Annotated in this window: 165 protein-coding genes, 2 tRNA genes, 1 pseudogene and 1 riboswitch; of the genes and pseudogenes, 72 read left to right on the forward strand and 96 right to left on the reverse strand. The window is 41.5% G+C overall.

Translation table 11 applies throughout. The features are described from left to right. Positions 1–538, forward strand: a 538-nt coding sequence (locus tag ACQ93I_RS09690) for a transposase (protein WP_431698332.1), incomplete at its 5' end; no start/stop codon positions are given. Between the two features lie 143 nt (positions 539–681). On the opposite strand, the gene trxB is transcribed toward ACQ93I_RS09690, so the two are convergent. Further along, positions 682–1,653, reverse strand: a complete 972-nt coding sequence (gene trxB, locus ACQ93I_RS09695) for a thioredoxin-disulfide reductase (protein WP_431698333.1) — start codon at positions 1,651–1,653, stop codon at positions 682–684. A gap of 140 nt (positions 1,654–1,793) precedes the next feature. Between trxB and ACQ93I_RS09700 the strand changes: the two genes are divergently transcribed. Both ACQ93I_RS09700 and ACQ93I_RS09705 read left to right on the forward strand, forming a co-directional pair. Then, positions 1,794–2,432: a trimeric intracellular cation channel family protein gene (locus tag ACQ93I_RS09700; protein ID WP_345598350.1), complete on the forward strand. Its 639-nt coding sequence runs from the start codon at positions 1,794–1,796 to the stop codon at positions 2,430–2,432. Between the two features lie 144 nt (positions 2,433–2,576). Beyond that, positions 2,577–2,930 carry a hypothetical protein gene (locus tag ACQ93I_RS09705; RefSeq protein ID WP_431698334.1) on the forward strand — a complete coding sequence of 118 codons (354 nt, stop codon included), beginning with the start codon at positions 2,577–2,579 and terminating at the stop codon, positions 2,928–2,930. Here ACQ93I_RS09705 and ACQ93I_RS09710 read toward each other — a convergent pair. The 10 genes from ACQ93I_RS09710 to ACQ93I_RS09755 all read right to left on the reverse strand — a co-directional run bounded on the left by ACQ93I_RS09710 (position 2,927) and on the right by ACQ93I_RS09755 (position 11,278). After that, positions 2,927–3,343, reverse strand: a complete 417-nt coding sequence (locus ACQ93I_RS09710; protein WP_431698335.1) for a DUF6691 family protein — start codon at positions 3,341–3,343, stop codon at positions 2,927–2,929. The genes ACQ93I_RS09705 and ACQ93I_RS09710 overlap by 4 nt on opposite strands. Before the next feature lies 1 nt (position 3,344). Further along, positions 3,345–3,902, reverse strand: a complete 558-nt coding sequence (locus tag ACQ93I_RS09715) for a YeeE/YedE family protein (protein ID WP_431698336.1) — start codon at positions 3,900–3,902, stop codon at positions 3,345–3,347. 76 nt (positions 3,903–3,978) lie between these two features. Beyond that, complete coding sequence (locus ACQ93I_RS09720; RefSeq protein ID WP_431698337.1) at positions 3,979–4,878, reverse strand: NAD(P)-dependent oxidoreductase; 900 nt, start codon at positions 4,876–4,878, stop codon at positions 3,979–3,981. 92 nt (positions 4,879–4,970) lie between these two features. Further along, positions 4,971–6,512 (reverse strand): acyl-CoA carboxylase subunit beta, encoded by a 1,542-nt coding sequence (locus ACQ93I_RS09725; RefSeq protein ID WP_431698338.1) that lies wholly within the window; start codon positions 6,510–6,512, stop codon positions 4,971–4,973. A gap of 18 nt (positions 6,513–6,530) precedes the next feature. Further along, positions 6,531–7,973, reverse strand: coding sequence for an acetyl-CoA carboxylase biotin carboxylase subunit (accC, locus tag ACQ93I_RS09730; RefSeq protein ID WP_431698339.1), 1,443 nt, complete (start codon positions 7,971–7,973; stop codon positions 6,531–6,533). A gap of 49 nt (positions 7,974–8,022) precedes the next feature. After that, positions 8,023–8,508 carry a biotin/lipoyl-containing protein gene (locus ACQ93I_RS09735; protein ID WP_431698340.1) on the reverse strand — a complete coding sequence of 162 codons (486 nt, stop codon included), beginning with the start codon at positions 8,506–8,508 and terminating at the stop codon, positions 8,023–8,025. A 128-nt stretch (positions 8,509–8,636) separates the two neighbouring features. Beyond that, positions 8,637–8,993, reverse strand: a complete 357-nt coding sequence (locus tag ACQ93I_RS09740) for a DUF3703 domain-containing protein (RefSeq protein ID WP_431698341.1) — start codon at positions 8,991–8,993, stop codon at positions 8,637–8,639. Positions 8,994–9,002: 9 nt separating this feature from the next. Beyond that, complete coding sequence (locus tag ACQ93I_RS09745; RefSeq protein ID WP_431698342.1) at positions 9,003–10,340, reverse strand: MBL fold metallo-hydrolase; 1,338 nt, start codon at positions 10,338–10,340, stop codon at positions 9,003–9,005. 132 nt (positions 10,341–10,472) lie between these two features. Then, positions 10,473–10,961 carry a DUF2231 domain-containing protein gene (locus ACQ93I_RS09750; protein ID WP_431698343.1) on the reverse strand — a complete coding sequence of 163 codons (489 nt, stop codon included), beginning with the start codon at positions 10,959–10,961 and terminating at the stop codon, positions 10,473–10,475. A 2-nt stretch (positions 10,962–10,963) separates the two neighbouring features. Continuing rightward, the gene (locus ACQ93I_RS09755) at positions 10,964–11,278 is read right to left on the reverse strand and encodes a hypothetical protein (protein ID WP_431698344.1); all 315 of its coding nucleotides are present in this window, start codon (positions 11,276–11,278) and stop codon (positions 10,964–10,966) included. 131 nt (positions 11,279–11,409) lie between these two features. Here ACQ93I_RS09755 and ACQ93I_RS09760 point away from each other — a divergent pair, with 131 nt between their 5' ends. The 5 genes from ACQ93I_RS09760 to ACQ93I_RS09780 all read left to right on the forward strand — a co-directional run bounded on the left by ACQ93I_RS09760 (position 11,410) and on the right by ACQ93I_RS09780 (position 15,398). Further along, entirely contained in the window at positions 11,410–11,757 is a 348-nt protein-coding gene (locus ACQ93I_RS09760; RefSeq protein ID WP_431698345.1) for a hypothetical protein, read from the forward strand. Between the two features lie 87 nt (positions 11,758–11,844). Further along, positions 11,845–12,267, forward strand: a complete 423-nt coding sequence (locus ACQ93I_RS09765) for a DoxX family protein (RefSeq protein WP_431698346.1) — start codon at positions 11,845–11,847, stop codon at positions 12,265–12,267. Continuing rightward, positions 12,248–12,667: a sulfur reduction protein DsrE gene (locus tag ACQ93I_RS09770; RefSeq protein ID WP_431698347.1), complete on the forward strand. Its 420-nt coding sequence runs from the start codon at positions 12,248–12,250 to the stop codon at positions 12,665–12,667. Before ACQ93I_RS09765 ends, ACQ93I_RS09770 begins: the two co-directional genes overlap by 20 nt. Before the next feature lie 23 nt (positions 12,668–12,690). After that, positions 12,691–13,284 (forward strand): TlpA family protein disulfide reductase, encoded by a 594-nt coding sequence (locus tag ACQ93I_RS09775; RefSeq protein WP_431698348.1) that lies wholly within the window; start codon positions 12,691–12,693, stop codon positions 13,282–13,284. 50 nt (positions 13,285–13,334) lie between these two features. Beyond that, positions 13,335–15,398, forward strand: coding sequence for a protein-disulfide reductase DsbD family protein (locus ACQ93I_RS09780; RefSeq protein ID WP_431698349.1), 2,064 nt, complete (start codon positions 13,335–13,337; stop codon positions 15,396–15,398). Between the two features lie 57 nt (positions 15,399–15,455). Here the strand turns inward: ACQ93I_RS09780 and ACQ93I_RS09785 are convergent, their stop codons facing one another. The 8 genes from ACQ93I_RS09785 to ACQ93I_RS09820 all read right to left on the reverse strand — a co-directional run bounded on the left by ACQ93I_RS09785 (position 15,456) and on the right by ACQ93I_RS09820 (position 22,186). Beyond that, on the reverse strand, positions 15,456–16,070 hold the full coding sequence (locus ACQ93I_RS09785; protein WP_431698350.1) for a class I SAM-dependent methyltransferase: 615 nt from the start codon (positions 16,068–16,070) through the stop codon (positions 15,456–15,458). A 9-nt stretch (positions 16,071–16,079) separates the two neighbouring features. Then, positions 16,080–16,697: a class I SAM-dependent methyltransferase gene (locus ACQ93I_RS09790; RefSeq protein WP_431698351.1), complete on the reverse strand. Its 618-nt coding sequence runs from the start codon at positions 16,695–16,697 to the stop codon at positions 16,080–16,082. Next, on the reverse strand, positions 16,669–17,742 hold the full coding sequence (locus ACQ93I_RS09795) for an MBL fold metallo-hydrolase (RefSeq protein ID WP_431698352.1): 1,074 nt from the start codon (positions 17,740–17,742) through the stop codon (positions 16,669–16,671). The genes ACQ93I_RS09790 and ACQ93I_RS09795 overlap by 29 nt, the downstream gene beginning before the upstream one ends. Positions 17,743–17,748: 6 nt before the next feature. Beyond that, positions 17,749–18,213, reverse strand: a complete 465-nt coding sequence (locus tag ACQ93I_RS09800; RefSeq protein WP_431698353.1) for a methyltransferase family protein — start codon at positions 18,211–18,213, stop codon at positions 17,749–17,751. Positions 18,214–18,287: 74 nt separating this feature from the next. Further along, on the reverse strand, positions 18,288–19,328 hold the full coding sequence (locus ACQ93I_RS09805) for a cytochrome d ubiquinol oxidase subunit II (protein ID WP_431698354.1): 1,041 nt from the start codon (positions 19,326–19,328) through the stop codon (positions 18,288–18,290). A gap of 2 nt (positions 19,329–19,330) precedes the next feature. Continuing rightward, a complete protein-coding gene (locus tag ACQ93I_RS09810) occupies positions 19,331–20,632 on the reverse strand; it encodes a cytochrome ubiquinol oxidase subunit I (RefSeq protein ID WP_431698355.1) in 1,302 nt (433 codons plus the stop codon). 57 nt (positions 20,633–20,689) lie between these two features. Next, positions 20,690–21,487, reverse strand: coding sequence for a sulfite exporter TauE/SafE family protein (locus ACQ93I_RS09815; protein WP_266070541.1), 798 nt, complete (start codon positions 21,485–21,487; stop codon positions 20,690–20,692). A gap of 63 nt (positions 21,488–21,550) precedes the next feature. Further along, a complete protein-coding gene (locus ACQ93I_RS09820) occupies positions 21,551–22,186 on the reverse strand; it encodes a Crp/Fnr family transcriptional regulator (RefSeq protein ID WP_431698356.1) in 636 nt (211 codons plus the stop codon). Positions 22,187–22,517: 331 nt separating this feature from the next. On the opposite strand from ACQ93I_RS09820, the gene ACQ93I_RS09825 reads away from it, so the two are divergent. After that, entirely contained in the window at positions 22,518–23,306 is a 789-nt protein-coding gene (locus ACQ93I_RS09825) for a TlpA family protein disulfide reductase (protein WP_431698357.1), read from the forward strand. Positions 23,307–23,380: 74 nt separating this feature from the next. Here ACQ93I_RS09825 and ACQ93I_RS09830 read toward each other — a convergent pair whose 3' ends face one another. Both ACQ93I_RS09830 and serA read right to left on the reverse strand, forming a co-directional pair. Beyond that, positions 23,381–25,180: a hypothetical protein gene (locus tag ACQ93I_RS09830; RefSeq protein WP_431698358.1), complete on the reverse strand. Its 1,800-nt coding sequence runs from the start codon at positions 25,178–25,180 to the stop codon at positions 23,381–23,383. A 174-nt stretch (positions 25,181–25,354) separates the two neighbouring features. Beyond that, complete coding sequence (gene serA / locus ACQ93I_RS09835; protein ID WP_431698359.1) at positions 25,355–27,247, reverse strand: phosphoglycerate dehydrogenase; 1,893 nt, start codon at positions 27,245–27,247, stop codon at positions 25,355–25,357. A 250-nt stretch (positions 27,248–27,497) separates the two neighbouring features. Between serA and ACQ93I_RS09840 the strand changes: the two genes are divergently transcribed. The 3 genes from ACQ93I_RS09840 (at position 27,498) to ACQ93I_RS09850 (ending at position 29,984) form a co-directional block, all read left to right on the forward strand. After that, positions 27,498–27,917 (forward strand): hypothetical protein, encoded by a 420-nt coding sequence (locus ACQ93I_RS09840; protein ID WP_431698360.1) that lies wholly within the window; start codon positions 27,498–27,500, stop codon positions 27,915–27,917. A 141-nt stretch (positions 27,918–28,058) separates the two neighbouring features. Continuing rightward, positions 28,059–29,348, forward strand: coding sequence for a rhodanese-like domain-containing protein (locus tag ACQ93I_RS09845; RefSeq protein ID WP_431698361.1), 1,290 nt, complete (start codon positions 28,059–28,061; stop codon positions 29,346–29,348). Between the two features lie 39 nt (positions 29,349–29,387). After that, positions 29,388–29,984 carry a sugar O-acetyltransferase gene (locus tag ACQ93I_RS09850; RefSeq protein WP_431698362.1) on the forward strand — a complete coding sequence of 199 codons (597 nt, stop codon included), beginning with the start codon at positions 29,388–29,390 and terminating at the stop codon, positions 29,982–29,984. Here the strand turns inward: ACQ93I_RS09850 and ACQ93I_RS09855 are convergent. Further along, positions 29,967–31,448, reverse strand: a complete 1,482-nt coding sequence (locus tag ACQ93I_RS09855) for an SLC13 family permease (RefSeq protein ID WP_431698363.1) — start codon at positions 31,446–31,448, stop codon at positions 29,967–29,969. The two genes, ACQ93I_RS09850 and ACQ93I_RS09855, sit on opposite strands and share 18 nt — an antisense overlap. A gap of 326 nt (positions 31,449–31,774) precedes the next feature. Between ACQ93I_RS09855 and ACQ93I_RS09860 the strand changes: the two genes are divergently transcribed. Genes ACQ93I_RS09860 through ACQ93I_RS09875 form a run of 4 tightly spaced genes read left to right on the forward strand, consistent with a single transcriptional unit; the run spans position 31,775 to position 35,495 of the window. Then, a complete protein-coding gene (locus ACQ93I_RS09860; RefSeq protein ID WP_431698364.1) occupies positions 31,775–32,209 on the forward strand; it encodes an RrF2 family transcriptional regulator in 435 nt (144 codons plus the stop codon). Between the two features lie 18 nt (positions 32,210–32,227). Beyond that, positions 32,228–33,175 carry a quinolinate synthase NadA gene (gene nadA / locus ACQ93I_RS09865; protein WP_431698365.1) on the forward strand — a complete coding sequence of 316 codons (948 nt, stop codon included), beginning with the start codon at positions 32,228–32,230 and terminating at the stop codon, positions 33,173–33,175. A gap of 1 nt (position 33,176) precedes the next feature. Then, the gene (gene nadB / locus ACQ93I_RS09870; RefSeq protein ID WP_431698366.1) at positions 33,177–34,709 is read left to right on the forward strand and encodes an L-aspartate oxidase; all 1,533 of its coding nucleotides are present in this window, start codon (positions 33,177–33,179) and stop codon (positions 34,707–34,709) included. A 57-nt stretch (positions 34,710–34,766) separates the two neighbouring features. Continuing rightward, a complete protein-coding gene (locus ACQ93I_RS09875) occupies positions 34,767–35,495 on the forward strand; it encodes a PepSY domain-containing protein (protein WP_431698367.1) in 729 nt (242 codons plus the stop codon). An 82-nt stretch (positions 35,496–35,577) separates the two neighbouring features. On the opposite strand, the gene ACQ93I_RS09880 is transcribed toward ACQ93I_RS09875, so the two are convergent. Both ACQ93I_RS09880 and trhA read right to left on the reverse strand, forming a co-directional pair. After that, a complete protein-coding gene (locus ACQ93I_RS09880) occupies positions 35,578–35,865 on the reverse strand; it encodes a DUF202 domain-containing protein (RefSeq protein ID WP_266070524.1) in 288 nt (95 codons plus the stop codon). A 260-nt stretch (positions 35,866–36,125) separates the two neighbouring features. After that, positions 36,126–36,776, reverse strand: a complete 651-nt coding sequence (gene trhA / locus ACQ93I_RS09885) for a PAQR family membrane homeostasis protein TrhA (RefSeq protein WP_431698368.1) — start codon at positions 36,774–36,776, stop codon at positions 36,126–36,128. A 221-nt stretch (positions 36,777–36,997) separates the two neighbouring features. Here trhA and ACQ93I_RS09890 point away from each other — a divergent pair, with 221 nt between their 5' ends. After that, the gene (locus tag ACQ93I_RS09890) at positions 36,998–37,342 is read left to right on the forward strand and encodes a hypothetical protein (protein WP_431698369.1); all 345 of its coding nucleotides are present in this window, start codon (positions 36,998–37,000) and stop codon (positions 37,340–37,342) included. A gap of 213 nt (positions 37,343–37,555) precedes the next feature. Here the strand turns inward: ACQ93I_RS09890 and ACQ93I_RS09895 are convergent, their stop codons facing one another. The 6 genes from ACQ93I_RS09895 to ACQ93I_RS09920 all read right to left on the reverse strand — a co-directional run bounded on the left by ACQ93I_RS09895 (position 37,556) and on the right by ACQ93I_RS09920 (position 41,325). After that, positions 37,556–37,927, reverse strand: a complete 372-nt coding sequence (locus ACQ93I_RS09895; protein ID WP_431698370.1) for an SPW repeat domain-containing protein — start codon at positions 37,925–37,927, stop codon at positions 37,556–37,558. A gap of 123 nt (positions 37,928–38,050) precedes the next feature. After that, positions 38,051–38,503, reverse strand: a complete 453-nt coding sequence (locus ACQ93I_RS09900; RefSeq protein ID WP_431698371.1) for a hemerythrin domain-containing protein — start codon at positions 38,501–38,503, stop codon at positions 38,051–38,053. 7 nt (positions 38,504–38,510) lie between these two features. After that, complete coding sequence (locus ACQ93I_RS09905; RefSeq protein ID WP_431698372.1) at positions 38,511–38,987, reverse strand: hemerythrin domain-containing protein; 477 nt, start codon at positions 38,985–38,987, stop codon at positions 38,511–38,513. Positions 38,988–39,235: 248 nt separating this feature from the next. Further along, positions 39,236–39,991 (reverse strand): LytR/AlgR family response regulator transcription factor, encoded by a 756-nt coding sequence (locus tag ACQ93I_RS09910; RefSeq protein ID WP_431698373.1) that lies wholly within the window; start codon positions 39,989–39,991, stop codon positions 39,236–39,238. 278 nt (positions 39,992–40,269) lie between these two features. Continuing rightward, complete coding sequence (locus ACQ93I_RS09915; RefSeq protein WP_431698374.1) at positions 40,270–40,821, reverse strand: hypothetical protein; 552 nt, start codon at positions 40,819–40,821, stop codon at positions 40,270–40,272. A 430-nt stretch (positions 40,822–41,251) separates the two neighbouring features. Then, positions 41,252–41,325: transfer RNA gene (locus tag ACQ93I_RS09920), tRNA-Pro, on the reverse strand. A gap of 206 nt (positions 41,326–41,531) precedes the next feature. On the opposite strand from ACQ93I_RS09920, the gene ggt reads away from it, so the two are divergent. The 4 genes from ggt (at position 41,532) to ACQ93I_RS09940 (ending at position 45,653) form a co-directional block, all read left to right on the forward strand. Beyond that, the gene (ggt, locus tag ACQ93I_RS09925) at positions 41,532–43,238 is read left to right on the forward strand and encodes a gamma-glutamyltransferase (protein ID WP_431698375.1); all 1,707 of its coding nucleotides are present in this window, start codon (positions 41,532–41,534) and stop codon (positions 43,236–43,238) included. Between the two features lie 271 nt (positions 43,239–43,509). After that, a complete protein-coding gene (locus ACQ93I_RS09930; protein WP_431698376.1) occupies positions 43,510–43,941 on the forward strand; it encodes an MBOAT family O-acyltransferase in 432 nt (143 codons plus the stop codon). Between the two features lie 90 nt (positions 43,942–44,031). Beyond that, entirely contained in the window at positions 44,032–44,895 is an 864-nt protein-coding gene (locus ACQ93I_RS09935; protein ID WP_431698377.1) for a hypothetical protein, read from the forward strand. 23 nt (positions 44,896–44,918) lie between these two features. Next, positions 44,919–45,653, forward strand: a complete 735-nt coding sequence (locus ACQ93I_RS09940) for an acetolactate decarboxylase (protein WP_431698378.1) — start codon at positions 44,919–44,921, stop codon at positions 45,651–45,653. Positions 45,654–45,719: 66 nt separating this feature from the next. On the opposite strand, the gene ACQ93I_RS09945 is transcribed toward ACQ93I_RS09940, so the two are convergent. Further along, positions 45,720–45,938 carry a hypothetical protein gene (locus tag ACQ93I_RS09945; RefSeq protein ID WP_431698379.1) on the reverse strand — a complete coding sequence of 73 codons (219 nt, stop codon included), beginning with the start codon at positions 45,936–45,938 and terminating at the stop codon, positions 45,720–45,722. Between the two features lie 403 nt (positions 45,939–46,341). On the opposite strand from ACQ93I_RS09945, the gene ACQ93I_RS09950 reads away from it, so the two are divergent. Beyond that, positions 46,342–47,232 carry an arsenite methyltransferase gene (locus ACQ93I_RS09950; RefSeq protein ID WP_431698380.1) on the forward strand — a complete coding sequence of 297 codons (891 nt, stop codon included), beginning with the start codon at positions 46,342–46,344 and terminating at the stop codon, positions 47,230–47,232. A 51-nt stretch (positions 47,233–47,283) separates the two neighbouring features. Here the strand turns inward: ACQ93I_RS09950 and ACQ93I_RS09955 are convergent, their stop codons facing one another. The 4 genes from ACQ93I_RS09955 to ACQ93I_RS09970 all read right to left on the reverse strand — a co-directional run bounded on the left by ACQ93I_RS09955 (position 47,284) and on the right by ACQ93I_RS09970 (position 52,798). Continuing rightward, complete coding sequence (locus ACQ93I_RS09955) at positions 47,284–47,628, reverse strand: cupin domain-containing protein (RefSeq protein WP_431698381.1); 345 nt, start codon at positions 47,626–47,628, stop codon at positions 47,284–47,286. 241 nt (positions 47,629–47,869) lie between these two features. Then, positions 47,870–50,029, reverse strand: a complete 2,160-nt coding sequence (locus ACQ93I_RS09960) for a glycoside hydrolase family 97 protein (protein ID WP_431698382.1) — start codon at positions 50,027–50,029, stop codon at positions 47,870–47,872. 193 nt (positions 50,030–50,222) lie between these two features. Then, positions 50,223–51,503 carry an alginate export family protein gene (locus ACQ93I_RS09965; protein WP_431698383.1) on the reverse strand — a complete coding sequence of 427 codons (1,281 nt, stop codon included), beginning with the start codon at positions 51,501–51,503 and terminating at the stop codon, positions 50,223–50,225. Between the two features lie 401 nt (positions 51,504–51,904). Beyond that, positions 51,905–52,798 (reverse strand): diacylglycerol/lipid kinase family protein, encoded by an 894-nt coding sequence (locus ACQ93I_RS09970; protein WP_431698384.1) that lies wholly within the window; start codon positions 52,796–52,798, stop codon positions 51,905–51,907. 134 nt (positions 52,799–52,932) lie between these two features. On the opposite strand from ACQ93I_RS09970, the gene surE reads away from it, so the two are divergent. Continuing rightward, positions 52,933–53,664: a 5'/3'-nucleotidase SurE gene (gene surE / locus ACQ93I_RS09975; RefSeq protein ID WP_431698385.1), complete on the forward strand. Its 732-nt coding sequence runs from the start codon at positions 52,933–52,935 to the stop codon at positions 53,662–53,664. A gap of 325 nt (positions 53,665–53,989) precedes the next feature. Here the strand turns inward: surE and ACQ93I_RS09980 are convergent, their stop codons facing one another. From ACQ93I_RS09980 to ACQ93I_RS10025, 10 genes are all read right to left on the reverse strand, one after another. Next, complete coding sequence (locus tag ACQ93I_RS09980) at positions 53,990–54,847, reverse strand: BadF/BadG/BcrA/BcrD ATPase family protein (protein ID WP_431698386.1); 858 nt, start codon at positions 54,845–54,847, stop codon at positions 53,990–53,992. 55 nt (positions 54,848–54,902) lie between these two features. After that, positions 54,903–55,904: a type I glyceraldehyde-3-phosphate dehydrogenase gene (gene gap, locus ACQ93I_RS09985; protein WP_431698387.1), complete on the reverse strand. Its 1,002-nt coding sequence runs from the start codon at positions 55,902–55,904 to the stop codon at positions 54,903–54,905. Between the two features lie 21 nt (positions 55,905–55,925). After that, positions 55,926–56,912: a 6-phosphofructokinase gene (gene pfkA, locus ACQ93I_RS09990; RefSeq protein WP_431698388.1), complete on the reverse strand. Its 987-nt coding sequence runs from the start codon at positions 56,910–56,912 to the stop codon at positions 55,926–55,928. Between the two features lie 124 nt (positions 56,913–57,036). Continuing rightward, on the reverse strand, positions 57,037–58,473 hold the full coding sequence (locus ACQ93I_RS09995; RefSeq protein ID WP_431698389.1) for an alpha-amylase family glycosyl hydrolase: 1,437 nt from the start codon (positions 58,471–58,473) through the stop codon (positions 57,037–57,039). 10 nt (positions 58,474–58,483) lie between these two features. Continuing rightward, the gene (locus tag ACQ93I_RS10000; RefSeq protein WP_431698390.1) at positions 58,484–60,892 is read right to left on the reverse strand and encodes a TIM-barrel domain-containing protein; all 2,409 of its coding nucleotides are present in this window, start codon (positions 60,890–60,892) and stop codon (positions 58,484–58,486) included. A gap of 2 nt (positions 60,893–60,894) precedes the next feature. Continuing rightward, on the reverse strand, positions 60,895–62,736 hold the full coding sequence (locus tag ACQ93I_RS10005) for a glycoside hydrolase family 13 protein (RefSeq protein WP_431698391.1): 1,842 nt from the start codon (positions 62,734–62,736) through the stop codon (positions 60,895–60,897). 12 nt (positions 62,737–62,748) lie between these two features. Then, a complete protein-coding gene (locus ACQ93I_RS10010; protein WP_431698392.1) occupies positions 62,749–65,055 on the reverse strand; it encodes a glycoside hydrolase family 65 protein in 2,307 nt (768 codons plus the stop codon). Between the two features lie 4 nt (positions 65,056–65,059). Then, entirely contained in the window at positions 65,060–65,719 is a 660-nt protein-coding gene (gene pgmB / locus ACQ93I_RS10015) for a beta-phosphoglucomutase (RefSeq protein ID WP_431698481.1), read from the reverse strand. 8 nt (positions 65,720–65,727) lie between these two features. Next, positions 65,728–67,086, reverse strand: coding sequence for an MFS transporter (locus tag ACQ93I_RS10020; RefSeq protein ID WP_431698393.1), 1,359 nt, complete (start codon positions 67,084–67,086; stop codon positions 65,728–65,730). 107 nt (positions 67,087–67,193) lie between these two features. Continuing rightward, positions 67,194–68,231: a LacI family DNA-binding transcriptional regulator gene (locus tag ACQ93I_RS10025; RefSeq protein ID WP_431698394.1), complete on the reverse strand. Its 1,038-nt coding sequence runs from the start codon at positions 68,229–68,231 to the stop codon at positions 67,194–67,196. Positions 68,232–68,445: 214 nt separating this feature from the next. Here ACQ93I_RS10025 and ACQ93I_RS10030 point away from each other — a divergent pair, with 214 nt between their 5' ends. From ACQ93I_RS10030 to ACQ93I_RS10045, 4 genes are read left to right on the forward strand one after another with little or no spacing between them, the layout of a single operon-like run. Continuing rightward, a complete protein-coding gene (locus ACQ93I_RS10030) occupies positions 68,446–71,370 on the forward strand; it encodes a SusC/RagA family TonB-linked outer membrane protein (protein ID WP_431698395.1) in 2,925 nt (974 codons plus the stop codon). Positions 71,371–71,390: 20 nt separating this feature from the next. Next, entirely contained in the window at positions 71,391–72,983 is a 1,593-nt protein-coding gene (locus ACQ93I_RS10035; RefSeq protein WP_431698396.1) for a RagB/SusD family nutrient uptake outer membrane protein, read from the forward strand. A 22-nt stretch (positions 72,984–73,005) separates the two neighbouring features. Further along, positions 73,006–74,124, forward strand: a complete 1,119-nt coding sequence (locus ACQ93I_RS10040; protein WP_431698397.1) for a SusF/SusE family outer membrane protein — start codon at positions 73,006–73,008, stop codon at positions 74,122–74,124. A gap of 59 nt (positions 74,125–74,183) precedes the next feature. Further along, positions 74,184–75,611: an alpha-amylase gene (locus ACQ93I_RS10045; RefSeq protein ID WP_431698398.1), complete on the forward strand. Its 1,428-nt coding sequence runs from the start codon at positions 74,184–74,186 to the stop codon at positions 75,609–75,611. A 1,566-nt stretch (positions 75,612–77,177) separates the two neighbouring features. Here the strand turns inward: ACQ93I_RS10045 and ACQ93I_RS10050 are convergent. From ACQ93I_RS10050 to ACQ93I_RS10085, 8 genes are all read right to left on the reverse strand, one after another. Then, the gene (locus tag ACQ93I_RS10050; RefSeq protein WP_431698399.1) at positions 77,178–79,766 is read right to left on the reverse strand and encodes a cellulase family glycosylhydrolase; all 2,589 of its coding nucleotides are present in this window, start codon (positions 79,764–79,766) and stop codon (positions 77,178–77,180) included. 347 nt (positions 79,767–80,113) lie between these two features. Next, entirely contained in the window at positions 80,114–80,875 is a 762-nt protein-coding gene (agaR, locus tag ACQ93I_RS10055) for a transcriptional repressor AgaR (RefSeq protein ID WP_431698400.1), read from the reverse strand. Positions 80,876–81,050: 175 nt separating this feature from the next. Further along, positions 81,051–81,239, reverse strand: a complete 189-nt coding sequence (locus tag ACQ93I_RS10060) for a hypothetical protein (RefSeq protein ID WP_431698401.1) — start codon at positions 81,237–81,239, stop codon at positions 81,051–81,053. 10 nt (positions 81,240–81,249) lie between these two features. Then, on the reverse strand, positions 81,250–82,044 hold the full coding sequence (locus ACQ93I_RS10065) for an amidohydrolase family protein (RefSeq protein ID WP_431698402.1): 795 nt from the start codon (positions 82,042–82,044) through the stop codon (positions 81,250–81,252). A gap of 114 nt (positions 82,045–82,158) precedes the next feature. After that, positions 82,159–82,980: a class II fructose-bisphosphate aldolase gene (locus ACQ93I_RS10070; protein ID WP_431698403.1), complete on the reverse strand. Its 822-nt coding sequence runs from the start codon at positions 82,978–82,980 to the stop codon at positions 82,159–82,161. Position 82,981: 1 nt separating this feature from the next. Further along, positions 82,982–83,926: a carbohydrate kinase family protein gene (locus tag ACQ93I_RS10075; RefSeq protein WP_431698404.1), complete on the reverse strand. Its 945-nt coding sequence runs from the start codon at positions 83,924–83,926 to the stop codon at positions 82,982–82,984. Beyond that, positions 83,916–84,842 carry a 1-phosphofructokinase family hexose kinase gene (locus tag ACQ93I_RS10080; RefSeq protein ID WP_431698405.1) on the reverse strand — a complete coding sequence of 309 codons (927 nt, stop codon included), beginning with the start codon at positions 84,840–84,842 and terminating at the stop codon, positions 83,916–83,918. The genes ACQ93I_RS10075 and ACQ93I_RS10080 overlap by 11 nt, the downstream gene beginning before the upstream one ends. Beyond that, positions 84,839–85,969, reverse strand: coding sequence for an SIS domain-containing protein (locus tag ACQ93I_RS10085; RefSeq protein ID WP_431698406.1), 1,131 nt, complete (start codon positions 85,967–85,969; stop codon positions 84,839–84,841). Before ACQ93I_RS10085 ends, ACQ93I_RS10080 begins: the two co-directional genes overlap by 4 nt. A gap of 419 nt (positions 85,970–86,388) precedes the next feature. On the opposite strand from ACQ93I_RS10085, the gene ACQ93I_RS10090 reads away from it, so the two are divergent. The 6 genes from ACQ93I_RS10090 to ACQ93I_RS10115 all read left to right on the forward strand — a co-directional run bounded on the left by ACQ93I_RS10090 (position 86,389) and on the right by ACQ93I_RS10115 (position 96,301). Next, entirely contained in the window at positions 86,389–89,394 is a 3,006-nt protein-coding gene (locus ACQ93I_RS10090) for a SusC/RagA family TonB-linked outer membrane protein (RefSeq protein ID WP_431698407.1), read from the forward strand. 11 nt (positions 89,395–89,405) lie between these two features. After that, positions 89,406–91,112 carry a RagB/SusD family nutrient uptake outer membrane protein gene (locus tag ACQ93I_RS10095; protein WP_431698408.1) on the forward strand — a complete coding sequence of 569 codons (1,707 nt, stop codon included), beginning with the start codon at positions 89,406–89,408 and terminating at the stop codon, positions 91,110–91,112. Positions 91,113–91,291: 179 nt separating this feature from the next. After that, a complete protein-coding gene (locus ACQ93I_RS10100; RefSeq protein WP_431698409.1) occupies positions 91,292–93,286 on the forward strand; it encodes a beta-N-acetylhexosaminidase in 1,995 nt (664 codons plus the stop codon). A gap of 77 nt (positions 93,287–93,363) precedes the next feature. Next, positions 93,364–94,602, forward strand: coding sequence for a DUF3472 domain-containing protein (locus tag ACQ93I_RS10105; RefSeq protein WP_431698410.1), 1,239 nt, complete (start codon positions 93,364–93,366; stop codon positions 94,600–94,602). Positions 94,603–94,765: 163 nt separating this feature from the next. Further along, positions 94,766–95,998 carry a glycoside hydrolase family 27 protein gene (locus tag ACQ93I_RS10110; protein ID WP_431698411.1) on the forward strand — a complete coding sequence of 411 codons (1,233 nt, stop codon included), beginning with the start codon at positions 94,766–94,768 and terminating at the stop codon, positions 95,996–95,998. 75 nt (positions 95,999–96,073) lie between these two features. Continuing rightward, the gene (locus tag ACQ93I_RS10115; protein WP_431698412.1) at positions 96,074–96,301 is read left to right on the forward strand and encodes a hypothetical protein; all 228 of its coding nucleotides are present in this window, start codon (positions 96,074–96,076) and stop codon (positions 96,299–96,301) included. A 269-nt stretch (positions 96,302–96,570) separates the two neighbouring features. On the opposite strand, the gene ACQ93I_RS10120 is transcribed toward ACQ93I_RS10115, so the two are convergent. The 4 genes and pseudogenes from ACQ93I_RS10120 to ACQ93I_RS10135 form a co-directional block, all read right to left on the reverse strand. Then, positions 96,571–97,410 carry a beta-galactosidase small subunit gene (locus tag ACQ93I_RS10120; protein WP_431698482.1) on the reverse strand — a complete coding sequence of 280 codons (840 nt, stop codon included), beginning with the start codon at positions 97,408–97,410 and terminating at the stop codon, positions 96,571–96,573. A gap of 78 nt (positions 97,411–97,488) precedes the next feature. Further along, positions 97,489–99,702: pseudogene (locus ACQ93I_RS10125) on the reverse strand (glycoside hydrolase family 2 TIM barrel-domain containing protein); the annotation flags it as partial. A gap of 39 nt (positions 99,703–99,741) precedes the next feature. Then, positions 99,742–99,942, reverse strand: a complete 201-nt coding sequence (locus tag ACQ93I_RS10130) for a hypothetical protein (protein WP_431698413.1) — start codon at positions 99,940–99,942, stop codon at positions 99,742–99,744. Positions 99,943–100,009: 67 nt separating this feature from the next. Beyond that, on the reverse strand, positions 100,010–101,488 hold the full coding sequence (locus tag ACQ93I_RS10135) for a Gfo/Idh/MocA family protein (protein WP_431698414.1): 1,479 nt from the start codon (positions 101,486–101,488) through the stop codon (positions 100,010–100,012). A gap of 439 nt (positions 101,489–101,927) precedes the next feature. On the opposite strand from ACQ93I_RS10135, the gene ACQ93I_RS10140 reads away from it, so the two are divergent. Continuing rightward, on the forward strand, positions 101,928–102,059 hold the full coding sequence (locus ACQ93I_RS10140) for a hypothetical protein (protein WP_431698415.1): 132 nt from the start codon (positions 101,928–101,930) through the stop codon (positions 102,057–102,059). A gap of 278 nt (positions 102,060–102,337) precedes the next feature. On the opposite strand, the gene ACQ93I_RS10145 is transcribed toward ACQ93I_RS10140, so the two are convergent. Both ACQ93I_RS10145 and ACQ93I_RS10150 read right to left on the reverse strand, forming a co-directional pair. Then, positions 102,338–104,710 (reverse strand): glycoside hydrolase family 2 TIM barrel-domain containing protein, encoded by a 2,373-nt coding sequence (locus ACQ93I_RS10145; RefSeq protein ID WP_431698416.1) that lies wholly within the window; start codon positions 104,708–104,710, stop codon positions 102,338–102,340. 81 nt (positions 104,711–104,791) lie between these two features. Further along, on the reverse strand, positions 104,792–105,517 hold the full coding sequence (locus ACQ93I_RS10150; protein ID WP_431698417.1) for an NUDIX hydrolase: 726 nt from the start codon (positions 105,515–105,517) through the stop codon (positions 104,792–104,794). Between the two features lie 104 nt (positions 105,518–105,621). Between ACQ93I_RS10150 and galK the strand changes: the two genes are divergently transcribed. Next, positions 105,622–106,782 (forward strand): galactokinase, encoded by a 1,161-nt coding sequence (galK, locus tag ACQ93I_RS10155; protein WP_431698418.1) that lies wholly within the window; start codon positions 105,622–105,624, stop codon positions 106,780–106,782. Positions 106,783–106,787: 5 nt separating this feature from the next. Beyond that, complete coding sequence (locus ACQ93I_RS10160; protein ID WP_431698419.1) at positions 106,788–107,828, forward strand: UDP-glucose--hexose-1-phosphate uridylyltransferase; 1,041 nt, start codon at positions 106,788–106,790, stop codon at positions 107,826–107,828. Positions 107,829–107,949: 121 nt separating this feature from the next. On the opposite strand, the gene ACQ93I_RS10165 is transcribed toward ACQ93I_RS10160, so the two are convergent. The 8 genes from ACQ93I_RS10165 to ACQ93I_RS10200 form a co-directional block, all read right to left on the reverse strand. Then, complete coding sequence (locus ACQ93I_RS10165) at positions 107,950–109,626, reverse strand: sodium/sugar symporter (RefSeq protein WP_431698420.1); 1,677 nt, start codon at positions 109,624–109,626, stop codon at positions 107,950–107,952. A gap of 119 nt (positions 109,627–109,745) precedes the next feature. Continuing rightward, on the reverse strand, positions 109,746–110,726 hold the full coding sequence (locus tag ACQ93I_RS10170; RefSeq protein WP_431698421.1) for an aldose epimerase family protein: 981 nt from the start codon (positions 110,724–110,726) through the stop codon (positions 109,746–109,748). Then, the gene (locus tag ACQ93I_RS10175) at positions 110,723–112,555 is read right to left on the reverse strand and encodes a DUF885 domain-containing protein (protein WP_431698422.1); all 1,833 of its coding nucleotides are present in this window, start codon (positions 112,553–112,555) and stop codon (positions 110,723–110,725) included. Before ACQ93I_RS10175 ends, ACQ93I_RS10170 begins: the two co-directional genes overlap by 4 nt. 118 nt (positions 112,556–112,673) lie before the next feature. After that, a complete protein-coding gene (locus tag ACQ93I_RS10180) occupies positions 112,674–114,542 on the reverse strand; it encodes a CocE/NonD family hydrolase (RefSeq protein WP_431698423.1) in 1,869 nt (622 codons plus the stop codon). A gap of 65 nt (positions 114,543–114,607) precedes the next feature. Then, the gene (locus ACQ93I_RS10185) at positions 114,608–116,617 is read right to left on the reverse strand and encodes a cytochrome c biogenesis protein CcdA (RefSeq protein ID WP_431698424.1); all 2,010 of its coding nucleotides are present in this window, start codon (positions 116,615–116,617) and stop codon (positions 114,608–114,610) included. Further along, a complete protein-coding gene (tilS, locus tag ACQ93I_RS10190) occupies positions 116,614–117,957 on the reverse strand; it encodes a tRNA lysidine(34) synthetase TilS (protein WP_431698425.1) in 1,344 nt (447 codons plus the stop codon). Before tilS ends, ACQ93I_RS10185 begins: the two co-directional genes overlap by 4 nt. Before the next feature lie 25 nt (positions 117,958–117,982). Beyond that, complete coding sequence (locus tag ACQ93I_RS10195; RefSeq protein ID WP_431698426.1) at positions 117,983–119,293, reverse strand: anthranilate synthase component I family protein; 1,311 nt, start codon at positions 119,291–119,293, stop codon at positions 117,983–117,985. Next, a complete protein-coding gene (locus tag ACQ93I_RS10200) occupies positions 119,290–119,838 on the reverse strand; it encodes an NADPH-dependent FMN reductase (RefSeq protein WP_431698427.1) in 549 nt (182 codons plus the stop codon). Before ACQ93I_RS10200 ends, ACQ93I_RS10195 begins: the two co-directional genes overlap by 4 nt. Before the next feature lie 124 nt (positions 119,839–119,962). On the opposite strand from ACQ93I_RS10200, the gene ACQ93I_RS10205 reads away from it, so the two are divergent. From ACQ93I_RS10205 to ACQ93I_RS10215, 3 genes are all read left to right on the forward strand, one after another. Continuing rightward, complete coding sequence (locus ACQ93I_RS10205; RefSeq protein ID WP_431698428.1) at positions 119,963–121,312, forward strand: DEAD/DEAH box helicase; 1,350 nt, start codon at positions 119,963–119,965, stop codon at positions 121,310–121,312. Positions 121,313–121,747: 435 nt separating this feature from the next. After that, complete coding sequence (locus ACQ93I_RS10210) at positions 121,748–124,102, forward strand: ATP-binding protein (protein ID WP_431698429.1); 2,355 nt, start codon at positions 121,748–121,750, stop codon at positions 124,100–124,102. A gap of 111 nt (positions 124,103–124,213) precedes the next feature. Further along, complete coding sequence (locus ACQ93I_RS10215) at positions 124,214–125,746, forward strand: GH3 auxin-responsive promoter family protein (protein WP_431698430.1); 1,533 nt, start codon at positions 124,214–124,216, stop codon at positions 125,744–125,746. Here ACQ93I_RS10215 and ACQ93I_RS10220 read toward each other — a convergent pair. Then, positions 125,743–126,306: a TlpA family protein disulfide reductase gene (locus ACQ93I_RS10220; protein ID WP_431698431.1), complete on the reverse strand. Its 564-nt coding sequence runs from the start codon at positions 126,304–126,306 to the stop codon at positions 125,743–125,745. The two genes, ACQ93I_RS10215 and ACQ93I_RS10220, sit on opposite strands and share 4 nt — an antisense overlap. Before the next feature lie 126 nt (positions 126,307–126,432). Between ACQ93I_RS10220 and ACQ93I_RS10225 the strand changes: the two genes are divergently transcribed. Continuing rightward, a complete protein-coding gene (locus ACQ93I_RS10225; protein ID WP_431698432.1) occupies positions 126,433–128,619 on the forward strand; it encodes a M3 family metallopeptidase in 2,187 nt (728 codons plus the stop codon). 56 nt (positions 128,620–128,675) lie between these two features. Here the strand turns inward: ACQ93I_RS10225 and ACQ93I_RS10230 are convergent, their stop codons facing one another. From ACQ93I_RS10230 to ACQ93I_RS10245, 4 genes are all read right to left on the reverse strand, one after another. After that, positions 128,676–130,109 carry a phytoene desaturase family protein gene (locus tag ACQ93I_RS10230; RefSeq protein ID WP_431698433.1) on the reverse strand — a complete coding sequence of 478 codons (1,434 nt, stop codon included), beginning with the start codon at positions 130,107–130,109 and terminating at the stop codon, positions 128,676–128,678. After that, on the reverse strand, positions 130,109–130,978 hold the full coding sequence (locus ACQ93I_RS10235) for an SDR family oxidoreductase (RefSeq protein ID WP_431698434.1): 870 nt from the start codon (positions 130,976–130,978) through the stop codon (positions 130,109–130,111). The genes ACQ93I_RS10230 and ACQ93I_RS10235 overlap by 1 nt, the downstream gene beginning before the upstream one ends. 74 nt (positions 130,979–131,052) lie before the next feature. Continuing rightward, positions 131,053–131,271 carry a hypothetical protein gene (locus ACQ93I_RS10240; protein ID WP_431698435.1) on the reverse strand — a complete coding sequence of 73 codons (219 nt, stop codon included), beginning with the start codon at positions 131,269–131,271 and terminating at the stop codon, positions 131,053–131,055. A gap of 188 nt (positions 131,272–131,459) precedes the next feature. Next, complete coding sequence (locus tag ACQ93I_RS10245; RefSeq protein WP_266068989.1) at positions 131,460–131,603, reverse strand: hypothetical protein; 144 nt, start codon at positions 131,601–131,603, stop codon at positions 131,460–131,462. Between the two features lie 223 nt (positions 131,604–131,826). Here ACQ93I_RS10245 and ACQ93I_RS10250 point away from each other — a divergent pair, with 223 nt between their 5' ends. From ACQ93I_RS10250 to ACQ93I_RS10260, 3 genes are all read left to right on the forward strand, one after another. Continuing rightward, a complete protein-coding gene (locus ACQ93I_RS10250) occupies positions 131,827–133,191 on the forward strand; it encodes an MATE family efflux transporter (protein ID WP_431698436.1) in 1,365 nt (454 codons plus the stop codon). 115 nt (positions 133,192–133,306) lie between these two features. Continuing rightward, a complete protein-coding gene (locus ACQ93I_RS10255) occupies positions 133,307–133,591 on the forward strand; it encodes a hypothetical protein (protein ID WP_431698437.1) in 285 nt (94 codons plus the stop codon). Between the two features lie 170 nt (positions 133,592–133,761). Beyond that, complete coding sequence (locus tag ACQ93I_RS10260; RefSeq protein ID WP_431698438.1) at positions 133,762–134,634, forward strand: aldose 1-epimerase family protein; 873 nt, start codon at positions 133,762–133,764, stop codon at positions 134,632–134,634. Positions 134,635–134,903: 269 nt separating this feature from the next. On the opposite strand, the gene lpdA is transcribed toward ACQ93I_RS10260, so the two are convergent. After that, complete coding sequence (lpdA, locus tag ACQ93I_RS10265) at positions 134,904–136,310, reverse strand: dihydrolipoyl dehydrogenase (RefSeq protein ID WP_431698439.1); 1,407 nt, start codon at positions 136,308–136,310, stop codon at positions 134,904–134,906. Between the two features lie 228 nt (positions 136,311–136,538). Continuing rightward, the gene (locus ACQ93I_RS10270) at positions 136,539–136,997 is read right to left on the reverse strand and encodes an Lrp/AsnC family transcriptional regulator (protein WP_266068994.1); all 459 of its coding nucleotides are present in this window, start codon (positions 136,995–136,997) and stop codon (positions 136,539–136,541) included. Between the two features lie 157 nt (positions 136,998–137,154). On the opposite strand from ACQ93I_RS10270, the gene ACQ93I_RS10275 reads away from it, so the two are divergent. From ACQ93I_RS10275 to ribB, 13 genes are all read left to right on the forward strand, one after another. Next, positions 137,155–138,378 (forward strand): aminotransferase class I/II-fold pyridoxal phosphate-dependent enzyme, encoded by a 1,224-nt coding sequence (locus ACQ93I_RS10275; protein WP_431698440.1) that lies wholly within the window; start codon positions 137,155–137,157, stop codon positions 138,376–138,378. 235 nt (positions 138,379–138,613) lie between these two features. Beyond that, positions 138,614–139,264 (forward strand): deoxyribose-phosphate aldolase, encoded by a 651-nt coding sequence (deoC, locus tag ACQ93I_RS10280; RefSeq protein WP_345599859.1) that lies wholly within the window; start codon positions 138,614–138,616, stop codon positions 139,262–139,264. Next, on the forward strand, positions 139,261–139,959 hold the full coding sequence (gene deoD / locus ACQ93I_RS10285) for a purine-nucleoside phosphorylase (protein ID WP_431698441.1): 699 nt from the start codon (positions 139,261–139,263) through the stop codon (positions 139,957–139,959). Before deoC ends, deoD begins: the two co-directional genes overlap by 4 nt. Positions 139,960–140,163: 204 nt before the next feature. Continuing rightward, complete coding sequence (gene nhaC, locus ACQ93I_RS10290; protein WP_431698442.1) at positions 140,164–141,642, forward strand: Na+/H+ antiporter NhaC; 1,479 nt, start codon at positions 140,164–140,166, stop codon at positions 141,640–141,642. Positions 141,643–141,785: 143 nt separating this feature from the next. Beyond that, positions 141,786–142,424, forward strand: coding sequence for a peroxiredoxin (locus tag ACQ93I_RS10295; protein WP_266068998.1), 639 nt, complete (start codon positions 141,786–141,788; stop codon positions 142,422–142,424). A 13-nt stretch (positions 142,425–142,437) separates the two neighbouring features. Then, positions 142,438–142,749, forward strand: a complete 312-nt coding sequence (locus tag ACQ93I_RS10300; RefSeq protein ID WP_266068999.1) for a thioredoxin family protein — start codon at positions 142,438–142,440, stop codon at positions 142,747–142,749. Beyond that, positions 142,730–142,978, forward strand: coding sequence for a DUF6952 family protein (locus ACQ93I_RS10305; RefSeq protein ID WP_431698443.1), 249 nt, complete (start codon positions 142,730–142,732; stop codon positions 142,976–142,978). Before ACQ93I_RS10300 ends, ACQ93I_RS10305 begins: the two co-directional genes overlap by 20 nt. Positions 142,979–143,107: 129 nt before the next feature. Beyond that, positions 143,108–143,608 (forward strand): thiol peroxidase, encoded by a 501-nt coding sequence (gene tpx / locus ACQ93I_RS10310; RefSeq protein ID WP_431698444.1) that lies wholly within the window; start codon positions 143,108–143,110, stop codon positions 143,606–143,608. Next, positions 143,608–143,976 (forward strand): diacylglycerol kinase, encoded by a 369-nt coding sequence (locus tag ACQ93I_RS10315; protein ID WP_266069002.1) that lies wholly within the window; start codon positions 143,608–143,610, stop codon positions 143,974–143,976. The genes tpx and ACQ93I_RS10315 overlap by 1 nt, the downstream gene beginning before the upstream one ends. A 224-nt stretch (positions 143,977–144,200) precedes the next feature. Next, a complete protein-coding gene (locus ACQ93I_RS10320; RefSeq protein WP_431698445.1) occupies positions 144,201–146,582 on the forward strand; it encodes a DNA translocase FtsK 4TM domain-containing protein in 2,382 nt (793 codons plus the stop codon). A gap of 17 nt (positions 146,583–146,599) precedes the next feature. After that, positions 146,600–147,244, forward strand: coding sequence for a LolA family protein (locus tag ACQ93I_RS10325; protein ID WP_431698446.1), 645 nt, complete (start codon positions 146,600–146,602; stop codon positions 147,242–147,244). A 4-nt stretch (positions 147,245–147,248) separates the two neighbouring features. Continuing rightward, a complete protein-coding gene (locus tag ACQ93I_RS10330) occupies positions 147,249–148,700 on the forward strand; it encodes an LptF/LptG family permease (RefSeq protein ID WP_431698447.1) in 1,452 nt (483 codons plus the stop codon). 30 nt (positions 148,701–148,730) lie between these two features. Continuing rightward, a complete protein-coding gene (gene ribB, locus ACQ93I_RS10335) occupies positions 148,731–149,867 on the forward strand; it encodes a 3,4-dihydroxy-2-butanone-4-phosphate synthase (protein ID WP_431698448.1) in 1,137 nt (378 codons plus the stop codon). Here ribB and ACQ93I_RS10340 read toward each other — a convergent pair. Next, positions 149,864–150,493: an NAD(P)H-dependent oxidoreductase gene (locus ACQ93I_RS10340; RefSeq protein WP_431698449.1), complete on the reverse strand. Its 630-nt coding sequence runs from the start codon at positions 150,491–150,493 to the stop codon at positions 149,864–149,866. The genes ribB and ACQ93I_RS10340 overlap by 4 nt on opposite strands. A 449-nt stretch (positions 150,494–150,942) precedes the next feature. Here ACQ93I_RS10340 and ACQ93I_RS10345 point away from each other — a divergent pair, with 449 nt between their 5' ends. Next, positions 150,943–152,010 (forward strand): helix-turn-helix domain-containing protein, encoded by a 1,068-nt coding sequence (locus ACQ93I_RS10345; protein ID WP_431698450.1) that lies wholly within the window; start codon positions 150,943–150,945, stop codon positions 152,008–152,010. Here the strand turns inward: ACQ93I_RS10345 and ligD are convergent. Then, positions 152,007–154,430: a DNA ligase D gene (ligD, locus tag ACQ93I_RS10350; protein ID WP_431698451.1), complete on the reverse strand. Its 2,424-nt coding sequence runs from the start codon at positions 154,428–154,430 to the stop codon at positions 152,007–152,009. The genes ACQ93I_RS10345 and ligD overlap by 4 nt on opposite strands. Beyond that, entirely contained in the window at positions 154,430–155,209 is a 780-nt protein-coding gene (locus ACQ93I_RS10355) for a Ku protein (protein ID WP_431698452.1), read from the reverse strand. Before ACQ93I_RS10355 ends, ligD begins: the two co-directional genes overlap by 1 nt. Positions 155,210–155,440: 231 nt before the next feature. Between ACQ93I_RS10355 and ACQ93I_RS10360 the strand changes: the two genes are divergently transcribed. The 3 genes from ACQ93I_RS10360 to ACQ93I_RS10370 are packed head-to-tail and all read left to right on the forward strand — an operon-like array spanning position 155,441 to position 157,351. Further along, positions 155,441–156,298 (forward strand): SDR family NAD(P)-dependent oxidoreductase, encoded by an 858-nt coding sequence (locus ACQ93I_RS10360; protein ID WP_431698453.1) that lies wholly within the window; start codon positions 155,441–155,443, stop codon positions 156,296–156,298. Between the two features lie 3 nt (positions 156,299–156,301). Further along, positions 156,302–156,961, forward strand: coding sequence for a flavodoxin family protein (locus tag ACQ93I_RS10365; protein ID WP_431698454.1), 660 nt, complete (start codon positions 156,302–156,304; stop codon positions 156,959–156,961). A 33-nt stretch (positions 156,962–156,994) separates the two neighbouring features. Further along, positions 156,995–157,351 (forward strand): phage holin family protein, encoded by a 357-nt coding sequence (locus ACQ93I_RS10370; RefSeq protein ID WP_266069018.1) that lies wholly within the window; start codon positions 156,995–156,997, stop codon positions 157,349–157,351. A 228-nt stretch (positions 157,352–157,579) separates the two neighbouring features. Here the strand turns inward: ACQ93I_RS10370 and ACQ93I_RS10375 are convergent, their stop codons facing one another. Continuing rightward, positions 157,580–158,662 (reverse strand): NADH:flavin oxidoreductase/NADH oxidase, encoded by a 1,083-nt coding sequence (locus tag ACQ93I_RS10375; RefSeq protein WP_431698455.1) that lies wholly within the window; start codon positions 158,660–158,662, stop codon positions 157,580–157,582. 187 nt (positions 158,663–158,849) lie between these two features. Between ACQ93I_RS10375 and xseA the strand changes: the two genes are divergently transcribed. The 5 genes from xseA (at position 158,850) to xth (ending at position 163,736) form a co-directional block, all read left to right on the forward strand. Continuing rightward, entirely contained in the window at positions 158,850–160,100 is a 1,251-nt protein-coding gene (gene xseA, locus ACQ93I_RS10380) for an exodeoxyribonuclease VII large subunit (protein ID WP_431698456.1), read from the forward strand. Further along, positions 160,100–160,300, forward strand: coding sequence for an exodeoxyribonuclease VII small subunit (gene xseB / locus ACQ93I_RS10385; protein WP_345598903.1), 201 nt, complete (start codon positions 160,100–160,102; stop codon positions 160,298–160,300). The genes xseA and xseB overlap by 1 nt, the downstream gene beginning before the upstream one ends. Positions 160,301–160,437: 137 nt before the next feature. Further along, a complete protein-coding gene (locus ACQ93I_RS10390) occupies positions 160,438–161,574 on the forward strand; it encodes a GAF domain-containing sensor histidine kinase (protein WP_431698483.1) in 1,137 nt (378 codons plus the stop codon). Positions 161,575–161,802: 228 nt separating this feature from the next. After that, positions 161,803–162,963: a PQQ-dependent sugar dehydrogenase gene (locus tag ACQ93I_RS10395; protein ID WP_431698457.1), complete on the forward strand. Its 1,161-nt coding sequence runs from the start codon at positions 161,803–161,805 to the stop codon at positions 162,961–162,963. Next, positions 162,960–163,736 (forward strand): exodeoxyribonuclease III, encoded by a 777-nt coding sequence (gene xth / locus ACQ93I_RS10400; protein WP_431698458.1) that lies wholly within the window; start codon positions 162,960–162,962, stop codon positions 163,734–163,736. The genes ACQ93I_RS10395 and xth overlap by 4 nt, the downstream gene beginning before the upstream one ends. A gap of 252 nt (positions 163,737–163,988) precedes the next feature. On the opposite strand, the gene metF is transcribed toward xth, so the two are convergent. Genes metF through ACQ93I_RS10415 form a run of 3 tightly spaced genes read right to left on the reverse strand, consistent with a single transcriptional unit; the run spans position 163,989 to position 169,198 of the window. Next, entirely contained in the window at positions 163,989–164,945 is a 957-nt protein-coding gene (metF, locus tag ACQ93I_RS10405; RefSeq protein ID WP_431698459.1) for a methylenetetrahydrofolate reductase [NAD(P)H], read from the reverse strand. Positions 164,946–164,983: 38 nt separating this feature from the next. Next, positions 164,984–168,175: a vitamin B12 dependent-methionine synthase activation domain-containing protein gene (locus tag ACQ93I_RS10410; protein WP_431698460.1), complete on the reverse strand. Its 3,192-nt coding sequence runs from the start codon at positions 168,173–168,175 to the stop codon at positions 164,984–164,986. Positions 168,176–168,178: 3 nt separating this feature from the next. Further along, complete coding sequence (locus ACQ93I_RS10415; protein WP_431698461.1) at positions 168,179–169,198, reverse strand: homocysteine S-methyltransferase family protein; 1,020 nt, start codon at positions 169,196–169,198, stop codon at positions 168,179–168,181. A 49-nt stretch (positions 169,199–169,247) separates the two neighbouring features. Beyond that, positions 169,248–169,349: riboswitch (SAM riboswitch) on the reverse strand. A gap of 235 nt (positions 169,350–169,584) precedes the next feature. Between ACQ93I_RS10415 and ACQ93I_RS10420 the strand changes: the two genes are divergently transcribed. Further along, positions 169,585–169,669: transfer RNA gene (locus tag ACQ93I_RS10420), tRNA-Ser, on the forward strand. Positions 169,670–169,795: 126 nt separating this feature from the next. Here ACQ93I_RS10420 and ACQ93I_RS10425 read toward each other — a convergent pair. Together ACQ93I_RS10425 and ACQ93I_RS10430 are read right to left on the reverse strand one after the other, a co-directional pair. After that, positions 169,796–170,077, reverse strand: a complete 282-nt coding sequence (locus tag ACQ93I_RS10425) for a DUF4143 domain-containing protein (protein ID WP_431698462.1) — start codon at positions 170,075–170,077, stop codon at positions 169,796–169,798. A 223-nt stretch (positions 170,078–170,300) separates the two neighbouring features. Beyond that, on the reverse strand, positions 170,301–170,729 hold the full coding sequence (locus ACQ93I_RS10430) for a DUF1801 domain-containing protein (RefSeq protein ID WP_431698463.1): 429 nt from the start codon (positions 170,727–170,729) through the stop codon (positions 170,301–170,303). Between the two features lie 509 nt (positions 170,730–171,238). Between ACQ93I_RS10430 and ACQ93I_RS10435 the strand changes: the two genes are divergently transcribed. The 3 genes from ACQ93I_RS10435 to ACQ93I_RS10445 all read left to right on the forward strand — a co-directional run bounded on the left by ACQ93I_RS10435 (position 171,239) and on the right by ACQ93I_RS10445 (position 177,168). Next, positions 171,239–171,559 (forward strand): DUF6660 family protein, encoded by a 321-nt coding sequence (locus tag ACQ93I_RS10435; protein ID WP_431698464.1) that lies wholly within the window; start codon positions 171,239–171,241, stop codon positions 171,557–171,559. 81 nt (positions 171,560–171,640) lie between these two features. Then, the gene (locus tag ACQ93I_RS10440) at positions 171,641–175,996 is read left to right on the forward strand and encodes a CusA/CzcA family heavy metal efflux RND transporter (protein WP_431698465.1); all 4,356 of its coding nucleotides are present in this window, start codon (positions 171,641–171,643) and stop codon (positions 175,994–175,996) included. Further along, on the forward strand, positions 175,993–177,168 hold the full coding sequence (locus ACQ93I_RS10445) for an efflux RND transporter periplasmic adaptor subunit (RefSeq protein WP_431698466.1): 1,176 nt from the start codon (positions 175,993–175,995) through the stop codon (positions 177,166–177,168). Before ACQ93I_RS10440 ends, ACQ93I_RS10445 begins: the two co-directional genes overlap by 4 nt. Before the next feature lie 409 nt (positions 177,169–177,577). On the opposite strand, the gene ACQ93I_RS10450 is transcribed toward ACQ93I_RS10445, so the two are convergent. From ACQ93I_RS10450 to ACQ93I_RS10500, 11 genes are all read right to left on the reverse strand, one after another. Beyond that, positions 177,578–177,937 carry a hypothetical protein gene (locus tag ACQ93I_RS10450; RefSeq protein WP_431698467.1) on the reverse strand — a complete coding sequence of 120 codons (360 nt, stop codon included), beginning with the start codon at positions 177,935–177,937 and terminating at the stop codon, positions 177,578–177,580. 289 nt (positions 177,938–178,226) lie between these two features. After that, positions 178,227–181,046 (reverse strand): M16 family metallopeptidase, encoded by a 2,820-nt coding sequence (locus ACQ93I_RS10455; RefSeq protein ID WP_431698468.1) that lies wholly within the window; start codon positions 181,044–181,046, stop codon positions 178,227–178,229. A 70-nt stretch (positions 181,047–181,116) separates the two neighbouring features. Beyond that, complete coding sequence (locus ACQ93I_RS10460) at positions 181,117–183,378, reverse strand: Gldg family protein (RefSeq protein WP_431698469.1); 2,262 nt, start codon at positions 183,376–183,378, stop codon at positions 181,117–181,119. Next, on the reverse strand, positions 183,378–184,355 hold the full coding sequence (locus ACQ93I_RS10465) for an ABC transporter ATP-binding protein (protein ID WP_431698470.1): 978 nt from the start codon (positions 184,353–184,355) through the stop codon (positions 183,378–183,380). The genes ACQ93I_RS10460 and ACQ93I_RS10465 overlap by 1 nt, the downstream gene beginning before the upstream one ends. Positions 184,356–184,383: 28 nt before the next feature. Then, positions 184,384–186,651 (reverse strand): Gldg family protein, encoded by a 2,268-nt coding sequence (locus ACQ93I_RS10470; protein WP_431698471.1) that lies wholly within the window; start codon positions 186,649–186,651, stop codon positions 184,384–184,386. Positions 186,652–186,727: 76 nt separating this feature from the next. Then, complete coding sequence (locus ACQ93I_RS10475; protein WP_431698472.1) at positions 186,728–188,260, reverse strand: PKD-like family lipoprotein; 1,533 nt, start codon at positions 188,258–188,260, stop codon at positions 186,728–186,730. Positions 188,261–188,305: 45 nt separating this feature from the next. After that, complete coding sequence (locus tag ACQ93I_RS10480) at positions 188,306–189,013, reverse strand: DUF4843 domain-containing protein (protein WP_431698473.1); 708 nt, start codon at positions 189,011–189,013, stop codon at positions 188,306–188,308. 30 nt (positions 189,014–189,043) lie between these two features. Beyond that, positions 189,044–190,522, reverse strand: coding sequence for a RagB/SusD family nutrient uptake outer membrane protein (locus tag ACQ93I_RS10485; protein ID WP_431698474.1), 1,479 nt, complete (start codon positions 190,520–190,522; stop codon positions 189,044–189,046). A gap of 9 nt (positions 190,523–190,531) precedes the next feature. Continuing rightward, the gene (locus ACQ93I_RS10490) at positions 190,532–193,870 is read right to left on the reverse strand and encodes a SusC/RagA family TonB-linked outer membrane protein (protein WP_431698475.1); all 3,339 of its coding nucleotides are present in this window, start codon (positions 193,868–193,870) and stop codon (positions 190,532–190,534) included. Positions 193,871–194,071: 201 nt separating this feature from the next. Next, positions 194,072–195,238 carry a FecR family protein gene (locus ACQ93I_RS10495; protein WP_431698476.1) on the reverse strand — a complete coding sequence of 389 codons (1,167 nt, stop codon included), beginning with the start codon at positions 195,236–195,238 and terminating at the stop codon, positions 194,072–194,074. 182 nt (positions 195,239–195,420) lie between these two features. Continuing rightward, positions 195,421–196,014 carry an RNA polymerase sigma factor gene (locus tag ACQ93I_RS10500; protein WP_431698477.1) on the reverse strand — a complete coding sequence of 198 codons (594 nt, stop codon included), beginning with the start codon at positions 196,012–196,014 and terminating at the stop codon, positions 195,421–195,423. A gap of 865 nt (positions 196,015–196,879) precedes the next feature. Between ACQ93I_RS10500 and ACQ93I_RS10505 the strand changes: the two genes are divergently transcribed. The 3 genes from ACQ93I_RS10505 to ACQ93I_RS10515 are packed head-to-tail and all read left to right on the forward strand — an operon-like array spanning position 196,880 to position 198,977. After that, complete coding sequence (locus ACQ93I_RS10505) at positions 196,880–198,127, forward strand: Glu/Leu/Phe/Val family dehydrogenase (protein WP_431698478.1); 1,248 nt, start codon at positions 196,880–196,882, stop codon at positions 198,125–198,127. An 11-nt stretch (positions 198,128–198,138) separates the two neighbouring features. Beyond that, a complete protein-coding gene (locus ACQ93I_RS10510) occupies positions 198,139–198,555 on the forward strand; it encodes a GreA/GreB family elongation factor (RefSeq protein WP_423819356.1) in 417 nt (138 codons plus the stop codon). Further along, the gene (locus tag ACQ93I_RS10515) at positions 198,555–198,977 is read left to right on the forward strand and encodes a hypothetical protein (RefSeq protein WP_423819357.1); all 423 of its coding nucleotides are present in this window, start codon (positions 198,555–198,557) and stop codon (positions 198,975–198,977) included. Before ACQ93I_RS10510 ends, ACQ93I_RS10515 begins: the two co-directional genes overlap by 1 nt. Positions 198,978–199,412: 435 nt before the next feature. Here ACQ93I_RS10515 and ACQ93I_RS10520 read toward each other — a convergent pair whose 3' ends face one another. Together ACQ93I_RS10520 and ACQ93I_RS10525 are read right to left on the reverse strand one after the other, a co-directional pair. Beyond that, positions 199,413–200,738 carry a sigma-54-dependent transcriptional regulator gene (locus ACQ93I_RS10520; RefSeq protein ID WP_431698479.1) on the reverse strand — a complete coding sequence of 442 codons (1,326 nt, stop codon included), beginning with the start codon at positions 200,736–200,738 and terminating at the stop codon, positions 199,413–199,415. A 3-nt stretch (positions 200,739–200,741) separates the two neighbouring features. Beyond that, positions 200,742–201,839 carry a sensor histidine kinase gene (locus ACQ93I_RS10525; protein WP_431698480.1) on the reverse strand — a complete coding sequence of 366 codons (1,098 nt, stop codon included), beginning with the start codon at positions 201,837–201,839 and terminating at the stop codon, positions 200,742–200,744. Positions 201,840–201,973 lie beyond the last annotated feature (134 nt).

The following is a 201,973-nucleotide window of genomic DNA, read 5'->3' on the forward strand; positions in this document are numbered from 1 at the left end:
TAGTGAAGAAAATTACACAGACCTGAAAGAAAAGAACATAACTGCTTTTGTAAAATACAACTACTTCCATAAAGAACAGCGCGATAAAAAGCACAGGGAAAACCCGTTCCACCCAGATAACCTTTTTTACAATCCAGAAACGGACACCTACTACTGTCCCATGGGGCAGGCGATGAACAAAATCAACACCTATGAAAACCAAACCAAAAACGGCTTTACTCAGGAAATCCACCGCTATCAGGCTCAAAACTGCCAGGGCTGTCCACTGCGGGGCAGTTGCCATAAAGCAAAGGGAAACAGGATCATTGAACGCAACCACAACCTGATCCGCCTGAAAGACAAAGCAAAAAACCTGCTCCTAAGTGAAGAGGGGGTAGCACATCGCAAGCGAAGATGCTGGGATGTAGAGGCAGTCTTTGGGAATATTAAGCAAAATATGGGCTTTAAACGGTTTATGCTACGGGGAATGGAGAAAGTAACCACCGAAATAGGGCTAATAGCAATGGCACACAACCTAAAGAAGTTCAGTATAGCCTAGAGAAAGGTTATTCTGACTGTTTTCTAAACCTCCGATCCAAAGGACTCAGGTGAAAAAACCACTCCTTTAAATATCTACCAACAAAAAGGCCGCCTAAAAATTACTTTTTAGACGACCTCTTACTTTTACTCTTATTTCAGAAGTTATTTTGTACTTACTTCTTCATTACTCTCTACTGTAGCAAGATATCTTTCGGCATCAAGCGCAGCCATACATCCTGTACCTGCAGCAGTAATTGCCTGGCGATATTCTTTATCCTGCACGTCACCCGATGCGAATACACCCGGTATATTTGTTTTAGTACTTTTCCCGCTGGTGATCAGGTAACCAGTACTGTCCATATCCAGTTGTCCCTTAAATATTTCGGTATTTGGTTTATGTCCAATAGCGATAAAAAGTCCGGTGATCTTGATCTCCTCTTTTTCACCAGTTTCATTATTTACTATTCGAAGGCCTTCAACCACCTGCTCTCCCAGAACTTCATCAACTTCAGAATTGAATCTTACCTCCAGGTTTTTAGTATTAAAAACCCTGTGCTGCATAGCTTTTGAAGCACGAAGTTCGTCTTTTCTAACCAGCATGGTCACTTTGGTGCAAATATTGGCGAGATAAGTAGCTTCTTCGGCTGCCGTATCTCCTCCTCCAACAATTGCAACTTCCTGGTTTTTGTAAAAGAATCCGTCGCAAACAGCACAAGCCGATACGCCGCCGCCTCTTAAACGCTGCTCACTTGGAAGCCCTAAATACTTTGCCGTTGCCCCTGTTGAAATGATCACAGTCTCTGCTTCAACCCAGGTTGAATTGTCAACACACACCTGGTGCACTCCACCTTGTTCTTTGCTGAACTGCACTTCGGTCACCATCCCTATGCGCACCTGGGTTCCAAACCTTTCGGCTTGTTTCTGAAGGTCTATCATCATCGCAGGACCATCAATACCCTCAGGGTAGCCAGGAAAATTATCAACTTCGGTAGTGGTAGTTAACTGCCCGCCAGGTTCCATCCCTGTGTACATTACGGGGTGAAGATCTGCCCTCGCAGCATATATGGCCGCGGTATAACCCGCAGGACCCGAGCCTATTATAAGACATTTGATTCTCTCTCTGGTTTCACTCATGATATAAAAATTTCTTGATGTAAAAGTAGTAACTTTAAAAGAAACCTGGAATTTTAAACATACAGATTTGTTATACAACAATAACTTATGCCATTGATAAGCCATTTTAGAAGCTCCCGCTATTACCATACCTTTGTGGCATGATCGAACTGTCCTTCTTTAATATCCTGGACCTTTTAGGAACCGTTGCCTTCGCAATCTCGGGTGCACTTTCGGCAATGAACCGCCGGCTTGATCTCTTCGGAATTTTTATCATCGCTTTTGTAACGGCTATTGGTGGAGGTACCATAAGAGACATCCTTATAGGCAGCACGCCGGTTACCTGGATGGAAAATACGATCTATATCTACCTTATAGGTTTAGTAACCATACTGGCTATAATCTTCAGAAAAAAACTGGACCACCTCAAAAAATCTCTTTTCCTGTTTGATTCTATAGGACTGGGAATCTTTACAATAACAGGAGTTGAACTGGGTATACAAAATGACCTCAACCCAATTATCTCCATTACCCTGGGAACAATGACAGGAACTTTTGGTGGCGTTGTAAGAGACATTTTATGTAACGAGATCCCGGTGATCTTTAGAAAAGAGATCTACGCTACCGCCTGTATTGTAGGAGGCCTCGCTTTTATCTTTTTCTATGAATTAGGAATGGCGCAAGATGTGATTTACATCATTACTTCGGTCACCGTGATAGTAATAAGGCTGCTGGCGGTAAAGTTTCATATCTCCCTTCCTTCGTTTTACCTGTCGCAGGAAAATACCCTTCAAAAATAGCATTTTTGACACCTCATTTTTAACAGGAAAAGATTTACAGGAATTACCTGTATTTTATGTAACGATTTCATTTACAGGAAGTCTTTAAAGTAAGTATCAAAATCCCCCGAAGAAATTGATTACTAACTTTTAAAGATATGTGCTATGAAACGTTTCAAATTATTACTGCTGACTTTAATAATTAGTGTAAGCACTGTGATTTATGCTGAAGGATCTAAAAAGATCTACGACCTCAACAGCCTTTCTGCCGAAATTGAGCATATACTTCGGGATGCCAATCAAAATCTTGAAGAAGGAAATTCTATCACTGTCTTCTTTTCTGTTTCTGAAGACAAAAGCATTCAACATGTTAGCGTTGCAGCCGGAAAACCTGAAATTTGCAATTTACTTCGGAAAAAACTGCAATCTCAGAAGCTTGACGGCACAAAATGGCGCGAAGGCATGATCTACGAGCTTTCTATCATCGGGAGATCTCCAGTAGCCTGCATCTCCCATTAATGAGGCAACTTCTTCCGAAGTAATCCGTAAAGAAAAGCGCCCCCCACGGCACCAAGAAGCACAACAATGACTGAGACATACCCTGCACCTATCAACGTGTAAATGGGCCCGGGACAGGCACCGGCCAAAGCCCAGCCAAGTCCAAAAATAATACCTCCCAAAAAGTACTTTTTGAAGCCTTTTTCTTTAGAGGCTATTTTTATGGGATCTCCAAAAAAGGATCTTAGGTTCTTCCTTTTGATAATTTGCACACCAATAACCCCTAAAAGTAATGCGGAACCAATGATCCCGTACATATGAAATGAATCAAACCTGAACATTTCATAGATGCGAAACCAGGAGGCCGCTTCAGATTTGTACATCACAATCCCAAAAAAGATTCCTATCACTATATATCCTACTGTTCTTCTCATCCTAAAAAATTATTGGAAATAATAAATGAACCATTACAAGGCCACCAATAAAAAAACCAATTACAGCAATCAATGAAGGTAGCTGCAGGTTGCTTAAACCCGAAATCGCATGGCCCGAGGTACATCCGGCAGCATAACGGGCGCCAAACCCTATCAATACCCCACCCATTAACAGGATTATAACCGATTCGAAATTACCAAGTGCTTCAAGGCTAAAAAGCCTCTCAGGAAGATAAGCTTCGCCGGCACTTAAGAACCCGAGCTCTTGCAGGTTTAGAACAGTTTCTTCAGAAATATTTACAGCATTGCCATTAGAAAGCAAATGTGCCCCAATAAATCCGCCAATTGCGGCACCCAAAATCACCAGCAGGTTCCAGCGGCTGGCTTTCCAGTCTACATTGAAATAATCTGATTTCTTACCTGCCCCGCAAATGGTACACATGGTTTCAAGATTGGAAGACATTCCAAATTTCTTACCCATAAAAATGAGCAGGAACATTACCAACGCTATTAAAGGCCCTGCTACATACCACGGCCAGGGTTCAAGGATCATTTCCATAGATAAAATTTTTGCAAAGATAAGGCTTAAGGTTCTCACCACTTCGGGCAAATCATTATAAAACCTGATGCCGGGATTACTTCAGGAAATCTTTCACATTTTGCAGCACTATTTCTGAAAGCCTTCTCTGGGTTTCGGCAGCCCAGCCCGCACTTTTATCTGCCGTTATTACCCGCGGCAGATTTTCAGTTTCGGGAGAAAGTTCCTTCTTTCCATCCCCGTCAAAAATGGCAAAATTCCTTTCCCTTTTTATCCAATCCTTAAAAGCTGATTCTTCAAAAGGCAGGCCAAGGGAAGTGTTGATGAGGATCTTTCCGGTGCCAAAAATGTCAAATTCGGGGCTGCTTAAAAGTACCGTATTTCGCGGAAGGTGAAAGGAAATGACATCTACCGTTTGTAACAACCCCTGCAAGGGCAGGTAACTTATCCCGTTTTCGAGATCTTTTTTGCGGGTACGGCTGTAATAAAAAAGTTTTGGCCCAAAGGGTTTGAGACATTTGGCCAGCAGTTGCCCCGTCACCCCAAATCCAATAATCCCGATTTTTTTATCGGTCAATTCCACAGGCATTTCCTGCCATTGATGTTTTCCAAGACCGTGGAATAACCTTATTATTTCTGAAACTATGAACTCGGCCACTCCCGGATCACCATAGTCTCTTATACCGGTTACAGTTATTCCTCTACTTCGGGCAAAATTCACTGCTACATTAGCCGAAGCGTCATCGTATAGACTACAGGCCATTCCAATATACCTGAGATTTGGAGACTGCTTAATTATTTTTTCTGAAATCTGGGTCTTCCAGGAGACCAGCACCGCGTCTGCATCTCCAATCCTCTCCATCGTTTCCTCTTCCGATTGAGGTTGGTCATCATAAACAACTATCTCATTTACACTCATTTTCTGCAATTCTTCGAGCGCCCAGGGCTCGAGCTTGGTGTAATCGACGCAGACGATCTTTTGGAATCTTTGAGACATGAGATGTTAGATATGAGATTTTAAATGTGCTACTTTAGACGATAGACGGTAGCTTTGGACTCCACAATTCTATAACTTTGAATAACCGCAGGTTAAAGCGGTATGTTTCCATGTTTACGGTCTATTCGCAGCACTTCCTTATTTTCGAGCATACTAAAAGCCTTCAGGAGTTTTCTACGCGTGTCTTTGGGTTTGATAACTTCATCAATAAATCCGCGTTGTGCTGCCTTAAAAGGATTTGCAAATTTCTCTGCATATTCCTTTTCTTTTTCCGAAAGTTTAAGTTCAGGGTCTTCCGCAGCTTTGATCTCTTTTCTAAAGATGATCTCACTGGCACCTTTTGCGCCCATTACGGCAATTTCGGCAGTAGGCCAGGCAAAATTCAAGTCGGCACCAATGTGTTTGGAGTTCATCACATCATAGGCCCCGCCATAAGCTTTTCGGGTAATTACTGTTACTCTGGGTACGGTTGCCTCGCTTAGTGCATAAAGTAATTTTGCACCGTGAAGAATGATCCCGTTCCACTCCTGATCTGTCCCCGGCAGGAAGCCCGGCACATCAACAAGAACGAGTAAGGGAATATTAAAGCAGTCGCAGAAGCGCGTAAAACGAGCCGCTTTTCTGGAAGATTCCACGTCCAAAACACCTGCAAGGCTCATGGGCTGATTGGCAACTATACCTATACTTCTGCCTCCCAGTCTTGCAAAACCCACAATGATATTATCGGCGTAATCTTTATGGATCTCAAAAAAGGTGTTTTCGTCTATTATTCCCTGAATCACCTCATGCATATCGTAAGGCTTATTCGAACTATCGGGCACTATAGATTCCAGCTCTTCCCGCACCTCATCACTAAATTCATAAGGCAGTTTTTCGGGGCAATCTTTATTATTTTGAGGCATATAGCTCAGCAGCTTCTTTATGTCCTCCAAACAGCTAATATCATTTGCCGCAGTACGGTGTGTTACCCCGCTTTTAGTAGAATGCGTACTCGCGCCTCCCAATTCTTCGGAAGTTACTTCTTCATTGGTTACCGTCTTCACCACATTGGGCCCGGTAACGAACATATAACTTGTATCCTGAACCATCAGCGTAAAATCGGTCATGGCAGGGGAATAAACTGCACCACCCGCACAGGGGCCCATAATCGCCGAAATTTGCGGAATAACTCCTGAAGCCTGTACGTTTCTATAAAAGATATCTGCATAACCTCCCAAAGATTTCACGCCTTCCTGAATCCTCGCACCACCGGAATCGTTAAGACCAATAACAGGGGCTCCCACTTTCATTGCGTGATCCATGATCTTGCAAATCTTTTCGGCATGTGTTTCAGAAAGAGACCCTCCAAAAACGGTAAAATCCTGTGCAAATACATAAACGAGTCGGCCTTTAATAGTACCGTAACCAGTTACTACCCCGTCGCCATAATACTGCTGCTCTTCCATCCCGAAATCGGTCGTGCGATGTGTCACCAGGATACCAATTTCCTCGAAAGAACCTTCATCGAGTAAATAATCTACCCGCTCGCGGGCAGTAAGTTTTTTTTGTTGATGTTGTTTTGCTATTCTTTTCTCGCCACCGCCCTTAAGAGCTTCGGCCATTTTCTCTTCCAGCTTTTTTGTATTGTCGCTCATAAAATTCTGCTTCCGGTTTTACTTGTTGGGTAATCTCAATTTCTCCCTGTCCTGTAAATACTGTTTTAATGCCACTAATGCAGCCAACTCAGCTTCGTTACGGGTCTGGGATTCCAGCTTTTCTGCGGAATAATATTTCTTTACAAAATGAGTATCAAAATTTCCACTTCGGAAGGCTTCATGCTCAAACACAAATTTTCCGAAGGGAAGCGTAGTACTCACTCCTCTTACTTCATAGTTATTGATCGCCTGAAGCATACGCTCAATGGCTTCCTCACGGGTTTTTCCGTAGGTAATAAGTTTCGCCAGCATAGGATCGTAATAAATAGGCACTTCCATTCCTTCTTCAAAACCATCGTCAAGCCTCACTCCTTCTCCAGACGGGGTCTTGTATGTCTCAAGCAATCCCACACTGGGCATGAAATCTTCGAGAGGATCTTCAGCATAGACCCGCAACTCTAAAGCATGACCCGAAATTGTTAGATCCTGTTGTGAAAAAGCCAAAGCTTCTCCCCGGGCAATTCTTATTTGCTGCTCTACCAGATCTATCCCGGTGATCAATTCGGTTACAGGATGTTCTACCTGCAGGCGGGTATTCATTTCCAGGAAATAAAAATTTCTGTTCTCATCCATGAGGAATTCTACTGTCCCGGCACCTACATAATCGCAGGCTTTAGCCACTTTGACTGCAGCTTCTCCCATCTTTTGACGTAAATCTTCATCAAGAATAACTGAAGGAGCTTCCTCCACCACTTTTTGATGGCGTCTCTGAATACTGCATTCGCGTTCAAACAGATGCAGGTAATTTCCATGACTATCGGTAAGGACCTGTATCTCGATGTGCCGCGGACTTCCCACATATTTCTCAATAAAAACAGAACCATCTCCAAAAGCCGATTCTGCCTCACTTATGGCCCGCTTCATCTGGTCTTCAAGGTCTTTCTCTTCTTCCACCACACGCATACCTTTTCCGCCACCTCCGGCCGAGGCTTTGATCAAAATTGGAAATCCAATTTCAGTGGCTATTTTTTTAGCTTTTTCGGGGTCTGTGATGGCCTCATCGATTCCGGGAACCATGGGAATCCCGTAATCCTTAACGGCATCTTTTGCAGCCAGTTTGCTGCCCATGACCCTGATTGCTTTAGAGCCCGGGCCAATCCATGTGAGGCCATTTTGCTCCACTTTTTCGGCGAAACCGGCATTCTCACTTAAGAAGCCGTACCCGGGGTGGATTCCGTCAACCCCAAGATCTTTTGCGACTTCAATAATTTTATCCCCACGCAGGTAAGATTCATTTGAAGAGGCTTCCCCTATACATACTGCCTCATCTGCAAATTTTACGTGAGGTGCGTTACGGTCAACCGTAGAGAATACTGCGACGGTCTTTATTCCCATATTTCGGGCCGTCTTCATAATTCTAAGGGCAATTTCGCCCCTGTTGGCTATAAGTATCTTTTTCATTCTGATTTTTTGATTTGGAAATTGGTACTTGAAAACGGGAACTTATGTTCTATTCCATTTCAATAAGCAACTGGTTTTTATCTACCGTTTGCCCTTTTTTGACCGTAACTGTTTTTACCACTCCGTCGCGTGGTGCAGTCAGGGTATTTTCCATTTTCATAGCTTCAAGAACTAAAAGGTAATCTCCTTCCTTTACCTCATCCCCTGCCTTTACCTGTACATCCAGGATCATTCCGGGCATAGGTGCTTTAATATCATTTATAACCTGTGCGGCGGCCAGGCTCAATCCCATATCTTCAATGAGCAGATCGAGTTCATTGAAGATTTTCACCTCGTAGGGTGCAGAATTGACTTTGACAGTGTAAGAACGATCTAAAAAATCAGATTTTTGAAGACCGGTTGCGAATGATCGATGGTTGTGGAGCACGTGACCAGGGCCACCAGTATTCTCCTGTAGATCAAGAGTTTCTATTTGTTCCCTGGTAAACTCGAATTCCATGCTCCCGTTTACCTTTACTTTATATTTTTCTTCCATTTATGCGTTTTTTATGCGCTTTTTGGTAAATATAAAAAATAATAATCCGCTATTTTTAGGAAATTTTGAATAAAGGGTAAAAAAAAAGCCCCAAAAAGGGGACTTTTTTACTCCATATTTTAACACTGTTACCTGAATAATTTTTGAATATCTTGTGGCAGCGGCATGGGCTGTAAAGGTGGAACATTTGCTCCTCCCGTGTTTCCCAAAGGAATTTTCCCCACAAAAGATTTAACACCTCCAACAAGCAGCCGGGGCAATTGTCCCAGTACTTCTTTAGCATCTTTTATACCTATACCAAACCTTAGCATAAGCCAATGTGCATAAGAATGTTCCCGGGGATAAGCCTGACCAATGATATGCGCCCGCTCAAGATGGTGCCATGCATGGATAAAATCCCCCTGCCGCAAAGCCTGTTTATACTGAACAAGTTCGCGCAGGTAGAAATATTTAAGCCGCTTCGGAATTTTAGTATAAAACTTCATCTTTGAAGATTAACTGAATTTCTTAATGTCTTCACTTAGGTCAAAAACTTTTGTCTTCGGAAAATGGTTCTCAATAATACTGCTTCCTGCCGAAGATCTATACCCACCGGCACAGTGCACTACTATAGGTTTATCTGCAGGAATTTCATTAGAACGCTCCCTTAGTTCATTAAGAGGAATGCTGATGGCAGTGTCAAAGATCTTTCCCTGGGCTACTTCACTATCATTCCGGATATCTACAATGTTGTATTTTTCCTGGTTGTTTTTGAAATCTTCCAAATCGAAACTATCTGAACTTTCCAATGAATTACGTGAAAGGCTTACCACGCCTCTCACCTGCTTTTCATAGCCTATTTTAGCAGTTCGCTCCAGGATTTCGCCTACCTGTTCAACACTATCTACCACCAGGTAAAAAGGTTCTTCTGGTTTAACGATAGCCCCAAGCCAGGTTTCAAACTTGTCATTTTCTGTACGTGCCATGATGTTTATGCTGTTCGGTAAATGCCCTTTTTTAAAGGTATCGGCATCACGTACATCGACAACAGTGATCCCTTCTTCCACTTTATCTACCAAAAGCTGAAGCTTAACAGCTGCTTTTGTCTGCTGTACATTTTCGGCTCCGGTTTTGTTTACATCTACATTAAATCCGAAGTAGTGCGGAATAAATGGCTGATCCTGCAAAATCGTTTCCACGAATTTTTCTTCTGTTTGCTCCTGAAATGCCCAGTTGTACTTACGTTCGTTTTCAAGCGTGCTGCTGGAATCTGTGCTCATATTCTTTCCGCAGAGCGATCCTGCGCCATGAGCAGGATAAACCAGTGCCTCACCCGGCAGATCATTGTATTTATTTTGAATAGTGTGGTACATGGCCTTTGCAAGCTCTACCCTTTTGGCAGTCATGTTTCCCACTTTTTCTCTAAGATCGGGCCTGCCCACATCACCTATAAACAAGGTATCACCAGTAAATAAAGCAGTTTTTGCATTGGCTTCAGCAACAATAGTGATACTATCGGGGGAATGTCCCGGAGTATTTATAGCTTTAAAAGTTACCTGCCCCATTTGAAGCGACTCTCCTTCATCAAAAGCTTTATGTTCATAATCGGCACCAAGAAGTTTACTTACATAAATAGTAGCACCTGTTTGTTCGTGGATCTGGCAATGACTACTAACAAAATCGGCATGAGGGTGGGTTTCAAAAACTGCCACAATTTGTGCATTTTCCTCTTCAGCATATCGATAGTACTGTAAAGGATTTCTACTGGGATCAACCAACGCCATCTTCCCATCACTTACTATGGCATAGGAGTAGTGTGCAAGAGGGCTATCTTTAAATTGTTTGATTTTCATGATGTCTAATTTTAAAATTCTTCAGCTACGGGTATACCCCATAAAAAGCCATGGCAAAAATACCCTTTTTTGGCAGGATGATAGGTAACAAGGGTTACAGAAGATATTTTTCAAAAATTTACTGCTGTTATTCTATTCAAATTCAGCACAGTTGCCTGAGGGAACATAAACCCCTGCAGCCTGTTGATAAACCAAAGTAGCACCAAGGTGCCCGGTATAGGTAAGGGTACCGGTGCCGGTAGCCAGCAAGAGAATCAGGATTATTCTGAATAATATATTATTAAAAATAGGATATTTAAGCTGCCTTAAAAGATCTACTCCCAAGCCAGCAGTAAAGAGCCAGGCAGTAGTCCAGGCCATATTTTCATGATCTTTTAAAACAGTAGGATCACAAATTTTTCTTGAAACTATACCATCTGCAAGGTCTCCGGTAAAAATAGCGATCCACACTGTGATAACCCCGCCAATAAGTAAAACAGTCCCTCCCCGCTCCCATAGGTCTCGGGAGTATCTTAACGCTATTACTTTAAACAAGAAAGCCACCACCAGCAAAGCGATGGGGAAATGGACAGACAGAGGATGAAAAACCTCTGTCCGCCAAAAATCGGGTATTTCTTCCATATTTATTCGAGGACCCTAACCGCCAATGGATTAAGTCTTTTCCCTTCTTTTTCTACCTCAACTTCTACTTTCATGCCCTCTTTCAAAGTAGAGAATTCAACGCTGTTCCCATCACGGGTAAGGCTTGTACTATCGCTAAAATAGAGTTCGAGGGTTTGGTTCTCATCAGTTTCAACATAGATCTCTGTCTTTGAAGGTTCTACTTCCTGGATGGTTCCCTGGTAAGTTCCTGACTCCACTACATCTGTACTTTCACCACAGGCAAAAAACAAGAAAATTGCAGAAAACAATAGGGAATTGACAAATTTGGTTTTCATAAGTTTTAGTTTGGTTTACAGTTTTTTGTAACCTCTAATTTACCTAAAATGCTGCTCTTCCCAAAACCTTATGAAACTTATGTAACAAATGTGACACATATTTTTCAGGTCAATTATTACTTTTGCTCCTCATGGGTTTTAAAAACTACATAGCGGCATTTTTGGTCCTTCTTTTCCTTGGAAAGATGGTCTCAATAGATGCAAAACTCTTAGGGATCATTTTAAATGCTTCTGAAGTTAGCCTGGTAAATAAAATGTGCCCTAAACAGCAACTGGACAAGGATTCTCCAGATGAATTTGCACAGGCAGATTTAGAATCTCATTTTGAATTTGACTACCTATGCCAGGTGGCTTTTGACTTTAAGCCGGACGAGGAGGTCAATACCGTTACCCACGACAACTTCAAAAAACACAGTTACCGGGCGCCGGGGATTTTTTCTATTTCCCGGGACAAATTCTATCCGCCCCCCAGGGTTTAATTTCAATTCCTGAAAATTACTCCGGCTGAAAATCTGGCTCCCTGCCGATTATCACAGCCATATTCATTCATTTTATTTATTACTATAATGACCACTACAACCATAGTGAGCCGTCGTTCGGTACAAATTTTCCGAATGATGTTAAGCGGGATATTCCTTGTGGCGAGTTCAAGTCATTTGCTCAAGGTGGAAAAAACGCTGCAACGAATAGAGCAGGCCAGTTTTAAAGATATAGCCTATTTTTTTGGAGAGCCGCGTTTCATGGTTATCGCCTCCGGAATTGTGATGCTCCTGGCCGGAATAAGTTTATTAATTGGGTTCAGGACCCGATGGGCAGCAGTAGTTTTACTTGCCGTTCTTATTCCGATTACTCTGACCATTCAGGTAGGACAGATCACGACCCTTGGCCCTTTATTTAAAAACATCGCCATTATGGGCGGGCTTGTTTTCTTCATATTAAACGATTTCGATAAACCTCAAAATACAAATCATGAAAAAGATATTTTATAGCAGCATATTAATCATGTTCGCATTATTTACAGTTAATACTCAGGCACAAACACAGCCTTCAGAAAACACGAATTACGTAGTTCTTACCAGAAAAGTCCCCCAGTTAAAACCTATTATTTTGGCGGCACAGGAACTTGCTAAACAAGACGGACATCATTTTGGAGATTTCCAGGTAGTAGTTTGTGGTAAGGCTGTTCAAAACCTCACCAATGAAGAAATGATGAAAGACTTCATATCTCAGGCCGGGCAGGCAAATGTTACCATAAATGCATGTGGTTTCTCCCTGAAAAAGTTTGGAGTGGATCGCGAAAAACTGCACCAGAGTTTAAATGTGGTGGAAAACGGCATTCTCTACAATTTTGAATTACAAAAGAAGGGCTATTTAAGTATTGAATTATAATATCAACAAAAAACGAATTTATCATGAATAAGAAACTGAAAAAGAATTTAATAGAATACGGAATTATAGGAGCAGTCCTGATTGGCCTTTTTGTCACCGGCCTCCACACAGAGGTATTTGGATTTCTGCAACGTGGAATTTTGGCCACCGGAATTATGGACCCAAAAATTGAAGAAAAAGCTGATATAGCTGCGGTAACTCCGGCCAAAGGTGCAGTCCTGGACCTTAGTCTGGTCAATTCTAAAGGTGAAAAAGTTAATATGGAACAGTTTCGCGGAAAAGTTATTTTTCTAAACTTCTGGGCCACCTGGTGTCCTCCCTGTATCGCTGAGATGCCAGGAATTAATAAGCTTTACCAGGATGTGAAAGACGACAATGTCGAGTTTATAATGCTCTCTGTAGATCAAAACTTTGAGAAAGCTAAAAAGTTTAAGGATAGAAAAGGTTATGGATTTGAGATCTATAGAGCTGCAGGACCAATACCTCAAATGTATTCTACCCGCAGTATTCCCACTACCTATGTGATAGATGCCGATGGTAATCTTGCACTTACCCATCTTGGAATGGGGGATTTTGACACAAAAGATTTCAAACAGTTTCTAACCGAGCTTCAATAGAGAAATGGCTGCCCTAACCCGGTAGCCTTTCCTTTAATCAACAAGAATTCATGAAAACAAAATTTTTGAGCCTCCTGCTGGCATTATTCTCATTTCTTCCTCACGTAGCACAGGTGCAGGAAGCACCGGAATTGCAGGTAAAGGCAGATAATAATGATGCTGTACCGGGAGATGAGGTTATCTTAACATTTACTGCCGATATACCTCAGGACTGGTACATGTACTCCAGTGATTTTGATCCCGACCTGGGGCCAATGCTTACAGAATTCAATTTTGATCCTTCCGAAAAATTTGAACTTTTGGGGGAGATCATACCGGTAGATCCCAAGGAAAAATATGAAGAAATTTGGAAAGGAAATGTTACTTATTTTACCGAAAAGGCGGTTTTTAAACATAAGATCAAACTTATTGATGAAAAACCTGTGATCTCCGGAAGTGTTACCTACCAGATCTGTTCAGATATGACCGGGCAATGTATTCCCTATGAAACTGAATTTTCCATCGACCTTTCGGGAGAAAAAGCGGGTGCAGCAGCAAATGCCGCAGACCTTTCTAACTCTTCAGGTCAACCTCCTCTTAAAGAATTGAAGCCCTTTACCAACACCTTCCAGCCTGTGGAAGAAGAAAAAGGATGGATGGGATTGATGACCTTCTTCCTTATCTCGTTTGGTGCAGGACTGGCAGCCTTGCTTACTCCCTGTGTTTTTCCCATGATTCCAATGACCGTTACATTCTTTACCAAATCCAGTGGTAGCCGCTCAAGGGGAATATTGAATGCGGTCATTTATGGTGTTTCTATCATAGCTATTTATACTCTTGTAGGAACGGTGTTCGCATTAATATTTGGAGCTGGTTTTGCTAATTTTTTAAGCACACACTGGCTACCCAATCTTTTGTTCTTCGCGAGTTTTGTATTATTCGCTCTCTCCTTCTTTGGATTATTTGAAATAAGATTGCCGAATAAACTGGTGAACAATATTGACAGCCAGGCCAACAAAGGCGGTTTAGCCGGAATATTTTTTATGGCCTTTACGCTTGTCCTTGTTGGCTTTAGCTGTACAGGTCCTATCGCAGGAACTATTTTACTGGAAGCCGCCAGTGGACAGGCCATTAAACCTTTAATAGGAATGTTAGGCTTTTCTACTGCCTTTGCAATTCCATTCACGCTCTTTGCGATCTTTCCGGGATGGCTTAGTTCCCTGCCTAAAAGCGGCGGCTGGCTTAATACGGTAAAAGTGGTTCTAGGGTTTCTGGAACTCGCGCTCGCACTTAAATTCCTTAGCATGGTAGACCAGGTTTATCACTGGAACCTCCTTGACCGGGAAATTTATTTGGCCCTGTGGATCGTAATTTTCACTTTGCTCGGATTTTACCTTTTAGGAAAGATCATTTTTCCACATGAACAAAAATCTGAAAGCACTTCTATATCACGATTGCTCAGTGCAATTCTGGTGTTTAGCTTTGTGGTCTACCTTATCCCCGGACTCTTTGGTGCACCTTTAAAAGCACTTGCAGGTTACCTGCCGCCAATGAGTACTCATGATTTCCAACTCCTGAATATAGACGTATCTTCAGAACAGGACGCGCTTGCCGCCGAATGTGAACAGCCGAAGTATGACTATTTTCTAGAACTGCCCCATGGCATCAAAGGATATTTTGATTACGAGCAGGCGCTTGCCTGCTCAAAAAAGCAAAATAAACCCATTTTTATAGACTTTACCGGCCACGGTTGTGTGAATTGCCGGGAAATGGAAGCCGCTGTATGGAGTGATCCTGCAGTCTTGAAAAGGTTAAAAGAAGACTACATTGTGGTCGCCATGTATGTAGATGAAAAAACCGAAATCCCCAGGGAAGAATGGTACACTTCTGTTTACGATAATAAAGTAAAAAAGACCATTGGTAAACAGAACATGGATTTCATGATCCAGAAGCTTAATGCAAATGCGCAGCCTTACTACACACTGATTGGAGACAATGAGGAGTTACTCTCTCCTCCAAGAGCATATGATCTTGACGTACAGGAATTCGTAGAGTTTCTGGATGCGGGGAAAGCCAAATATGAAGAAAACTTAAACAATCCGGAACCTGCGTTTTTGGGGCAGGCAGGAAATTAAGATCACTTTCTAAAAATTAAATACCCGCAGTTGAGTGGATTTCACTGCGGGTTATAATTACTTCTTCTGGGCTACAAATCGTGTCACAGCTCCCAAACCGTCATGCCCATTCCCTTCTTTTAAATCTACTTCGGTTTCATACAATTCCAGGAATTTGAGACTTCCAAAATCCTCTTTTATCTCCTCCATAGAAAATAATAAAGCTTCATCTTTTGGACCTCCAACTGCCGGATTTTTGTCCTGATAGATCTTATGTTTCTTGCTAAAGCCTTCAAAGAATATCAAGCCATCCCTTCGCAAATAAGAGATCAATAACTCGTGATATTTTTTTCGAACTTCTACAGGAAAATGAGCATAGACCAAAGTTACGGCATCAAAATCCCCTTTTTCAAACCCCAGGTCTGGCAGTTCTCCCACCCGGTAATCCAATTCGACCTCATGTTTCTTAGCAAGTTTTTCAGCTTTCTTTTTCGCCTCAGCACTTATATCAAAAGCAGTTACTTTCCAGTCACATTTAGCCGCGAAAACGGCATTTCTGCCTTCTCCTTCAGCAGCAAATAATATTTCTCCGGGATCGAATTGAATAAATCGCGAGTGAAAATACTCATTAGGCACCTCTCCATATACGTATTCTTCGCTATTGTATCTATCGTTCCAAAATTCTTTCATCATTTTTCTAATTTATTTTTTCTTCTGAAAACTGCAAAAAGTAAAATTTTGTGTTCCGCCTGAAGGTGTTTGGTGATCTACATTCTTTCCGTTCAACATGCTGAATTCCTTCTCAAAAAATTGACATATGTCGTTCACAGAATATCTCTGTACTGCAAGTCCGCTGCACTTTTCAGGGCCTTTATCCGAAAAAGTTCCCATAATAACGTAACCACCGGGTTTTACTGCCTTTTGTACCCTTTCCAAATAATCATTTTTTTGATCATCATCGTTAAGAAAATGAAACGCTGCCCTATCGTGCCACAAGTCGTAAATCTTTTCCGGTTCAAACTTGGAAGCATCGGCAATGATCCATTTTACTTCATCGGCTTTTTCACACATCCGCTCTTTTGCCCGCTCTATGGCTTTTGAAGAGATATCTACTACTGTCACATCTGTATATCCTAAAGAAACAAGAAATTCGGCAAGGAAGCTATCTCCTCCCCCAATATCTATTATTGCTGCGTCTTTAGAAATTCCGCAGCTCCTTATAAGCTCAAGAGATATTTGTGGCATAGGTTCATACCAACTCACCTCGGTTGGTGCTTTTTCTGAATATACCTTATCCCAATGTTGCTGACTCTCGTTCATATTTTTCATCTTTATTTTCAAATAGCCACCAGGCTTCCTGTTGGTAAACTGAAGTAAAATCTACAGGTTCTCCATTTCGTGGAGAAATGAAGTTGAGGTTTGTCTTTTTTGCCGCTGTTACAAACCTTTGTATCGGCTCATTCCATGGATGGTAAGAAAGCACGAATTTTCCCCAATGCACCGGAACCACTGTTTTTGCCTGCAGGTCTAGTGCTGCCTGTACCGTTTGCTCCGGAAACATATGTATCTGTGGCCAATATTCGCCGTACTGTCCACATTCCAGCAACGCCAGATCAAAGGGGCCATGTCTTTCTCCTATTTTCTTAAAACTCCTGTCATATCCCGAATCCCCGCCAATAAATATTTTAAAACCAAAGATCTCAAGCACAAAAGAAGACCATAAGGTTTGGGCCCGCTTAATACCGCGGCCTGAAAAATGCCTGGATGGTGTGGCACTAACCCGAACATCAGTCTGCATCTCCTTTGACTCCCACCAATCAAGCTCCTCAATTTTACCATTTTTGACACCCCAGTTTTCCAGGTGTTCTCCTACGCCCAAAGAGGTAACGACCGTCTCGATCTTTGGCTCCATTTTTTTTATACTCGGGTAATCTAAATGATCATAATGGTCATGAGTAATAATGAGCAGGTCTATTTTCGGCATATCTTCAGCATTAAAAGCATCTGCGCCCTCAAAAGCTTTTCCGAAGAAGCGAAAAGGGGAAGCATTACCGCTAAAAACCGGATCTACCAGCACAGTATAACCATTAATTTGTAGCAGGTAAGAAGAATGCCCAAACCACACGAGCTGTGGCTTTTCGGGATCGAGATTTTTAAGGTCGGTTTTTAAATGTGGTAACTCTCCTGCAGGTTTTACAGAAGAAGGTCGCAAAATCATCTTTTTGAGGATGGTGAACATTGAAGCATCACCGGGACTTACCGAAGTTACCTCAACATTCTTAAAACTGCCTTCCCGATAGTGCCGGGAGTTTTTTATCCGCTGCAGGCGATGCCCCGTCGGAGTTTTTCCAAATCTCTTCATCATAGCTAATCAAATTCTTCCTTTAAATTTAGGAAAAAATCTCCCGGTATTCCTCCTGTACATGGCATATTCAGGAAAGACCTTCAAAAGCAGCTTTTCTTCATACCTGCTTTTTAAATAGAAAAAAATATAAAACAGTAAACTTATTACCAACTTATAGCCTGAGCCAAACCACACCGAAAGCCCTAAAGCCATAAAAATCACACCTGAATAAATGGGATGGCGCGCAAATGCAAAGACGCCACTGGTAACTAGTTTTGCAGATTTACGGGGGCTGGGAAAAGGAGATAGACTGGTATTCATCTGAAAAAATGCGATCAACACCAGTACGAAACCCACCACGGCGCCACCTAAGCCCAGGCCTTGAAGGTTTTCTGATAACTCAAAATTCCATGCTTCTACAGGTATGATCCATACGAGCAACAGCAAAATTTGAACTGCGACTAGAATTTTATCTTTTTGTGGGACAGCCATACTTCTGAATAAAATTTTAATTCGGTTTGCTCATCTTCCTGAAGGTAACAAGAGAAAAATTAAATTCCTGTTATCTATTGTCCTACTTCATCTTCTCCTGTTCTAAAAATCTTGATCATCCCGAAAGACTTCATTAAATGGAAAAGTCCGGGGAGAATCACTCCTCCTCCAATCAACAACATCACTCCGAGATTTTGGATCACGCTGTGAGGGGGCAGTCCCTCCAGTAAACTTAATTCTTTTTCCTCAGTAATAATGATGTAAGGAAAATGCGCATAAAGGGCAGCGAATAACACCAAAACCACCTGCAGGCCTGCAAGATACCTGCTGGCAATTCTATTCTGCCTTTTAATGGCTCTCCATAATGGTATCAATAAGAGAGCCGATAAACCAACGGCACCCAAAGAAACAGGATTATGAATGAAATCCTGGATAAACAGCACCTCCTGCACATAGCCGTAAATGATCAAAATAAAGCCCAGTAAAACCAGGGCAATAGTAAAATAAGCCGATTTGCGGCTGAAGATTTTCCTCACCTCTCCTTCAGTTTCTCCAATCAACAAAGTGGAGGCAAGAAAAGCACAGAGGGCAGCATAAAAGAGCCCAACAAGCAAGGTGAAGACATTGAACCAGGGTAACATGTAAAGATCATAAAAGCTGTAACTGGAGAAATCTTTGACAAGAATGATCTTTCCGCCTATTAAAGCTCCAAAAGACATTCCCAGAAAAATTGGCGTAATAAGGCTGGAAATTCTAAACATCCAGTTGTACCACACCTGCGATTCGTCTACAATGGCATCGTAATGCCGGAATATAAACGCCACCCCTCTCATGGTAATACCCAGCAGCACCAGCACAAAAGGCACGTGCAAATAGATCACGATCACATTAAAATAAGCGGGAAATGCAACCCACAAGATCACTAATAATATAATGAGCCAGATGTGATTGGCTTCCCAAACGGGTCCCATGACCCTGTAAATGGTATCACGGGTAGTTCTTTTATTTCGTGGGGAAGAAAATAATTCTACTATCCCTGCGCCAAAATCTGCACCACCAAGCAACACGTAAAGCAACAGGGAAAACAACAGGAAGAAAAGGACAACGTACAGCATAATTAATCTTTTACAGAATTAAGTACTTTGATCTGTCTTCTCATTAACCAGGTAACGGTGAGGGCAAGAACAAGGTATACTACCACATACATGTAAAAACTGAATTCCATTCCCGGCATTGGGGTCACAGCTTCACTGGTTTTCATAAAGCCGTAGATAACCCAGGGTTGCCGGCCCACTTCGGTCACCACCCAGCCTGCTTCTACCGCTATAAAACCTAAAGGTGCCAGGAAAACAAAGAGGAGCCAGTACCATTTCCGCTTTAAAAGCGATTTGTACTTCAGGCTAATAAAATAGAGCAATCCGGCTATCATAAGCAGGGTTCCAATTCCCACCATGATCTGGAAAGCATAATGCACCACGGCCACCGGCGGGAGCTCGTCTGCCGGAAAATCCTTTAGCCCCACCACCTCGGCATCAAAATCGCCAAAAGCCAAAAACGAAAGCGCCCCCGGAATTGCTATTTTATGAGAGACTGTTTGCTGTTCTTCATCTACAATCCCTCCAATATAAAGTGGCACATTGGTATCAGTTTCGTAATGAGCTTCCATGGCAGCTAATTTCACCGGCTGCCGTTCTGCAATATCTTTTGCTGAAAGATCTCCGCTCAAAGGCTGAAGAAAAGCAGCTACTGCGCCAAATACAATTGCAATCTTAAAAGCTTTTTTGTGAAGTTGCGGCCTTTTGTTGCGGTAAACCTGAAAAGCGTGTACTCCTGCCACCGCAAAACTGGTTGCTACAAAAGCCGCTAAGGTCATATGCAGGGCCTGGGTGAACCACGCCGGATTCAGTAACGCCTGCACCGGATCAATATTGATATATTCGCCATTCACATAATCAAATCCTGTTGGCGCATTCATCCAGCCATTGGCCGAAACCACCAAAATTCCTGATGCAACCCCCGATATCCCGATAATGATGCCCGTAAACCAATGGAATTTTTCAGGTAGTTTGTTCCACCCGTAGAGATAGAAACCTAGGGCAATGGCTTCTACAAAAAAAGCTGCGCCTTCAAGCGAGAAAGGCATTCCAATAATAGGCCCGGCATGTTTCATAAATTCCGGCCACAGCATACCAAGTTCAAAAGAAAGCGCCGTTCCTGAAACTGCTCCCGTAACAAAGAAAATAGCCACGCCTTTCTGCCAGGCTTTGGTCAACTCTAAATATAACGGATTCCGGGTGTTGAGCCATTTCTTATGGGAGACGACCATAAAGAAAGGCATAACCATTCCAATACAGGCAAAGATGATGTGAAACCCAAGGGTGAAGGCCATCTGCAAACGTGCAAAATCAAGATTTTCCATTAACCGTGAATTTATATTGAACAAAAGTTCCCGGAAAATGTCATTTTCGGGGATCCTTTAAAAAATTTCTTTCCAAAAAATATACAGCCCCATCACCAGCACAAACCAGCCAAATCCTTTCTTCAGCTTTTTTCCATCAATAAACTTATTGAGCCAAATCCCTACATAGATCCCTGCAATAGAAATCACAGTAAAAACAAGAAGAAAGCCCCAGTTGATTTCGAGATTTTGAATATCTCCAATAAACCCTATCAAAGATTTTACGGCAATGATCACCAGCGACGTGGCAACAGCCCTCTTCATAGGCAGTTTGGCCATAAGCACCAATGCAGGAATGATCAAAAATCCGCCACCGGCACCCACAATTCCTGTAAGCACTCCCACAATCGCTCCTTCCAGGGTGATGAACAAATAGTTATACTTCACCTGTTTTGGTTTGGCATCTTTTTCTGAAGGCTCCAAAATCATAGAAACCGAAGCTATCATCATAATAAGCGCAAAGAACAACATGATCCCAATATTCTTGGTAACTGTAAGGTCTCCAATGGTAATGATCGTTTGGGGTATGGCAGGTATGAGAAATTTTCTTGTAAGGTAAACAGCTATAAAAGCGGGAATGGAAAAAACTACAGCAGTTTTAAGATCTACTCTTTTCTTTTGAAAGTTCCTGATAGATCCAAACAAAGAAGTTGCGCCCACAACAAACAGAGAGTATGCCGTTGCCGTCACAGGATTTATAGAAAGCAGGTACACCAGTACAGGTACAGTTAAAATTGAACCGCCACCGCCAATAAGGCCCAGCACCACTCCAATAATTAAAGCTCCAAAATACCCGAGAATTTCTGTTATACCCATTATGAAAATTTTCAGCCCAAAATTAGCTTTTCATAGCTGCAGAGTCTGTAACAAAGGTCACACTTAAAGATCATGAACCATAATGCTGTTGCGTTGCAGCCCAATTTTACCATCCAGTTCAAGTTTTTTAAGAAGTCGTGAAACTACCACCCTCGAGGTGTGAAGGTCATAAGCAATCTCCTGGTGCGTCACCTGTATCTGTTCGGTTTTATTGATCTTAGCCTTGTCCTGCAAGTATTTCATAAGGCGCTCATCCATATGGAGAAACGCAATGGTATCAATGGTATCAAGCATCTCGGTTAACCGGCTGTGGTAACTTTCAAAGACAAAGTTCCGCCAGCTCTTAAACCGGAAGGTCCATTCCTCCATTTTTTCTATGGGAATCATCACCAGGCTCGTGTCCTTTTCGGCAACGGCCCGTATTTCACTTTTTGTCTGCCCCAGGCAGCACGAGAGGGTCATGGCACAAGTATCGCCACGTTCCAGGAAGTACAGTAAAAGTTCATCGCCATCTTTGTCTTCCCGCAAAATCTTAATTGCGCCTTCAAGCAATAACGGCATCTGCTTTACGTAATCTCCAATATCAATAATGATCCCGCCCGATTTTACTTCTTTAAGGCTCCCAAACTTCAGCATTTCCTGCAGCAGTTCTTCCTCAAATATAAAATGGTAGGCGTCTCTAAGTTCTTCTTCGAGCATAGCTGTGCGTTTGCTTTGGTAAATTTAGGGTATTTCACACATTTTTGCCCTACAAATCCCTTAGTTTCCGGAGGATGTTTTGTTTACAAAATTCTATCTAAGTATCGCCCCAATTACTTCGGAAGGAATTCAGAAATAAGTAAAATAAATATTTCAGATTTTTGGGAGGTACAAACCACCTAATTGCACGGCAACTGATCGTTATTTCTGAACCGTAGCTCTCCTGTTTTTCGGCTTTTTCCGAAGTTAAGATCCCATAAAAACTGCAAACATCAGTTCTTTACCCTGTTTGAAGATTCCTTATCTTTAAGCCGAACTAAAAAGGTAAATTTTGAAAGGTTTTTCTTCTGTATCCCGACTTCTGTTTATCATGATCTCCTTCCTGCTGCTCTCCTGCCAGGAAAAGGAAAAAGTCACCGAAATGGATCTTCTGTTCTCTTCCCTGCATGCCGATCAGGCTAAATGGTGGCGATATCACAAAACCAATATAGATTTGTCTTCAGACTTTTTGCCGCTGGGAGAAGATGGCGACAGCATCTCAAAAAAGGCATTTTTTGAAGCCCTTTTGACAGGGGAGTTTATCGCCATAGAAAAGAAATCGAATGCAGCGCGAGATCAATATCAGCTGTTTAAGCTCACAAAAGAATCTGATGGAGATATAAGCTACACCATCTCGGCCGACAGTTACCGCGAGTACAAACATTTTATGATGGAAGGCCAGCAATTTCCCGATTTTAACCTCACCGATCTCGATGGGAAATCTTATTCAAAAGAAGCGCTTCAGGGCAAAACCCTGGCGATAAAAACCTGGTTTCTTAACTGCAAACCCTGTATAGAAGAAATGCCGCAACTCAACCAACTGGTCGAAGAATACCGAGAAAATGAAGATGTGATCTTTCTGAGCCTCTCCCTTGACACCAAAGCTGAACTACAAAAATTCCTTGCTGAAAGGGAATTCAAATACGCTGTTGTTCCTCAACAAAAAGCTTTTATTGAAGATACTTTGGGTTTTTCAATCTATCCCACTCACATTGTAGTGGAACCTTCAGGAAAGATTAGGAAAGTGGTGAACACTGCTCCCGAAATGATCGCGGCCCTCAAATCAATGAGTAAGGAATAAGGGCTAATCGTTTGTGATTAGAACCAGGGACAAAAAAAAAACCTCCAAAATGTCATTTTTGGAGGGTAATATATTTACCTGCTTTCCAGGCCGGCTTTGATTTCGAGCACTGCTGCTTCCCATCTGTTTAAGCCCTGTTCAAAAGCTTCTTTCTTTTTAATAAGCTCCTGCTCAGCAAGTGTTCTATAATGGGAAACCCCTTCTAGCAAATTATTGCAGAAACCCGTCCAGCCCTTAATATCTCTGGGCACCGGATTAAAAGTGTTCTTGATTTCCTCTTTTAGATACTCCACGTAAAGCTGAAGTTCTTTTACAAACATATGTGGCCGTTGCGGATCTACAGGCAGCTCCTGCCTACCATAAATGTGATCGCTCATCTCCTGCAAGCTTGCTAGTTTACTGTAATTTACAATATTTGGCCCGGGGCAAATAGTAACGGCATCCAGCTTTTCTACAATAGGAACCTTATAATTAATTCCGGCAGAACTACTAAGGCCAATGCAAAGACATTCTTTGCTCAGCAAATCGTCTACCTGCAACTGATATTCTTCTTCAGGCAAACCTGCATTTTCCAGCTGTTCCAGCTTTAGCTTCTGGTACTTTCTCGAAGCCGTACATATGGGTTCTTTGGTAAATTCGGTATTTGAAACCAGGTACTTTTCGGTACAGGGACTTCCGGGTTTCCCGCGGTCAATTCTTTGCTGCCTCTCTACATTGGCACTGGTATTCTTCAGGTAATTGAAGCGCACTCCCAGCGGTGAGGCTTTGCTAAGCACCACATCATTCTCCTTACTTTTCCGCAGCAGTTCGAGCGTACCTGCATCTACAGTTGTAGCTTCAGGGCACAGCAAAAAGGGAGTTCCCCAGCCAGTGCCGTTAACCCCGTAATATCCGTAAAGCAATTGTTGCTCGGCTGCAGTTCCAATCCCGCCCTGTACCGTAATATTTACAGGGTGTGGCTGGTCAAAACCTGCTTCTCCCCTGGCCTGTATTGCCGGATTGTAAAGGCTGAAAAGTGCCTGTTCCAGTTCTTCTTTTTTACTTCGGAATTCTTCCAGAATTGGTCCCAGTAAATATCCCTGGGTGGCAAAAGCATGTCCGCCACAATTCAATCCCGATTCAATCCTGAATTCACTTACCCAAATGCCTTTTTTGGCAAGGTACTTTCCCTGGATAAGTGCCGAACGGTAATCGCTCACCTTGATGATCACTTTCTTTTTGAACCTGCCCCAGGCCGAAGCATCAAATTCCCTGAAGTTTTCCAGGTAATTGAACAATCTCGGATTCATCCCTGCAGAAAATATCACTGCTGAATTTTCGAGTTCACTTTCGGCATAAGCTTTTAGTGCTCCCAAAGCGTCAGAACCATCGGGAAGGATCTCTCCGTTTTTTCCGGTGTTGTTCTTATCCACTTTGGTCATGATGTTCACTTCAATCCCACCGGGACTAATATGCTTCCGAAGAAAACTTTCCAGCTCTGCTTTGGCTTCGCCATGAGACTGTAAAAACTGCTCGTATTTTTCTTTGAGGCCACTTTCTTCGGGCAGCATCTCAAAATACTTCACAATTTCTGATCCCTTGTCAAAAGCTGAAGATTTGAGTTTTTCAAATTTAGATTGAACATTTCGGTTGACCAGGTTAAGATAGTCGGTGATGCGTCGCACGCGGTAGTTTTCCTCGTGCTTTTCAATGGGAACATAAATCTCATTGTTTTCCTGGTAGTAATGCTTTCTCATCATCTCGATGAGATTGTCTTCAATGATAGACAACGCAGAGGTAATACCATAGTGCGCCACCTTTATAGGCGTGTCTATGGTAAAGGCCAAGCCCATTACCGGAATATGGAACCGGTGAGGCGTTAAATTATATGTCATTAATTAAGGGTTTTAGAGGCAAAACCCCAAAGATGCAGAATCCATCACAGCCAAAACATGATTGTAATCATGTTTCACTTGTTAGTCCTTAATCAGCAGACAAGTTGAATATAGTGTATTGAATATGTACTATTGACTATTATTAATTATCAATAGTTTATCGATTATTGAGAATTAATAAAGCACTCTGAACCTGATGGTTCCATCAATTCCCCGCATCTCATCAACCACTTCCTTATTGTAGGCTTTATTGATATCGGTGATCACGTATCCTATAGATTCGTTGGTTTTAAGGTACTGCCCTACAATATTACAGTCGTGCTGCGACAAGACGTTGTTGATATGTGCAATAATGCCAGGCCTGTTGTGGTGAATATGAATTAAACGATGGGCATTTTCAAGTATAGGCAACTGCAAATTAGGGAAATTAACGCTGTTGGTGGTACTTCCCGTATTGATGTACTCAATGATCTTATTGGGAACAAAATTCCCGATATTCACCTGGGCTTCTTCGGTACTTCCACCAATATGAGGCGTTAAAATGACATTTTTGACACCCCGTAATTCCGATTCAAATTGCTCTGTATTGGTCTTGGGTTCCTTCGGAAAAACATCTACTCCGGCGCCACTTATTTTGCCGCTTTCCAGGTGTTTTTTCAAAGCTTCCAAATCAACTACATGCCCCCTGCTAAGATTGAGAAACACTGATCCTTCTTTCATAAGCTCAAGTTCTTTTTCTCCAATAAGGTTATGGTTTTCTTTGCGGCCATCAACGTGCAGGGTAACAACATCAGCTATTTGAAGTAATTCTTCAAGGCTGCTGCACTTGGTAGCATTTCCCAAAGCCAGTTTCTCCATTAAATCGTAATAATAGACATCAAAACCTATAGCTTCGGCAACTACCGATAGCTGTGCGCCTATATTTCCGTAGCCAACAATCCCCAGCTTTTTTCCGCGGACTTCCCTGCTGCCGTTAGCCGATTTGTTCCAGTTACCGGCATGCATCTCCGCCAGCCTGTCGGGCAGGCCTCTCATAAGAAAGATGATCTCACCTATGGCAAGCTCAACGACAGATCGCGTATTGCTAAATGGTGCATTGAAAACTGCAATCCCTTTTTTGAGGCAGGCTTCAAGATCTATCTGGTTGGTACCAATACAAAACGCACCTACAGAAATAAGCCTGTTGGCATTTTTCAGCACCTTTTCGGTCACATGGGTTTTTGATCGTATCCCTAACACCGACACATCTTTGATCTTTTCGGCGAGTTCCTCTTCATCTAGTGCACCTGCAATTGTAGTTACGTTGTAGCCTTCATTTTTCATGATCTTTACAGCGTCCTCGTGTACATTTTCGAGCAGCAGCACTTTAATTCGATTTTTAGGATAAGAGATAGCTTTATTCATTTTGTGCAGGTATAGAAATTCGTCAAGACTTGGTGTAATATGATCGGCTTTTTCCAAAACATTGCCGCGTTCAACATTTTCAGTAAAAGCATAAAATTTATTGGCAAGACCGGCGGCTTTGATCTCGTAATCTGTATAGCCATCCCCAATTACGTAAACATCGCCCTGCAGGTCTAACCGCTTGAGCATTTCTACCTTTCCGTTATTGGATGAGAGGACATTATCGGTATCAAAATTGGTAAGCTTTCCTTCAGAATCAGGGCGAAAAGTATTGGCGAAAACATTCTCTTCCCTTACGCCAAACTCTTTCACTATAGGCACAATAAACTCTTTAAAACCATTTGAAATGATATAAATATTCTCGTGGTTTTCTTCAAAGAACTCCCTGTTTCTAATAAAACTCGTAGAAACCTTGCTTTTTAAGCGGTCAACAAGCTTTGGCAAATGTTGTTCTTCGGCATTGAGCAGGGCCAGCCGCTGTTCCAGGGATTCCCTAAAGGAGAGATCACCGGCCATCCCGCTGTTGGTAAGATCTACAAGCCGTTGAAGCCGCTCCTCTTTTTCCTGGTGGTTCTCCAGCGAAATTTCGCCTAATATATCAAGAGCTTCCACCTGGGTGAACGTACTGTCAAAATCAATTACAAAATGCCTGTTATTCTTCATGCCGAAATTAATTCAAATCTCCCCAAAACTAAGCTTTTTCAGGCACACACGGAAGATTTAGCGCTAAAGTTGAAGACATTTATCACTTCCTAAATTGCAGCTCAAAAAATTAAATTTTTATAGATGAATTCGGGTTTTAACTGAATTTTTTCAAAAAACATTCCTGGTTTAGCTCCTAAGATTTGTAACAACCTGTTACAGGCTGCTACTAATTTCTATAGCTAAACCCATTCCTAACCCGAAAGATCAAATGAAAAGCTTCAAATTCCTGCCATTACTTACAGTTTTAATTTTATTCACCTCCTGTGTAGAAAAGATCACAAGAGTAGTCCACCAGGATACCATTCCTCCCGAATATACTGTGGAGCAGGAAACTTTGAAAAGCAGGATCTCTGCAGTTATTCCTGCTGAAAATATTTCTATTGGCTCCTCAAAAACCGAAAAGACAGGAGATACAGAATACCATGCTCTTACAGTTGAAATTCAGCCAGAAGCTTTACCGGTAAACGTTGTTTCTTTCTTCAAAATGACAGGCGAAATCAAAAATGCTGTAGAAAGCGGCATTGGCAATATGGAAGATTATCAAAAACTGGAGATCGTGGTTCGCAAAACCACTAATGAAAATGGCGTGGAAAAAACTCAATCTTATAAAAAAGAGATTGACCTGTAGCAGAATTCCCTTTCTTCAGTAAGTTTTAGGAATTTCTTAAGCTACAGCCTGCCTCAAAAAAATGGGAAATTAGTTATCTTCGGAAAAACCAAAAATCAGAGCTTCTTCGGAAGTTCTTTTTTTGCACATAAAATCCGAAAAATGACAAACTTCAGGGAAGTAACCACTCAGGAACTTATTGATAGACAAAATAAAGGAGCATTAGTTATTGACGTGCGCCCGGTTGACGCCTATAACGGCTGGAAATTAAAAAATGAACCTCGTGGCGGACATATAAAAGGTGCAAAATCGCTTCCGGCGAAATGGACAGGCTACATGGACTGGATTGAGATTGTGCGGCATAAGGAAATTCATCCTTCCCGGGAAATTATCATTTACGGATACAATCGCGATGAAGCCCAAAAGGTAGCCGAAAGCTTTGAAAAAGCAGGGTATTCAAAAATGGCACTTTTCAACCACTTTCTGGACGAATGGACTACCGACGATAATTTACCCATGAGCTATCTACCAAAATACAGGCAGCTGGTATCGGCACAATGGGTGAATAAACTTATATCTGGAGAAAAACCTGCAGAATATGACAACGATAAATATGTGGTGGTACATGCGCATTATCGCAATAGGGACGCCTATTTAACCGGCCACATCCCCGGAGCAATAGACATGGACACCAACGCCCTGGAATCTCCTGAAACCTGGAACCGCCGCAGCCCCGAAGAACTAAATAAAGCCCTGGAAGAACACGGCATCACAGCCGATACTACCGTAATTCTCTACGGGAAATTCATGTTCCCCGATAACGATGATGAGTTTCCCGGAAGTGCTGCCGGAGATATTGGCGCTATAAGAAATGCCTTCATCATGATGTACGCCGGTGTAAAAGACGTAAGAATACTCAATGGCGGCTTTCAATCCTGGGAAGACGCAGGTTTTGAAGTGAGTAAAGAAGATGTGAAAAAGGAACCTGTAGAAGATTTTGGAGTTAAAATTCCGGCTCACCCCGAATTGGCCGTAGACGTGCCCGAAGCCAAAGACATTATTGCTTCGACCGATGCCGAGCTGGTTTGCGTGCGCAGCTATCCCGAATATATTGGTGAGGTAAGTGGCTACAATTACATTGAAGCCAAAGGGCGTATCCCCGGAGCCATTTTTGCCGACTGTGGTAGTGACGCTTACCACATGGAAAACTACCGGAATGTTGACCACACTACCCGGGAATTCCACGAGATCATAGAAAACTGGGAACAAAATGGAATTACCCCCGATAAACATCTCGCATTCTACTGCGGTACAGGGTGGCGCGGCAGTGAAGCCTGGTTTAATGCCTGGCTTTTGGGATGGCCAAATGTTTCAGTTTATGATGGTGGTTGGTTTGAGTGGAGCAATGATCCATCCAACCCATACGAAACAGGTGTACCCGAAAAGGTGTAGTAAATTTCAGCATAAAAGAAACAAGTTCATATAAAGCTCATGAAAACAGAAAAGGAAAAAATGTTGACAGGTGAGCCTTATAAAGCATTTGACCATGAATTACTTACAGAAAGACAAAAAGCTAAAGAATTTATCTTCAGCTTTAATAACCTACCTCCTTCCGAAGTAGACAAACGGAAGGAGATCCTTCAGCAGCTATTGGGAAAAACCGGGAACAGCTATTACTTTGAGCCCCCTTTCCGCTGTGATTATGGTTACAATATTGAAATAGGTGAGAATTTTTATACAAATTATAACCTCACAATTCTGGACTGCGCCAAAGTAATTATTGGAAACCATGTGCTTATTGGCCCCAATGTAGGGATCTTTACTGCCGGACATCCTATGCACTATGAAAACAGGATACAGGAATGGGAACATGCCTACCCGGTGAAAGTAGGAAATCATGTGTGGATAGGAGGACACGTGGTGATCAATCCGCGGGTGACCATAGGTGATAATTCTGTTATTGGTTCAGGAAGTGTGGTGACCAGAGATATTCCCCCAAACGTCTTTGCTGCAGGTAATCCCTGTAAAGTTATAAGAACCATTACCCAAGAAGACAAAAATTCTTACCTGTTAACTCGATCCGGGTAGAAAAACTTCAGGAATTACGCTCACTTCTATTCCCCAAATAACAGGCAGAAGAAAATAGATGACGAGGGTGATGATGAGAATAGACAACAGGTTCAACCAAATGCCCGCTCTCGTCATATCTTTAATTTTCAAGTATCCCGCACCAAAGACCACAGCATTAGGTGGTGTAGCTACCGGTAACATAAATGCACAGGATGCCGCAAGGGTGGCCGCCACCAGTAAGAAGTAAGGATGAATTTGCATGGCGAGTGCCATAGGGGCTAAAATAGGCAGCAACATTGCTGTGGTAGCAAGGTTGGAGGTGACTTCAGTAAGAAAATTAACCGCAGTCACCAACACCAGTACCAGCAGAATAAGAGGTAAATTCTCAAGGCTGCTAAGCTGCTGCCCAATCCAAACAGCAAGGCCGGTTTCCTCAAAAGCCTTTGCCAGTGCCATACCTCCTCCAAAAAGGATAATGATTCCCCACGGAATCTTCACTGCATCTTCCCAAACAAGAATTCGGCCATGTTCCTTCCCCGATGGCAACAGGAAAAGTGTGATTCCTGCGAAAATTGCTATTACTGTATCATCTAAAAACGGAAGTACAGGTTGTAGCAAAAAAGATCGGGTGATCCATCCAAGTGCTGTAAGTATAAAAACGGTAAGAACGATCTTTTCCTGTTTAGTCATAGCGCCAAATTCGTGAAGCAGCCTGGCGATTTCGGCCTTACCTCCGGGGAGTCTCATGCCTTTAAGATCAAAGGCAAATGTGGTAAGATACTTCCAGCTAATTGCCAGTAAAACAAGAGAGATAGGCAGCCCCAGTTTAAGCCATTGGTAAAAGGTGATTTCAATGCCATAGAATTTTTGCACCACTCCTGCCAGCACAAGGTTAGGCGGTGTTCCAATTAAAGTGGCTATCCCTCCTATTGAAGCGCTGTAAGCTATAGACAGCATGAGCGCCTTTCCAAAAATGGCTTTTTCGTCCCGCTCTGTCTTTGGGTCATCCCATAATTGATTAATAATTGCCGCTCCTATTGGCAGCATCATTACCGAGGTTGCTGTATTGGAGATCCACATAGACAGGAAAGCCGTGGCTATCATAAACCCGAGGATGATCAACTTTAAATTGTTTCCAATAAGCCTTATGATGCTAAGCGCTATTCGCCGGTGTAGCTCCCATTTTTCTATTGCAATGGCTAAAAGAAAACCACCCAGGTAAAGAAAGACGAATTTATCGCCATAGGCTGCGGTGGTTGCTTCAATAGATAAAGCCCCGGAAAGGGGGAACAGCACAATAGGAAGCAAAGCTGTGACAGCAATGGGTACAACTTCACTCACCCACCAAATTGCCATCCAGATGGTAACACACAATACATCCCAGGCCAAAATTGGCATTGACTGGGGATGTTCTACTGCCTGCAGAGCAAAATAAACCATCGGCCCAAAGAAAATCATGATCTTTTTAGGAGAGATCTTCATTTCGCACAACTTTAAAAGTACAACCCGAAAGAAAAGGGCACATAAAATGATCAAAAACTAACCTCAACTCCCCAGCAATCGCTCTTTAAATTTAAGAATTTAAAGCAAAACAATTCTTTATAAGGCATTTATATTTAAGCAATTACCCTAATTTAATTTCTGAAGAATATTGCTTGATTTATTCTCCGGAAATCTAAAAAAAGGGCATTTCTCCTATTTTGAAAACTACAACTTCAAAAGCATGAAAAGTGGCAGTTCCTGACAGAGGTCATAAAAAAGAGACTTTACTGTCCTTATTTTTGTTTTACAAACTGAAATTACGAACCATGTTTTCAAAAGCCTGCGAGTATGCCATAAGAGCCACGATCTTTATTGCTTCAGAATCTGAAAAAGGGAGAAGGTCAAGCCTGAAAGATATTGCAAGGGAGATTGATTCTCCCGAAGCATTTACGGCTAAAACCCTTCAGAAGTTATCAAAAAACGGCATTATAGTTTCTACAAAAGGAGCTCATGGCGGATTTCAGGTTGAAAAAGAAAGGCTTCCAGACATTAAGATTTCCCAAATCGTGCTGGCCATTGATGGAGACAAAGTCTATACCCGTTGTAGCCTTGGCCTGCATAACTGTAGTGAAGATCATCCCTGCCCTTTCCATTCCCGCTTTAAGCCTGTGCGAAACAGCCTGAAAGAAATTGTGGAAAGAACAAGCTTGATGGATCTAACTTCAGGCCTTATTTCGGGAGACACATTTTTAAAAATTTGAATCACTACAGGATTATTTATGACAGTATCCGTACCGCAACCAACCACTTTACAAGAAGAACTGGCACAATTAAAAAAGGATAAAAATGCAGTGATCCTGGCCCACTATTACCAGGAACCCGAAATACAGGAAGTTGCCGATTTCATTGGCGACTCGCTCGAACTGGCGAAAAAGGCCGCTGAAACTTCGGCCGGGATCATTGTATTTGCCGGGGTACATTTTATGGCCGAAACCGCCAAGATCCTTAACCCCTCAAAAAGGGTATTTTTGCCCGACCTTAATGCGGGGTGTTCCCTGGCCGACAGTTGCCCGCCTCAAGCCTTTAGAAAACTAAAAGAACAATATCCAGATCATGTGGTGGTCACCTACATCAATTGCTCTGCCGAAATAAAAACCCTCAGCGATGTTGTTTGTACCTCTTCAAATGCCGAAAAGGTCATCAACTCTATTCCGCCGGAAAAGCAAATCATATTTGCCCCCGATAAAAACCTTGGAAAATATCTGATGCAAAAGACAGGGAGGGAAATGCTGCTGTGGGATGGTGCCTGCATAGTTCATGAAGCTTTTTCGCTTGATAAGATGCTGGAGTTGTATAAGCAGCATCCTTCAGCAAAGATCATAGCGCATCCCGAATCTGAAACCCATATTTTAAAAATAGCCAATTATATTGGCTCAACCTCGGGGATGCTCAATTATGTGAAGGGTAGTGAGCACGACACATTTATTGTTGCGACCGAGGCCGGCATCTTGCATCAAATGCAAAAGGATGTACCCCAAAAGACCCTTATCCCCGCCCCTGCCAAAGAAGACAATACCTGTGCCTGCAGTGAATGTGCGTTTATGAAAATGAATTCCCTAAAGAAACTTTATGACTGCCTCGCAAAAGAAACCCCCGAAATAAAACTTTCTGAAGATCTTATGAAAAAGGCCCTGGTGCCTATTAAACGCATGTTAGAACTTTCTTAGAATGAAAACAGATGTACTGGTAATAGGATCTGGCGTAGCTGGCCTCACCTTTGTCATTAAGATTGCAGAAGCCCGTCCCGATGTAAATGTTACTGTCATTACAAAGGAAAAAATGGAGATTTCCAACACAGCCCAGGCACAGGGTGGAATTGCCGTGGTGCTTGACCGGGTGCAGGACAGCTTTGAGTTGCACGTAAAAGACACTATTGAAGCCGGACGCGGAATAAATGATGCTGAAGTGGTTAAAATGGTAGTTTCACAAGCCCCCGAACGACTTTTAGAGCTAGTGGCGTGGGGAACTTCTTTTGACTCCGGAAAAAATGGAATTCTCGAATTAGGACTTGAAGGCGGACACTCACGACGGCGGATTGTCCACCACCGTGACCTTACCGGATTTGAAATTCAGCGAAAGCTGATCTTACATGCAAAGTCACTTCCCAACATACATTTTTACGATCACTATTTTGTAATCGATCTCATACTCAACGCCAAAAAAGACAGGTGTATTGGGATACATGCGCTTAACAAGACCAATTCTCAAAGAACAAGCATCACCTCCAAAATCACATTTTTGGCAAGTGGAGGTTGTGGGATGGTCTTTGGCAACACCACCAATCCTACGGTAGCCACCGGCGACGGGGTGGCCATGGCCTGGAGAGCCGGGGCGGCGGTAAAAAACATGAACTACATACAGTTTCACCCCACAGCATTGTATGAAGCGGGGAAACATCCGCTTTTTCTCATTTCTGAAGCTGTGCGTGGCTATGGTGCTTACGTGGTAAATCACCAGGGCAAACGTTTCCTCTATAAATCTGATTCCAGGGGGGAGCTGGCAACCCGTGATATCGTATCTGAAGCCATTGTCAAAGAACTAAAAAGCTCGGGAGAAAAACATGCCTATTTGGATTGCCGTCACCTGGATATTGAAAAATTCACTGCCAAATTCCCCACTATTGTCGCCTACTGTCGTGCAATAGGTATTAATGTGGCGACAGATCTTATACCTATTGTACCCGCAGCTCATTACCAGTGCGGGGGCATTGATGTAGACCAGCATGCGAGAACCACGGTGGAGCAGCTGTACGCATCGGGAGAATGTGTGCACACCGGCCTTCACGGCGCCAATCGGCTGGCATCCAATTCCCTTCTTGAAGCCATAGTTTATTCGCACGAAGCTTCAAAAGCCGTGTTGCAGGAGTTGGATCATCTTTCCTATCCCAGCAACCGGAATCAGCAAGAGGTTTTGAATAATTTCAATACCGAAGTTGATGAAAAGATCATCGCCAGTCTCAGGCAGCGCCTCAACGAGATCATGGATTATGACCTGTTACATTCGGCTCCAAAAATGGCAAAAACGGCAGCCCTTGAACAGCTGCGGAATATGCACGACTTAATGGAAAGTTATCCGCCGTTCAATAGTGGTTCGGTTGCATTCTACGAACTAAAAAATATGGTTGAGATCGCCTTATTAATCCTGAAAGATGCTATAGATCATTACCATCCAAAAATGGGGATTACTGAAGGAGTTTTTTAAGACAGGAACTTCAGCTGAAGCAGATTTTAGTATACTTGTAGAAATTCACAACTCTCGATGCCTTTTGTAAAACGAAAAGCTGCTTCCTACATTAGAAAAGCACACCGCTACCTGGGGATCTTCCTCGGAATTCAATTTTTGATGTGGACTATTAGCGGAATGTACTTCAGCTGGACCGATATTGACGAGATTCACGGTGACCACTTCAGAAAAAATCATGTGCACCCCACTACTTTTTCATATCTTCCAGGTATTTCTGAAGTAGCTCCCCAAATGCAGATCAATTCCCTTCAGCTAAAAGATATAGCAGGAGAACCTTACTACTGGGTGAACAATGAAAAATTGGTACACGCCCGAAATGGTGAACAAAAGCAGGAAATTACAGAAGACGAAGCGGTAAAAATTGCAAAAAAACACATGCTCGACAGCATGAAAATCACCGGAGTTGAAAAGATTACCGAAACCGGCGATCACCATGAATACCGCGGCGGCCCTTTACCGGCCTATGTTATTTCTTATGCCGGGCAGGAAAAACCCAAAGCATATATCTCGGCTGTTGACGGAACTTTTAAATCTGTACGACACAGAGACTGGAGGTGGTTTGATTTCCTGTGGATGACCCATACTATGGATTATGATACGCGAGATGATTTTAATACTTCAATTTTAAGAGCTTTTTCCCTGCTGGGCCTTATTACCGTGCTAAGCGGATTCGTGTTGTGGTTTATTTCTTCTCCTACAATGATGGGCGTATTCGGGAAAAAAGGAAAAAGAAAGAAAAGATAGAAGAGCAGCTTTTTAAGCTATAAAGTCCCCTTTGTTCAACCCTTTTCGAACATTTTTAAAAACAGGGAATAGCTCCTGAAGCTCACTTAACGGTAAAATATTTTCTAATATGTCTTCTCACATATAGAAATCTTGCAATCCCTATGAGCAGGATTACAGGTGCAACCACCAGGAGAAAAATTCCCAGATCGTACATTTCCTGGAGCACCTCTACTCTAATAATCGCCACTCCCGAACTTAATACCACAATAAAGGTTCTCAGGTAAGCGAGAAAAGTCCTTTCATTGGCCATGCGGGTGCGGTCTATCGCCAGCCAGTCACGCGTGATGAGATCTTCTTTGATTTGAACATTTTTTCGTGACAGTTTCATTTTTTTTAAACTTTGGGATCACAAATAAGAAAACCGGAAAATTCTATTTTCCAGATTTTTTATTCATAGGAGGGTAAATACCCCGAGGCTTGCCTCGTTAGTAAATGTTGTAAAGTTTGAAAACGTGTTCCACTAAAATGCTCCGTGGGCTTGCCCCGGAGAAATTTACTCTGAAAGCAGCTACAAATTAAGAGCGGAATTTAACTTCTATGTATAAAGGTAAAAATTACGGCTCTCTAAAATTATAAATTCAACTTAATTTAAGGGAGCACATGGAGATAAATAGCCATGAAGTGACAGAAACTTCCCAGTAAAACACACAAATGAAAAATTGCGTGATTGTATTTTATTTTGCTAATGCTGTAGAGAATCGCCCCGATGGTATAGGCGAGTCCGCCACCTAAAAGCCACCACAGGCCCTCGCTGGAAAGGTTCTCCATAAGAGGTTCTATGGCAAAGACGATCACCCAACCCATACTAACATAAAGTAAGGTGGAAAAGATCTTGAAACGGCCGGTAAAGAACAGCTTCAAAAAAGTGCCTAAAAGGGCAATGGTCCATACCACCCCAAGAATGATCCAGCCCGTACGTCCCTGCAGGGTTACAAGAGCAAAAGGAGTGTAGGTTCCGGCGATAAGAACGAAAATCGCAATATGATCAAAGACCTTAAAAGTGAACCTTTTTCGAAGGTTTTTGGTGCTGTGATAAAGTGTGGAGGCCGAGTAAAGCAGGATGAGCGAAGCGCCAAAAATGACAAAACTGAGGAACAATTTAGTATCATTAAATTCGATGGCTTTGAAAATTAACAGAAAAAGCCCCAACACACTAAAACCAAGACCTGCTCCATGGCTTAATACGTTTAAATATTCCTCACGGGGATCGTAAAATTTAATCTTTATAGGCTTTTTCATCACGACAAATTCTAAGGTAAAAATACGCCTATCTGCGAGCTTTTTCAAGAATCCCCATATAACATTAGACAGAAATTTCTTTCGGATATATTTATACTTAGTCGGAAATTTTCGATGAAAAACAAATTTAAGGGGGTAACCGACTTAAAATGAGGAAAAAACTTGCAGAATAAATTTTTTAGCTTAATTTAGCTTCCTCATTTTCAGAGTACTTAGCGTCTATGGATCTAATCACAACTCTTGTAGCTTTAGAAGTAATTGCCTCTAAATTCCTACTTTCTTACATCGCTTCTTTTTCATCGGCTACTTCTTTTGAAGAGAATAATCCGCTTCTTCGATTTGTGTTTAGAAAGCTGAGAGTTGATGATGACCAGTGGATTTCCTTCTTTTGCACGGTACTTCTTGTCGGGATTTGTTTGTACCTACTCAGCTCGGTTTATACTGCGCCGGCTTATGCTGCAATGTTCATTATGTCAGGTTTTTACACTACTGTACTCAACCTTGGCGCAGCCCACAGCAGCTATTTCCAGAGAAACAATTTTATTACCCGTAGATTACTAAGATAACTTCGGAAGGATTATTTTCTGCAGAATAAACTAATCCACAAATATTTCAGCTGAAGATCTATACTTCAGAAATACAGGGTGTCAAAAATGGGATTTTTGGAGGGGATTTTTTCCGAATAAAACCCAATTAAAAGCTGAAAGGTTTTATATTCCGTAGAAATAAAAAACAGGCTATTTCGATAAAATTTGAGCTTTAATATTTTCCAAAACCTATTATTTTGAAGTAGTTTTATGAGCAGGATTAGCTTCAAAAGGTGGTTTTCTTGTGGTAAAAAGCCCTGCCCCTACTTCAAAAATTCCCAGCACTAAAAAAGGCCATATTAATTGATCTGCGAATCCAAAAAGCCAGGGAGAAACGGCTAACAATATGCCGCCCATAATATTCAGGACCAGGTGAGTTTTCATGTCCAGAATTTTAAGCAATCCAAGTTCATAATCTGTGATAAGGCTGTAGAGAAGCACTCCCGCACCTAAAATCACGAGCAAAATGGAAGCGGCTTCGGGAATTGCCGGGTGTAATGGGAGCAAAATTAACAGGAGCCCCATGAGATAATCGAGATAACCGTGGACTTTTGTACTTAGCATAACAATTCTGTTTTTTTTGATCACTTAAATCTTAGAAGTTTAGCCGTAAAAAACTAATCACTTAACAGAACCTTGTAATACTTCAAAAAGCTTATTTTAAAGAGAATTTTTAACGAGTGCAGCTTAAGATATCCAGAATTTATCTTGCCAGTCTTCTTCAGAAAAAACAATGTTATCATGGTGCTTTTCCAGGATTTCAAGATCTTTTGGATTGAGATTTTGGGCAAGTTCTTTATACAACACCCGCTCTTCAAACCTAATGTAGGTTGCCAGTTCTTCTTCGAGTAGATTCAGTACTTTTTCATCGTCACAATCACAAGTCAGCAGTTTGTTGATTCTCCTGTGATTGGCCAAAGCCTTCTTAACACGCACATTGTTGCCTAAAAGGGGAAAAATGTGCTGCTCTTCCAGCGCAAAATGCGGATCGAGAAACTCCGATTTAAACCAGTTGGTATAATTTCTTATCCGCTCTTTTTGAATATTATTCCGCAGCCCAATCCTGATGTTTTCACAGAGATGTAGTACCTGCCGGTGTTCTATAGACAAAGGTTCTAAAACGGTTGATTTTGCTGTCATACCAGAGCTATTTCTTTTGGTTCCAAAAATGATCCTGCCAGTTGTCATCTGAAAAAGGCTGTGCATGATGTTTTTTCTCTATCTCTGCAAATTCATCTGGACTTGCTATTTTCTGAATTTCATTAAAGACTACGCGTTCTTCAAACCTAATATGTTTATCGAGTTCTTCTTCTATGAGGCTTAACGCCTTGAGAATATCCGATTGTTGATTGAACAGTCTTCTTAATCTCCGGTGTTCAGCCAAAGCTCTTTTTACCAGGAGATCTTCACTTCCTAAAACCGGAAAAACGAACTTTTCTTCAGCTTCAAAATGTGGGTACAGGTATTCCTTTTTAAACCAATCGGTATAATCTTTCATACGCCGGGGCTCAACATCGAGTTTTATACCCTGCCGTATTTTCCAGGACAACAACAGCCCGTGATGATGCTCACGACTTAAAGATTTAAGGGATTCATGGCGTTTGATAGGTTTCTTATTTTCCATAGATTTTTGTTGTTGTGAATTTTTTCCGGCACTTTTTTACAACCTTCTGCGGTGGTTGAAGCTTCAATAGATCTACTAATGCTTCGGAAGCAGTTCAATATTTTTCTGATTTATTTCAGTAATGAATAACCGGAATTAATTAGGACAAATATGTTCAATTCAATACAACTCACTTATGACGTGAGTCATATTAAACTAACTGCCTGTAAAGCTGAAGTATTCTTATTTGAGAAGTGAAGTTAGATGGCTTAGATCCCCAACTTTTCCAGGAATGGTTTCTTTTGTGCCTTGCTGGTATGAAGGAGTCGGCCATCGGCCATTTTTGCATCCATTTCACCATATTCTGAATGCACCAGTTCCTTCACATGATCCAGGTTCACGATAGCAGAACGATGGATCCTGAAAAACAGGTTGGGATCGAGTATTTCATCAAGGGCACACAGGGATTCCCTGAGTAAATACTTGTGGTTGTGAGTATAGATTTCGGCATAACAACCCGACGAGATGATGTACAAAATATCACGCGGATCTAGCAAAATCGTGGTGTTGCCCTGTTTTACCGGAATTTTAAAAATTGTTCCGGTTGAGCGGTTCGTGTAAAACCCCAGCAGATTCTGAATCTTTTCGTCAATATCGAGCTCTTCGGGCAGGCCTGTATTTAATATTTTTGAGACAGTTTTGTAGAAACGTTCTTCTTTAAATGGCTTTAAGAGCAGGTCACAGGCATTGGCGTCAAAAGCTTTACAGGCATCGGGAGTGTGAGCGGCCAAAAGAACAATGATTGGCCTGGGAACGACTTTTATTTTTTCGAGAACGCTGAAGCCGTCCATATCTTTCATCTCTAAATCCAGAAAGATTACCTGGGGTTTTAAAGAATTGATTTGTTCAACGGCAATTTTCCCACTAGCACATTCTCCCAAAATTTCAATTTCCGGAACCTTGTTAAGAAGGTTAATAACCCGCTTTCTGGCGAGGGCTTCATCGTCTATTATTAAAGCTTTCAAGGGCGAAGCTTTTTACCTGATTAGTTCTTCAAATTTACAGTTTTAAACCCTAAAAATGAAGGAATGAGAGACAAAAAAGGATAATAATATCACCTTTTTTAGTGGAATAAAATTTAGACTTTAATACCGGAAAATATAGATTTTTAAAAATAGAATAAGACTGTCAAAAAAGCCATTCATCACCCCTTCATCCCTGCTAGTGCAGAGATCCTGCACCTTTACAGGTGCAAAATGAATTGCTTCTTTGGCAGTCTTTCATCGAGCTTCAACTATCAACTTTACATGCTCGCAACTTCTATGGGTTCTATTTTGTTTACAGATATTTTGAGGTTTTGCACCTCACTTCCTTTTTCTAAACGAATCTTGTAATAGTCTTCACTAACAATTCCTTTTTTTCCTTTGGCAATATGAACGTTTTGGGTCATATTCCAGCCTTTGTATTGGCGGTACACTTCTTTTTGCAGATCTAAAGGAAGAAGTACATCTTTTAATTGGTAGGAAATTCTGAGCAGGTTTCCTTGCTGACAGTATTTGGCTTTTAATTTGCCTTTGGTGCTATTTATCTCTAACTGGTAGTGGCGGTTTTTTTCATTTTTCACGAGATCAAGAAAAGCTTCTATGTTGCAATGTTCATTAAGAAAGGCAACCGGGTCTTTTTCAAATTCTCCGGCGTATTTTTCTTCAACTTTAAATATGTAGTTGGCCCCGTCAACGGTAACTTCCGGTAACAAAGGGTCAAATCCAATACGGGCTTCATCGAGTTCAGTAAATTGCGCATTAACGATTCCTGCCCACATTAAAATGACAAGGGAAATAAAAAATCTTTTCATGACAACAGCTTTAAATGGTTACTTATATAACGTTTTCGCTCTTTAGCTTTTAACGTTAGAATTCCCTGCAAATTTACAGCAGAATACAGCCTTTTTGGGTGGTTATGATACCAATAGCCCCAAAGTGATAACCAGTAGCCACAAAGAGTACATAGACCAAAACGGGAGAAATTAATACTTACGAAAACGAATTCGTAAAAGATGAAAATATGGGGTTCTAGAGCTGAAAATATTAAAAATTCACTTCGGAAATTCAACAATATTTCAGCTTAAAGTTTTAGTGTTTTGGAGATATGAAGCTGTAAACTAAGTAAGTTTTATGTGGCACTTTAAACTTGGTTTGGATGAGAGGATTTATAAAATCCTAATTACAGCTCTTAGTACTGCTTTAAAAAAGTAAAGCGATGCTTGCGCATCGCTTTTAAACTTGTCGGGATGACAGGATTTGAACCTGCGACCCTACGCCCCCCAGACGTATACGCTACCGGACTGCGCCACATCCCGAATTGGAAGTGCAAATTAAGCAGCTTATTTCTAATTTTCAAAGGGAAATTCCGCTTTTTCCGGTGTTTCTTTTCTCTCTGTAGCTTATTTACCGCAAAAGAACAGAGAATGAGGAGAATACTTCAGGCAGGGTTTTGAACTGTTTTTATTTAGCTATTTATTATTTTGCCTTAGTTTAGCCTAATGGTCATGAAAAATCTCAATACATGAAGAAATACTTCGTCTTTTTCCTGCTGATTATACTTCAGCAGTCCTGCAAAATTCCGAAAGAACCTCAAGACTTTTCTGCTCCGGCAGAACGCGGGTTAACAGCAGAACACGCAATGGTGGTCTCGGCCCGTAAAGAAGCTTCAGAAATAGGCAAGGAGATCATAAAGCAGGGCGGTAATGCTTTTGATGCCATGGTAGCTACAGAAATGGCTTTGGCAGTGGTTTATCCATACGCCGGGAATTTGGGCGGGGGTGGCTTTATGGTGTACAGGCTCAAAAATGGCAAAACCGGTGCGCTCGATTTCCGGGAAAAAGCCCCCTTGGGTGCAGACCGCAATATGTATCTGGATAGTCTTGGTAATGCAGATCCTCAAAAAAGCCGTTTTGGCGGACTGGCCGTTGGAGTCCCCGGAACCGTAGCAGGAATATTTGCCGTACATGAAAAATTTGGTAGCTTACCTGTAGAAAAGATCCTGGCCCCGGTAATTGCACTGGCTCAGCAGGGTTTTGTGGTAACTGCCAAACAGGCTGCTGCCCTGGCACACCACCGGAATTCTATCATTAAAGCCAATCATGAGAACGTGCTCTTTGCCCAGTCTTATGAAGCAGGAGACACCCTTAAAAATCCTGCGCTGGCTAAAACTCTGCAAAGACTTGCTGCAAAAGGACGGGAAGAATTTTATTCGGGTGAAACTGCAAAAGAACTGGTGCAGTTTCTTCAGGAAAAAGGCGGAATTATCAATATGCAAGATCTTGCTGCCTACCAGGTGAAATGGCGGGATCCCGTAACTTTCACCTATGATGATCTTAGGGTGATCTCAATGTCTCCTCCATCAAGTGGCGGCATTGTGATGGGACAAATCATGAAGATGATTCGCCCTTACCCTCTTCACGAGTACGGCCATAACTCGTTAGAGGCTATACAGGTGATCACAGAGGCAGAAAGAAGAGCCTATGCCGATCGTGGTTTTTATCTTGGTGATTCAGATTTCGTTGATATTCCTTCGGAAATGCTGCTGAGCGAAGATTATCTCAAGGAGCGTATGAGTAGTTTCAGCTTTCAAAAAGCTACTCCTTCTAGCACGATTGGCCATGGGAATATCCCGGTTGCCGAAAGTCTCGAAACCACCCACTACTCTATCGTTGATGCTGAAGGGAATGCGGTTTCGGTAACTACTACCTTAAATGGTGCTTATGGATCAAAGCTCTACATAGAAGAACTGGGCTTTTTTCTGAACAATGAAATGGACGACTTTAGTGCTAAACCGGGAGTGCCCAATATGTTTGGGCTGGTAGGAGCCGAAGCCAATTCAATAGCGCCCGAAAAGCGAATGCTAAGCTCTATGACACCAACAATTGTAGAGAAAGAAGGGCAACTTTATATGGTGCTTGGTTCGCCGGGAGGCTCTACGATCATTACCTCTGTCATGCAAACTATTCTAAACGTTACTGAATTTGGGATGGGAATGCAGCAGGCGGTAAATGCACCACGTTTCCATCATCAATGGCTACCAGACGAAGTGCGTTTTGAACCGAATGGTTTTTCTGAAACCACATTCAATACGCTACAGCAAAAAGGCTACAACATTGAAGTGGGAGAATCTACTATTATTGGAAAGGTAGATGCCATTCTTGTATTGCCTACAGGAAAGCTGGAAGCTGGTGCCGATCCGCGGGGTGACGACGCTGCAGCAGGATTTTAATAGGTCGTAACCACAAAAGCAACTCTGAGGATTAATATTTAAAAAAATGGCTTTACAGGGGACCACAAACCCGTCGCAACAGCGGCTTGACATTCACGGCCCTACTTTAATTAATGGAAATTTATCTATGTAAAAGTTTAATTAGAATGCTAAGGAACTGCAAATGAGTTAGGATAAAACACAACTACCTGCAAGTTTTAGAAATATTCTTAAATTGATTTAAATTAAATGTTTCTGAATCCCGGCACCAGAATTATATAAAAACTTTTAATTGAATATCAATCTTTCAGATTACGTAAAGAAAAGAAATGGGGTTTCCATGGGAAGTCGGGGGTCATTGCGCAACAATCTTTCCCGCTCCTTTGGGGCTAAGAACTTCTCGACCTTCTGGACATACTGGAATCCTATTTTTGGCTACTACCTCGGAAAATTTATTTTTAAACCATCAAAGAGGATTTTCCCCGCATCTATTGCATTGGTCATTACTTTTTTAGTAAGTGGTTTAATTCACGATACCGTAACGGTACTATTGCGCGGAAAAACATCATTTTTCTTTACAATATGGTTTCTTTTAATGAGTTTTGCTGTATTACTAACAAAAATTCTGAAGCATAATTGGTCGAAGCAAAGCTGGCTGGTAAGGGCTTTAAATAATTTCATCATCATCGTGCTATGCTTACTCCTTACGATCTGGATCCTATGAAAAAAAAGTATTCCATGGGAAATTCTACTTCAGTAAAAGAAAAAGTACCGGCTGTACTTTTCAGAAAAAACAACAGCTTACATCAGCAAAATGAATAAAATTCAGGTCGGTTTTTTAATGTCTTATGATTACCGGTTACTCAAAACCTCCCTTCCATTGGTGTACAGCGAAGCCGATTCTATAATCATTGCGCTCGATAAAGATCTAAGAACGTGGACGGGCAGCAAATTTCAGGTTGAGGAGCAATTTTTTGACTGGCTTGAGACTTTCGATACAGAAAATAAAATCAGCATTTACAGAGATGACTTTTTTCATCCTAATCTCTCACCTATGGAAAATGAGGTAAGGGAAAGAAAAATGCTGGCTTCAAAAATGGGCATAGGGAACTGGCTGATACAAGTAGACAGTGATGAATATTTTATAGATTTCAAAGCTTTTGCTGAAGCTCTGAGATCGCGCAACAAGTATCTCGAAAACCCCGAAAAGAACCGAATCCAGATTGCAGGTTACTACATTAACCTGTATAAATATACCGGGAATGGTATTTTGTACGTATCAAAACCCCGCAATCAAAAATTTGCAACCAACTATCCCGATTATGTCACAGGGAGAAATACCAGGCAAAGGGTAATCTACGTTCCGCATATTATTATACACGAATGTTTATCGAGAAGTGAAGACGAAATAAAGACAAAATTCTCCAACTGGGGGCATTCGCACCAGGTGAACGGGGAGATCTTTCTCGACAAGTGGAGACAAATCGATGAAACAAATTACAAGCAATTCGAAGATCTCTTTTATCTAGAGCCCGAAAAGTGGAAAAGACTTGATTATGTGCAGGGCCAGTCAATGAATGAAATTATAGAAAATCTAAAATCCCGGGAGTTAAAGCCTTCAAAAACTCACCTTTTAAGCAAGAATTTTGGGCAGTGGTTCAAATTCTTATTCAAATAAATTTTACTTTTCAATTCAAAAATATGACATTTAAGAAACCGGTTATTGCATTACTTACATTGACGCTTTTAAGTTGCCTTTCACCAAAAGAAGGAACAACAGAAGAACATGCTGCTGGTGTGAGTATCATTGGAGCCATGAGAAATGTAATGCTTAAAGGAGACCTGCAAGACAGGCTCTCCCTGGACACCATTGCAAATAAAACAGGACTTTACGGCTTGGGTCCCTTAAGCCATCTTCAGGGCGAACTTCTTATCAACGACGGAAAAAATTATATTTCAAGAGTAACAACAAACGGAAGTTTAGAAGTAAAGAAAAGCTATGAGGCATCGGCACCTTTCTTTGTGTATTCAAATGTAGATAAATGGAAAGAAATTGTGTTACCAGATAGTATTGCAACAATTCAGGATGTGGAAAAATATATTGGAGAAAGAACTTCTAAAATCAGCAGCCCGTTTGCATTTAAACTGAAAGGAACTGTAGCCCACGCAAAAATCCACGTGTTAAACCTGCCGGAAGGAGCAAAAGTTTCTTCCCCGGCTGAAGCACATGAGAATCAGGTTGATTATGACATTAAAAATGAAAAAGCAGAAATTGTTGGGTTTTATTCTACAGAACACAAAGGAGTTTTTACGCATCACGATTCCAACGCACACATGCATCTTATCACTGCCGATGAACTCAAGATGGGACATTTAGATGAGCTGCAAATCGAAGATATGAGCTTGTACCTTCCGGAAGGTCACTCACAGGAATAATCTTAACCCAGGCAATAGTATTAAAGGATACCCTTCAAAAATGCCATTTTTGAAGGATGGTTTTTCTTATTTACCGTAAGTAGAAAAACAACTATCGGTAGCCCAGTAAGCAGTCGGTTTTGAATCGGGGTAAAATCCGTGGGCACCAATCTCATCAAGAGGATCGAGAATACCCGATTGGCTTCCGCCTCCCTTAGCAGTCACGGCAGGCTCATTCATATTAGTTTCAGCACCAAAAAGTGAACAAAATACAGTTGTGATCACAGCAACAATAACCTTTTCCATTAGTTTGGAATTTTGAGTTAACACATGTTTGCCGTAGGGAAGCAGGCCAAATGTAATAATTAACTTTTTATTAGGAAAAGAAATTTTTACATAAAGTGTCAAAAATGAGCTTTTTAGGAACTATTTTTCTGGCTTTAGCGCCCTGAATGTATAGGGAATTTATACTTTTAAGAAATTCAGCCGCTTTGAATCAGTAATAGATTTCGAAGCATTAAATAGCATTTTTATTTATCTTCTTCTGCTGAAAAGTGCTGCTGGCATTGAGCAAGACAATACAAAACCCAGATAGGTCTTAATATGTATTTTTAATTTCCGAAGAAAAAACCTGGAGTATTTTCCCATCTGAAGTATTTATCGTAATATTACAATGAATATAAAAACTGTTATTCCAAAACTTTAAAATATGAACAGGGATCAGGAACTTAAGAATTCGGTAAAGGAGCGATATGCAAAAATTGCCGAACAGGGAAAAGCAGAGAACGCTGCTTCCTGCTGTGGTGCAACAACACCTTCAAATAAAGTGTACAACATCATGATGGATGATTACACGGGAACCGGTGGTTACGTTGAAGAGGCCGATTTGGGCCTGGGCTGCGGACTACCTACTCAATATGCAGGTATTAAAAAGGGCGATACCGTAATAGATCTTGGATCGGGTGCCGGAAACGACTGCTTTGTGGCCCGACACGAAACAGGGCCGGAAGGTAAGGTGATTGGTATAGATTTTACTCCTGCCATGATCGCAAAAGCCCGTATTAATGCCGAAAAACTTAGTTTTAACAACGTAGAATTCCGCGAAGGAGATATTGACGAAATGCCGGTGAATGAAGACAGCGCCGATGTGATTGTGAGTAACTGCGTCCTTAACCTGGTGCCCGATAAGCCGAAAGTAATTAAAGAGATCTACAGGGTTTTAAAACCTGGCGGGCATTTTAGCATTTCGGATATTGTCTTAGTAGGGGAATTGCCTGAAGCTTTACGTGAAGACGCAGAAATGTATGCGGGATGTGTGGCAGGAGCCATACAAAAAGAGGATTACCTGCAGCACATTAAAGATGCAGGTTTCAAAAATGTAATTCTTCAAAAGGAAAAACCTATTACCATCCCCGATGATATTCTGGAGAAATATCTCTCTCGAGAAGATATGACCGCCTTTAAGCAAGGGGAAACCGGGATCTTTAGTATTACGGTTTATGCAGAAAAACCGGGCGCTGTAAAAGATAAACCGAAATTAAAAATGGTAGACCTCCAATCGCAGGGTGCATGCTGTACTCCCGATTCTGGTTGCTGCTAAACGCTAAACCTGCGCAAAGTGTAAAAATCCTTGCGCAGGTTTTATTTTCTCCTAAGAACTTTCAGCTACACCCTTTACTCTTTCAGCAGTATCAGATTTTGACAGGGTGAGCCGCACTATACTATCCTCTTCGGCCTTGAGGTCGTGAGGTATATCACCCTCCAAAGAAAGTAAATCTCCTTTGGTGATGGTGTGCACTTCGCCGTTTACCCCAAAATTTATGGCACCCTCAAAAAGTTCCACCACAATGGGATAAGGAGTTTTATGTTCTTTCATGACCTGGCCTTTTTTCATAGCTATTCTTATCTCCCTGCTGCTATCGGTATCCAACAGCACTTTAACTGCAGGTTTTTGATCATTATATTCGAGATCTTTAAGTAAAGAAGCAGTTTTCATAATTTATTTTTTGATTTAAATTATAAAGTACAAAAACTTCAGGAGAACACTGTAACTTATACAGAATGCTAACATTTATTTCTGATTTCAATACTTCAGAAGAAGGTATTTCCCTCTCAATTTATTCCGCTTCAGTATAACGGAAATTAAAAAATCCCAATCAGGTTTTTTCAGAAACAGCAATAAAAAAACCGCTTAAAAAATGACATTTTAAGCGGTTCTTCAGAAGAATTTATTTCTACTACAGTTTTCTAAGGCCTCTGGTTTCAGATTTATCTGCTTCCATGATGCTGATGGCGTATCCACCTCCCGCAGCCGAGCGCTGCGATAACTTAGATTTGTTGTTCACTACTACCTTTTTTATCTCGTATGCCTGCGGATTATCTTTGTAATGCGCATCTTTAGCATCTGAATATATGGTGGCGATATAGGTTTTGTCGCCGTCAAGAAAATCAAATTTAATCTTTGAAGTTCTTGGCTGCTCCCCATTCACGTTCCCCACAAACCAGTCATTTGTACCTTTTTCTTTTCGGGCAATGGTGATGTAATCTCCAGGCTCTGCCTCGAGATAAAGGCTTTTTTGCCAATCCATTCCCACATCTTTGATAAACTGGAATGCATCCATAAAACGCTCGTAATTTTCAGGAAGATCTGCAGCCATTTGCAGCGGAGAGTACATGGTAACGTACAATGCCAGCTGGTTGGCGATGGTGCTGTTCACCCACGATTCATTCTCCGGATTCACCTTACTAATGTCCATTTCAAAAATTCCCGGCGTATAATCCATAGGTCCGCCAATCAACCTGGTGAAAGGCAAAACGGTTACGTGATTTGGCTTTGAGCCTCCAAACGCCTGATACTCGGTACCGCGAGCCGATTCGTTTCCAATGAGATTTGGCCAGGTACGGGCAATTCCTGTAGGTCTTACCGCCTCGTGAGCGTTAACCATGATCTCATAATCGGCGGCTTTTTCAATGGCATATTGATAATGATCTACCAGCCACTGGCTGTAGTGGTTCTCCCCTCTTGGCAGGATATCACCCACATATCCACTTTTTACAGCATTGTAGCCGTGATCTTTCATGAACTGGTATGCAGAATCGAGGTGACGCTCATAATTTCTTACCGAAGAAGAGGTCTCGTGGTGCATAATCATTTCAACACCTTTGCTTTTTGCATAGTCTCTGACTTCCTCCAGATCAAAGTCTGGATACGGAGTCATAAAGTCGAAAACATAATCTTTAGAATTCCCAAACCAGTCTTCCCAGCCAATATTCCAGCCTTCTACAAGCACTCCGTCAAAGCCGTGTTTCGCAGCAAAGTCAATATACCGCTTTACATTTTTTGTGGTTGCCCCGTGGGTATCATTGGGAGTGGCATTCTCATAATCGGTCTCCCCCAGTTTTACAGCAGGAAAGTCGTTGGTGTAATGCCAGGAACTTTTCCCGGTGATCATTTCCCACCATACGCCTACGTATTTTACCGGCTTTATCCATGAAGTATCGTCAATAGCTACAGGATCGTTAAGGTTGTAGGTCATTCTTGAAGCCAGAATATCACGGGCATCATCGCTCACAATAATCGTTCTCCAGGGAGTTTTTGCCGGCGCGATCATGTAAGCTTTATTTCCGGTTACATCGGGGGTAAGCCATGATTCAAAGATCATGTTCTCATCATCCAGCTCCAGGTGCATTGCAGAATAATCAAGCAAAGCAGCTTCATGCAGATTGATGTAAAGTCCTTCATCTGTTTTCATCAAGAGTGAAGTTTGCACTCCGGTATCCGAAAATGAGGTTTGAGAAAGGTTATCTGTAATAGAACCTTCCATTTCTCCTCTAATTTCAGAAAGTTTTGATTCAATATAATCATATTCCTGGGTGTCGTAATCTCCCGGGATCCAAAACGCGGTATGATCTCCTGTCATGGCAAACTGGGTTTTTTCATCTTCTACGATAAAGTGCCCCAGGTTTTGCTGCTGCGGAAATTCATACCTAAAACCGAGTCCGTCATTGAACACCCGAAACCGGATGATCATCTCACGATTGGTAGATTTTTGGTTGAGTACTACCGCGAGTTCGTTGTATTTATTCAAAATCTCGCTCTCTTCTCCCCAAACAGGCTCCCAGGTCTCGTCAAACTGAGATTCTTCCCGTTCAATTACTTCAAAATCATTAAGTAGGGAATGTTCATCATCTTTTATTTTAAAGCCCAGGGTACTGGTTTTAACCACAGGTTTCCCTTTGTAAGAAAGGCTATATGCGGGAGTACCGTCTTCAAGCAACTCAAATTGCATTTGCACTTCCCCATTGGGAGACGCCACTTTTTGAGCTACTGCCGGTGCGGTAAAACCTAACCAAAGGCAGGTAATTATTAGTAACTGCTTCATCTTCAATTTTCTCATTTTGTAATATTAATCGTTGATTTGAAAAACAAATATAATGCTTCTTATATAGAAGAAATGCACACTTCTCTCAACTTAATAAATTAAAAAAAGCTGTCTAAAAAGCTGTTCAGTGGTGGTTCTGAAAATGAATCAGAAGGCCACAAACATTACTTTTCAGACAGCTTTTTGTGCTGAAATATTATTTCTGAAATTAAATACCGGCGTCGGGATTTTGGGTTTTAGTAAAACTGAAAAGCTTCGGACTAAAATTCAACATTACCCATGCCCAGTTTTGTGCCTTCCCACTGTCACCACCTTTTAGGATCTCCAACGAATCACTTCCAAACATTTGAGAATATCCGAAGTTTATACCAAAGTCCTTTTTGAATTTGTATCCGGCAGAAAGGTCAATCTCGGTGCCCAGGTAACTGTCCTGTTCATTTCCGGTGACATCTACTATTTTTGCTGCTGAAGAAAAAATATGTGGTACCACCGAAAATTCAAATTTAGGAGTGACATAGGATAACTTTCCGTAGAGGTCCAGCAAACCGACTGAATTCTGGTGGTTACCCACATAAAAATAGTCCATATGTCCGTTAAAAGCGTGGTTGGTCCCAAAAAGCGGAGTGAAAGACTTATTTTCTCCCGAAGCATCGTCCATATCGGTTCCTGAGAGGTACTCTCCTCCCAGGCCTGCCTTCCAGTTTTGGTTCAGTTTATAATTGAGGTTAAGCCCCGCATACAAGGCAGAAACTTCTTTGTCATTGCGGCTTCCGGCCTGGCCGTAAACCCCTAAATCTCCAAAAAATTTCCCTGAAACAAAATTGTGAAAAGCCCCAAAAGTCTGGATATAATCTATCTCCCTGTCCTGTTGTACGGTGTCAAATTCATAACCTGTATTCATCAGCAAAAAGCTAAAGCCAACATTATTCACATCCATGTGGTACCAGGCCATTTGCAGGTTTTGATAAGAATTCACGAGGTAAGGCGCGTCAATAATGGTCTCGGCTTGGGCGTTATAAGCCGCAGCCACATCGAGCCTGTGATTTAAAGCAGGTTTCCATGAAAGCAAGGCTGCATCATGACTTTGCCCCTGCTGGGCCCAGTTCACCTCTCCAAGAATCCGTTGATTGTCGTAAGAAAGTACCTGCCGGCCAACCCGAAACAGCAAATTTGGATTCGCCTGGTACTGCCCGTAGGCTTCAAAAATTGAAAAAGCATTATTATCTTCAAGACGCATGGTAGGAGTATCTCCCCAAACACCAACACTCTGTCCCGAAAATTTTACCAGAAGTTCTTCATCCTGGTAACCCAGGGTTAAACGGCTGCGTTGGGAAACCTGTGCAGCAGGATCTGTGTTTTCAGATAAAAGTGTTTTGTATCCGTTTCGATATTCATAACGTGGCCGAATTTGCAGATCGGCTTCAAAAGTTTGTGCAGTAGTAGAAAAAAAGGTCAAAAGTGATGTAAAAAGCAGGAGGCTGCGTTTCATGAGAATATAATTTTATTGCACAAAAGAAGACAAAAATATCCTTATTCAATATGATCTCGCTCATACTGCTGCTTTTGCACCTCCAGCCAATAAAAATGAACCCTCCACATCATTTACCTCTCAAAAAGGCTAAAAATCGGATCTCTTTTCTTCGGAAGTTATAAGTAATAACTCAGCTCAATTGGAATTCTTCAGAAGCAGAAAACAAAAAGAATCAAGAAACGTGACACGAAAGCTTCCGTAGAAATTACCTGTCAAAAATGCCATTTTTGAGGCTGTACAGAAGTGGGTACAATATTAATTCTACTGAAAAACACACCCATACTCAGTTCGCTACAAGCTTCAGAAGAAATTGGGCGGAGCAACCTTTATTTGTTTCAGAAAATTAATGGAAAGCAATGCTAGGGTGTCAAAAATGTGAAAAATCCTTTTCGATTTTCCACCCTAATCTCTTCCTCCCGGTAGTCTTCAATAATCTCATCATCAATATGCACATCTTTACCTATCCACTTGAGGCGAAGCGACTTCACCTTGAGTAGATCGGCGAAATCTTCCAGTTTTTTAGCTGTATTCCTTTCGTTTAGATGATCTTGTATATAAGATTTTAGTTCCTCTCTTCTTTCCTCCGGCACTGTTATCAGTTCAAAATATCCGTCTCCGGTCTCAGCGTTGGGAGCGAGTTCAATATTGGGCCCAATATACCTGATATTCATAAGCTCTATGAGAAGGAATTTCCCTGTGATCTCTTTATCACCGGCAATAATAATTGCTTCGCGGGCTTCATAAGAATCTATGACCTTCACCAATGTTTCGCGGGACTTCTTTATCTCATCCTGTTTTTCATCATCATCAAGAGCTTTCATTTCGCGAACCAGTTTTGGAAAAATACCACAACCTATACCCTCAATAAAAAAACCGGCCTCTTCAACTCCCTCCACTATGCCAATATCAAAGCCTGTTTTCGTGTTTTGTGCTGTAATTCCTTCTTCCGGGACTTTTATACCGAGCGTTGTAGCTATATTATTGGCAGTACCGTAAGGCAGCACCTGCACGGGCACCTGCTTTATACTCTCTTTGGCTTCACGCATGAAATCAGCAAACTTTTGCACCGTACCATCACCCCCTGCCACAAAAATCACATCGGCTTGCTTGTGGGTAAATCGCTTCATAAAAGGATCATTGGTTGAAAAATAAGACACTTCAAAACCGGCTTTTTCTACCTGCTTAACAAGATTTTCTTTTTCATGATTCCCACTACCGGCTGTTGGATTATGAACGAGAATAGCTTTTTTCATGACGCGAGTTTACTTCAAATATAAGATGCTGACAGGAGTTAAAAAGGCTCGTTAACACAGACTTATAATTCTCTCGTTTCATGTTTTGCTAAAGTTTTGTAATTTCAGGAATAAGACCAAAAAACAATAGCATTATGAAAATACTGGTAACCAATGACGACGGAATATACAGTCCCGGCCTTTCGTGCCTGGCCAAATGCGCATCAAAATACGGCGAGGTAATCGTCATGGCACCCGATGTAGAACAGTCATCTATGGGGCAGGCAATAACTTCGGCCCGGCCCATCACTTATAAAAAATCCCCCATTCATTTTGAAGGAATGGAAGCGTACAGGGTTAGCGGGACCCCGGCCGACTGTGTAGCGCTGGGCGTTCATTTGTTTGATGATATTGACATTGTACTTTCGGGGATCAATATTGGTGCTAACCTTGGGAATTCGGCGTGGCATTCGGGGACACTTTCTGCTGCCCGGCAGGCGGTGCTTTTTGGGATCCGCGGAATTGCGCTGAGTGTCTCCGTCGGCGAGAACGAACCCGATTTCGACAATTTAGAACCTTATGTCGTTGCTTCCCTGAAGGAAGTGATGGACGAATCTTCTATGGAATTGCTCAACATTAATTTCCCAAGAAATCCTGAAGGCGAAATAGTCTGGACCTGCCAGTCGGTACGACATTATGATGGCAAGGTTGTACAACAGGAAGACCCTATGGGCCGCGAACATTACTGGTTTACGGTTTTCCCTATTGAAGAAGTGGAAGAAGGCACCGACAGATGGGCCGTAAAACAAGGCAAAACCAGCATTACCCCAATGATCCTCGACCTTACAGATAAAAAGATCTACGAGGCGAAAAATGGTAAAGCATAATACCTTCTTCGGAAATAGTTTCTTTAAATTACCTTTCAAAAATGACATTTTTGAAAGGTATTTTGGTAATAACGTAAACCGAAGCAGATAATTCCTTTTGTCAGCAAAAAATGCAATGATTAATAAGTAAGTCTACTTCTTCGGAAGAAAAAGATTTCAGATAAACCAAAACTTAAAAAGGCAGGTTCTTCCTTCCTATTATTTTTCAGCTGAAAAATTCTCTTTCAGAAAAAATCCTTCAGAAATAACATTTTAGAGACTTTATAAAAAAATAGCAGCCACCTGTAAGGGGTAGCTGCTATGTGAAAAACTGGAAGGTAAAAAGTTATTTCCCTATGATGTGTTTTCTGTAGTAGTCAAGAATTCCATCTATTGGCCGCTGTACAAAATTACCCGCCTCAAGCCTGTATGGCTGTAAAGAATCTTTGATAATATCCTGGGAAAAATAAGCGATTGAACCTACGAAATGTATTGGCACATTTTGAGCTTCTTTGAAGCAAAGTACTCTATGTTCAATAAAATTTTGCATTCCTTCGGCTATTAGCTGATAGAAATATCCATTTCTTTCATTTTTAAAGATGAATTCAGCAAAATGAGCTAGATATGTATTGGGATTATCCTTTTTGTAAATGTTCTCTTTTATGGTATCTGAAGAAAGATCGTACTCTTTTTCGAAGATCTCGGCGAGTTTCTTCGGCATTTTCTTGTAGTAATAATCCCTGATAAGCCTTTTTCCGAAGTAATTTCCGCTGGCTTCATCCATTAGAATAAAACCCAGAGAATCTGAGGCTGTTCTTATAGATTTCCCGTCGTAATAACAACTGTTGGAACCGGTTCCCAGTATACATACTATGCCCGGCTTATCGGTAACTGCATATACAGCTGCCACCATATCTTCCTGTACCTTTACTTCGGTGGCACCAGAAAAGAATGAGCTAAGAATAGATTGCAGTAAGGCTGTAGGTTTAGGGGTTCCGCATCCTGCACCGTAGAAATGTACTATTTCTACTTTCTCCTTTACCTGGCTTAAGTCAATATTTTCCTCCAGTCTTGCCTGAAGTACTTCGGTTTTGAACACTGCAGGATTAAGTCCTTTGGTGCGCGTTTTCATGATTTGCTCCCCTTTCGAATCTAGTAAGATCCAGTCACACTTAGTGGAGCCTCCGTCTGCTATTAAAATCATAGTAGGAAAGTATCAAAAAGCCCTGAAGGAAAATATCAGGGCTTTTTCTAATTAATTACTTAAGTGAAGCTACGTGAGCAGACAGGTCTACTAATTTAGCTGAATATCCATACTCATTGTCATACCATGCTACCAACTTAAAGAAGTTGTCATTCAAGGCAATCCCTGCACCTGCATCAAAGTTACAAACATGAGGGTTAGATACATAGTCTTGAGATACTACTTGTTCTTCGGTATAAGAAAGAATTCCTTTGTAAGGACCTTCGGCAGCTTTTTTGAAGGCTGCTTTGATATCTTCGTAAGAGGCAGCTTTCTCAGTTCTCACTGTAAGGTCAACCACAGAAACATCGGCTGTAGGAACTCTAAAAGCCATACCTGTAAGTTTCCCGTCAAGTTTTGGAATTACTTTTCCAACAGCTTTAGCTGCTCCGGTAGATGATGGGATGATGTTGATCAAAGCACTTCTACCACCTCTCCAGTCTTTTCTGGAAGGACCATCTACTGTCATTTGAGTAGCTGTAGTAGCGTGAATTGTTGTCATAAGACCTTCTACAAGACCAAACTCATCGTCAACGATCTTAGCTAATGGAGCAAGACAGTTGGTTGTACATGACGCATTTGAAACAACTTTATCATCTGCTGTGATATCCTGATGGTTAACACCCATCACGAACATTGGAGCATCTTTTGAAGGAGCTGAGATCACCACTTTTTTAGCACCTGCAGTAAGGTGTTTTGCTGCAGTATCTTTAGTAGTGAAAATACCAGTACAATCCATAACGATCTCGGCACCAACTTCGTCCCATTTAAGATCTTCAGGATTTTTTTCGGCAGTAATACGCACGGTTTTACCGTTCACAACAAGATTACCACCATCAATTTCCACAGTACCATTAAAGTTTCCGTGAACTGAGTCATATTTTAAAAGATATGCAAGATGGTCTACATCAAGCAGGTCGTTAATTCCCACAACTTCTACATCTTCTCTTGCGCTGGCAATTCTAAAAGCGATCCTTCCAATTCGACCAAATCCGTTTATTCCTATTTTAGTACTCATAATATTTGAATTTAATTTAAATTATACGGTGGTGATATTCAACACCCTTCTTAATTCTTTATCTAGTGGCCTTCGGCCTTTAATGGCAACTTCAAAGTCCACCGACGTTACAATTTTATTGGTTATTCCTACCATGACGCCACTTTCTCCCCTCAGGATGGCTTCAACGGCACCTACGCCCAGTTTACTTGCAAGTACCCGGTCGTAGCAACTTGGTGCACCACCTCTTTGCATGTGGCCCAATACAGATACCCTAATATCATAGCCTGTGAGGTTTTCGCCTATAAATTCGGCAAGTTCAAAAATGTTCTTTCCACTTTTTTCACCTTCGGCTACAACGATAATACTGGAGGTTTTACCGGATTTCCGGCTTTTCATGAGGGATTCCATCATCCTGTCAATTCCCATATCTTCTTCAGGAATAAGGATCTCTTCGGCCCCGGCTCCTATCCCACTGTTTAAAGCTATGTCGCCGGCATCGCGGCCCATTACTTCAACAAGGAAAAGACGGTCATGAGAACTGGCGGTATCACGTATTTTGTCAATAGCGTCAACCACAGTATTCAAAGCCGTATCGTAACCAATGGTATAATCGGTCCCGTTAATATCGTTATCAATAGTTCCGGGAATTCCTACAATGGGGATATTGTGTTCTTCCTGTAGGTGAATGGCACCGGTAAAAGTACCGTCTCCGCCAATAACCACAAGCGCATCAATCCCGGCTTCCTGTAATTTCTCAAAAGCTTTTACGCGACCCTCTTTGGTCCTGAATTCCTGGGACCGGGCAGATTTGAGAAAGGTTCCACCTTTGTTGATGACATTTCTTACAGAGCGGGCAGTGAGCACCTCAAACTCCCCTTCAATAAGACCTTGATAGCCTCTGTAAATTCCTATACACTCTATATCGTAGTAAGCACAGCTTCGGGTCACAGCTCTAATTGCTGCATTCATTCCGGGAGCATCGCCTCCCGAAGTTAAAACCCCGATTTTTTTAATATTCTCTAACATCCATGTAAAGCTATTTCAATTATATAAGATAACCTAATGTATTAAACTTCTCAAACGTTTTCGGTTAATAAAAAAGAAAAAAGCCCCATTTTTGAGGCTTTTTTATATTTTTTTGGGCTATTTATTAATTATCTGCTAATATTACATATTCCCATGGGCCGAAATGATATTGGTCATTTTTCTGCGTTTTAAAATCTTTTTTCCCAAAATTAACTTGCAGTTCATTTTCCAACTCAACGGTGAAATCCACCGGTTTATCTGAAAGGTTTGCTATATAAACCAGTTTCTCTCCATTATTTTCCCGCTCAAAAGCCAAAATCTGTTTGTCAGCCGAAGTTTGCAGGCGGTTATAACCTGCTGCCTCTTTTGCACCGTGAAGCGCTTCATTTGTAGCTTTAAGCTGTCCCAGTTTTTCGAGTAGTGGCCACATAGTTCCTTTGGTTTTGGAAATAGTGTCTTTTTCAAAGAACCTTAACCTCTTGTCCATATCATATTCCTGCCCGCTGTAGATCAAAGGCATACCGGGAAGAGTGTAAGTAAGAGCTACCATAGCTTCGGAAGCATCTCCCATTCTTTCGCGCACTGTACCGTTCCAGGAATTCTCATCGTGGTTGGTCACAAAGTTCATGAGGTAATCATCCTGTTGATAAGTAGTATCTATCTTTTTCATGTACGCATCCCATGCCTCAACAGTTACTTCTCCCTGGGCCATTTGGTTCATTAAATGATGACCTTCCCAATTGTAACCCATGTCAAACGCATTGTGGAACAAATCTTTATCTTCAGACTCTGCCAACATGAAAACCGGCTTTGTTTCCTGAAGTTTAGGCACTGCCTGGTCCCAGAATTCGGTTGGTACTTCCCCGGCAACATCGGCCCTAAAACCGTCAATATTGTGCTCATCGATCCAGTACTTCATTTCGGCAGTCATGGCCTCCCAAAGTTCTTTATTATCGTAGTTAAGATCGGCTACATCTGTCCATCCCCAGGATTCTCCCGTTTCAGGATTTAAAGGATCTACAGGCTCTCCCTTGTCATTCTGAGTGTAGAAATCTGGATGCTCTTCAAGCCATGAGTGGTCCCATCCTGTGTGGTTTGCCACCCAGTCAAGAATAACATACATGCCGTTCTCATGTGCAGTTTTTACCAGCTCATCAAGATCTTCTTTAGTCCCAAATTCAGGATTTACATCAGTATAATCGGCAATAGCATAATAACTTCCGAGGTATTTCTTTCTTTCTTCAGGATCTTCAATATCCTCGATACTTAAATCGCCGGTAGCTTTTCTTCGCACTTCAGAAATTGGGTAAATTGGCATTAACCAAATAACTTTCACTCCTAAATCTTTTAGCTGCGGAATGTCTTGTGTAAAAGCATCAAAAGTACCTTCGGGAGAATACTGTCGTATGTTGGCTTCGTAGATCACTGCCGACTCCAAAGTCTCGTTGTCAACAGGCGCAATGCTCTGCTCCTCCTGAACTTCGGTTGCACCCTGCTCCGGCTCATTTTTACAGGAAGCCAGGGTTAATATGCCCAGTAATAAAATTGAAATTTTTTTCATGTGAAAAGGTTTAATTAATAAATGTAAGGGTTGTATTATTTTCTTTTAAAGCCACGGGTATCACAGCCCGTTGCTCGTTTGCCTGGTATTCGAAAGGGATTCTTTTCCCGCTTACCAGTATCTCTTTTGGCTTGCGCTGCAAATTGTGAATGATGAGATCTATTTCTTTGAATTCTGAAGATTTCTCCTCTTTGCCGGGCTTTTTTGAAATGCTAAGCTGTAGTTTATTGCCTTCTTTTCGGCTTTTTAGATAAAGAAGCTCGTACTCCCCCGTCACAAAAGTTTCGGGAGTTTTACCGTCATCATGATAAAGGATGTCTTCAGTTTCACCTGCTTCCCTGTCATAAAAGTAATGTAGCTCTACATCTTCTGCGGAAAAATTCTGCGTGGTTTGCATAGGTTTTGCCATGGGAATAAAGGCGCCGCCTCTTACAAAAGTTGGGATATATTCTTCTTCCAGCTGAATTGTAGCCGTACTGCCCCCGGAATATTTCTTTCCTGAATAAAAGTCGAACCAGTTAGATCCCTTCGGAAAATATACCTCCTGTTCTTTAATATTCTCCTGAAGTACAGGCGAAATCAAGAAGTTCTTACCCCACAGGTAAGTACCTGCAACCGAGTAAAGCCTGAAGTTATCCGGTTCTTCAAAATACAGAGGTCGCATAAGCGGCAATCCTTCGGTAGAGTTTCTGAAAGCGAGGGTGTAATTATAAGGCAGGAGTTTGTAACGGAGTTCGATCGCTTTTTTAGCCAGTTCTTTGGTGCGTTGTTCTCTAAAAACAGGTTCTGAAGGCACTTCTTCCTGAGCGTGTGGCCGGTAAATCGGCTGAAAAATCCCGTACTGCAACCATCTCACATACAACTCGTTATTCAGGTTATCACCTGCAAATCCGCCGAGATCGGAGTGCATATAGGCGAGTCCCTGTAATCCCATTTGTAGTGAAATTTCAGGCTGTGGTTTTAAGCCGCCCCAGCTCCTGTTCACATCGCCAGACCATGGCATTAATCCGAAGCGCTGTGACCCTGCAGCCCCGGCGCGCATTAATATGAACGGTCGCTGGTCTAAAAAGGCATTTTCATAACCTTCATGTATTAATTTGGCCCAGTAATGCCCGTAAATATTGTGCATTTCATTTGAAGTGCCCGTCGCGTGTATAAGATCTTCAGGATGAAGTTCGGGTTCTCCCAGGTCGCCCCACCAGCCGCCAACACCCATCTGGGTGAGCTCCTTATAAATATTCCAGAACCACTTTTGTGCCCCGGGCTCAAAAATGTCAATTAAGCCGGTGTTTCCAAAGTAAAAGTCATAGGTAAAAGGGTTTCCGAGGGAATCCTTTGCTAAAACGTCATTTTTCACAGCTTCTTCCCAACGGTTTGACGTGGTGAGAATAAAAGGTTCGGTCACCAGAACGGTTTTTACCCCGTCTTGTGCCAGGTTGTGCATCATTTCTTCAGGATTCGGAAAAGAATCGGTTACAAATTCGAGATTTCCCATAGTTCCGGTAATTTCATGCCCAAACCAGAAGAGATCAATGATCACGGCATCTACCGGAATTTCTTCTTCCCTAAATTTCTCAATGGTTTCCTCCACTTCCCTGTGGGAATGATAGCCAAAACGGCTTGAAAAATTCCCCAGCGCCCACCGCGGCGGCAACGGCTGCCTCCCGGTTAATAAGGTGTAATTACCAACAATATTTTCCCAGCTTTTTCCCACCACCAGCTGGTAAGTCTTTCTCCCGCCAATTGTTTCATAGCTAAGGGTATTGCTATAGTTGCTGTCCAGGTCGAGAAAGCCGATAGGTGCATTATCAAAGTGCAAAAGGTACTTTTCTGAAGACAGCACCACGGGCAATGTAAAGTTGAGCAGCTCACTTTTGGTCTCGTAGCCGTAATGCGCCCTGTTGTACAGCTCCAGCCTATTCCCACGCCTGTTCATTCCCAGGGCACGGGCGCCACCACCCATCAACACTTCGGCTTCGGTAAGGTTGAAATCTATCTTTTCAAGCTCCTCTCCTTTTGAATAACCTGTTTTTTCTGAAATCACCTTTTCTCCTTCAAAAAAATAGGTGACCTGAAATGGCATTTTTGACACCACAATATCAAGACCTTCAGAATCAATAAGAACGGATTCCTTTTCTTCGGAAACAGTAAAATTAACCGCCTGTGGCTCAAGCACCACGGCGTGCGATTTCTCCATATAATCTTCTCCCGAAGGAATAAAGGCAGTCTCAACGATCTCGGGAGTGAAATACTTGAAGATGTATTTACCGTCAGTTGTTGATACCTCAACGCCCGATTCGGTTTTCGCTACTTCCCGGAAAATTCTTTCCGGGTTTTGAGCGAATAAAGAGAAAGACATCAAAAGAAGGACATTCAAAAATGCCATTTTAGAGAGGTCTTTCAGCAGGGAGTTTATCATGATTATTTTAGTTCAAGTACAAGAGAGGATTTTCCTGAAACTTCAAGATCCTGATCAAGAGAGAGCTGCTCTCCCGAAATAATATCTTTTCCTGAAGTTGCGCCAGCCAAACCTTCAGCAAAACGAGTAAGATCAAGGGTTTGAGCTTCAGGATTGTTGTTGATCACCACCATTACCCTGTCATTTTCGTTATACCTGAAGTAAACGTAAACATTGTTGTTTGGAGCGTACTGCAACAACTTTCCGGTATGAATTACCTCGTTGTACTTACGGTAATTCAGCAGTTTTTTGGTGAACGAATGGTATTCATTCTGTTGTTCGGTTCTTCCGGCTTCAGTAAAAGCATTTTGCTCATCTCCAGCCCAGCCTCCGGGGAAATCCCTGCGAATATCGGCATCTCCTTTTGCAGGTTTGTCGCCGCGCATACCAATCTCATCTCCATAATATAACTGTGGAATGCCACGAGTGGTTAAAATAAGCGTCATGGCGAGTTTGTATTTATCTACATCTCCGTCAAACTCTTCATTAATACGGTTGGTATCGTGGTTGGCCGCAAACACTAAAAGATTGTAAATGTCATTGTAAAGAAAGTCGTTGGCAAAATTGTCATAAGCCCTTACCATACCATCTGCCCAGCTTTGTTCATCTTCATTGAACATCACCATGATAGCATCGTGAAGCGTGAAATCCATTACTGATGGCAGGTAGGAATTATAGCTTTGAATAGCTCCAACAGGAGAATCTTTTTGCCAGTATGAAATTTGCGCCTGATCGTGCATCCAAACCTCTCCTACAATGTTGAAATTTGGATATTCATCCATTATTGCTTTAGTCCATTTAGAAATACCTTCCTTCTCATTATAAGAATAGGTGTCTACTCTAAAACCATCCAAACCTGAATATTCTATCCACCAAATGGCATTTTGGATAAGGTAATTCAGCACCAACGGGTTACTTTGATTAAGATCGGGCATGGTAGATGTAAACCAGCCGTTCTCATTTAATTCTGTATCCACTTTTGAGCTGTGGGTATCAAATTGGGTGGTCATGCGGTAGTTTGAATTCTTATAGCCGGGAAATTGGTGCACCCAGTCATAAGTCGGCAAATCCTTGATCATCCAGTGCTCTGCGCCCCAGTGATTGGTCACATAATCCATGATCAACTTCATATCGCGCTTTTCCATTTCGGTAGCCAGGCGTCGATAATCTTCATTAGTTCCATAACGCGGATCTACTTTGTAAACATCACTTTGTGCATAGGTATGATAAGAATAAGCAGAATCATCATCTTCAAGCAAAGGCGTACTCCATATTGCAGTAACACCAAGGTCTTCTAAATAATCGAGGTTCTTGATGATACCTTCTATATCGCCACCATGCCTGCCTCCGGGATTGCTTCTGTCTGCTTTCTCCTGGAGTTTAGGATCTGAGTCATTAGAAGGATCGGCATTGGCAAACCTGTCGGGCATGATAAGGTAAATAGCGTCTGACGCATCGAAACCTTCTCTAAGTGCCGATCCCTGTTCCCGCTCCTTTAGCTCATAACTATGAGTGAAGCTTTTTTTCCCCTTTTTGGAAAACCTGATGTTGTAGTTACCCGGCGCAAGATCTTCAGTTTGCACGGTCACAAAAACGTAATTCGGATTTTCGGTTTTTCTCACATTGCTAATCACCATTTCTTTGGGGGCAGAAATGGTATATTCAGCAATATTTTTTCCGTAGAACATTAACTGAACTTCAGAATAATTCATGTCGCTCCACCAGAATGGCGGTTCAACCTTTTCTATTTGTGCACTCAACGAGACACTAACCAGAAATAAAAAGAGGAAAAAAAACTTCTTCATTATATTGATATTTTAAACTGTGACAGGCACACTGGGTTCAACTTTAACCGGTTTTCCTTTTACCAGGATCTCCAGGGGTTCATCACCTTCAAGTGAGAAACTTGTTTTGCCTGGTGCCACGTTAATTTTTAAGATTTGATTTCTGAAGTTGAGCTTGAACGAGAAGCTTTCCCAGCCTTCAGGAATTTGCGGATTAAACGACAATGCACCGTCCAGCACCCGCATTCCGCCGAAACCTTCAACGATGCTCATCCAGGTACCGGCCATACTTGTAATATGACAGCCCTCTTTCACTTCATTGTTATAGTCGTCAAGATCGAGCCTTGAGGTTCTAAGGTAGAATTCGTAAGCCTGCTCCATTCTTCCTAAAGCCGCAGCCTGTATACTGTGAACACAAGGCGAAAGGGAAGATTCATGAACGGTAAGGGGCTCATAAAAATCAAAATGCTTTTCAAGCTCTTCTTTTGAAAAATGCTCTTCAAAGAAATAGAACCCCTGCAACACATCGGCCTGCTTGATATAGCACGAGCGCAGGATTCTGTCCCAACTCCATTTCTGATTAATCGGACGCTGAGATTTAGGTAACTCGGATACCGGAATGATCTCCTTATCTAGGAAACTATCCTGTTGTAAGAATACTTTATACTCTTCGGAATAAGGGAAATACATCTTTTCTGAAACTTCTTTCCATTCGGCTAATTCTTCAGCAGAAAGGGCGGTCTTAGCCATTAACCTTTCATAATCTGAAGCATATTCAGATTTAACCTTTTCAAGACTTTCCATACAATAATCTATACACCATTTAGCCAGGTAATTGGTATACCAGTTATTGTTTACGTTGTTCTCATATTCATTAGGGCCGGTGACACCCAGTATTACGTATTTATCTCTTTTTGTGCTGTAGTTTGCGCGCTGTTGCCAAAATCTTGCAATAGCGATCATTACTTCAAGTCCTTTTTCGGGGATATAACTAAAGTCCCCGGTATAGTCTGCATACCTCTTAATAGCTACCACCATAGCACCATTCCGGTGAATCTCTTCGAAGGTGATCTCCCATTCATTATGGCTCTCTTCCCCGTTCATAGTAACCATTGGATAGAGTGCCGCTCCATTAGAAAAGCCTAATTTTTCAGCATTTTCAATGGCCTTGTCCAGTTGGTTATATCTATAAGTAAGGAGATTTCTTGCTACATGCTGATCTTTTGTAGCCATGTAGAAAGGAATACAATAGGCTTCGGTATCCCAATAAGTACTACCTCCATATTTTTCGCCAGTAAAACCTTTAGGACCAATATTGAGGCGAGCATCTTCGCCAAGGTAAGTCTGGTTAAGCTGGAAGATATTGAACCTGATTCCCTGTTGGGCTTTCACATCACCCTGGATAGCGATATCGGCAGTTTCCCAGATAGAAGCCCAGGCTTCTTTTTGTTCGCCGAGCAACTTTTCAAATCCGGCTTCAACCGCAGCATCAAGAACATTTGTGGCAGTATTGACAAGATGGTCACGATCGTGATTCATATCGGTAACATAACCTGCGAATTTGTGAAGAGCAATTTTCTCACCCTTTTTGGCTTCAGTAGTGTACCTGAAGATCACTTTTTCATCAAAGTTAACTTCGGAAGGTTCTGCATTTACCTTTTTTCCTTCTTTAAAAAGAAGAGACTGCATGAAAGCAGTAGCATGAAATTCAGTTTTTAAAGTCTTAGCGGTAATGAATCCCTGTTGATCTATGGATTTAACTTCCAGTGTCTTCCAAAATTTCTCTTCCCAATTGGCGTCTTCATTGGTGATCCCACTATCAAGATAGGGCTCAAAAATGACAGTTGCGTCACTGTTTTTTACCTGAATTTCATAGTTGATCGCACCAAGTTCGTTTCTTTTTAGAGAAAGGAACCTGATCACCTTCACCTCCACCTCAAGATCATTAGGCATAACCGCAGTAAAACTACGTTCATACCAGCCTTCTTTCATGTTGAGTTCCCTGCGATAATCTCTTACCTCCTTACAAGTAGCAAGATCGAGAGCTTCCTCATTGATAAACACATTGATCCCAATCCAGTTGGGGGCATTTAAAACTTTGGCAAAATATTCGGGATAACCGTTCTTCCACCAGCCCACTTTAGTTTTGTCGGGGTAGTAAACTCCTGCTATATAGCTTCCCTGAAAAGTACTCCCGGAGTAATATTCTTCAAAGTTTGCTCTTTGTCCCATAGCTCCGTTTCCAATGCTAAAAAGACTTTCTGAAGACTCTACTCTCCCTGCATCAAATCCCTCTTCCAGAATTGACCAGTTATTCGGTTTTATATAATCCTGATTCATTTCTTTACTTTCTAAGTATTTTTTCTATAAAATCAATATCTATTTCGGTAAAATCGGCGAAATTATAATCCGCTTGTTTTAATCTTTCACTATCTCCTATTCCTATGCTTATCATTCTGGCCACGTTAGCTGCCTCAACACCTGCAACAGAATCTTCAAAGACAATGCAGTCTTCGGGCGCCATTCCGAGTTTTTCAGCAGCAATTAAAAAGACTTCGGGATTGGGTTTGGCTTTAGTCACATCATTTCCATCAACAATAGCCGTGAACCTCTTTTCAATATCCAGCCCTTTTAATATAGGACGGGCATTTTTACTCGCCGAGCCCAGGGCAAATGGAATATTATTTTCGGTTAAATAATCCAGTACTTTTTTTACTCCCGGTAATAGATCGGCCTCATCCATGTGGGCGATCCTTGCCAGGTAATCTTCATTTTTGGAGGTCATGAGGCGTTCAAATTCACTCTCGCTTACCGTTTTATTCCCCCAGCCCAATATTTGCTCAAGGGAATGTACTCTACTCACTCCTTTTAACTGTTCATTTTGTTCAAGTGTAATATCAAAACCCAGATCATTGGCCATCTTTCTCCACGCCAGGTAATGAAATTTTGCGGTATCAACTATTACTCCGTCCAGGTCGAATATTATTCCTTTTGAATTCTTCATCATTTTTTTTAAACTTTTTTTACTACTACCGGTTCATCCACATCGTGAATCCTCACACATAATGCGGCGGCTATAAGAAAGGCTACACCACTGGTCACCAGGGCATAAATAGGATCTCCATCATAAAGGTATTTTACCATGAGACCTCCTATTAAGGCATTAATAATTTGGGGAATAACAATAAAGAAGTTAAAGATCCCCATATAGACTCCCATTTTTCTCGGCGGAATTGATCCTGCCAGTATTGCGTAAGGCATTGCAAGAATACTTGCCCAGCCAATTCCAACTCCTACCATAGAAAGCAACAACCAATATTCGTTAGGAGCTATATATATAGACAGCAGCCCCAGGCCTCCCAAAACGAGAGAGAACATGTGGGTGGTTTTTCTACCCATTTTTAGTGCAATTGCAGGAAGGAAAAAGGCAAAGACTGCCGAAACTGCATTATAGACTCCAAATAATACTCCCACCCAGTCCCCGGCATCCTGGTAAGTTTCACTGCTGTTATCTGAAAGTGGCAGGTCATATATATGATGTGCTATTGCCGGTGTTGAGAACACCCACATTCCAAAAAGGCCAAACCATGAAAAGAACTGTACCCAGGCAAGCTGGCGCATAGTGAATGGCATGTTTTTGAAATCGGTAAAAATGTCTAACAGACTGGATTTCTTTTCAGTTTCCACTTCATCTTCGGAAACGTGATCATCCATTTTTTCAAGTTCTTCGGGAGAGTATTCCTTGGTGGTGAAGACTGTAACGAGAATACTAATTACCAGGATCGCAGCTCCTATAACAAAAGAGAGCAAAAGGTGCAATGGTACTTCCCCGGCCACAGCACGATTGCTAATGTTAAACCAGTTGGCAAGAACGTAAGGCAACCAGGAACCTACTACAGCTCCAATTCCAATTAAAACTGTTTGAACACTAAAGCCCAGCGTGCGCTGGTCTGAAGGAAGATTATCGGCCACCAAAGCCCTAAAGGGTTCCATGGCGATGTTGAAGGATGCATCCATTACAAAGAGCATCCCGGCACCAATCCAGAGAGATGGAAGAATGGCAATAAAAAGATCGGCATTAGGCATTAAGATCAAACCTGCTGCTGCCATTAAGGCACCGGTAAGAAAAAAAGGCCGTCGCCGCCCTAATTTGGTCCAGGTTCGGTCACTGTAGTAACCAATAATAGGTTGGACTATGAGTCCGGTTATAGGGGCCACAAGCCAGAACCATGACAGTTCATGAACATCGGCTCCAAAAATTTGCAGAATTCTACTTGCATTGGCGTTTTGTAGGGCAAAGCCAAGTTGTATGCCCAGAAATCCAAAACTCATGTTCCAGATCTCCCAAAAACTCAAGGTGCGTTTTTGCATTATCGTATTGTTTGATTACGATAAGCTGTTTAGACTTATCAAAACTTATTAAAGGAAAGTAGAAATATAAGTTCTGATATAAAATCCCGGCAAAGATAATAAAAATATTAAACGGCCGGCATTTTTCTGTTTTGTGTAGATTCCCGTTCTATAAGACTGGTTTTCACTATGGTGGTTTGGAATTTTTCTTCTGTAGTAGCTTTTTCGATCCTGTCAAGAAGCAAATCGGCGGCTTTTGCACCCATTTCGGCCCCATGTTGGTTTACGGTACTCAAAGTCGGAATAAACCTGCGCGAGAGTTCTCCGTCAGAAAAGCTGAGAACAAGCACATCTTCAGGCACAGATAGATCCTGATCTTTTAAGGCCTTAACTGCACTTGTAGCAAATTGCTCATTAACTGCAAATACCCCGTCAAATTTTCGGTCTTTCAGGAATTGAGCGATCTCTTCATGACTGTTATCTACATCTTCAATTTTCAGAATAAGATCTTCTTCAGCAGTAAGGTCATTATTGCGGAGTGCTCTTAGGTAGCCTTCAGTTCGAAGTTTACCCACGCTTATATAATCAACCGTAGTGATAAGAGCAATTCTTCGGCAGCCATTATCAATAAGATGTTGAACAGCATCCCTGGCCCCGTCGCTGTCATCTATGATCACCTTATCACATATAATGTCATTCACCACCCTGTCTACCATCACCACCGGCATTCCCTGATTAATAACTTCTTCAAGATGGTGATAATCTCCCTTTTGCTGAGTCTCTTTGGCTACAGAAAGAATAAAACCATCTATACTCCCGTTAGCCAGCATCTCCATATTTATCACCTCCCTATCAAAGGAATTGTTTGATAAACAGATGAGAACGTTATATCCCCGCTTGTTGGCTACCTCTTCAACCCCACTAATTACAGTAGCAAAGAAATCATGAACTATTTCGGGCAAAACCAAGCCAATGGTCTTAGTCCTTCGGTTCTTTAGACTTAAGGCTATATTATTAGGCTTATAGTTATAGAGTTTGGCAAAAGCCTGTATTTTTTGTCTCGTATCGTCACTTATTTCGGGACTGTCGCGTAAGGCTTTAGAGACTGTGGAGACAGATACGTCAAGTTCACGAGCAATCTGCTTAAGGGTAAGTTTTGGTTTCATATTTAGGGGATCAAAATTCGAGACGAGTTAAAAATGGCAAATCTATTATATTTTACTGTTAAATTATGATTATGATAAAGTTTTCAACACGAAATCGTTTTCGAGGGGTTTGCGGTTTTATTTAATACCTGTAGATCCTTTTAGAATACCTACTTTTATTCCCGGAAAGTAGAAATATAGGGTTAAAATAAGTAAAACCTAACAAAGCAAATTTATGAGAACATTTATTAAAAGCACATTGCTCATGTTATTGATGCCAATGAGCTTTTTTGCTCAATCCACTGTTAGCGGTATTATTACCGAAAGGGATACCGGGATGCCCATTCCGGGTGCTAACATAGTAATTAGAGGTACCACAACCGGTACCACTACAAATTTTGACGGGGAATACACACTTGACGGGGTGAATCTTGATGACGTGATAGTGATATCATATATTGGATTTACTCCCCAGCAAATTCCTTTTACCGGGCAGGAAACAATAAACGTACAACTTGCCCCCGATACAGCTATACTTGAAGAAGTAGTTCTAATTGGATACGGTTCCACGCGAAGGCAGGATGCTACCGGTGCCGTTCAACAAATTTCCACCGAAGACTTTAACCAGGGAGCCATTGTCTCTCCTGAACAGTTGATTCAGGGTAAATCGGCCGGGGTTCAAATTACCTCTGGTAGTGGTGCGCCCGGTGGGGGCACCGAGATAAGAATTCGTGGTGGTTCATCTTTATCAGCCAACAACTCACCACTTATAGTGGTTGACGGTGTACCTCTAGATCAAAGAGGTGTACAGGGTGTAAGAAACCAGTTGAACGCAATTAACCCTAATGAGATCCAGGATTTCGTAGTACTTAAAGATGCTTCGGCAACTGCCATCTACGGTTCACGGGCCTCTAACGGTGTAATTCTTATCACTACTAAAAAAGGTAAAAAGAACTCAGACCTTAAGTTTGAGTATGACCTTAAAGCTTCTGTTGGAGAAGTAGTAGAAACAGTTGATGTTCTAAACGCTGAGCAGTTTAGAAACCTCATTGAAACTACTCCTGGTACCGATGTGGGTCTTTTAGGTGATGCCAGTACAGATTGGCAGGATGAGATCTACCAGACTTCGGTAGGTGCAATTCACAACCTTACAGTTTCACAGGGTCTTGAGAATTTTTACTACAGAGTGAACTTCAACCACACTTCTCAAACCGGGGTCTTAAGAACAGATGCTTATGAGAGAAATGCGTTGAACACTGCGTTCAATTACGATCTTCTTGACAATGATCTTAAACTTACACTTACCGCTAAGGGAAGTATTGACCAAAATGATTTTGCTGATGAAGGGGCTATTGGTGCCGCAGTAAACTTTGATCCTACCAAGCCTGTTTATGATGAAAACAGTCGCTATGGAGGTTTCTATGAGTGGACGAACAACAAAGGAGTTGCTTTACAACAAGCTACCCGAAATCCTGTAGCACTTTTACTGCAACGGGAAGATGAAGGGAAAACCAAACGTTTGATCACAAACTTCAACATAGATTATAGAATCCCATTAATTGACGATCTAAAGTTCAATTTAAATGCAGGAGTTGATTATTCTGAAAATGACGGTTTTAACATACGCCCTACAACTTCTGCAGTTGTACTTCAGGATATCGCCGATGAAGAGATTTACTGGGGAATGAACAGAAACCAGTTACTGGATTTCTATTTCAACTATAAGCCTTATGTTGAATCTTTAAGCACTGCTTTTGATTTCACAGTAGGACATTCTTACCAGGAGTTCTTTATCTCCAGCCAGCAGAGATATACCGATGCTGCCGTAGAAGGAAACTGGGTGCTAAATCCAATCACAATTGACAGGAATGCCCTTGAATCTTACTTTGCAAGAGCAAGTTTTGACATTGACGACAAGTACCTGATTTCAGGTAGCTATCGTATGGACGGTTCTTCCAGGTTTAGTGAAGATAACCGATGGAGCTCCTTCCCTGCTGTCTCTCTAGGTTGGAAAGTCAACAATGAAGACTTTCTTAAAGATTCAGGCGTACTTTCAGAATTAAAATTAAGAGCAGGATATGGGGTAACAGGTAACCAGGAGATTGGTCCTAACTATGGCTATATGGGTATCTATACACCGAGTGAAAGAGGTGCCAGCTACCAGTTTGGTGATCGTTTCTATCAAACCCTTAGACCAGAAGAATATGACAAAGATCTTCAATGGGAAGAATTACAAACCTATAACGTAGGAATTGACTTCGGACTCTTTAATGATCGTTTATCAGGTAGTGTAGATGCCTACCACAGAACTACCGAGAACCTGTTGGCGGAAGTACCAGTTCCTGCCGGTGCTAACCTTTCTGACAGATTGATCACTAACGTAGGAGAAACTGTGAGTAAAGGTCTTGAAATTGGACTGAACGGAGATTTGATCCGGTCAGACAAGATGAACTGGTCTGTTAACTACAACATCACCTTCCAGGATCTTGAAATTACAAAACTATCATTGGGAGAAGATCCAAACTTCTTTATACCACAAGGAGAAATTAGTGGAGGAGTTGGTAACATGATCCAGATCTGGAAAAAAGGCATTGACCCAACTACTTTCTTTGTCTACAGACAGGTTTATGATCCAAATGGAGAACCAATTGAAGGTGCATATGTTGATGTGAATGGAGACAATACCATTACTGAAAGCGATCGTCAACCATACAAAAAAGGTTCCCCAGACTTCTATATGGGCTTAAGCAGTAACTTCAACTATAAGGATTTCGACTTCAGTTTTACCTGGAGAGGAAGTTTTGGAGGTTACATGTACAACAACATGCAGTCTGCTACCGGATTTAGAGGAGCGGGAACTGTTACTCCACAGCCTTACTATTCAAACTTTAACTCAAACGTTCTGGAAACAGACTTCAATGAAAGTCAATTCTTCTCAGATTACTATGTTCAAAGTGCAGATTTTGTGAAGCTTGACAACGTGTCTATTGGATACTTAATTGCAGGTGAAAAGGTAGACTTCCGTGCTTCTTTAACCGCAACCAATGTATTGACCATTACAGATTATGACGGTCTTGACCCTGAGATCTCTGGCGGAATAGATAACAACTTCTATCCACGACCAAGAACGTATACTTTAGGTCTTAATCTTACTTTTTAGAGAATTAAAAAACTATGAATATGAACAATAAAATAAAATCATTCTTTCTCATCTTCCTCAGCGTTACTATTCTGGGGTCTTGTGAGAGTGAATTAGATCTACAGCCCGAAGACAACAGGGAAGTACCGGGTCAACTGCTAAATGATTCGGCTGCTTATAAACAGTTCCTGGCTAAACTTTATGCCGGTCTTGCTGTGAGTGGGCAGGAAGGCCCTGCAGGGAATCCCGACCTTTTAGGGTTAGACGAAGGATTTTCACAGTACCTGCGTCTCTACTGGATGCTACAGGAATTACCTACAGATGAAGCCTTAATAGGCTGGAATGACGGTACTATTGCCGACTTACATGGACAAAACTGGACTTCAGGTAACGAATTTATTCGTACCATGTACTCCAGGATTATGTATCAAATTGCACAGGCTAACGAATACATACGCCAGTCAAGCGATGCGAATTTAAGCGCCAATGGAATTGATGAATCTCAAATGGCCGAAGTTCAGCAATTTAGAGCAGAGGCAAGATTCCTTAGAGCATTGAGTTACTATCATGCTATGGATCTTTATGGAAATCCTCCATTCATCAACGAAGACAGTCCCGTAGGGGCCTTTCTTCCGGAGCAAATCCAGAGAGCAGATCTATTCAACTACATTGAGAGTGAACTACTTGACATTGAAGGTAAAGTAGTAGCCGCAGGCCAGAATGAGTATGGCCGTGCAGACCAGGCTGCTGTTTGGACACTATTAGCCAAACTTTACCTGAATGCCGAAGTGTACACTGGTACCCCACGATATAGTGAGGTACTTACCTATACCCAAAAAGTTATAGATGCAGGATACACACTTGTAGACGATTATGAAAAGCTTTTCCTTGCCGACAATGATGTTAACGGTGCGCAAAACGAGATCATTTTCCCTATCAGGTTTGATGGTCTTAACACAAATTCGTATGGCGGACTTACCTTTATTATCCACGCATCTATTGGTGGTGATATGGATCCTGAAGAATTTGGAGTGAACTCCGGATGGGCAGGTCTAAGAACTACTCCCGAATTTGTGAGCCTATTTCCTGATGGAGCCAATTCTGCAGATGAAAGAGAAATGTTCTACACCGAAGGTCAAAATCTTGAAGTCAATACCATAAGCAACTTCGCAGATGGTTATGCCGTAGGTAAATTTAAGAACGTAGATGTTAATGGAAACCAGGGTAGCGATGCTACCGGAGAGCATGTAGATACAGATTTCCCTTTGTTTAGACTTGGAGACGTTTACCTCATGTATGCCGAAGCTGCTTTTAGAAGCAACACAAACATGGCACAGGCGGTAGATTACATCAATGAATTAAGAGAAAGAGCTTATGGAGAAGGTAACGGTCTTATTACGGCAAGTGCAATCAACAACAACTTCCTTATCAACGAACGTGGAAGGGAATTATATTGGGAAGCTCACAGAAGAACCGACTTAATACGTTTCAACCGTTTTACCGAGAATGCAGTTTGGGCATGGAAAGGCGATGTTCCGCAGGGAACAACAACTGCCGCCTACAGGAACTTATTCCCTATTCCGGCTTCAGATCTAGGAGTAAACACAAACTTAACACAAAACCCAGGATATTAACCTTATTTATAAAATGAGAACAATGAAAAAATTATCAATAGTACTATTAGCTTTTGTCGCTCTTGTAGGTTTCAACGCCTGTTCGAGTGATGATGATGTGGTATTCATCGCAAATCCCGATGCAGAGGGAATCCACTTTACAAATACTTTTGCATCCACTTACGATCTTACAGAAATGGAACCTGGAGATGTTGTAGATAGGTTTGTGTGGAATGAAGTAGATTTAGAAGTTTCTACCAATATTAACTATGAGGTACAGGGAGCACTTACCGAAGGTTTTGAAAAACCTGAAACCTTAGGTAGTACTTCAATTAATAATCTGGACATCACAGCACAGCAACTTATTAAACTTATTGCAGAAACTGAACTGGATGAAAATGATATGACCACAGTCTACGTAAGAGTAGTTGCTTCTCCTGGAACTGCAGGTGAAATGGCCCACATTTCTGAAGTTGAGTCTTTCACTATTGTTGTACCTACAGAACCTGAGTATATTAACCTATATATGGTTGGTGACGCTACTGCTGCAGGATGGAACCCGGACAATAACAATACTCCTCTATTCCGTGATGCAGAGAATGCTAATATTTACTACTACACTGGTAAATTGAATGCCGGAGCACTAAAATTTGTAGAAACAACCGGGTGGGCACCACAGTATGGCTCATCTGAAGAAGGAGTTTTAACATATCGCGAAACAGAAGCTGATCCAGATCCTGCCGGAATTACAATTCCTGCAGAAGGATATTACACAGTTGTGGTTAATACAAAAGATCTTACTTACACTTTAGAGCCAGCTCCAGATGCTGCCGATAAAAAGACTTATGAAATGATAGGTTTGGTAGGAGCAGGAACTACAGTTGGATGGCCTGGTGATGACAACCCAACTCCAGACATTCTGCTTACCAAGTCAGCCTTTAATCCTCACATTTGGTTCACAGAAGATGTGGTCCTTTCTGAAGCTGGAATAAAATTCAGAGCTAACCAGGATTGGAGTGTTAGCTGGGGTGGCGGAGTAAACTTCCCAAGTGGTTTGGCTACAGGTGATGACATCATTGTCTCTAAAGCCGGAACCTACAATGTGTGGTTTAACGATGTTACCGGACGCTACCTGTTTATTGAGCAGGAAGCAGCCGAATAGGAAATAGAAACCCAAAAAAAGGCTGCCTGGCGCAGCCTTTTTTATTTAATTCCAGAAATATGAAAAACAAATTTTTGTATCCTTTTCTCTTTTCACTCCTCATTTTGGGCGCATGTTCCTCAGATGATGATTCGGGAGAGCCAGATCCGGGAAGCGAACCGGTAACCCCGCCTCCTGTTGAGGCGCAGCCAATAAACCTGGCAGATTATGACAACGGCACCGGAGTTATGATGCAGGCCTTTTATTGGGATGTAGAGCCAAGACATGAATGGTGGGATCTTTTAACTGAAAAAGTTGACGATTGGGCGAATGCAGGGATAGACCGTATTTGGCTTCCGCCTGCTTCAAAAGGGCAGTCTGGTGGCTATTCTATGGGTTATGACCCTTCAGATTATTATGATCTGGGAGAATACTTTCAGCATGAAACAACCGAAACCCGTTTTGGTTCCAGAGAAGAACTCGACAATCTAATTGCCGCGGCTCACAGCAACGGAATTGAAGTAATTGCCGATATCGTTCTTAACCATAACTCGGGAGGAGGTAAAGAATGGAACCCTTACGTTCAGGATTCTACTTACACGCTTTTTGATGAAGCTCACGGCAATGCCTCAGGAATGTTTAACCGCACCTGGGAAGATTTTCATCCAAACAACACCAGCGAATATGACAGCGGGTATTTCCTTGGTCAGGATCTTGATCACGATGTACAACATGTACAGGACTGGCTGTGGCTGAATGACAATTCGGTAGCCAAATACTATAAGAACACCGTAGGTTTTGACGGTTGGCGCTTTGATTTTGTCAAAGGCTTTTCCCCATGGGTGGTGAAAGACTGGATGGAATCTGTAGGCGGATTTGGAGTTGCCGAACTGTGGGATGGAAATCCTGCTGTACTTGAGAAATATATTGAAGAAACAGGCATCTCGGTCTTCGATTTTTCCACCTTTTACAAACTCGAAGAAGCTCTTGATCGTTATGACGATCTCACCTACCTGACGCGCGATATGGTGTGGCAAAATTATCCCGATAAAGCGGTCACATTTACTGCGAATCACGATACCGAAAAAGATACTCATGAAGATAACAGGATTGCGGCTGAAAATAAGATGATGGCCTATGCTTTTATACTTACGCACCCCGGTTACCCTACCATTTTCTACTCAGATTATGAGAATGAACAATTTCAGGAAAAGCTGAACCAGTTGATCCTTATCAACAATACTATTGCAACTGGAGAAGTAGAAGTGCTTTTTGCCGATAACGATGAATACATCATGCATCGTAAAGGAACCGATGGCAATCCAGGGCTTCTTCTTTATCTCTCTACTAATGGTCGGAAATCTCACACGGTGGAGACTACCTGGAGTTCTAAAAGAGTAATGGATTATACGGGCAATACCGAATATACCGCACTAACCACCGAAAGTGGCGTTGTAACAATACAAGCGCCCGAAGAAGGTTACGCAGTTTATTCGATCATGAAATAATTTCTTCGGAAATAAATTAGAAAGGCCGATCAAATTTTGACCGGCCTTTTTTATTGGGTAAAGCAGCTCCTCCCGACTGCAAACTTTAGCCCCGACTCTCCTCTTTCCACTCTCCACTCTCTACTCAAAAATTGGAATTTGGTTCTTGTTTATTGGTGTTTTATTTATTTTGCTGCAACTAGTTCAACTCCGGAGGAGCGATATATCTTTCCCTTCCCACCCCGACCTGCGGCCACCCCTCCGAGGGAGAGGACTTAAAAATTGAAATTTTGTGCTAAGAATCTTTTGAGCTCCGAAGGAGCGATATATGATCACTCACCCCGCCCCAAGCCTCCCAAAGGGAGGGAGATATTAAATTTATTGAAACTTGGTGTGCGCTTATGTGTTTGAATTACTGGATTAAAACCCAGTTTAGCTCCAGAGGAGCGATATATTTATAGTACAAATAACAAAGAAAAAATAGAGCTCCAGAGGAGCGACATGTTCTTCCCAGCCCACCCCGACCTGCAGGAACTCTAATCCCATCCCAGCCCTTCCAAAGGGAGGGAGATATTATATCTATTAGAATTTGGTGTGCGCTTATGTGCTTGAATTACTGTATTAAAACCCAGTTTAGCTCCAGAGGAGCGAAATATTTATAGTACAAAACAACAAAGAAAAAATAGAGCTCCAGAGGAGCGACATGTCCTTCGCAACCCATCCCCGGCCTGCAGGAACTCTAATCCCACCCCAACCCTCCCAAAGGGAGGGGAGATATTAAATCTATTAGAATTTGGTGTGCGCTTATGTTCTTGAATTACTGTATTAAAACCCAGTTTAGCTCCAGAGGAGCGATATATTTATAGCACTAACCACAAGAAAAGAGTGAGATCCAGAGGAGCGGCATATCCTTAACCCCACCCCGGCCTGCGGCCACCCCTCCGGAGGAGCGATATATGATCACTCACCCCACCCCAAGCCTCTCAAAGGGAGGGAGATATTAAATTTATTGGAACTTGGTGTGCGCTTATGTGTTTGAATTACTGGATTAAAACCCAGTTTAGCTCCAGAGGAGCGAATATTTATAGTACAAATAACAAAGAAAAAATAGAGCTCCAGAGGAGCAACATGTTCTTCCCAGCCCACCCCGACCTGCGGCCACCCCTCCGAAGGAGGGGACTTAAAAATGGTATTTTGTGCTTGTAATTTTGGATCTTCCTAAGCTCCAGAGGAGCGATATATTTATAGCACAAAACAACAAAGAAAAAATAGAGCTCCAGAGGAGTGACATGTCCTTCGCAACCCACCCCGACCTGCAGCCACCCCTCCGAAGGAGGGGACTTAAAAATGGTATTTTGTGCTTGTAATTTGGATCTACCTAAGCTCCAGAGAAGCGATATATTTATAGCACTAACGACAAGAAAAGAGTGAGCTCCAGAGGAGCGGCATATCCTTAACCCCACCCCGGCCTGCAGCCACCCCTCCGAAGGAGGGGACATCTTCGAGTGAAACCTGAAAATCATTCGTGAATTCGTGGCGCAATTTTCTGAACACTGATCACTGATCACTGATCACTGAACACTAAAATTACTCCAGTCGAACAGAAATAATCCCCACCCCATGCTGTTCCTGCTGTTCAGATTCAGAAAGATCAGGTCCTATGGAGAACTGCAGACTTTCAGCATCTTCGAGGTCAAATTCTTCCTGAATATCATGTTCCAGGTAAAGCGGTAAAAAAGAAGGATAAGGCCTGGGCAGGGTAACCGTTTTCACCGGCTGAAGTTCAGAAAGATCTATTTCATATTCCTGCATTTGAGGTTGAAGATCAATAACTTTCCCAAAAGACCTGCCGTTATCCATGACCAGGGCTACCTGCAGTTTCACCGGTTTATCATTCAGAGACTTCCCTTTAAAGATCAGGTGCTTTTTATCCTCCAAAGCCTCTTCCCTACCCTGTACCTTCCGGTTAAAATTATACCTGAAAGAATAATCATAGACGGCATCAGCTTCAGTGTTTTCAGGGTCTACTTCAAACAGGTTTTCTACATTCACCCTGAATTCAGCCTCTCCGGGATGAGCAGCAGGCACTGTATTAATAGTTGGCAGCCATCGGGCCACGATATTCTCGCTGTCTTCCGAAGCATTGAAAAGGTAAACCGGTGATTCAGTTTCTACCACACGAATTTTGTAAGGCTCATCAGGGTCAAAATCCCATTCGCCCGGATTCCCTTTTTGCCCTCCCGGATAAGTATTGGTGCCTTCAGGAGTTGTAACGATGATACGGTACTCTAAAATGCCATTTTTGAGCAACTTTTCTGGAACTGTCGCACCATAACCATATGGCTCTTTATGCTGAAGTTGCACACTTTCATAAGTATTTCCGTTCCTAAACCACGCCTCCACCTTCTCAACAGGGGAATTTGACACCACAGTAGCCGAAATTTGATGCGGTAGGCCTTCAGTAAGCGTAGGAACAGCCTCGTGGACCAAATAGGTCTTGTCTACCGTAGTTTTAGGTGCTACAAAAGCAGTCAGATCACCTTCGCTCCAGCCTTTGTAGGAAGACCTGCTTTTTTTGCCATTTTTGACAAGTATGTAAGTACCCGGTTTTACAGAAAATCCGTTTTCAGTAGCATTTTTGGAAACTTCATTTCCGGAATTAAGACCATTAATGGAAAAATCAGCCCCAAGTTCGGGAAGTGTGACCTTCATCTCCCATTCCGCATGATTTATCACTGCCAGGGTTTTGTCAAGGCTGTTATTTCCGAAGGGATTTTCAACCAAAATAGCATCGGGCATTACTTCAAGCCTCCAGACACCTTTTTCGAGCTTATCAAGAAAGTAAGCTCCTTTCCCCTCATATTTTACGACAGGAGAACTTCCAACTCCTGCTATTTGCTTCAGTTTTTTAAAATTTTTCGGCTGACTTCCGGTGGTATTGGTGTAAATAAATTTTTCTTCGGAATTCATTTCAGCAAGATCTTTCTCATAGTTTATGCTGAAACTTCCGATAAGATTAGCAGGATATGTTCCTAACCTGGCATTTACAGGCAACTCACGAAAAATCTCACCGCTAATCATCAACGCCAGGGCTTTTGATGGCGTGTAAGCGAGGTTCATGTAGTGAGTGTCATATTCGGTGTTATAGGGTGCCATGAAGGTGGGATCGTAGGCGAAATGGGTGCCTATCTGGATGCCGGCCTGCCTGAAACTTCTTGCCATGGCAGGATACATATAGCTTTTCATAACATCGGCCGCATCAAATTCGTACACCAGTTTTGCCAGCCCATATTCCTCCCATACATCCTCAAAAGGGATTTCGTAATTGTTCACGTTTGGCAGCAAATTCCCCTCCAGTTCCTTCCCAAAGCCAAGTCCGGTGGGATACCATTGGAAAGTCCCACCGTCAATGCCCGCTTTGGCGTAGGTCTCTGCCAACTGAATGCTGTGAGTAACGTTATAAAAAATGGGCTTTTTAGTTCCCGTTGATCTCATTGAAGCGATCATTTTCTCAATGAACTCCTGCACTTTCTCCGGACTCTCCCTGTGGTGCGGTTCATTGCTGACTTCAAAAGCAATTACATTGGGCTCGTCTTTATAAGCAATGCCGGTGTAAGGATTTACGTGTTCCAGGAACTGGGCAAGGTAATTTTCCTGGGCTTTAATGGCTTCAGGATGGATGAGGCTGCCCTCTTTTCCGTATTTATGAGAAAATCCGGGAGTTTTGGTATCGGGTTCCGGCCAGCCACCGCCCCAGTAGGCAATGGGCGTGAGTACGAAATTGATTCCGCGTTGCTTAAGTTCGTTGATAAGGAAATCAAAATGATCAAGATGCTCATTTTGTAAGAGATTCCCCTCTGCATCACTTATTTCGGTATCCCAGATGTGAATGCGGTACAGGTCAAAACCTAAACGTGAAAAATGATAAACATCCTCCTGCATAGCCTTTTTTAAGTCTACATCCATTTTTTTCCCGGAGCGAAAAGCATGGGCAAAAGGCACAGAATAATTCACTCCAAATCCCTTCACCTCTTCTTTATTATGCTCCCAGCGCATCACTCCGCTATCATCTACAAAAACATCTCCTTTTTTGCCATTTTTGACACCCTGCGCCACGACCGGATTCGCCACTGCGATACTCAGGGCCAGGAAGAATATAAATCTTAAGTTATTCATGATTGTTTATTTCAAAGTAATAGTCATAGGCTCCACACCTTCTGCTGTAGCTTCAATACTATGGTAGTTTTGAGAATATACCCAACACCTTTAATTCTCCCGGAACAATTTCAGGAATTAAAAAAGGGTACGGGAGATACCACAACACATCTAACAATGCAGATGGCTCTGGTTTCTTTTTTTCAACAAGGTTTCCATTTAGGTATAGCGCCACTTCTTAGGTATTGCTGAAGACGGTAATATATGTGGTGGAACCGGGTTGCCAGTATTGGCGAAGCCCTTATTCTGCAACTATATTACAATTTTTCATACTCCTGTAAAAGTAGAAAAAATTAAAGGGAGAGGCTTTATTGGGCTATAATTACTTCGATATTTTTCTTTTTCAAAATTTCTTCCATCTCTGGCTCGATACCTGCATCGGTCACTATTTTATCAATTTTATCAAAGCCACAAATAAATGCAAGTCCAGATTTTTTAAATTTGGAAGAATCGGCCACTACAATCACTTCTTCGGCTACCTCAATCATGATTTGGTTGAGATAGGCTTCCTCCATATAATGTGTGTAGATTCCTGAATTTTCCTTTATACCGTCTACCCCAAGAAAGAGTTTATTACAATATAACTGCCTGAAGTTTCGCTCGGCCATGGGCCCCACCAAAGACATGCTGAATTCTTTTAAATAGCCGCCAGGCATAAAGACCTCCAGATTTTTGTATTGGGATAAATTATTTACAATGTCAAGAGCATTACTTATTACAGTGAGGTTCTCAAAATCTTTCAGATTAGTTGACAATTCGAAAGTCGTAGTTCCCGAATCCAAAATTATACTCTCATCTTCATTGATGAGACTCACCGCTTTTTTCCCTATAAGTCTTTTATAATCGAGGTTTATTTTTTTCTTTTCCGAAACATTTAAAGCAATATTATTTGCTTTAAATGCACCACCATGAGCTCTTATTAAGAGTTTATTCTTCTCTAGCTTATCCAGATCATTGCGAATAGTTACTTCACTCACGTTGAGCAACTGACTTAATTCGGTGACATTCACCTGACCTGCATCATCAAGTTTTTCTAATATAAGAGATCTGCGATACGCTGTTTTATTCATAATTTCTACGATTAATTCTTTTAGAGCAAAAGGATTTTGCGAAAATAATAAAATCTTACACTTTTTTTAGTTTCGGTAATTTACTGTCAATCTAGGAAATAAAGTTCTTCTTTAGAACACCTTATTCTAAATTTTACAGAAAACTTTTAAAAAGGTATAATTAATCCTTTCTTTCTTATGTAGGAAAACCGTAAGTTTTGATGGCATTATCACGGAAAATCTTTTCCAGAACTTCAGGTGGCAACGCAAGACCTTTAAAACTTCCGTCGAATTCTGGCGCAGTAAGCTCTTTAGAAGTGGCAAAAAAGTCCCAGTGGGCTTGCCACAATCCTTCAAACCGGGCACTAATTTCCTCATCGTTCATGGAACCGTCATCAATAACATCGGTTCCGTATATAATCCTGTCCTGGTATTTGATGAAAAAATCTTTTTACTTTTTCAGGATCTTCCATTGCCTGTAGCTGTACATGACAAATACGTTCGGCTAAATCGGTTTTAGAGTTGGGAAATCTTTCCAGGCGTTTAGCAACTTCGTCCAGGCTGTATTCCATGCTAAAAAGATGCAGCCCCACATATTTCAATTTGGGGTGCTTGATCAACACATTATCCCTGGCTTCCATTTGTGCTTCATAAGAGGGATAGTCGGGGTTTTTGAACATGTGATATTCAGGGTGATCAGCAAAATAATTTCGGTCACTGTCAACCGTCATTTCTTCTAATGGCAACCAGCAGTTACGGGGTTCTCCCTGATGCCCAATAAGCAAAATGTCATTTTTAGCAAGATATTCGTAAATGGGATCAAATCTTTTATCATCAACCATAACAAATTTCCCATCCTTATCTTTCACCGACTTATCCATCCCGATGTTCTTCCAGATTTTTACACCCGCTGCTCCATTAGCCAAACCATTTTTTATCTGCTGCATGGCATGAGGCAACCAGTCTTCAGTATTCCAAAACTGCGTATCAAAGCTAGTGATGAATTTAATTCCCTGAGGATACTCTTTTTGAAGATCATGAATCACTGCTTCCTGCTCCTCTATGCTATCAAAAAACGGAATATCAGTATTAATGGATAATAACCTGGCATTCCATCTTTTTGCTAATTCAATCTTAGCAGTTGAACGTGTGTTTAAATGAACATGTGCATCTATAAAATTCTCTAGCATACTTGTATTTTTTATGGTAAACCTGTGGGATTAAAACACCTTCAGATTCCCCATTGATTTTGGAATTTATTTTTTTTTATCCTCCCTTCCTCCTCCTTTATTGCTTAAAATGATTTAAGCGTTTTTGACCATTTCTAATTTTTCAGAAACTAATTGAGTGATAGCGTGTGTAGCTACAGGAAAAACTTTTCTAAGATCGATTTCTTCATTAGTTGCCAACCTTTGTTTTAAGGTGTTCATAAAAATATTTTTGATCTCGGTGGCAAGATTAATTTTACAAATACCGTTAGAAATAGCTCTTTGAACCTGTTCATGAGGTACTCCCGAGCTTCCGTGCAAAACTAAAGTTGCTGCCGTATTTTCTGCAATTCTTGATAGCAGTTCTATATCTAAATTAGGTTCTTCCTTGTAAAACCCGTGGGCCGTACCAATAGCAATAGCAAGGGCATCTACTCCGGTAGCATCTACAAAATCTTTCGCTTCTGCCGGTTGAGTGAAACCCTGCTGCCCTCGTTCCTGGCCCAACTTGGCAACAAAGCCGAGCTCTGCCTCTACATGCGCCCCGTAACTTTTGGCCTTTTCGACAACTTCACGAGTAATTTTTATATTTTCTTCAAATGGAAGTTCGCTACCGTCTATCATCACAGAATCAAAACCTGCATCAAGGCAACTTTGCACCAGCGCTACAGAACCACCATGGTCAAGGTGAATCCAACCTTCAACTCCAAATTGCTTCAAGCCCGCTCTACCAAGTTTCACGGCAGTATCTAAACCCATATAATCTATAGAGCTTTGGGTAAGCTGAAGTATTATTGGCTCCCCAACATTTGCAGCGGCCTGCAGCACCCCGTGCAGCGTTTCAAGATTGTAAAAATTGGTAGCCAGTAAACCTCTTTTTTGAGTGGTAAATTCCTGTAATTTCTCTTTTAGATACATACTAAAGTTCTTTATTCTCGATTTGTTGTTTTTTTAATGCTATTTCTGAAGCTGTAGTAAATGCCGTGGTACCTCCTGCACAGGTTGTATTTAATGAACCCATAAGATTTCCATTTTTTAAACACGTTTTCCAGGAAGAGCCCTTGAGATATTCATGAATGAATCCGGCATTGAAGGAATCACCTGCACCTATGGCGACTTTAAAATTCCGATTGATAAAAGGATCTTCAATTATTCGCTCGTCTCCCGAGATCAGTAAGGATCCTTGAGTCCCCATTTTAATAGCTACAGTATTTACTTCAGGTTTTAAGGCTGAAATTGCCGCCTCCAGGTCGTCTTTTTTGGTAAGATTCAGCAATTCAGACAGGTTTGGAAAAAAAATATCAACATAGGGCAAGACTTCTTTGTAATCAAATTCCCATTTATCCTCTGGATCTACCTGTAAATCAAGAGAAGTCGTAAGTCCTGCGGCTTTAGCTTTTTTGAAAATTTCTAAAATGTCTGGTTTAATACCTCTCTGAAGAAAATAATTTGAAAAGTGAAAGTGATCGAATTCATCTAATGACTTCCATGGAATGTCATGAATTGTAAAGTCTTCCATCGCCCCACAATAGGTCACGTTAGCCCTATCCTGATCATAGTTCATGACAATGGTAATTCCGGTTTTATGAGTGACAGACTTACTGATAAAATTGGTATCGACATTTTTTTTCTGAAGTTCACTGAGTACGAACTCTCCAAAACTATCAGCACCAATTTTTCCGCAAAAGGAAGTGAGGGTGCCCATAGTAGCAATATTGGAAGCCATAATGGCTGATGAGCTACCAAGGGTGAAATCCATTTCTTCAGCGATAATTTCATGGCCTATTCTGGGAAACCCCTCGATCTTGTTTAAGATTAAATCGATATTTAATTCGCCTACGACCAGTAATTTTTTATGCTTCATGTGTCAACTCTGTTATTTCTACTCTTTGTAAAAGACTTTTTACATCTTTAATTTTTAATTGGCCAAGATCTTCAAAAAGGCAATTCGCCGCTCCACATGCTACGCCATAAGCCGCTATTTCTTCCAGACTAAGATTCCTGGAAATGGCATGTGCCAGTCCTGCTGTGAGACAATCCCCACTACCTACTGTACTTACAACTTTGTCAATTTTTACATTGGCAGCTAAAATTCGATTTTTATAAGCGAACACCAGTCCTTCTTTCCCTTTGGTCAAGGCAACCAGCTCCACTTTACCCTTCAGAACTTTGAGCACATCCTGAATGTTTTGACTTCCGCATAAATTAAATGCTTCATCCTGATTTAAATGGAGTCCAAAAAAGCCTTTTTTGAGGGCCTGCTCCAACTGGATTCCAGTACAATCCAATATTGCAGGTATATTTTTACTTTTTCCTGCTTCAATAAGCTGCGAATAAGCATCTACCGGCGCATTTACCGGCCAGGAACCAGCCATACATAAAATTCCGGCATCGACTATACTCTCCTGAAAAATTCCCATAAAAGAATGCCATTTTTGAGAGGTAAGCACAGGGCCCGGTTCTAACAATTCAGAATTATTAAAATGAGGTATATGGGATCGAAATGTATAGCATTTCCTGTTGTTTCCTTCAAGCTCAAGACCTACTGCAAAAACCTTTTTCTGCAAACACTCCTTTCTAATCCAATCTCCTGCACCTCCTGCCCATACTCCCATCAATTTTGATGAGTTTCCCAGTTCAGCAAGAGCCAACGCCACATGCACTCCTTTGCCTCCCGGATATTCCTCTATTTTTTCTATACGGTTTACCCCACCTACCTCAAAGACATTTAGCCAGGCATAGGTATCAATAGAAGGGTTAGGACAAATACTTAGTATCATGCCTTTAAGCTGTTTGGTTGGTCATAGATCACCACACCCTCCACAACCCGGCTTATAGCACCAGATTTCGAAGGATTATCTGGGTCCAGGCCAAGATCCAGGGATTTGTATAAGCCTAATAATTGCCCCACCAGGGCTGCTGTCACTACATGGAAATCTTCTTCTCCTTTAAACTCGAGGTCAATGTTCAATAGTGGATTTAGTACAGGTTCACGCTGTCTTCCCAGCGTAACGCAAGCTATATTTCTCTCATCCCCCGCTATAGATTTGGCCAAATCAAGTTCATACTTATAAACGTGATCCTTTGCGGAGAATAAATATACCATTAGAGTCTTTTCATTGGTGACAGCCCGTGGGCCATGCCTAAATCCAAGGAAAGAATCGTGCTTACAAATAAAAATTCCGTCAGAAAGCTCCTGAAGTTTTAGTCCACATTCCCGTGCAATTCCTAAGAGGGGGCCGGAACCTAAAAATACAACACGCTCATAATTCCCTGCAGCCAGTTCATGAAAATCTTTCTTTTTCTCCAGAATTCTCTTCGCCTGTCTTACCAGAGATTCTATCACCTCTTTCTTTTTCTCTATATTTTCTTCACTAAAGATCAATAAGACACTAAGCAACATGGAAGAAAAACTTCCTGTCATAGCCAAACTTTTATCATTGGCACCTTCAGGCAATAAAAAAGCAAAGGCTTTTTTTGGATGGGCCAATGCATATTGGGCCAGTTCGCCTTCTTCATTACAGGTAATCACCAGATGATAAGCCTCTTCGCAAAAATGATTTACTAATTTTAGTGTCTCTAAACTTTCAGGACTATTCCCTGAACGAGCGAAAGAAATAAGTAAAGTTGGTTTTTCCGCGCATAAGAAGGATTCGGGATGAGTTACGATATCGGTAGTAGCAACAGCTCTTGTCGTACGACCGGTTTGTCGTTGAACAATTCCCTGAGCTGCCTCCCCTATAAAAGCTGAAGACCCGGCACCAGATAAGATAATCTGCAACTCCTTTTTTTCTATAACAGGCTGTAAAAAATCTTTTATTTCTTTCGATCTCTGCTGAATCAAATTTAGAACTGAATGCCACAATTCTGGTTGGCCTTCGATTTCCTGTTGGGTATATATATTCACAAATTCTATTTTAAGATGGGTGATAAAGTAAACTACTTAACTATTCAAGTAAAACTACGAAAAAATTTGTCTTTACAAAAGAAATGAAATATTTCGGAAACTAAAAATATTCGTTTACCTATTATTGTGAAATTATTGAACCATAGCACAAGACTTTACTATTCACAATTGCATAATCCTTAATGCTCTATTTCCTGCTATAAATGAGATAAAAGCATCAATAGTGCGGGATGGCTTTGATAAAAAGCATCTAAACCCCCAAAGCATTCAGAAATTATTAAATAAATATTAATAATTATTTTGGTAATAAAAATTAAAAAAATAACTTAGCAGAAGTTAACGAAGAATATTTTCTTTCATTTACTATCTAATTTATATTTAACTTCTTAAAATAATCAAAAAACAACCCACCCAGAATTATGAAAAAAATAGTAATAACCACTTATTTTCTGCTCTTCTCCATCATTATGCTGGGACAAAATATCGTAGAGGTAAGCGGAAAAATCGTAGACAATGACACCGGAATCCCTATTCCTGGTGTCAACATCATTGAAAAAGGCACTACTAATGGTACCATGACCGATTTTGACGGGAATTATTTGCTTGAGACTTCCGCCAACGCAACTTTAGTTATTTCATACTTAGGCTACACCACTCAGGAAATTAATATTAACAACAGAAACGAAATCGATATCGCGCTTCAGCAAGGTGCTGCTGCTTTAGACGAAGTAGTGGTAGTGGGATATGGCACACAGAAAAGAGAAAGTCTTACTGGGGCTTTAGAAACTGTTGGAGGTGCAGAATTAAGAGATATCACATCCCCTTCTGTGGAAAATATGCTTAATGGAAAAGCTCCAGGAGTCTATGTGGCTCCAGGGTCCGGGCAGCCAGGTTCAAGAGGAGGTGTGGTAATTCGTGGGCAGGCAACTTTAAGCGGAACGACCAGCCCTCTTTGGGTAGTAGATGGAGTTATAATAGGATCTGATGCAGGAGAAATGGATCCAGACGATATTGAATCTATAACAATTCTAAAGGATGCAGCCTCTACCGCCATATATGGTTCACAGGGAGCCAATGGTGTGATTGTAGTAACAACTAAAAGGGCTAAAATGGGAGAAACAACAGTAAGTCTGTCCTCCAACATTGGCTTTAATGAGTTAACTAACGGAAATCTGGAAATGATGAATGGGACAGAGCTCTATGACTATTATGCCTCATTTTCTAATTCTGACCAAATTTCGTTTCCCCGTTGGAATGCTGATTTGCGGAATAGTAACTTTGATTGGTGGAATTTGGCAACAAGAAATGGTTTTACGAAGGATATTAATGTCTCTGTTCAAGGAGGTAGTGAGACTCTTCGTTCTTATTTGTCCCTGGGTTTATATGATGAACAAGGAGCAGTAAAAGGCTACGATTACACACGTTACAACTTCAGATTAAATACTGAGTACAGACCAACTGAATGGCTAACAATTAAACCATCTTTGACGGGTTCCCTGCGAGATGTCGAGGACCGTCAATATTCTACAACAGCTATGTACTCCAACCTGCCATGGGATAGTCCTTATGATGATGAGGGAAACCTTGTATCTCACCGTTCCAGCAGTTGGGTGAATAGTGCGAGTACAAATTATTTATATGATCTCCAATGGAATCACTCGTCAAATAAAAACTACCAGTTCATGGGTAATATGGATTTTGACATCAAACTGACCAATTGGTTAACTTTCTCTTCTGTCAACAGCTATCGCTACACTCATTATAAAGCTAATGGCTATACCGATCCGCGTTCAAATGGTGGTGAAAGTGTAGGTGGAAGAATAACAGATTACCGATCGGAAAGTACCCGCCGATATACTAATCAAATTTTAAGGTTCGATCAAACATGGAGTAAGCACGATCTACAAGGCTTAATAGCTTATGAGTTTAATGATTATCTAGGTGCATCTCTCGACGCTTACGGTACAGGTTTTATTCCAGGATTTGAGGTTTTGGATGTGGTGGCCAAACCTGAACGTACTAAAGGAGGTATTAGTGAATGGGCCGTTCAATCAGTTCTTTTTAATACTAATTATGCTTATGACCGTAAATATTTAGCTCAGATCTCTTTTCGAAGAGATGGGGCTTCTAATTTTGGGGAGAATGCCAAATATGGCAATTTCTTTTCCGTCAGTGGAGGATGGAATATTCATACAGAAAAATGGTTCCGGGCAAAGCAAATAGATGCCTTAAAATTGCGCGCAGCATATGGCTCAGTAGGAAATAGACCAACATCTCTTTATCCCCAGTACGATTTATACTCTGTTTCTAGTGGTGCTAGTTATAATGAACAGCCAGGAGCTCTTATTAGCCAAATAGGAAATAATGACCTCACCTGGGAAAAAACTTATACAAGCGGAATTGGAGTAGACGCAACTGCCTTTAAGAATCGTTTGAGATTTACTTTTGATTATTACATTAAAAACACAGAAAATATTCTCTATCGGGTTCCCATTACTGGATTGACGGGTGTAACCAGTATATGGCAAAATATTGGTGAAATGCAAAACAAAGGATTTGAGTTTGGTCTTGGAGGAGATGTCATCCAAAATGAAAATTTAATCTGGAGCTTAGATCTCAACTTGGGTCATAATACCAATGAATTAACTCAACTGTACAAAACAAAAGATGCTAATGGAAATTACATAGTCAGACCTATAATTATAAGTGATGGACTCGGCATTGCAGGTTCTGCACAACGCATGTTAGAACCAGGTCGCCCTGTTGACACTTATTACCTCAAGGAATGGGCCGGTGTAAATTCGGAAAATGGATTACCCTTGTGGTATCAGGTGGAGAGAGATGATGAAGGAAACGAACTATCCAGAACTACTACCAGCAATTACTCAGAAGCTACCTATGAAAAAACAGGAAAGGTGTCTCCTGATCTTTTTGGTGGTTTTTCAACTGCTATAAATTACAAACAATTTGACCTTAGCGCCATGTTCGGGTTTGCCATAGGAGGTAAAATCTATAACTACTCCCGACAAGAATATGATTCCGACGGAACATACACAGACAGAAATCAAATGAAATTGAGACCAGGTTGGAGTCGTTGGGAAAAACCAGGCGACATAGCCACACATCCCATTGCTAGATATAATAATCAAGACAAAGCAAATGCACCTTCTACACGTTTTTTAGAAGATGGTGATTTTTTGAAGCTACGATCTCTAACGCTAGGATATAATGTTCCTACCAGCATATTATCAATAGACAATTTGCGTGTTTCTTTATCTGGAGAAAATCTTTTTGTAATTACAGATTACTCCGGAGTAGATCCTGAAATCCCAGCAGGTAGCGGGGGAGCTATTATGGGATCAACCGGACCGGGTGTATATCCCTCCACTCGTAAATATATGTTTGGACTCAACGTAACATTTTAAATAGGAATATCATGAAAAAAATATTTACAACTTTCTTGGCCGCAATATTATTTTTAGCCTGTGAAATTGACCGCTTACCTCATGGTAGTATGGATTCTGGAACAATTGTAGATGATCCTGATGCTGCTCTTGAGGCATTGCTGAATGGAACCTATGCACAGTTAAAAGCATGGTCGGACCCCATGCACAGGATGGGAGAATACGCGGGAGACAACATGATGATACGTGGATCATCTACAGATGCTTTTTATGAATTTACCTCCTATGCCCGTACTCCAAATAACTACAGACTAACCCAGTTCTGGGATTCTGGTTACAAAGCTATTGCTCAGGCTTCAAATGTCATAGCTATGATTGACGAGGGACAGAGTACAGAAATCGACAACAGTATAGGTGAGGCTTACTACATTCGTGGAATGATGTACTTTTACCTTACCCGGGCTTTTGGCCGTCCATATTATCAAAATCCAGAAACAAACCTGGGTATTCCTATTGTTAATGGAACTCCCGAAGATGTCATCAACCTCGAATTACCCGACCGCGCTACGGTTGCAGAGAGCTATTTGCAAGCCATTAAAGACCTGAAAAAAGCAGAAGAACTTTTAACTTTAGATAAAGAACCTATCTATGCTACCAAAGAAGCAGCTCAGGCAATGTTATCCCGTATATATTTGTACATGAGCGGGACCTATGAATCTCCTAACACAGAATTCGCTCAACTTTCAATAGAATATTCTGACAAAGTAATTAATTCTGGAAAGTTTTCTCTTTTACCGAGAGAACAGTTCATGGAGTATAATACCTATATTCCTGAAAACAATCCAGAGACTATATTTGCGATTAAACGTGTAGCTTCAGAATTCTCGGGTTACGATCACTATTATGGTGTAGGGGGAATGTATGCCAATATAGGTGGAATGGGCTGGGGAGAAATGTATGCCAGTGCCCGACATATAGAATTATTAAGTGAGACAGGACGAAATGACTGGCGTCCCAACAGCTATTACATGAAAGATGCACGTGCAGCTTTCATCCGCCCCACTTACGCAACAAATTCTGAAACAGGAGAATACACTGAAGTTTTTCGTTTTATCAAAGAAGATGGAGAAATTTTAAATTATGTGCAGGCTGAGATTACCCGGAGTGGTGGTAACATTACTGCAACAGAAGGAACTAACGATTATTCACTCACCCCCATTGACAGTGAACAGGGAATTTACTCCATCCAATATGGAAATAAATCTTATACTGGAGTTATAGATAATTATATAACACTTAACCGGGTTTACCCTCAATTTTACATTACAAAAGCCTCACTCGAAGGTGAGGAATCCCATTTACATTCCCCTGTAATAAGTCGTTTAGGAGAAATCTATCTCAATAGAGCAGAAGCCTACGCGAAATTAGGAAATTATAGTGCTGCTTTGGCAGATTTAAATACTATTAGAGAACGTTCTATCGTGGGAGGAGGGTACAGTGATTTAAATGCTTCAAACGCTAGTACCTTAATTGATAAGGAGCGCCAATTGGAACTTGCTTTCCAGGCAGAACGAAGTTACGACGTGTTTAGGAATGGCAAAACTCTGGAACGGGAGTATCCAGGCCCCCACAATCAGTTTGAGGATATTACTGCCACTGATTATCGCGTGATATATTTCATTCCACAAGATGCCATTAATTCCTACCCTGGAACTTTGACGCAGAACCCTACTCAATAATTGATGAACATCGAAAATAATACAAATCAGACTTACCTGAATTAGAATTAGCCATATTCTAACCTCTACTGTAAGGCCCTGCTCAAATTTCAGCAGGGCTTTTAATTAATAATTCCTTTACCAATACAGTTTATAAGGCGAAGAATTAAAGGAATAGTCATCGATCAAAAACATTTTCCATGAAAAAACTTATTGCAACTATTTTAATTTTTTTTATAAGTCTTACTTGTGCTCTTGCTCAAAATTCCATAAATATTATCCCGGCACCCCAGGAATGGAATCCCATTGGAAGTGAAATACATTTTAGAGCAGTAAATGTAAATTCAAATCCTACCACTGCACCAAAAGAACGATTATTATTAGAAAGGTTTAAACTTGAACTTATTGACCTTGGAGTGACCCTTGTAGATGCTCCAGGTGATTCTGTTCTAAATCTGGAATTTGACACAGAGTATTCGGACATTAATGCTCAGGAGGATGCTTACCAGATAGAACTGGATATGAATACCACTATAAAAGCCGACTCATACAATGGCATGGTTCACGCCACCAGAACATTGCTGCAGTTGTTCTCTCAGGCTAACAATAGTGGTGAACTTTCAGCCGGAACAATTATCGACTTCCCAACTTACGAAAAGCGTATGTTGATGATTGACGTCGCTCGTAAATTCTTTACGATAAGCGAATTAAAGGATTTTATAAGGATTATGGCCTGGGTAAAGATGAATGAACTTCATTTACATCTTAGCGATAATTCCTGGGGAGGTTACAGTGCATACCGCCTGGAAAGCAAAAAATACCCCGAACTCACAGCAAAAGATGGCTATTATAGCTGGGAAGAGATTGAGGAACTTCAGAATTTTGCAGCCTCTTACGGAATCACGATTACCCCAGAGATAGATTCTCCCGGGCATTCCCTGGCCTTTACAAATATACGTCCCGATCTTAAGAGTCCGTGGCTAAGCCCCAATTATCTGGATATCACTAATGAAGATACATACGAGTTCATGGAAGAAATACTGGCAGAAGTCATTCCTCACTTCAATGCTCCAGATTTTCATTTAGGTACAGACGAGTACCGTATTAACAGCATAAAAGACGACTCTCTTAAACTTAAAATTGGAGATACATTCCTAAAATATATAAATCACTTTAATAGAGTGGTCAAAAAACACGGAAAAAACGCCCGAATCTGGTCGGGATTTGAAAATATGCCAGGTCGCACAAAAATAGACAACGATGTGATCATAGACATGTGGGAAACCAGTGCTGCCAAAGATAAATCTAAAGAAGGGTATAGTTTAATTAATTCCTCCCACTATTTCTCCTATATAGTTCCCGGAGCTCCTTATTATGGGGTGAACAATAAATTCATTTATGAAGAATGGACTCCTCTCATCTTTAGTAATCAGGAGGAACAAAATCTGTCTCACGGTGATCAAAATCTCTTGGGAAGTAAATTACACATCTGGAACGACTTTGGCCCCACAGGCTATAACATTTCTGAAATTGCACGCCTGGTGCTGCCTTCTATATTTGTTTTTTCTGAAAAAATGTGGGGTACAAAAGGCTACGACTCGGTGGAAGAATTTAATAGTAAAGCATCAGCTTTAATAAAAATTCCGAACACTACGATCCTGTCACGGTCTTTTACCAATGAAAATACCATACTCAGCAAAAATAAAATTAATTTATCCGGAAGTTCAAAAATAGAGACTGGTACAGCATTAAAGAATGTAGAGTATCCCTGGTCCGTAGAAATTGTCCTTAAAAGAACAGCCTCCTCTCCCGGTAAAGAAGTACTGTTATCTTCACAATTGGCGACAGTTTATACAGATTTGGAATATACTTTTAAAGAAAATGACACCTCGTACTCAAAAAGAGGTGTTGCCATTGTTCGGGCAAATCAAACAGAAGGAGATACCCCTCTAACCTCTCATAATCCAGATGTGATAATTTTTGAACATAACATTCCCATCGGTAAAACCACTCATCTGAGAATTGTAGGTGAAAAAGGCAAAACAACTTTATACGCTGATGGAAAAATAATTGGAAGCAAGAATATCCAAACATTGTTTCCTGTTGAATTCATTGGCTCCCAATTAGAACCTGTCTTTCAGGGTATTATTCAAAATATTAAGGTAAAACAGCTTGAAGAAAAAAGTCCTTTTTGACCCCACATTGGGTTTACAAAAGGAATTGTAGTCATGAACTTAAATTTTCTCTGAATAAACTAGTAATCCTCTTTACAATGAAAAATTACCAGCTTGTAGTTATCGTTCTTTTAAATATTCTCCTGATTTCCTGTGAAAATAAGGGATCTTCTAAAGAAACTTCGATACAGTATACACAACGCATCCCCGCAGGAGAAAATTCATGGATTTCCCACAATGAACAGCACGATCATCAAACTATAACAAAAGAAGGAATCCGAAACTGGAACGGTAGCGAACCTCTAAAAACCTACTTCAGGATTTCAGAGGAAGGTCAGCTAAGTGTGGGCTTGCACGTAAAAACCTCTTCTGAAAAAGTTGTTTTAAAGGCTACTTTAAATGGTGCAAGTAAGAACATAACTCTCAAAAATGTCATTTTTGGTGATGTTTATCTGGGAGAGTTTACAATCAACCAGTCCGGATACCAGGAACTTACTTTGGAAATATTACAGCCAGATCCAGATGTTTCTGTGGATATAAATGAAGTTTTATTAGCAGGAAATGCTGCAGAAGGTGATGTGAATTTTGTGACAGACAATTTCCATTTTGGGCGTCGGGGTCCCTCTGTACACCTCCGTTATCCTATACCGGAGAAAAGTGAAAAAACACTATATTTTTATAACGAAATAAAAGTCCCCGAAGGCGAAGATGTAATTGGCTCCTATTATATGGCAAACGGATTTTCTCACGGCTATTTCGGCATACAGGTAAATTCGGAGAGCGAACGCCGCATCCTTTTCTCGGTATGGAGCCCTTATGACACGCAAGATCCTGCTGAAATCCCCGAAGACCAGAAAATAGTATTGCTGAAAAAAGGCGACGGAGTGAATACGGGCGAATTTGGGAACGAAGGTTCCGGCGGACAAAGTTTTAAACGCTATATGTGGAAAACAGGAACAACATACCGCTTTCTATTAAAAGGCGAACCTGCCGGACCCGATCATACTAACTATACTGCATATTTTTATGCGCCAGAAAAAAGCCAGTGGGAACTCATAGCCAGTTTTAAAAGGCCCAGGGCCAGTAATTACCTTGGTAATTTATATTCTTTCTTAGAAAATTTTGTGCCTGCCACCGGTGATACTGCTCGAAAAGCTCATTATAAAAACCAGTGGATCTATGATAAAGACAAGGGCTGGATAGAACTCACCAAGGCTATCTTTACGGCTGATGCCACCGCTAACCAAAAAGACAGACTGGATTATGCAGGTGGGGAAATTGACGAAGGTTATTATTTGAATAAACTGTGGTTTTTTCGACGATTTCACCCCTGTTAACTCCGATTTTAGTCGTGAAGCCAGTAAATCTTCTCCACAAATAAATTTTAAAGAGCTTCCATAGCCTAGTCTAAACGAAGAAAAAGTTGATGTCAATAGATTAAACTCAGGATCACAAAATAAACTTTCATTATCTTTATAATTGCTCCAACACCTCACCATTATGCACTATTTGAAACCTTTTTTATTTTTATTTATTTTTCTTTCTTTTTCTTTTACCTCAAATGCTCAAGAATCATTGCTGGCTCCTACTCCACCCATGGGATTTATGACCTGGAATTATTTTGGAGATGATATTAATGAACAAGACATCAAATCTATGGCCGATGCTATGGTAGAGGAAGGCCTTGTAGAGCTGGGCTATGATTACATTTTTATTGATGACGGCTGGCAGGGCGGGCGTGATAATCGAAACAACATTATTCCCGATCCAGAAAAATTTCCTTCAGGCATTAAAGATTTGGCAGATTACCTGCACAGCAAAGGAATGAAACTTGGCATCTATTCCGATGCGGCACAACTTACCTGTGCCGGCTATACAGCCAGTCTTGGGTTTGAAGAACAAGACGCCAAAACTTTTGCATCCTGGGATGTAGACTATTTAAAATACGATTACTGTGGTGCCCCAATCGATAGAGAAACTGCCGAGAAAAGGTACTCTAAAATGGCTGATGCTTTGCAAGATTCTGGCCGGGAGATCGTGTTTTCTGTATGTGAATGGGGACAGCGGGAGCCATGGCTATGGGCCAAAGAGGCCGGCGGACAGTTGTGGCGTACCACCTACGACATTCGGGATAAATGGAGTGCAAACGCTCCAAAAGGAACCAATCTTCATGAAGAAAGTATAGGTTATGGAATACTTGATATTCTGGAAATCAATGCCGAGTTAGATGAATATGCCGGTCCGGGAGGATGGAATGATCCAGACATGCTGGTTGTAGGTTTAAGGGGTAAAAGCGGCCCTTCTGGAGATCAGGGAGGTCATGGTGCCACAAATACCGAATATCAAAGTCAAATGAGCCTGTGGTGTCTTATGGCTGCGCCATTGATGATAAGCAATGACGTGAGTAATATGGATGAAGAAACCCTAAGAATACTAGCTAATAAAGATATAATTGCCATAGATCAGGATCCGTTGGGCAAACAGGGCAAAAGAGTAATTAATAAAGACGACTGGCAGGTTTTCGTGAAACCTCTAACCGATGGAAATTATGCAGTTGGCATCTTAAATACTTCTGAAAAAAAACGAAGATTTAAAGAGAACCTGGACAGTTTAGGTTTGAACGGAAAATATAAACTGCTGGATGTATGGAGCAAAAAAGGTTATGGAAAAACTGACAAGTTAAATTTCCAAGTTCAATCCCACGAAACATTAGTGTTTAAACTGAGTCAATAACACTTTTTTAATATCACAGGTTTAAAAGTTACAACCTCAACTTATACTAAACCTGGGCTGCAGGAGACACCTATTTTGTTTACCCCGGGGGGAAGGACTTCCATAAGGTTTGAAAAACACCTTGCAGGCATTCAGGCCTATGATAAAATTCAGGTTTTCAAAGAAGAATTCAGAAGCAGCAATGATCAAAAGGCTCTAGAAGAATTGGAAGAAACCCTGTATCTTTTCAATAATAACAACTTTGAGCAGACAACAGCTTCCGAAGTAATAGAGAAAGTAAAACTCGTAATCAATTCCCTTTAAAAGTTCTGAACTACCAAAAATTACTTGTCAAAAATGGCATTTTTCACCTGAATAATTCCTCAATATAATCTACCTTTTATGGAGGATATAAATCCATTCAGCCAAAAAAAAAGGCTAATCTTGACCATGAAAGAGCCTGTACAACTATTCCTCCAGGAAAACCGCGGCCAATTTAAACTTGGCTCCTAATCACTATTAAACATAAAAAAGCCTGCCAGATTTAGGTAGGGTCTAAATCCGACAGGCTGCACTACTGCTCAACCAAAAATTCACAGCGGCTTAATAATATAGCTATAACTATAATTTTGAAAGGGCATACGGTATTTTTCTAAGGCTAAACTTCCCCAGCTGTTTATACCAGCAACACCCATTTGTCGTAAATCAATATCCAGGTAGGTGTGTTCTCCTTTTTTCAACAGCCTGGAATGTTCCTGTCCTTTTTCTGAAGAAGGATACAGTTGTTCCTTAGTGTAAGGTAAAGCCGAAACATTCAGCAGGTCTTCAGTGAAACTAACTTTAATACCTGTGTTACGGCCATTTGAGATCTCGGCCCAACGCACATCTGTTTTATTGCCAGATTCCTGTGGCCTTACATAGGGATGGTATTGCTCTTCTACACTTCCTTTATAGATGCCAACCATGGCGCTAAATTTTCGGTCTTCATAACTCTCCCATGGGCCACGACCATACCATTTAAAAGTGTCAAGTTTCTTCGGAAGCAATAACTCATTCCCAAATTTTAACAACATCTCATGATCTCCTTTTACGGCTTCAAAATTATTATCCACCTTGAGTACGCCATCATCGAAGATGGTAGTGACCTGGGTCAATTTGGCATCTCCCTGTAACACCTCGTAAATAACTTTAACCTGAGTGGCTCCATCTGCGTTTTTACCATGTGTGAATTCCACAACTTCAAGTTCAGGCTGCTTTAGATAATCAAGCTTTCTGTTTAGTCCCCCTCCAAAGTCATTATCAACCAAGGGTCTAAAAAGGCTTAATTGCGGACCTTTTTCTATGAGAACATCCCTTTTATACTTATAATTTGAGAATCTGCCGGTCGTTTTATCGAAAGTGATTGAAAAAGAACCTTTTGAAAAGCTGATCATCTGATCCTTTTCATCCACTTTTAACTCAACAGCTTTTAAATTTGTGTATTCAGAAACAGGAGGAGTAACAGCAAACTCAGCTTCGGCTAAAAGAGTACCCGAAGCCACAAAACCTTCTTTTGCAGCAAGTCTGCCGGTAAAATGCAATCTGTATTCTGCTGCTGTATCTATAGGCACACTAAAAGGAATCTCTACTGCAACCGTATTTCTTGGAGCTATAGAAAAACTTCCTAATTTTTCAGATTTTATTATTTCTCCATTCTTCAGTAAAATTACTTTAAATTCATAGTTGGAAAGATCACGGAAGAAATATTTATTGAAGATCTCCACCTTCTGTTTGTCTTCGGTTAAACTGAAACCAACTTCCTGGTATACCTTTCGCACTTCATAGGAGTGAGGGTTCCAGGATCGGTCGGCCATAATAATTCCATTTATCAAAAAGTTGTTATCACTTGGAGTACCTTCAGGCCCCCAGTCTCCGCCATAACCAAAGACCTTTTTTCCATCTACCTCTTTATATATTCCCTGGTCTACCCAATCCCAGATATATCCTCCCTATAATTGAGGATATTTTTCAATCATCTCCCAGTATTCCTTAAAGTTCCCCATGCTGTTTCCCATAGCATGAGCGTATTCACTCATAATGTAAGGTCTTGTAGGATTGCTCTGCGCCCAGCGTTCCATAGACGCCGGGTGAGGGTATTGAGGTACAATAATATCGGTATTCCACTCGGTAGTAGAACGTTCGTATTGAACCGGCCTGGTAGGATCAAACCCTTTAAGCCAGGTATAGGCATTGTAAAAATTGTACCCATTCCCTGCCTCGTTCCCAAGACTCCAGGCTACAATCGAAGGATGGTTTTTATCCCGCTCCACCATTCTTTTGATTCGCAACATGTGGGCATGTTCCCACTCAGGATCGTTACCTAAAGTGCTTTCAGGATCATAATACATTCCGTGGGACTCAATATTGGCTTCATCAATTACATAGAAGCCATATTTGTCGCACAACTCGTACCAGTAAGGATCATTGGGATAATGAGAAAGTCGAACCGCATTCATGTTGAGTTCCTTCATAATACGAATATCTTCCCGCATCTGCTCCCGCGTCATCACATGAGCAGTTTCAGGGTGAGATTCGTGGCGGTTTACACCTTTAAACCAAACAGGTTTACCGTTGACTAAAAACTGATATCCGTCTATTTCATAAGTTTTGAAACCAACATTGGTTTGGATTACCTCCTTCACCTTTCCTTCGGAATCTAAAAGTGTTAATTCGAGAGTATACAAATTGGGAGTTTCAGCCGACCAGTGGTGTACATTCGGAATTAATTCTTTGAACTGAAGCACTGTTTTTCCAAGCTTCCGCTTAAGACCAATCGTTTTTTGTTCAGCTTTATAAATTTCATTATGAGAAGCGTCAAAAAGTTTAGCTACCACTGTATTTTCTCCCTGATCTTTATCAGTCTGGTTCCAAACCTCCAGGTCTACTGAAAATTCTCCGTCAGTATAATTATTGGTTAATCCACTTTTAACAAAGAGGTCGTAAAAATGCACTTTTGGACGGGCGTATAAATAGACATTCCTTTGAATCCCACTAATGCGCCAAAAATCCTGCGCCTCCAGGTAACTGCCGTCACTCCAGCGACGGACTTCAATAGTAATCTGGTTCTTTCCAGGTTTGACAAAATTGGTAAGGTCATACTCAGATTCCAGTTTACTATCTTCACCTAAACCAACATACTTGCCATTAACATAGAGCCTAAAAGCCGATTTTACAGCTCCCAAATGAATAAATACCGGCATATCACTCCAGTCTGCAGGGAGTTCTATCTCCCTGCGATAAATACCTGCAGGATTTTTTTCATTCTCTATAAACGGGGGATTAGGATTCTTAACGGCAAATTCGAAAGGATGGTTCACATAGATTGGTGTTCCATAGCCATTAAATTCCCAGTTTGCCGGAACATTGAAATCGTCCCAGCCTGAATCATTAAAATCTACTGCTTCAAAATTTTCAGGAAGATCATTATAATGTTCTGTCCAAAAAAATTTCCAGGTTCCGTTTAGGTCAAGAAAACGGTTGGAAGCTTCTTTGTTTTTCTCCTGCGCTAATTTTTGGTTTTCATAAGGAAAATAAGCAGCACGCATAGGAAGCCTGTTCTCGGCCTGCACATTGGGGTTTTCAAAAATGGGATCGCGTTCTCGATCCTGCGCATTTAAAGAATGAAACACTGCAAACAAAGCCATTATTATTATTGTAGAGGTACTTCTAAATAAACGCATGGACATAGAGGTCAATTTTGATTTAATTAGCTTCGGAAAAAAATTTTAGTTGAAATGGTATTTTTGGAACCTCCCGGTATTTTCCATTCCAGCTGAAGTTCGGGTTTCTTCCCACATCACCATAGCCATGTCATCAACCAAAACAAATATAATATTAGGCTGCCCCTTCTTATAGAGTTCCTGCCCTACACCAGGAAAAGTGACCAGGGCAAGAACAATCACAAGAGATAACAAACGAAAGTTCATAGTAAGGAGGTGGAAATTCATCTGGTTGAAAGACTTCCATTTAAAATTCGTGAAACATTAATAGTTTCTATTCAACAGATAACTGCTTACTCTTTTCTTTTCTATCTAAATTTCTTACTCCGGTCGTACCTCCGCCTTCCAAGGTCAGCGTTACGGGTTTGTTAGTTTTCCATGCGCCACGAGTAAAATCGGGCACTTCAATAGAATTAGATTTATTGGCTATAGACCATTCGCTAAGAGAAGTAATGCTACTCCAGGACGCCGCATCATAAACATCCATATCCATGGGAAGGCCATTTCTAAGACAGTCAATCAACCTCCAGTCCATCATGAAATCCATACCTCCGTGACCACCAACTTTTTTAGCCATTTCTCCAACTTTACGCACAATCTCGGGAGAATATTTTTCCTCAAGTTCTTTCATTTTATCTGCATCGGCGATGTCATGTCCAAAAGCGATGTGCTTTAAAGGCCATTTTTGAGCAAAGCACTTTGTGCCACTCAACATGTGAATACGGGAATAGGGTCTTGGTGAGCTAATGTCATGCTGAATCATAATGGTGCGCCCTTTATTCGTTTTGATAAGCTGAATATCCATATTTCCTCTCATATTGGCTCCAACAAATTGTTTCAAAGCGGGGTTTTCTTCAGCTTCCTCTTCAATTCTTTTGCTCAGGGTAAAATCATCACTCATAATAGAGGTGAGATAATCCATCTTATCTCCTCTATTAATATCCATAGCCTGGCAAATTGGACCTAAACCATGAGTAGGATATACGTTGGCATGCCGTTTATTTTCCTCAAGGCGCCAGTATTTGTCATAAGCACCATCGGTCATTTTATCATCCTGAGGTTTATTAAAATGCCAGTAATCAAGATCGTGGATATAAGCACCTTCGCCATGTATAAGCTCTCCAAAAACACCCTGTCTTGCCATGTTGAGCGTCAATAACTCAAAGAAGTCATAGCAGCAGTTTTCAAGAATCACACAATGTTTTCGAGTTCTCTCAGAAGTTTCAACGATTTGCCAGCATTCTTCTAAGGTACGTGCAGTAGAAACTTCAACAGCGGTATGCTTTCCGTTTTCCATAGCTTCAAGAGCAATGGGTATGTGCCATTCCCAGGAAGTAACAATATAAACCAGGTCAATATTATCACTTTGACACATTTCTATGTAGCCTTTTTCTCCATTGACATATTCGGCTGCTTTTGGTAATCCGGCTTTCTGTAGGATTGTCTGCCCCCCATCAACAGCAGCCTGCCGTGTATCACAAAGCGCTGTAATTTCTACACCTTCAATAAAAGTCATTCTCTCTACTGCCCCTGCCCCACGGTCTCCAATCCCCACAATCCCAACTCGAACAGTATCCAGTGCAGGTGCAGCATAACCCGACATATTAAAATTCATAGCCGGCTGCCTGCTTGCAGCAGCTTTAATTTGCGTTAATTTCTCCTCGCTGGCACAGGATGTTAAAAATGCCCCAGTAGCAATAGCGCCCGATCCAAGGGCCATATTTCTTAAAAACGATCTTCGATCTGCACTCATAATAGATATTTTTTATTTCTTGTTGATTTTCTCTTCTGAAGAATGGTTAATTAAGGATGAAACCTGATTCTCAAAAATATAAAAAAGTATTAAAATATTCGATAATGAAAGTTAAAATTTCATTTTAATAAGAAAATTAAAAGAATAAAATTTTCGTTACCTTATTTAAAGCTTAAAGATTATCTAGTTTTCTGAATGCTTAGCCGTACTAAGCGACCGTTTATCTCTGCAGAATCGCAAAAGTCTTCCAGGACAATTTTCCTGACTTAGTTTTTTAAGCTTACAAATTGGGTGCGCTTTATTGGCCCATTTTATGGGGTGTCAAAAATGACATTTTTGGAGCCTATATTTCTCCAACCTGTATGTACGTATTTGATACAGCGAAAAAAAGGATAACATTAATCGGGATCCTATCCCGACATTAGATTATGTAAAGAGTATGATCAAAACACTTTCAGATTACCAACTGAATTTCATAAACCTTTACAACGAGCATACCCTCCGCTATGAAAAATTTGCCGATATCGCACCTCCTGATGCCTTTACTCCTGCAGATATTACTGGTTTATAGAAATTTGCTGCTCCATATCACGTCACCATTTTTAGTAACCAGCAGACATTTGGACATATGGAAGAGATCCTGAAAATTCCCTTTTACAACAAAATCGCCGACAATAAATGGAATTTATATTTCAGGCTGCCTTGAAAATCATGGGAAATGGTCCTTGATTTTTAAGACAGCTTTTTTATTGTTACAGGTCTATCTTCCATCTGAAAAACGAGTGAGTTCTTCAGCAGAAAAAAATTAACTATTTTGAGATTAGATGAAAAAAAAATAATGAGGCTAACTTACTCAATCGTAATTTTGCTAACAGGCATACCTTCTGCTGTAGCCTCAATGGTTATAGGGGCTTTGAATTCTTTTGTTCTTAAAAGGATCGTGGCAATTCCGGCTTCGGCATTTATGGGGTTCTGCCCTACTAGTTGGGAATTTTCTCCGGAAATGATCTCAAAAGTCACCGGCAAAGTGGAATTATGAACCAATGATCCGTTTGCATCAAGAATTTTAGCATAGATAAAAACTACATCTGAAGTCTCCCGTGCAATCTCCTTTCCGGAAATATCTACCGAAAGTGCCATTTTTGACACCTCTCCCGGCGTGCGTACTAAATGTGTGGCGACTTCTTTCCCATCAATGAAACCAACAGCTTTTAATTCCCCCGGAACAAATTCAGGAATCGAAAAAGTGTACGGCGGATACCATAATTCATCTGAAAAGGACGTGAGTTCAGGTTCCTTTTTTTCTATCAGTTCGCCATTTAGGTATAAAGCCACTTCTTCAGCATTGCTGTATACAGTGATATCTGTGGTGGAATTGGGTTGCCAGTAATTTGCGATGTATACCATAGGTTCGGAAAAATTCCCCTGATATGGCGGCTTCTGACTCTTATAAAAGTAGTAACTAAACTTTGGGATCCTGAAAATATCTGAAATTCCTGAAGCTTCAAGATCATCGGCATAACCGCGATTATAATCGAACATGAGCCAGTTTGACATTCCAATGGTTTGTTCGCCTTTTAAGTTAGAATTTGTGGCTTCCTGATAATTCAGTGCCTGCTGTAAAAGCCTTTTTTCACCGGCAGTTCTCAGCTGCCTGCTGGTTCGCTCCTCTTCCTTAAGATCGCCAAAAGCTTTCTGGTTAAAACCGGCATTTTGAGCGTAATATTCCCAATCACCGTATTCAGCAATTAAAATAGGTCGGTTGGGTTCGTTGTAGTCATTCCAGTAAGTCGGCGGTTTTGCATGCTGGCGTGCAGGGATAAAAAGGTCGTAAGAAGGGTGATCTATCCAGCCGGCACTAAAAGTATTGTCGTAAGGCAGTTCGGCTTTAAGGATTTTATTGGCTTCCACCATAAATGCTTCGGTCATCCCCGATTCATTCAGGGAATTCTCCCAAAAAATAACGCTGGGATAATTGCGGTCCCTGCGCACCATGTCTTTAACATCCTGCAGCGCATTTTCAGCAAATGTTCCTTCCTCAAAATACTGCCAGCCGGGAATGGCATTCATCACCAGCAAGCCCAGCTCATCACAGGCTTTCAAAAATGCCGTGGCATGTGGGTAATGCGAAAGCCGCACAAAGTTGAAACCTGCCTCCTTGATCTTATACGCATCGCGATAATTGGCTTCGTCAGAAATAGCGTAACCCACGTAGGGATATTCCTGGTGGCGGTTGGTGCCATTGATGAACAATTCCTGGCCGTTGAGATAAAATGCGTTTCCGGTAAGTTCGATCTTTCTAATCCCGGTGGTGATGGCCTGCCGGTCTATAACTTCTTCGCCTTCCAGAACTTCAACCTCCAACTGGTATAAATTTGGATGGGAAGGGCTCCAAAGCTTCGGGTCTTCTACGGAAACTTCAGCCGTAAAATGTTCATCCCGGCCAGAAGCCAGTTTTTTCTGAGGTGTCAAAAATGTCATTTTCACGCCTTCTTTCGAAGTAAAAATGGCACGCACTTTCAGTTTTTTTTCAGCTTCAGCATCATTGACAACATGCACTTTCACAAATCCGGAAGCTTTTTCCGAAGAAATGCTATCGAAATGCACTAAAATTCCGCCGCCGTTCACCTCTTTTGCATAAACAGGATCTGAAATATGTACCAGATTGGTCTTTATGAGCTGTACGTTTCGATAAATGCCGCCATAAAGGTTGAAATCGAGATCGGCCAGCGGTTTACCGGGAGGAATGGTGGCGTCATCAACATTAATGACCTCTACTTGTATGCTGTTTTGGGAATTATTCTTCAAAAAAGGCGTTGCGTCGACAGTAAAAGGGAGATATCCGCCTGTGTGGGTCTTTACCAGAGAATCATTGATGCTCACATGCGCCTCCTGCATTACCCCTTCAAAATGGAAAAACCACTTCTCATTTTTGGCCTTTTCAACAGGAAATTCTTTGCGATAAATTGATTTTCCCTGCCACTGGTCATTCACCACCAAAGGCTCAATCTTTACAGAATGAGGCAAAACCACCTCTTCTACAGATCTTTCTGTTAATACTGAAGGATCTTCGCGGTAAAATTTCCAGTTGTTGTTAAAGTTGATGACCTGCCGGGGAAGCTTCTGCTGTGCCCCTACTTTTTTGGAAGGAGGTAGGGACTCGCAACCAAAAAAAGTAAGGGATAAACAAACTAAAATGATAAATTTTAACTGTTGTTTCATACAGCAGTTTATAAATGTAAATATTACCATTATTTCTGAAATTAAAAAATATTTTTAGAAAAATTTCTTCTGAAGGATTGTTTAGAAAACGCCAAAATCACTTCCGCCTTTTATGAGGTCGCTGTAGCGCTGGTGATCGAACTTGTAGAGAAATGCGCCACGTTTTGAAGTAGATTTATCTTTCTCGTCAAGCTTTACCAGCACATTATGGGAGAACACTTTTTTGCGGAAGTTCCGGGTATCGAGCTCCCTTTGAAAAATAGCCTCATAAACACTTTGAAGCTGCGGGATTGTGAATTTTTCGGGAAGTAATTCAAAGCCCAATGGTTGGTACCGGGCTTTATTTTTAAGTTTTTCAAGAGCGTCGGCAACCATTTGTTCATGATCGAGCACCAAAGGAGGTAGATCGTTCACATCATGCCACACCGCTCCATGTTCTTTTACCAGCTCTTTATCGTATTCATTGAGCCTGATGAGGGCATATTGCCCCACCGAGATACACCTGTAACCGGGATCTCTGTCTACAGCACCATACACCTTCAGCTCTTCCATGTAGACCTCTTTGAGGTCTGTGATCTCCTCGAGCACCCTTTCGGCAGCAGCCGAAACATCTTCATCAAGCTTCACAAAACTCCCAATGAGCGACCACTGCCCTTCTAAAGGCGAAACCCTCCTTTTAAACAGCAACAGCTTTAAACTTCCGGCATCAAAGCCAAAGATGATACAGTCTGTCGCCACCAACATCTTCTCGCTTTGTTCATAGAACTTTCTCGTGACAGCCGGCAGGCCCTCTTTCTCTTCGTACATTAACAGTGATATTACTTACTACAAAAAAACCATTTTTTTTCGGATTAAAAAATGATTGTACGATATACAATTATTAACTTTGAGAAAATTAAATTTTCAGCATTGTGAAAAATATAACGGAAGATACCGTACCAGAACCTTTCAGAAATTTTAAAAAAAAATTCACGGTATATGCCCCCGGCAGGATCAATCTTATTGGTGAGCATACAGACTATAACAATGGTTTTGTGCTGCCTACAGCAATAGATAAGACCATTAAACTGCACTTTAGAGCCAACCACTCTCCCTACACCTGCAACGTGTACAGCAAAACTTACCAGAAATACTTAAAATTTGATCTCCGGCAGATCTCCAGAAGTGATGAAGAGTGGGAAAATTACATCTTAGGGGTGGTCAACGAAATACAGAAACTGGGGGAATATCCCGAAGGTTTTGATTGCATTATTGAAAGTGATCTACCCGTGGGTGCCGGCATAAGTTCTTCTGCTGCGCTGGAATGTGGAGTGGCCTTTGGCCTGAACGAACTCTTTCACCTCGATCTTTCCCGCCAGGCCATAGCCGAGCTTTCGAGGAATGCCGAACACAATTATGTGGGCACAAAATGCGGGATTATGGATCAATATTCTTCGATTCTAAGTAAAGAGGGACATCTTATCTTGCTCGACTGCCGCAATCTTGAAGCTACTTATATTCCGGCCGATTTTGAAGGCCACAAACTGCTGCTTTTAAATACAGGAGTGTCACACAGCCTTGCCTCGAGCGAATACAACACCCGCAGAAAGGAATGTGAGGAGGCCGTAAAATTCATAAACCAAAGATACCCCGAAGTTGCCTCGCTTAGAGACGTCAACCTGGCACGCCTGGCCGAATTTAAAGACACCCTGCCCGAGCTGCTTTACACCCGGGCCCATTATGTGGTTTCAGAAAACGAAAGAGTGCTTAAGGCTGTAGAAGCTATGAAGCAAAAAGACCTCGAACAATTTGGGCTGCTCATGTACCAGTCTCACAAGGGCTTGCGCGACGAATACCAGGTGAGCTGTAAAGAACTGGATTTTCTGGTAGATCTCACTACCGAATATGCTCCGGTTAAAGGTGCCAGGATGATGGGCGGCGGCTTTGGTGGCTGTACCATCAATTTAATTGAAGAAAACGCAATTGAAGAGTTTATAAAAATTGCTTCGGAAGCATATCAAAAGGAATTCAACATCACTCCTGAAGCTATAGTCGTATCACCCGAACAGGGTACCTACCTCATCAAAAATTAATATTCATGTCTGAAGATTTCAATACTCATCCTCACAAAAGGTATAATATTTTAACAGGAGAATGGATCCTGGTGTCTCCCCACCGCACCAAAAGGCCCTGGCAGGGGCGACTTGAGAAAGTGGCTGAAGAAAAAAGGCCTTCTTATGACGCCGACTGCTTTCTTTGCCCCGGAAATAAAAGGGCTAGCGGCGACACGAATCCAGATTATGTAGAGCCTTATACTTTTCGGAACGACTTTTCTGCTTTATTACCGGGAGGCCCACAGGAAGACTTTGAAGATGGATTGTTAAAGGCAAGTTCTGAAACAGGCCTTTGCCGGGTAGTTTGTTTTTCCCCCGATCATTCCCTCACGCTGCCCGTAATGGAGACAGAAGATGTTATTAAGGTCATACAAAAATGGAAAGAAGAATATGCCGACCTTGGTAGCCGGGAAGATATTAATCACGTGATGATCTTCGAGAATAAGGGTGACATGATGGGTTGTAGCAATCCGCACCCGCATGGGCAAATATGGGCCCAGCTTTCTGTTCCGGTAGAAGTACAAAAAAAGACCGAACATCAGAAAAAATACTGGGAACGCAATAAGAGAAGCCTTTTAGGAGACTACCTTGAGCAGGAATTAAAATTAGAAGAAAGGATCGTCATTAAAAATGAGCATTTTGTTGCCCTTGTGCCCTACTGGGCAATTTGGCCTTACGAAACCATGATCATCCCACGGCGGCAAATGCAACATATTGGCCAGCTTACTGCGGAAGAGGAAAAAGCTTATGCAGAGATCCTGAAACAGCTCACCATAAAATACGACAACCTGTTTCAAACCTCTTTCCCCTACTCTTCGGGAATCCATCAACAGCCCACAAACAACAGCGATTATCCCGAATGGCATTTCCACATGTCTTTCTATCCCCCGCTGTTAAGATCTAAAACCGTAAAGAAATTCATGGTGGGATATGAACTCTTTGCCGGCCCGCAGAGGGACATCACTGCTGAACAGGCTGCAGAAACACTTAGGGAACTTCCCGAAAAACACTATACGCAGGAATAGGTTGTCAAAAAAGGCATTTTTGGCACCTATCTTCAGCTTCATCCATTTCAATTTCTGAAGCACCAGAATAAAAAAGACCGTCGTTTGACGGTCTTTTTTATTTATAAACTTCCGAAGAGACCTACCAGAAAATTGCGTACAACATTGTTACGATCAATAAGATTGCAAAAGCACCAATGTTAAAGGCCGGCCCTGTCTTAAACAGGCTTTTGGTAATAATAATTGCTTTTGGATGCGTGGCACCTTTATTCTCAATATAGCTAAACAACATCATAATCGCCATGGTAAGTATCCAGGTGATAAACATTTGATGCATAAATGGCAATTCCACGAAAATCGGACTATCACTCCATCCGGAAGGTCCTACTTTGAAATATAATGCAATAGGAATAGAGATCAACACCCCAAAAATGGCTGCATTGTTTGTAGTTTTTTTCCAGAAGAGCCCAAGCATGAATACAGCCAGAATACCCGGGCTTACCACCCCTGTGTACTCCTGTATGTACTGGAAGACCTGCCCTAAACTTCTAAGTTGTGGCGCCAGTAACACAGCAATGACAAGGGCAAGGGTAGCTGAAAGCCTTCCTACAGTTACGAGGCGTTTTTCAGAAGCTCCTTTTTGTATGTAAGGTTTATAGATATCCATCGTAAAGATGGTTGCAGTCGAGTTAAGCATAGAGGCAATTGAAGAAACTATGGCCGCCGCAAGAGCTGCCAATACAAGCCCTTTTAATCCAACTGGCACAAATTCTTTGATCAGCCATGGGAAAGCATTGTCATTAATGATCCTGCCACCTTCAGCAACAAAAGAAGGATCTGTAAATTCAGGCCCAAAAGCTCCGCCGGGGCCGGTGTTCATCACGTAAGCGATGATTCCCGGTACAACTACGATCAACGGAATTAAAAGCTTCAGAAATCCTGCAAGAATGATCCCTTTTTGAGACTCCCGCAAACTTTTGGCCGCAAGGGTCCTTTGAATAATATACTGGTTAAAGCCCCAATAGTAAAGGTTTGCTACCCACATCCCTCCAAGCAGAACGGCCAAACCGGGAAGATCCCACCAGGCATCTTTCCCGCCAGGGGTAATGATCTCTCCTTTTTCAAGGATCATAGAGAATTTTTCGGGCACCTGTTCATATATGGTGACAATACCAGAAATAATTCCGCCGTCTTCAGAAACATGAGAAAGACCAATATAAGTAGTGATCAAACCACCCACGATCAAAAGAACCACCTGTACAACATCTGTCCATGCCACGGCAGCGAGTCCGCCATACAAGGAGTAGGCAGCTGCAAACAGCGCAAGTCCTATAATAGAATACAGGAAGATAGATCCATCTCCCGAACCTACAATAGTATCTAAAGCAGTAGCACCCAGGTAGAGAACCGATGTAAGGTTAACAAATATAAAAAGTGCGATCCAGAAGACCGCAAGGATTGTTTTTAGGTTCGTACTGTACCTTACCTCAATAAATTCAGGAATGGTGTACAGCCCCTTTTCTATAAAAATGGGAAGAAAGTATTTCCCCACAATAATAAGCGTAATAGCCGCCATCCACTCGTATGACGCTATAGCCAGCCCAATTGCAAAACCGGAACCCGACATTCCAATAAATTGTTCTGCGGAAATGTTGGCCGCAATAAGCGAAGTACCAATAGCCCACCACGGAAGCGACTTACTTGCCAGGAAGTAATCTTCTGAAGTTTTTCCTTTGCCACGGGAGACCCATAGTCCTATCCCAATGATCATCAATGCATAGCAGGCAAAAATTATCTTATCGAGTAATGCAAATTCCATAAAACCAAAAATTAAGGAGAATTAGTGATCGCAGGCCACCACCACACAGGTCGTGGCCTACTAAAATTTTGTTAAATATAAGAGATTAGCAAGAATAAAGGTAAGTTATACAGTTAAAGTTATGAACCGGTTGTAAACTTCCATTTAGTCTTATTCTCATAAGTTTCTCCCGGACTTAATCTTACCGATGGAAAATGTGAATGATGCGGGGCATCTGGAAATTTTTGTGTTTCAAGACAAACTGCAGCACGTTCAGATCCCACCTCTGTAGAATATTCCCAATCTGTAGGCAGATCTTCGGGAACATAGACCACCACAGCCGGCTGATTGGTTTCCACCTCCAGTTTTATTCCCGATTTGTCTCCTTTCAGAAAGATCTTTTCTGCATTTTCGTTCAATTGATACACGGTATCTAACGGCACCTCTCCTATTAATGCTACCTCTCTGAAATCAAATTCGGTACCCGTCACACCGGTCATCTTTCCTGTGGGCACCAGTTGCGCATCGGGCTCGAGAAATGCATCTGCAGGGATTTGGAGCCGGTGGCCATTCACATCTCCACGACCATTCAGGTTAAAATATGCGTGGTTGGTAATATTCACCACAGTGCCTTTATCTGTTGTGGCCGAATACGCTATACTTACCTCATTTTCTTCTGTAAGCGTGTATTTAACCCGAACTGTGAGATTTCCGGGGTAGCCCTCTTCCCCATCAGGAGAAAAATATTCCAGCACCACGTATGGATTATGCTCTTCTCCCTGTTCTATGAGTTTCCAGAATTTATAAGAAAATCCGAAGTTACCTCCGTGAAGGTGTACGCCATTCTTTTCGTGAAGTTTATAGGTTTTCCCATCAAGGGTGAATTGCCCTTTCGAGATTCTGCCGGCATAGCGCCCCACTGTCGCTCCAAAGTATTTCCCTTGCTGGTGGTAGGCCTCAGAGAGGTAATCTTCCGGGCGGGAAGGCCCTACAATAACATTTGCACCATTTATTTTTAAACTGAAGATCGCAGCTCCAAAATTGAGGATTTCCAGTTCTGTTCCTGTTTGATTTTTAAGCCTTAAGAGCATTAACTCTTCGGCCGTATCTTTTGTTTTCAAGCTTTTTTATTATTAACCCATTCTACAACCAGTTCTTCAAGTATATTTAATGGAACAGACCCGTTGGTAAGGACTACTTCATGAAACTCCCGAATATCAAAATCTTCTTCCAGCTCCTTCTTTGCGTATTCCCGCAATTCCAGGATTTTGTTCATTCCAATTTTATAGGCAGTAGCCTGCCCCGGCATTACTATGTGCCGCTCTACCATTTTTACTGCATCACTTTCGGCGTTGGGGGAATTTTGAACGTAATAGTCTATAGCCTCATCACGTGTCCATTTTTTGGAGTGAATTCCGGTGTCAACAACCAGCCTTATAGATCTCCAGAGTTCCATAGCCAGTCTTCCGAAGTCGGAATAAGGATCTTCGTAGAAACCTATTTCTTTCGGCACCAATTCACTGTAAAGGCCCCAGCCTTCAACGTAGGCTCCATAACCTCCCAATTTCCTGAACATCGGCAAACTGTCCAGTTCCTGGGCAATGGCAAGCTGCATGTGGTGCCCGGGTATGCCCTCGTGATAGGCAAGCGCTTCCAGCTGATAGGTGGGCATAGCCTCCATATCATATAGATTGGCGTAATAAGTTCCCGGGCGGGAACCGTCTATTGCCGGCTGCTGATAAAATGCCTTCCCTGCACTTTTCTCCCTGAAAGGTTCAACGGCCTTCACCACAATATCTGCTTCGGGTTGCGTTAAAAACAGCTCGTCGAGATGCCCTTTCATTTTATTAATGGCCGCTTTGGCTTCGGCTAAATACTGCTGCCTGCCTTCTTCTGAATTTTCATAGTAAAACTGGTCATCCTCACGCATAAACTGGAAAAAATCCTTCAGGCTGCCGTCAAAACCCACCTGCTTCATAATATCTTCCATTTCTTTATGAATACGCGCCACCTCACTAAGGCCAATTTCGTGAATCTCTTCAGCAGATAAATCGGTAGTGGTAGTTCTTTTCAATGCATTCTCATAAAAGGCTTTTCCCTTCGGAAATTTCCACGCACCATGATCGGCTGTAGCGCGCTGTTGCTGATCCTTTAGCTTTGCAATCAGGTTTTCGTAAGCCGGTTTAACTGAAGTGAGCAGCGCTTCCTGAGCCTCCAGGATCAATTTATCTTTTTGAGCATCTGGAACCTCCAGCTTTTCCACTTTACTGCGAAAATCTTCTAAAAGTGTGCTTGCTTCGGCCGATTTCTCAAAAGGGCGCCCTTTGAGCAGATTTTGCGAAGCCTCAACCGTCTGTGCAAACACAAAGGCCGGGGGCATAATCTGGTTCATTTCCCGTAGTTCAAGCCCTTTTATTACATCGTCTATTACTGCGGGAATCTTGTTGAGCCGGGCAATGTATACTTTTGCATCACTTACCGAATCTATCTTATGCATGTTGATCAAAAATGCCGGCAACTGCGCATGAACCCCAAACATTTGATTCACCGGGTAGTTGTAGAGCCTAAAATCGTAATCTTCAATCTCGTTTTCCAGTTGTTGACGGTAAAGCTTATAGCTAAGTGCAGCCTGCCCTTCAAGAGCTTCAGGGTTTATTTCATCTTTCAGAAAATCGAGCCTTTGCCTTGCCTTTTTAAGATCTTCGGCGTAGCGCAAGTGCGAAAAATCGTCCCAGGAATCATAATTTGTTTTTATTCCGAGGCGGGTTTGCAGCATGGGAGAATCGGCAAGATCTTTCTGAAATTCCTCCTCAAAAAAGAGATTTAATTGTGCTGTTTCCTGCTGGATTTCTTCCGAAGTGATCTCTGTTTCTTCTGAAGCATTCCTGCAGGCAGAAAAGCCCAGAATAATAACAAGTGAAAGCAGGTTTTTGGTGATTTTGATCTTCATAGGCACTATAATTTGATCCTGAAAATTGAATGTTGAAAATAGTAAATAAACTGCAATCCTGCAGCGGCAGTCAAAGAAAAAGAGGTGTCAAAAATGGCATTTTTGACACCTCAGTATTCTATTCCAGCACCGAGAAAATGACCTGGGAATCGTGGAAGACTTTGTGTTCCTGCTTTTGAAAATCCTCTTCTTCGGCTTCAAAAATATTGTCTACGTAGGTCTGCGGATTAAGGTCGATTAACGGAAACCAGCTGCTTTGTACCTGAATTTGCAATTTATGACCTTTTTTAAAGGTGTGGTGCACATCCTGAAGTTGCAGGTTTACTTCAGTCTTCTTGTTGGGTTCAAAAGGCTCGGGATTGGAAAAACTGTTTCTAAACCTGCCTCTTATAACTTCGCTGCGAACCATCATGTGATAATTGCTCATAGAGAGATAATCCTGTGTTTCTTCGAAATCTTCGGCATCGGGTGGAAAAACATCAACAACTTTCACAATCCAATCGGCCGCTGTTCCGGTAGTGGCCACCTGCAATTTTGCCAGCACTTCTCCGGCCAAAGTGAGGTCTTCCTCTAAAACTTCAGTTTCATAAACCAGCACATCGGGCCTGCGTGCAGCAAAACGCTGATCATCGGTCATGTACTTCCGCGGAGTAAAGACCATTTTGATATCTTCAGAATAAGGGACCGGTTTATTGGGGTCGCTAATAAACTCCTCAGCACCAGCGGTAACAGCAGAAGCATCTACAGGCTCTGCAATTAGCTGCTGATCATCACCAAGATAAAAGGCTTTCTTTTTTGCCATTTTTGGAGGCCAGACTTCATAAGTTTTCCATTCCATCAAGCCGGTATCGAACATGTAAGCTTCAGGAAGCGCAAGAGGTTCATCAGCCTCTCCTTTTAAAAAGTGGTTAAAGAAGAGGGTCTCCACTTCCTTTTGATAATTTTCAGAAATATTATCTCCAAAAAACACATTCCCAATAGCCTGCCGATCTTTTTTACGAGCCCAGTCGCCGTGGCTCCAGGGCCCCATTACAAGCATATTATAAGTATCGCTGTTCTTTTCAATGGTCTCATAAATATTGAACGGCCCGTAAAGATCTTCGGCATCAAATAAGCCGCCCACAACCATTACTGCAGGTTTAATATCTTTTAAATGCTGTACAATTCCGCGTTTTTGCCAAAACTCATCGTAATTAGGGTGCTCCTTAAGCTGTTGCCAGAAAACATTGTCTTCTCCGTAATATTTATCGAGATTTTTAAGAGGCCCTGCATCGAGGAAAAACTGGTATTGATCTTTAGTATGGAGCTCGGGAAAAGAATACCAGGCAGTATCGCTGGGGGTGCTTTTTTCATATCCAAAAACAGCAGTAGCCCGCCAGTAGCTCAACATATAGGCGCCGTTGTGGTGAAAGTCATCAAAAAAGAAATCCCCGATAGAAGCCTGTGGCGACACCGCTTTTATCGCCGGATGATTGGCCAAAAGAGAATAAGTGGCATAGAAACCGGGATAGGAAATACCCCAAAGGCCCACACGGCCATTGTTGTTCCCAACATTCTTCACCAGCCACTCTACAGTGTCATAAGTATCGCTGGATTCATCAAACTGTTTTCCCTTTTTCTTCGGAATAAAAGCCCGCATATTGTCATACACGCCTTCGCTCATCCACCTGCCGCGCACATCCTGGTACACGAAGATATTCCCCTGTTTCATCAAATATTCGTTGGGACCTAACTGTGACCGGAACTGCCCTTCTCCATACGGCCTTGAGCTATATGGCGTGCGGGTCATGAGAATTGGATACTCCTTAGAAGTATCTTTTGGGGAAAAGATGGTGGTATGAAGCTTTGTACCATCTCTCATAGGAATGACCACCTCCTTTTTGGTGTAGTGGTCTTTGACTTCATATCCAGTTGCGGTTTGTGCTAATCCACGGCTGCTAACCAGCACAAACAGCACCGGCAGGAAATAAATTTTGAAAAATTTCATCTGTAAGGTAAGTTTTGAAGTCCCTAAAGATAGAAATTCCTGTCAAAAACCTGCTGCCGATAAGCTTACTGGGCGTTAAATTCTTCTACACCTTCACTTAACCAGCTTGCAAACTCTTCTGAATCGGGCGTATATCCAACCGGTTGATTGAGCATGTTCATGTTGTGATCGAGCAAAACATAGAACGGCTGGGAGTTATTCCGGAAGTTAAGCGTTTGAAAAGTAGCCCATTTGTCTCCTATGGTTTCTATCTTCTTTATGCCGCCTGTGGGCTTTTGATAGTTAAACTTTTGATCTTCATGCAGCTGTTTGCGGTCATCTACATAAAGGGAAATGAGCACAAATTCATCCTGCATTAGATCAAAAACTTCAGGATCACTCCAAACCTGCTCTTCCATTTTTCGGCAGTTTACACAGGCCCAGCCGGTAAAATCGAGAAGAATCGGTTTATTTTCAGCTTTTGCCGCCGCAACGCCTTCATCAAAATCTTTATAAGCTTTTAAACCTAAAGGGCCTTCGGTTTCTTTTTCGTAGACGCTGTAAAACAAAGGTGGCGGGAAACCGCTAAGCAACTTAAGGTTGGCTGCAGGCGTGTTGGTGAGGCCGGGCACGAGGTAGACCACAAAAGCGAGGGTTGCAATACCCAGCAGCAATCTTCCCTTACCCAATTTCGATTTTGGGCCATCATGAGGAAAGCGCAGCACTCCAAAGAGATAGAGCAGTAAACCTATGCCTACTAAAATCCAGATGCCAATGAAAATTTCCCTTTTTAGAATCCCCCAGTGTTGCACCAGGTCGGCATTGGAAAGGAACTTGAATGCAAGTGCCAGTTCGATGAAACCAAGTACAACTTTGACCGAATTTAACCAGCCACCGCTTTTTGGCAGCGAATTGAGCCAGTTGGGAAAAAGTGCAAACAGCGCAAACGGAAGCGCCAGGGCCAGCCCAAAGCCTCCCATCCCGAAAGATAATTGAATTGCACCACCATCGGTAGTAAGGGAACTTCCCAGTAAAGATCCTAAAATGGGTCCTGTACACGAAAAAGATACCAGCGCCAGGGTAAGCGCCATAAAGAAAACGCCTATAACCCCTCCAAAGCTGGAAGCCTTGTCGTCCATTTTGTTACTCCAGGAACTGGGCAGGGTGATCTCGTAATACCCAAAAAATGAAAAGGCGAAAAATATAAAGATCACAAAGAAAATAATGTTCAATGTGGTGTTGGTAGAAATGTTGTTGAGTATGCCGGGATCAAGCGAATCCAGCAGGTGGAACGGCAAACTGAGCAAAAGGTAAATAAGAAAAATAAATACGCCGTACATGATTGCATTGACAAGTCCTTTTCTGCGGGTTTTTGCACCTTTTGTAAAGAAGGAAACGGTCAACGGGATCATAGGAAATACGCAAGGGGTAAGCAATGCGATAAGGCCACCAATGAAACCCAGGAAAAAAATGGTGGTGTAATTATGCTCTTTTTCATCAGCAATATCGACGCCGCCCACACCTTTTACATCAATATGCAAAGCTTCGGTAAGCCGCTGATCTTTATCTGAAACTTCAAGATCTGTAAAACCTTCTTCTACCTGATTTTCACCTATGTTAAAAGTAAACCGCTCTGTTTCGGGCGGAAGACATTTTTCATCGTCACAAACCGAAAAGTAAACTTCCGCAGTGATCAGCAGATCAGTTGAGTCCAGCACTTTGATCTTTTGTTTGAAAACAGCTTCACCTTCAAAGTAAGTAATGTCGGCTTCAAATACCGCATCATATAGCGCAGGAACATCGGGCTCAACGGTAGGCCCCACGAGCTCATATTTTCCGGGAGCTTCAGAATAAGTAAAAGCTGTAGGAATAGGTGCAATGTCAATCTTCACTTCCTCTTGGGAATAGAGGTGCCAGCCGGGTTCCAAAAATGCCGAAAATACGAGCTGGTATATTGAATCGTTCTCCTGCTCTACCCTGGCCTCCCATTGGATAGGATCTTCCATGCCCTGCCCCAGGTTATTGGGGTCAAATATCTGGGCTTCAGCATTAAAAAACCTTAAAAAGAAAACAATTAAAAGAATCGGTAATCTCATGGCGTGTAACTTAATCTCAGAATTTCCTGTGTACTGTCTTCAACAGCAAAGCGTGCATCGGCACGGTAGTTTATTACCCAAACAATATCCTGCCCCGAACACAGCAACCAGCAATTTTCTTTTTGTGGCAAAGATAACTTCTCATCTTTGAAAAACTTGCTTATTTTTTTCTTCCCTTTCATCCCAAACGGATAAAAATGATCGCCCTGCTGCCACTTTCTTACAGTGAGGGGGAATTGCAGCTTGTCTCGATCAAGAAAGATGACGGTAGCATCGCTTTTTTCGAGCTCTTCTGCCGGTTCAAACTGAAAAGTCCCCATGGGCAGCATCACCACTTCTTCATCTTCTTTGATGGTATAGATCTTATCTTCCAGCGGAGAAATCACGGTGAGAAGTAAATCTTCCCGCCCCCTTATAAGCCTGTGGGTTTTTGAGTAGACTATTTTTCCGGGTTGTGACTCCAGCAGGCCGTGCACATCCTCCCATTCGGTAAAGCCAAAAGATTTAAAAAGTTCGTACATCACGGCTTTTGTACTGGGAAGGGCCTGCAGCAATTTAACCTTAAAAGAATAGCCGTACTCTTCCTGCTTTGCCACCTTCGGAAAAATCACCGAAACATAATCTTCAATAAGCTGGGAACTTTGTTGCAGATGACTTCGGGTTTTTGCGAAACTCTCCAGTAACTGCGGATTCATTTCCAGCAATGTAGGGATCACCTCCAGCCGAACTTTGTTCCTGAAGTATTTAGTAGATGCATTGCTGCTGTCTTCACGCCACTGAAGCTCCTGCCCACGAGCATATTTTTCTATTTCCTCCCGCGAGAAAGGCAACAACGGCCGAATAACACAATCATTAACATCTGGAATTCCTGTGAGGCCTTCCAGCCCTGTTCCTCTTATAAGGTTGATGAGAACAGTTTCAAGATTGTCATTGGCGTGATGGGCTGTAAAAATATAGTCAAACTGCAATGTTTCGCGCAGCTCCCTGAACCAATTGTACCTTAGCTCCCTTGCCGCCATTTGAATGGAAATTTTCTTTCCGGCAGCGTAAGCTTCAGTTTCAAAACCTTCAATAAAAATTTCAGTTTCCAACGCATCTGCAAGTTCCAGAACAAAAGATTCGTCGCCTTCGCTCTCTTCTCCCCGCAGGTTAAAATTGCAATGGGCAAGAGCTATGTCAAGCCCTGCCTGCCGGCACAAATGGGCCAGCACCACACTGTCTACACCGCCACTCACGGCAAGAAGGATCTTGCGTGTAAGGGTTTTAGGGAACTGTTCCTCAAGGTGTTTTTTGAACTTTGACAGCATAGGCTCAAAGATATCAAAATGGATGGGTTGCAATACTCTTTTTTCTGAAGAATTCCCTTTAATCGTGCTCCTCCAGCACCTTTTTTAATGCTGCCGCTTTTACCAGGCATTCTTCATATTCATTTTCGGGGATAGAACGCGACGTGATGGCGCTACCTACCGAAAAAGACACGTATTTAGAAGCCTGATTGTATAAAATACTGCGGATAACCACGTTAAAATCAAAATCGCCTGCAGGATCAAAATATCCTACCGCCCCGCTATACAGGCCACGCCTTGTTTCTTCCAGTTCTTCAATGATCTCCATAGCCGAGATCTTGGGAGCACCCGTCATACTCCCCATTGGAAAAGTAGTGCGCAGCACCTCAACTGCAGGTATACCTTCCTCCAGCTTTGCTTTTACAGTAGAGATCATTTGATGCACCTGCCTAAAGCTATACACCTTGCAAAGTTCGGTCACCTCAACACTGCCTTTTTTTGCTGTTTTTGAAAGATCATTGCGAACCAGGTCTACAATCATGATATTTTCTGATCTTTCTTTAGGATCTCTTTCAAGCTGCAGGGCAAGTTCTTTATCTTTTTCGGGATCAAAAAGGGCTCTGGGCGCAGTTCCTTTTATGGGCTGGGAAATTAATTGGTTGCCTTTCTTCTGAAGGTATCTTTCGGGCGAAGCTGATAGCAAATAATGATCGTTATTTCTGAAAAATGTGGCAAAAGGAGGTTTGGAAATGTCATTTAATGCTGAAAATTTCAGAAATGGATCAAAAATGGCACTTTCAGCATAGAATTCCTGACAAAAATTGGCTTCATAGATATCTCCCCGCTTAATATGCCCCAACATTTCCTGAACTTTCAGCAAATAAGCCTCTTTTGAGATTCGGGGACTTACCCTGATCTCATTTTCCACCACCGGGAAAATCCCCTCGTGAAAATGCCCTTTTTGAATGATCTGCTCCAGGTCTTCTTCCAGCTCATCATCTACTAACCCGAGATAATTCAGCTCGAGTTCATTTGCTTTTAAAGTAATTATCTTCTTCGGCTGAAAAAAGAACAATTCAGGAAAAAAAAGTCCGTCGTGGTTGTTGCTCTTCAGGTGTTCCACGTCATTTTTGAGATCATAAGTGAGATACCCAAAAATCCAGTCGGCGGTGGTTTCCTGGTATTCTTTCAGCTTGTCAAAAGCTTCCGAAGCATCGGTTTGTATGGCTGTAAAGGCATCTACGGCGAGTAAAGCCTCAAAATTAGAGTAGGCGTCTTCATGTTTATTGCTGTCTAGCCACACCACTTCATTGAACTGGCGGGCCCAGTGCAACAGCGCCTTTTTTATGGGAAAATCTTTGTCAAATTTGACCTTTTTGGATATCCTCACTCCGCTGCTTCCTTAATATTTTGAGAAAAAGAAGTGATCACATCAATGATGCCCAGGTCGAAAATCTCATTGATCACTACACCTTTTTCGGAATCAAAATTTTCATAGAACTGCGGCAGGCTGAAGCTCTCTACCACTTCACCTCCAAAACGCGGAAACTGGTTCTTGCAGTATTCTAAAGCCGAAGCACCACCGCGCTTACCCGGAGAAGTACTCATTAAAAGTATCTTCTTGCCGGCGAGAAAATTCTTTTCCACCCGTGAAAGCCAGTCGATAATATTCTTGAAAAATCCTGAAACATTTGAGTTGTACTCATTCACTGCTATAATTAGAGCAGGAGCCTCAACAATTTTTTTATAAATAAACTTCACGTGTTCAGGGAAGCCTTCTTTTTCCTTTACAATGCTGTAAAGAGGAATGTCCAGCTCGTTAAGCTCGAGCACCTCTACCTGATGATCTGAAATTCGCCGGGTTACATTGAGAATTAACTGGTGATTGATAGATGTTGGGCTGCTGGAGCCGGCAAAAGCCAGGATCTTTGTCATAGTAGTAAAATTAGCAGTCAAAAATACAAAATAGGCCGGGAAGAAATAAAGATAGCCTTAGCTTAAACAAAACCCATAGGCTTTCAATAATTTAAGTTTAACTTTGCCCCTTAAATTTTACTGCGTGACTTTTCAGGACCTCAACCTTACTACTCCCTTATTAAATGCACTTGAAGATCAAAAGATCTCTACTCCTACCCCAATACAGGAGCAATCTTTACCTGTAATTCTCTCTGGAAGGGATATGGTGGGAATTGCCCAGACAGGTACAGGAAAAACCCTTGCATACCTTCTTCCCCTTCTAAAAACCTTAAAATATTCTGAACAAAAGAATCCGCGGGTCCTCATTCTGGTACCCACGCGTGAACTTGTGGTGCAGGTAGCAGAAGAACTTGAAAAACTTACCAAGTACATAAACACGCGCATTCTTGGTATTTACGGTGGCACCAACATCAATACTCAAAAACAACTGGTAGCCCAGGGATTGGATATTTTGGTCGCCACACCGGGAAGACTTTATGATCTTGCCATTAACCGCGACCTGCAGTTAAAATCTATTCAAAAGCTGGTGATAGATGAAGTTGATGTGATGCTTGATTTGGGCTTTAGGTTCCAGCTGACAAATATTTTGGAGCTGCTCCCGGCCAACAGGCAAAACATTATGTTCTCGGCCACCATGACGGCCGATGTAGAGAAGCTGATTCAGGAAAACTTTAAAAATCCCGAAACTGTATCGGTAGCCGCCAGTGGTGCCCCACTGGAAAACATCAACCAGGAAGGATTTGAAGTCCCAAACTTTTACACCAAGGTGAATCTTCTGAAACACCTGCTGGCCGATAAAGAAACCTTTCACAAGGTGCTCATTTTTGCAGGGAACAAGAGAATAGCCGATCGACTTTTTCAAAACCTCGATCCCCTTTTCCCCGAAGAATGTACCGTGATCCACTCCAACAAGACCCAGAACTACCGATTGAGGAGCATCAGGCAGTTTGGAGACGGATTTTGCCGCATACTCGTAGCTACAGACGTTATGGCCCGTGGTCTCGATATTGAACAGGTGAGCCATGTCATTAACTTTGATACTCCTGCCTACCCCGAAAATTACATACACCGCATTGGCCGTACCGGTAGGGCCGAAAAAGAAGGACACGCCATACTTTTCACAACTCCTTCGGAAACAGAAGATCTTGAGAAGATAGAATCTTTGATGGACCTGAAGATCTCTTTTCAACCTTTGCCCGATACCGTGGAAGTATCTATAGAACTCATTCCGGAAGAACAGCCCAAATCTGATGAAATTTACAACCCGAATAAATCTTCAGATGAAGATCAACCGGGCCCTGCTTTTCACGACAAAAAGGATAAGAACAAAAAAGTGAATTTAGGCGGATCCTATCGCCGGGAGATCAAGAAAAAGTATAAAAAGCCAAAGACCCGCGGCGACAAAAACTACAACCGCAAGAAGAAAAAATAGACTCGATTCTACATTTTTAATGGGCCTGTTTTAAGATAAGGTTTTCTTAATAAAAAGTTAAGCCACTGTAGGATTATCCAGGGATGATCTACGGATACCCTGCACCTCTAATCCAAAAAATTTGACGTTTATCTTCTCTAAGTGAGGATATTTAACTTATTGTAAACTAACAAGTAACATGCTACACCTCCCCTATTGATACAGATTTTTACGAGCTGAGCATATAAACTGAAAATTTTTTCTGTGAGAAAACACAGTAGATACGCAGCTTCCGGGAATGTGTAAGATATTTTTTGTAAAAATCTGGTATTGTGATGGTTGAGTTATTAAAAAATTATCCTAATTTTAACTTACTCCCCCTAATAGCCTAATATCGGAATGAGCAGAACGAAAGAACTGCTGTCTAATATTTTTTAGATGCAAAAAACTACTTTTATGCCAGATGAAATTTCTACTGGTGCTGCGCACAGCCTCTCCAGTGCTTTTAACGGGCGTGATACTCAGGAATTTCTTCTGTTTATTTTTTCTGCGGAAGATCTTTCCATTAAGGCAGTAAATTACCGATTTCTGCAGTACTTCAAAGACAGTTCTCCTGTTAAAGAAGACAGCGACAGCTTTTACAGGGAGAAGATCCATCCTGAAGATTATCCGGTTTTTTTACAGCTTCTGAAAAAATCTCACACACCTTCAAATCCCGAAGAAGGAACAAAGATAATACGTGTAAAATCTGCTTTTGGACACTGGAAATGTTTTCAATTTATATTTCGCAAGTATGATGGCTTTAAAGGCCGCAAGGGAAAATATATTCTAACTCTTGCAAAACCTGTAGATAATTCCAGCGTTAAGGGTAGAAAAGACCTGGGGCTCGAAAAAGAACAACTGCTGCAGGAAAGCCTTAACCGCTACCGGATCCTGGTAAATTCTTTAGATCAGGGATTTGGAGTGGTTGAAATGATCTTCGACCTGCAAAAGAATCCTATTGATTATCTTTTTGTTGAAGTTAATCCGGCGTTTGAAAAACATACTGATTTGAGAAACCCGCTGGGCCAAACAATGAGGGAATTTTATCGCGATCATGAGAGCCACTGGTTTAATACTCTTGGAAAAGTCGCTTTTACAGGAAAAGCTTTACGCTTTGAAGATTACGCTGTTGCACATCACCGGTGGTTTGATGTCTACGCCTTTCCCATAGGAAGTTCGAAAAGCAGAAAAGTAGCCTGCCTTTTCTCAGACATTACCCCGCGTAAAGAAGCCGAAGAAAAGCTGCAAAGATTAAACGAGGATCTTGAACTAAAAGTAAAAAGCCGTACACATGAGCTGGAGGAAAGTAATGAACTGCTCCAGATGGTTTTTGACACTGTAAAACAGGGCATCTTTGTAATGAAACCACTTTTTGGAGAGAATTATGACATTGTAGATTTCACCTATGTAAGAGTAAATAAGATCATTAACCGCTACTACAACCAACCCAAAATGGTAGGTCGCAGTTTTCTTAAGTATAATCCTGGCGCAACCGAAAAAGGGGTTTTTGAGGCCCTGAAGCAAACCATGCTGACAGGAGAATCTGCCAATTTTGAAATCGAAGTAGATCGTAACGGTAAAAATAACTGGTTTAGTATTTCCAGCAGGCGGCAAAAAGGTCTTCTCATCTGTTCCCTCGAAAATATTACGAGGAATAAATTAAAGGCTCAAAAATTAAGGGAGAACAGCAGGTTTAAAAAGCAACTGGTAGAAACTTCCCCAGACGTTATAATGATCTTCAACCTGTATACCGAGAAAATAAGATACATCAACAGAGATATATCGGCTGAAGAAGGTATGACTGTGGAGAAAATTCAGGGTATGTCATTACCTGATATCTTCCCGTTAATCCACCCTCAGGACCGGCAGAAAACCCTTGGCTTTCACAGCGGACTTCTAAAAAGCTCTGATGAAGATGTGCTTGAAGTAGAATTCAGGTTGAAAGGGCATGAAAAAAAATGGGAGTGTTATAATGCACGAGGCAAGGTGTTCATGAGAAATGAAAAAGGAAATGTAGTGGAGTACATAGTTCTCCTTAGAAATGTTCAGTCTCAAAAAATGACACAGCAGGCCTTAATTACTGCGGAAAAACTTTCTATTAAAGGAGAAATAGCGAGAACCCTGGCCCACGAGTTAAGAAACCCGCTGGCAAGTATCAACATGTCTGTAGACATACTGGAAAAACTTGGCCGTGAATCTCATACAAAGATGCCGAAAAACTACACCGACATCATAAAGAGGAGCACCTCGACCTTAAACAATTTGGTGACCGATCTTTTAACAGCGTCTAACTATTCACAGCCTAAAATGACAAAGTGCTGTTTGGCAAGAACCACAAACAAAGCTTTAAGTCATGCCAAAGACCGTATTTACCTTACAGGAGTTACTTTTCACAAAAAATACAGCGGCACTTACTTTATAAATGCCGACGAGGAGAAGCTTCAAATTGCAATACTGAATATTATTGTCAATGCCAGTGAAGCAATGGTGCCAAATGAGGGGAAGCTGACTCTTAGCATTAAGAAAAGAAAAAACACCTACTCCCTTACTATAACAGATAACGGCTGTGGAATGGTACAGGAACAACTGGACAGGCTCTTTGAATCTTTTTACACCCGGAAACCCGGCGGCATGGGAATTGGATTATGTTCTGTCAAGAACATCCTTGAAGATCACGATGCGACAATAGAAGTGCAAAGCGTTCCCAATGAAGGAACCTCCTTTATACTTACTTTTCCTGTTCATGAAGACGTTAAAAAAGGAAAATAAGCAGGTGCAGTTCAAAAAAAGCGATTATTGTGTATCTTCGGCAATTGTAAAAGAGGGGGATTTCTTTATAAATTCCACGAAGAAAATCATTACAAAAGTTGATCGCAATATATGGGGATAATTGATTCCATAGGGAATCTGGTGATGAAGAGCCGGATCGAAGACTTAGAAAATTCCATTAATAATCCTCATGAGACCCAGCAACGGGTCCTGCAGCAACTTCTGGAAACGACTAAGAATACCTATTACGGAAGGAAATTCCACTTTAAAGATATTCATAATTACCGCCAGTTTGTTGAACAGGTGCCGCTTAATAATTACGAAGACCTCCATCCTTATATAGAATTGATCCTAAAAGGGGAAACTAACGTACTTTGGCCTACCCCAATAAAATGGTTCGCCAAATCATCGGGAACCACGGGAGCCACCAGCAAGATGATCCCTGTTTCTACAGAAGGATTAGAGCAGTGTCATTACCAGGGAGGTCGGGATATGCTGGCCTTATACATTCACAACTATCCAGATGCCAAATTGTTTTCCGGAAAAAACCTGTCAATTGGCGGTAGCCAGGAAGGGAAACAGTCCAGCAACAACAGTCATTATATTGCCAATATCTCGGCCATTGTGATGAAAAATCTTCCCTTTTGGGCCCAGTTTGGAAGAACTCCGGGGCTGGAGGTCACTATGATGAACAATTGGGAAGAGAAGATCAAAAAGATCGCTGAAATAACTTCCCAACAACGGGTTACCAGTCTTGCCGGTTCCCCCATGTGGATGTTATTACTGCTCCAGCACATTATCAAAGAGAAAAACATTACCTACATCCAGGATGTATGGCCCGATCTTGAGGTCTTCTTTCATGGATCGGTTTCGTTTGCCCCATACAGGCCTCTATTCGAGGAGCTCGACAAAGACAAAAGCCTTAGGTACCTGGAGATCTTTAATGCTACTGAAGGATTTTTTGCACTTCAGGATCAAAAAGAGGATCCTTCCCTCCTGCTGATGCTCAACTACGGAATTTTCTATGAGTTTATTCCTGAAAAAGAATTCCTTTCAGAAAACCCAAAGGTAATTCCCCTGAGTGAAGTCGAACTAGGGAAAAATTATTCGATGGTGATAAGTACAAACTCAGGTTTGTGGCGCTATAAAATTGGCGATACGATAAAATTCACCAGCACCAGCCCGTACCGCTTTACCATAAGCGGCCGTACCAAGCACTGTATCAATGTTTTTGGAGAAGATCTTTTTGCTGAACATGCCGAAAAAGCCATTTCACAGGCCTGCCGGGAAACAGGCGCAATTCTCCGCGATTTTACCGCAGCGCCCTATTTTTACGACCGGCGTAAAAAGGGATATCACGAATGGATCATAGAATTTGTTAGATCTCCAGGAAACATGGAGAATTTTACCGACGTGCTGGACAGGGAATTGGGCAGGTACAATGATGATTATGCTTCAAAGCGGAAGAATGACATTGCCATTGAACGGCCTGTAGTGCGTGAAATGCCCGAAGGTACTTTTTATGAATGGCTAAAACGTAAAAATAAACTGGGTGGGCAACATAAAGTACCACGCCTCTCCAACAGCCGCGAATTTGTAGAAGAACTTCTCAACATAAGAAGTTCCCTTCAGCAGGAGATTTAATCTTCGGCCAGCAGCTGATCAAGAAGTTCTTTAAAGCCCGAATCGTTCCAGTTTGCCGAACCTTCTTTGTTTACCGCTATTTTGCCTTTTCGGGAGATGACGATCGTAGTGGGTAAACTGCGTGACTGCAGTTTTTGAGGAGCCATATCAAGAGGCTGATAAACCGGGAGCCTGTAGTGCTTTTTATCTAAAAAATGTTGTAGTTTGGCTGCCTCTTCAGTAGAAACGAAATAGAAATCAACCCTGTCGCCATATTGGTCGTATAATTTCTGAAAAGAAGGCATTTCAGCAATACATGGAGGGCACCAGGTTGCCCACAAATTCACCACGGCCACTTTCCCGATACTGCTCTTGAAATTTACCGGCTCTCCATTTAGATCAACGAGGTTCCAGTTGTAGTTCTCAAGTGTATCGCGCTCGTCTTCGGCAATTTTAGAAGGGCTAAAGGAGATCATGCGGTTAAGACCCACCTGTATAGGTTTGCGAGTTTGAGGAACGAGCAACAAAATGATGAGAATAATGAACAGGATGTTAAACCAGTTCTTCTTTAAAAATTCCATGTGGTAAATTCTGGTGCATAAAAATAAGCCGAAATATTTACCTGTCAAAAATGGCATTTTTGAAGCCCCTACTTTTTTAGGATTATTAGTATCTTGAAGACCGAACAAAATAAATGATAATTGAAAATGATCCCCACTAAGAAAATCAGTCTTGGATTAATGACAGCCGCGATTATATCGGCTTGTGGCCCGGGTAGTTCTACTGCTCCTGCCACCCCCGGCGATCCTAATGAAACAGTACAAAAAACTACTATGAAAAACGATCTTTTACAAGAGTGGACCGGCCCTTATGGCGGGGTGCCCAGGTTTGATGAAATGGAGCTGGAAGATCTCAAACCTGCACTGGAACAGGGAATGGCTTCCCACCTGCAGGAAGTACTTATGATCTCTGCCAATCCTGCCCCACCAACCTTTGAAAATACCATTTTGGCCATGCAGCAGTCGGGTGAAGCCCTTGACAGGGCCTTTACCTATTACGGAATTTGGAGCAGCAATATGTCTTCACCTGAATTCAGGGAAATTCAGCAGGAACTGGCACCAAAGATCTCTGAATACTCTTCAAAAATATCACAAAATAAAGAGCTTTTTGAGAGAATAAAAGCCGTGTATGAGCAGTCGCAAGTAAATCCTCTCCCAGCTCAACAGCAACGTGCGGTACAACTTATGTACGAAGATTTTGCTATGGAAGGCGCAGATCTTAACGAAGCCGACAAAGAGAGATATGCTAAAATCAATAAAGAACTTTCGCGCCTTTACACGCAGTTTAGCAACAATGTTTTAGCCGAAGAAGAAAATTACGTGGTTTATCTTGAAGAAGATCAGCTAAGCGGCCTGCCCGAATCTTTTGTTAAAGCAGCGGCCAAAGCAGCGACCGATCGTGGTGAAGAAGGTAAATATGCCGTACTTAACACCCGCTCTTCTATGGATCCTTTCCTCACCTATTCTGATGAAAGAGAGCTGAGAAAGAAAGTGTGGGACAATTACTATTCCCGTGGTGACAACAATGACGAATATGACAACAAGCAAATTATCAAGGAAATCCTGAAGTTACGCGATGAGCGTGTAGAACTGCTCGGTTTTGAAAATTATGCCCAATGGAGGTTGCAAGATCGCATGGCAAAAACTCCCGAAAGAGCCATGGAGCTTATGGAGGCAGTTTGGCCCGCAGCCCTGGCCCGTGTAGAAGAAGAAGTTGCCGATATGCAGGCAGTGGCCGAAGCTGAAGGAAAAGATATTGTAATTGCCCCGTGGGATTATCGGTATTACGCCGAAAAGGTGAGGCAGGAAAAATACGATCTCGAATCGGATGAAGTAAAGCAATACCTCCAGCTCGATAAATTGACAGAAGCTCTCTTCTTTACAGCCGACAGGGTTTTCAATTATAAATTCACCCCTGTACCAAAAGGTACCGTTCCTGTATTTCATGAAGACGTAAAGGTGTGGGAAGTGACCGATAAAGATACGGGCAAACATATTGGCCTCTGGTATCTTGATCCATATGCGCGAAAAGGGAAAAGATCTGGTGCATGGGCTTCTCAATATCGCAGCCATGCCGAAATGGAAGGAGAGGAAGAAACTGTTCTTGCCTCCAACAACTCGAATTTTGTAAAACCTGCACCGGGAGAACCATCACTCATTTCATGGGATGATGCTACCACTTTTTTCCACGAGTTTGGTCATGCCCTGCATTTCTTTTCTTCAGAAGTAAAATACCCTATTTTGAACAGCGGTGTGAGAGATTATACCGAATTCCAGTCTCAGCTACTGGAAAGATGGTTGTCTACCGATGAAGTGATCAATCGCTTTTTGGTGCATCACGAGACAGGAGAACCTATCCCGCAGGAACTGGTGGAAAAGATCAAAAAAGCTTCCACTTTTAATCAGGGATTTGCAACCACCGAATTCCTTGCTTCTGCTTTGATGGATATGAAGTTACACACTACAGATCCTTCAGATATTGATATGGATACTTTCGAAAAAGAGACTCTCGATGAACTCAATATGCCTTCAGAAATTGTAATGAGGCACCGTACGCCACATTTTGGGCACGTATTCTCGGGCGAAGGTTATGCTACCGGTTATTACGGCTACCTGTGGGCTGATGTCTTAACTTCGGATGCTGCGGAAGCTTTTAGAGAAGCACCGGGCGGATTCTATGATGAAAATGTAGCTGCAAAACTGGTGAAGTATTTATTCGCACCACGTAATGCAATGGATCCGGCTGAAGCTTACCAACTCTTTAGAGGAAGAGATGCAAATATTGATGCACTTATGAGAGACAGGGGCTTCCCTGTTCCTTCAGCTAAAGAATAGCAACAGGATTTTTCCTAAAAACAAAAGAGGCCGGAAATAATTCCGGCCTCCTTTTGTTATAGCAATTCGCTGAAATAATCTTTGAGCACTTTTTGAGCCGCGTGAAAGCCGCACATACCGTGAACGCCACCACCAGGAGGCGTAGATGAAGAACAAATGTACACTCGTGGATCTGGGGTAGAGTAAGGAGATATTTTGGCCACAGGCCTCGTGAATAGCTGTGTTATATCCTGCCTTCCTCCATTGATATCCCCTCCCACGAGATTAGGATCAAATTGTTCGAGTGCCACGGTGTTCATGGCCGATCTTTCGAGGATACTATCTTTAAAACCCGGAGCAGCACGTTCAATTTGATTTTCTATGATCTCTGTATAATCGTTGGTATCGCCGTTGGGGACGTGAATATACGCCCAGGCCGTGTGCTTCCCTTTGGGCGCGCGCGTGGAATCAAAAGGGGTATGCTGGGCAACAAGCACATAAGGAGTACCGGTCATTTTTTTATCGTGAATACCTTTTTCTGACTCTTCAATTTCCTTCTGAGAAAATCCTAGATGTATAGTTGCTGCTTTTCGGCATTTTTCACTGGTAAAAGGAATAGGTTCACTTAGCGCCCAGTCCATTTTGAAAACACCGGCACCATATTTATAAGCCTCCAGCCGCTTGCGATAAAGAGAATTAAAATTAAGACCCTTGATCTTCAGCAGCTGTTTTGGGGTAAGATCAAAGAGATAAGAATACGCATTGGGCAGGTCGCGAATATCGTTCACCATCTGATCACAGTAGATCTCACCGCCCAGAGATTTATAATGCTGTACAAGGGCATCAAAGAAATTCCCAGCTCCTCCTTTTGGAAAAGGCCAGTTATATTTATGCGCACTGGTGGTGAGCACCAGCCCAAAAGAAGCCGAGATCAAAGTGTTTAGAGGAAGTGTGGAATGAGCGGCCGAGCCGTAAAAAAACATCTTCGTTTTCTCATTTTTGAAGTATTTATCCGCAATCATTTTTGCTGAAGGCAGGGCTTTGAGTCCGAACTTCATAAATTGCAATGGATGATCGGGAATACCCAGTGGCCCCAAGAAGTCTTCATTGAGCTTATCCCAATTCTCCAGTAAAGGATTGATAAGGTTGAGATAGGCATCCTGATCTTCTCCCAGCTGCGCAGCCGTGGCTTGAATATCCTTGTAGCACGCATAAGCTGTACCATCATCAAAAGGATGTGCATAGGCAACTTCGGGAAAGACCCACTCCAGGCCGTACTGCTGCAGGGGCAGATTCCGGAAGAAAGGAGAAGCCAGCCCCAGGGGCATAATAGCCGAACCTACATCGTGCTTAAAGCCCGGGAGGGTTAACTCCTTTGTTTTAGTGGCACCACCGGGTACCGCTGCCTGCTCAAAAATGGCAGTTTTTAATCCTTTTTGCTGTAATCTTATGGCTGCAGCTATGCCATTGCTTCCGCAACCAATAATTATGGCATCATATTTTTTAGACATTATGGTAAATCTTTTTCCAGGTCGAGACTGTTGAGATACTCTTCAAAGGTGATTTCACCATTCTTCTCTCCAACCATATCATGAGTAGTTACAAATTTGAAGTAATGAAGTTTAGCCGAAATATCATCATCTACCATTTCGGGAAGAAACATCCCCCATTCAGCGATCTTTTCGGGAACGGGGATCACCTTCCCTCCCACTTTTTCGGCAACCATATCGGCCATTTCCCTGCGGGTATGTATCAAAGGACCTCCCACTTCTTTTAATTCGGGCCCTTCCTGTAAATATTTCACCACAACTTTAGCCAAATCTTTTTGATGGATACTATTAGTTTTAGCCTCCCCGTCACCTACAATGGGAATGACTTTTCTTTTTGCCATTATAGCAAGGTCGTGAAGACCCGAATAAAACCCTACCGGCCTTATAATGGTATGATCAAGGCCAGAAGCTTCGAGCGCATCTTCAAACATCTTGTGAGATTTCGCTACTTCATATTCCAGCGCTTTTTCGGCACCTTTAATAGAAACATAAATAAATCGTTTGACACCATTCTTAATGGCATCATCAAGAATATTGGAATTTGCGTAAAAATCATTCTCCACGAATGATTTGCCCCGGTTGGTAAATAAACTAACACTTTTTCCCAGGGTAGAAATCACTATAGAAACATCTTTTGTAATGTCTCTAATCACTTCATTACCTTCACTGGCATCGGCTTTCCAAATATCATTCGTATAAGGAGAGACCTCTTCGGCCCCATCTTCAGAATGTACCAGTGCTCTAACATCTTTCCCCTGTTGGTGCAGTAATTTAAGAACTTCAAGCCCCAGGGCTCCGGAAGCTCCGGCTAATAGAATTTTCTCCTCCATCACTATAAGCTTTCTTCCTGAAATTACAGGAAATAATCTGAAGAAGATCCGGAATTTAAAGGATTAACAAAAAATTAGAGCGTTACCCGGCTCTCTTTTTCCCGCTCCATTTCACGCCTGCAAAATACTTTTAGTTGTTCTTTTGCTTTAATAAGTGATAGTTTCTTGCGATGTACACAGGTCACCCGCTCGGGTTTTTTGGAATTGATCAATTTAGAAAGGGTAGCTTTTTCTGAAGAATTCAACAAATCAAGATGAGGCTTCATCAATTTGTAGATAGTAATGGCATCCATAATTGATTTTTTTCTAGCAACTGCTAATAGGTTGTTCCTAAAGGTAATAAAAATTAGGAACATGAGGAAGCACACGCTACAGAGATGCTTCTAAAGAAATAAGAAAAAGAATAATGGTAAGGAAAAATAAGGCACACAAAAACATCACCCTCAAAAAAAGGACCTCTTACACCTTTATAAATTTTCTATTATCCTGCAATTTCCAAAATGACTAAAACTATGGCGAAAATGGCGATCAAAAAGATCATTCCAAGTACAATAGCAATTATCACCTTTTGGGTAGTAGAAAACTCGACGGTGTAATTATTCCAGATGTTTGTTAGTGCGCTCATAGGTAACGGAGTTTAATAATTCCAAAATACAACCTACACATAACTTACTGTGCTTCTTAAATTTACAACAAAAAATTTGCTTTAACAACTAAACTTTAAAAAGGCGTCAGGTTTAAATATCAGGGATAATTTTAAATCTTTTCCAGGTGCTGTTTTTGAGCTTAAAAGGAATTATTAAAGTTTTAGCATAAAATAGCATCTGCCTGCCGTATTTTTGTGGCACATGAATCAAAAAAGGAAATATACTGAAGGAGGGATCTTTACGTCCCTTTTCCACCTCGCCGTTCCTATAATCCTGGCAAACATACTCCAAACCGCTTACCAGCTAATCGATACCTTTTGGCTGGGTAGACTGGGTGCAAATGCTGTTGCTGCAGTAAGCATCAGTTTCCCACTGTTATTCCTTGTATTGTCACTGGGCTCGGGCTTAACTTTGGCCGGAACCGTGCTGGTCTCTCAATACTATGGTGCCGAAGATCAAAAAAGAGTAGATTTTAATTCATCGCAGACTATTTCCCTGATCTTTTTTATATCCTTATTACTTTCGGTGTTGAGCTATTTTGCAGCTGCGCCGCTCATGAAACTCATTGGTGCAGGCCCTGAAATCCTGGAAGATTCAGTGAGTTATTTTCAGGTCTCTTCCATTGGATTTGTGTTTCTCTTTATGTTCTTCTCCTTCCAGTCGCTCATGCGCGGGATAGGAAATGTGATGATGCCCGTTTATATCGTACTGTTCACCGTATTCCTTAACCTTATCCTGGACCCGCTATTTATCTATGGATATGGTCCCATACCCGGATATGGGGTAGCCGGGGCAGCAGTTGCAAGTATTATTACCCAGGCACTTTCGGCAGTCATAGGCCTGTGGATCCTTTTTAGAGGCAGGAGCGGAATCAGGATTCATTTTAACCAAATGAGACCTCACATTTCTACCTTAAAACGGATTGTTAATCTTGGAATTCCTGCCAGTATAGAACAATCAACCAGGGCCCTGGGAATGACCTTTATGGTAGTGCTTGTAACGGGTTTTGGAAGCGAAGTGGTGGCAGCCTACGGGATTGGCGCCCGAATCTTAAGCTTTATCATTATCCCGGCACTGGGGCTCGCTATTGCCACCACCTCCCTCGTAGGACAAAACATTGGGGCGATTAAAATTAAGCGAGCAGAGAAGGTTGCGAATTTAAGTAGCAAGATCGCTTTTTTCGGCCTAACAGGCATGGGAATTCTCATGTTCTTCTTTGCTGTTCCCATAACAGCTTTCTTTATTCCTAACGACCCTGAAGTTATTAATGATGCCGCATACTTCATAAAGATCATGGCTCCAAGCTTCGGACTTTTAGGCGTGCAGCAGGTTTTAAACGGGGTTTTTAATGGTGCAGGATTCACCAAAGCCTCAATGCTCATTTCAATCCTCAACCTCTGGATCATCAGGTTTCCTGTGGCTTTTATGCTTTCGCACAAAACCGACCTTAGCTACGAAGGGATCTGGTGGGCGTTTCCAATTTCGAATCTCATTGCTGCCCTTGCCGCTTTTATTTATTTTAAGCGGGGTTACTGGAAATTGAGACTGTTTAAGAAGAGAAATTAACAGCAGCCCCCGATTCACAAGAGCTTAACAATTATATTTTTTTGCTGTTAAAAGTCTTTTGGTTCCGTTCCAAAAATGGGAATTTAGAGGCATAATAAACTTAAAATCAGCAAACATGGCACAGTCAGATTCTAAGACCACAAAAGATCATAACACAATTAAAAACTGGACCGAAGAAAGAGACGGAAAACCTGCAGTGGTAGAAAGTACAACAAACAGTAGTGAAGGTGGGGGGTTACTCCGCATCAATTTCCCTGGTTATGCAGAAGATAATCTCAAAAATATCTCGTGGGAAGAGTTCTTCAGGATATTCGACGAAAATAATTTACAATTCCTTTACCAGGAAGAAACCAAAGATGGTGGAGAAAGTAAATTTTTCAAATTCGTGAGCGATGAATAATAGAGATCTTTAGAAAAAGGTCAAAGTGGAAAACCTATTCAGAATTAATTCAGGAACTCAGAAATCTTTTTTCTATTGAAGAGAACTTCTGAAGACTTCTACTTCCTAATGTAGCACCAATAAGCTAAATTTGATTTTCAATTTTCCTGCTAAGAAAATCAGTTACATTCATGTACAAAATAAAGAACGATCAATTAAGTATAGGGGTACGAAAAACCGGTGCTGAACTCTGCAGCCTGAAAAAGAACGGAAGTGAACTTGAATATATCTGGCAGAGAAATTCCGAAATTTGGAGTGGACAGGCCCCAAACCTTTTTCCTGTTGTTGGAGGTCTAAAAGAAGATACTTACTTCTTTGAAGGCAATAAATATTCTTTGTCAAGACATGGCTTTCTTAGGCACAACAAAAATTTTACTCTTAAAGAACAGCATGAAAAGCAGCTGGTCTTTGAGCTAAGCTATTCTGAAGAAACCCTGAAAATATATCCTTTCAAATTTACTTTCGAAATAAGTTTTACCCTCAAAGAAAATAAAGTGTGTGTTTCTCATCGAGTCCTTAATCTTGATGAGAAGCCGCTCTATTTTTCCCTCGGCGGGCATCCTGCTTTTAATGTTCCGCTCTATGAAGATGAATCTATGGAAGATTATTTTCTTGAGTTTGATAGGGATATGGACCTCCACAGTTATACCCTCACTAACAAAGGTTTAATCAAAGAGCAGACGGTTGAAGTGCTCAAAAATGATAAAAAGATTCAGCTTTATAAAAACCTTTTTGACCGGGATGCTCTTATTTTTAAAGATATCCCCTCGAAAAGACTCAGCTTGAAAAATAATTCCGGCAAAAATATTCTTACTGTTGAATATGAAGATTTCAGGCACCTGGGAATATGGTCAAAACCGGCAGCTCCTTTCGTTTGTCTTGAACCATGGCTAGGTTATGCCGATATCGAAAATACTAATCAGGATCTAAAAACGAAAGAAGGCATTAACGAATTAATGCCTTCTCAGGAATTTAAAGCCTCTTATTCTATTAGAATAGAATAAGAGAACAAATTTAGTTTCTGGTCTTCTTTTTGGCGGCTTTGGCGGCACGCTTTTCTTTCAGGCTTAGAACGGGTTCTTTCTTAGCTGAATTCTTTGAAGGTGATTTTTCTTTAGGCATCTTTTTGCATATTTAATTTAGTATAAATGTAGTGAAAGAGATGAATCGAAATCAAGCAATTAAAACTTTTTTAATCAGCAGCATATAAAAAAAATAATCTCCCAAAAATGGCATTTTTGAGAGATCATTTTGAATGTATATTAAGCTGAATCTATGAATGAATCGGCCTGTTATCGGTGGCTGCAAGGGCAGCTTCTTTAACGGCTTCAGCATAGGTGGGGTGAGCATGGCTCATCCTTGAAATATCTTCGGCCGAGGCACGAAACTCCATGGCAGTCACAGCTTCAGCAATAAGATCGGCTACCCGGGCACCTATCATGTGCACGCCAAGTACCTCATCTGTAGCTTCGTCGGAAAGTATCTTCACCATTCCGTCGATATCTCCACTGGCTCTTGATCTTCCCAGGGCACGCATAGGGAATTTTCCTTCCTTATATTTTACACCTTCTTCTTTTAGTTGCTCTTCGGTCTTACCAACGGCGGCAACTTCAGGCCATGTATAAACCACACCCGGAATTAGGTTGTAATCGATGTGCGGCTTTTGTCCGGCGATAACTTCAGCAACAAGAGTTCCTTCTTCCGAAGCTTTGTGCGCCAGCATTGGCCCTTTGATCACATCTCCTATGGCATAAATATTCTTTGCTGAAGTTTGGAGCTGGGCATTCACCTCTACCCTTCCACGGTCGTCAATTTTCACTCCCGCAGCTTCAGCATTAAGTCCTTCAGTATAAGGTTTACGACCTACAGAAACCAGGCAGTAATCCCCTTTAAATTCTACTTCTTTATCTTTTTTGTCTTTGGCTTTGACCACGACTTCATCCCCGTTACGCTCTACAGAATTCACCTGGTGCGAAACATAGAACTTCATTCCCTGCTTCTTAAGGCTCCTGGTCAATTCTTTGGCAAGGGCAGCATCCATTGTAGGAATAATACTGTCCATATACTCCACAACCGAAACTTTTGCGCCGAGCCTCATATATACCTGCCCAAGTTCCAAACCTATCACTCCGCCACCAATCACAATAAGGTGTTCGGGAATTTCTTTAAGTTCAAGAGCTTCTGTAGAAGTGATGATCTTTTCTTTGTCAAGCTTTATAAATGGAAGATTCGCCGGTTTTGAACCTGTTGCAATAATGCTGTTTTTAGCTTCAAGAACTTCGGTTTCACCGTTAGATTTTTTGATGTTGATATGAGTTTCATCTTTAAAAGAACCCACACCTTCAAAAACCTCGATATTGTTCTTGTTCATAAGAAACTTTATCCCGTCTACCGTTTGGTTCACCACAGAACGTTTTCTCTCGATCATTTTTTCCAGGTTCACTTTTACCTCCCCCGGAATTTCAATCCCGTGCTCTTCAAAATGCTTCACGGCATCATCGTAATGATGTGAAGAATCGAGTAGCGCCTTGCTGGGAATACATCCCACGTTTAAACAGGTGCCTCCAAGACTGGAATACTTTTCTATAAGTGCGGTTTTCATCCCCAATTGCGCGCAACGAATGGCAGCGACATATCCTCCCGGGCCTGAACCTATAACAGCAACATCATATTTGCTCATAAGTAAGTTTTTTGTTGAGTTTTTACAAGAATAACAAAAGTACGACTATTAATGACAAATGAAAAGACTGGATTGTTTTGGGAGATATTAGATGTGAGATATTAGATATTAGATATGAGATATTAGATATGAGATATTAGATATTAGATATGAGATGTGAGATAAAGAAAATTTGGCTCCTGAACCTTAAACGTTGAACCTTGAACGTTGAACCTTGAACCTTGAACCTTAAACACTTAACTCGGTGGTGTTTTTAACGGGACTTATAACAAAAGTACTTTGGGTACTGCCAATGTGTTGCAGCGTGGTGAGCTTGTTGAGCATAAACTCCCGGTAAGCCTCCATATCCTTCACCATTACTTTCAGAATATAGTCATATTCACCGCTCACGTGAAAAACCTCCAGCACCTCGGGCAGTTTGGTAACCTGGCTTTCAAAGCCGGTAACATTCCCTTTGGTATGCTGCACCAGTTTGATGTGGCAAAAAGCTGTAAAGGAACGCTCCACTTTTTCGGGTCTTACAAGGGCTACGTATTTGGAAATTACCCCGGCACGTTCCAGTTTCCTTATCCGTTCATAAACAGCAGTAACTGAAAGCCCCAGTTTTCCGGCCAGTTCTTTGTTGGTCTTTTTTGAGTTCTCCTGCAGTAAAGCCAGCAGTTTTTTATCGGTGGGATCGCTAATCATTCCGTAATTTTTCCTGAAATAATGTATATAAACAAATATATCTGAAATATTATCTAAAAATGTCATTTTTGGCAGATAAATATTCTGTGCAGGAGCATCATCGTTGATTTTATTTCTGAAATTTCTTTTCTTTGGATAGAATAAAAATATAAACATCATGAAATTTAAACCGGCAGATAAGATACAGGACCTGCAGTACTTTGGAGAATTTGGAGGGGTAAACCCGAGTATTTCCGATTCTTCTACTTACACCTTCCTTTCAGCAAAGACAATGTTTGACACCTTTGAAGGTAACGCCGAAGGTTGTTATTTATATTCCCGTCACTCCTCCCCTTCCAATTTATATTTGGGCGAAGCACTTGCGGCTATGGAAGGTACCGAGGCTGCAAACGTGGCAGCTAGTGGAATGGGCGCTATCACCCCGGTTTTACTACAACTGTGCCAGGCAGGAGATCACATTATTTCCAGCCGCACCATTTACGGCGGGACCTACGCCTTCCTCAAGAACTTTGCACCCCGTTTAAACATCACTACTTCTTTTGTTGATATCACCAACCTTGAAAAGGTAGAAGCTGCTATAACCAAAGACACTAAGGTAATTTACTGTGAAGCCGTAAGTAACCCTTTACTGGAAGTAGCCGATCTTAAAGGACTTTCAGAAATAGCAAAAAAACACGGACTTAAATTCGTGGTAGATAACACTTTTTCGCCTCTTGCCATTTCGCCAGTAACTATGGGTGCCGATGCGGTGATTCACAGTCTTACAAAATTCATTAACGGCTCCAGCGATACTGTAGGGGGCGTGGTTTGCGGAACCCAGGAATTTATCAATGAACTTAGAAGTGTGAATGACGGAGCCAGTATGCTGCTGGGCCCAACGATGGATTCTATGCGGGCTGCTTCTATTCTAAAGAACCTGCGCACCCTGCACATTAGAATGAAACAACACAGCCACAATGCCCTTTTCCTTGCCGAAAAATTTGAGCAGGACGGCCTTAGAACTGTATATCCCGGTCTAAAAAGCCATCCGGGACATGAAATGTACAAAAGCATGATGAACAAGGAGTACGGTTACGGCGGAATGTTGGTTGTAGATGCCGGTTCCCTTGATAAAGCCAATGCCCTTATGGAAATGATGCAGGAAAAAAACCTTGGCTACCTTGCAGTAAGCCTCGGGTTCTACAAAACCCTCTTTAGTGCCCCCGGAACCTCGACTTCTTCGGAAATTCCTGAAGAAGAGCAAAAAGAAATGGGACTTTCTGACGGAATCATAAGATTCTCTATTGGTCTTGACAATGATGTTGAGCGCACTTACAGGATGATGAGGGAGTGCATGGAAAAAGTGGGTATCCTAAAACCTTCGGAAGCAGCAACAAACTAAATAGCGCTTTAGAATACTTCCGAAGTAAATATCTTAGGAAATAATATTTTCATATAAGGTTCCAAAAATGCCATTTTTGGAACCTTATATTTTATCAACATATAGTCTTAAAGCGAGTTTGAATCTTTATATTTGTGAGGTTTTGCCGGTGAGACAGGTGACCGCACATACGGTGCCCCTCATCATATATTGACCGGCATATTTGTCACATTTTTGTTTTAAATAAATATTCATGATAGAGATTAACAGGTACATAGATCACACTATTCTCAAAGCAACAGCTACCAGTGAGGATATTGTGGAGCTATGTAAAGAAGCTAAAGAGTACAATTTTTTCTCGGTTTGCGTGAACAGCGGTTTTGTACCTCTTGCTAAAAAAGAACTTGAAGGAACTGATGTAAAAGTTTGTACGGTGGTTGGTTTTCCTTTGGGAGCTATGTCTACTGCCGCTAAAGTATTTGAGACTCAACAAGCTCTCAAAGATGGCGCTGAAGAGGTTGACATGGTGATCAATATTGGGGAACTGAAGTCCAAAAACTTCAAACAAGTAGAAGAAGAGATCGCCGAAATTAAAAAGACGGTAGGTGATAAGGTTCTCAAAGTAATTATTGAGACATGCTACCTCACCCCTCAGGAAATTGTTTTGGCCAGCGAAATTGCTGTAAAAGCAAAAGCCGATTTTGTAAAAACCTCTACCGGATTTGGCAATGACGGCGCCCGACTCGAAAATATTGAGTTAATGAAAAAAGCGGTTGAAGGGAAGGCAAAATTAAAAGCATCTGGAGGTATAAAGAATCTTGACACCGCTTTGTCTTTCATTGAAGCAGGAGTAGAAAGAATAGGAACTTCTTCGGGAATATCAATTGTAAAGGAATTAAAAAAATGAGCATACACATTGGCGCCAAAAAAGGCGATATAGCAGAAACAGTATTGTTACCAGGAGATCCATTAAGAGCAAAATGGATTGCAGAAACTTATCTTGAAGACATAAATTGTTACAACCAGGTACGCAACATGTTTGGGTACACAGGTACTTATAAGGGACGAAAGATTTCGGTTCAGGGAACCGGGATGGGTGTACCTTCAATTTCCATTTATGCTCACGAATTGATCAATGAATTTGGTGTAAAAAACCTCATTAGAGTTGGTAGCGCCGGGTCTTATCAAAAAAGTGTGAAGCTTCGTGATATCGTTATTGCCATGGCGGCTTCATCAACTTCAGGAATTAATCAGTATAGATTTCAGGGAGCCGATTTTGCACCTACTGCAAGTTTCAGTCTCTTTCAGCAGGCTATTGAAAAAGCAAAAGAAAAGAACATCGAGGTAAAGGCAGGGAATGTACTTACCAGCGATGAATTCTACGCCGATGAATTTGAATCTTATCAAATGTGGTCTAATTTCGGGGTGCTTTGTGTAGAAATGGAATCCTCTGGCTTGTATACAATTGCAGCTAAACACGGGGTAAACGCCCTTTCTCTTCTTACCATATCTGACTCTTTGGTGACGAAAGAAAAAACCACTACCGAAGAACGCGAAAGCACTTTTAAAGGAATGGTGGAAATTGCACTTGAATTAGGATAAAATATCTCATATAAATTAAACAAAAGCGGAAATTTCAAATTGAAGTTTCCGCTTTTTTATTTTAACTGCAGATTGTTCAGAAGCTATACAAATTGTTTTTTTCTGTTCAAAAGGGTATTTTCATAGCCAAGTATTGAAGTCTCACCTTTTGACTTTTAACGAAAAATCGTAACATTACGCATTCAAAAATTTACACCCCCTTAAATGGAAGACGAAAAATTCATCAAAGACACAAAAGTTCTTGAAAATCGTGAGTTGAATATTTGGGAAGCATTGTTTCCTGTATTTGCCTTAGTTGGAATGCTGGCGTACAACGTTTTTGTTTATGGAGACGACTCCCTTAGCGGTTCCAACCAGTTCATCCTTCTATTGGGAGCAGCGGTTGCGGCCATAGTTGGAATGTTCAACAAGGTGAAGTTCGACACCATGATTGAGGAGGTGGCCAATAATATTAAATCTACCACCGGTGCAATCCTTATCCTGCTTATGGTAGGCTCTTTGGCAGGCACCTGGCTTATTAGTGGAATTATCCCCACGATGATCTACTACGGATTACAGATACTCAATCCTACCATTTTTCTGGCAGCAACCGTGGTCATTTGTTCGGTGATCTCTGTGGCCACCGGAAGTAGCTGGACCACTTCGGCGACTGTAGGGATTGCATTAATAGGAATTGCCGAAGCTCTGGGTATCTCGGTAGGAATGACTGCCGGTGCGATACTTTCGGGTGCATATTTTGGAGATAAGATGTCGCCCCTTAGTGATACCACTAACCTAGCCCCTGCCATGGCCGGGACAGATCTTTTTACTCACATACGATATATGACCCTCACGACGGTACCCACCATCGCGATCACTATCATTGTTTTCATTATTCTTGGATTTACAGTAGAACCATCGGGAACTGCAGATACAAGCGCCATTCTGGCGTCGATTGACAGTGCGTTTAATATCAGCCCCTGGCTGTTTGCAGTACCTGTACTGGTTATTGTACTCATCGTCATGAAAACGTCTCCCCTCATTGCCCTGCTTCTTGGGACGCTACTGGGTGCTGCTGCTGCATTGATCTTTCAGCCAGAGGTGGTAACTGCCGTATCTGGTTATGAGCACCTTTCGTTTGAAGCGGCTTATGTGGGACTCATGAATTCAATAACCATAGACACTTCGATCACTACAGATAACGCCCAACTCAACGATCTTTTCTCTTCGGGAGGAATGTATGGAATGCTGGGGACCATTTGGCTTATTATCTGCGCCATGGTCTTTGGTGGGATCATGGATGCCATTGGCGCTCTTGCTACTATTAGTAAAGCCCTTCTTAACCTGTTCCACACTACTTTCGGACTTTTTGCCAGCACCGTCTTTAGCTGTATTACGCTTAACGCCACAGCATCTGACCAGTATTTAGCTATTGTGGTACCGGGAAAAATGTTTGCCAAAGCTTACCGCGATAAAGGCCTGGCACCCGAGAATCTTAGCCGGTCGTTAGAAGATTCGGGTACCGTTACCTCTGTACTTATTCCGTGGAATACCTGTGGTGCTTATCACAGCGGGGTGCTTGGTGTGCCGGTAGCTTCTTACTTCGTTTATGCTATTTTTAACTACCTAAGCCCATTCATGACCTTATTCTATGCAGCTTTCAATATTAAAATAAGACAGCTGGCAGACAAAGCAACAACTTAATAACAATAAGTTATACAAAAAGAATAATAGCATTAGAAAAACCTATAACAAAATAAAAAATAAAGATTTGCGGCCTTAGTAGGGCCGCTCTTTGTTTTTATCTTTGCACTCGAATTAAATCAATAATAAAAACTTAAAATACTATGGCATTAGTAGGAAAAAAATTTCCAAACTTAGAAGTAAACGCTATGAACGATATGGGTGATACTTTTAAGATCAACGTATTCGAGGAAGCTAAAAATAACGGTAAAAAAGTTTTGCTTTTTTGGTACCCAAAAGATTTCACCTTTGTTTGCCCTACAGAACTACACGCATTTCAGGAAGCTCTTGCTGAGTTTGAAAAAAGAAATGTAATGGTAATTGGTGCTTCATGTGATACTCCAGAGGTTCACTTTGCCTGGTTAAATACTCCAAAAGACGACGGAGGAATTGAAGGTGTTACCTATCCTATCCTTGCTGACTCTAACAGGAACCTTGCTAACCAACTTGGCATCCTTGACATTACAAACGAGAGCTACAACGAAGAAACCGGTATCTACACTGTAGAAGGTGATAACGTAACTTACCGTGCTACTTACCTTATTGACGAAGAAGGAACAGTATTCCACGAAGGTATTAACCACATGCCACTTGGTAGAAACGTAAAAGAATTCATCCGTTTGATCGATGCTTACACTCACGTACAGGAAAAAGGTGAGGTTTGTCCTGCAAACTGGGAAGAAGGAAAAGATGCCATGAGTGCAAACCGTAAGGGAGTAGCATCTTACCTAAGCTCTAACTAAAAAACGCATTACAATGAGAGAATTGACTGAAGATAATTTGGCGGAAGTAGTTGCCGATAATGAAACTGTAGTTGTACAGTACATGGCCGGATGGTGCGGTAACTGCAGGGTGATGAAGCCCAAGTTCAAGAAGCTTGCTGCCGAAAATGAAAACGCAACTTTTCTCCTGGTTGATGCCGAAAAGAATCCTGAATCCAGGAAAATGGCCAAAGTAGACAATTTGCCAACTTTTGCCACTTTTAAAAACGGTGCATTTGTAAACCAGGTGCAAACCAACAAATTTGAACTTTTAAAAGACCTAGTTAATGAAGTTACCAGTAATTAGACACCTGCAAAAGAACAACGATAAAGAAAGGCTTGAAAACACACTTGAAGTTTTAGAATCGTTCTGCGACCACAGGTCGGTGAGTGAGGAAGAAATGGATGTGATTGGAGAGTTGATCAGCAACATTTGTGGTGCTCTTGAAGTTCAGAATATGATAGATGAAGGAACGCCCGAAAGAGATGCGGCAAACAACTTCATGAAAAAAGTGTTGAGTTCTATAGATAAATAGACCCGCACAATACATAGATAATAAAGGCTGTCTCTCGTTTTTGAGGCAGCCTTTTTGTTTTATGACAATTTTAGTAAAATACCATCCCCAAAATTTTAATTTTAGTAGCTCAACCTAAGAAAAGTCGATATGTCACAAATAACGCATAAAGGAAAACCTATTACTACTTATGGCCACCTGCCGGAAAAAGGGGAAAGAGCTCCGCATTTTGAATTATTAAAATCAGACCTCAGCGTTGCCACCCTTCAGGATTTTAAGGGTAAGCGAGTGATCATGAATATATTCCCCAGTATTGATACCAACGTTTGCGCCACCTCGGTAAACAACTTTAGTGAGCGGGCAGCCGATCTTGAGAACGTGGTGGTACTAAATATTTCCAGGGACCTGCCATTTGCCCAGGAGCGGTTCAGGAAAGTCAATGAAATTTCTAATGGCGTAAACCTTTCAGACTTCAGGGAACGCAACTTCGGAAAAGATTATGGCCTCGAGATCATAGATGGCCCTATGGAAGGATTATTGTCACGCGTAGTTATTGTGCTCGATGAGAACGGAAAGATTCTCCACACCGAACAGGTAGATAAGATTGAAGATGAGCCTAACTACCTGGAAGCTCTTAAACCATTGCTATAATGTATAATTTCATCACCGGCCGAATCAAAGGAGGTGGTTATGCAATAAAAGGTGCGTGGCTGCTACTGCGCCATGAGCCCAGTATTCAGGTGCAATTTGTTATTGCCGTGATTATGACCATTGCGGGGTTTTTCTTCGGAATTACCCCGACTGAATGGGTCATGCAAATCTTTGCTATTGGGCTGGTAATGGCTACTGAAGGTGTAAACACTGCTATTGAAAACATTGCCGACTTTGTACATGCCGATTATCACGTAAAAATAGGACGCATAAAAGACGTTGCGGCAGGAGCTGTTTTCTTTGCCGCCATAGCAGCCGTGGCAGTTGGGCTCATTATATATATCCCCTATATCTTTTACACCGTCTAGACTTATCGAATTTCATTTATGCTGAAAGAGCAGGCAATTGATCCCTCACACCCGATACCTTCCAAAAATGGCATTTTTGAGAAACATTTTTTAGAGGGTCGTGATTAAAGCAAGGCTTATTCGGTGATCTGCCGCTAACAAAACTTCTTTAAAATAGATTTTACCTTTTCTTTATATTAGCTGGCACTAATTTGTATTTTTGCGCCCAAACCTTCAGTTCTACTATGGCTAAAAGAAAAGCTGTCAAAAAATCTTCTTCAAAATCCTCTTTTTCGAAGTCCTCGTTGAGGCTTTCCCCTAAGGGGAAGGTGCTATTGGGAAGCTTTTTGATCTTCTTTGGCCTGGCGCTGTTAATTGCCTTTACCTCTTTTCTTTTTAACTGGCAGGTAGATCAAAGTACCCTTTCACAGCTCGACAATCGTGAAGTTGAAACTAAAAACCTACTCAGTAAGTTTGGGGCCGCTATAAGCAACTTCTTTATTTATGAGGGATTTGGTATTGCAGCCTTTGCATTTGCGTTTCTCACCATTACCACGGGGATCTACTATTTTATGAGCCTGAACAAAAAAGCTTTGTTCCGGTTTTGGTTCTGGGGCCTTCTGGTGATGATCTGGGTTTCGGTTTTCTTGGGATTCTTTGCTGAATCTAATGCCCTACTTGGTGGTACCGTGGGTTACGAAATAAATGATTACCTTCAGGATTACCTGGGCTTTACCGGTACCGTACTCCTACTTTCATTTTTGTTCATCGCATACCTGGTGATCAGGCTAAAAGTTACTCCTGAAAAGTTGATTTCAGCTTTAAAAAGAACTAAAGAAAATATTTCTGAAGATTTCAAAACGTCCTCTTCTGTTTCTGAAGACTTCGGTTCAAAAAATACTTCAGAAGCAACCAAACCGGCCACACAACAAAAACAGGCAGAACAGCCAAAGCCTGCAACGCCTGAAGCAGAAAAACCAACACCTCCACAACCCGCTCCCGAAAAAGTTGTAATCCGTTCAGAAGAAAACCCCGATGATGTGGCGATGGAAGTTGAAACGGCGCACGAAGAAGAAGAACTTGACGATAACCTGAGCCGTAAACTGGTAGAGGATTATGGTGAGTTTGACCCAACTCTCGAACTTAAGAATTACCAGTTCCCTACCATTGAACTTCTCAAAGATCACAACGCCAATGGCGGCGGTATTACCATTAACCAGGAAGAACTTGAGGAGAATAAGAACAGGATTGTTGATACTCTCAAAAATTACAAGATTGATATTGCGCAAATCAAGGCTACAGTTGGCCCTACCGTGACGCTATACGAGATCATCCCCGAGGCAGGAATAAGGATTTCGAAGATCAAGAGCCTTGAAGATGATATTGCACTATCTCTTTCGGCTTTAGGTATCAGGATCATTGCTCCAATTCCGGGGAAGGGGACTATTGGTATTGAAGTTCCCAATAAGAATTCCACCATGGTTTCCATGAGGAGCGTTATAGCTTCTCCCCGCTTTCAGAATGCCGAAATGGAACTGCCAATGGCTTTGGGTAAAACGATATCGAACGAGACCTTTGTGGTTGACCTCGCTAAAATGCCTCACCTGCTTATGGCAGGAGCTACAGGCCAGGGTAAATCTGTCGGTCTCAACGCTATTCTTACTTCCCTTCTTTACAGCAAGCATCCTGCAGAGGTGAAGTTTATTCTGGTAGATCCAAAAAAGGTAGAATTAACGCTCTTTAATAAAATAGAAAGGCACTACCTCGCCAAGCTTCCCGATACCGACGAAGCTATAATTACAGATAATACCAAGGTGATCAATACCCTCAATTCGTTGTGTATTGAGATGGACAACCGGTACGAGTTGCTTAAAGACGCCATGGTAAGGAACATAAAAGAGTACAATGTTAAGTTCAAGGCTAGAAAACTCAACCCGGAGAACGGCCATAAATTTCTGCCTTATATTGTACTGGTGGTAGACGAATTTGCCGATCTTATTATGACGGCCGGTAAGGAAGTTGAAGCTCCAATAGCAAGACTTGCCCAGTTGGCACGCGCTATTGGGATACATTTGATCATTGCTACCCAGCGGCCTTCTGTAAACGTAATTACGGGGATCATCAAAGCAAACTTCCCTGCCCGTATAGCTTTCAGGGTAACTTCAAAGATAGATTCACGTACCATTCTTGATAGCCAGGGGGCCGATCAACTTATTGGAAAAGGAGATATGCTATTCACCCAGGGCAACACGCTGCTCAGGTTACAATGTGCTTTTGTTGACACTCCCGAGGTAGATAAGATCACCGAATTCATTGGATCGCAAAAGGCTTATGCCGATGCTTATCACCTCCCCGAATACAGTGGAGAGGAAAGTGGCACATCTCTTGATATTGACGTAAGCGACCGGGACAACCTCTTCCGCGAAGCTGCCGAAGTGATAGTGATCGCACAACAGGGATCGGCATCTTTACTTCAGAGAAAATTGAAACTGGGGTATAACCGCGCAGGCAGGATAATTGATCAACTGGAGGCAGCTGGAATCGTGGGACCCTTTGAGGGCAGCAAGGCACGACAAGTACTGGTGCAGGATCTAGAAGGCCTGAACCAGCTGTTAAATGAAGAATAGTATAACCACATAAGAAAATGAAAAAAATAATTTTAGTAGTAGCGGCAATAATGACTTTTATGGCAGGAAATGCCCAATCGTCTAAAGAAGCCAAACAATTGCTTAGCGAAGTTTCCTCGAAGGTGGAATCTTATGACAACATTGTTATTGAGTTCAAATACGGCCTTGAAAATACTGCCGAGAATGTAAAGCACGAAACCCGTGGCGATGTAAGCCTTGAAGGTGAAAAATACCTGCTCAACATTATGGGCACCACCCGACTTTTTGACGGGGCAAAATTGTACACCATCATCCCCGAAGATGAAGAAATCAACATTTCCTCTCATAATCCGGAGGAGGACCAGGATATTAGTCCGTCTAAAATGCTGACCTTTTACAACAACGGGTACAAAACAGAAATGGGTCCGGTACAGGATCTCAAGGGACGTAAAATTCAGTATGTGAAGCTTACACCTATAGATTCCAACGCCGAGATTAAAGAAATTCACCTTGGTATTGATAAACAAACAAAGCACATCTATAATATGATCCAAACGCAGGACAATGGCACCAAGATCACTATTACAGTAAACAGTTTCAAGACCAATCAACCCCTGCCCCAGTCACTGTTCCATTTCAAGGAAAGCAGGTATAAAGATTATTATATTAACCGGTTAGACTAAGTAATTGAAAATACTAGACAGGTACATACTTACCAGCTACCTAAGAACGTTCTTTTCGGTCTTTGTGATACTCATGTTCATATTTGTATTACAAACCATCTGGCTGTACATTGGGGAGCTGGCAGGTAAAGATCTTGATGCAGAGATCATCTTTAAATTCCTGTTATACTTCAGTCCGAAGCTGGTACCGCTGGTACTGCCGCTTACCATTCTGCTTACTTCCATCATGACCTTTGGGAATTTTGCCGAAAATTATGAATTCGCAGCAATGAAATCGGCAGGGATATCATTACAGCGGGCAATGCGGCCACTTACTTTTTTTATCTTACTGGTAAGTATTACCGCCTTTTTCTTTTCCAATAACGTCATCCCGGCTGCCGAGTATAAATCTATTAACCTGAGAAGGAACATCGCCCAGTTAAAGCCTGCAATGGCTATTTCTGAAGGAGTATTTAACGACCTGGGCCAGATCAATATTAAAGTTGAAGAAAAATCGGGAGAACGGGGTCAGTATCTTAAGGATGTCATCATTCACAAAAAGAACGAGCGCCGCCCCGGAAATTACACCGTAATCAAAGCTACGGAAGGAGAACTGGTAGGAAGCACAGGCTCGAATGTTTTAAGTTTGATCCTGAAGGATGGTAACTATTATGATGAGATCATTCCCGATTCTCCGCGCGACAGGCAGAAAAAGCCGTTTGCAAAAAGTTATTTCCAAGAGTACGTGATCAACATGGACCTTTCAGGGTTTAACGACATAGATCTTGACGAGGAGAACTACAGCAACTCCCATAACATGCTCAAGATCTCCGAACTCACCCGAACTATAGATTCTTTCTCTACTTCCTATAACGAGGATTTGGCTTCCTTTTCAAGAAATATGTACAGCCGCACCGGGGTCGAAAATCTCAAGAGAGAAACCACTGCCACCGAAGATACAGTCATTGAACCAGAAAAAGGTATTCTACCACTCTATGAAACCCATCAGGCCTCACAGATCGTTAACCTCGCGCTGGGCAATGTCAATGGTGCATTGGTTACAGTGGTTGGTAAGCGTACAGAACTATCACAGGCTTCAAAACGTCTTAATAAATTTGAAATTGCTCTACACGAGAAGTATGTACTAGGCTTTGCCTGTATAGTTCTTTTCTTCGTAGGTGCTCCACTGGGAGCCATAATTAGAAAAGGAGGAATGGGATTACCCATGGTGATAGCCGTGCTGTTGTTCCTTTCCTATCACTTTATTGGGATCTTTGCCAAGAACAGTGCCGAGGAAGGGCAGGTTAGTCCATTCCTGGGAACCTGGCTTTCTACCCTTATTATGCTCCCTTTAGGAATATTTCTCACCTATAGAGCAACTACAGATCAGGGATTATTCAGCTTTAGCATTCTCTTTGAGCCTATTAAAAAGTTGCTGAAAAGAACGCACATTATGGGTCGTTCCCAAAAGGATTAATATCTTTACCGGCAATAATACTGCACATCTATGATTACTGAAACTTCCTTTCAACTACATACCATTAAAGAAGCTATTGATGACATTAGAGCCGGTAAGGTGATCATTGTTGTTGACGATGAAGATCGTGAAAATGAAGGAGATTTTCTGGCTGCTGCTTCCAAAGTAACCCCCGAAATGATCAACTTTATGGCTACTCATGGTCGGGGTCTCATTTGCGCCCCTATTACCGAAAAGCGTTGTAAAGAGCTGCAACTTGAAATGATGGTTGGCAACAGCACAGATCCTATGGAAACTGCTTTTACTATTTCTGTAGATCTTAAGGGGAAAGGAGTAACCACAGGAATTTCGGCATCAGACAGAGCAGAGACTGTAAAAGCCCTTATTGATCCTGACACCAAACCTTTCGACCTTAGCCGTCCCGGACATATTTTTCCGCTTAAAGCTAAAGAAGGAGGCGTGTTAAGGAGAACAGGCCATACCGAAGCTGCTATTGATTTTGCAAGGCTGGCAGGCTTTCCTCCTGCCGGGGTAATTGTAGAGATCATGAATGAAGACGGTTCTATGGCACGGCTGCCGCAGCTCCTGGAGGTAGCCAAAAAATTCGATCTTAAGGTAGTTTCTATTGAAGATCTTGTAGCTTATAGGATGCAGCACGATTCTCTTATTACCAAAAAGGAAGATTTTGATATCAACACCCGCTTTGGAACATTTAGGTTAAGAGCCTACCAACAAACTACAAATAAGCAGGTGCATATTGCACTTACCAAAGGCGCATGGAAATCTTCAGATCCGGTGCTGGTACGCATGAATTCAACGCTCGTCAATAATGACATTTTAGGCACCCTTACAAACGATGCCGATAAGAAGCTCGATTACATGTTCAAGGCAATAAACGAGGAAGGAAAAGGAGCCATAGTCTTTATTAACCAGGAAAGCCAGTCTCTCAATTTACTGAAAAGACTTGGCGAACTTAAAGACCTTCAGAAAACTGGAGAAATGAAAGCGCCCCCGCTTGTAATGGATTCAAAAGACTTCGGAATTGGTGCCCAGATCCTTCACGACCTCGAAATCCACAAACTTCGTCTCTTATCTAATACAAAACAGACAAAACGCGTGGGAATGATAGGATACGGACTCGAAATTATCGAGTACGTAAAATATTAAATTTCAATAACAGTGTCTTCCAGTGGTCTTCTCACTTTTTTAAGGGAGGCGAAAAGATCATCTTCGGCGCGGTAACCCACAGGTAAAGCAAGTACTGCTTCAAGGCCGTATTTTTCTAGCTCAAGGATCTTGTTGTATTCATGGGGTTCAAAACCTTCCATGGGGCAGGAATCGATTTTTTCTACTGCACAAACCGTGAGCAAAGTTCCCAGCACAAGATAAGCCTGGTGAGTGGCCCATACTTTGACTTCGCTAATGGGCTTTTGTTCAAAATCTCCTACTAACGACTCTTTAAAGGGATGCAGTATCTCGTCAGGAGTTTTTCGCACATCCTGAACCGTCTTAAAGTAGTTTTCAATAAAAGCCTTGTTCACCGTACGCTCAATGCAGATAACCAGCACATGAGAGGCTGTGTTTACCTGTTGTTGATTGTACGAGGCTTTCATCAGCTTCTCCTGTACATCCTTATTTTGCACCATCACCAATCTAAGAGGCTGGAGCCCGTAAGAGGTAGCAGTCAGGTTAAAAGCATTTTTGAGTATTTCTATCTTCCCGGCCGAAAGGAGTTTTTCAGGATCAAATTTCTTTGCTGCGTAACGCCACTTTAGTGCATCTACACTTTCCATATCTTAAATTTTCACAAAGATACATTCCTCAAACAGAGGCTGCAAATGAAGAGTGTGGTAAGAAAAAAGGGAAAGATGTTTTAGAATCAGTCGCGTTTCCGCTCTCTTTTGTCACGGTATAAGTTGTAAACCTTTCGAATCAAGAAAGCACTGACCAATAAAACTCCCAGAATTTCGAGTCCCAATATCAAATAAAATAACCCCATATAGTAATGTTTTGTGGAGTCTTGTTGAATCCAAAAAACCAAATGTACCTTAAAGCATTGTTAAAGGTTACCGTTATTAGCACAACGTATACAACTTATAACACAACTTTAAATACACTATTTTATAAAATCAGGTATTTTTAAGATAAATCCTTTACATTTTTTTACGGATTACCTTATCCAAAGAGGATTTATGAGAGTAAATTAAAAATAAACTAAAGACCAAAAGAAAAAAACCACTAGATGGAAATTTTTGTAAAAGCTCTTCCTGTTGAAGAGATTATTGAAAGCTTATCCAAACAATTTAGAACTCCACTTAAAAAAGATGCGGGAGAACTCACCATAGAACTCCCTGAAAAGCTCGGGCAGGGCTTCATTAGAGGAACCAGCTTTGATTCGGGCGTAGGAATCATTGAATACAATGTTACCTTTTATAAGGATATGGAGATCCATTTTACTATAAACCAAACACACCCTTTAAAATTCATATTTTGTTCTGAAGGTAGGGTAAATCACGCCTTTGAGGAAAACGAAGACATTCATACCATAGATACCTACCAAAATGTGATCGTTTCCAGTAGCGGGTACAACGGCCATGTGCTTTATTTTAAAGCCAATGAGACCTCGCATGTTTTTAGCCTGGAGATCATTCGGGCCGATTTCAGTAAAAGAAAGAACTTTGGGTACAAAGATATCGGGCCACGCCTGGAGCAGCTGTTTAAAGATGACGTAGCCAAGGAGCTTTTCTTCTACCAGGGTAATTACAGCATTCAAGCTGCCGATATTGTAGAAGACATCGCTAAAAAAGATCATACCGGCTTTTTGCGTTTCATATACTTAGAAGGTAAAGCTTATGAGATGCTTACCAAACAAATAAGCCAGTTCATAGATGATCAGCAAAGCGACAATAAATCCACCATGCTTAGAAGAAGTGATGTGGAAAAAGTAAAAAGAGCCGTAGACGTCATTAATCAGGATCTCAATAAAAATTATTCTGTTGATGAGCTGGCCAAAGAAGTAGGAACCAATGTAAATAAATTACAGGAAGGTTTCAGGTACATGTTCAACCTCACCGTGAATAAATATGTACAACAGGTAAAGCTCGAAGCTGCAAAAGAAATGCTTAGTCAATCAGATCAAAACATATCTCAAATTGTTGGTCAGATTGGGCTCAACAACCGAAGCTATTTTTCAAAGATCTTCAAAGAGAAATACGGTGTAAGCCCCAAGTACTTTCTCAATAACAAGTTCAACGAGAGCGAACATAGTACCGAAAATGAGGAAGACGACGATGAGCACGGGAAAAATTAGCCCGAAAGTGCATCAATGGCCTTTTCTATATCAATCCCTTTTTCAAGTACAGCTTTAAAGAGATCAGGCTTTTCCTGAATCCTGGCCGGCATGGTTTTTATAGTAAAATCTTTCATGTCAAGGCCAGGTTGCACTTCATGCCACTCAAGTGGCGCCGAAACCGTCGCTCCCGGTTTGGGACGGACACAATATGGGGCAGCAAGGGTCTGCCCTTTTCTGTTCTGAAGAAAATCCAGGTAGATCTTATCTTTCCGCTTTTTTACATTGCGTTCCATTGAGGTGAGATCGGGAAGTTTCTCCTGAATAAAATAGCACAAAATTTTCGTAAAATCCCGAGCTTCGTCATAAGTATATTTCGCGCCCAGCGGAATATAAATATGGATTCCGCTGGAGCCTGAAGTTTTAGGGTAACCCACTATTTTAGCTTTGTCCAGCACTACTTTTGCAGCCTGCGCCACCTCTATCACCTCTTCAAAAGTGTTCTTTTCTGAAGGATCTATATCAATTACCGTGAAATCTGGGTGAAGCAGATTCTGAACCCTTGAGTTCCACGGATTGATCTCAATACATCCCAAATTAGCCATATAAATGAGACTGGCTTCATTCTGGCACATAATGTACTCCAATTCCCGGTTGTTGTGCTTTGAAAATACCTTGGTAGATTCCAGCCAGTACGGGAAAATACCCGCTGTATCTTTCTGGTAGAAACCCTCTTCCAGGATGCCGTTGGGATGCCGGTGTAGATTCTGCGGCCTGTCCTTCAAAAATGGCAAAATCGCATCACTTATTTGCAGGTAATATTCTATGAGATCGTATTTTCTCAATCCCAACTTTGGCCAGTAAACCTTGTCGAGATTGCTAATGGGCACAGATATTCCTCCAATCTCTAGCGTATTCTCTTCCTTTTTTGCTGCGGGCTTGTGCTTAGGAACCCGGGCAGTTTTTTCCTTTGTTATCTCCTTCGGAAGTTTATCCATCCGCAGGCCTTTAAAAGAAGGATGCCGCATATTTCCGCTACGGGTCCATTCAGAAAAAGTGACTTCACAGATCAATTCCGGAGTAAGCCAGGTGGGCTTTCGTCCTTTTAATGAAGGCTTCTTCTTAAAAGGCGTGGCCCTGGTCACCATCTTCTGGAATTTATCGTAAAGTTCCTTTTTATCATCCTCACTAAAACCCGTGCCGCAGTTGCCAATATAAACTAGCTCTTCCCCTTTATTCATGCCCAGGATCAGAGATCCAAACGGTCCTCCTTTATCTGAATCTGTGTACCCGCAGATCAATGCTTCCTGGCTTTCAAAAGCTTTTATCTTGAGCCATTTATCACTCCTGGAACCGGGAAGGTACTGGGAATCGGCTTTTTTGGCAATCACGCCTTCCATTCCCATTTCCACTGCCTGCTCAAAAAAGGCCTTTCCAATGCTCTCTACATGATCACAGTAATATACCTGCGGAATATCTTCTATCACCTCCTGAATTAAACTTTTTCTTTCGGAAAGAGGCAGGTGCATAATATTGTGCCCGTTTAGGTACAACAGGTCAAAAACGTAATATCTCAGCTCTCCTGAAGGTGCTTTCTGGTAATTCTGAAGTTTTTGAAAAACAGGTTTTCCGCTCTCATCAAGCGCTACTACTTCCCCATCAAGCACCGCATCATGCGGAATATTCTTTAGGTGCTCATAAATTTCCCGGAACTTGGCTTTAAAAGAAATTCCATTCCTGGAGTACAGGTCTACCTTCCCTTTTTGAATATTGGCCAAAGCGCGATATCCATCCCACTTTAATTCAAAAATCCAGTTGGCCTTATTAAAGATCTCCTTTGCTTTTGTGGCGAGCATGGGCTTGATCAATTCATTTACTTCAAGCTGTTTTACCTTTTCTTTACTGGCGTGTTCGCTAAGGTTTTCGGCGTCATAACTTAAATCTGTAGAAAAATCATCAGCCTTCTTGATAAGCAACCATTGATTGTCTTTTTCACCACCTCGTCGGGTATGCACCAGTGCAAAAGTTCCTTTTATTTTGGTGCCAAAAAAGGTGATTTTAAGATCCCCTTTTTTCAGCATTTTAAGCAGGTCTTCTTCCCCTCCGCCACCAGATGCCTCATAAGAACCTTCATCCCAAATACTCATCTCCCCTGCTCCATAATTTCCCTTGGGAATTGTTCCTTTAAAAGTGAGGTATTTTATAGGGTGGTCTTCGGTCATGATTGCCAGCCGCTTATCGGCAGGGTTCATAGATGGACCTTTGGGTACGGCCCAGCTCTTTAGTACGCCTTCCATCTCCAGGCGCAGGTCGTAATGCAGGCGGGTTGCCCTGTGCCGCTGAATCACGAACCTAAACTTCCCTCCATTCTTTTCATAAGCAGCATCGGGTTCGGGAGTTTTTTGAAAATCTCTTTTTTTGATGTACTCGTCAAGTGCCATTAGGAAGCTTTAGTTTTTTTCTTCTTTTTATCAAGACTTGCCTTTAACTGCGCCATAAGATCTGTTGCAGGAGTGGCTTTTGACTCAAATTTTTCGGTTTTGGTTTTCTTACCGCCAGTCTTCGCCTTAATGATCTTTAAGAGTTGATCGTTATAGACATCTTTATACTTTTCAAAATCGAATTCTTCAGTATATTGTTCAATGAGCGATTTGGCCATATCAATTTCCTTTTTGGAAACTTTGGTATCGGGAAGTTTTAGCTCGGTAGGGTCGCGTATCTCATCAGCAAACCTAATCACATGCAGCACGAGAGCATCTTTATATACCCCAACAAGGCTAAGGTTCTCTTTGGCACGCATTACAAAGGTGGCCACGCCCAGCTTTCCTGTATCCTTTAAAGCAGCTTTTAAAAGATTATATGATTTCTCCCCATCCTTTTGAGGCTCCAGGAAATACGGCTTTTTAAAGAGCACATCGGCCACATCCTTTTCTTCAATGAATTCTTCAATGTCTATGGTGCGGGATTTCTTCATATTGGCCTTGTCAAAATCCTCTTTCTCCAGCACAATATAAGAATCGTCTTCCAGGTAGCCCTTTACAATATCCTTCCACTCCACTTCTTCACCCGTCACTTCATTCACTCGTTTGTATCGTATCCTGGCGTGGTCATTCTTATCGAGCATGTCGAGATCGAGCTTTCTTTCTTCACTGCCCGAGTACATTTTAATAGGGATAGTCACTAAACCAAAACTTATTGAGCCGTTCCAGATTGACCTCATAATTTGAAGAGTTTTAATTGATATACTACAAGATACCCGATTTTCTATTTATACCCGAAGTATTAGCATTGTCTTAACGAGCACACCCCTCTATAGCCTGCAAGGCGTTAAGATTTGAGAAAAAAACAGCTAAAGCTTTCTTAATCATTTTGTTGCAGCATCAAAAAGAAACTAACTTAGAAAATCACGGTTTGCCAACTTACAGCAGGCCGTAAAACAAAAAAATTGAAAATGAATAGACTGGAAAAGAAAGTAGCGATTATAACCGGTGGAGCCACGGGAATTGGGGAAGCCATTTCTAAGAAATTTGCAGCCGAAGGAGCCGAAGTTCTTGTAGTGGGAATGCCGCAAGATCCGGTAAAAGAAGTGATTGATGACATCAAGGAATCTAAAGGAAAAGCCATAGGTTATTCTGCCGATATTTCTTCGGAAGAAAACGCCAAAGATGCTGTAGAAACTGCCGTAAAACACTTCGGCCGTATCGACATACTCATCAATAATGCAGGTGTTTATCCTGAAGTAAATACAATAGACCAATATTCTCCTGAAGCCTTTGACAACCTTCTGAAGAACAACCTGAGAACGGCATTTTTAATGACCAAATATGCCATCCCACATTTACAGAAGTCGCAGGGCTGCATTGTTTCAGCAGGATCGGAAGCAGGGAAAATTGGTATCCCCAGTGTCACGCCCTACGGTGGCACAAAAGGATTTATGCACGCCTTTATGAAAGGAGTCGCAGCCGAACAGGCAAAGAACGGAATTAGGGCAAACTGTGTTGCTCCCGGCCCTATCGATACCGCGTGGACGCACAAAGAAACTAGTGATATCACCAAAAAAATAGAAAAACAAATGATGAGCGCCACACCCCTTGGCCGCCGTGGCACACCCGAAGAAATTGCCAATGTGTACCTCTTCCTGGCATCCGATGAAGCTTCTTACGTCACCGGCGCCGTTTACTCTGCCGATGGAGGGATCACTATTGGAAAAGGCCCGGTTGGAGATGAAGTGCCCTCTAAACTGAAGAAAGAACCTAAAGGAAATCTAAAACTAAAGCACCAAATGGACGGTGCAACAAACATGCGATAAATTATGTCTCTAAAAGCAATATTTTTAAACTGTACCCTCAAAAAATCACCCGAAACCTCCAACACTTCTGCCTTTATCAAACAGGCCGAAAAGATCTTCACCGATCTTGAGGTTGAAACCGAAGAAATAAGGGTCATAGACCACAATATAAAATTCGGAAATACTTCTGATGAAGGGGAAGGCGATGACTGGCCAAAAATCCTGAAAAAGATCAAAGAGAGCGACATCATGATCCTCGCTACTCCAATCTGGCGGGGCGACCGCAGTGCTGTGGCTAAATTGGTAGCCGAAAGATTTGATGGTATTTGGAGCGAAGCCGATGAAGAGACGGGACAGTACCCTACCTTCAACAAAGTTGGCGGAGTAATGGTTGACGGTAATGAAGATGGTGCCAAAAAAGCCATTTCCAGCATTTGTTTCGACCTTTCTGAACACGGCTTTACAATTCCTGTAAACGCCTTTAGCTACTACGTAGGCAAGGCAGGCCCGGGTCCGGCTTATATCGAGGCCAAAGGCGACCGGCATTTTTTCACCAACCGCAACCTCTATCACATGGTTCACAACCTGGTGCACGTGGCAAAAGTGCTTAAAGAAAAACCTTACAAAACCAACGTGAACGAATTAAAAAAGCAAGCTGAAAAAGTAAGCGACACCGATAAATAAATAATCACAAACCCATTCGTAAAAACAACCAATATGTTAAGCTGGCTAATACATATCATCATTGACGCCGCTGTGCTCCTAATCGCAGCAAAAATGTTTCCTAAAGTAGAACTCAAAGGCTGGAAAACTGCCCTTGTAGTCGCACTGCTTATTGGGGTTCTAAGCTTTTTCTTAAGCTGGATTCTTACTGCTGTGCTCAATATCGCCACTTTAGGAATCTTCTATTTCCTCGGATTAGGATTTATTACCAGGATCATCGCCTATGCGATCATCATTGAACTGGCCGATAAACTGAGTACAGGCTTCAAAACCCACGGTTTCATGCCTTCCTTATGGCTGGCAATAATTATAGCTGTAGTGGGCTCTCTTGTAGACTGGATCATTCTATAAATTGAGGTCTCAAAAATGACAAATCCCGCCGAATTTTTTGGCCGGATTTTTTGTTTGTGGTTTTGTGGTTATTTGTTTGTGGTTTTATTTGGCCACGAATTCACGAATTGTTTATTTGGGGTTGATATTATCCCCGGGTTGAAACCCTGGGCTAGAAATCTACCGCCCCTACGGAGTTATTAAGTATGATTTTTGGAATTTAGTGCCTGGAATTTAGTACTTAAAAATTTATTCCCTTTTCGCTCTAAGGTACTGGTTTGGCCAGGGAGTCTCAGCTTTTAATGCGGCAGCGGCTTCCAGCGGGAAGTAAGGATTCCGCAGCAATTCCCTGCCCAGCAGTATAATATCAGCCTGTTCCTGCTGCAGCACCTCTTCTGCTTCCTGAGGCGTGGTGATCAGACCTACTGCAGCCGCCATGATCCCTGATTCTTTCTTTATTTTTTCTGAAAATGGTACCTGGTATTTCTTTGCTACCGGAATGCTCACCCCGGGCACAAGTCCGCCCGAAGAACAATCTATCACATCAACTCCTTCTTCTTTAAGCCGTTTTGCAAGTTCCACCGATTCCTCTTCATTCCAGCCTCCTGCAGCCCAATCGGTAGCAGAAATCCTCACGAATAGCGGGAGATCTTCTGGCCAGCTTTCTTTCACGGCCCGCGTAACTTCCAGCAAGAGCCTTATCCGGTTTTCAAAAGATCCGCCGTAGTTATCGGTTCTATGGTTGCTTAACGGAGACAGAAATTGGTGCAGCAAATATCCATGGGCAGCATGAATTTCGAGCACTTTAAAGCCTGCCAAAAATGCCCTTTTTGAAGCCTCTTTAAAATCGGAGATCACCTTCTCGATTCCTTCGGAATTCAATGCTTCCGGCTCTGGGTTATCATCATAAAAAGGAATTTCTGAGGGAGCTACCGGTTGCCAGCCACCCTCATTTTCGGAAAGAAACTTCCCGCCCTGCCAGGGACTGCTGGTAGAAGCTTTTCTCCCGGCATGAGCCAGCTGTATGCCCGGAACACTTCCCTGGCTCTCCAAAAATGCCGTTATTTCCTTCAGTTTTTCTACGTGTTCATCCTGCCAAATCCCCAGGTCATCGGGCGTGATACGGGCTTCGGGAGAAACCGCGGTAGCTTCAGATATTACAAGCCCTGCCCCGCCGCTTGCACGGGTTCCCAGGTGTACAAGGTGCCAGTTATTGGCAAAACCGTCTTTGCTACTATACATGCACATGGGAGAAACCCCAATTCGGTTTTTAAATGTTATAGATTTTATTTTGAGTGGCTCAAAGAGCCGGGGAGATTTACTGTTGTTCATATAAAGGGTATTTTCCATCAAAAGTAGCAAAAACACTACCGTCGGGTTAGCTGCTCTTATAGTAAATTAAGATCTATAGATCAGCCAAATTGATACGCTTCAGCAAAAGCTCCTCAAAAATGCCATTTTTGAGACAATAGTTTTTAAGATAGATATTTTGCAATATCTTAGCTTGTAAGATTAAGCTATGCCTGCCAAACAAGTTTTCCCGCTGTCCAAGCTTACCGAAGCTATTGAGAATGTGATAAACAGTCATTGCAGCAAGGTGGTATGGGTAAAAGCCGAAATTGTAAAACTGAATCATTACCCACACACCGGTCACTGCTACCCCGATCTCGTCGAGAAAAAGGACGGAAAGATCATCGCCGAACTCAGAGGTAATATCTGGAAATCTAACTTTGATCTTATCAATAACAAATTCAGAAATGTTTTAAATGAAGATCTTCGCGATGATATGACGGTTGTAGTGCAGGCAACGGTCACCTTCCATTCGGTTTACGGACTGGCGCTGAACATTCTCGACATAGACCCCGAATACACTTTGGGAGAACTGGCCAAACAACGTGCAGAGGCTATAAAAAAACTCATTGCCGAAGACATTTTTGACGCCAATAAACAACAGCTGCTCCCACAACTTCCCAAGACCATTGCAATAATTTCGGTGAATAGCAGTAAAGGCTATCAGGATTTTATCAATGTAATTGAGAACAACCCCTGGGGCTATCAATTTCAGTATAAACTTTTTCCTGCCATTTTACAGGGAGAAAGGGCTGTGACCACCATTAGTGCGCAGTTGGAGAAAATAAAGCATCATAAAAAGGTGTTTGACGCCGTGGCTATTATTCGGGGAGGCGGCGGCGAAATAGGTCTTAGCTGTTACGATAATTACCACCTGGCAAAGAAAATTGCCCAGTTCCCGATCCCAGTATTAACCGGCATTGGACATTCCACCAACGAGACCGTTAGTGAACTTGTGAGCTACAGGAGCTTTATTACGCCCACAAAAATAGCTGAATTCCTTCTTCAGGAGTTCCATAATTTCTCCCAGCCCCTCAGGGAAAATATTCAGAAAATAACCGCCGGTGCAAACCTGCTTTTTGAGAGGCAGGAAACCCAGCTCTCGCGGGTATCCAGCTCCTTCGGTTTCTTAGCTAACAGGATAGTAGACCGGGAGAAAAACAGGCTCGCCTCCTTCAGGCAGACGATTACTTCAGAAAGTAAAGCGGTCATAAAATATGAAGCTGCCAATTTAAAGAATATCGCTACTTCAATAGAACTGCTGTCTCCAAAGAACATCATGAAAAGAGGTTTCAGCATAACCCGGAAAAACGGAAAGATCGTTACCAACTCGGCTACTTTAGCACCGGGAGATCTTGTAGAAACCGAATTCTTTGAAGGAAAAGCTTCCGCAGAAATAAAAAATACCGAAAGTAAATAATGGGAACAAAGATCACATACACCGAAGCTTTTACCGAATTACAGGAGATTGTAGGGGAAATGGAAAATGCCGAAATTGGCATTGATGAACTGGACGCAAAAGTAAAGCGTGCTTCTGCACTTCTTAAAATTTGCAGGGAAAAACTCTATAAAACCGAACAAAATGTGCTCGAAACACTCAAAGCCATAGACCCGCAATAAACTGATAAGTATTGCTACGCTGCATTTTTAAATTTTTATTTGTAATTTGCCACTTGCTTTAGAAATTATAAAAAAATATACGTATTAAAGTAAATTCTCATCTCGATTTATCTGGTGATATAGCCGCCATAAATCAAATTTCGGTAGTTCCGCAATTACTGGAAGTTGTTTGTCGTACCACTAAAATGGGTTTTGCTGCTATTGCCAGGGTTACAGATGACCGCTGGGTGACCTGTGCCACACATGATCTTATCTCTTTTGGGCTCAAACCCGGAGATGAGCTGGACGTTGAAACTACTTTATGCCATGAGGTGCATCAAAACCGAAAGGCTGTGGTTATAGACAATGTGGCAAATGATACAAGCTACTGCAACCATCACACTCCAAAAATTTATGGTTTGCAGAGTTATATATCGGTGCCGTTGTACAGGAAGAATGGTGAATTTTTTGGCACGCTTTGCGCTATTGATCCAAATCCGCAGGAGATCAATACCCCCGAAATCACTACGATGTTTCAGCTTTATGCCGAGCTTATTTCCTTTCACCTTGATGCTGTAGAAAAAATTAAGCTTAGTGAAGACAATCTAAAGGAAGAGAAGGAAATTGCTCAACTTAGAGATCAATTCATTGCCATTCTTGGGCATGATCTTAAGAACCCCATTGCTACCATGCGCATGAGTGCCGACATTCTCCTCAAGATGTCAAAAGAGGAGTTCACCCTTCGCAATGCTGCCCTTATTAAGTCTACTTCTTACAGAATGCAGGCGCTTATTGAAAATATTCTCGATTTTGCCAGGGGGCAAATGGGAGAAGGTATTATTCTCGACAAAGAAAAGCATAACAACAGCCTGGAAGAATTGCTGAAGCAGGTTATAAAGGAGATGAAAGTATTAGCTCCCAACAGGGAGATCATCTTTAACTGTGAACTTGATCATGAGGTGAACTGTGACAAGAACCGCATTGGGCAACTACTTTCCAACCTGCTAGGAAATGCGCATGAACATGGTAATGCTGAAGCTCTGATTAAGGTAGAAGCCAGTACAAATGACCAACACTTCAAATTAAAAGTAACAAACTCGGGAGAAAAGATTTCTGACGAGGCCCTGACACATCTTTTTCAGCCTTTCTACCGTGAAGGAGAAGATCCCAACAAAAAAGGGTTAGGACTGGGGCTTTTTATAGCTTCAGAAATTGCAAAAGCGCACCATGGAGAATTAACAGTATCTTCAAACGAACAGGAAACTGTTTTTGTTTTAGAGATTCCGCTCGAGTAGCTCCTGAAGAAAACAGAGGGTCAAAAATGCCATTTTTAAGGCTGAATAATTTTGAACCGGCAGTTATTTCTCCTACAGGCTTCCACTGTCAATTAGTGTCCATTTCTCACTTCCCGGCTCGCAAGATCATAAAAACCTATAAAGCTTCAACACGCTGTGTTAAGTCTTTATTAATCAGCTTGTAAGCAGGCGCAACTCTTTTTATCTTAGGTAGGTAAAAAAATTGCTATGAGAAAAAATACAAAATCACAGGCTGTTGCAATCCCTCTTGCGGGGCAACAAAAAATTCTAATTACATTTTTCACCCTTCTACTGTTCAGTCTTACAGCTTTGGCACAAAAATCTACTGTAAGAACCGATGCAGGTGATGTGAAGGTGCGCAAAATAGTTGAAAATCTTGATCATCCCTGGGGAATGGCATTTTTGCCAGATGGCAGGCTGCTGGTTACAGAAAGAGCGGGAACAGTCCGTATCCTGAAAGACAGCACACTTTCAGAGCCACTTTCGGGCACGCCTGAAGTTTTTGCGCAGGGACAGGGAGGCATGCTTGATGTAGCTTTACATCCAAATTTTAATGAAAATCAATACGTTTACCTCTCTTTTGCTGAACCCGGAAACAATGGCACAGCTTCTACTGCACTTGGTAGAGGAAAACTTGAGGGAAATTCAATCAAAGATTTTGAAACCATTTTCCGCATGGAACCAAAAGTTGAAGGCCCTAATCACTTTGGAGGCCGGATTCTTTTTACTGAAGGAAATGACATTTTTCTCACCCTTGCTGAAAGATTCAAGTTCGAGCCGGCTCAGGATCTTTCAAGTCACCTCGGAACCGTGGTAAGACTGGAAGATGATGGAACTGCTTCTGAAGAAAACCCAACTTTCAATGATGCCAACGCTCTTGCTGAAATATGGTCTTACGGACATAGAAATATTGAAAGTGCGGCCATTCATCCCCAAACCGGAGCCCTTTGGGTAGCCGAAATGGGACCCATGGGCGGTGATGAACTGCAGACAGCAGAGGCCGGCAATAATTACGGCTGGCCCGTAGTGAGCTGGGGAGATAACTACGACGGAACTGAAATTCCCAGACCTACTACCCGTCCCGAATTTGCAGATGCAGTAATTCACTGGACACCCACTATTTCCCCTTCCGGAATGATCTTTTACGACGGAGATCTTTTTCCTGAATGGAAGAACAGCATGATGATTGGTGGGCTTACCTCTGCCGGAATTGTACGGGTAGACGTGAACGGTGATAACGCCGAAGAAGTAGAACGCATCCCACTTACCACAAGAGTGCGTGATGTAGAACAGGGTCGCGATGGCAGTATTTGGGTGCTTACAGATGAAGATAACGGTAAGATCCTGCAGCTTAAGCCTCTAAAATGAGGATTGCCACCTACAATGTAAATGGAATTAATGCCCGCCTCCCTGTTCTACTGAAATGGCTGAAGGAGACAAATCCAGATGTGGCCTGCCTTCAGGAATTAAAAGCCCCCGATGAGAAAATTCCGAAACAGGATATAGAGAAAGCGGGTTACACTGCAATATGGCACGGTCAAAAACGCTGGAATGGTGTAGCCATCCTCGCGAAAAACGGACTTGAAATCGAGGAAACCGGCCGAGGACTTTCCGGCGAACCCGAAGATGAACAAAGCAGGTATATCGAAGCCGTGGTGAATGAGATCACTATTGGCTGCCTCTACCTCCCAAATGGAAATCCGGCACCGGGACCAAAGTTCGACTATAAAATGCGCTGGTTTCAACGCCTCTCAAAAAGAGCAAAAGAGCTACTGGATAGTGACGTTCCTGTAGTTCTCACCGGAGATTATAATGTAATACCTACCGAAAAAGATGTTTATAAACCTGAACGATGGATTGATGACGCCCTTTTTCGGCCCGAGGTACGGGAAGCTTTTCATGAGCTCGTGGTGCAGGGTTGGACAGATGCAATAAGGAAATTATATCCCGAAGAGACCATTTATACCTTCTACGACTACTTTAGAAATGCCTATCAAAGAAATGCAGGCCTTCGTATAGATCACTTTCTTCTGAATCCGCAACTTGAAAAGAAACTTAAAGACGCCGGAGTAGATAAGCACGTTCGGGGATGGGAAAAGTCCAGTGATCATGTTCCCGTTTGGATTGAACTGTCAGAATGATTTTTTTTAGTTGCTCCTTGCTTCATTTCCCCGGAGAACTACAACCTACAAATAATTGCAAAGGGGAAAATGTCCAGGTCTAAAGAGATTTCTCCTTCGTCGGAATGACATATAAAATTGTCATTCAGAAGCTTTTGCGGAGCGAAGAATCTGGCAGTTCTAAAGTATTTACAACAGAGATACACTCTAATTTCATAAACAAGAGGATCCAAAAATGGCATTTTGGAGCCTCTCTCTACATCTCATCTCTTTCTAGAAAACCTGCGAAGCAATTGCTTTGATATTTGAACTCTTGCCCATAGAGTAATAATGCAACACGGGAATACCTGCAGCAACCAATTCCTTGCTTTGGGCTATGCACCACTCAACCCCAACCTGATGGACTTCTTCATTGTTCTTACATTTCTCTACCTCCCTTGTCAGGTCGTTGGGCATATCTACATGAAACCGGTGCGGTATCAAAGTGAGCTGCTTTTTGGTGGCGATAGGCTTAAGCCCCGGTATTATTGGCACTGTGATCCCACTTTCCCTGCAATTTTTCTCAAATTCGAAGAACTTTTGATTGTCGAAAAACATCTGAGTCACTACATACTCGGCGCCGGCTTCGATTTTAGTCTTTAACCGCTGAATATCTTTTTCGAGACTTGGAGCTTCCATGTGCTTTTCAGGATATCCTGCGACGCCGGCACAGAAGTCGGTATGATGGCCATTTTCCAAAGCTTCATCGAGGAACTGGCCGCGATTCATAGCCGAAATTTGCTCTACCAGCTCATTGGCATAGTTGTGGCCCTGAGGATCGGGTGTAAAATAGATCTCACTTTTTACCGCATCCCCTCTAAGTGCCATTACGTTCTTGATTCCGAGAAAATCGAGGTCAATCAGGAAGTTTTCGGTGTCTTCTTTCGAAAACCCCCCGCATAAAATATGGGGCACGGCATCTACTTTGTACTTACTCTGTATGGCCGCACAAATACCGACTGTACCTGGCCTTTTTCGCACCACTCTTTTTTCCAGCAGCCCCTTTGCCCGCTCGATATACACATATTCTTCGCGGTGGTAAGTCACATCAATAAAGGGTGGCTTAAACTCCATTAACGGATCTATACCATCAAAAATTGACTGAATATTTTGCCCTTTTAGAGGGGGCAGGATCTCGAAGGAAAAAAGTGTCTTATCTTTGGAAGCACTTAAGTGTTCTGTAATTTTCATTTCTTGTAATTCTTTAATTTCAGGAGATTTGGATTCATTTATTCATCGGCAATAGCAGGACGCAGCCATTTTTGAGCTTCTTCAAAGGTTATGTTTTTCCTTTCAGCAAAATCGGCTACCTGGTCATTGGTGATCTTTCCAACACCGAAGTAGCGGGCCTCTGGATGCGCGAAATAATATCCACTCACACTGGCAGCGGGCCACATGGCAAGGCTTTCTGTGAGCTTCACCCCTATTTTCTCTTCTACTTTTAAAAGTTCCCAAATGGTGGTCTTTTCAAGATGATCTGGGCAGGCAGGATATCCCGGTGCCGGACGGATTCCTTTATAGCTCTCTTTGATCAATTCCTCATTACTCAGGTTCTCGTTGGGGGCATAAGCCCAGTCTTCAGTACGTATTTGCTTGTGCAGATATTCCGCAAATGCTTCTGCAAGACGGTCAGAAAGGGCTTTAATCATGATGGAATTGTACTGGTCATGCTCTTCTTCGAATTTCTTTGCCAGCTCATCGGTTCCGAAGCCGGTAGTAACACAGAAGCAGCCAATGTAATCCTGAATCCCCGATTCTTTAGGTGCAACAAAATCGGCCAGAGCAAAATTAGGTTTCCCTTCATATTTACTCAACTGCTGCCGAAGGGTCCTAAAAATGACATTTTTGGCACCCGCTTCTTCAACCTTAACTTCAATATCATCATCATTTATGGTGTTTGCAGGGAAAAGTCCGTAGACCGCTTTGGCCTTCAGCAATTTATCATCCAGGATCTTATTCAGCAGTTCTTTGGCGTCTTTAAAGAGGGATGTAGCCTGCTCGCCCACCACCTCATCTGTAAGAATAGCGGGATATTTCCCATGCAATTCCCAGCTTCTAAAGAATGGCGTCCAGTCAATGAATGGGATCAGCTTTTTTAGCTCCAGATCTTCGATTACCTGCACCCCCGGCTTATTGGGTTTTATGATTTCGCTATTATCCCAGTCGATTTTATACTTATTCTGTCTTGCTTTAGAAATACTTAAATATTCCTTGACCTTACTTCTCTTTTTAAAGTTCTTCCTGAAGGTGTCGTACTCCGTTTTAAGATCGGACATATACTTTTTCCTGGTCTCTATTTTCAATAGATCACCAACTACAGTCACTGCTCTAGACGCGTCGTTGACATGAACAACCGCCTGGCTGTACTGCGTGTCAATTTTGACCGCAGTGTGAGCTTTGGAAGTTGTGGCACCACCAATCAACAGCGGAACAGTAAATCCCTGTCGCTCCATTTCCTGAGCGAGGAAGGCCATTTCATCAAGAGATGGGGTGATGAGTCCGCTAAGGCCAATGGCATCCACATTTTCGGCTTTGGCGGTTTCAATGATCTTTTCGGGTGGAACCATCACTCCAAGGTCGATGATCTCATAATTATTACAGGCCAACACCACGCTCACGATATTCTTCCCAATATCGTGCACGTCACCTTTAACCGTGGCGAGAAGGATTTTGCCAGCGCCTCCGTGCCCCCCTGCCCCCTGAGGGGGAGTGGAGGCGCCCCTTTCGGGAGTGCTTTCCAATTCTTTCAGAATTGTTTGGAGAACTAGCTCCAGGTTCTCTTTTACCTCTTCATTCCTGAATCTAATTACCCGGAAACCCTGCTTATTTAGCCATTTAGTACGTTCTTCATCACTCTTTTTGTTTTCGGGTCTTTGGTGAATGAGTCCGTCTAGTTCAATAATCAACCTATACCTAAGACACAGAAAATCTGCAATGTAAGGCCCGATGATGTGCTGCCTTCTGAATTTATACCCCTCCAGCTTCTTATCTCTTAAAGCCTCCCAAAGAATCTGTTCTGCAGCAGTCGCTTTTTCATACCGCATTTCCCTCGCAAACTTTTTCATGGCAGAATACATCTGTGGATCTGCCGTTCTCCAGTACTCCTCTCCTTTGAGCACTTCTCCCCGGCCCTTTTCCCCCTCTGGGGGCAAGGAGGCAGCGGCTTTTTTCTCCTCCTCAATATATGGCAGCAAATGAGCCACAGCTTTTTTCATTACCCTGGCCGACTTTACTACCTGGGGCAGAAACATTTTTCCGCTTCCGAAGAGATCACCCACCACATTCATTCCGGTCATTAGCGGACCTTCTATGACATCTAAAGTACGGGAAGAATTGGCTCTTGCCGCCTCTACATCTTCTACAATATACTCGTCCATACCTTTTACAAGGGCATGTGTAATGCGTTCCTGCAGCGGCTTTTCTCTCCAGGAAAGATCTGTTTTGCTTTCTTTTGCTGTACCCACAACAGTCTCGGCGAAGCTTAACAGGCGTTCTGTGGCATCATCCCTGCGATCGAGGATCACATCTTCAACATGCTCCAACAGGTCTTTAGGAATGTTGTCATACACCTCCAGCAGCGCCGGATTCACAATTCCCATGTTCATCCCGGCTTGAATGGCATAATAGAGGAATACGGAATGCATGGCCTCGCGCACCGGATCATTCCCACGGAAAGAGAAGGAAACGTTGCTCACTCCGCCACTTAGGCTTACGTAAGGGAGGTTTTCCTTTACCCAGCGCGTAGCTTCTATATAATCTATCGCATTGCGGCGATGCTCTTCCATACCCGTACCCACAGGAAAAACATTGAGATCGAGGATAATATCTTCGGGTGGAAAACTGGCTTTTTGAGTCAGCAGGTCGTAGGAACGCTTTGCGATTTCAATCCGTCGTTCATAATTGTCGGCCTGTCCTGTTTCATCAAAGGCCATCACCACTACAGCCGCTCCATAGCGCCTGATCTTCTTTGCATGGTCAAGGAATTCTTCCTCCCCCTCTTTTAAACTTATGGAATTCACCACACATTTTCCCTGTACCACCTGAAGCCCTGCTTCTATGATCTCCCATTTGGAACTATCGATCATTATTGGAATACGGGCAATATCGGGTTCGGCGACAATGAGATTCAGGAATTTAACCATGGCCTCTTTTCCGTCAATGAGTCCGTCGTCCATATTCACATCAAGGATCTGTGCTCCGCCTTCGACCTGATCTCGCGCAACCGAAAGAGCCTCGTCATATTTTTCTTCCTTGATCAACCTCAGGAACTTTTTGGAACCTGCGACATTCGTGCGTTCACCTACATTGATGAAGTTGGTGTCGGGAGTGACTACCAGTGGCTCCAGGCCCGAAAGTTTTAGATATCGCCCCTGCTTACCTCTCAAAAATGTGCTTTCAGGCGTACTTTTTTCTGCAATCATGATCTATTCGGTTTCAGGTTGAATGAATTCCTTTTGGAATTTTCGTGGTTGGTAATCTTTAGCTACTTCAGCAATAGCTTTAATGTGTTTTGGAGTAGTTCCGCAGCAACCTCCAAGAATATTTACGAGTCCGCGGGAAAGATATTCCCTAATTTGCTCTGCCATTTCACGGGGGCTCTGATCGTATTCCCCAAAAGCATTAGGCAGCCCGGCATTGGGATAAGCCGAGACTCCAAAATTGCTTTTTCGGGCCAGAACTTCCAGGTGAGGGGTGAGTTGCTTGGCCCCCAGCGCACAATTGAAGCCCACGCTGAGTAGCGGAATATGAGAAATGGAGATAAGGAAAGCTTCGGCTGTTTGTCCGCTCAGAGTTCTTCCGGAAGCATCGGTAATTGTCCCGCTAATCATCACCGGAATGTCAACAGCGAGCTCTTCCTTTAGCTCTTCTATGGCGAAAAGAGCGGCTTTGGCATTAAGGGTATCAAAAACGGTCTCCACGAGCAGCACATCCACTCCGCCATCGATCAAGGCTCTTGCCTGCTGTTTATAAGCCGCAGATAATTCGGTAAAGGAAATGGCCCTGAATCCCGGGTCATTAACATCGGGAGACATGCTGGCAGTTTTATTGGTAGGGCCTATAGCGCCGGCCACAAAACGGGGTTTTTGAGGATTTTGCTGAGTTACTTCGCGGGCCACTTCTTTTGCAATGCGGGCCGACTCATAATTGAGCTCATAGACCAGCTCCTGCATCTGATAATCGGCCATGGCGATAGTGGTGCCCGAAAATGTATTGGTCTCCACAATATCTGCTCCCGCTTCGAAATACTTGCGGTGGATCTCAGCAATGGCTGCGGGCTGAGTGATGGATAGGAGATCATTATTCCCTTTGAGGGAAACCGGCCAGTCGGCAAAACGTTTTCCGCGGAAATCTTCTTCGGTGAATTTATATTCCTGCAACATGGTACCCATGGCACCGTCGAGGATCAATATTTTTTCTGAAAGCAGGTCTTCAATTTTTGACATTTGTTTGCGCAATAAGGCTATCAAAAAAGAAGACGGGAAAGAATTCTTGTTGTTATCTATCCACGTTGCCGTGGTAGAACGTAGCACCTTCTCCAAAGGAGGGTTGCTAAGGTTTCACCGGGTCTAATCCCTCAACCTTTCTTGATAACTCGTTTAGTAAAAAATGAACTATGGCAAAGATATTTATTAATGTGGGAAATCCAAATGCGGTCGGCAGAAAACCCATAAGTCTACTATCCCAAGTAAGGCAAACAGGATTTGAATTTTTTTTCATGTATAAACTACTCCCTTTAAGATTGTTAGCCTAACAACTGAAACTTCTTCTTTTAAAAAGTGAATTTTATTGTTTAATATTTAAAAAAGCTTTTTATATTTGCATCCGCTAAGGAGAAATGGCAGAGTGGTCGATTGCGGCAGTCTTGAAAACTGTTGAGGGTAACACCTCCGGGGGTTCGAATCCCTCTTTCTCCGCTAAAAAGCCCCGTAACACTAGTGTTTACGGGGCTTTCGCTTTTTGGGTGCCAGAATGGTACATTGTCAAAGTATTGCGCATCGTTAATCCAGACGCTACTGATTTCCCCCTAGACATTCGTGATTTCATTTTAAAAAATCTCTAAAATTTTCTCTGTTAATAACTTTTACTTCGGCATTATCAGCTTTTGTAAAAGTCTTCGGAACCTTTACTTTACTTTTTGAATTCGATTTGACTTCAAAGCCTTTTAATGCTCCAGCTTCCTCTTCTACATCATCAATTTCCTGTTGCTGTACCGTTCTCCAAAAATATCCTTTGGCTAATGAACCATTATAGGCATTGTACTTTAAACGTTCGGCTATTAAAAAATTCTCCCAGAGATTTCCTTTATCCTGGCGGATATTCATCTGGTTTAAATCACCTCGTAGAAATAAATTTTTTTAATTATTTGTAAAATCTATTAATCTTTCGATTTTTGGTATGATGCGCAACGCCTAGTACTTAAAATTCAATCGGTTACGAGTCTCAAAACTTTAGTTTATCCACAGAATTCGATGGAAAACTATAAGCTTTTCCACTACCATTCCGTTTATTTTTTACACTGTTGTGCACTGGCTTTTTTATTTCAGTTTAAATTCCCAAAGTAAGCTGCTCCTTTACATTGTGATAGTTCAAAGAAGCCCTAATACATTCTTTTAATTCCAATTCCGGGATTTTCTGGTTTAATTGAAAGACGATTGCTCGATTTCCTTCATATTGAAATTTGTGGTCAAAAACTAATCTGAAGGTATCAACCAATTTACTCGTGCATTGGAAATACAGTGCATATTGGTCAGGAGTTTTTTCTTTCCAATCCATTCGTAAAGTGCTGCCATTTTTAGTGACAAAACTGGGTTCGCCCCATTTCAAAGTTTCTTCCAAAACGGTTACACCTTCCGTTTCTTCTGCTGTTTCAATTACTAATTCCCGTAGATGTTGCATTTTATCCCTAACAAAGTCGGGATAATTCGCAAATACTGTTTCTACTTTAGGGTCTGTCTTTAATGTCAATTTAAGCATCTGGTTAATTTTCATACCTAATAGCAATTTACTTCCGCATCAGAAAAATTTGGTGCTTTTCTCAAAAAAACAAAATTATCTTTATAGGTTGGTCTAATTCTATTTCAAATATTTTCGCCCATTGGTTAATAACCAAGTCCTGCATAAAGTTTCCTTTGGTTAACTAATTTGTGAATTCTTCAGCGTCTTTCCCGTGTCTAAGATAAAATTACCATTTGCTGTTAAATCAAATGATTAAAATTAGATAAAATAAATTTCTATTTTGAACTGGAGAAGATAGATCTTCCTGGTAGAGAATTCATAATTGTCAGTAACAATATGGTATTACATTATAATGCCAATTTATTTAATAGCCCTCTTTAACCATTCACTTTAGCTAGAATATAATTCACGAAAAGTGAAATCTTTAATCTCCATGAAGAGCATGAAGCTTCATGGAGGATTTTACCCAAGGGGGATTTTCTACCATTCTTTCCACCTTTTGCTTATCTTTTTCCTAGTTTTGCACAGTGAAATTTTTCGCAATTATATTATCCTTTTATTTCCTGGGGTTGAACTTTATACCCTGCGATGACATAGCCGCGTCTGAAAGTCAGGATACTACCGTCGTTAGTTTGGAAGTAGATCAGGATCAGCAAGGAGATCAGCATGGAACTTCTGATGACTGTCCTCCTTTTTGCCAGTGTCACTGCTGCCATGTGCATGTGGTGAGATTCGAAACAAGTAGCTTCGAAGTATTTGAGCAAAAAACACCCTTTTTGACACCTCTGTTTGGCGAGAGTGCAGGTAAGGAAATTGCCTTTTCTCATTTTCAGCCTCCCCGTATTTAATTCAGTTTTAGGATAGCTATATCCTTTTGTCACTGGCTCCGACCAGAGAATTTTATCACAAACTGAATTAAATTATCATGTATGATTAATAAGATCATTGATTTTTCGATCAATAATAAATTTATTATTGGTCTCTTAACCGTGGTGCTCATTGGTGCAGGGATCTGGAGCGTTTTTCAGGTACCGGTAGATGCCCAGCCAGACATCACGAACAACCAGGTGCAGGTGATCACCCAGGCACCCAATTTAGGAACTGAAGACATCGAGCAGTTCGTCACCTACCCCGTGGAAATTGCCATGAGTAATTTGCCCGGCGTCACAGAGATACGTTCGGTATCGAGGTTCGGACTTTCCGTAGTAACCATTGTCTTTGAAGACGATATGGGTACTTATCTCCCCAGGCAGTTAGTAGGTGAAAAGCTGAATGCCGTAAAAGATGAAATTCCCGAAGGTTTTGGACAACCTTCCATGGGACCTATTTCTACCGGACTGGGGGAGATTTATCAGTACACGCTCGAAGTAGAAGAGGAATTCAAAGATGACTACTCCCCTACTGAACTCAGAACAATTCAGGATTGGATTGTACGCCGACAAATGGCAATGGTACCGGGAGTTGTGGAAGTGAACGGGGTTGGCGGAATGATCAAGCAATACGAAGTTGCTGTAGACCCGGATGAACTTAAGGCTATTGGACTTTCCATTTCTGATGTTTTTACCGCCCTCGAAAATAACAATCAGAATACCGGCGGGGCTTACATTGAAAAAAACCATCAGGCAAACTTCATTCGGGGCGAGGGCCTTGCCCGAAGTGTGGAGGACCTGGAAAAAATTGTGGTCACCACTTCCGGCGGAGTACCTATAACTATTGCCGATGTTGCTGATGTTCGAATAGGAAGTGCCGTACGTTATGGGGCCCTGACAAAAAACGGACAGGGAGAAGCCGTTGGCGGAATGGTAATGATGCTGAAAGGAGCCAATTCCAATGAGGTGATTGACAATGTAAAAAACAGGATCAAGCAGATCCAGAAATCCCTTCCTGAAGGAGTGTCCATAAAGCCATTTTTGGATAGAAGTGAACTTATTAGTGACACTACTTCCACAGTTACGAAAAACCTGCTCGAAGGAGGATTGATCGTGATCTTTGTCCTGGTGCTGCTCCTTGGGAACTGGCGGGGAGGTTTAATAGTTGCCTCCACAATTCCGCTCTCCCTCCTGTTTGCTTTTATTCTCATGAACCTTTTCGACGTTTGGGCAAACCTGATGAGCCTGGGGGCAATAGATTTCGGGATCATAGTCGACGGAGCCGTGATCATTGTAGAAAGTACCGTTTTTACGATTCATCAGCGCATGAAGAAAAGAGGCGAATTAAATAAATCTGAAAGAAATTCAATCGCCTCCTCTTCTGCAAAAAAGATGATGAATTCTGCCTTTTTTGGGCAGCTTATAATACTCATTGTTTTTCTTCCAATCCTCGCTCTGGAAGGTGTTGAAGGCAAGATGTTCAAACCAATGGCTCTTACCTTTATTTTTGTCATGCTGGGTGCAATGATCCTGTGTTTGACTTACGTGCCGATGATCTCTGCGCTCTTTCTGAAGGAGAGTAAGAAACGAAAGAGATCCTATGGCGATAAATTTGTCGGCTGGGTTCAGAATAAATATGAGCCTCTATTAAACAAATCCTTAAAAAGAGGAAAAATAATGCTTGGCACCGCCATAGCCTTTTTCGCTTTGGCTGCTTTTATGTTCACCAAAATGGGAGGGGAATTTATTCCGCAGCTCGACGAAGGGGACATAGCTTTTCACATTATCCTGAAACCGGGAAGTTCGCTTGACGAGGGAATTGCAACCTCCACAAGAATAGAACAGCTTCTTCTGGACGAGTACCCCGAAATAGAACAGGTAGTCACCCGGTTTGGAGTTTCTGATGTCCCCACAGATCCTATGCCTATGGACATTGGAGACAGTTTTATAATTCTGAAGGATAAAGATGAGTGGACTTCTGCCGATTCTAAGGATGAACTTATTGCAAAGATCAAAGAAACCATAGAGATTATTCCCGGCGTTAGCTATGAATTTACTCAGCCAGTAGAAATGCGGTTCAACGAACTTCTTACAGGTGTTCGAGAAGATGTTGCAGTCAAACTTTATGGTGAAGATCTGGAGGTTCTGGCAAGTAAGGCGCAGGAGATGGGTAATATTATTGCTACGGTAGAAGGCGTTGCCGATATGAAAGTAGAGGCCACAGCCGGATTACCGCAAATAACGGTCAACTATAACAGGAATAAAACTGCGCAATACGGTTTACAGATCAAGGAGCTGAATTCCCTTATCCAGTCTGCTTTTGCAGGCGGAGATGCAGGAGTTATTTTTGAAGGGGAAAGGCGGTTTGACCTGGTAGTGCGACTACAGGAAGAGGAAAGGACGAGTATAGAGAATATTAGGAATTTATACGTAACCCTGCCTTCAGGTAGCCAGATACCGCTGAAAGAAGTAGCTGAAATAAGTTATCAGCCCGGCCCGATGCAGACCAGCAGAGATAACACCAACCGTCGCACCTACGTGGGAGTCAATATCCGGAATCGCGACGTAAAATCTGTGGTGGAAGATATTCAGACCAAACTGGACGCTGAGTTTGAACTACCACCCGGTTATTACATTCGCTACGATGGAGCTTTTGAAAATTTTGAACGGGCAAGCAAAAGACTGCAAATGGTAGTCCCTATTGCCCTGCTCCTCATTTTTATCCTGATCTTTTTTGCTCTCAAGTCGTTCAAGCAAACCACCATGATCTACATAGCCATTCCACTTGCAGCTATTGGTGGAATATTTTCTTTATGGCTGCGGGATATGCCCTTTAGCATTTCTGCCGGGGTGGGCTTTATTGTTTTGTTTGGGGTGGCTGTTTTAAATGGTCTTGTACTTATAAGCAGTTTCAATGAATTAAAAGAAGAAGGTGTGAAAAATCTAAATGAAAGGATCAGTCTTGGAACAAGAAGTAGAATCCGGCCTATTTTGCTTACGGCTCTTACCGATGTGCTTGGTTTCCTGCCTATGGCAATTTCAAGCTCTGCGGGTGCAGAAGTGCAACGACCCCTGGCAACTGTAGTTATTGGAGGGCTGATCACCTCTACCCTGCTCACATTGTTCATTTTGCCTATTCTTTATAAATGGGTTGAGTCAAGGTCGGGTAGGATGAAATTTAAACCCGCAACAGGTGGATCTTTTGCGCTTATCCTAGTTCTATTCCTTTTACCAGTCGGTTTGAATGCTCAGACAACTGAATTATCTCCGCAGGTAAGTCAGGAGGAAGCCGTTGCCCTGGCTCTTCAGAATTACCCACTTCTAAAAAATGAAAAGTTGAGAATTGAACGGGAGCAGGCAATGAAAAGATCTGCCTGGGATCTTGGGGAAACCGAAGTATTCACGGGTGGAGAAGAGCTTGGAGAAGCAGGTGGAATATACACCACGGTCGGGGTTCAACAGCAGGGAATTAATTTATTAGGAATACCTTCTAAACACAAGCTTTACAATCAAAGGATCGCGCTTGCCGAAGAAGCTTTTGAGCTGTCTCAACTCCAGGTGGCACAGGAGGTGAAAATAGCCTGGAGTCGTGCCTTTTCCGCAAAGCAACAGTATCTGTTATTTCAGGAACTGGATTCCCTGTACCAAAAATTAGAACAGGCAGTTAGTCTGCGGTACGAGGTCGAGGCCATTTCGAGATTAGAAATGCTGACAGCCAAAAATAAGATCAGCCAGATTTCAATTGATTTGCAGGAGGCCGAAATGGACTATTTAACAGCCGTCCAAAAACTGAATCTTTGGCTGGGAGATGATGAAGTCTATGACGTTCCGGATGATTTTAATGACCTTCGGGAGGATGAAATTTTCCTTACCGGAGATCTGCCTGAGGATCACCCTATTTTGGAAGTTTCTGAAAAGAAGGTCGCGGTGGCGGAAGCTGCTTATGCTGCAGAAAAGGCTAATTTCTTTCCCAATTTCAGTGTTCAGTACGGACTTCAAAAAGTGAATGGAGCAACCGGTTTTTATAATTATCAGGCCGGAATATCTATTCCAATCCTTTCCGGAGCTGCACACGGAGAAGCTAAAGCGGCAAAAATAGAAAAGGAAATTGCGCAAAGAGCTGCCGGTTTTCAGAAAGTCCAGATAAAATCTGATTATGAAATCGCCTTCAGAAACTACAAACGTTGGAAATCTTCATGGCAGTTTTACAGGAATGAAGTCCTTCCCTTGCTGAAGGAACAACGGGAGGGCTCTTTACTTGCCTTTAATGAAGGTGCCATTGAATATGTGGCTTTTATTCAGAATTTAGACAATGCAATGGAGTCAGAAATCAAAGCGCTCGAGGCTTTTGAAAATTACCAGATAGCCCTTGCAGAATTACAATTTTACCTAACAGGAAAAAAACTAAAAAGATGAAATTTCAAACACTATATATACTTCCGTTTCTCCTCCTATTGTCTTGCGGGGGAAATGCTGAAAAAGAGGGGAATCTGAAAGAAGAAGCCGGTGAACCTGCTAAAACAGAAGCCGTCAAGGAAGCTATGCTTTCACAGCAGCAGTTCGATGTACTCGATATGAAAATTGACAGCCTCACAACCAGGTTAATGAGCGGTTATGTACAGGCAAATGGAGAGCTCGAAGTCCCTCCTCAAAGTGAAGCTGCAGTTACTCCTGTAATTGGAGGTAACGTATCATCAATAACAGTAATCGAAGGAGATGAAGTTAAGCGTGGAGATGTCCTGGCATTTATTGAACACCCGGAGATCATCGAAGTACAAACACAATATATGAACGCTCTGAATAGCCTGAATTATCAGGAAAAAGAGTTCCAAAGACAAAAGAAGTTGTATGAAGCCGGAGTGGGCTCAGGACAGACTTTTCAACGTGCCGAGGCAGAATTTCAAAGCCTGAAAGGACAGGTTGCAGGGCTCAAGGCTCAACTCCAACAATTAAATATTAATCCTGAAGCTATTCGGAATGGAAATATTCAGCAAAGGATTCCGGTTAGAAGTCCGATAGATGGCGCTGTTCAATCTGTAGATATCAAAACCGGCCAGTTTGTACAGGCGCAGTCTGAAATGTTCCACATAATCAATACGAAGGATGTTCATGTAGACCTTATGGTCTTTGAAAAAGATGTTGCCAAAGTAGAAAAAGGACAGAAAGTATTTTTCACTATCGAATCCTTACCTGGAACTGAATTAACTGCGGAAATCATTTCTGTAAGCAAGAATTTTGAACAGGATCCTAAAGCCGTGCATGTACATGCGGAAATCATCGACAGACCGGAGAATCTGGTGCCGGGAATGTATGTAAGGGGACGAATTGCGGTTGATAATCAACAAACAACAGCCCTACCCGAATCTGCCATAGTGAGAGAAGGGGAAAAATTTTATGCTTTTACAGCAGAAGAGGAAGGAGACGCATGGAGCTTTAGACCTGTAGAAGTTATTACCGGGACTGATAAAGGTGAATGGGTTGAAATAAAGCTATTAAAAGATTTGCCAGAAGATACCAGATTTGCCTATAATAATGCCTACTATCTAATGGCAGAAATGCAGAAGGGCGAAGGCGGACACAACCATTAGAATTAATGAACCTGAAGGAATATTCATCAAACTCATTATTCCATAGAAGAATGAGTTTGATGAATAAATTTGTGGAATTATGATGAATGATCAAAACAGGAGCTTTATGATCACCTAGATTTAAGAAATATTTTCAATTACTGCTGTTTTAGCTACTCATTGGGGCGCTGAAAATCTGTTCTAAGAGAAAGGCTAGGGTCCAATTTGGCGACATTAAATTAATCATTGGGGGTCTAAAAAAATATTGAGTATCATCTAAGGTATAAAATGACGATGACTAAGACCAATTTAGTGGTTTCTAATCGACACCCATTATAAGGTAACTGATGGAATATGTTATAAAGGAAAGAAATTAAAAGGAGAATATTGCAAGATTAATTTTGAAGAAACCTATCGGAGAGGTTAAGCACTACTTAGAGTCTTTTTCCGAGATTTCACCTTTCAAATTAAAACTAAAGCTTAGATTATCTCTATTCAGATAAATGATATCGTTTTGGCCAGTGTCAATTTTCGCAGGTGAGGTCTTAAAATAATCAAGCTGCCGTACCTCAATTACCTCGAGCTGCAAAGTGTCCCGTAGCCCATCTTTCGTAATTATTGCGTACGAAAAAGGATCTTCTGAAACATCTATCACAAACTTTAAATCATTGTCCAATACAATCTCCTCAAATGGTTTTTCTAATTCTTCTTCAGGGCTGCAACTATAGATAAGTGCTGCAAAAATTGGTAAAATTAGGAGGCTTTTGTTGAAAAAAAATTCTTTTGTCACGGCTGTTTTCATAACTATGGATTATTATTCGACATACAATTAAGCAAATCTAAATTAATGAAATCCAATGAACTCGATGAAAATTTACCAATTTAATTTTTAAACCTGTTAATTATAGACAAAAGTTAAAGCCAAAGTCTTACCTCCGGCTTTAGTTTTGAATGAGATCACTTTGACACAAGAAGGCTTAATCTTTCTCAGCAATTTTTGATAAGTTCCGCCAGCATGAGCATAACAGAGATACGTTATTTAATATCATTTTAATTTCCTGATATTACCATATGACATTTTAAATATTATTCTCTGGCAACAACACAAGTCGGGCAGAATTCTCTGTAGAAAGATATTTTTTTGATGCTTTCTTTAATCTTGAAAGAGTTAATGCTTCCAAGTAAGAATTATAGTTTTGAATATAGTCCATCTCAATTTCACCCTGGTATACATTCTGAATATAATTCAGCCAATAACTATTAGATCTCAGTTGTGTCTCTTTTTGTCGTTGTTCCTGAGCTATAAACTTATCCAGTTCATCCTGGGTAGGTCCCTCTCTTCTTAGAAGTGCAATTTCATCTTTTGTGGCCTCTATGAGTTCATCTACACGTTCTGGCGCACAACTGAAAGAAATAGAGAATAAATAATATGAAGATGGAATTTTTACTTTACTAAGTCCTACTGAGGGACTGTAAACCCCACTTTCTTTTTCTCTTAATCTTTTTAGAAGTTTTGTCTCCAGAGAAGATTTAATCATATTGAGTTCGGTATTATTCATCTGCTCATATTCATACTGATCATGGTAGGTAAGAACCACTACCGCCTTTTCCTCTAGCCCTCGATGAACTACCCGGGTAATATTTCCTGGAATAGGTTCGATACCTACATCTCTAAAGTCTTCTTTGCTATTGGTTGCAGGTAGTGATCCAAGATAGGTCTCCAAGAGAGGTATTATTGAATCCTTTTCAAAATTACCTACAAATGTGAAGGTGAAATCACTTGCATCTGCAAACCTTTCAGTATAAAAATCGTAAGCTTCCTCAAGGGAAACCTTGTCAATATTTTGGAGTGAAAGCTCTGTAGCCCAAGGCCCATTACCCTGCATTACTGCATTAATAGTATCCTGAAAAACAGACATTGGATTGGCCGACTTACCTTCGAGGGATACCCTTGTATTTTCCAGGATTCTCTTAAAAGGAATACTATCTTTGCGGGGTTTTGTGTAAAACAAATAGATTAATTCAAGAGCAGTTTTAAGATCTTTTGGAGAAGAGGATCCTTTTATTCCCTCAAAATAGGTGCTGATAAAAGAGGAAATAGAAACTGTTTTCCCTGTTAGCATCTTATCTAATTGAGTCGAAGTATATTCCCCAATTCCGGATGAAGAAATGATTCCAGCTGCCATTTTTGAAGAGTGTAACTCATCCTCTGATGCCAGAGAATAGCCTCCCGGACTAAAAGAAGAAAACAGGATTTGATCATTCTTGAAATCTGTAGGTTTTAAGATCACCTGTACTCCGTTCGACAATTCTATTTCCGTAGTTCCATTGACGGCATGTTCTACTGATTTTAGCACTTTTGAACCGGTAAGAGCTTCATTAACCAGGGGACCATCCACGAAGTCGTCTTCATATGCGGAGATTTCTCTTTTACTGTTTACCCACTCAAGCAGGTCCTGTTCTGTAGGAAGAAGTTCTTTATCTTTTTCGGAAGCCTGTACCAGAATAATCTGTTTCCTTTCTGTGACAAAACTATCAGCCATTTGATTTACCTCTTCCAGGGAGATTCCAGCCAGATAGGTATTATAGAAATCCAAAGAGTAGTCCATATCAATAACGGCTTCTCCTTTAGTGAAATGTTCCACAAGCTGATTAACATAATGTTTAGAGGAAGTTTTATCTTTCTCTGCATGACTTTTGATCACAGATGTCATAAAGCTCTCTTTCACCCTATCGAATTCTGTCTGGGTAAATCCATATTGTTCCATAGAATGCACTTCATCCATGATCCCTTCAATAGCATCTTTTAAAAGGCCTGGTTCTTTAGCCACCACCTGTAGGGTAAAAGCATCTAAATTAGCAATTCCTCCCTGATATGAGCCGTAACTGGCTCCTGCATTTAAATAAGCTGCCGATCCACTTTGGATCTTTTCACTAATTCTCCTGGACAGCATACTACTTACAGCACTTTTGATTACAGAGTTCCTAAAATCTTCTGTATTAGTTGTAACAGTAGCAGGGTGTTTATATATCACAGAAGCTACCGTGTAAGGAAACTCGGGATCTGTAACTATTTTCACCAGTGGTTTTTCGTTGGAAGGAATATCATAATGTTCTTTTTTTGGCTTCCCATTGCTTTTAGGTAAACCGGAAAAATTCTTCCTAATCAATTCCTCCACCATTTTGACATCAAAATCTCCCACAGCAATGACCGCCTGTAAATCTGGCCTATACCAGTCCCTGTAAAAATTCTTTAGGGTTTCGTAATCAAAATTCTCAATGATTTCTATTTCTCCAATAGGTAACCTGTCTTCATATCTCGAATCGGCCAGTAAAACTGGAAGTAATTGTTTACTTATTCTTTCTGAAACGTTCTTTCCTCGCTGCCTTTCTTCTGAGATTACAACTCCTCTTTCTTTATCAATCTCCTCATTATCAAAGGTGATGTTCCCCGCCCATTCCGATAATATTCTAAATCCCGATTTGAACAGCTCCGGCTCATCTGTGGGTAAAGGAAGTTGATATACAGTTTCTTCGAAGCTTGTATAAGCATTCAAATCTGCTCCAAATCTTATCCCCGCTTTTTGCAGATAATCTATAAGCTCATTCTTCGGAAAACTCTTTGTTCCATTGAAAGCCATGTGCTCAGTAAAATGCGCTAATCCCTTCTGGTCATCATTCTCCTGAATAGAGCCTGCCTTAAGAACCAAATACAATTGGGCCCTCTTTTGTGGCTCAGAATTTTTCCTTATATAATAAGTAAGGCCGTTGTCCAGAACCCCAATTTTTACTTTAGGATCCATTGGGATTTCTTCAACTTTAATAGATGAAGTGGTATCCTGTGCAAGTAGACCTGAGGGTAAACTGGCCAGTAGTAGCGTAAATAGTATTTTTTTCATAGTTATTCTTTCATCAAAAGCAGAATTCCCACTTCTGAATTGTCATTTATTTTAAATTTAGAAGGTGCTTTTATCGCCTTTTTCTCCTAATGAGAATGAACATTCCTAGTCCCCCTAGAACAACTGGAATAATACCCGTATAAAATCCTTTGAGCCATTGTATTTCAAATCTTGAAAACTTGATAACATTATCAATAGCCGCCTTTCTTGCAGTATTAACCGGGTATTCCCCATCGCTAAACCATCTGAACATTCTTATAACAAAACTTGAGTTTACTGACCTGGGACTATTTCGGTTCATTTCTGCATTACTCAGAAAGTCGGCATCTCCTATCACCATGATCTTCTGTTTATGTTCATTCAAATCTCTTTCTAAAGCAAGAGCTACCGGAGCCAGAACTTTTTGATCTGTTTCAGGATTAAATCTAACCTTCTCTGTATTCAGGTCAAATTCTTCTATTTTATTCCAGGTAGCGGTGTGGTCGGTAATGAGAATTGGAGTCACTTTGAATTCTGTAGAATCAGATACCTGAATGGCCATAGCATCTGGCATGGTAACAACAGCATCATCATAAAAACCATAACCAAGCTCCCTGGCCTGGGGCGTGAAAACTGCCTGAAGCAGATCTGGTTCAAAATTTTTGGTCTCTTGCAATAGTGTTCCCGGTGCAAAAGCCATTCCCAACTCCTGGAGAATTGGGTTCAATAGAGATTGTCTTCCAGGTTCTCCTGCAATTAACATATTCCCTCCTGCCGCTATGAATTCCTGAATTTTCTGAATCTCCCGTTGAGTATATGAACTTTTAGGGTCGGAAACTATAAGAACTTCAATATCCCGGGGAATCGAATCAATCTCATCGATTAGAATGTCAGAAACCTCAAAACCCTGATTTATTAGTGAACCTCTGATATTAACACCTTTGGTGATTATTTGGTATCCGGCGTCCTCCATGCTTTCAGATTTTCGCTCATTATTTCCCTGTAGTAGACCTACTCTTGCCGGTCCAGAGATTAATCTTTTTATAGCTGCTGAAATTTCTGATTCACCCGGATAGACATACATATCATCAAACATCCTCAAAGGTGTTTGCTCCCCTTTATATTCCATGAACCGGACCAGACGATTGTTTTCGGGAACCAGGTCTTTGGTTTTCTTAATTTCCTTAGGAGGGAGCATTTCATCAAAATCAAATTTATGAGCAGAAGCTGCCTTTTTCGCTTTCTCCAGAAGAGTAGTTGTGGTGTCGTTATACTGTAGGGTATCATAGTATACTACATAATTCATTTCCATTTCAGGCATGAACCTACGGTATTGTTCAAAACGGTTAAGATCACTAATTCTATTCTCGGGAGCTCCATAAGACGCACTGCGGTGAACTGCATTGACGTAAGTATTGAGTACTATAGGTTCCTCCAGTTCACTCACGAGATCTTGAGAAGTCTTGGTAAGGGTTCTGTCTTTAAAACGGGTTGTGTCGTAATAAGCATTAATTGCAGGCAAAGAAGTGATATAACCTATGGCAACGACTAATATTATTGCCGTGCTATATCGAACAAATTTAACCTTCTTTGATCGAGTTTCTCTTTCATCCTGAAGTTTAATAATAGTAAGCGCTAAAAAGAGACCGGTCACCAGAAGGAAATAAATGAGATCTTTTGAACTAATAAGTCCGTTTACAAAGTTGTCTGCTCTTCCTGAAATTGAAAGCCAGTAAGCAATATCCCGAATAAAATCATAGGCCTGACCGACCTCCCCAATAAAATTGAAGAAGGCTAAAACTGCTAAAGTATTTATTGCGGCTACTACCTGGTATGAGGTTAAAGTAGACATGAATAAACCTATGGCTGAGTAAGCCAACATCAATAAATAAATTCCTAAAATACCACCTAGCACAAACTTTATATCCAGGGCCTCAATAGAAATCATTCCGGCACCTATAAACGTACCGAGAACCATTGCCAGTAATAGGGTATAAACCATCATTGAAAGAAACTTACCCATAACCATTTGTGTCACAGTAACCGGAGAAGAAAGCAATAGTTTTATAGAACCACTACTGGTCTCCCTACTAAATAATCCCATTGTTAGCAGAGGGATGTATAAATATAAATTCTTCTGAACCGTTGCGAGAATCCCTTCCTCTCCTGCAAATAGAACTTTACTCATAGGGGGTAACTTTCTTCCTAGTTGTTGGTACGTTTCCTGGCTATAAAGAAGTTCGGTAAAAGTTAAACCCGTCTGAATAATAAAAATTATGAGCACCAGCCATGCTATAGGGGAAAAGAACATGATAGCCAGCTCCAAACGGGCTATTCTAAATATTTTTTTCATTAAATGGTTTTTTGATTATTTATTTGAAGTGCCTCATACTCTGCTCTCTCCTGTTGTGGACTTTTGGACAATTGAGCAAATACACCATCTAATGATGCCTTTTCTAAGTAAATCTCAGATAGAGCCCAATCATTTTCTACACTGACTTTAATTAACCTTTGAGTGATTCCGGTCTCCGAGATAAATTTCAAGCGCACCCGGGTATTATTAATAAAATCAACATCTGTAATCCCCTGAACCTCCAGCAACTTTTCCTTCGAAGGAGGACGTTCAAGCTCCATGATTAAGGTATCTGGCTCTATGTAATTATTAAAGGCATGTAGTGTATCCTGGAATACTACCTGTCCATTTTCTATCATTACTATATCATCACAGGTGGCCTGTACCTCAGGAAGTATGTGAGTAGATAAAATTACTGCCCGCTCCTCTGCGATCTCTTTTATCAATTTTCTCACTTCCAAAATTTGATTAGGATCCAGCCCATTGGTGGGTTCGTCCAGAACAACAAGCTTTGGGTTATGAATAATGGCCTGAGCCAATCCTACACGCTGCTGGTACCCTCCGGATAAATTACTGAGTATTCTATTACTAAAGTGGGTAATTCCACATTTTGCCTTCGCATATTCCAATGCATCCTTTATATCCTTCGAAGGAATAGATCTCATATGAGCACAATGAACGAGATACTCATCTACTGTAAGTTCAAGGTGGAGTGGTGCCTTTTGTGGTAGAAAACCTATTAAGCGCTTGGCCTCTACAGGGTTTTCACGGACATTAATTCCATCTATAAAAGCCTCTCCTTCAGTTTGGTTAATTACTCCACATAAAATATTCATTGTAGTAGATTTTCCAGCCCCATTAGATCCTAATAGTCCAAGAATTCCTTTGTTCGAAATCTCAAAAGAAATATTTTTTATAGCCCAATCTTTACTATACCGGTGGGAAAGGTTTTTTATCTGTGCAATACTTTTTGACATTTTGCTAATATTTTTAAATATGAATTCCTTATTTTCTTTTCCTGTTCACAAGAGTGAAGGCTCCTGCAAATCCAAGTACAACCGGTATGCCACCTATAAAAAGCAACTCAAACCATGATATTCCTTCCGTTGAAACCTGAATGGTGTTATCAATAGGTTCCGGACGTGATGTATCAACGGGAAATTCCCCGTCACTAAACCATTTAAACATTTGAAATGTGAATTCGTAATTTCTGGGTCTTAGATTAAACCTTCCCAACTCTCCATTACTCATAAAGTCCGCATCTCCAATCACCACTATTTTCTGTTGTTTATCTTCAAATTTCCGGGTAACAGCAACTGCTAACGGAGCTTCGCTTCTTAAATCTGTTTGAGGATCAAATACAATGGTATCAGTTTCAAGATCAAAATTTCCAGACTTGTTCCATACGGCATCCGAATCAGCTTTGAGTACAGGTATTACATTAAATTTCTTATCGGAATTAATAGAAATTCCCACTGCGCCAGGTAGACTTATAACATGTTCATTTTCGAACTCTATTCCTATTTTGGATGCCTCTTCAGCAACTTCAGCCTGTATCAAATCCAGCTCAAACTTTTCACTCTCCTGCAGTAACATTCCTTCTTTAAAGGTGAGGCCAAATTGTTCGATGATTGGATTTAGGAGAGATTGTTTTCCCGGTTCCCCCGCGATAAGCATATTACCGCCTGCTTCAACATAATTGTTAATTTTCTGCGCCTGTTCCTCAGAATATGTATTAAAAGGATCTGCGATCACCAAAGCAGCAAGATCTATAGGAATTTCTTGCACACTGTCAATGGCAATTTCTACAACATCAAACCCTTTGTTAATAAGAGCTCCTCGAGAATTATTTGTATTGGTCAGATCTTTATAAGACCTGTCGCCGGTGAGGTCAATTCGTCTTTCATCATTTCCCGAAAGGACTCCTACAACCGGAGGTTCCTGTAAGAGACGTTTTATTGCAGCTGAAATTTCTGCTTCTTCAGGGTATGTCACCATATCAAAAAACATTCTGAGAAACGTGCTCCTACCCTCGTATTCTACAGTTCTTACAAATAGGTTGAGTTCGGGCACCAAGTCGATTTGCTCCCTTATTTCTTCCGGAGTGAGAAGATCCTCGAAATCATATCCATAAGCAATTGCAGCCTGCCTACCTCTTTCTTCTAAAGTTTTCTCTGTACTATCCCTACTGTTAAGGGAATAATCGTAATAAGGAACATACCTCATTTCCAAATCCGGCAGAAATCGTGTGTACTTGTCAAACTGGTTGAGGTCCATGATCCGGTATTTGGGAGCCCCCACATTTGCCCAAACATTTAATACATTCACATATGTGGTAATTGTGAGAGGCTCTTCAAGTTTTTCAAGAAGTTCCTGACTGTTTTGCGTTAGGGTTTGCTCCTTAAATCTGGTAGTGTCATAATACACATCGAAAGCCGGCAGTGAACTGAAATATCCTATAAACAAAACCACAATCACTACTAAAGCATACCGGGTTGCCATTACCATTGAAGACCGAATTTCTCTACCACTGTTTAATCTCATAATAGTAAGGAGGAGGAACAAACCTATCACCAGAATAAAATAGATAAGATCTTTAGTACTGATGAGACCATTTATAAAATTGTCTGCTCTCCCCTGAATGGATATCCAGTAGGTTATATCTCTTACATAATCTATACTTTGCCCAATTTCACCAACAAAATTAAGGGCTGCGAGAACTGCTAAAGTACTAACGGCTGCTACGACCTGGTAGGAAGTAAGGCTAGACATAAATAGACCAATAGCGGCATATGCGCAAATAAGAAGGTACAATCCCAGAATTCCCCCAATTAAGAATTTAAAATCAAGGTTCTCAATGAAAAAGGCTCCGAAACCTACGATCAACATTAATACAAGCACTAACAGGAAACCGTAGAGCATCATGGAGAGGAACTTACCCAGAATTATCTGTCGATTAGTGACAGGAGAAGAAAGAAGAAGTTTTAGGGATCCACTACTCAACTCACGACTCATTAGTCCCATGGTCAATAAGGGAATATACAGGTATAGCTTATTCTGCACTGCGGCAAAAAAGCCTTGATTCCCTCCAAAGATGTCCATGGTCAATCCCTTCACTGGGTATCCCAGTTGTTGCTGAGCTTCACGGGCTTCGAGAAGTTCAACAAAGTTGACTCCACATTGAATTATAAATATTATTAGGATTAACCATGCAATTGGAGAATAGAACAAAAGGCTCAATTCCAACTTGGCTATTTTCAGTATTTTCTTCATTAATAGGTGAGGTTAGGATGTAGTGAACCTGACAACATCGATAAATGCTGCCAGATCACCTTACATCATAAAAAAATTAAAGTTGTATTCCTAAAGCTGTGATTCTGGAAAAACCTTCATAGCTCGTAATATTTGAAGTATCCACATTACCTAAACCAGTATTAATAAGAGGTAACAGATACACTTTACCTTGAGTATTATCATATGAGGACATTAGTAGGGCATCGTTGTTCAGCGGCAAGTAATCATCTGTACTTCTAAATGGATAATCTGCCTGCTGGTAGACCTGTAAAGTGGTTATTTCTTCCCCTGCAGGCAAGGTATAGCGTTCTTCTACCTGCAAACTTGATGACGCAAATAAAACTGCATAAATTTTGGTTGTGGTCGCGTAATAAAGTATTCGTTGATCATCCAAAAAAGCAAAATACTGCGCCTCATTAATTTCAGGAGCCTGACTTAGATCAAAATAGGCTATTGGTGCGGGTGGGAAAATATCTGGATAAATACTTTGTCCCCCATCAAAAATATACAATCCAACTTCCCCTGATGCCTCATCTTGTAAAACATGACGGAAATTCCCATTGGTGCCTGCGCTTGCAGCCAGATTTTTCTTTCCTGAAAGATTAGCCGGATCAAATTCTGCACCTTCATCACCAGGTATCAAATGCATTGTTCTATCCCCAAATTGAGTAAGCGAAGGTTGGTATATAAAACGTTCTAATTCTTCACTGTAAAAATTTAAGGTTACTGCAGGATTGGCAGCTGGATTTACAGCAAAAACTTCCGGCACATCATAATCTGATGTGAATGGAACTCCAAATTTTCGGGATACACCTAAGAAAGTAGAAGTAAGTTCTCCATTATTCACTATAATACTTCCCTGATTTACCGCATCCAGTTTTTGTGGATTAAAAGACTCAGGAGCTACGTAAAATAAGCCACCATCAGTCCCGGCCAAACTGTAATCCAACGGGTTAATTTTATAAATCATTTCATCGGTAATTCCTATTATTGCATTTTCACCGAAGATCGTATAACCTTTTAACTGTTTAGTAATACCAGGAATAGTAGTCCCATTAAGGGTTGAAAATACATTGTGCTTTACATCAGTTGAAGCAAAATCAGGCGTTACCTCTGGACTCATTATATGACTCAAATCCGTGTTTATTCCATCAGGTGTTTCTGCCACGACAATACCTTCACCAATACTATTCAATATCCTTAAAGGCCACGTCATAATATAGTCTATGCCCGTTTGCCCGTCAGTTACCGTATAAACCAATTGATGAAAATCACCCGGTTCCGTGGAACTAAAGATAATCTCACTATTAAGGTTTCGTTGTTCCCCTAGTACCTGATATACAGTATCATCGGGTTCTAGATTAATTTTCCATTCATAGGAGAGCCTCTCCTCAGCCAGGCCATCTGTTACCAGATCTGGTTCTACAATAAGATTTTCAAACTGGTAAATGGTAAGATTGCTTATTCCGGAAGTATCAATTTCCACACCTTCTATGGTGTTTACATCCAGCGTGCTTTCATCCTTAAAACAGGAATGCAGAAGAGCGGCAACAAAACATAGTGCCATTATTTTTATAAGAGTTTTCATAAGATCATATTTTATTAAAATTTTAAATCCCTCACTTTTTCAAATTTAATACACGGGAATAATAGGCTCTCCTTCATTAGGTCCATCATCATGAACAAGCGGTGCATCGGGATGTTCAGCATTATATGCACGAATGTAATCACCATAAGCCTTTCCTAAAGCCTGAGCTCCTGTCGCTCCTAAATCTCGGTAATCGTTTATGCTAAACGTAGTCATCCCGGTAACCTCTATGAATATCCGGTAAGCTTTGGTGCTTGGATAACTTGTAAAAAAGTAACGGAAATAAGTCCAGGCAGGGATAATTATCTTATTGCTCCAGATTATTTTAGTCGAACTCGCCTCCAGAATCCCTGTAGAAAAATCATCCGACTCAACTAAAGTGACATGCAGCGACACTGAGGTGTCATCTAAAACCGGAGATTTTTTTAATTTAATTATCAAATTCCCGCTAAAAGCTCCTGCCGGTACTTTTGCCTCAATAATTTCATAAAGTTCTGGGTTAGCAGTAGTGAGAGAATCATCTATGATCTGTACATCAAAGTATCTGTCAACAGCACTGCTATTTCCTAATATATTAACCGGAACTTCCAAGAGATATTCATTTGAAGGATTCTGGACAAAGGAATACTGGATAGAATCATTAACAAAATTCACAGCAGGTTCAGCCTCAAAGGCACCAATCTCATCCCGCTCACAGGATACCCCGAAAAATCCCAGCACCATGACTATTAAGAAAGTATATATATTTTTCATCGTTTCTTTTACTTTAATTATTTGATTCTGTTACCTGTTACCAAATTCTATTTCATTATCGGGATAGGGAAGTACGTAGATATCATCATCAGGAATAATATTGGAATTATTTATCCCGGGAATTTTCGTTTCACCCGTCCTCTTATAATAATAGAAGAGTTGTCCCTCAGTAAGAAACTCTTTCTGATACTCCTTCCTTACCTCTGCAAGGATCTCTTCTACTGTTGAATTAACAGAAAGATTATTCAGGATACCTCTACTCTTACGAACTTCTTCTATATACATAATAGCTTTCCCCAGGTTACCAGTTTTAGCATTTGCCTCAGCAGCGATATAATACATCTCGGGAAGCTTGATCAATGGCATTTGGTTAAATGTTTCGGTGGAAATGTTGCGTTGGAGTAGTTTGATGTTCGCCACTCCTTTAGATTGGGTTTCCATGAATGTATTAAATCGAACATCGGCCAATCCTATTGTAATACTATCTGTTTCATATATTTGTCTCACATATGAGGAAGTGTAATAAACGGCATTTACGTTATTGCTAGCTTCCGTATTAGCTGTGAGTTGATCATTAATAATATCTGCAAAGGCATCAATATCAAGAGAAAACAAAAGTTCCTGATAGAAAATTTTGTCTGATGCAACCGGATAGGTTTCTGAATTTATTAATTGGGCAAAAGAATTTTGTATTACTTCCTCTGCTGCATTGGCGGCCTTTTGTTGCTCTCCCTCCCATTGAAAAACCCTTGCCTGCAAACCTTTCACTGCGTAATAATTCATGCGCTGTTCCCGGTTATCATAAAAGCCTTCTCTATTAGCATCATTGAAATAATCTTCTGGACGCTCCTCGTTATAAACAGGATCCGAGTTTAAGAGACCAAGAGCCTCCTCCAAATCTTCGTGAAGAAGCTCAAAGGTGTCTGAATAGGTTCGCTGGGGAGTAACGTTCTTGGAAAAGGTTTTGACATAAGGAATTGTATATTCTCCCATTAAACCCTGCCTGTTTTCTAAGTTTCCGTGACCAAATAAACGCAATAGATCGAAATGCAGAAAAGCTCTTAGTCCCAGAAGTTCTCCCCGTATTAGAGCATAATCTATCTCTCCGAGAACTCCTCGATTTTTGTCAGTCATTTCCAGAGCCAGATCAATATTGGCAATGACATTATAAGCCTTTGACCAAATCCCCTCTATTTGACCAGAGGAACGCACACTTTCATAATTAAATTGTTGTATACTGGAATAGACCCCCTGAACCGGTAGTGCAGCATATTGCTGACTTAATAAATCTACCATGTTCCAGGTCATATCTTCGGCATATAGTTCTTCAGCAGTCATACCAAGATAGGCTCCTATTAGTGCATCTTTGAATCCATCGCTAGTCTCAAATTGTTCCTCAGCACTTAATTGCATACTGGATTCTTCATCAAACCAATCGCTTTCACAGCCCGTATTAACGACTACAAATAATAGTATTAATACTGTTTTTATAATATTCTTATTATTCATGATCTCTGATTAAAAATTAGTGGTTAGAGAAAAAGACATGGTACGGGAGAAAGGATACAATGTTCCCCGTTCGATTTCAATAGAAGAGAATTTCACTACATTATTCATATTGAAACTTAACCTAAGTCTCTCTATTCTTAACATATCTGTGACATTCTCTTTAAATTCATAATATGCATTGATCGCAGCCAAATCAAGTTCCCGTCTGTCCTGAACAAAACGTGAGGTAGGTCTGGTCATCTCATTTACAAAAGTGTACATTCCTCTTTCATAGTCATATACCCTCAATCCTTTGAAACGGGTCTCCTGTCCCTGGTACTGCCATCTGCCAGTCAATACACGTCTGTCAACGTTATAGTTCATGTCAACATTCTCTACTTTATCGACAAGCGTTTGATTGTAGATTTGTCCTCCGCCGAGATACCGCGCTGTTACACTTAATCCAAATCCTTCATACTCTCCTGAAACTCCGAAAATCCCCCGATATTCTGGATTATTATTTCCGACAACCTTCATATCATCTGCATCCCACTCATAAGTAAGGCTACCATCTCTTTTCACAAATATCTCACGTCCAGTAGCCGGGTCTATTCCTTTGGAAGGAACTGCCCATATAGCGTCCATTGACATACCATCCTCATACTTCAATACTGGTTTATTGTTTTCAGTGTCGGCAGCAATCTCATTTTGTCTCTCGTTAAAGCTCTTTAGAGCATTGGAAAGCTCCACAATTTCATTCTTGTTTGTAGCAATACCGAAATTGAGGTTGATGAAATTATTTCCTTGAGACCAAACCAGGTAAGAAGCGTTAGCGTCAATTCCGGTATTCTTAACTCTACCCAGATTTTCCTTTACACTATTAAAACCCGTAGAATAAGGAAGGGTTATGTCTGAAATAAGATTTTCTGTATAACTTTGGTAATAGTCCAACTTCAAATTAAAGTTTCCAATTTTAGCATCAATACCTCCATTATAATCGAATTTCGTTTCCCATTGCAGATCCGGATTTCCCATCTTCAAAAGATAAGAACCTGGAAATCCCTGGTAGAATTTATCCTGATAATAGGCATAGGTAATAATCGACTGGTTGACGTTGAAATTCTGATTTCCTGTAGAACCAAGGGAACCTCGAATCTTCAATTGACTTACAAAAGAATCTTTCAAAAATTCTTCATTGTGCAAGTTCCAGCCAAGACCTAAACTCCAAAAGGTAGACCATCTCTTATCAGCGCCAAATTGGGAGGAGGCACTGGTTCTAATGGTAACATCACTAAGAAAGCGATTGTCATAAACATATGATCCAACTCCTAAGAAGCCAAGCTCCCTGGACAACCCGCTAATTCCCGTTGGCCTGGAATCCAGTGCATACGCTCTGGCAAATGTTATATTATTCAATCTACTGCTGGGAAAACCTTCAGCCAGATGTTGAACTTCATTATACTTATTCTCACTTATGTTAAGTCCGGCATTGAAGAATATAAAGTGTTCAGATATATTTCTCGAATATTGAAAGTTCTGGTCTGCTGAGAAATAAGAGCTTTTTCCATTATTCACTTGATAAGACCCCTTTCGTTCCGTATCTGTGTAAGTATCGAACATCGTATGACCTGCGGGATAAAATTCGTCAGCATCACTTCTTTTGAGATCAATCCCAATTCTTGTGATAGATTTAATGGAAGGGGCAATTTGCCATTCCATATAAAAATTATTTATAAGGTTCAGATAACCCGATTCATTCTTTAAATCCAATGTAGAATTGTAAAGTGGATTGGTAAAAACAATACCCGCATCCTCATCTAATACTTCAGAATAATAAGGGATACTACCGTCCAAACTTCTTGCCCGCCAATAGGGATTCATCATTGCATATTCGTTAAATTCCCCATAGGAAGACTCCTGTCCCTTGTTACCAATTACAGTTGTAATATTTCTAAATTTTAAATTCTCAACATTATACATGGCAGTGAGGCTTCCCCCGATGTTTTCCCTATAGGATCCTTTCATTACTCCAGGTTCATGCTGATAATTCAGGTTGGCAAGAATTCGTAAATTGTCACCTCCTAATTCTACACCAAGGCTATGCCTGGTTCCAATTGCATTTCGCAAAGGAATTGCCATCCAATCTGTATTAAGACCTTCCTTTGCCAGTTTCAAACGGGCATTATATAATTGCTGCAATTGAATATAATCATCTGCATTTCTGGAAAGATAATAGCCGTCTAAAGTCTCAGCCTCCAATTTTTCTAAGGAATTGGTAAGATTATAACTTGACAGGTCCGGCAATTGAACATCAAAATTAGCGGTATATGTTATTCTCGTTTCTTCTCCACTAATCGCATCTGTTTCTATTACCACAACTCCGTTTGCAGCTTTTGATCCGTACATCGCCTTTGAAGCTGCGTCTTTTAGAACTGTAAGTCTGTTTATCCGATTGAAATCGAGATCGAAAATTCGTTCTACAGAAACTTCAAAGCCATTAAGGATAAATAATGGTTGATTAGGATTCTTTAGGTAATTCCCCTTAAACCCCTGGGTTTGATTATCTGCAGGAAAAGTAGAAGACCCCCTTATCTGCATATCAGGCAATGCGTTAGGATTTGATCCAAGATCAAAGTTTTCCATGATAACAATAGAGGGATCTATATTCTGAAGGGCCTGAAAAACATTTGCATTTCCCCTTCTACGAAGTTCCTCACTGGTCACAGTAACAGCACTTCCACTAAAACTGTTAGGGTCACGCTCAAATATACCTGTAATTATTACTTCAGATAATTCTCCAATTTCCTGTTCCATGGTAACATTGATCTGGATTTGATTGTTAACAGGGATTTCCTGAATCTTGTAACCGATGTGTTGGAAGACAAGAGTATCCTGTTGTTGTGCGGCTATCCTGTACTCACCCTCCAGATCTGAAATAACTCCCCTTCCGGAACCCTTTAAAATTACGTTCACACCAGGAAATGGATTTCCCATCTCATTTAAGATTCTTCCTGATACAATGGATTGCAAAGGCTCTTTAGAATTTGAGGGACGTGTTTCAGGAGTGGATTCAGCGGCTTCTTTCGCAGTTAACAGGATCTGCTCATTTATTATAGTGAAATTTGTCCGTGTGTTAAAAAAGATTTGCTCAAGAACATTCTTTACTAATTTTCGTTCTACTTTTACAGAAATTATTCTGTCTAGATCGACATCTGCTGTTTTGTAGACAAAACGAAAGTCTGTCCTGCTTTCAATTTCATCTATTAAACGTTCGATGGTAACATTATCCAGATCTAATGATACATTTTGTTGTTGAGAATAAGAGGTATTGGCATGAATTGAAAAAAGGGCTGAAAAAATGAAGAGCATACTCAGCTTCGTTTTCCTAAAATCTTTAAGAAAAAAGTGAGGACTTCTTTTTAGGATAAAAAGAATTTTCATAAATTTAAGTTGTTTCTAGGTGGTTATAAATTTTAATCACTTATCAAAATCGGGAAATGTGTCACCATTTTCCGGTTTTTTTTTGGGGTCAGATATATTCCATATGTTCGAACTTTTAGTGGTTATGGGTTAATTCTTTATAATTATCTGATTATCTGAAATAGTATAATCAATCTGGTAAATTCGGGTTAAATACTCAAGAACTTTCTCGATAGGCTCATTTCCGAAATTAGCATTAAAGGTCTCATCGGTGAGATCTTCCTTAAGGTTCACAATTGGAATGTTATAATGACGCTCCAATCTTTTTATCATTTGAGCAAAGGTTACATCTCTAAAAATTAATTCCCCTTTAATCCAGGAAGTGTAGACCCCGGTCACAACCTCTTCTTTTGAGAACGAATTCTGCTCTTTATTAAAACTACCTTTATGATTGGGTGAAAGAAGTTCTCCCTGATCTTCCTGGAATGTCTCCCCTTCACTGAACATGCCAACTGAGCCTTCTACAAGAACAACAAAAGCCTGGGAATCCTCCGGATACGCAGCAACATTGAATTCTGTTCCAAGAACTTCTACTTTCAACGCTTCAGCGTTTACTATAAAAGGATGTAATTCATCCCTGGCAACATCGAAGTAGGCCTCTCCTGTTAAAAACACCTCTCTATTTTTTCCTTTTATGAAATTAACTGGATACTTAAATGAAGTACCCGCATTAAGATGAACACGGGTACCATCTGCAAGGCTCAATTCAAATTGTTTTCCATACGGAACTTTTATAATGTTATATTCAGATTTTACAGCAGTGGTTCCTGGATTGTATACCAAACGCCTACCGTCTCCTGTACCTATTATCTTTCCTTGCTCATCTGATAAATTAATGAACTCCTCCCCGATCACTTTTACTGCACCATTATCCAGTTGCAAAGTGATTTGTTCATCTCCAGGAGTTAGTATGGGATAGCTTTCCCTACCTCCCAAAGAATAGTAACTTAAATAACCTATAGCAATAATTCCTGTAAATACTGCTACTGCGGCGTACTTTCTGAATTCATTTCTCCAGCTAGTTTTTCTTTTCTGCGATCTACTACTATCCACAATCTTAGAAAAAATCTTCTCTGCTTTTTCATCATTCATTTCCGGATACTCATCCAGAAGCAATAGTACTTCCTCTACTGTTGGAAAATCTTCCGTGGACTGGGTCTTCTGAAAATATTTAACCACTGTTTGAATTTCCTCCTCATTACATTTGTTGGAGACAAACTTGTGAAGTAATCCTTTAATATCTTTGGGTTTGGTCATTGTTTAAATTATCAGCCTGATATATATAATACAGCCGGAATAACCTGAAGTACTACTCCAGTGTGAATTTTTTTTTAAATATTTTCAGTTTAGATATCCTAAAAACTAAGAAATCCTAGTATGCATAGGAGATTCGACAAGAAAAAAATTTAAGGAAGAATCTTAAGAAAATGTTATTCCGGTTAGAGAAAAAAGAATGTGAGGATAACTAAAGTAAGGTCGGTATGTAACTTCAAGTATTCACGAAGTGTGCTCAAGGCTTTTGACATTTGTGTTTTCACTGTACTCACAGAAATATTTAATTCGGCACCAATATCCTCATAACTTTTGTGCTCTTTTCTGGACATGAGAAAAATTGTCCGCCGTTTAGGAGGTAACAGGTCAATAGCCCTTTCTTTAATAGATTCATAATCTGAATCTAACAAAGAGTGCGTGGTTGAATCTGAATGTGTCTGACTTCTGTAGAATATTTCTTCTCGCAAAGACGAATTGTTCGCCGCCCTGGCCAGGAAGTTAAAAGATAAGTTTCTCGCTATAGTAAATAAATAAGCTTTAATTGATAATTCTGAATTCAGATCCTGAGAATGCATCCATAGTTTCATAAAAACATCCTGCACTATCTCTTCGGCATTGGCATCAGATTTTAGAAGACTTCGGCTATAAGCATAAATATCCCTCCTGTATTTCTCATACAAACTTTTAAAAGCTCTTTCAGAACCATTCCGAAGCTGCTCTACAAGTAACCTGTCTTCTACCTCTCTCTGAGAATTATTCATTGTATTACATCTATAGTAAATAGCACTTTTAAGCTATCATCCTCAAATTTGGAATCTATAAAAGTATTTGTTTTCTCCTCCAAAGCAAAAAAAAGATTTAAATTCTTGTTAAAAAAGGATTAGAAATGTTTGAAATATAGTGAGTGACTTGAGAAAAAAATAAGAATTCCATATAGAATAAAAGGCTATTGAATCCCTATTTCATAATTCTTCTAATAACATGTCTAAATAATGCAAATGACTCAGAAAAACCACAGTGGAAAAAAAATGAATAAAATATGGAACTTAAAAAATCAAAAAAGGATTGATGTTAATCTTTAAAAAAGAAAAAGTGTTTTTTTACCAAAAGTTCCATTTAAATTCCAATGCTTCTGTTGTCTTAATTCTCCTTATCCTCTAAATTTCTTTTTCAGTTAGGATAAATAAAAAGCCTCAACCCATCCCATCTCCCTCTAATCTACATCGGGAAAGCACCTCTAAAATGCCCTTTTTGACACCGGTACAATTCTCCCCGTCCGGGTAATTTCTCCCCACTCCATCCTTTGCTTTTTTTATTTTTACAAGTCATTAATTAATTGAACTACAGTTAATTACAAATTACATCTTCAGTAATTATTGAAGAAGGCACAGGCTTTGTCTTCAGGAATGCAAAACAAATTTTGAACTACTATGCTAATTGAAAAAAGAATGATCAATTCTAAAACAATGGAAGTCAATAATAACTTACCCCAGGAAATTCTTAAGGGGCTCTGTTTTAATTGTGATCATAGAACTCACTGCACCTGGAAAGAAACAAGAAAACAAAATTGTGAACACTTTGAATAATAGAAATATGATTACTGCTAACAAGAATAATAAACAGAGCATGTTTAAGACTGTACAAAACCAGTTTAATAAAACAGCCGACTTAATTGATCTCAACCCAAACATCCGTAAGATCCTCGCTATTACCAACAACGAACTCATCGTGCATTTTCCTGTGAAGATGGATAACGGGGAGGTGGAAATCTTTACAGGTTACAGAGTTCAGCATAACAATGCGCTGGGCCCTTACAAAGGCGGATTGCGTTATCACCCTACTGTAGATGTAGATGCCGCAAAAGCCCTGGCCATGTGGATGACCTGGAAAACTTCTTTGGCTGGCTTACCTTACGGTGGTGCTAAAGGTGGAATTCAAATAGACCCGCGGAACTACAGCTTATCTGAACTGGAGCGCATTACCCGAAGGTTCACTTATGCATTGGGCGAAAATATTGGGCCCGAGCATGATATTCCTGCGCCCGATGTCAATACCAATGCCCAGACTATGGCGTGGATTGCGGATACTTACATGTCAACAAAATCAACGTCAGAGCGATCTCAGAATCAGCACGTGGTTACCGGGAAACCTGTGGGCTCAGGTGGACTCGAAGGTCGCGACAGGGCTACAGGCTTCGGCGTGTTCTTGTGTATCAAATTATACTTTGAGGCACGTGGTGAAACTCTTGAAGGCAAAACTTTTACCGTCCAGGGTTTTGGAAACGTGGGTTACTGGGCATCTCATTTCTTAGTTAAGGAAGGTGCCAAACTCTTGTCGGTACAGGATGCACATGCCACCTTATTCAATTCTGAAGGTATTGATGTTGAAAGTTTATTTGAACACTCCAAACCCAGAAAAGGCTCTATAGAAGGATTTTCTGAAGCCAAAGAAATTGATCCTGAAGAGTTCTTCGGATTAGCCTGCGACATATTGATTCCTGCTGCTTTGGGCAACCAGATCACTGAAGATAACGCCTATAAAATTCAGGCGAAATTAATTGCAGAAGGCGCCAATGGCCCTACCAATGACGGAGGTGAAAGCATTCTTCTGGAAAGGGGAATTCCTATTATTCCCGACATCTTATGTAACTCGGGAGGAGTAATAGGAAGTTACTTCGAATGGTTACAAAACCGAAATGGCGAATTGTGGCAACTGGACGAAGTGATGGAAAAACTCGAGAAAAAGATCACCCAGGTGTTCAAAAATGTCGCTACCGAAGTTGACCAACGTCAGGTAGACTGGCGTACTGCAGCCTACATCATTGCTATAGCCCGAATTGAAATGGCTTATGTACAACGCGGAATTTTCCCATAAATGAGACAGCTATGAAATACACGCAAATAATAATTGAAAAAAAAGAATTTGAGCTTTTAAGAAACCTGATATCAACAGAATCATATTATAAAGACAAGACCTACAAGTCTTCTCTTCATAAACTGAAAAAGGAACTGGAAGATGTAAAGATCTTACCAGATAACAAGATGCCCGGCGATGTTATACGTATCAACTCTAATGTAACTATTGAGACCCCGTGGAATGTACAGAGAACTTACCAGATTGTAGTTCCTGAACAAAGTGACATCAGGAACAATAAGATTTCTATTCTCGCCCCCATGGGTCTGGCCCTGTTTGGTTATGCCCAGGGAGATGAAGTGGAATGGGAATTCCCCATGGGCATTAAAACAATAAAAATACTGGAAGTAGAACAGTCTAACACAACATTTAAACTGGAAGCGCTGTAATGAATGAAATGAAGAACCACTATAGAGACGAAGAAATATTGAAGCTCAATATGAGTTCAGAATTAAAGCTGTGGCAGGAAAACATCAGCTTCATGGAGCAGGAAATCGGTTTTTATTTAAGGCTACTCCAAAAGAGTTCGTTCTTTAAAACTGAAAAAAATGTAGAAGATTTGAAGTTCCTGGTAAAGCAACTGCAGGAGATCCATGAAATGAACAGCCTCAATTCAAAAATATTGAGAGATTACAAACTAAAGGCAGAGAATATTCGGGAATGCGATGACGTTCAGTGCGAAAATCAATATGTTCAGGAACATCTGCATGTAAAGAATTCTTTTCAGAAGCATTTAAAAAAGTCTCAGATAGTTAAAGGTTTTGTATTTAAATACATACTCGAAAACATGCAGGAGGTTCAGCATTCCTAAGGCAATTCTTTAGAAAATTGTCCGGGAACATCAGCCTTTAAAACAGCTCACTTGATCATGAAAAACAGGTCTACAAAAATTAAAATCATCTTTCTGCCTTAAAGCACCTTTTCTAAAACGGAATCGTCCAAACCTATGGATGTATCCCGGTGAAAAAGGTGCACCCCGGCAAACAAGATGTATAATTTTTAAACCAGAATCATGAAAAAAGGAAATTTAAAACCTGCAACAATAGATTTAAAGGCTAAAAAGCAGGAAAAAATTCAGAAGAAACTCGAGGATAAAAAAATGAAAAAAAGAAATTCGAGAGTTTAGAAATTTAATTAGTTTTTTGAAGGGTCTGCCGCTGGCGGACCCTTTTATTTTGTTGAAAGTTCTATTCAGATATATATTTTTCTCAACATCTAAAAAACTACCCCTTCAAAAATGCCGTTTTTACTTCAGCTTCTGCCTGAGGGTTTTGCGATCGATTTGAAGGATTTCTGCAGCCTTTGTTTTGTTGTTGTCTACCGAAGCCAGCACCCTCTGAATATGTTCTCTCTCCACTTCCCTTAAAGATCTTTGCACATCACTTTCAGCAGAAGGTTCGGCTAATTTTATATGCTTCGGGATTTCCTGTACGTCAATATTCTTATCACACAAAATTATTGCCCGCTGCACCACATTTTCCAGCTCCCTGATGTTGCCGGGCCAGGTATATCTCGTGAGCAACTCCATCGCCTTATCTGTAATTGTCACGAAGGGTTTCTTATATTCAACCCCGTACTTTTTAATGAAATTATGAACCAGAGGAAGTATGTCTTCTTTTCTTTCCCTAAGCGGTGGCGTGATTATGTTCACCACGTTTAAACGGTAATAAAGGTCTTGCCTAAAAGTGCCTTTTTCAACCATCTGGTAAAGGTCACTGTTGGTTGCCGCGATGATGCGCAATTCTATTTTCTCTGACTTCTGGGCTCCAATCCTTCTGACTTCCTTTTCCTGTAAAACCCTTAAAAGGCTGGTCTGTATATTTGCAGGTGCCGTTCCTATTTCGTCCAAAAATATGGTTCCGCCTGCCGCTGCCTGGAAGAATCCCTGCCGCGAATCTCCTGCTCCTGTAAAAGCTCCTTTTACGTACCCAAATAATTCCGATTCCAGTAAATTTTCAGGAATAGCGCCACAGTTCACAGCTATAAAAGGGTTGCCTGCATAAGCGCCTTTATAATGAATGGCACGCGCCACCAGCTCCTTGCCTGTGCCACTTTCTCCCTGTATAAGTATGGTTGCCCTGTTATTCTTTACCCGCTCAACAACATCGATCATTTCCTCAAAACTTTCCGAAGAGCCTATCATCCCGGCGTAAGCATTGGTAACCGGTTTTTCTTTTTTATGATCAAAGGTGTCGCTTCTTTTTTCCTGAAGACTTTTTTCAATGGCCAATTTCAGTTCGGCCTGGGTGAAAGGTTTTACCAGGTAATCTAAAGCCCCGGATTGTATAGCCGATATTGCCCCGTCTACTGATGGAAATCCTGTAATGACCAGTTTTGGTATCTCCGGGTAATGTTCATCGGCATATTTTATAAGCTCTATGCCGTTCACGCCGGGCATTTGCAAATCGGTAATTAAAAGGTCTATTCGCGACGATTTCAGTATTTCTATAGCTTCTTTTACAGATATCGCCCGGTAAGTGTGAAAGTGAAGTGCACTGAGATTGCGATGAATTAACTCGAGCATATCATAATCATCGTCAACTATTAAAACGTTCTCTTTATGAAGTGCCATAAGTTAATTTCTAAGAGGTATACTAATTTGAAAAATTGTTCCCTGGGGCTTGTTATCAAAAGCAACAATATTGCCTTTATGACTTCTAATGATACCATGTACCACACTTAACCCCAGCCCCGATCCATCTCCAATAGGTTTAGTGGTAAAAAAAGGTTCAAAGATCTTTGATTTCAACTCTTCTTTAATGCCCGGGCCCTCGTCTGCAATCTCTATAAAAAAGCTGGTATCATCCTGGTAGAGCTTCACTTCTATAGCCGAACCTTCTGGAGAAAAATACAGGGCATTTATCAGGAGGTTAAAGAGTACCTGCGTTAGCTGAATGGGGTCCAGCTGTGCCTCAATCCTCTTGTCTACCACTCTAAAATGGCATTCTACACCTGCTTTTCTAAAATTCGGTTTCAAAAGCGAAAGCGCCTGTGCAATTATAGGCTGAATTCTAATGATCTTCATTTCCTGCGGAATTTCACAGGCAAAGAACATGAGTTTCTTCACTACCTCCCGCGAGTAAATGGCTCCTTTAATGATCTTGCCAATGTCCTTTTTTGTTTGCTCATTTTCGGCCCTGTCTTTTATGAGTTCGGCAAAACCCAAAATGTTACCCAAAGGCGTGTTGAGCTCGTGGGCAATCCCGGCAGTGATCTCTCCCAGAATCGCTAACCTGTCATTGCGGTGTACGGTGCGCCTTAACAGCTCTTCCTGCTCTTTTTGCTTTATTTTCTCGTAAAAAGATCCTATTTCCTGGGCTGCTTTTTCGAGTAGTTTCTGTTCTTCAGGCAGAAAAGACAGCAGGCTGAATTTAGGATCGGGATAATAGATCTTTATACTGCCGTTAATTTCATTAAAAGTATAAATTGATGCCTGTTGCACCACGTTTTTCTTCGGAATTTCACCGGTGCTATGTTCAAACCCGTTTAACTTCAATTCTACAATGGCATTTTCGGGGAACCTCCAGGCTTGTTTTAGTACTTCTGAAATCTTTTGAAGCGTAGCTGCAATCTCTCCTGTATGATCTCTAATAATAGAAGATATCTCATATAAACAGCTGAGCTCTTTAATTCTCTCCTGAAGTTCTATTTTGGTTGAAATTGTGCCGGGCATCCTGAAAAAATTATAGAGGTATGAATTACCAAATATAAAACATTTATAGCGAGAAAAGGGGCTTGCAGGCAGTGCCTTCCCTCCCATTCCGTACACAGTTTTTTTGCTGATCATGCTGATGACTATATCTTAAA

Origin of the sequence: Salinimicrobium sp. WS361 (assembly GCF_050750585.1) — a bacterium.
Taxonomy (GTDB): domain Bacteria; phylum Bacteroidota; class Bacteroidia; order Flavobacteriales; family Flavobacteriaceae; genus Salinimicrobium.

Excerpts from the sequence above, each read along its gene's own strand:
- trxB (WP_431698333.1), bottom strand. The coding sequence starts at position 1,653 with ATGAGTGAAACCAGAGAGAGAATCAAATGTCTTATAATAGGCTCGGGT.
- ACQ93I_RS09700 (WP_345598350.1), top strand. The coding sequence starts at position 1,794 with ATGATCGAACTGTCCTTCTTTAATATCCTGGACCTTTTAGGAACCGTT.
- ACQ93I_RS09705 (WP_431698334.1), top strand. The coding sequence starts at position 2,577 with ATGAAACGTTTCAAATTATTACTGCTGACTTTAATAATTAGTGTAAGC.
- ACQ93I_RS09710 (WP_431698335.1), bottom strand. The coding sequence starts at position 3,343 with ATGAGAAGAACAGTAGGATATATAGTGATAGGAATCTTTTTTGGGATT.
- ACQ93I_RS09715 (WP_431698336.1), bottom strand. The coding sequence starts at position 3,902 with ATGGAAATGATCCTTGAACCCTGGCCGTGGTATGTAGCAGGGCCTTTA.
- ACQ93I_RS09720 (WP_431698337.1), bottom strand. The coding sequence starts at position 4,878 with ATGTCTCAAAGATTCCAAAAGATCGTCTGCGTCGATTACACCAAGCTC.
- ACQ93I_RS09725 (WP_431698338.1), bottom strand. The coding sequence starts at position 6,512 with ATGAGCGACAATACAAAAAAGCTGGAAGAGAAAATGGCCGAAGCTCTT.
- accC (WP_431698339.1), bottom strand. The coding sequence starts at position 7,973 with ATGAAAAAGATACTTATAGCCAACAGGGGCGAAATTGCCCTTAGAATT.
- ACQ93I_RS09735 (WP_431698340.1), bottom strand. The coding sequence starts at position 8,508 with ATGGAAGAAAAATATAAAGTAAAGGTAAACGGGAGCATGGAATTCGAG.
- ACQ93I_RS09740 (WP_431698341.1), bottom strand. The coding sequence starts at position 8,993 with ATGAAGTTTTATACTAAAATTCCGAAGCGGCTTAAATATTTCTACCTG.
- ACQ93I_RS09745 (WP_431698342.1), bottom strand. The coding sequence starts at position 10,340 with ATGAAAATCAAACAATTTAAAGATAGCCCTCTTGCACACTACTCCTAT.
- ACQ93I_RS09750 (WP_431698343.1), bottom strand. The coding sequence starts at position 10,961 with ATGGAAGAAATACCCGATTTTTGGCGGACAGAGGTTTTTCATCCTCTG.
- ACQ93I_RS09755 (WP_431698344.1), bottom strand. The coding sequence starts at position 11,278 with ATGAAAACCAAATTTGTCAATTCCCTATTGTTTTCTGCAATTTTCTTG.
- ACQ93I_RS09760 (WP_431698345.1), top strand. The coding sequence starts at position 11,410 with ATGGGTTTTAAAAACTACATAGCGGCATTTTTGGTCCTTCTTTTCCTT.
- ACQ93I_RS09765 (WP_431698346.1), top strand. The coding sequence starts at position 11,845 with ATGACCACTACAACCATAGTGAGCCGTCGTTCGGTACAAATTTTCCGA.
- ACQ93I_RS09770 (WP_431698347.1), top strand. The coding sequence starts at position 12,248 with ATGAAAAAGATATTTTATAGCAGCATATTAATCATGTTCGCATTATTT.
- ACQ93I_RS09775 (WP_431698348.1), top strand. The coding sequence starts at position 12,691 with ATGAATAAGAAACTGAAAAAGAATTTAATAGAATACGGAATTATAGGA.
- ACQ93I_RS09780 (WP_431698349.1), top strand. The coding sequence starts at position 13,335 with ATGAAAACAAAATTTTTGAGCCTCCTGCTGGCATTATTCTCATTTCTT.
- ACQ93I_RS09785 (WP_431698350.1), bottom strand. The coding sequence starts at position 16,070 with ATGATGAAAGAATTTTGGAACGATAGATACAATAGCGAAGAATACGTA.
- ACQ93I_RS09790 (WP_431698351.1), bottom strand. The coding sequence starts at position 16,697 with ATGAACGAGAGTCAGCAACATTGGGATAAGGTATATTCAGAAAAAGCA.
- ACQ93I_RS09795 (WP_431698352.1), bottom strand. The coding sequence starts at position 17,742 with ATGATGAAGAGATTTGGAAAAACTCCGACGGGGCATCGCCTGCAGCGG.
- ACQ93I_RS09800 (WP_431698353.1), bottom strand. The coding sequence starts at position 18,213 with ATGGCTGTCCCACAAAAAGATAAAATTCTAGTCGCAGTTCAAATTTTG.
- ACQ93I_RS09805 (WP_431698354.1), bottom strand. The coding sequence starts at position 19,328 with ATGCTGTACGTTGTCCTTTTCTTCCTGTTGTTTTCCCTGTTGCTTTAC.
- ACQ93I_RS09810 (WP_431698355.1), bottom strand. The coding sequence starts at position 20,632 with ATGGAAAATCTTGATTTTGCACGTTTGCAGATGGCCTTCACCCTTGGG.
- ACQ93I_RS09815 (WP_266070541.1), bottom strand. The coding sequence starts at position 21,487 with ATGGGTATAACAGAAATTCTCGGGTATTTTGGAGCTTTAATTATTGGA.
- ACQ93I_RS09820 (WP_431698356.1), bottom strand. The coding sequence starts at position 22,186 with ATGCTCGAAGAAGAACTTAGAGACGCCTACCATTTTATATTTGAGGAA.
- ACQ93I_RS09830 (WP_431698358.1), bottom strand. The coding sequence starts at position 25,180 with ATGACATATAATTTAACGCCTCACCGGTTCCATATTCCGGTAATGGGC.
- serA (WP_431698359.1), bottom strand. The coding sequence starts at position 27,247 with ATGAAGAATAACAGGCATTTTGTAATTGATTTTGACAGTACGTTCACC.
- ACQ93I_RS09840 (WP_431698360.1), top strand. The coding sequence starts at position 27,498 with ATGAAAAGCTTCAAATTCCTGCCATTACTTACAGTTTTAATTTTATTC.
- ACQ93I_RS09845 (WP_431698361.1), top strand. The coding sequence starts at position 28,059 with ATGACAAACTTCAGGGAAGTAACCACTCAGGAACTTATTGATAGACAA.
- ACQ93I_RS09850 (WP_431698362.1), top strand. The coding sequence starts at position 29,388 with ATGAAAACAGAAAAGGAAAAAATGTTGACAGGTGAGCCTTATAAAGCA.
- ACQ93I_RS09855 (WP_431698363.1), bottom strand. The coding sequence starts at position 31,448 with ATGAAGATCTCTCCTAAAAAGATCATGATTTTCTTTGGGCCGATGGTT.
- ACQ93I_RS09860 (WP_431698364.1), top strand. The coding sequence starts at position 31,775 with ATGTTTTCAAAAGCCTGCGAGTATGCCATAAGAGCCACGATCTTTATT.
- nadA (WP_431698365.1), top strand. The coding sequence starts at position 32,228 with ATGACAGTATCCGTACCGCAACCAACCACTTTACAAGAAGAACTGGCA.
- nadB (WP_431698366.1), top strand. The coding sequence starts at position 33,177 with ATGAAAACAGATGTACTGGTAATAGGATCTGGCGTAGCTGGCCTCACC.
- ACQ93I_RS09875 (WP_431698367.1), top strand. The coding sequence starts at position 34,767 with ATGCCTTTTGTAAAACGAAAAGCTGCTTCCTACATTAGAAAAGCACAC.
- ACQ93I_RS09880 (WP_266070524.1), bottom strand. The coding sequence starts at position 35,865 with ATGAAACTGTCACGAAAAAATGTTCAAATCAAAGAAGATCTCATCACG.
- trhA (WP_431698368.1), bottom strand. The coding sequence starts at position 36,776 with ATGAAAAAGCCTATAAAGATTAAATTTTACGATCCCCGTGAGGAATAT.
- ACQ93I_RS09890 (WP_431698369.1), top strand. The coding sequence starts at position 36,998 with ATGGATCTAATCACAACTCTTGTAGCTTTAGAAGTAATTGCCTCTAAA.
- ACQ93I_RS09895 (WP_431698370.1), bottom strand. The coding sequence starts at position 37,927 with ATGCTAAGTACAAAAGTCCACGGTTATCTCGATTATCTCATGGGGCTC.
- ACQ93I_RS09900 (WP_431698371.1), bottom strand. The coding sequence starts at position 38,503 with ATGACAGCAAAATCAACCGTTTTAGAACCTTTGTCTATAGAACACCGG.
- ACQ93I_RS09905 (WP_431698372.1), bottom strand. The coding sequence starts at position 38,987 with ATGGAAAATAAGAAACCTATCAAACGCCATGAATCCCTTAAATCTTTA.
- ACQ93I_RS09915 (WP_431698374.1), bottom strand. The coding sequence starts at position 40,821 with ATGAAAAGATTTTTTATTTCCCTTGTCATTTTAATGTGGGCAGGAATC.
- ggt (WP_431698375.1), top strand. The coding sequence starts at position 41,532 with ATGAAGAAATACTTCGTCTTTTTCCTGCTGATTATACTTCAGCAGTCC.
- ACQ93I_RS09935 (WP_431698377.1), top strand. The coding sequence starts at position 44,032 with ATGAATAAAATTCAGGTCGGTTTTTTAATGTCTTATGATTACCGGTTA.
- ACQ93I_RS09940 (WP_431698378.1), top strand. The coding sequence starts at position 44,919 with ATGACATTTAAGAAACCGGTTATTGCATTACTTACATTGACGCTTTTA.
- ACQ93I_RS09945 (WP_431698379.1), bottom strand. The coding sequence starts at position 45,938 with ATGGAAAAGGTTATTGTTGCTGTGATCACAACTGTATTTTGTTCACTT.
- ACQ93I_RS09950 (WP_431698380.1), top strand. The coding sequence starts at position 46,342 with ATGAACAGGGATCAGGAACTTAAGAATTCGGTAAAGGAGCGATATGCA.
- ACQ93I_RS09955 (WP_431698381.1), bottom strand. The coding sequence starts at position 47,628 with ATGAAAACTGCTTCTTTACTTAAAGATCTCGAATATAATGATCAAAAA.
- ACQ93I_RS09960 (WP_431698382.1), bottom strand. The coding sequence starts at position 50,029 with ATGAGAAAATTGAAGATGAAGCAGTTACTAATAATTACCTGCCTTTGG.
- ACQ93I_RS09965 (WP_431698383.1), bottom strand. The coding sequence starts at position 51,503 with ATGAAACGCAGCCTCCTGCTTTTTACATCACTTTTGACCTTTTTTTCT.
- ACQ93I_RS09970 (WP_431698384.1), bottom strand. The coding sequence starts at position 52,798 with ATGAAAAAAGCTATTCTCGTTCATAATCCAACAGCCGGTAGTGGGAAT.
- surE (WP_431698385.1), top strand. The coding sequence starts at position 52,933 with ATGAAAATACTGGTAACCAATGACGACGGAATATACAGTCCCGGCCTT.
- ACQ93I_RS09980 (WP_431698386.1), bottom strand. The coding sequence starts at position 54,847 with ATGATTTTAATAGCAGACGGAGGCTCCACTAAGTGTGACTGGATCTTA.
- gap (WP_431698387.1), bottom strand. The coding sequence starts at position 55,904 with ATGAGTACTAAAATAGGAATAAACGGATTTGGTCGAATTGGAAGGATC.
- pfkA (WP_431698388.1), bottom strand. The coding sequence starts at position 56,912 with ATGTTAGAGAATATTAAAAAAATCGGGGTTTTAACTTCGGGAGGCGAT.
- ACQ93I_RS09995 (WP_431698389.1), bottom strand. The coding sequence starts at position 58,473 with ATGAAAAAAATTTCAATTTTATTACTGGGCATATTAACCCTGGCTTCC.
- ACQ93I_RS10000 (WP_431698390.1), bottom strand. The coding sequence starts at position 60,892 with ATGATAAACTCCCTGCTGAAAGACCTCTCTAAAATGGCATTTTTGAAT.
- ACQ93I_RS10005 (WP_431698391.1), bottom strand. The coding sequence starts at position 62,736 with ATGAAGAAGTTTTTTTTCCTCTTTTTATTTCTGGTTAGTGTCTCGTTG.
- ACQ93I_RS10010 (WP_431698392.1), bottom strand. The coding sequence starts at position 65,055 with ATGAATCAGGATTATATAAAACCGAATAACTGGTCAATTCTGGAAGAG.
- pgmB (WP_431698481.1), bottom strand. The coding sequence starts at position 65,719 with ATGAAGAATTCAAAAGGAATAATATTCGACCTGGACGGAGTAATAGTT.
- ACQ93I_RS10020 (WP_431698393.1), bottom strand. The coding sequence starts at position 67,086 with ATGCAAAAACGCACCTTGAGTTTTTGGGAGATCTGGAACATGAGTTTT.
- ACQ93I_RS10025 (WP_431698394.1), bottom strand. The coding sequence starts at position 68,231 with ATGAAACCAAAACTTACCCTTAAGCAGATTGCTCGTGAACTTGACGTA.
- ACQ93I_RS10030 (WP_431698395.1), top strand. The coding sequence starts at position 68,446 with ATGAGAACATTTATTAAAAGCACATTGCTCATGTTATTGATGCCAATG.
- ACQ93I_RS10035 (WP_431698396.1), top strand. The coding sequence starts at position 71,391 with ATGAACAATAAAATAAAATCATTCTTTCTCATCTTCCTCAGCGTTACT.
- ACQ93I_RS10040 (WP_431698397.1), top strand. The coding sequence starts at position 73,006 with ATGAAAAAATTATCAATAGTACTATTAGCTTTTGTCGCTCTTGTAGGT.
- ACQ93I_RS10045 (WP_431698398.1), top strand. The coding sequence starts at position 74,184 with ATGAAAAACAAATTTTTGTATCCTTTTCTCTTTTCACTCCTCATTTTG.
- ACQ93I_RS10050 (WP_431698399.1), bottom strand. The coding sequence starts at position 79,766 with ATGAATAACTTAAGATTTATATTCTTCCTGGCCCTGAGTATCGCAGTG.
- agaR (WP_431698400.1), bottom strand. The coding sequence starts at position 80,875 with ATGAATAAAACAGCGTATCGCAGATCTCTTATATTAGAAAAACTTGAT.
- ACQ93I_RS10060 (WP_431698401.1), bottom strand. The coding sequence starts at position 81,239 with ATGAACGATGAGGAAATTAGTGCCCGGTTTGAAGGATTGTGGCAAGCC.
- ACQ93I_RS10065 (WP_431698402.1), bottom strand. The coding sequence starts at position 82,044 with ATGCTAGAGAATTTTATAGATGCACATGTTCATTTAAACACACGTTCA.
- ACQ93I_RS10070 (WP_431698403.1), bottom strand. The coding sequence starts at position 82,980 with ATGTATCTAAAAGAGAAATTACAGGAATTTACCACTCAAAAAAGAGGT.
- ACQ93I_RS10075 (WP_431698404.1), bottom strand. The coding sequence starts at position 83,926 with ATGAAGCATAAAAAATTACTGGTCGTAGGCGAATTAAATATCGATTTA.
- ACQ93I_RS10080 (WP_431698405.1), bottom strand. The coding sequence starts at position 84,842 with ATGATACTAAGTATTTGTCCTAACCCTTCTATTGATACCTATGCCTGG.
- ACQ93I_RS10090 (WP_431698407.1), top strand. The coding sequence starts at position 86,389 with ATGAAAAAAATAGTAATAACCACTTATTTTCTGCTCTTCTCCATCATT.
- ACQ93I_RS10095 (WP_431698408.1), top strand. The coding sequence starts at position 89,406 with ATGAAAAAAATATTTACAACTTTCTTGGCCGCAATATTATTTTTAGCC.
- ACQ93I_RS10100 (WP_431698409.1), top strand. The coding sequence starts at position 91,292 with ATGAAAAAACTTATTGCAACTATTTTAATTTTTTTTATAAGTCTTACT.
- ACQ93I_RS10105 (WP_431698410.1), top strand. The coding sequence starts at position 93,364 with ATGAAAAATTACCAGCTTGTAGTTATCGTTCTTTTAAATATTCTCCTG.
- ACQ93I_RS10110 (WP_431698411.1), top strand. The coding sequence starts at position 94,766 with ATGCACTATTTGAAACCTTTTTTATTTTTATTTATTTTTCTTTCTTTT.
- ACQ93I_RS10120 (WP_431698482.1), bottom strand. The coding sequence starts at position 97,410 with ATGATCAGCTTTTCAAAAGGTTCTTTTTCAATCACTTTCGATAAAACG.
- ACQ93I_RS10130 (WP_431698413.1), bottom strand. The coding sequence starts at position 99,942 with ATGAACTTTCGTTTGTTATCTCTTGTGATTGTTCTTGCCCTGGTCACT.
- ACQ93I_RS10135 (WP_431698414.1), bottom strand. The coding sequence starts at position 101,488 with ATGAGTGCAGATCGAAGATCGTTTTTAAGAAATATGGCCCTTGGATCG.
- ACQ93I_RS10140 (WP_431698415.1), top strand. The coding sequence starts at position 101,928 with ATGATCAAAACACTTTCAGATTACCAACTGAATTTCATAAACCTTTAC.
- ACQ93I_RS10145 (WP_431698416.1), bottom strand. The coding sequence starts at position 104,710 with ATGAAACAACAGTTAAAATTTATCATTTTAGTTTGTTTATCCCTTACT.
- ACQ93I_RS10150 (WP_431698417.1), bottom strand. The coding sequence starts at position 105,517 with ATGTACGAAGAGAAAGAGGGCCTGCCGGCTGTCACGAGAAAGTTCTAT.
- ACQ93I_RS10160 (WP_431698419.1), top strand. The coding sequence starts at position 106,788 with ATGTCTGAAGATTTCAATACTCATCCTCACAAAAGGTATAATATTTTA.
- ACQ93I_RS10165 (WP_431698420.1), bottom strand. The coding sequence starts at position 109,626 with ATGGAATTTGCATTACTCGATAAGATAATTTTTGCCTGCTATGCATTG.
- ACQ93I_RS10175 (WP_431698422.1), bottom strand. The coding sequence starts at position 112,555 with ATGAAGATCAAAATCACCAAAAACCTGCTTTCACTTGTTATTATTCTG.
- ACQ93I_RS10180 (WP_431698423.1), bottom strand. The coding sequence starts at position 114,542 with ATGAAATTTTTCAAAATTTATTTCCTGCCGGTGCTGTTTGTGCTGGTT.
- ACQ93I_RS10185 (WP_431698424.1), bottom strand. The coding sequence starts at position 116,617 with ATGAGATTACCGATTCTTTTAATTGTTTTCTTTTTAAGGTTTTTTAAT.
- ACQ93I_RS10200 (WP_431698427.1), bottom strand. The coding sequence starts at position 119,838 with ATGACAAAGATCCTGGCTTTTGCCGGCTCCAGCAGCCCAACATCTATC.
- ACQ93I_RS10210 (WP_431698429.1), top strand. The coding sequence starts at position 121,748 with ATGCCAGATGAAATTTCTACTGGTGCTGCGCACAGCCTCTCCAGTGCT.
- ACQ93I_RS10215 (WP_431698430.1), top strand. The coding sequence starts at position 124,214 with ATGGGGATAATTGATTCCATAGGGAATCTGGTGATGAAGAGCCGGATC.
- ACQ93I_RS10220 (WP_431698431.1), bottom strand. The coding sequence starts at position 126,306 with ATGGAATTTTTAAAGAAGAACTGGTTTAACATCCTGTTCATTATTCTC.
- ACQ93I_RS10225 (WP_431698432.1), top strand. The coding sequence starts at position 126,433 with ATGATCCCCACTAAGAAAATCAGTCTTGGATTAATGACAGCCGCGATT.
- ACQ93I_RS10230 (WP_431698433.1), bottom strand. The coding sequence starts at position 130,109 with ATGTCTAAAAAATATGATGCCATAATTATTGGTTGCGGAAGCAATGGC.
- ACQ93I_RS10235 (WP_431698434.1), bottom strand. The coding sequence starts at position 130,978 with ATGGAGGAGAAAATTCTATTAGCCGGAGCTTCCGGAGCCCTGGGGCTT.
- ACQ93I_RS10240 (WP_431698435.1), bottom strand. The coding sequence starts at position 131,271 with ATGGATGCCATTACTATCTACAAATTGATGAAGCCTCATCTTGATTTG.
- ACQ93I_RS10245 (WP_266068989.1), bottom strand. The coding sequence starts at position 131,603 with ATGAGCGCACTAACAAACATCTGGAATAATTACACCGTCGAGTTTTCT.
- ACQ93I_RS10250 (WP_431698436.1), top strand. The coding sequence starts at position 131,827 with ATGAATCAAAAAAGGAAATATACTGAAGGAGGGATCTTTACGTCCCTT.
- ACQ93I_RS10255 (WP_431698437.1), top strand. The coding sequence starts at position 133,307 with ATGGCACAGTCAGATTCTAAGACCACAAAAGATCATAACACAATTAAA.
- ACQ93I_RS10260 (WP_431698438.1), top strand. The coding sequence starts at position 133,762 with ATGTACAAAATAAAGAACGATCAATTAAGTATAGGGGTACGAAAAACC.
- lpdA (WP_431698439.1), bottom strand. The coding sequence starts at position 136,310 with ATGAGCAAATATGATGTTGCTGTTATAGGTTCAGGCCCGGGAGGATAT.
- ACQ93I_RS10270 (WP_266068994.1), bottom strand. The coding sequence starts at position 136,997 with ATGATTAGCGATCCCACCGATAAAAAACTGCTGGCTTTACTGCAGGAG.
- ACQ93I_RS10275 (WP_431698440.1), top strand. The coding sequence starts at position 137,155 with ATGAAATTTAAACCGGCAGATAAGATACAGGACCTGCAGTACTTTGGA.
- deoD (WP_431698441.1), top strand. The coding sequence starts at position 139,261 with ATGAGCATACACATTGGCGCCAAAAAAGGCGATATAGCAGAAACAGTA.
- nhaC (WP_431698442.1), top strand. The coding sequence starts at position 140,164 with ATGGAAGACGAAAAATTCATCAAAGACACAAAAGTTCTTGAAAATCGT.
- ACQ93I_RS10295 (WP_266068998.1), top strand. The coding sequence starts at position 141,786 with ATGGCATTAGTAGGAAAAAAATTTCCAAACTTAGAAGTAAACGCTATG.
- ACQ93I_RS10300 (WP_266068999.1), top strand. The coding sequence starts at position 142,438 with ATGAGAGAATTGACTGAAGATAATTTGGCGGAAGTAGTTGCCGATAAT.
- ACQ93I_RS10305 (WP_431698443.1), top strand. The coding sequence starts at position 142,730 with ATGAAGTTACCAGTAATTAGACACCTGCAAAAGAACAACGATAAAGAA.
- tpx (WP_431698444.1), top strand. The coding sequence starts at position 143,108 with ATGTCACAAATAACGCATAAAGGAAAACCTATTACTACTTATGGCCAC.
- ACQ93I_RS10315 (WP_266069002.1), top strand. The coding sequence starts at position 143,608 with ATGTATAATTTCATCACCGGCCGAATCAAAGGAGGTGGTTATGCAATA.
- ACQ93I_RS10320 (WP_431698445.1), top strand. The coding sequence starts at position 144,201 with ATGGCTAAAAGAAAAGCTGTCAAAAAATCTTCTTCAAAATCCTCTTTT.
- ACQ93I_RS10325 (WP_431698446.1), top strand. The coding sequence starts at position 146,600 with ATGAAAAAAATAATTTTAGTAGTAGCGGCAATAATGACTTTTATGGCA.
- ribB (WP_431698448.1), top strand. The coding sequence starts at position 148,731 with ATGATTACTGAAACTTCCTTTCAACTACATACCATTAAAGAAGCTATT.
- ACQ93I_RS10340 (WP_431698449.1), bottom strand. The coding sequence starts at position 150,493 with ATGGAAAGTGTAGATGCACTAAAGTGGCGTTACGCAGCAAAGAAATTT.
- ACQ93I_RS10345 (WP_431698450.1), top strand. The coding sequence starts at position 150,943 with ATGGAAATTTTTGTAAAAGCTCTTCCTGTTGAAGAGATTATTGAAAGC.
- ligD (WP_431698451.1), bottom strand. The coding sequence starts at position 154,430 with ATGGCACTTGACGAGTACATCAAAAAAAGAGATTTTCAAAAAACTCCC.
- ACQ93I_RS10355 (WP_431698452.1), bottom strand. The coding sequence starts at position 155,209 with ATGAGGTCAATCTGGAACGGCTCAATAAGTTTTGGTTTAGTGACTATC.
- ACQ93I_RS10360 (WP_431698453.1), top strand. The coding sequence starts at position 155,441 with ATGAATAGACTGGAAAAGAAAGTAGCGATTATAACCGGTGGAGCCACG.
- ACQ93I_RS10365 (WP_431698454.1), top strand. The coding sequence starts at position 156,302 with ATGTCTCTAAAAGCAATATTTTTAAACTGTACCCTCAAAAAATCACCC.
- ACQ93I_RS10370 (WP_266069018.1), top strand. The coding sequence starts at position 156,995 with ATGTTAAGCTGGCTAATACATATCATCATTGACGCCGCTGTGCTCCTA.
- ACQ93I_RS10375 (WP_431698455.1), bottom strand. The coding sequence starts at position 158,662 with ATGAACAACAGTAAATCTCCCCGGCTCTTTGAGCCACTCAAAATAAAA.
- xseA (WP_431698456.1), top strand. The coding sequence starts at position 158,850 with ATGCCTGCCAAACAAGTTTTCCCGCTGTCCAAGCTTACCGAAGCTATT.
- xseB (WP_345598903.1), top strand. The coding sequence starts at position 160,100 with ATGGGAACAAAGATCACATACACCGAAGCTTTTACCGAATTACAGGAG.
- ACQ93I_RS10395 (WP_431698457.1), top strand. The coding sequence starts at position 161,803 with ATGAGAAAAAATACAAAATCACAGGCTGTTGCAATCCCTCTTGCGGGG.
- xth (WP_431698458.1), top strand. The coding sequence starts at position 162,960 with ATGAGGATTGCCACCTACAATGTAAATGGAATTAATGCCCGCCTCCCT.
- metF (WP_431698459.1), bottom strand. The coding sequence starts at position 164,945 with ATGAAAATTACAGAACACTTAAGTGCTTCCAAAGATAAGACACTTTTT.
- ACQ93I_RS10410 (WP_431698460.1), bottom strand. The coding sequence starts at position 168,175 with ATGATTGCAGAAAAAAGTACGCCTGAAAGCACATTTTTGAGAGGTAAG.
- ACQ93I_RS10415 (WP_431698461.1), bottom strand. The coding sequence starts at position 169,198 with ATGTCAAAAATTGAAGACCTGCTTTCAGAAAAAATATTGATCCTCGAC.
- ACQ93I_RS10425 (WP_431698462.1), bottom strand. The coding sequence starts at position 170,077 with ATGAATATCCGCCAGGATAAAGGAAATCTCTGGGAGAATTTTTTAATA.
- ACQ93I_RS10430 (WP_431698463.1), bottom strand. The coding sequence starts at position 170,729 with ATGCTTAAATTGACATTAAAGACAGACCCTAAAGTAGAAACAGTATTT.
- ACQ93I_RS10440 (WP_431698465.1), top strand. The coding sequence starts at position 171,641 with ATGATTAATAAGATCATTGATTTTTCGATCAATAATAAATTTATTATT.
- ACQ93I_RS10445 (WP_431698466.1), top strand. The coding sequence starts at position 175,993 with ATGAAATTTCAAACACTATATATACTTCCGTTTCTCCTCCTATTGTCT.
- ACQ93I_RS10455 (WP_431698468.1), bottom strand. The coding sequence starts at position 181,046 with ATGAAAAAAATACTATTTACGCTACTACTGGCCAGTTTACCCTCAGGT.
- ACQ93I_RS10460 (WP_431698469.1), bottom strand. The coding sequence starts at position 183,378 with ATGAAAAAAATATTTAGAATAGCCCGTTTGGAGCTGGCTATCATGTTC.
- ACQ93I_RS10465 (WP_431698470.1), bottom strand. The coding sequence starts at position 184,355 with ATGTCAAAAAGTATTGCACAGATAAAAAACCTTTCCCACCGGTATAGT.
- ACQ93I_RS10470 (WP_431698471.1), bottom strand. The coding sequence starts at position 186,651 with ATGAAGAAAATACTGAAAATAGCCAAGTTGGAATTGAGCCTTTTGTTC.
- ACQ93I_RS10475 (WP_431698472.1), bottom strand. The coding sequence starts at position 188,260 with ATGAAAACTCTTATAAAAATAATGGCACTATGTTTTGTTGCCGCTCTT.
- ACQ93I_RS10480 (WP_431698473.1), bottom strand. The coding sequence starts at position 189,013 with ATGAAAAATATATATACTTTCTTAATAGTCATGGTGCTGGGATTTTTC.
- ACQ93I_RS10485 (WP_431698474.1), bottom strand. The coding sequence starts at position 190,522 with ATGAATAATAAGAATATTATAAAAACAGTATTAATACTATTATTTGTA.
- ACQ93I_RS10490 (WP_431698475.1), bottom strand. The coding sequence starts at position 193,870 with ATGCTCTTCATTTTTTCAGCCCTTTTTTCAATTCATGCCAATACCTCT.
- ACQ93I_RS10495 (WP_431698476.1), bottom strand. The coding sequence starts at position 195,238 with ATGACCAAACCCAAAGATATTAAAGGATTACTTCACAAGTTTGTCTCC.
- ACQ93I_RS10500 (WP_431698477.1), bottom strand. The coding sequence starts at position 196,014 with ATGAATAATTCTCAGAGAGAGGTAGAAGACAGGTTACTTGTAGAGCAG.
- ACQ93I_RS10505 (WP_431698478.1), top strand. The coding sequence starts at position 196,880 with ATGTTTAAGACTGTACAAAACCAGTTTAATAAAACAGCCGACTTAATT.
- ACQ93I_RS10510 (WP_423819356.1), top strand. The coding sequence starts at position 198,139 with ATGAAATACACGCAAATAATAATTGAAAAAAAAGAATTTGAGCTTTTA.
- ACQ93I_RS10515 (WP_423819357.1), top strand. The coding sequence starts at position 198,555 with ATGAATGAAATGAAGAACCACTATAGAGACGAAGAAATATTGAAGCTC.
- ACQ93I_RS10520 (WP_431698479.1), bottom strand. The coding sequence starts at position 200,738 with ATGGCACTTCATAAAGAGAACGTTTTAATAGTTGACGATGATTATGAT.
- ACQ93I_RS10525 (WP_431698480.1), bottom strand. The coding sequence starts at position 201,839 with ATGCCCGGCACAATTTCAACCAAAATAGAACTTCAGGAGAGAATTAAA.